This is a genomic window from Nocardia sp. CA-151230 (assembly GCF_050942175.1).
Taxonomy (GTDB): domain Bacteria; phylum Actinomycetota; class Actinomycetes; order Mycobacteriales; family Mycobacteriaceae; genus Nocardia.
Map to the genome: position 1 here is coordinate 8,879,401 of NZ_CP192061.1, position 230,161 is coordinate 9,109,561.

A 230,161-nucleotide genomic window follows, 5' to 3' on the forward strand; every position below is an offset into this window, starting at 1 on the left:
CTGGGCCAGCAGCCCTTCGCCTCCGAGATCGCCAACAGCCGCGACCGGGTCATCGAACTCACCGCCAAGCTGCTCGAATCCAGCGCCAAATACGCCGAACCTGGCACCAATTTCGAGGTGGTGTCGGTGGCCGTGATCGGCGCGGGCGAGGCCATTGCCGACCGGGTCGCCAGCGGGCAGATCGATATGGCCGAGGCCGTGAACCTGCTCGACGATCTGGCCTGGCGCGGTCTGTCCGGCAGCAAGAAGAAGACCGAACCGGTCTGACCCGCGCCCGGGCCGTGCGTCGTCCGGCCGACTTGCCGTCACGCCCCTCGCCTGCCACAGTTCGCTGCGATCGTGTTGCAGGACGGCCGTTTCGGCCGGGGATGGGGATCGTCGTTGTTCGGCTTGCTGAAGCCGTGTGCGCACCGTGCGGTGCGGCACGGTATCGACCCGTCGGCCTGGCAGACCCACCTGTGCGGTCTCTGCCTGGGTTTGCGTGACGGCCATGGCCAGCTCGCGCGCGCGGCGACCAATACCGACGCCATCGTCCTCGAAGTACTCACCGAGGCGCAGCAATCCGAGCCGTCCGCTCGCACCGGCGCGGGTCCCTGCCCGTTGCGCGGCATGCGCCGCGCCGAGGTGGTCGCCGCCGGCGCGCCCGGCGTGCGGCTCGCCGCGACCGCGTCACTGCTGCTGGGCGCGGCCAAGATTCGCGACCATGTCGACGACGGCGATGCCCACCGTCTGGCGCGCCGCCCGCTCACCCGCGTCTCCACCCGGTGGCACACCCGGGCACGCGCCGCCGCCGAACCCCTCGGCCTCGACGTCGAACCGCTGATCGCCGCGATCGAATCCCAGCTGCGGCTGGAGAATTCGCCCGAGAGCACCCTCGCCGAGCTGACCGCGCCCACCCAGCTCTGCGCGGCGGAATTGTTCGCGCACACCGCGATTCTCGCGAACCGTCCCGAGAACTCCGACGCCCTGCGTGAGGCGGGATGGCATTTCGGCCGGATCGCGCACCTGGCCGACGCCCTCGAAGACCTCGACGCGGACAACGCCCAGGGCCACTTCAACCCGCTCTCTGCCACCGGCACCACCCCGGAACGGGCGCACGCCCTTGTCGCCGAATCGCATTCACTCCTGCGCGCGGCCCTCGCCCGCGTCGCCCTGGACCGCGCCGCCACGGTCCGCTGGATCCTGCTCGACCCGCTGGGCGGCGTGGTCCGCAAACTCGGCCGGGCCGCGGGCATCGCGCACACCTGCACCACCCGCGCCTGTCGCACGCACTCCGCGACGGTGTCCGAGGCGGCACCGCGCGGCGGGCAGCCCGGCGCGCCGTTCACGCCGCAGCCGGGGCTGGTTCCGCCCGGGCCGGGGGGACCGTCGACGCAGCGGCCGAGCCTGCTCGAGGGGCTGGGGATCATCGGCACCCAGTACTGCACCGGGTACGCGTGTTTCAAGTGGCACACCGGCCCGTGCAGCGGGGATCGCAAGGCGCCGTGGATCGATCACTGCGACTGCGACGGCTGCGATTGCTGTAGCAACTGCAACTGCGGCGGGTGTGATTGCGATTGCTGCGACTGCGACTGCTGTGACTGTGACTGCTGCGACTGCGACTGTGACTGCAGCTGCTGAACGCCGCGAGCCGAGACCGGACCGGCGGCGCGGGCGGCGTCGTGTGATCGCTGTGCAAGGGGCGTGCAAGCGGTCGTGCCCAGGCTGGGGGCATGACAACGGCACATGTTCCGGTCCTGGTGGTCGGCGGCGGTCTGGTCGGGTTGTCCGCCGCATTGTTCCTCGAATACCACGGCGTCCCTTACGTTCTGGTGGAGCGGCGGGCGAACGCCTCGCCGCTGCCGCGTTCGCGGGGGCTGCACACCCGCACGGGTGAGATGTACCGGCAGGCCGGGGTCGAGGCGCAGATCCTGGAGGCGGCCGCGAGCGCGTTGCGGGCGGGGAAGTTCGGCGGCGCGTGGACCGGCGAGTCGGTGCGGACCGCGGAGTCGCTGGATCTGTCGGGGCTGGGTGCGGCCATGGCGGCCGCGGATCCGAGTCCGTCGCAGTTCGTGTTCCTGCCGCAGGTGCAGCTCGAACCGGTGCTCGCGCAGGCCGCCCGGGAGCGCGGCGGCGACCTTCGATTCGGCAGGGAGCTGGTGGAATTCGAGCAGGATGGGACGGGCGTCAGCGCGCTGCTGCGAGACGACTCGGGTGCGCGGTCGCCGCTGCGTGCCGATTACCTGATCGCGGCGGACGGTGCGGGGAGTCCGATCCGCCGGGCGCTGGGCATCATCGGCCGGGAGCTGCCGCCGACCCACCACTATCTGAATGTGTTCGCCCGCACCGACCTCACCGGTCTGCTCGGCGGCCGCGCCTTCAGCCAGTGCGAGATCACCGGCCCGGTGGTGCGCGGACTCGTGTTGTCCAAGAACAACACCGACGAATGGTCCTTCCACATCGAGTACGACCCGGCCACCGAGTCGCCCGCCGACTGGCCGGATACCCGCTGCGTCGCTGCCATTCGAGCCATGGTCGGCGCACCCGATCTCGACGTGCGGATCCTGGCCCGCAGCGCCTGGGACACCGGCACTTTCGTGGCCGACGAGTACCGCCGCGATCGAATCTTCCTGGTCGGCGATGCGGCGCACCGCCACGCGCCCTGGGGCGGCTACGGCGGCAACACCGGCGTCGCCGACGCGCACAATCTGATCTGGAAACTGGCGGCCACCCTGCACGGGAACGCCGGTCCGGCCCTGCTGGACTCCTACGCGGCCGAGCGCCGCCCGCGCGCCGAAGTGGCGGTCGAGCAGTCGCGTCTGCGCACCGACTTCCGGACCCGCTACGGCATCGAAACCCCTGCCAATGCCGACGATCTGGCCCGCAGGCTGGATGTGGCGACGGTGATGACCCGCTACCGGTACGCCTCGACGGCCGTCCTCACCGTGCCCGGCGCAGCCCCGCATGTCGTGACTCCGAAGGGCCGGACGGGAACCCGCCTCCCGCACTGGTGCGTCGACGCCGGCTGGTGGACACCCTCCACCCTGGACCTGTGCGGCCCGGGTTTCACCCTGCTGGTCGCCGGTCCGGCCGGGGCGTGGCGCACGGCGGCCGCCCAGGCACGGCGCGCCACCGGTATCGACCTGGCCGTGCACGCCCTGCCCGCGGCCGACTGCGCGACGCATGCCGGGCTGGATGCCGGCGAGGCCCTGCTGGTCCGGCCGGATCAGCACATCGCGGCCGGCCCCGATTCCGGGCTGACTCCCGACCGGCTCGGTGACGTGCTGGCGCTGGTGGTGGATGCCGGTAATGCGCCGATGCGGTCGGCCATCGCCTGATCCGCTCCGGAAACACAAGAGCCGCACACTGTTTCGGCCGGATGTAGAAACCCCTGCGTGGCGACATCCGAATTCGAAACAGTGTGCGGCTCTTCACCCCCGTCGGACGGACCGCCGTATGACGGGCGCGCCCGAATCTTCGGGTGTCAGGCTCGACACTCCCTCGCACTGCGGGTTTTCGACCCTACCCGCGTGGCGAGGTTTCAGCGCAGCGTAGCGGTCAGGTGCGGGAAGCCCTTCTTCGGGTGCTTCAAGGACAAGTCCCACCCACCGGACACCTGGTCCGCGTACAGGTTCACCGTGGCCGGCAGGAAGATCGGCTTGCCGAACTTCACCGCGTAGGTGGCATGGTCGGGGATCCGGCCCTCCAGCACGCCGAGCACGGTGGCGGCCGACCACATGCCGTGCGCGATCGGCTTCTGGAACCCGAATGCCTTGGCGCCCAGCGCCGAGGTGTGGATCGGGTTGTGGTCGCCCGAGGCGCCCGCGTAGCGGTTGATCATCTTCTGATCGACGCGCAGCGCGCGCAGCGGCGGGGGCGGCACCTCGTCCGGCTTGGGCTCTGGCTTGGGCCCGCCCGACAGCGAGGTGCGCTGCTGGTGCAGGAAGGTGGTGACCTGACGCCACACCAGCTCCCGGCCGACACCGACCTCGGTGACGGCGTCCACCAGCAGGCCCTTGGGGTGCTCGCGCAGGTTCTCGATGTGGGTCTCGAAGTCCAGCGGCTCGGACACCGAGATCTCGCGGGTGCGCTCGATGACGTTCTCCGCGTGCACCGCGCCCACGGCCACGAACGGGAAGTCGCGGGCGACGACCAGCTGCATGGCCAGCGGGAAGCTGAGCACGAACGGGTAGGTCAGCGGCAGGGCGTCGCCGAAGCGCAGGCCGGTGGCCCGGCAGTAGGCGGCGAGATGGTCCGGGTCGACCTTGAAGCCCTCGAGCCGGACTGTGCGGTCCGGCAGGGTGGGCTTGCGGGCCGACAGACCCGGCACCGGCAGCGCGCCCAGGGCGGCCTTGACGAACAGGCCGCTGTTCTTGGGCACCTCGGTGAGGTTGATGGTCTGCGTCATCATGCTCCGATCAGGGCCTGGCCGCAGACGCGAACGATATTGCCGGACACCGCGTTCGACGCCGGAGAGGCGAAGTAGGCGATGGTCTCGGCGACGTCCACGGTCTGACCGCCCTGCAGCAGCGAGGACAGCAGGCGCCCGCCCTCGCGGGTGGCCAGCGGGATGGCGGCGGTCATGGCGGTCTCGATGAAACCGGGGGCCACCGCGTTGATGGTGATGCCCTGCTCGGCCAGCTTCGGCGCCTCGGCGTTCACCATGCCGATGACACCGGCCTTGGAGGCGCCGTAGTTGGTCTGGCCGCGGTTGCCGGCGATGCCCGCGATGGAGGACACGTCGATGACGCGGCCACCCGTGCGGAGCGCGCCCGCGGCCACCAGGCCCTCGGTAATGCGGTGCGGCGCGGCCAGGTTCACGTTGATGACCGAGTTCCAGCGGCCCTCGTCCATATTGGCGAGCAGCTTGTCGCGGGTGATGCCGGCGTTGTGGACGACGATGTCGATGCCGCCGAAGCGCTCGGTGGCGAAGGCGGCCAGCTTCTCGGCGGCGTCGGCGGCGGTGACGTCGAGGGCGAGCGCGGTGGCGCCGACCTTGTTGGCGGTCTCGGACAGCGCCTCACCGGCGGCCGGGATGTCGGCCACGATCACGGTCGCGCCGTCCCGGGCGAAGACCTCGGCGATGGTGGCGCCGATGCCGCGGGCGGCACCGGTGACCACGGCGACCTTGCCCTCCAGGGGCTTGTCCCACGAGGCCGGGGCGGTCGAGTCGTCCTTGCCGACCCGGAAGACCTGGCCGTCGACGAACGCCGACTTGCCGGACAGCACGAAGCGCAGGGTCGACTCCAGACCCGTTGCGGCCGTGGCGGCCTCGGGGTGCAGGTAGACCAGGTTGCTGGTGGCGCCGCGCAGCAGCTCCTTGCCGACCGAGCGGGTGAAGCCCTCCAGCGCGCGCTGCGCGATCTGGGCGTCGACCGAGTCGGTGAGCTCGGGGGTGGTGCCGATGACCAGCACGCGGCCGGAGGCGGCGATGCTGCGCATGGCGGGCTGGAAGAACTCGAACAGCTGCTGCAGCTCCTCGATGGTGCGGATGCCGGTGGCGTCGAAGACCAGCGCGCCGAACTTCACGCCCGGGGTGACCGCATCCACGAAGGTGTAGTCGCTCAGCAGGTTCCGCACGGCGTCGGCGACGCGGCCCTTGCCGCCCAGCAGCACCGGACCCGGGAGTGCGGCCTCGCCGGCCTTGTAGCGGCGCAGCGTCTCCGGCTGCGGCAGGCCCAGTTTCGAGGCCAGGAACGCGCCCGGCGCGGAGTGAACGAACGATCCGTACAGGTTGGGAGCGCCCTTGCTCTTGCTGGCAGCCACGTTTCCTACCTTCTGTTGTGTGGGTGAGTGGTCCTCGCCCGCTCGGGCCTTGCGCACCGGCCTCGGGAGCGGTGTTGCGCACATGTGCGGGGTACGGTGTCGACAATTAACTTACTCCAGAGTAAGTTTAATGTAAACCGAGTGGCGCGCATCCACCGGGATCGCGCGTGCCGGAAATCCCACCGACGAGACACTGGAGACTCGAGTGACCACCAAAGCCCGTTCGGCGAAGGCCGCGGCCAAGACCACCAAGCAGGCCCGCCCGGTTGCGATCCTCGGCGGTAACCGCATCCCGTTCGCTCGTTCCGACGGCAAGTACGCCCACGCTTCCAACCAGGACATGTTCACCGCGGCCCTGAACGGCCTGGTCGCCCGCTTCGGCCTGCAGGGCGAGCGCCTGGGCATGGTCGTCGGCGGCGCGGTCCTCAAGCGCGTCGGCGAGCACGGCATGATCCGCGAGAGCGTGCTCGGCTCCACCCTGTCGCCCTACACCGCGGCCCACGACCTGCAGCTGGCCTGCGGCACCGGCCTGCAGTCCATCGTCACCGTGGCCGACGGCATCGCCCTGGGCCGCATCGAGAACGGCGTCGGCGGCGGCACCGACACCACCTCCGACGCGCCCATCGGCGTGAGCGAGGGCATGCGCGAGTGGATGCTCGACGCCAACCGCGCCAAGAAGAACTCCGACTACGTGAAGCTGGTCGGCCGGCTGCGGCCCTCGATGGTCGGCATCGAGATCCCGCGCAATGCCGAGCCGCGCACCGGGCTGTCCATGGGTGAGCACGCCGCCATCACCGCCAAGGAATTCGGCATCTCCCGCGAGGCGCAGGACGAGCTGGCCTACCTGTCGCACAGGAACATGGCCGCCGCCTACGACCGCGGCTTCATGGACGACCTCATCACCCCGTTCCTCGGCCTGACCCGCGACGACAACCTGCGCCCGGGCTCCACCATCGAGAAGCTGGCCACCCTGAAGCCTGTCTTCGGCACCAAGCTGGGCGACGCCACCATGACCGCCGGCAACTCCACCCCGCTCACCGACGGCGCGTCCGCGGTGCTGCTGGGCTCCGAGGAGTGGGCGGCCTCGCGCAACCTGTCGCCGCTGGCCTACCTGGTGGACTCCGAGGTCGCCGCGGTGGACTACATCCACGGCCCCGACGGCCTGCTCATGGCCCCCACCTACGCGGTGCCGCGCATGCTGGCCCGCAACGGCCTGACCCTGCAGGACTTCGACTACTACGAGATCCACGAGGCCTTCGCCTCCGTGGTGCTCGCCACCCTGCAGGCGTGGGAGTCGGACCAGTACTGCAAGGAGCGCCTGGGCCTGGACGGCGCACTCGGCTCGATCGACCGCGCCAAGCTGAACGTGAACGGCTCCTCGCTCGCCGCGGGTCACCCGTTCGCCGCCACCGGTGGCCGGATCATCGCCCAGATCGCCAAGCAGCTGGCCGAGAAGGGTGGCGGCCGCGCGCTGGTCTCCATCTGTGCCGCGGGCGGCCAGGGCGTCGTCGCCATCGTCGAGCGGTAGTTCACCAGGGGCTAAGCCCCTGAAACCCTTGGAGGATGGGGGCATTGCCCCCAACCCCCGTTTCTGTGTCAGAGGGCGGTGCCCGGCCGGGACGACGGCCGGGCACCGCCCTCGCCGCTGTTGCGGACCACCGCCACGGCCCAATTCGGTGTCAGCTCACCAGATTCAGCGTGCGGCGGGCCAGGTCGGAGATGCGAGTTCTGCCGTAGCCGGTGACGGAGCTGTGGACGGTGTCGTGGAACGGCGCGGTCCAGTGGGCGGGAACGGCGGCGGCTCCGGTGAGGATGCCCGCCACCGAGCCGGCGGTCGCGGCATTGGAGTCGGTGTCCCAGCCGGCCTGGACGGTGAGGGCGATGGTGCTGGTGAAATCGCCTTCGCCCCAGAGTAATCCGGCGGCTATGAGGCAGGCGTTGCCGATGGCGTGGACCCAGTTGTAGTGGCCGTGGCGGGTGTGGATGGCGGTCACGGCCCGGTCCCAGGACATGCCGCTGCGGTGGTCGTCGGTGACCTCGGCCAGGGCCAGCGCCAGGCGGGAGCGGGCGGGGATGACCGAGTATGCGACGGCCAGCGCTTCGGCGGGGCCGGGGGCGGTGAAGGCGGCGGCGATCAGCGCGCCCGACCACATGGCGGCCCATAAACCATTGCCCACGTGAGAGATCGAGGCGTCGCGGGCCGCCGCGGCGGCCGCGCGGCGGGGTTGTCCGGGATGGGTGTAGCCGTGGATGTCGGCGCGGATGAGCGCGCCGATCCATTCGCGGTAGGGGTTGCGGTAGGTGGCGGTGTCGGGCGGGGCGAAACCGTCGATGAGGTTGCGGTAGGCGACGCGTTCGGCGGTGTAGGTCTGCAGGAACGGCAGGCGCTCGAGCCAGAGGGCCGCGACGTCATCGGGGGTGAACGACCTCCCGCGCTGCTCCAGCAGGTGCAGGCCGAGAATCGGGTAGTCGATGTCGTCGTCGCGGGGACATCCGTCGATGCGTCCGAGAGTGGCTGTGTGCCAGGATCTTAGGTTATCGGCCTCCGGCGGGAGCGGGTCGGCGACGGGGACGTAGTCGCGCAGCGGATAGGCCCCGCTCGCCTCCAGATACCCGCGGATGCGGGCGGGTGTCCAGACGAAGCCGTTCTCCAGGGGTTTGCCCAGCGTGCAGCCGACACAGCGGCCGAGCCAGCCGCCGTGGATACGGTCCAGCAGCTCCGGCTCGCCCAATGGCGGGATCGAATCCTCTTCGGTGTCACCCGGATTCGTGTGCCACGGCGCGTCCACCCATTCGGTGTAGGGCCAGTCCGGCAGTCGCGGCGCCCGCTCGACCCGATCCAGCAGCCGCCAGCAGGCCCCCGGAATCGCCTGCTCGGTGTGCGTGAGATCGCGCACTTCCTCCGCGAAATCGTCTACCGCGTAACCAGATTCGGCGCGCTGACACCATTCGTAGTACAGCAGGGCGCGCGGATCGGCCTCATGGTGGCCGAAGAAGGCCGACTCTATGGTCACAACACCGCCTGGGTGGCCGCGACCACCTCGGAGAGCAGGGGCAGGGATTCCTCGCGCTGTGGCACGCGCGCCCACCAGCGGCCCTCATGGGTGTGGCGGCCGAATCCGGTGGGCAGGATGACATTACTGCGATGCGGGCCGATATCGACGCTGTTGCGCTCGAGCACCTCGAGGCACTCGTCGGACGGGTAGCCGTCGAAGACCGCCAGGAAGGTGCGGCGCGCCGGCTTGTCGCGCACCAGCACCGGGCCGGCGACACCGCGACTGACCAGTTCGTCAAGGATCAAGGCCCCCAACGGTTCCGGGGTGTTCAGCGCCGCGATGGTGTCGACCAGCGGTAGGACCACGAAGCCCGGTGTGGTCACATGCACGTGGGGGAGACCGAACAGGGAGCGGTACACACGCGCCCACTCCTGCGGGGTCGTCAGCTCGTCCAACCGCACAATCCACCCCTCGTTCGGGCCCTGCTCCAACGACGGCGATGTCGATCGTCGGCGACAGCCGACGTTTTCAGTGAAAACCCGTCCCCCGCATCGCACCACCGGTTTGGGTGAATCGTGAGCGAACTGTGGAGAACTTGCGCTGTGTTCGATTGCCCCTCCGCTTCGCTCCGGGGCGGGTTCGCGGCCCTGAGGTCTCGATTCTTCCCTCCTCCGCTCCTCCAAGGCGCAGGTCTATGGAGCCGTTCGCTCCCCCGCTCCGAGGCGGAGGTCCATCGAGCCGCGGTCCAGAATCGAGACGGCCGCGAACCATGAGTTGAGGCTTGACGGAAAGTTCTCGGGGTAGCCTCGTGGATGGACGTAGGACGTTCCTACCAGGAGGTTCGTCATGCCCTGCGATTTGATGCTGATCGCCTACGACGGCTCCGAGAATGCCCGGCGGGCCGTCGAATACGCGGGACGGTTCCTGGCCGCCGACAGAGCCGTGGTGCTGACGGCGTGGGAGCCGATGGTGCGCCAGGCAGCGCGGTTGTCGGGACTGTCCGGGGTGATGCAGCCCGAGTGGATGACCGACGACGAAATAGAGGACATCGCGCTGGTGGACGCCCGGAATATCAATGCCGAAGGCGTGCGGCTGGCCAAGCTGGCCGGCCTGAACGCCGAGGCGCGCACCGCCGAGTGCACCACCACCATCTGGAACGCCATCGTCGAGACCGCCGACGAGTTGAACGTGGACATCATCGTGGCGGGCACCCGCGGGGCCACCGGCATCCGGGCCCTCATGCATTCGAGCGTCGCCGACGCCGTGCTCAAGCACTGCCATCGCCCGGTGCTCATGGTGCCGCCGGGCCGCGAACCCGCCGAAAAACAGGCCTGACGCCGGGAAACCCCGGGCGGCCGGGGTCCACGCACCCTCGCCGGAGCGGGGTATTGCGGGAAAGATGCTGGGCCGCACCGGAATACCCGAACCGGCCCGGCGGCCGGGTGAGAGATGCGTCGCTCCCCGGCCCGGGCCGCCCGGCCTCGGGGCTATGGTCGAACCATCATGGACGGATTTCTGCTCGCGACGCCGGACGGTGTCGTACGCACCGCTGGCACCCGCGCCGCCTTCGATTCGGCGGCCGCCGCCGGCGCGGCGCTGCGGTCCGGGGCAGCCGAGCTGATCGTGGGCGCGCTGCCGTTCGATCCACGCCGTCCCGCCGCCCTGGTGACGCCCGAGCAGGCCACGCACACTGCCGGACCGTGGCGCCCGGCCGCCCTGCCGGACCTGCCCGAGGTCCGGGTCGTCTCCGAAATACCCAGCGCCGCAGAGCATGTCGCGCGCGTCACGAGACTCGTCGAGCAGCTGGGCGATCCGGAGCAGCCGCTGCGCAAGGTGGTGGCGGCCCGGTCACTGCTGGCCGAGGCACAGGCCCCGCTGGAGCCCGAGGTGGTCGCCGCGCACCTGGTGACCCGGCATCCGCGTGCCGCCGTCTACGCGGTTGATCTGTCGGCCGCGGGACGCCCGGGCGACACGCTGCTGGGCGCGACACCGGAGGTGCTGATCTCCCGGCACGGCCGCGCGGTCGCCCTGCACCCACTGGCCGGCACCCTGCCCCGGCTCGCCGATCCGGCGGCGGATGCGGCCCAAGCCCGAGATTTGCTGGCCAGCACCAAGAATCGCGACGAGCACGCCTACGTCATCGACTGGATCCGCGAACTGCTGACGCCCGTGTGCGCCGAGCTGACCATCCCCGACGGGCCCGAACTGCTGTCCACGCCCGAGGTCTGGCACCTGGCCACCCCCATTCGCGGCGTGCTGCGCGATCCGGCCACCACCGCCCTGGACCTCGCGGTCCTGCTGCACCCCACCCCCGCCGTCTGCGGCACTCCGACCGCCCTGGCCCTGGACGCCATCGCCGACCTCGAGGGCGACCGCGGCTTCTACGGCGGCGCTGTCGGCTGGTGCGACGCGGCCGGCGACGGCGACTGGTTCGTCGCCATCCGCTGTGCGGAACTCGCCGCCGACGCCTGCTCCCTGCGCGCCTTCGGCGGCGGCGGCATCGTCGCCGCCTCCGACCCGCAGACCGAACTCCACGAAACGACCGCCAAGCTCCGCACCTTTCTGGGCGGGCTCACCAGCCACCCCGATTTTTCAGCGCGCGGCTGAGAGCCGTTGACGCCGAGCACGCGTGCCGGCGGTTGCGAGCCGAACCCGTTCCGAATGTCCCCGGCGAGTTACCCCGAACGTCACGAAATCAGTCGCCACCTCGGCATACGACGACTCACACACCGAAGGTTCGGGGTTGCGGGGGGCCGGAGGGGGCAAAGCCTGCTAGGTTGGCCCGGTTACGCATGCGTCCGATGTTGGGAGTACCGCGATGAAGTTTGCCGTTCCTGGTGCAGCGAGTGCTGTCGGTGGAGCCCTGGTCGGGCTGGCGGCGGTCCTGGTCATCACAATGGCGGCTTCGCAGGACAAGCGGCCCGAGATCGACCGCAGCGGCGAGGCGTCCTCGTCACTATTGAACAACGTTGAGTACGGCTCGCGCTGACCGGACGACCTCCGAACCAGGCCAACCCGAAGACCCACCGTCCGTTGTGACCGGTCCGGGCGAGGACCGGTCTCCGACGACGCTTCAGGACTCTGCCGACACTGCCCCACTGGGCCGTCGCTGGCTGCTCGGCAGTGTCATCGTGGCCTTCCTGCTGACCTTCCTGCAGGTGCCCGGGCAGACCGTCGCCGATACGAAATACGATCTGGCGCAGAATCCGCTGGGCTTCCTCGCCCGCGCCTCCCATCTGTGGAGCAGCCAGGCCCCGATGGGGCAGGTGCAGAACCAGGCCTACGGCTACTTCTTCCCGCACGGCGCGTTCTTCTCGCTCGGGCATCTGCTCGGCCTGCCCGGCTGGGCGACCCAGCGCATCTGGTGGGCGCTGCTGCTGCTCGCGGGATTCTGGGGCATCATCCGGCTCTGCGAGACCCTCGGCATCGGCAGCCGGGGCTCGCGGGTGATCGCCGCGGTAGCGTTCGCGCTCTCGCCGCGCGTGCTCACGACGCTCGGCTCGATCTCCTCCGAAACGCTGCCGATGATGCTCGCGCCCTGGGTGCTGCTGGCTCCCGCCGCCCTCGGCGTGGCGATGAAGCGCCCCGCGCGGCGTGGGATGGCGACTCCTGCGGGCAGCGCCCTCGCGCTCGCGCTGATGGGTTCGGTGAACGCGGTGGCCACGGCCGCGGCGTTCCTGCCCGCGGCGCTGTGGTGGTTGTCCTACAAGCCGAATCGAGTGTGGTGGCGCTTCACCCGCGCCTGGATTCCGCTGCTGGTGCTGGGCACCTTCTGGTGGGTGGTGCCACTGCTGTTGCTGGGCAAGGTGAGTCCGCCGTTCCTGGACTACATCGAATCCTCCGGCGTGACGACGCAGTGGGCCTCGCTGGGCGAGGTGCTGCGCGGCACCGACAGCTGGACCCCGTTCGTCTCCCCGGAGCGCATCGCGGGCGCGGTGCTGGTGACCCAGCCCGCGGCGGTGCTGGCCACCGGCCTGCTGGCCGCGGCGGGCATGGCCGGTCTGGCCATGCGGTCCATGCCGAATCGCGGGCGCCTTGCCCTGATCCTGATCGTCGGCCTGGTCGGCATCTGCGCGGGTTACGCGGGTGAGCTGGGCGGGCCGTTCGCGGACCAGGTGCGGGTCTTCCTGGACTCCGGCGGCGCGCCGCTGCGCAATGTGCACAAGCTGGAACCGCTGATCCGGGTGCCGCTGGTGCTGGGACTCGCGCATCTGCTGAGCCGGGTGCCGCTGCCCGCATCGGTGCCGATGCCGGTGTGGCGCAGGGCCTTCGCGCATCCCGAGCGCGACCGCACGGTGGCGGTCGCCGCGCTCATCCTGACGGCGCTGACGCTGTCGACCTCACTGGCCTGGACCGGCAAGCTCGCGCCGCGCGGCAGCTACGACCGGGTCCCGGCGTACTGGCAGCAGACCGCGGATTGGCTGGCGCACAACGCCTCCGACACCCGGGCGCTGGTGGTGCCGGGCGCGCCGTTCGGCAGCCAGGTGTGGGGTCTGACCCGGGACGAGCCCTTGCAGGCGCTGGCGAGCACCCCGTGGGCGGTGCGGGATTCGGTGCCGCTCAACCCGCCCGGCGCGATCCGCGCCATGGATTCGGTGCAGCGGCTCATTGCCGACGGCCGGCCGTCGGCGGGGCTGGCGGCGACACTGGCCGGGCAGGGCATCGGAATCCTGGTGCTGCGCAACGACCTCGATCCGGAGACCTCACGCTCCACCCGGCCGATACTGGCCCACCGCGCGCTCGACGGCTCGCCCGGATTGACGAAGGTCGCCCAGTTCGGGGAGCCGGGCAAGACGGGCAGGGTGGAGGGCCTGGTCGCGGACGGTGATCTGCGCCCGGAATACCCGGCTATCGAGATCTATCGCGTCGAGTCGACGGTGCCCGGCATCCCCGCCCAGGTGCGCAGCGGCGTCGGCGCACCGACGTCGTTCCCGGGAGCGTTCACCGTCCCGCTGGACAGCGTCGCGGTGATCCAGGGTGGTCCCGAGGTGGTGGAACGCTTGCGCCGCAACCCCGCGGCACCCGCCGGGCCGACCATGCTGGCCGTCGACGCCGCCACCGCCGGACTGCCGGTGGACGGGGTCACCATCACCGACACACCGATGGACCGGGAGGCCGACTTCGGGCGCGTCGACAACCACAACTCGGCGCTGCGAGCCCCGGGCGATGCCCGCCGCACCCACAACCTGGTGCCGGACTATCCGGTGCCCGGCGCCCAACTGGTGGAGGGCGAATGGTCCGGCGCGACCATCACCGCCTCCAGTTCCGCCGGTGACGCCACCCAGCTGGGCGGGGCCGCGCCCGGCAGCTCTACCGCGGCCGTGGTGGACACCGATCCGGCCACCGCGTGGATCAGCAATGGCGCCGAACACGCTGTCGGGCAATGGCTCCGGCTGGATCTGGACAAGCCGATCAGTTCCGCGGTGCTGCGGCTGACCACCAGTGCGGCCGCCATCGGCAGCCCGGTGAAGTGGGTGGAGGTGGAGACCGCCAAGGGCACGGTGGCGGCCCGCATCACCGAACCCGGTACGCCGGTGGCGATCTCACTGCCGCCGGGCCGCACCGACTGGATCAAGATCACCGCCGTGCACACCGAGGACGGCAGCGCCGGCGGCCAATTCGGAATCAGCGAACTGAGCCTGGACGACTACGCCGACCGCGAGAACCCGGTGACCGTGAATATCCGGCACCGCACGGTACTGCCGCCCGCTCCCGCCGGCGCGCAGGTCCGCGGCTGGAACCTGGGACAGGAATTCCCCGGCCGCAGCGCCTGTTTCGACTCACCCGACCGCGTCCGGTGCAGCAAGGGCCTGGCCCTGGCCGCCGAGGAACCGGGCCTGTTCGAACGCACCCTGCAGGTGCCGCAGCCGGTCACCGTGTCCCCGGGCCTGATCGTGCACACCCGTCCCGGCCCGGCGCTGGAGGCGCTGCTCACCGATCAGGACCGGCCCATCGCCCGCGGCCGCGCCGACGTCGGCGACCCGCGCGGCTCCGCCCTCGCTGCCACCGACGGTGACCCGCGCACCAGCTGGACCGCACCCGAGACCACCGTCCGCAATCCGGCGGGCCCCAAACCCACACTCACCATCGAACTTCCGGCCCCGACCCTGGTGACCGGCCTGGAGGTGACGCCCTCGCGCGGCGATCTGCCCGCGCACCCCACCTCCGTCTCGGTGAATCTCGGCGACGGCCCGCAGGTGCGCACCGTGAATCCGGACTCCGGCGCGACCAGCCGGGTGGACCTGCACCCCTATGTCACCGATCGCATCGAGGTCAGCATCCAGACCTGGGACGGCGTACTCGACCGCACCGCACTGGGTTTCGCGCAGGAGCAGCCGCCCGGCCTGGCCGAGGTGAACGTGCTGGGCCCCGACTACCCCGCCCCCGCCGATCCCGACCGGCTCCTCACCATCGACTGCGCGCACGGGCCCACCATCGCCGCCGCGGGCCGCACCCTGCACACCATGGTGACCGGCACCGCCGCCGAATTGCGTTCCGGCGCACCGCTGCCCGCCACCGTGTGCGCGGCCGACGCGAACAGCGCGACCGATGCGACGGGCGCGGACACCGGATTCGACTTCCCGTCCGGCCGTGTGGATGTCGCGGTCGCGCCGACCGAACTGTTCACCGTCGACGAACTGCGCCTGGACCGCACCCCGCCGCTCGCCCCGGTGGCCGATCCGAACGGCAGCGGCGGCACGCAGGTCCTGGTGCTGCCGCTGAGCACGAATGTCGGATGGCAGGCCGAGTCCGCCGACGGCGCCACGCTGAAGCCCGTGGTGATCAATGGCTGGCAGCAGGCATGGCTGGTGCCGGCCGGAACCGAGGGCCCGATCACCGTCGCATTCCCCACCGATCGCTGGTACCGCCTGGCCATCTTCGGCGGCCTGCTGTTACTGATTCCGCTGATCGTGCTGGCGTTCCGGAGTGCGCGCTCGCCTGTGCGCGATGACGGGCCGCCGCCGCGCACCTGGCACAGTCGCATCGTCGCCGGGCTGGGACTGGCCGCCGGGGCCGGTCTCATCGCCGGACCGATCGCCCTCGTGCTCACCCTGTTCGGCCTGATGGCCGACCGACTCCGGCCGCACGTGCTGCCGCGGGCGCTGGTGGCGATCGCGGCCGGCGGTACCGCCATTTCCGCGGCCGCGCTGTCGACCGGGCCCTGGCGTTCACTGGAGGGCTATGCCGGAGGTTCGCTGTGGGTGCAGTTCCCGGCGCTGGTCGCGGTGATCGCGGTGGGGATCGCGGCCCTGCCGCCACGCCGCTGAAGCATGGTGCCGCCGCGCCGCTGAATCGTGCTGCCGCTCAACCGAAGCGGCGGCGCGTCCACTGCCGGACGGGTTCCTCGACGAGGGCGTAGCTGGCGGCCGCCAGCGGCAGCGTGAAAGCCACGGTCAGCAGGTAGACCACCACGAAATGCCCGCGGAAAGGCACGATGCCGAACACCGGGAAGATGATCGACAGTACGGCCAGATGCCAGATGAAGATGCCGTACGACCAGCGTCCGAGCGTCGCGGCGACCCGGCCCTCCAGCACCCGGTGCCGCCGCTCCGGCCGCAGCACCAGCGGGGCCAGCAGGCCGAACCCGATGACCGCGCCGAGCGCCATCTTCATGACGTACTGCCACGGCTGCCCGTGCACGAGACCCGCCGGACCCGCCAGATCGGTGGCCGCCAGCAGCATGGCGACGAACGCGAGCGGCCACATCAGCCACTGGTTCCCGGCCACCCGCCGCCAGCGCGGGGCGGGCAGGTCGGCGAGTTCGGCCAGCAGCATGCCCGCCGCGAACCACGGCAGATAGCCCGGCAGCCAGTTGTCGGCGTGAATGCCCTCGGGCGTGGGCACCGGCAGGAAATTCCAGCCCAGGCACAGCAAGCCCAGGCCCAGCACCACCGGCACCCGCAGCCGCGCCCGTTGGCCGCGCAACCAGACCAGGGCGAACGCCAGCAGCGGAAGCACAAGGTAGAAGGCAACTTCCACCGAGAGGCTCCACATCTGGGTGAGACCGTCGGTCAGGGTGAAGGGCACGAACACCTGCAGCAGAACGAGATTCGACAGCCACACCCGCAACCCCGCGGTGTGCGCCGCACCGGGCAGCAGGATCAGCACCGCCCAGACGACCACCCAGTAGGCGGGCAGGATGCGGGCCGCGCGATGCAGTAGATACCGTCCAGCGCTCGGCGCGCGGCCCTGTCCCCGGGCCGCGGCGGCGTGCGGGCGCCACAGCAGGAATCCCGACAGCGCGAAGAACACCGCGACCGCCATGTCGAATCGCTCCCACACCCGGCCCAGCGCCGGCTGCCCGGTGGCGCCGGTCTGGAAGGCCACGTGGGTGAGCACCACCCCCAGCGCCGCCAGGGCGCGCATGCCCTCGAGTGCCGGAACGAAGCGACCCAGACGGGCCGCGGGCGGCTCGGCCGGGATCGGGTTCGTCTCGGGATTCAGGGTGGTCGTCATCGCGCCCCAGTCTGCCCTGTCGCCGTTCGTCCGAGCGTCGGCCGCCTCCCCACGACTGCACCGGGCGGCTATTTCGGGGAGTTTTCCGCCCTCGGCCGCACTCTGGGACCGCTCGGACTGTTAGTGTCTGGGCTCACGAGTGCTGCGCGGCGACCGCAGTACTGGAGGAAACACGTGTTCGACGACGAGGAGAACCTGCATGGCACTCAGTGCCGGTACCAGAAGGACGGTGGCCTGCGTACTCGTGGGGCTCGGTGCGATGCTGCTCGTCGCCGCGATCATGGTCCCCACCTATACGGTCAGTCGGCTGGCTAAGACCCCGCTGGACCTGGAGATCACGACCGTCGCGACCAATCCGCAGAACGGCGCTCCCAGTGAGGTGCTGGACTCCAAGTCGCTGACCTCGGGAACGGGCCCGGCGAAGGTGGACCAGAACGTCCCGCTCGTCTCGCAGCGCTTCCTCACCGTCGAAGACCCGTCGGACGCTTCGCAAATGACCATCCAGGCCGGTCAGACCCTGCGCCGCACCGACAAGCAGGGCGACACCGGCCTGCTGACCGCGACCATCGACCGCGTCACCGTGGACCGCAAGACCGGCCAGCCGGTGGAGTCGGTGGACGGCGGCCCCAACGGTGCGATCGCCGTGACGGTCGACAAGAAGGGCGAGAGCGTGATGGACCCGGTGCAGCACACCGGCCTCCAGTACCGCTTCCCGATCGGCACGGACAAGAAGACCTATCCGTACTTCGATCTGAACGTGCGCAAGACCTTCGACATCAACTTCGTCGAAGAGACCGAGATCAACAATCTGAAGGTCTATCACTTCCAGATGACCGTTCCGGTCACCGATCTCTCCACCGTCGCCAACTCGCCGACCAACAAGCTGACCCTGCCCGCCGAGAAGTGGGGCGTGGAGGGCGACGGCGACGTCACCATGACGCGCTTCTACGCCAACACCCGCGACGTGTGGGTCGAGCCGCAGACCGGAACCGTGATCAAGGGCCAGGAGCAGCTCCACCTGTTCTACGCCCGCAGCGGTGACAAGCCCGAGGTGACCGCCCTGAAGTCGACCCTGGTGTTCGACGAGAACACCATCGAGTCGCAGATCTCGGTGGCCAAGGACAACATCGACAAGCTGTCGCTGTACGGCCGCATCCTGCCGATCATCCTCGGCGTCCTCGCCCTGGTGTTCCTGATCGTCGGCCTGCTGCTCGGCTTCCTCGGCAAGAACGGCAACGGGCGCACCCCGGTCCGCCGCGTCGCCCCGGCCCCGTCCGGCGGTCCCGGCAACTTCGATGCCCCGACCCAGCAGATCGACATGAACAAGAAGCCCTAGCGGCTCCCGGTTCACCGCGGCCCAGCACCTGCACAGGTGCTGGGCCGCTTCCGTTTCCACCCGATGCCCGGGTGAGGTCCCGCGCTGGTGGACGCCGGCGGCAGCGGGGCGGGAGCGAGGCACAGGGGTGCGCGGCCGGGATGGTCGAGGCGGATGGGAGCATTGCGGGCGTGCCAGTTGTACGCCGTCTGCCCGTGGTCAAGGACCTGACCTTGGTGACGGCGGGGGCGATGACCGCGAATGTGGCGGGATACCTGCTGCAGCTGCTCGCCAGCCGATGGCTGGGGGTGTCGGGATACAGCTCGTTCGCGAGCCTGCTGGCGGTACAGATGCTGTGCGCCGTGCCCGCGCTCGCGTTGCAGAACGTGGTCGCGCGGGAGGTGGTGCGGGGCGCACCGGTGCGCGCCGCGCGAGAGCTGACCGCGCGCTGCGCCGGCCTGGTCGCGGTGGTGGCGCTGGTGCTGGTTCCGGTGGTGGGCGCGGTGCTGAAGGTCGGCTTCGCGGCGTCGGCGGGTGCGCTGTGTTCCGCGCCGGCCCTGGTGCTGCTCGCGGGCGAGCAGGGAATCCTGCAGGGGCGCAGCCGATTCCGGGAGCTGGCCACCGTACTGGGCGGAGCGACGATCGTGCGGGTGACGCCCGCCCTGATCGTGCTGGCCTGCGGTTTCGGTTCCGCGCCCGCGCTGTGGGCCGGCGCGGGTGGCGCCACCCTGGCGGCGATCGCGGCCCGCCGGATCGCCGATCGCGCGCTGACGGACAACGGGCGCGAGGCCTCCGAATCCGCCGCACCGCACCGGACAGCGGCATGGGGGCTCGGGGTGGCGGCGGTGTTCCGGGCCGTGCAGGTGCAAGCGGCCTTGACCGCGTTGTCGGCGGCGGATCTGCTGGTGTCGCGAATCATCCTGGACGAGAACGACGCCGGGCGCTACGCCCTGGGAGCCATCGCCGCGAAGATCGCGTTCTGGCTCCCGCAGGCGGTCGGCGTGGTGCTGTATCCGAAGATGGCGCAGCCGCAGCACTCCGTGCGCGCCGTGCGGTCGGCGCTGGCGGTGCTGGTGGGGATCGGGGCCGTCACGGTCCTCGGGGCGGCGGTGGCCGCACCACTGGCGCCGCTGTTCGCGGGGCGCGATTACGCACCGATCGAGGGACTGCTGTGGCTGTTCGCGCTCGAGGGCGCGCTGCTGGCGGTCTTGCAGGCGGCCCTGCTGTCGGCGATCGCCGCGGACCGGACGGCGCCGGCCGCCATTACGTGGGTCGGGCTCGGCGCCGGGATCGCGGTCATGCTGACCTGCGCGCACTCGGTGCTGTCGCTGATCGTCATCGCCACGGCGACGGCTGCCCTCACGACTCTGGTGATCACCGGCCTGGCTCTGCGCGGCGCACGCGACGAGACCGAGCGCCCAACGCGGGTCCCCGAACTCGGGTCGAACGGAACGTAGGGTGCCGGTGTGAGTTCGCAGGGTCGGGAGCGGGGTCGGGTCAGGTTGGTACCCGCCGGGTACAGCCTGGTGCTGGCGCTGATCGTGCTGGGGCCACTGCTCGGGTCCGGATACCTGCTGCTGCGGGACGCGGTCAGTACACCGCGGTCGTTTCTCACCGATTCCGCGCTGGGGCTCGGCGATGCCGCGCCGCGCGCCGTGCCGCAGGACGCGCTGATCGCCGTCGGATCGGCGGTGGTGGACGGCGGCCTCCTCGTCAAGGCGATGCTGCTGGCTGCGCTGTGGCTGGCCGGCTGGGGTACGGCTTGCCTGGCCCGCGACCTGCTTCGCGTATCGCTGGGCCCGCAGTTGGTGGCGGCGACCGTCGCCATCTGGAATCCCTATGTGGCCGAGCGCCTTTTACAGGGCCATTGGAGCCTCCTCACCGGCTATGCGGCACTGCCATGGATCGCCCTGCTCGCCACTCGCTTACGCGCGCGCTCCGCAACCGCCGGACGGGTGGGCGCGCTCGGTACGTGGGCCGGGCTGGCAGGGTGTCTCGCCGCGGCGGGGCTCACTCCAACCGGATCGCTGCTCGCGGGGCTGATGGCACTACTGCTGGTCGGCAAACGGAATCTGCCTGCCACCGCGGCACTGTGGATCGTGTCGGCGGCCCCATGGCTGACAGCGACCGCACTGTCGGGTGCGGGCGCGGAGCCCTCGGATCCGGCGGGCGTCGCCGCCTTCGCCGCCCGCGCGGAGCCCTGGCTCGGCACCCTCGGCAGCCTCGCGGGACTGGGCGGCATCTGGAACAGCACCGCCGTACCCGGGTCGCGCACAACGTTCTTCGCCTTGGCCGCAACAGTGCTCCTGCTCGCTCTCGTGGCAACCGGCGTACGCGCGGTCCTCGGCGCCGGCACGGACTCCGAATCTCGTTGGGGCGCAGCGGCCCGCAGCGAGGCACGAGTTGCGCGGCGGCGCCTGGTCTGGCTGGCGGTGGTGGCGATCGTGCTGCCCGCGCTGGGCGCGACCGGCTGGGGGTTGTCGGCGGGTGAGTTTCTGGTGACCAGGGTGCCGGGGGCCGGGCTGCTCCGGGATACCCAGAAGTTCGTGGCCCTGGCCGTTCCCGCGTATGCCCTGTGCGCGGCCGCCGGATGCCGGGTGGTGGGGCGCTGGATTTCCACCAAGGTCGATGGTGTGAGCGCCGAGTCGCCGCGGGCGCGAACCGGCGGGGCCGCGGTGCTTTTCCTCGCGATCGTGTTCCTCACGCTGCCGGATCTGGCGTGGGGAGTCGGGGGCGCGCTGCGGCCGGTGCAGTATCCGGCCGGATGGCAGCGGGTGGCGGACGCGGTCGACGCGCCGGGTGATGTCGCGGTGCTGCCGGGCGGGATGTTCCGGAAGTTCCGGTACTCGGGGAGTGCGCCGGTCCTGGATCCGGCTCCGCGCATGCTGAAGCGAGATGTGCTGCAAACCGGTGAACTTCCCGTGCGCGGCGGCGTGGTGTCCGGTGAGGGCGAGCGGGCCCGGAAGGTGGAGAACCTGTTGTTGCAGGGCGGATCCGCGAACCGGCTGGCCGAGCTGGGGGTCGGCTGGGTGCTGGTCGAGGGCGGCACGCCGGGACCGATGGGCGAATCGAAAACTACCCTGGCGCAGTTGAATCCGCTCTTCGCCGACCGGGATGTGCAGCTGTACCGGGTACCCGGCGAAATCGCGGCCCACGACGCCCCCGCCGCGAACCGCCGCCTGTCGGGCGCCGCGCATCTGCTGTGGGCCGCGCTGCTGGCCAGCGGATTCCTCACCGCCGCAATCCATTCCGTGACACGGCGGTCAGTCCCGCGGGAAGCCGAGCCCGAATCCCACCCCGATCACGACAATGCTGACTAACGCAATGACGAGAATGATCCACATGTCTCGATGCTATGAACCGTAGGAGAACCGCGGCGCGGCTTCGCCGAATTGCGATGCCCGCGAATCACACTCGCGCGGGCGCGATCAGACCGCTCACCCGCTCGCCGCGCGTCACCGCGGACAGCACCTCGTAGACGCCGTTTCCGGTCTGCTCCCAGGAGAATTCCCGCGCCCGCGCCCGCGCCTTCTCCCCCAGCACCATCCGGGACTCCGGATCGCCGAGCAGTTCGCCCACGGCCTCGACGAGCTGGGCCGGATCGTCGACCAGCAGCCCGGTCACGCCGTCCACGATGGAGTCGGTGAGCCCGCGTGAACTGCGGTACCCGACCGTGGGCACCCCGTGCTGGGCCGCCTCGATGACCGCCAGCCCCCAGCCCTCCTTGCGCGAGGGCAGCACATGCACCCAGGCGCGGCCCAGCAGCCGGTGCTTCTCCTCCTCGTCGACGTGGCCGTGGAAAGTGACCGCGTCGGCGATCCCGAGCTCGCGCGCATGGGCGCGCAGATTGGGGGCCCACCAGCCGTCGCCGATCACGTCGAGGTGCAGACCCGGGATCCACCCGCGCAGCCCGGCCACCACGGCCATGGCGTCCTCGATCTGCTTGTGCGGCACCAGCCGCGAGAGCACCACGATGCTGGGGTGCGCGGTGCGGGTAGCGTCGTCGCCGGCCGGCACCTGCACGGGAATCGGTTCGGCGCCATTGCGCACCACCGCGATCCGCGTCCCGGCCACTCCGAGCGCGGTGAGCTCCTCGGCCGACGGCAGCGAAACCGTCAGGTACTGATTGCCGCGGTGCACGCGCGGCGACAGCCGCGATTCGATCCACCAGCCGATCCGCCCGACCAGTCGCCCGGCCACCGGCCACTGCTCGCGATGCCCGTGATGCACGAGCACCACGGTCGGCGCGGCCGTCGCGGCCCGGGCGAAGAAGGGGATGCCGTTCTGAGTGTCGATGACCGCGTCGGGCCGCAAGCCCTTGAGCGGGCCGATCCCGAACCGGCCCAGCGCGATGGCCGCCAGCGCCCGCGGATACACCGTGAACCGCCCACCGCCCCGGCTGATCTCGATGCCGTCGATCGACTCCCGCTTTGCCGCACCCGGATAGCCCGCGGTCCGCAGCGTGACCTTGACGCCGCGCGCGGCCAGCTGTGTCCCGACCTGCTCCAGATACCGCTCGCTCCCGCCACCCTGCGGATGCCCGGTGTCGCGCCAGCACAGCAGCAGCACTTCACGCACGGGCGGATCTCCAGGGGGTCAGGGTCGGTCGGGGACAGGCAGACAATGGGCTCCACCATATAGCCCGGCCGCCCGTTCCGGGCCAGCAGTGGTCATCCGACCTGCGCGTGCCGCGCATCGATGCCGGGGTGCGAGGTTGCGAGCGGGTGTCCGGGCCGGTGCGCGGCTGTGCGAAACTTGCCGCCGTGCTTCGAGCCGATCAGACCAGACCGCGCCGCCCGCGATTCGCCCGCCGGGCGACGCTGCGCCGGTCGCTACGGCTGCTGGGCAGTTTCCGGTTCGAGCAGACCGATCCGGCCGTGTTCTACGGCGGGGTGGCGGCCGATACCGCGGATCTGGTGTCGGACTTCTACCGGGATCTGACCGGGAAGTCGCTGCGCGGGACGATCGTGCTGGACGTGGGCGGCGGTCCGGGCTATTTCGCGGACGAGTTCGGCCGGGCGGGGGCCCGCTATCTGCCGGTGGAGCCGGACCCGTCGGAGATGCACGCGGCCGGTTTGCGAGTCGCGGGCTCGGTGCGCGGGTCCGGGATGGCGCTGCCGTTCCGGGACGACGCGGTGGACGTCTGCATCTCCTCGAATGTGGCCGAGCACGTGCCGCAGCCGTGGGTGATGGCCGCCGAGATGCTGCGGGTCACCAAACCCGGTGGCCTCATGGTCTTTTCGTACACGGTGTGGCACGGGCCGTTCGGCGGCCACGAGACCGGGCCGTGGCATTACCTGGGCGGGGAGTACGCGGCGCGGCGGTATCGGCGCAAGCACGGGCGGGAGCCCAAGAATCGTTTCGGGCAGTCGCTGTTCGCGGTGCGGGCGGCCGAGGGTATGCGGTGGGCGCGCGAAACTCCGGACGACATCGGGATTCTCGCGGTGTTCCCGCGCTATCACCCGCGCTGGGCCTGGTGGATGGTGCGCGTCCCGGTACTGCGGGAGCTGCTGGTCAGCAACCTGGTCGTGGTGGCGACCAAGCGGCCGCGGTCAGCCTATGGAGAATCCGCGCCGCCAGATCCGGCGTAGGCCGGTGCACGGTTCGGGTTCGCCCCACGGTGACTCCTGGGTAGCCAACCCGACCGTCTCCAAGGCGGTCAGGCCGACCTGACCGGCGAGGGCGTTCACGGTGGCAACCGCTTCGGCCGCCTGTAATGCGGCGGCGGCTTGCTCGGTGGTCAGGGTCCGGCCCGGCAGGAAGGACACCACCCAACCGCCCGCGCCGACGCTTTTCGCCTGATGCGGCGTGAGATCACTGGTCATCAGGGATCTGCCGACCACTTGCACCGCCATGACTCGGACTCCCCTGTGCGGTAACGGTTCATGAATCGAGCGAGCTATCCACGGTAGCTATAAAGCATGCTCGCTGCGGCTTCCGAATGCAATAGTGCGTTCGGTGAAAAGCGAACCAACAGGTCGGAATTCGATATTGCGGACTGCTGCCAGATTGCCACAAGAATGCGGAATGGCTTGCGGTCCCGCGCATCCGGAGCGGATCAGTCCTCGGGCAGCTGGAGCCGGAAGACAGGTTGCCCCTTCCGGACCGTCGGATAGGTCGCCTCCACCACCTCGACATGCCACCCCGGCGGCAGCACCCGCTGCAACTGACCCGCAGCCCGCTGCATGGGAGTGCTGACACCCGGTGAGTCGACATCATAGAGCTCACCGAGCAGGAAGTCGTCGAGGCGCACATCGGACATGCGGGGATCTACCTTTCGAAGAGCTAATAAATAGCAACCGACCGGATTGGTGGAGAAAGGCGTACTGGGCCGAGCATAAGCCACGGCCCGGCAACCCCGAATCCGAATCAGGTTTCGCCGCGCCGGTAACCGGACTGCTTAGAAACCGAGGAGTCCTATTTCAAAGAAGATCCCGGTCAGCGGGACGTTTGCCCCGCACACGGGGGACAGCGCCCAACGCAAAACTGTAACGTGTTCTCATGGAGTACCAGAGTCTGTTCATCGGTGGCCGCTGGACCGCACCGGCCGGCGCCGACACCCTGCCCGTCGTCTCGCCCGCAACCCTGGAAACCGTCGGCAGCGTGCCCGTCGTCACCCGCGCCGACATCGACGCCGCGGTCGCCGCGGCCCGCCGGGCCTTCGACAGCGGACCCTGGCCCGCCACCCCGCCGGAGGAGCGCGCCGCCCTGCTGGCCCGCGTCGTCGCCCTGCTCGATCAGAAGGCCGGCGACCTCGCCGCCGCCCTCTCCGCCGAGATGGGCGCGCCCGCCCTGGCCGCGAGCACCCTCAACTACGTCCCCGCCCGCGCCACCCTCGACTTCTACGCCGGACTCGGAAAGTCCTTCCCCTGGACCGAATCTCGCACCGGCCTGTTCGGCACCACCCGGGTCTCCCGCGAACCGGTCGGCGTGGTCGCCGCCGTGATCGCCTGGAATGTCCCGCTCTTCCTGGCCGTCAACAAGCTCGCGCCCGCCCTGCTGGCCGGCTGCAGCGTCGTCCTCAAGCCCGCGCCGCTCACCCCGCTGGCCGCCAACCTGCTCGCCGACATCTTCGCCGAGGCCGGCCTTCCCGAGGGCGTGCTGTCGGTGCTGCCCGCCGAGGCCGACGCCGCCGAATACCTGGTCTCCCACCCGAGCGTGGACAAGGTCACCTTCACCGGTAGTACCGCGGTCGGCCGCAAGATCGCCGCCATCGCGGGCAGCCAGCTCAAGCGCTGCTCGCTGGAACTGGGCGGCAAGTCCGCCGCGATCCTGTTGCCCGACATGGACATCGCCGACATGCCCAAGCTCGCCTTCGCGGGCCTGATGAACAGCGGTCAGGCCTGCGTGGCCCAGACCCGCATCCTCGCACCGCGCGGCCGCTACGACGAAATCCTCGACGCCCTCACCGCTTCCGTGGGCCTGCTCCCGGTCGGCCTGCCCGACGACCCCAATGCCCAACTGGGCCCGCTCATCTCGGAGAAACAGCGCGAGCGCGTCGAGGGCTACATCGCCAAGGGCCAGGACGAGGGCGCGCGCCTGATCCTGGGCGGCGACCGCCCCGCCGACCTCCCCGGCTGGTACGTCCGCCCCACCGTCTTCGCCGACGTCACCAATGCCATGACCATCGCCCGCGAGGAGATCTTCGGCCCGGTCCTCTCCGTCCTCCCCTACGACACCGAGGAGGAGGCCGTCGCCATCGCCAACGACAGCGACTACGGCCTCGCCGGCTCGGTCTGGACCACCGACATCGAGCACGGCGCCGCCATCGCGGCCAAGGTCCGCACCGGCACCTACGCCATCAACTGGTACGCCTTCGACCCCTGCGCCCCGTTCGGCGGCTACAAGACCTCCGGCATCGGCCGCGAGAACGGCCCCGAGGGCCTCGAAGCCTACTGCGAGCAGAAGTCCCTGCTGATGCCCATGGGCAGCTGAGCTCCCCCGCCTCTCCGTACCTTCAGCGGGCGGCACGGGTGCCGTCTCCAGACGTGCATCCCGTGCCGCCGGTTGGGAGCCGAAACAGTTTCGGGGGTACCCGGCGAGTTACCCTCGCCACCCCGAAATCAGTGGTCCCGTCCCGGCCGGGCCCACCGCCCATCTCCGACGAAAACGGCTCGCCCGCACCGAGCGTGCGGGCGAGCCGTTTTCGTCATGTCTCTACGCGAGACGCTGCTTCAGGGCCTCGAACTCGTCGCGGATCCCGGAGGGCAGCTTGTCGCCGATGAACTCGAACCACTCCTCGATCAGCGGGATCTCCCGCTTCCACTCCTCGACGTTGACCGCGAGCGCCTCGTCGACGTCGGCGGCGTTCACGTCCAGGCCCTCGAGGTCGAGGTTGGCGGCGGCGGGGACATTGCCGATCGGGGTGGCCTCGGCCTCCGCGGTGCCCTCGATGCGGTTGACGATCCACTCCAGCACGCGGGAGTTCTCGCCGAAGCCGGGCCACAGGAAGCGGCCGTCCTCGCCACGGCGGAACCAGTTGACGTAGAAGATCTTCGGCAGCTTCTGGGCGTCGGCGTTCTTGCCGAGGTTGATCCAGTGGCCGATGTAGTCACCCACGTGGTAGCCCATGAACGGGATCATGGCCATCGGGTCGCGGCGCACGGTGCCGACCTTGCCCTCGGCGGCGGCGGTCTGCTCGGAGGACAGGGTGGCGCCCATGAACACGCCGTGCTGCCAGTCGAAGGACTCGGTCACCAGCGGGACCGTGGTCTTGCGGCGGCCGCCGAAGAGGATGGCCGAGATCGGCACGCCCTGCGGGTCGTCCCACTCGGGAGCCAGGGTCGGGCACTGCGACATCGGGGTGCAGTAGCGCGAGTTCGGGTGCGCGGCCAGGGTTTCCGACTCGCGCTCGTACCAGTCGTTGCCCTTCCAGTCGATCAGGTGATCGGGCTGGCCCTCCAGGCCCTCCCACCACACGTCGCCGTTGTCGGTCAGCGCGACGTTGGTGTAGACGGTGTTGCCCGCGTCGATGGTGGCCATCGCGTTGGGGTTGGAGGAGTGGTTGGTGCCGGGCGCGACACCGAAGAAGCCGAACTCCGGGTTGACGGCATACAGTCGCCCGTCCTTGCCGAAGCGCATCCACGCGATGTCGTCGCCGAGGGTCTCGGCGCGCCAGCCCGGAATGGTCGGCTGGATCATGGCGAGGTTGGTCTTACCGCAGGCCGACGGGAACGCGGCGGCCACGTAGTACGCCTTGTTCTCCGGCGAGATCAGCTTGAGGATGAGCATGTGCTCGGCCAGCCAGCCCTCGTCGTGTGCCATGGCCGAGGCGATGCGCAGCGAGTAGCACTTCTTGCCCAGCAGCGCGTTGCCGCCGTAACCCGAACCGTAGGACCAGATTTCGCGGTCCTCGGGGAAGTGGGTGATGTACTTGGTGTCGTTGCACGGCCACGGCACGTCGGCCTGGCCCTCGGCCAGCGGCGCGCCCAGCGAGTGCAGCGCCTTCACGAACGGCCGGTCGGCGCCGAGCTTCTCCAGGGCGGCCTTGCCGGCGCGGGTCATCACGCGCATCGACACCACGACGTACTCGGAATCGGTGATCTCGACGCCCAGCTTCGGGTCCTCGGCGCCCAGCGGGCCCATGCAGAAGGGCACCACGTACATGGTGCGGCCCTTCATGGAGCCGCGGTACAGCTCGGTCATGGTGGCGCGCATCTCGGTCGGGTCGACCCAGTTGTTGGTCGGACCGGCGTCGGCCTCGGTCTTCGAGCAGATGTAGGTGCGGGACTCGACGCGGGCGACGTCGGAGGGGTCGGAGAGGGCGAGGAACGAGTTGGGCTTCTTGCTCTCGTTCAGCTTCTTGAAGGTGCCCGCCTCGACCAGCTTGGTGGTGAGGGCGTCCCACTCCTCGTCGGAACCGTCCGACCAGACCACGCGGTCGGGCTGGGTGAGTTCTGCGACCTCCTGTACCCAGGCAAGCAGTTCCTTGTGCTCGGTGGGCGCGGTGCCATCGTGAAGACCAGGAATGGTCGCTGAGGTCATGAAAACTCTCCTGAGATGGGCGGCCCCGAGGTCATCGAGCCGAGGACCACGGCTCGCGACACCGAGTGCCACCAATTGCGGCAGGGCTCCCACTGGTCTCGACGCTTGCCCGTACCGGCTGGACGCGCGTACAAGAACGCAACGGATGCCCTGGTTCCTGCCATAGAGGTTAACGCCATATATCGGGGTGTACGGAATCGGGTTGTCCACTCGGTACCGGGTCGAAACCTCCGACCAGGCGCTGAGCGAATTCGAGTGCGGCCAGGTCACGATCGCATGCCAGCAGTAAAGCGGGGCGCCGTTGCGCCGCCTGCCGCAATTGCGCCTCCAATTCACCGACCCGCAGATCGGTTTCCACCATGCGCGCGGTGGCGCTCCCGAGCACCTCGTCGGTGAGCCGTTCCTCGGCGTCGACCAGGGCCGTGGCGACCCGCTGCTCCAGCTGAGCCCGAGCGTCGACCAGCGTGTCCGCCACCCATTGCCGCAGGTGAGCGCCGTCGGCGAGGTGCCGGCGGGCGCGCACCACCCAGCCCGCGGCGGCGGCACCGAGGAGCAGACTGACCGGCACGATCGCGAAGTCGAAGGCCTGCAGCAGGGCCAGCGGAGCCACCACCAGCCGGCCCAGCCCGAAGCCGGCCGAGGCGCCGAGCGCGATCACCAGGTGGTCCTCCGCACCCCGCAGCCGCGGGCCCGGCGTGGGAACCGTCCTCGACACCCGTTCCGCGGGTGCCGGAAAAGATATATGCCATTCCTCCGCGACGGATTCTTCGACCTGACGGCACAATTCGCCGACCCGGGAGCGAATCGAACGATCCATCTCCTGTGTGAGCTTTTCCACAGAATCGCTCACATGCCGCGGAAATTCGGCGTGTGCGCTGCGCGGCAGGCGTTCGATTTCGGCCCGCAGCTCCCCGTGCAGCGCCCGGATTCTGGCTCCGACCTCGTGCAATAGATCCACTCGCGCCAACTGCAGCCGATTCCGCACGATCGTCATGGCCGAGCCCCGCCCGCCGTCACTCACCGCCAGCAGCCGTGCCCGCTCCTCCCGCAGGCCCGCCACATCCCCACCGTCCCGTAGCTTCCCGGCCTGGGCCACGATCCGCCGCCGCGTCTCGGCCACCACCCGCTCCCGCACGATCGCCACCTGATCCCCCACCGCCCCCGCCCCGGCCGCCGCCACCAGCCGCGCATGCAACAGCCCCACCCCCGACCGATCCAGCAGCGCCGGATCCCTCGCTGCCCGCGCCACCGCCGCCATCCGCGCCGACACCGGCACGATCTCCGCCCCACTCTCGCCACCAGCCTTCGCCAGCAGCTCGACATCCAGCCTCCGCACCTCCCGCCACTCCCGATGCGCGTGAATCCCATCCAGCGCGAACACGATCCGCGTCCCGTCCGACCGCAACGCCCGCACCCGCGCCAGCATTTCGCCGCCGATCAGCGCCCCGGCGTCGAGCACGACGAGCGCCACCGGACACGGACGCGCCCCGGGTCCTGCGCCGGTCGCGGACGCCGGGTCGGCGTCCTCTGTGTCGGCTCCGGCCTCCGTGACGACGATGAGGTCGATCCGCGGCTGGAACCGGGCCAATTCGACCCGCAAGGCCGCCGCGTGCGACTCGTCGCCGCTGAGGAGCGCGATCGCGGTGGCTCCGGCCCGCGGCTCGGGGGCAATCGCCCGCAGCAGGGCCAGACCGTGCGGATTCCAGCGCATGACAACGGCTTCCACCGCCGCGGGCAGCTCGGCCGGCGATGCGGGAGGTTCGGCGACGGGTGCACCGCCCCGGACAGACCGGTCCGCATCGGCCGGGGTCGGCCGATGCAACGGCGGAAGTTCGAGCCCGTGCAACGGCGGCGAGTCAGCGGGGCGGGGTTCGGGGATCAACACCGCTGATTCGTATCCGGCGGCGTATTCGGCTTGGCCCCAGGCGAATCAATCGCCGAGGGTGGCGGCGACGGCCTCGTAGCGGCGGTGGAGTTCGTGGTGGAGGGGGTCTATTCCGCTGGCGCAGTGGAGGATTTGCAGCAGGAGCTGCGGGGGCAGGGTGGGGTGGCGGCGGAGGGCTGCGAGGGCGCAGGAGACGCCGAAGAGGTCCCAGCGGTCCAGCAGGGCCCGGCGGGATTCCAGGTCGGGGGCGAGGTCGGGAGCGGTGAAGAGGTCGTGCGAGAGGGTGAGGGGTGGGTCGGGGCGGTCGCGATGGCGGTGGAGGGTGCGGAGGTCGGCGTCGGTGAGGGTGCCCGAGCGGGTGCGCGCGGCGAGGGACGCGACCACCGGGAAGACGGGCAGACCGAGGTCGGTGGTGAGATCGGCGGCCGCCGCGGCGGCATCGGGCCAGCGGGCGCCGATGCCATCGGCCTTGTTGAGCACCACAAGGGTGCGGTCCGGGCGGACGGTGGCGAGCAGGCGGCGGTCGGCGTGCCAGGCCAGGCCCGGGAGAACATAGAGGACGAGATCGGCGTCGAGCACGGGGGCCGGTTGCCCGGGCTGGTCGACCGGTCGGGTTTCTTCAGCGGTGAGCAGCGACAGTGCATGTCGCAGGGTGGTTTTACCCGCACGGGCCCGGCCCGTCACCTGGATGCGCGGAGATCGCCCGACCGGCACGCGGGCAGCCTAGCCGGAAGCCACTGGGCGCGTGGGCATTTCGGATCACAAACAAGCAGGTCAGGCGGTGAGGAAGCAGACCGATCCGGGTCCTTCTGTGCGCCCGCACAATTCGGCGCAACCGCTCTTCACAGACACCTGGGATTGCCCTACTCTGGCGATTCGGTCGGCATCAGGGCCGATGCACGGCTGCGGCGACCCCTCTCGGTCCACGGCCGGGCGCGACGAGGGGAGGTGGCGATGACGGTCAACGCGGACGTCATCGAATCATCCGGGACACCGGGGCCGAAAGGGACACTACGACCGGCAGCGGCCGGGCCGCCGAGCAGCCGCCCGCTGCCGCCCGGCCGGGACCCTTTCTTCCATCCACCGCGCGGGTTCGCCCGCTACGCGGCGGGCACGATCCTGCGCAGCCGCCCGGTCGACATCGCGCTGTTCGGCCTGGTGCCGCAGCACGTGACGGCCTGGCAGCTGCTGTACCGCAGCCAGGATCTGCACGGCCGGGCCGAGGTCGCGGTCACCACGGTGCTGCTGCCCGAGGGCGCCGAACCGGATGCGGAGCGCCCGCTGCTGGCCTTCCAGACGGCCATGGACGCCGTGACCGACCGCTGCGCCCCGTCCTATGCGCTGCAGCGCGGCGCCCTGTCCCCCGGCTCCATCACCCAGCTCGAATGGCTGCTGGTCGCGAACGCGCTGCGCCGCGGCTGGGCGGTCAGCATCGCCGATCATGAAGGGCCGCAGGGGAATTTCGGTGTGGCGCGGGAGCCCGGCTACCGCGGTCTCGACGGTGTCCGCGCCGCACTGCGTTTCGCGCCACTCGGTCTGCGGGCGGACGCCAGGGTCGCGGTGTGGGGCTATTCCGGTGGCGGCATGGCCAGTTCGTGGCTGGTGGAGATGGCTCCCGAGTACGCGCCCGAGCTCAATATCGTCGGCGCGGTGCTGGGCGCGCCGGTCGGTGATCCCCGCCACGTGTTCCTGAACCTGAACGGCGGCCTGTTCGCGGGCTTTCCAGCGATCGTGATCGCGGCGCTGCAGCAGGTCTACCCGGCGCTGGCCGAGGTGGTGCGCCGCGACTTCACCCCCGAGGGCCGTCGCCTGCTGGAGCGCGCCCGCTCCCTGGGCCCGATCGCGGTGCTGCCGCTGTTGGTGGGCCGCCGCATGGACGACTGTCTGCGGCGTCCACTGGCGGAGATCCTGCCGGATCTCGAGGACATGTTCGACGAGCTGCGCCTGGGCAATCGCGTGCCCGCGTGCCCGGTGCTGGTGGTGCAGCCGGTGCACGATCAGGTCATCGACGCGGCGGGCATCGACGGTCAGGTCGAGCGGTACCGGGCGGGCGGCGCGGCGGTCTGGTACGTCCGCGATCGCCTCAGCGAGCATTTCTCACTGCTGCCGCTGGCGACCCCGATGAGCCTGGACTGGCTGGCCGATCGGCTGGCCGGGAAGGCTCTCACCGAACCGACGACCAAGACCGTCTGGTCGGTCGCGCTGTCCCCGGCACACTGGCGCGGCATGGTGGAAATGGCAACTACCGCAATGCGAGTCACCCTCGGACTCCCGCTGCGCCCGGCCGCCACACCGGCGTCCGGCGAGGTCTCGGGCCTGGCAGCCTGAGTGATCGCGGTCGCGGCAACCGTGGTCGATTGCTGCGCGAAGTATCCAATACTGGACAATGGACGCCGTGAACGACGCCGCGAACCACACTGCCGAGCCAGTTCCCGGGCCGCGGCCCGCCCAGCCCAACGGTGACGCCGATCACTCGGAAGCCACCATCGGCCGGCCGGATCGGCCCGCGGGCAACCGCCTCTACCCCCGGGTCACCAGCTTCCGCGCCCGCCGCGGCGCGATATCGCCCGCGCGCCAGGACGCCTGGGATCGGGTGTGGCCGGTGATCGGCAAGGACGTCTCCGACGAAAAGCTGGACGCCGACGCCTGGTTCGGGCGCTCGGCGCCGCTGATCATCGAGATCGGCTGTGGCACCGGCACCGCCACCACGGCCATGGCGCAGGCCGAGCCGCAGTTCAACCTGATCGGCATCGAGGTCTACAAGCCGGGTCTGGCCCAGCTGGTGCAGCGCGTCGAGCGCGAGGGCATCGACAACCTCCGGCTGCTGCGCGGCGATGCCGTGGATGTCCTGGAAAATATGATTGCTCCGGAATCGCTGACCGGGGTGCGCGTGTTCTTTCCGGACCCGTGGCCGAAGGCGCGCCACCACAAGCGGCGGCTGTTGCAGCCGGAAACCTTCGCACTCATCGCAAGCCGGCTGATTCCGGGCGGCGTGTTGCATGTCGCCACCGACCATGCGGACTACGCCGAGTGGATCGGCCTGTACGGAAATGCAGAACCCCTGCTCATCGGCATGAACGAGCCGACCGGAGGGGATCCCGAGGCCTACCGAAACAAAGCACCGATTGGTTTCGAACGCCCGATTACCAAGTTCGAAAGCAAAGGACTCCGCGCGGGTAGCGCCATCACAGAGTTCATCTGGGGGAAGATCGAATCATGAGCGTCAGTGAGATGGCCCACGGTGTGTCGGAAGTTGCCGGAATAATGCACGGCTCCGATTCGACCGAACTATCGGGCACCGCAGGGCTCCACGGCAATGCCGGGATCGCCCTGGGCGGCACCGCCACCGACGTGCGTCGCGTCCTGCTGGTCTGGGATGCGCCGAACCTCGACATGGGCCTGGGCGCCATTCTCGGCGGACGCCCGACCGCCGCCTATCGCCCCCGCTTCGACGCGCTGGGCCGCTGGCTGCTGGCCCGCACCGCGGAACTGTCGGTGGGCAGTAAAACCCGGGTCGAACCCGAGGCCACGGTCTTCACCAATATCGCCCCCGGCACCGCCGATGTGGTGCGCCCCTGGGTCGAGGCCCTGCGCAATGTCGGCTACGCCGTCTTCGCCAAACCCAAGATCGACGAAGACTCCGATGTGGACAGCGACATGCTCTCCCACATCGAACTACGCCGTCGCGGCGCGGGTTTGGCCGGGATCATGGTGGCCTCCGCCGACGGGCAGGCGTTCCGCGCCCCGCTCGAGGAGATCGCCGCCGCCGGCGTGCCTGTTCAGGTGCTGGGTTTCCGCGAGCACGCGAGTTGGGCGGTCACGTCGGATATTCTCGAGTTCATCGACCTCGAGGACATCCCGGGCGTGTTCCGTGAACCACTGCCCCGGGTCAGCCTCGACTCGCTGCCCGACGAGGGTGCGTGGCTGCAGCCGTTCCGGCCGCTGTCGGCCCTGCTCACCTCCCGCCCCGCTCAAGGAGTCGCTTAGTGTTCACCCGCTGGGGCGACCTGGTCTACAAGCTGCGCTACACCGTTCTGGGTGTCGTCGTGGCCGCAATGCTCTCGCTCGGAGCCTTCGGATTCGGGCTGGAGGACCATCTCAGCTCCAGCGGATGGTTCGACCCGAACTCCTCGTCCTCTCAGGCCGCGGTCCTGAAGGACCAGGTGTACGGGCGCGATCACAACAGCGACGTGGTGGTGCTGTACACCGCGCCGGACGGTGGCACCGTCGATGATCCCGCGTGGAATCAGAAGATCATCGACAACCTGAACAACCTGCCGGTGAAGTACCCGGAGATCGGTCAGATCAACGGCTCACCCTGGAAGACCAACACCGGTCAGCAGCTGGCCCAGGCCGCCAGCCCGGACCGCAAGCACGCCTTCGCCTCCATCGCCATCAAGGGCGACAACGACACCGATATGGTCCGGAACTACCGGAAGGTGAAGGACGCCTTCTACATTCCGGATGTCAAGGTCGAGGTCGCCGGTCTGCAGCCGGTCGCGGGCACGCTGAACGACACCATGGCGCAGGACCAGAAGCGTATGGAGATCATCGCCATTCCGGTGGTGGCCATCCTGCTGTTCTTCATCTTCGGCGGAATCGTGGCGGCGGCGCTGCCGCTCATCATCGGTGGTCTCACGGTGCTCGGCGCGAACGGCATCGTCATGGCGATCACCAAGTTCACCGAGGTGAATTCGTTTGTCTCCCCGGTAGTTTCGATGATCGGCCTGGGCCTGGCGATCGACTACGGCCTGTTCATCGTGAGCCGCTTCCGCGAGGAGGTGGCCGACGGCTACGACACCAAGGCGGCGGTGCGGCGTACGGTCGTGACCTCGGGGCGCACCGTGATCTTCTCCGCGACGATGATCATCGCGGCCAGCGCCGGCATGCTGCTGTTCCCGCAGGGCTTCCTCAAGTCGGTGGCCTACGGCACCATCGCGACGGTCGCACTGGCCGCGGTGTCCGCGGTCACCATCCTGCCCGCGCTGCTGTCGATTCTGGGTCCGCGCGTGGATGCGCTGGGGCTCAAGCGGTTCCGCAAGACCAAGACCACCGAGCAAATCGAGAACGGTTTCTGGGGCAAGCTCACCGCCTGGGTCATGAAGCACCCGCTCAAGGTCGCCATCCCGCTGACCATCGGCCTGCTGCTGCTGATCATCCCGGTGAAGAACCTGCAGTTCGGCGGTATCAGCGAAACCTATCTGCCGCCGGACAATCCGACCCGGCTGGCGCAGCAGCACTTCGACGAGACCTTCCCGCTGCGCAAGGCCGACCCGGTTCAGCTGGTCATCATCACCGATAACCCGAAGGACATCGGCACCATCCTCAACGAGGCCAACCAGGCCCGCGGACTGCAGCCCAAGACCACGTTCTCGCTCCCGCAGACTCCGCCCAACGGCTCGAATGTGTGGACGACCTCACGGTCGCTCGAAAAGGGCAGCGACATCACCGAGACCATCGAAGACCTGCGCGCGATCGACGTCCCGGACGGCGCCGAGGTGATGGTCAGCGGAACCCCGGTGATGATGCAGGACAGCATCGACCAGCTGGTCGATCGCATGCCGCTGATGATCGCGCTGGTGGTGCTGGTGACCACCATCCTGATGTTCCTCACCTTCGGCTCACTGGTGCTGCCCATCAAGGCCGCGCTCATGAGCGCGCTCGGCCTGGGTTCCACCCTGGGCATCCTGACCTGGATCTTCATCGACGGCCACGGCGCCGGCCTGCTGAACTTCACCCCGCAGCCGATCATGTCGCCGGTGCTGGTGCTGATCATCTCCGTGGTCTACGGCCTGTCCATCGACTACGAGGTGTTCCTGCTCTCCCGCATGGTCGAGTCCCGGACCCAGGGGGCGAGCACCACGGAGGCGGTGCGCGCGGGCACCGCGCAGACCGGCCGCATCATCACCGCCGCCGCGCTCATCCTGCTGGTGGTCACGGGCGCATTCGCCTTCTCCGACCTGGTGATGATGCAGTACATCGCCTACGGCATGGTGTCGGCGCTGTTCATCGACGCGACCGTGCTGCGCATGCTGCTGGTACCGGCCACCATGAAGCTGCTCGGTGACGACTGCTGGTGGGCGCCCAAGTGGATGAAGAAGATCCAGCAGAAGATCGGCCTGGGCGAGCCCATCCTCGACGATGAGCGGCCCGGCGGCGGCGAGGTGGTCGACCTGGTGAAGACCACCCCGATCACCGACCCGGTCACCATGCAGATCCCGATCCTGTCCGACGGCACCGCCGCCCCGGCGCGGTCGCGCAAGCCGCGCCCGGCCCGCACCGTCGACGTGGACAGCGAGGCCCCGACCCAGCGCATCGACAAGGTCGAGCGGGCCGAGCCCGTCCAGCCGGCGGAGCCCGCCCAGCGCATCGAGTCCCCGCAGACCCCGGAGCCCACGCCACCCGCCGACAGCTCCGCGGCTGCCCCGGCCCCGGAGACCAAGCGCGCGCCAGGATTCCCGTCCGCCGCCATGCGTCCCGGCCGCGGTGTCACCCCGTCGACCACCGCGGCGCCGGCCTTCGCCAAGCCCGCCGCCGAGTCGCCCGCGCCGGTCAGCGAAAGCGGTACCGCCGCACCGGCGGAGGTCACCCCGCCGCTCGCCCCCCGGCGCGTCAGCGCGGCTGCGGAGGACGCGCCGACCACCGATCTCGGTTCCGGCCGTACCGGTCTGGGCGCCAACCTCACCGGTCCGGGCGCTGCCCGCGGCCCGATGGCCCCGCACCCCATCGGCGACTTCGCCTCTCCCGCACGGGGATCCGCGAATGCCGGTGGCGGGCTGCCGCAGCGTGCGCCCGAGCCGGCCGCCGACAGCGCGGCCCGCGGTCAGGACGGTGGCCTCGCGGCTGCGCCGCCCGCTGCTGCCCCGCCGGTCGCCCCCGTGAACCCGATGCCGTCGGTCTCGCAGCCGGGAGCGCCTGCCGCGCCCGCGGATTCGCAGTCGCCCGCGCCGGTGGTCGGTTCGGAGCGGGTGCTGCCGCCGCCGACGCCGAAGATCCCGCCGCATCCGGCGACCCGGGCACAGCTGTACCAGCCGCACCCGCCGGAGCCGGAGCAGAGCGAGCCCACCGAACAGCTCGCGGAAACCACTGCCGAGGAACAGCATCCGACGCACCACGCCGCGCAGGATGCGCCGCAGGACGGCGCCGGCCGCAGCAGCATCGAGCAGTGGATGTCGGATCTGCGCTCCTCACGGCGTCGCCCGCCCGCCGAGAATCCGGACGAGGACGCCAAGCATCGGGGCGGCGACGGACGCACGGTGAGCGTCAACGAACTGCTCCGCCGCCAGAACCACGACTGATACCCGGACATCAGGAAGGCCCGGCCGAATTCTCGGCCGGGCCTTCCTGATTCCCCGTGCTACACGAATCTCCCCGCGCTACGCGGACCGCACGCCGGAGTCCATGTCGCCGAACGCCCGCGCGTAGCGGGTCCCCACCACGAGCAGCAGGACACCCACCACCAGGAACGCCGCCGCCCGGACCAGACCGTCCAGGGTGGCCAGGTCGAAGAGGAACAGCTTCGCGAGCGCCGCGGCGGTGACCAGCAGGCCCGCGCCGAGAGCGACCTTGGCCCGCTGCGGGATACGCGCCAGGCGGCGCAGGCCGTACAGCAGCGCCGCGGTGGCGGCGGCCATCCAGACGATCGTCGCGATGGCGTGCCCGGCCAGAAAACCGTTGCGGTTCCCGGTGGCGATGCCCACGGAGACGGTCAGGGCCGTCACCGCGTACAGACCCCCGATACCGGCGAACACCGACAGCACGGTCGCCTCGGATTCGCGGTTCAGCAGGCCGATCCGGCGCGCGCACCAACCGGCGACGGCCAGGGTGGCCAGCCCGGCGAACGCCGACAACGCGGTCGAAAGACCAAGGTGCGCTTCAGCTTCCGACTGGTCGGCCAAGGTCGCGATGTCGGCCCGGTAGAAGAAGGTCAGCGCGCCGAGGGCGCCGAAGGCGACGCCGATGCCCGCCGCCACCCGCGACCGCTGCTGCCCGGCCACCCCGAGGAATCCCATCGCGACCAGCAACAGCGCCACCGGCAGCGTCTGCACCCGCGCGATCCCTACGCAGGCCTCGAGCAGCGCGAACGCACCCGCGAGCGCGGACACCACGGCCAGATGCCCCGGAATCCGGGCGGGGGCACCGAGTTTCGGCAACCACGGCACTACCGCGACCCCCAGCAGCGCCGCCGCGACGGTGGCCGAGACGAGAACCGACCCGGTGCGGCCGAACATGATCGGCGCGGCCAGCATCGGAACCGTTGCCGCGCCGAAGCTCAGGCTCGCCGTCACGTCCCCGGCCCGGAGTCGCCCACCGAGCACCGCACCCGCCGGCCCGGCGGCCGCAATCACGATCGCGGCGGCGAGGACCTGGTATCGGTTCGAGGCCGGGTTCGCGTCTCCTCCCGGATTCAATGCCGCACCAGCCACCGCGACCAGGGTCGCGAGCACCGCCGGAACGGTCCGCACCCTGCACCGCCAGGTCCTCGCCGACACCGGCACCCCGAACCCCGCGCCCGTCGCCACCACCCAGGCGACGGGCGCAGTCATGCCCACTCCGGGTCAGGCACGCCGGGCGGGGGCCTCGGCGCGGGCGATGGTGGCGCGGATCTCGGCGGTGATCAGGTCCGGGGACTCGAGCATGGGCACGTGGCCCAACCCGGGCAGGGGACGCACCTCGACAGCGGCTGTGGGGGTCAGCGGAGCGTAGACGTGGGGCGGGAGCACGCGGTCGCGGTCGGGCAGCAGGATGGCGGTGGGCATGTCCAGTTCGCTCAGCCGGGTGAAACCCGTGGGGAGATCCGGATCTTCGGCCAGGTCGTCGGCGATGGCGCATTCGGTGATGGCGGCGGTCATCGCCTTGGCCAGCGGATTGGGCACCATGGCGGGGCGATCGGCGAGCAGCGGGAGCAGCAGGCTGCGCAGCAGCGAGGGCATGCTCGGCTGGCGGTCGGGCCCCAGGCCGATGAGCGGGCCGAAGGCCCGGAACTTGCGTAGCAGCGAATCAGCGGCGGCGGGCGTGCGCCACAGGCCCGCGGGGGCGATGGCGGTGCAGGATCGGGCGCGGCCGCGGGCGGCGAGTTCCAGCGCGATCCAGCCGCCCAGCGAATTACCCGCGATATGCGCGGTGTCCCAACCGGATTCGTCGAGCAGGCGCTCGCAGTGGTCGGCCAGGGCGGCCACGGTGGCGGGCCGGGCGGCCTCGGGTCCGCCCCAGTGGCCGGGGAGGGTGGGGGCGAGCACGGTGTGGCCGGTGGCCAGCTCGTCGAGCACCGCGCCCCAGGACTGCCAGGTGAGCAGGACACCGTGCAGCAGGAGCAGCGGCTCGCCGCCGCCGGATCGATGCACTGCCTCCGGGGTCGGGACGCCATCCACCATGTGCGTGACCCTACCGTCCGGATCCGCCTGCCGCCGCGCTCGATTCCTCGGCACTGCGGCTCGGGCCGACGGTCACGCCCCGTTGAGGAACCGCTTCCAGTTGGTGCCGAACGGGTGCTTCGCGGTGACGGAGCTGAACCGCAGCGTGCCGTGCACCACCAGGTGCAGCGGACCGATGGGCGGGCCGGTACGCACCTTGGTGTTGGCGCTGGAGCCGATCAGGTCGATGGCATTGAGGTCCACGGTGGCCTCGCCCGGCACGATCAGCTCGATCGAACTGCAGGTGTCGTTCACGTGGATCTCCACCACCTGGGTGGACATGACGGCCTGGGTGAAGTCCAGGCGCACGCTGCCCAGCATGCTGTTGATCGCCAGCGACGGCGGCACGTGCCAGGCGCCCTTGCGCTCCACGCTCGACAGCCGCGCGCGAATCACATTGGAGGGCACGGCCGGTGGCATCCGGTGCGCGGTCGCGTACCGGGGCGGCGGCTGCACGAAATGCTGCCCGGCGGGGGCGGGCTGGCCGACCAGCCGGACGCCCGGCAGATCGATCAGCACCGCATTGAGTTCGCCGCGGGTCTTGGCCGCGAGCGCGGTATCCATGCGCTCGGTGAATTCCCCCAGCGACAGCATGCCCAGCCCGACCGCGCGCTGCAGCAGCCGGCCGACATGTTCGCGTTCGACATCCGATACCCGCAGATCCCGGTCGCCGATCACGGCGTTGCCGGTCACGATCGCGGAAACCGCTTCAGGACCTCCCATGCTTCGAGGCTAGCCAGCGCGGGGCCGCCACCGCATCAGGGCAATCCCTGAACCGTCCCCCTACTCGAGACCCCGCTCGATGGCGTAGCGGGTCAGCTCGACGCGATTGCCGAGCTGCAGTTTGCGCAGCGTGGACTGCACGTGGTTCTCCACGGTGCGGTGACTGAGCCCGAGCCGGGTGGCGATCTGCTTGGCGGACAAGCCCTTCGCCACCATGCGCAGTACCTCGGTCTCGCGGTCGGTGAGGGCGGGGCGGTGCGGTTCGTCGCGTTCGGCGGGGGTGCCGGCGATCCGGCGGAACTCGCCCAGCACCAGACCGGCGAGTCCCGGGGTGAAGACGGCCTGCCCCGCCGCGGTGGCGCGGACGGCGTCCAGCAGTTCGGTGGCCGAAGCACTCTTGACCAGGTAGCCGGTCGCGCCGGCCTTGATGGCGTCGAGCACGTCGTCGCGTTCGGCGGAGGCCGACAGCACCAGCACCCGGGTGCGCGGGGAGACTCGCAGCACCTCGGCGGTGGCGTCGGCGCCGTTGCCGTCGGGGAGCTGCATGTCCATGAGCACGACCGCCGGTTGCACGGCGCTCGCGCGGGCCCCGGCGGCGCGCACGCCGTCGGCGGTGGCGACCACATCGAATCCGGCCTCGGCCAGGTCGCGGGCGACCCCGTCCCGCCAGATCGGGTGGTCGTCCACCACCATCACCGTGATTCCGGCATCCGATTCGGTCATGTCCGCCTCCGATCTCATTGTGGCCGTTCGAGGGTGCCCAAGTGTCACCGATCGAGGGCTCTCAGTGTCGCGGTTCCAGGGGCACGCGGAACTCCCATTCCGCGCCCTCACCGTCCTCGGGCGCCGCCTCGAACAGCAGCTGCGCCGTGCCGCCGAGGGCGGCGATGCGCCCGACGATGGACCGCGAAACACCCATGCGCCCCTGCCCTTCGGCCTCGGCGAGCCGGCCGGGCGGAATGCCGGGGCCGTCGTCGCGCACGCTCACGATGAGCTCGTCGCCGGTATCCTCCAGCAGCACATACGCTTTCGCACCGGGACCGGCGTGCTGGACCACATTGGCGAGGGCGGCGGCCACGACGGCGGCGACCTCGCGGGCCGCCCAGTGGCCCAACGGCACCGGATGACCGGGGGTGGAGACGAACACGGACGGGGTGGCCTGTGCGGTGAGCAGCGGCCGCAGATCCTCCTCCGCGCCCCCGGCGTCGGTGCGATCGCCCTGTTCGGAGAGGAGCACGCGCAGCGCCACCTCCTGCTCGCCCGCGCGCTGCGCCAGTTCGGCTGTCGGGCCACCGATTTCATTGCCGCGGCGCTTGATGTAGCTGAGTACCTGCAGGACTCCGTCGTGCACCTCGCGGGCCAGGCGTTCGCGTTCCTGGGCGGCGGCGGTGAGCCGGACGGCGCGCTGCAGCTGCGCGTGCGCGCGGCGGGCGGTATCGGAGGCCAGACCCAGCGCGAGGCCCACCGAGATCAGGACGGGCAGCGTCGCGTCACGCCACACGTCGAAGTCCCACTGCGCCCGTGCGGTGATGACGGCGGCGGAGATGAGCAGACCCGAGCAGATGCCGCCGAACGGTCCCCACAGAATCGCCGCGGAGACAACGGCATTGGCGGCCCAGAGCGTGGTGGGCAGGGTCTGATGGTGGTGATACCAGTCGTAGGGCGCGACCAGCCGGGTGGCGAAGATCAGGGCGATGACCACGAGATGGTCGCCGACCACCACGGCGGTGCGCACCCGTGGCTCGTGCCGGATCCGCCACTGCGACAACAGCACCGCCGAGATGCCCGACCACACCGCCATCACGGCGATCAGCGCCCAGCTCAACCGCTGATTGCTGTAGTACGACACCGAGGCGATCTGCTGGCCCACCGCGTACAACAGGGTGACCAGCCGGAACGCCTGCACGGCCCGCCACAGCGGCGCGGTGGCCGCCCAGGCGGGATCGGGCTCCGCCTGCCCCCGGGTCACCGTCAGTCCCCGGCGTCCCCGCTGCCGCCCGCGGGCTTCGGGGGCGTCTCGTGGTCGTCCTCGGCCACGGGTACCGGCACCCTGTAGCGGTCCGGGTCGGGGGTATCGGGTTCGGCGCTGAACATGGGTTTGCTCGGGTCCCCGGTGTGCAGGTCCTGATAGAGCTCGTCGGGCGAATCGGCCAGCAGCGAGCGTATGGCGGTATTGAGCACCGCCACGAACGGCACCGCGAGCAGACCGCCCGCGAGACCCGCAAGCACCACGCCCGCCGCGATGGCGAGCACCACGGCCAGCGGATGGATACGGACCGCGCGGCCCATCAGCAGCGGTTGCAGCACATGGCCTTCCAGCTGCATGACCGCCACCGTGATGCCCAGCACGATGAGCGCGGTGACGATGCCCTTGGTCATGAGCGCGATGAAGACCGCCACCGAACCGGCGATGAACGAACCCACGATCGGGATGAACGCGCCGATGAAGACCAGCGAGGCCAGCGGAAGCGCCAGCGGCACATTGAGAATGGCCAGGCCCGCCCCGATACCGATGGCGTCCACCGCCGCCACCATCACGGTGGCCCGGACGAAGCCGGTCAGCGTCCCGAAGCCCAGCCGCCCGGCCTGACGCACCTTCGCCCGGTGCCGGGTCGGGACGATGCGGGTCACGAACTCCCAGATCTGGTCGCCGCCGTAGAGGAAGAAGATGAGGATGAACAGGGTCAGGAACGTGCCGGTGAAGAATTCACCGATGACCGTGGCGGTGGTGAGCGCCCCGTTGGTCAGCGCGTCCTTGTTCGACTCGACGGTTTTGACGATGGTGTCGCCCGCATTGCGGATCTGGTCGTTGCTCAGATGCAGCGGACCGTTGATCAGCCAGTCCTGCACCTGGTGCACGGAGGTCTTGAACTCGTCCGTCAGCTGCGGCACGCCCGAGACGAACTGCTCGACGACGAAGGTCATGATTCCGGCGAGCAGACCGAGCGCCCCCACCAGCGCCACGAACACCCCGATCGCCCGCGGTACCCCGAACCGCTGCATCCAATTGACCAGCGGCGCCATCAGGGCCGCGCCCAGCAGCGCGATGGAGATCGGAATGGTGACCGTCGAGAGCCGCCGCGCCAGATAGGCCACCGCGACCACCGCCGCCAAGATGATCAGCAACCGCCAGCACCATTCGGCGGTCTGCCGCACGATGGGGTGCACGGCCTCCGCGTCGCGCCGTCGCACCCCGCCGGACTCGCCGGATCTGCCGGACCCTGCCTGCACCTCGCTCACTTCAGCGAGCCTACTGGGTTGTGTCCGTATCACGACGGCTGCAAAACCAGCGTGGCAAGAGTCCCTACCCGTCTGACGGTCTTTCGTTCGATCGGTAAGGTGACGCCTGATTTCGTCGCGCCAGGGGTAACTCGTCGGGTACCGCGGAAATTGGTTCGGCTCTGGTCCGCCGGCACGCGTCCCCAGCGGTCGACGGCTCTCAGTTGCGCGCTGAAGCCCCGGAGAGGCGGGGGAGCTAGATTGGTGATCGTGTCAGCGCCCTTGGAAGCGGTCAAACAGACCATGCATACCCGCTGGCCGCTGTACTTGGCTTCGATGCTGGCGGCCAACGCCTTCGGCGCTGTCCTGGTGTGGGCCTTCATTCAGTACGGGCTGCCGGTTCCGGAGGGCGGGACCAGCGCGACCCGGCAGACCGGGCTGCTGATCCCGGGCCTGGTCTTCGTGATCGGCGGGTTCCTGAGCGTGACCGCGTCGGCGCTCATGCTGCGGCCGGTCATGCGGTGGCAGATGCGCGGCGGGCCGCCGTCTCGGCAGGAGCAGATGGCGGCGCTGCACGCCCCGCTGCGGCAGGCCATCGTGCATCTGGTGCTGTGGCTGATCGGCGGTGGCGTGCTGGCCTCGGTCATCATCGTGCGGACCCCCGAGCTGGCCGCGGCGGTGATCGTCACCGAATGTATGGCCGCCACCATCGTTTTCGGCTTCACCTACATGCTGGGCGAGCGGATCCTGCGGCCGGTCGCGGCCGAGGCGCTGACCACGGGGGCCTTCGACCACACCCTGACCGCGGGCGTCGGCACCCGGATGGCCATGACCTGGGGCATGGGCACCTTCGCGCCGACGATTGCCATCGTGCTGCTGTGTGTCACCCAGATTTCTTCTCGCGTCCAGTTTTCCGCGCAGTCGCTGGCCGTCTCGATTCTGCTGTTGTGCGGTGTGGTGATCATGCAGGCGCTGGCGCTTTCCATGCTCACCGGCTCTTCCATTTCCGATCCGATTCGCCAGCTCAGCCAGGCCATCGACCGCGTGCAGGAGGGTGCGCGGGATGTGCGGGTGGAAGTTTTCGACGGTTCGGAAATCGGGCTGCTGCAGGTTGGCTTCAACCGAATGATGGGTGAGGCCGCCAAACGCCGGGAACTGCAGGAATTGTTCGGTCAGCATGTCGGTGAGGACGTGGCGCGCCGAGCGTTGGAGTACGGCACCGAACTCGGTGGTGAAACCCGATTCGTGGCGGTGTTGTTCGTGGATATGGTCGGTTCGACCGCGACCGCCGCGGAACGCCCGCCGACCGAAGTGGTCAGTCTGCTCAACGAGTTCTTCCGCGTGGTGGTGGATGTCATCGACCGCAACCACGGGCTCATCAACAAATTCATGGGCGATGCCGCGCTGGCCATCTTCGGCGCCCCGCTGGACCGCCCCGACGCACCGACCGCGGCCCTAGCCGCGGCCCGTGAGCTGCGCGAAGCCCTGCGCGAGGTGGCCGGGCTGGATATCGGAATCGGTGTCTCCGCGGGACTGGCGGTGGCCGGGAATATCGGTGGCGCAAATCGTTTCGAATACACCGTGATCGGTGATCCGGTGAACGAGGCGTCGCGCCTGACCGAACTCGCCAAGGACCGCCCGGAACGCGTCCTGACCTCGTCGAGCGCCCTGTTCTTCGCCGATGAGAACGAGCAGCGGCATTGGCAGACCGGCGAAGAGGTGCAGCTGCGCGGGCGCCGCCGGAAAACCCGGCTGGCCTGGCCGCGGGAGAGCACCGACCCGGCTGATGCAGACGAGGCGGCGGCGAGTTCGTTAGGCTGACGGCGTGACGGCCCATGGTGAGCTGGCCGGCGATCCTGCGCCGCCCGCGGATGACTCGCACCGTGGCAGGTTCTGGTGGGCCAAATGGGTTCTCGGCGCCGCGCTCGCGGCGTTGCTGATTTCCGAAGGCATATATCTATATCCGCGCCTGCACGAATCCTGGAAGAACCTCACCGAAATCCACTGGGGATGGGTCGCCGCCTGCATCGTCATGGCGGCGTTTTCCATGAGTGGCTTCGGTCGCATCCAGAAACAGCTGCTGCACGCCGGCGGCGTCGAGGTGAGCCAGCGGAAATCGGTGTCGGTGGTGTACGGCTCCACCGGCATGTCGCTGACGCTGCCCGCGGGCCAGGTGTTCTCGGCGGCCTTCACCTATCGGCAGACCCGGCGCTGGGGCGCCAGCCCGATCGTGGCGTCCTGGCAGCTGGTGATGTCGGGCGTGGTCGCGGCGGCCGGACTGACGCTGCTGGGCCTGTTCGGCACGGTGCTGTCCGGGGACCGGGTCGGCCCCGGCAAGGTGATCCTGACGCTGGGCACCGTCGCCCTGCTGATCTGGACCTTCAACTACGTCTCCCGCCACCCGGGCGGGGTGCAGGCGCTGGCGCAGCGAATCCTGCACCTGGTCAATCGGATTCGGCGCAAGCCCGCCGACGCCGGCATGGAGAAGGTGGCCGAGATCCTGACCCAGCTGGAGTCGGTGGATCTGGGCAAACGGGATGGCGCATGGGTGGCGGTGTGGGCGCTCGTGCACCGGCTCGCCGATGTGGCCTGTCTGGGTTTCGCCTGCTACGCGGTGGGCGCGGATCCGCGCTGGGCCGGGCTCATGCTGGCGTTCGCGGCCGGAAAGGCCGTGGGCACCATTCCTTTGGCGCCGGGCGGCATCGTCTACGTGGACGCCACCCTCATCTACTCGCTGACCGCGGCGGCCGGGCTGCCGGCCGCGCAGGCCGTGGCGGCGGCGTTCCTCTACCGGCTGATCAGCTTCATCCTGGTGGCGATCGTCGGCTGGATCGTCTTCCTCTTCCTGTACCGCAAGCCGCAGGCCGACGACGCCGAGCTCGAGAAGGAATTCGAGGAGCGCGGCAATTCGCTGGTCACCGACCGGCGCCGGACCAACCCGCCGGCCGATCCGGACGCAGCGTCGGCCTGATCCACCCCCTCCGGCGTGACCGGCCAGAGTGGAGTGTCCCTGCACGGGCACTCCCGGGATGCCCGATACCCTGTGCCGCGTGAAGAAACTCGTGCCCCTCGTCGTCGATGTCGCCCTCGTGGTCGTGTTCTGTGCGATCGGGCGGCGCAGTCACGACGAGGCGATCGGCGCGGGGCTGCTGCGCACCTTCTGGCCGTTCGGCACGGGGTTGCTGCTGGGCTGGGTGATCGCGCTGGCCGTGGCGACGGGGCGGGAGGGGGTGAGCGCGGCACGACGTTTCGACGGCCGCGCGGTGTGGCCGACCGGCGTGATCGTGTGGCTGAGCACCCTGGTCGGCGGCATGCTGCTCCGTGCCGCGTCCGGTCAGGGCCTCGCCGTCAGCTTCTTCCTGGTGGCCGCGACCTTCCTGGCCCTGTTCCTGATCGGCTGGCGCGCCGCCGTGCAGGTACTGCGCTCTCGATGACGGTAGGTGCCGCACTCTCTGTCAGTCGCTAGTCGGGCGAGGCCAGCGACTGCATCAGGCGCGCCGCCACCCGCGCGGTGAGATCCCCGCTGTCCGGATCGTCGATGTGGATGGCGAAGGCCAGGTCTCCCATGGTGGCGATGAGCCAGGCGTTGTTGCCGGTGGTGGCCCCGTAGGCCTGCACATCGCGATATCTGTTGAGGCTGGCCATCTCCGGCGCGCCGACCCCGTCGTGCAGCATGCCGCGCAGCCGGTCGGTGGCCTCGCCGGGCAGTGCGGCCAGGTCGGCCTCGGTGGTGGCGGGCTGGCCGATGGTGATCATCGGCTTGGGCACCTGCCCCTTGGCGATGGCGGCCGCCGCGATGGCCATGCCCCACGGGCTGGCCAGCAGTGAGTCGGCGGCATTGCCGCGACCCACGTTCTCGGCGGCGTTCTTGCCGGTGGGCAGCCGGCCGGTCGTCTCGTCCAGACCGGGCACCTTGAAGTCGATGCCGATGCCGAGCAGGCTGGCCGCGTCCGCCGCGTCGCCGACCGAGACATCCTGCGGCGCTTTGTGTTTGGTCACCGCGGCGACGTTCTTGAACAGCTCGATCATGCCGCCGACCGGGTACTGCCCAGTGAAGGCGATATTGCCGTGCTCACTGGCCTGACTGTTCTGGGCCACCGCGACCAGGGCCCCGCTGGAGGGCTGGATGGCCACGATGGAGGTGGGCGAGCCGGTGCTCACCGCGGCGTCCTCGGCGGCGCGCTGCAGGCGCTGGTCCATGGTCGCCGGAATGTCGGGCCCGGGCGGGCCCTGCTCGCCGGCCAGCTGGGTGACCAACCTGCCGTCGGGCTCGAACAATTGCACACCCCAGCCGGAGTGCGCGTCGCGATCGTCCAGCCACACCTTGGTGAGCGCGTCGAGCATGGGCGACCAGACCCGGCGGTCCGCGGAGATGAGCTTCGGCTGCTTCAGCAGCACCACACCCGGGATCGGCGCCATGCGCGGCTCGAGGATATTGAAGTCGCCGTCACGCAGATTGACCGCGACGAAGGGCTTGCCCTGCGAGGCCGCGAGCTGCTGCATCAGCGCCGGTCCGTCGATGAGCGGCGCGACCGGGGCGATGGCGGCGGCCAGCGCATTGGTGGAGGCGACCGGGTCGGTGATCTTGGCCGGGTCCAGCTGGACCACATTGATGGTCTGCTCGGTCATGAGCGGCTGGCCGACGATGTCGTTCACCCGGGGTGAGGGGGTGGCGAAGGTGCGCACCAGCTTGGCGCTGCGCTTGGCGTCCAGCTGCGGCATGATCATGGCCGGATCCCACGAGATGCGCCAGCCCACACTGAGTTTGCGGACGGTGCCCTGCAGGTCGTATTTCCAGTCCCGCTTGTTGCCGAAGTTCCAGGCGCCGGTCATGGAGAAGAGTCCGGTCGTACCGTTCAGTCCGGTGAACTGGGTCACGTGGTAGTCGGGCTTGCCCGGGTCGAGTCCCTCGAAGACTTGCTTCAGCGTTGCCGAAGCACCCGCCGGGTAGGAGGTCAGCCGTGACGCCCCGTCATAGTCCTTCTTGTCGATCAGCGTGGTGAACTCTTCGACCACTGCCTCCGCACCCGTCGACCGCTCCCGAAAACCACATGACCCCATCGCGATCGCGACGGCTGCCACACCCGCGAGTGCGATCGCACCCCGTACCCGGAAGCGGCGGGATCCCCACACATCCATATCGCCCACTCTTCACTCTGGCCACATCAGCAACAGGTTCACGGTACCGCGCGGCGAACGCCCGCGGCTTCACCATCCCACCAGGCGCACTTGCATCGAGCACCACCATAGTGCCGAAATCGGTCAGCAGTGACCACTTACATGATCACCGGTCGGTTACAGCCCTGGCGTATCCGAGACTTGGCAGACCGTCCGGTTCTTACTGGTGACGGCGTTTTGCGCCTGCCTCGGCGAAGCCGCCGAACCTCGTTCTCCCAGAGCAGAACCCACTCGCGTTGAAACGACGTAACGTTGTAATCAGCATTACAACTCTTGGCAGTAAGTGAGTGTGACCAACATGAGACACGGACATCGTGGACACGGTTTCGGGCGCACCGGCGGCTGGCAGCAGGCCGACCTTCCCGACGCCTCCGACGCTCCCGCCTGGTTCGCTGGACGATTGCCAGCCGACTGGTACACCGGTCCCGCAACCCTCGAGGTCGATCGCGACGAAATCGTCGTCCTCGGCGAACTCCCCCTCCCCCCAGCCGAACCCGCCCCGGGCGCAGACGCTCCCGCCGAGGACGCGGCACCGGCCGGCGTCCCGCAGGCCACCCGCGAGGGCATCATCGCCCGCTTCCGGGAGACCACCCGCCCCGCCCGCATGCAGATCGCCCAGGAGGCCCAGGCCCGCTACGGCCGCAATGTCGCCTGGGGCGTGCTGGTGGACGGCGAGCGAATCATGTTCACCCACCTGGCCGTTCCGGTCATGACCCGGTTGCGCCAGCCCGAGCGCAAGGTGCTCGACACCCTCGTCGACGCCGGCGTGGCCCGCTCCCGCTCCGACGCGCTGGCCTGGACGGTCAAGCTGGCCGGCAAGCACGCCGAGGAGTGGCTCGCGGAATTGCGCACGGCCATGCGCAAAGTCGACGACCTGCGCACGGAGGGACCGAGCGGCCTCTAATACAGTGGGCGCATGGCTGCTTCCGGTCCGATCCTGGTGCTCAACGGCCCGAACCTGAACATGCTCGGCACCCGCCAGCCCGAGGTGTACGGGGCCGACACCCTCGACGACGTGGTCGAACTGTGCCGCAAGACCGCGGCGCGTTTCGACCGGGAGATCGTGGCGTTCCAGTCCAATCACGAAGGCGCGCTGATCGACCGGATCCACGCCGCGCGCGGGGTGGAGGCGGGGATCGTCATCAATCCGGGCGGATTCACCCACACCTCGGTGGCGCTGCGCGACGCGCTGGTGATTCCGGAGGTGCCGATCGTGGAGGTGCACATCAGCAATGTGCATGCCCGCGAGGAGTTCCGGCACCACTCCTACGTCTCCCCCATCGCCACCGCGGTGATCGCGGGGATGGGCATCCACGGTTACGCGGCCGCGATCGAATTTCTCTGCGTCCGCTGACGGATCGACGCTCGGGGCTCGGCCCCGAAACCCGCAGAGGGGCCCGGCTCATCGAGAGCCGGGCCCCTCTGCGTCTTCGGATAAATAGCTTGTCCACCTCAAAATGTAGTAGATATGCTACATCCGATCCGGCTTCTACTACGGAGGGGTGACATGTCGGTCGGTGAGGACGTCGTACTCGACGTCGAGAACCTGCGGATGCGCTACGGCACCCGCGATGTCCTGCAGGACGTCAGCTTCCAGGCACACCGCGGCGAGGTGCTGACGCTGCTCGGCCCGAACGGCGCGGGAAAGACCACCACCATCGAGATCCTGGAGGGCTTCCGCATGCGCTCGGCGGGCCGGGTCGAGGTGCTCGGCGCGGACCCGGCGCACGGCGACGAGGCCTGGCGGGCCCGCCTGGGCGTGGTGCTGCAGTCCTGGCGCGATCACGGCAAGTGGCGGGTGCGGGAGCTGCTGGACTACCTGGGCATCTTCTACGCGCCCTACGCCACGGCCGACATCCAACGGCCCTGGAACACAGACGAACTCATCGCCGCGGTGGGCCTCACCGAGCACGCGGACGCCAAGGTGATGACCCTCTCCGGCGGCCAGCGCCGCCGCCTGGACGTGGCCATCGGCATTGTCGGCCGCCCGGAACTGCTGTTCCTGGACGAGCCGACCGCGGGTTTCGATCCGCAGGCCCGCCGCGAATTCCACGACCTGGTGCACCGGCTCGCCGACGACGACCACACCACCATCCTGCTCACCACCCACGACCTGGACGAGGCGGAGAAGCTGGCCGACCGCATCCTCATCCTGGCCGGCGGGCGCATCATCGCCGACGGGTCGGCCGATCAGCTCTCCCGGCGCATCGCCGGTGAGGCCGAGGTGAAATGGACCCGCGACGGGCAGCGCTTCGTGCACACCACCACCGAGTCCACCAAGTTCGTCTACGAGCTGTTCCAGCAGTACGGCGAGTCGGTCGAGGAGCTGGAGGTGCGGCGCGCCTCGCTCGAGGACACCTACATGACCCTGGTGCAGCGCTTCGAATCCGGCCAGGGTGACACCGAAGTGCGCAGCCTGGAGGAAGTCCGATGAATCCGACGACCGTCGCGGTGCGGGCCGGTTTCCGGCGCGGCCGCATCGAGCTGATCCAGACCCTCACCAATGGGATGGACATCTTCTCGCAGTTCTTCTGGCCCGTGGCCACCATGATCGCGGTGTTCTTCATGCGCCACGGCGACTTCCAGGGCAGCGGCGTCGGCCTGGGCGCGCTGGCGCTGCCCAGCGTGCTCGGCATGCTGGTGGCGTTCACCGGCATGTTCGGCGTGGCCCAGGGCCTGGCCTTGGATCGCGAGGACGGAACCCTGCTGCGCGCCAAGGCGACCCCCAACGGCATGCTGGGCTACCTGATCGGCAAGATCGTCGCGGTCTCCGGCGTCACCGTGGTCCAGGTGGCGCTGATCCTCGGGTTCGGGCTGCTCACCATCGGCGGGGTGAGCCTGGACAGCGTCGGCGCGTGGGCCACGCTGATCGGCATTCTGGTGCTCGGCCTGCTGGCCTGTCTGCCGCTGGGCGCGATCGTGGGGTCGGCGTTCGACAGCCCGCGCAGCATCGGATTCATCTCGTTCCCCATCATGGGTCTGGTGGCGATCTCCGGAATCTTCTATCCCCTCACCGGCCTGCCGGGCTGGCTGCAGGCCATTGCCCAGGCGTTCCCCATCTACTGGATGGGTCTGGGCATGCGTTCGGCCATGCTGCCCGACGGCGCGGCCATGGTGGAGCTGACGCACTCGTGGCGGCACCCGGAAACCGTGGCGGTGCTGGGCGCCTGGGCGGTGGCGGGCATCCTGCTCGCACCGATCGTGTTGCGCCGCATGGCCCGTCGCGAATCCGGGGCCGCGGTGGCGGCCCGTCGCGAGAGGGCCATGGCGCGTGCCTACTAGCGAGGTCATCTACAACCGGATCGCGATGCTGCGCGCCGAGCGCGGCATCTCGCGCCGGCAGCTGGCCGAGGCGCTGGGCGTGCACTACCAGACCGTCGGCTATCTGGAACGCGGCGAATACAGCCCGAGCCTGCACCTGGCGCTGCGGCTCGCGCAGTACTTCGAGGTGCCGGTGGAGATCATCTTCTCCACCACGCCCTTCCCTCGCATCGGCTCCGAGACCGCCTGATTCCCGTGCGGCTCAGGAATTCTCGGAAATCGCGCCCATGAGTTCGAAGGTCGACACCGCCCGGCCCGCCGCCGCGCTGGCGGCGACGGCCCGGCGCCAGAACGCCTGCGCCGTGTGCGAGAGGGTGGCGTCGACGCCGACCTCCGCACTGGCGTCGATGATGTGCTGCGCGCCCGCGTCCATCATGCGCAGTCCGGCCACATCGGCCCAGCCGCCGTTCTGGTTCTCCACCGAGAACTGCTCCATGAAGTACGGGAAGGCGGCGCTGGAGCGCACCGCGAACGGTACGAACTGCGCGATGTCGTGGCCGGAGCGCGCGATCATGGCCGTGGCCTGGTCGAAGGCCAGCAGCCAGGGATGGAAGACGGTGAGCAGGCCCTGGTAGAAGACCTGTGCCAGTCCGTCATCCGGGCCCAGGTACTCCTGCGGGCTCAGCGGGCGCAGCAGTTCGGCGTGCGCGCCGAAGACCGCACGCGGGCCGCTGTAGAAGATGTAGGACGCCGGGTGTTCGATATTGTCGCCCACCGACATCACACCGCCGGAAAGGAATTCGGCGCCGTGCTGCCGCAACCACGCCGCACCCCGGCGGGCCTGCCCGGGCGAATCCGAGGAGAGATTGGCGATCACCTTGCCGCGCAGGCGATCCGCGGCCGGCCCCAGCACGTCGTACATGGCGGCATAGTGGGTGAGGCTGAGCACGACCACCGCATTGGCATCGAGCGCCTCGGCGACGGTGGCCGCCCGCCGGGCCCCGAGCTGGACCATGGCGTCGGCCTTCTCCGGACTGCGGTTCCAGACGGTGACCTCGACTCCGGCCTTCAGGAACGCCGCGACCATGGCCCGCCCCATCGGGCCCAGACCTATGACGGTGACGGATCGACGCAGATCAGACATGGTGTATCCCCTTCGATTTCGACTGTTCGGGACTGGCGCGCCGGAATCGATGGTGGCCGGGATCGGTAGCCTCGGGAAGACCGCACCTGTGTGTGGGGTTGCTTACCCGAAGGTTCGAAATCTGGTCAGGAGGGCGCGATGAGTACCGGCGGTGACGCGGATCACGAGGTGTGCGGCATGTCCGTGGCCATCGAGGCGGTCGGCGGCAAATGGAAGATGCACCTGATGTGGGTGCTGGCCGAGGGACCGCAGCGGTTCGGGCAGATCCGGCGGCTGCTGACCGGTGTCAGCGAGAAGGTGCTGGCGGAGAACCTGCGGCAGCTGGAGGCCAGCGGCATCGTGCACCGCGAGATCTACCCGGAAGTGCCACCGCGCGTGGAGTATTCGCTCACCGAGCTGGGCTGGGAACTCAGCGCGGCGCTGCGGCCGCTGGAGGAGTGGGGCGACCGCAATCGGAACCGGATTCCCGGCCGCGCGCTCACCCCGGCCACCTAGGACTCCGCGATCCGCTCCCCGATCCGTTCCAGCAGGGCGGCGGCGTTCGCCATGCTGCGGGCCGGATCGGGCTCCAGCTCGGACAGCGCGTAGGCGGTGGCGAATCCGGCCTCCCGAACCTGCTCCGGGGTGAGCAGGACCCGGCCCGCCACCGCGACCACCGGCACGTCCGCCGCCAGCGCCGCGCGACAGACCCCGATCGGGGCCTTGCCGGACAGGCTCTGGGTGTCCAGCGAGCCTTCCCCGGTGACGACCAGATCCGCGTCCGCCAGCCCGGCCCGGAAATCGATCAGGTCGAGAACCAGCTCGATGCCCGAGCGCATCCGCGCGCCCAGTGCCGCCAGCGCCCCGAAGCCGGTGCCCCCGGCCGCGCCCGCACCCGGTTTGTCGGCCCATTCCGGGCCCAGCACGGCGGCCCAATTCTTCAGTGCCGCTTCGAGAGTGGCGACCTGCCCGGGATCCGCGCCCTTCTGCGGCGCGTAGATCGCGGCCGCGCCATCCGCGCCGAGCAGCGGATTGTCCACATCGCTGGCCAGCGTCACCGTCGCATCGGCCAGCCCGGGGTGCAGATCATCGCGATCCACCCGCACCGCGCGCGCGAGTGCCGCTCCGCCGCAGGGCAATTCGTTCCCGTCGGCGTCGAGGATGCGCAGTCCGAGCGCCTGCAGCAGGCCCGCCCCGCCGTCGGTCGAGGCGCTCCCGCCCAGCCCGAGCACGATGTCGCGCGCTCCCCGATCGAGCGCGTCCCCGATCACGTCCCCCACCCCGTAGGTGCTGGCGTGCAGCGGATCGGGCTGTCCGCCGGGGAGTTTCGCGAGGCCGCTGACCGCGGCCAGCTCCACCACGGCCACCCGCCCGCGGACCGCGTACGAGGTGGTCACCGGCGCGAGCGTCGGCCCGTAACTCTCGACCTCCACCCGCTCCCAGCCCGCCGCCACGAAGGCGTCGACCGTCCCGTCCCCGCCGTCGGCGACAGGCGTCCGCCGCACCGCGGCACCGGGGGCGGCGCGGGTGATCCCCACGGCCAGCGCTTCCGCCACCTGTGTGGCGCTCAGGGAGCCCTTGAACTTGTCCGGGGCCAACAGCACCCGGCGCAGGGGTGGGTTCGTCATCCATACATTTTGATCTCCGATGTGGGAAACGACACCCGGGACGCCACCGTTCGGCCAAAGGGACAAATAGCCGCCACGGGACAACTAACGTCGCACCCATGTCGAGTGAGTCGGTCGAGGTGCGCAAGAACGCCGCGCTGGATCGGTTCGAGCTGTACGTCGACGGATACCTCGCCGGGGTCGCGGCGTACCAGGACACCGCCGAGGAGCGGGCCTTCGTGCACACCGAGGTCTATCCGCAGTTCGAGGGCCTGGGGTACGGACGCAAGATCGTGCAGGGCGCGCTGGACCAGACCCGCGACGACGGGTTGGGGATCCTGCCGCTGTGCCCGATGGTGCACCATTTCGTCGAATCCCGGCCCGCGTACCTGGCTTTGGTGCCGCAGTGGTCGAGGGAAAGGCTCGGCCTGCCCCAGCAGTGACCGCCGGTCAGTACGCCTTGACCGCGCCGTCCAGCGCGTTCTGCAGTTCTTCGCGCACCACCCGCGTGATCTCGGCGGGTTTGGTGGGCAGCTCCGCCACCGGCATGCCGAAGTAGAAGCTGGCCGAGCGCGCTTCCTCCTTGGTGGGTTCCACCGCGGGATCCAGCCGCGGGCCGTAACTCAGACCCAGGCTCACCAGCACCGGTTCCGCCCCGAGCTTCCTGGCACGGAAGGCGATGTGCCCGATGCCGGTTCCGACCGTCTGCACCTGGGTGGGGTCCACGTCGTTGCAGGTGCCCTCCGGGAACACCGCCACCCCGTCGCCGCGCGCCATGCGCTCGGCGCAGATGTCGATCATGCGCTGCCCGGCCGCGTTCACCGCGCGCAGGCCGTGGTCCTTGCCCCGGAACACCGGGATGCCGCCCATCATGTCGATGCGCTCGCGCAGCTTGGTCTCGGTGAACAGCTCGTCCTTGGCCAGCACCCGGGTGTGCCCGATGACCGGCCGCAGCACGCTGCGCCAGGCCGCGGCGCCGACCGTGTACGGATCCAGCTGGGAGAGGTGGTTCACCGCGATGAGCAGCGGTCGCCGCTGGGAGATGAGCTCCTGCAGCCGGTCCCGCGCCCCGTCCGCGTAGGTCACCCGGGGCCGATAGCGACGACCCAGCAGCCAGTAGGCCGCCCGTGCCTTCAGCAGGTTCTGCTGGTGGTCACGGTAGAAGTCGTACACGGCGTCGCTGTTCTCGAGGACGACTTCGGGGCGTTCCATACCGCACACCCTAATCACGCACCCGATAGGCCAGCCACCCAAAGGTTCCCGGCCGTCTCGATTCTGGACTGCGGCTGGAATCGACCTCCGCCTTGGAACGGGAAGCGAACGGCTCCATAGACCTGCGCCTTGGAGGAGCGGAGGAGGGAAGAATCGAGACCTCGGGGCCGCGAACCCGCCCGGAGCGAAGCGGCGGGCAATTAAACACAGCAATTGGCCTGTCTCAGTGCGATGATGACTGAGTGGCACGCGCAGAGGAACACGGTGACCGTTCTCGACGCGAATTCCGGCATGAGGACCAGGTGGTTCGACCAGGGACCCTGCTGGTGTCCGCGACCGATCTGACCGAGCCGTCGTTCCGGCGGTCGGTGGTCTACATCCTCGAACACAATGACGGCGGCACCTGGGGCGTCGTCCTCAACAAGCCCAGTGACACCGCCTTGCACGACGTGCTCCCCAACTGGTCGGAGCTGGCCGCCGGTCCCCGCGCGCTCTACATCGGTGGCCCCGTGAAACGCGATGCGGCGCTGTGCCTGGCCACCATCAAGGTGGGTGCGTCCATCGCCGGGCTGGCCGGCGTGCGCCGGGTCGACGGCCGGGTGGCCCTGGTGGACCTGGATTCCGATCCGGACCGCATCGAGGGTCTGGTGGAGGGCATCCGGGTCTTCGCGGGCTACGCCGGCTGGACCTTCGGGCAGCTGGAAGGCGAACTGGATCGCGGCGATTGGATCGTCCTGTCCGCCCTGCCCACCGACCCGCTGGCGGGCCGCGTCGACCTCTGGGCCCACGTCCTGCGCCGCCAGCCGCTGCCGCTGTCCCTGCTGGCCACCCATCCCATCGAGCTCGAACGCAACTGAACCGTCGGGACATCTGTGTCGTGATCGATGCGGAGGTGAGCGATGCCGGAGGACCAGGCGGCCTTGCTCCGCGCGCTGTACGACGAGCACGCGGCAGCACTGTGGCGGTACACCTACGGGTTGGTCGGGGATCCGGGCCGGGCCGAGGACATCGTGCAGGAGACCCTGCTGCGCGCCTGGCAGCGGCCCAATGTGCTGGACCAGTCCACCAGTTCGGCGCGGGCCTGGCTGTTCAAGGTCGCCCGTAATCTGGCCGTGGACGAGCATCGCAGCGCACGCAGCCGGCGCGAATTCCGGACCGATCACCCGCCGGAGGTACCCGAACCGGACAAGACGGATCGGGCGCTGGACGGGTGGCTGGTGGCGGATGCACTGGCGCGGCTGAGCATCGATCACCGTGACGTAATCGTCCGTGCCTACTACCGGGGCCTGTCCACGCACCAGATTGCGGAGGAACTCGAGATCCCGGAGGGCACGGTCAAGTCCCGGATGCACTACGGCATGCGGGCATTGCGATTGGTGTTGCAGGAAATGGGGGTGACGAGATGACCGAGGGCCATGAACTGTGCGATGGCTATGCCACCTGGGACGGCGCGTATGTGCTCGGCGCTCTCGCCCGGGACGACCGCCGCGAGTACGAGGAGCATCTGACCGGATGCGAATCCTGCCGGGCGGCCGTGTCGAAACTGGCCGGACTGCCCGGCCTGCTGGCCCTGGTGGATGCCGAGACCGCACTGTCGATTGCGGCGCAGGACGATCCGCCTTCCACCGTGCCGCCGCCGCCCGATCGGCTGCTGCCGGCCCTGGCGGCGCAGACCGCCAAACGGCGGCGCCGGGGGCGATGGGAAGCGATCGGCGGAGCAGTGGCGGCGGCGGCCGCGGCGGTGACCATCGCGATCCCGGTGACCGCCACCCTCGCCCAGCACGAGGGCCCGTCCTTCGTGCAGCAGGTGGTGGCGCAGGGCCCGCTGAAGCCGCAGACCGACACCCCGATCCAGGCCACCTTCAAGGTGATGTCGATCAACGGCCAGACCCGGGTGGACATGTGGTGCCAGTACCCGCCCTCGGACGAGGAGTACGTGTGGACGCTGTCGCTGTGGGTGACCCGCAACGACGGCGTGCAGTCCAAGCTCGCCGAGTGGACGGTCAAGCCCGGGCAGACGCTGACTCCGGATGGCACCACCTCGGTGTCGCCGGAACAGTTGAAGACGGTCGAGATTCGCAACGGATCCGGGAAAATCCTGCTGGCGGCAGGCATCTGACCACGCGCGAACGGCGCGCCCCGCGTGGGAGCGCGCCGTCCGGCACCGTGGCTACCGGGTCTTGCGCCGGAAAGTCGTAGTGGACCAGACGTATCCGAATACGCCGATCACCACGCACCAGCCGATGGCCAGGATGCCGTTGTGCCCGATCGGCCCGCCCATCAGCAGCCCGCGCAGGGTCTCGGTGATCGGGGTGAAGGGCTGATACTCGGCGAACTGCTTCACACCGGCCGGCATGGTGTCGGTCGGCACCAGGCCGCTGCCCAGGAAGGGCAGGAACAGAATCGGCATGGGCATATTGGACGCGCTCTCCGGGGTCTGGGCGATCAGGCCGAAGCCGACGCCGAGCCAGTTCAGCGCGAAGACGGTCAGGCCGATGAGCCCGAGGGCCGCCAGCCATTCCACCACGTTGGCGTGCGGCCGGAAGCCGATGGCGACGGCCATCAGCGTCATGGCGACCACGCCCAGCATGCCCTGGATCAGGGTGCCGACCACCTGCCCGGTGAGCACCGAGGCGTGCGAGAAGTGCATGGTGCGAAAGCGATTGATGATGCCCTTGGTCATATCGGTGGCCATGCCGACCGCGACGCCCGCGACCATGTACGCCGGGATGATGAGCATCATGCCGGGCGTCAGGTAGTCGATGTACCGGCCGCCGGTGGCCGACTTCAGCGCACCGCCGAACACGTAGTCGAACAGCAGCAGCAGGAACACCGGCATGATGATCAGGGAGAAGGTCATGCCGGGATACCGCTTGGCGTGCACCAGATTCCGGCGCAGCATGGTCTTCGAGTCGGCGAACGACGTGGTCAGCGTTGGCCCGCTTGTCACCCCACCGCCACCCCTGATGGAATCGCTACGCGATGCGATCTTCATTCGGAGGTCTCCTTCTCCGGAGCGTGACCGCCGGTGAGGGCCAGGAAGACGTCGTCGAGGTCGGGGGTGTGCACGGACAGGCCCGCGGGTTCCACCCGGGCCGCGTCGAGGCGGTCGATCACCTCGCGGACCGAGCGCACCGCGCCGTCGCTCGGAACGGCCAGTGTGAGGTCACCGTTGACCTGCGCGGCATCACCGAAAAGCCGTGCGGCGGACTCGAATTCGGCACGCTCGCCGAAGTCCAGGCGGATGTAGCCGCCGGGCACCATGCGCTTGAGCTGATCGGCGGTGCCCTGGGCGACCAGTTGCCCCTGGTGCAGGACGGCGATGCGGTCGGCCAGCTGGTCGGCCTCTTCCAGGTACTGGGTGGTGAGGAAGATGGTGACGCCCCGCGCGGTGAGGTCGCGGATGATGTCCCACATGCCGCGGCGGCTGCGCGGATCCAGACCCACGGTGGGCTCGTCCAGGAAGATGATGCGCGGATCTCCGACCAGGGTCATGGCCAGGTCCAGGCGGCGGGTCATGCCGCCGGAGTAGCTCGACGCGATCTTGTCGGCGGCCTCCTCCAGATCGAAGGTGGCCAGCAGTTCCGCTGCCAGCCTGCGGCTTTCGGCACGCGGCAGGTGGTGCAGATCGCCCATGAGGATGAGGTTCTCGCGGCCGGTGAGCAGTTCGTCCACGGCCGAGAACTGGCCGGTGACCCCGATGATCGAGCGCACGCCGTCGGGCTGGGTGGCGGGATCGAAACCGCCGACGCTGATCTCGCCGCCATCGGCGTGTTTCAGGGTGGACAGGATCTCGACCGTGGTGGTCTTGCCCGCGCCATTGGGTCCGAGCAGCGAGAAGACGCTGCCCTCCGGGACGGTGAAGTCGATGCGGTCGAGCACGATGTGCTCACCGAAGGATTTGCAGAGGCCGGTGACCGCGATGGCTGCCGGCGCAGGGTCGTTGTACACGTCTTTCCTTTCATCAATAGATAGGCATGAATGCATACGTCATCCAGGCCGTGACCGCCGAGGCTTGCGATCAAAGTTCCCGTGGGTCGGTTATTCAGTTGTGCTACCGGGTTTTTCGATCAGATATCGAGGTCCTCGACCTGCGAGTGCTCGGTGGCGTCCACGACGCGGGCGTAGAGGCGATCGGGAATCTTGCCCTCCAGGTCCTGGATGGTGTCGTAGACGTCGAGGGTGAAATCACCCCAATCCTGTTCGCCCAGACCGAGGAAGCGACGCCACTGGCGCCAATTGGTGTCGGTCGGAAACTCCGACCAGTTGGAGAAGTGGCTGTGCACCGCATACGCGCCCTTGCGGGTGCGGTACACCCGGATGTCCTCGATACGCTCGTTGGCCATCTGGTGCCAGTGGGTGAGCAGGGTGCCGGAGAACCGGACCTGCCGGGTGCCGTCCTTGCCCACCTTCAGGACCACCTCGTCGTAGCCCTGTTGCCGGCCCTCCTCGAGCTCGATGAAGCGCCGCAGTGCCGTCACGATCGCGCCCGACAGATTGCCCCCCACCAGCTCCTGCGCGCGCTGAAACAGCTTCAGGTCATCATCGGATACGTAAATCGTCTTGTTCGGCATTCCCCAACTATACGTAGATGTATACGTACACGGCAAGACCTGTCGCGAAACGCGGTGATTGAACCGCTGACGCATCGCATCCGTATCCCGGTTGAAGGCACTCGGGCACCGGTGGCTGCCACCGGAAAGGACGCGCCCATGCATAGCGGCACACGGGTCGCTGACCAGCTGGTCAGGGCGGTATCGGCGCTGGGCATACGGCACCTGTTCGGCGTCGACGGAGCAAATATCGAAGACCTCTACGACGCGGCATTCGATCATCGGGATCTGATCACCGCCGTAGTGGCCAAGCACGAGTTCGGCGCGGCCACCATGGCAGACGGGTATGCGCGTTCGACCTCCGGCCTCGGTGTCGTGTGTGCGACCTCCGGCGGCGGCGCCGTGAACCTCGTCGCCGGGCTGGCCGAATCGTTCGCCTCCCGGGTGCCGGTGCTGGCGCTGATCGGGCAGCCCCCGACCGTCCTGGAAGGCAAGGGCGCGTTCCAGGACACGAGTGGGCAGGCCGGCGCCTTCGACGCGGTCGCGCTGTACACGCCGATCTCGCACTACTGTGCCCGCGTCGAGGCCCCCGCCGACCTGCCCGCTCACCTCGCCCGCGCGGTCTCCGCCGCGCACCGGGGCGGGCCCGCAGTGCTGTTGCTGCCCAAGGACATTCAGCAGGCCGACCTGGTCGCGCCGGGTTTCGTGCCGCCCTCCCGCGCCTACCGCCGCGACATCGAGAACCTGTGGCGGGTGCTGCACACCGTGCGCGGCGCCCGGGCGGTCGGCAAGATCGTGATCATCGCCGGGGACCAGGTGGCCCGCGACGACGCCCGCGGCGAGCTGGCCGCCTTCGCCGCCGCCGTGGACGCCGCCGTCGGGGTCGCGCCCGACGCCAAGGACGTCTACCACCACGCGGACCCCGGCTACTGCGGCGTCGCGGGCAGCATGGGCAATCCCGAACTGCTCGACGCCCTGCGCGGCGCGGAGCTGTGCCTGCTGATCGGCACCCGCATGCCGGTCACCGACCGGGCCGGGATGGAGGAAGGGCTCGCGGCGGTGCCGCTGGCCAGCATCGGCGCGCTGCCGCCCTTCCTGCCCGCGCGGCACGCGCACAGCAACGACCTGGCCGAGACTCTCGCCGAGCTGACCGGCGAATTGGATTCCGGCGACGGCGAACCCGAGGCGCGGATCATCCCGCTGCGCCCGCACCCGTCCGGCGAGCCCACCCTGACCCCGCTGCCCGTGCCGCCCTCCGACGGTCCCGGGTTGCGCTATCGCGAGGTGGTGGAGACCATCAACGACGCGCTGCCCGCGGGCTCGGACGTCTTCGCCGACGCCGGCAATACCGGTGCGGCCGTGGTGCATCACCTGCGGCTGCCACGGTACGGGCGCTTCACGGTGGCGCTCGGCATGGGCGGCATGGGTTATGCCTTCGGGGCGGGGATCGGGTCGGCCTTCGCCCGCCACCGCCATCCGGACGGCGGGCAGCGGCGCACCTACGTCATCGCGGGTGACGGAGCATTCTTCATGCACGGCATGGAGATTCACACCGCGGTCGAACACCGGCTGCCGATCACCTTCATCGTCCTCAACAACAACGCGCACGCCATGTGCGTCACGCGTGAGCAGCTGTACTACGGGGATCGCTACAGCTTCAACAGGTTTCGTCCCGCGTATCCGGGCGCGGGGATGGCCGCCATGTTCCCGGATCTGTGCACCCATGCACCGGAGAACCGGGCCGAGCTCGCCGCGGCACTGCGGCACTGCGCCGACCGCCCGGGACCGTCTTTCGTCGCGATCGACTGCGATCCCGACGAAATCCCGCCGTTCACACCGTTCCTGACGCCACCCGGGAGGTAACCCGTGACCACCAGCGCCCTGCCCGCCCTCAGTGACATTCCGGAAGCCGTCCTGCCCGGCCTGCTGCGCATCGAGAATTCCGATCGCGAGGCCACCACCCCGATCATCCTGGACATGCTGCGATCGGTGTATCCGCACGACCAGATCTTCGGCGACTTCTGCCCGGTCCAGGGGTTCATCGCGGCCCCGCCGCGGGAGCTGTACGAGTACCTCGCCGACACCCGATGCCTGGAGGAATGGACCTACAGCCTGCGCGGATTCACCGAGACCGAGGAGCCCGGGCTGTGGGTGTCGCACGACCGGTTGGGCGACAGCACCAAGATCTACACCCGCACCGTCGCCAATCCCGACGCCATGACGGTGGACTACCACTGCGCCTGGGACCAGAGCGACCACCTGTGGATGATCTACCTGATGCGGGTGATCGACGCCCAGGTGGTGTTCGACAAGCCCGGTTCGGTGGTGCTGTGGACGAACTGCCACCACCCGTTCTATGACAAGAATCCCTACAAGGACACCGCGCCGGACAAGCGCAAGGCATGGGTGGGCGATTTCTGGGAGATGTTCTCCGCCGGGCACCAATTGGAGCTCGACAACCTCAGGGCCATCGCGGAATACCGCGCCTCGCACGGGCTGCCCATCAAGCCCGACTGGATGCTGAATCCCTCGGAAGAGAAGTGAGCTGAACGCCATGGACTTCACCGACCCCGCCCTCCGGACGGCACCATCTGTCAGCCTGGTCGATATCGCCGGTTACCTGCCCGGTGACCCGGTCGGCACCGAGTACTTCACCCAGTTCTCCCGCTCGGACCGGATGGCCAAGAACGTCATGTTCCGAGCCCCCAGGGGCCGCCATCACATCGGCCGCGACGAGACCGCCGTGGACATGGTGGAACGAGCCGTCGCACCCCTGATCGAACGCCATGGGGCACAGGAGATCTCGAACGTCGACATCCTGCTCACCCACACCCAGCTGCCCGACAACCCGGTGCTGGGCGCCGGGCCGGAGGTGGCGCGCCGGCTGGATATGAAGCCGCGCTGGGTGTTCGACATCCACAACGGCGGCTGCGCGGCCTTCGTCCACATGATGTGGATGGCCCGCATGATCCTGCAGACGACCGACGCGCGCACCGCGCTCATCGCCTGCACCCAGAACTGCGCGGGTCCGGTGTTCACCCAGCCCGATATCCGCGGGCTCGCGCAGGCTCCCGTCCCCGGCGATGGCTGCGGGGTCGGGCTTCTCGTGAAGAACAGCTCCGCGCCGATCCTCGATATCGAATGCCGCACCTATCCGGAGTTCGCGGGCGACATGGAGTTCAGCACCAACGGCGAACGGAAGTACTGGGAGCCGGGCGAGGGCCAGGGCTGCGTCACCTTCACCGAATCCAAGGTGGCCAAGGTGATGACGCGTGGCAACCGGCTGGTGCCCGAGGTGGCGCAGGCGGTGTGCAAGCGCATCGGGGTGAAGTCCCGCGATATCGACACCTTCGTCACCAACCAGCCCAACCGGCTGTTCCTGCGCAACTGGAACGAGGCGATGGAACTGCCGCCCGAACGGCACCCGGACACCTTCGACAGCTGCGGAAACCTGTTCGCCGCGGGCATTCCCGTGACCCTGGACGCCGAGAACCGGGCCGGGCGGCTGCGCAACGGCTCGGTGGTGCTGATGGCGGCGTTCGCGCACGCCGGGGACTTCGCGGGGGCGGCGGCCGTCCGCTGGGGCGCGGCCCGATGACCCGCCCCGGCGCGGGGGAGCACAGGCGGCGCCCGGCACGGATCGTGGCGCCGGTGTCCTGGCCGACGGGATTGCGCGGTTCCGAGGTGGCGGGCTATCCCGCCACCGTCGACCCGCACGGCGCGGACACCATCCGCTACGACCTCAGTCTGAGCGAAAACCCATTTCCGCCACTGCCTTCGGTGGTCGCCGCGCTCGACGACTGTCTCGGCAAGACCAACCGGTATCCGGAATTCCTGCCCCGGCGGCTGCCACGGCTGATCGCCGACCGCCTCGGCGTCTCTGCCGATCAGGTGGTGGCGGGTTCCGGCGCGACCGGGGTGGCCATGCAGATCATGCAGACCCTCCCCCGCACCGGATCCGAATTCGTCTACGCCACACCGACCTTCGACGGGTATCCGATCATGGCGACCATGACCGGGCTGCGGCCCGTGCCGGTGCCGCTGGACGGCCACGGCCGCCAGGACCTGTGGGCCATGGCCCGCGCGGTGAACGGGCGCACCGGGCTGATCGCGGTGTGCCGTCCGCACAATCCGACCGGAACCGTGATCCCGGCCAGCGAAGTGAAGGCGTTCCTGTGTTCGGTCCCGTCCCGGGTGCCGGTGATACTGGACGAGGCGTACGTCGAATTCCTCGGTGCGAGCGACTCTCTCGACGCCGTCGAGCTGGTCGACCGACACCCCAATGTGCTGGTACTGCGCACCTTCTCCAAGGCCTACGGCCTGGCCGGGTTGCGCATCGGCTACGCGTTCGGTGCGGCGGAACTGGTGCACCGGGTACATCGGCTGCAACTGCCGTTCGGGGTGCCCGCCCTCGCGGTCGCCGCGGTGCGCGCGTCCTATGCCGCGGAAGCCGAACTGGGCGAACGGATTCTGCGCATAACCACGGAACGCGAACTGCTGCGCACCGAACTGCGGCGCGGCGGCATCCGGGTGCCGCGCAGCAGCGCCAACTTCCTGTACCTGCCCGGCCGCGATATCGCGCCCGCGCTGGCGCGCGCCGGGATCGTGGCCAAGCGCTACCCGGACGGCAGCGCCCGCATCGCGGTGGGCGATCCGGGTTCGGACCGGGCCGTGCTGCAGGCGCTGGCCGCCCGGCCCTCGGCGGGCGCCCGTTCGCTGCGGCGCGAGGACAGCCGGCTGCTCTCGCTCACGGCGCGGTACGAGCCCACCGCTGTGCCAGGGCGGCACACGTGATCAGCTGAATCTGGTGGAACATCATGAGCGGCAACACGACCAGTCCCACCGAATGCCCCGCGAACAGCACCGTCGCCATGGGCAGCCCGGTGGCCAGGCTCTTCTTGGATCCGCAGAACACCACCACGATCCGGTCGGCGCGATCGAATCGCACCGCTTCGCCGAGGAATCCGGTGGCCACCAGCACGATGGCCAGAATCGCGCAGCACACCACGGCCAGCAACAGAATCCGCCACGGCGACATGGCATGCCAGATGCCCTCGACCATGCCCGCGCTGAAGGCGCTGTAGACCACCAGCAGGATGGACCCGCGATCCACCAGCTTGGTGGGCTCGGCGTAGCGGGCCAGGAAACCCTTGACCTTCGGCCGGATCAGCTGGCCCAGGAAGAACGGCACCAGTAGCTGCAGCACGATGTCCACCACCGCGGACGGGTCCACGCTCGCCTGCCCGGTGGTGTTCATCAGCAGGATCACGAGTGCGGGAGTCAGGAAGACGCCCAGCAGGTTCGACACCGTGGCGCTCACGATCGCGCCCGCCACATTGCCTTTGGCGATGGAGGTGAAGGCGATCGAGGACTGCACGGTGGACGGCACCAGGCACAGGAACAGCACACCGGTGTAGAGATCGCTGGTCAGCACGTGCGGCACCAGCACCCGGGCGGCGAGACCGATCACGGGGAAGAGCACGAAGGTACAGACCAGCACGGTCAGGTGCAGTCGCCAGTGCTTGAGGCCCGCGATCGCCTCCTGCGGCGCCAGGCGGGCGCCGTAGAGCAGGAACAGAAATCCGATGGCGATCTTCGTCAGCCAGCTCACGACCTCGGCCGCCTCGCCCCGAGCCGGGAAGATACTGGCGAGGACGACCATCGCAAGAATCGACAGGATGAACCCGTCTATATAGAACTTGCTGAGAAATCGCACCGAAACAGGCTAAACACCACGCTTCCTTGGGATAACACAGCACCCGCACTGCCGCGATACTGGTGGTGATCGACAGTCACGACGACTCCCGAGGTGGAATCGCCATGGTCCTTCGGACCGCCGCAGCCGCGGCCGCAACCGATACGTGGGGGATATCCGGCCCGGCCTTCCTCCTGTTCTATGTCCTGGCCGGCCTTTCAGCGGTCGCGTTCGGCTACGCGCGCCGCGCCGCGGTCATGCGCGCAATCGACCCGGCCTGGCCGCCGGCCGGGCCACTGCGCCCCAGTGAAACCGCGATGCTGGTCGACGACCGGCGTCCGACGCTGGCCGGGCTGGCGCAATTGCGCGGCCACCAGATCATCGACTCCGCCGGCACGCCGGTCCGGCCGCTGACCGCCGCCGAGGAACAGCATCTGGATCCGATCTCCCGCGCGCTGTACGCGCACCTGCACAGATCCGGGCAGGCCCGCATGCCCGGCATGCTCGTGGGAACCGCCGGGGTGTCGATGGCGCTGCGCGGCGACCTCACCGAGCGCGGCTATCTGTTCGGCGAGAAGCAGCGAAAAACCCTGCGGACAGCGCGGTTTCCGCTCTTCGTATTGCTCGCGCTCGGACTGGTCCGGCTGATCGCGGGCGCTGCCGCCCATCATGCGGTCGGCTTCCTGGTGCTCGCCATGATCGTGCTGGCGGTCCTCACCGTCGCGGTGGGCCGGCCGCCGCGCCTGACACAGCGCGGCCGCGACGCCCTCGCCGCCGCCCAGGCCGGCAACCGGCACCTGCGGCCCGCCAACTCTCCCGCCTATTCCGCCTACGGACCCGACAGTGCCGCGCTCGCCGTCGCGCTCTACGGCGGGCTGGTGTTGTGGACCCTCGACCCGGCGCTCGCGGGGGCAGCCAGCGTGGTGGCAGGTGGTGGCGGGGGCGGTAGTGACGGCAGTTCCTGCAGCAGTGACAGCGGAAGCACTTGCAGCAGTAGCAGTAGCAGTTGCAGCAGCGGCAGTAGTTGCGGCAGCAGTAGCAGTTGCGGCAGCAGCTGCGGCGGAGGCTGCGGCGGATGACCGATTCACCACTTCCCGAGGGGTCGCTGGGCATCGGCTGGCGGCGCGAGATCTGCGGTCTGGTGGCGTCGCTGGAGGGCATCGGATTCTGCGAGGTCATCGCGGAAACGCTGGCGCCCAGGGATTCCGGTGGCCGGGCCTTTGCGCCCCTCCGGCGTGGCCGCGGCTCCCGGCCCGGCGTCGACGTGCCCGAAGAGCTGGCCGCGTTGGTGGCCCGGGGCATTCCCGCGGTGCCGCACGGTATTTCGCTGTCGCTCGGCGGTGCGGAGACGCTGGACGACCGGCGGGTCTCCCATCTCGCCGACTGCGCGCGGGCCCTGGGTTCGCCGCTGGTGAGCGAGCACATCGCCTTCGTGCGCGCGGGCGGCCTGGAGGCCGGGCACCTGCTGCCGGTGCCGCGCACCCGCGAGGCGCTGGATGCCCTGGAGCGCAATATCTTCCGCGCGAGCCGGCAGTTGGATGTGCCGCTGGCGGTGGAGAACATCGCGGCGCTGTTCCAATGGCCGCACGCCGACTACACCGAGGCGGAATTCCTGCAGGAGCTCGTCGAGCGCACCGGCGTCCATCTCCTGCTCGATATCGCGAATGTCTATGCCAATGCCCGCAATACGTCACGTGATCCGCTCACGGAGCTGTTGCGCCTGCCCGCCGAGCGGGTGGCCTACTGCCATATCGCGGGCGGCCACGAGTCCGGCGGCCGCTACATCGACACCCATGTCCACCCCGTCCCCGCCGAGGTGCTGGCCCTGGTCGCGGAGTTCACGGCCGGCCGCGCCGTCCCCCTCATGCTGGAACGCGACGGAAACTACCCGCCCGCAGCCGAACTCACCGCCGAACTGAACGCCATCGCCACCGCCTCCGGCCGCCCGCCCATCACCCTGCGCCCGGAGGCGATCCCGGCATGACCGTCGAATCGCCGCGGACGGCAGGAACACTCGCCGAGCAGCAGGCGGCCGTGGTACGCGCGCTGGTCGCCGGCGCGCAGCCGCCGCCCGGTTTCGACGCGGACGATCTCGCCGCCACCGCACACGGTCTGCTGCACAAGCGGGCCGAGGAGGTGGCGCGGCGGTTCCCGCGCCTGGCGCAGGCGGCCGGGCCCGACTTCCGGGCCCGCTACCTGGACTGGGCGCGCACCCGGCCGAAGACCACCACCACCGAGGACGCCGCCGCGTTCGCCCGCGACCTCGGACTACCCGATCCGCGGCCGCAACCCGGCAGGCGGCCACGGTGGCCGGGCCGCCGCGGACGATGATGTGTGGGTGGCCTTCCTCACGCGCGATCCATACCACGGCTACCGGCCGAATCCGGCCCCGGCAACCCGGACGGCCAGCCGGATCCTGCTTCGATTCGGGCTGGCACGCTGGGAGCTCGTACTGCGGCGGACGGTCCTCGCACCCGGCGGACAGTCCGGGTGGCACTACCACGACGGAACCTTGTTCGTGCTGGTCGCCGGCGGTGCGCTGGATCATCCGAAGGCCGATTGCACCCCGGTCACCATCCGGCCGTGGCGGGTCTTCCGGGAGCCGAGCGGTCCCGGGCACGCGCACCTGGCCCGCAACAGCGGCCCGCGACCGGTGAAATTGACCGTCTTGTACGTGAATCCGAAGGGGAGCCCGCTCGCGCGCAGCATCCCGCCGCCCGCGTGCGCAGGCGAACCCTCGGCAAGTGATCCGGATCATTGAGGCAAGCTGGGCCCATGATCGAAGTCGTCACCGTCAGCACCGAGCAGGAACTAGCCGACGCCTACGCGGTGCGCATGCAGGTCTTCGTGGACGAGCAGGGTGTGCCCGCCGAGATCGAGATCGACGAACTCGACGCGACGGCCGACCACTTCCTGGCGCGGCTGGACGGCAGGCCGGCCGGGGCCGGGCGGTTGATCGTGCGGGACGGCGTCGGGGTGCTCGGGCGGCTGGCGGTGCTGGCGGAGACGCGCGGCACCGGGCTCGGCGTGGCGCTGGTGCGCGCCATCGAGGAGCGGGTGCGCGAACGCGGCCTGGGCGTGGTCGAACTGCATTCGCAGACCCATGCGCAGGGCTTCTACGAGAAGCTCGGGTACGAGGCGTACGGCGAGATCGGCATGGACGCGGGCATCCCGCACGTCTGGATGCGCAGGTCGCTCGCGAACTGAGACCTAGGCGGTCTCGCAGGCGTCCCGCAGCGAGCAGGCGCCGCAGGCGCTGCCACAGCCGCCGACCTTCTCCTCCGGGAACGCGGTGGCGAGCGCCTTCTCGGCGGCCGCGGCACCGGCGCCGAGGGTGAACACCGCGATGACCACGGCCACCACGGCCACGACCAGGGCCGCGATGCCGCCGGCGACCAGCGCGACCGCACCGGCGGCCGCGAGCAGCAGCCCCGCCACCACGGAGGTCGGCGCGGCCACCCGGTTGGCCAGCTTGAAGGATTCCTCGGTCTTCACCGCGGCCTCGGAGTGCACCCCGAAATACCGGTTGCCCGGCAGCGTCCCGGTGAATCCGAGCACGCCCGTGACCACGGCCACAGCCGCGAGGACAAAGAGGATCAGCGCCACGACGAACACCTGCTGAACGGTACACGGCACCCAATTTCCCTCCGCTTCGCTCCGGCGGGTTCGCGGCGCTGAAGGTCTCGTTCTTCCCTCCTCCGGCCCCCTGCGCTCCTCCGCTCCAAGGCGGAGGTCTGTTCCAGCCGCAGTCCAGAACGAGCGCTCCGCCTCCCCGCGCTTGCGCCGCGAACCTCTGGGCACGGCCCAGAACCGGTCGATGCCGCATGGACCCTTTTTGGGATGCTGGATGGCGACGTTTTACCCTGGTGAGCGACCTTATCGGGGATTGGCTGGACAAAGAAGGCAGGACCGTGCAGGACACCCGTGCATCCGAAACACCCACCGCGACCGCGGGTGGGGGCGGCGACGTTCCCGCACACCGCTACAACGCCGACCTCGCCGGCCGCATCGAACAGAAGTGGCAGGGCAACTGGCAGCAGCGCGGTACCTTCTACGCGCCCAACCCGGTCGGTCCGCTGCAGGGCGAGACTCCGTCCGACAAGCTGTTCATCCAGGACATGTTCCCGTACCCGTCGGGTGCGGGCCTGCACGTCGGTCACCCGCTGGGCTACATCGCCACCGATGTCTTCGCCCGCTACCACCGCATGCACGGCCGGAACGTGCTGCACGCCCTGGGTTATGACGCCTTCGGCCTGCCCGCGGAGCAGTACGCGGTGCAGACCGGCGCGCACCCACGCGACACCACCATGGCGAATATCGCCACCATGCAGCGGCAGCTGGACCGCCTGGGCCTGGGCCACGACCGCCGCCGCACCTTCGCCACCACCGATCCCGAGTACTACCGGTGGACGCAGTGGATCTTCCTGCGCATCTACAACGCCTGGTACGACACGGGCCTGGGCAAGGCCCGGCCGATCGCCGAGCTGATCGCCGAATTCGAGGCCGGCAAGCGGGAAGCCGTCGAGGGCCGCACCTGGCACGAGCTGTCCCCGTCCGAGCGCAATGCCGCCATCGACTCCCATCGCCTGGTCTACCAGACGGATTCGATGGTCAACTGGTGCCCGGGCCTGGGCACCGTGCTGTCCAACGAGGAGGTCACCGCGGACGGCCGTTCCGAGCGCGGCAACTTCCCGGTGTTCCGTAAGCGCCTGTGGCAGTGGATGATGCGCATCACCGCCTACTCCGATCGCCTGGTCGACGACCTGGACGAGCTGGACTGGCCGGAGAACGTGAAGGCCATGCAGCGCAACTGGATCGGCCGCTCGCGGGGCGCGCAGGTCAAGTTCGAGGCCGGCGCGGACCTGATCGAGGTCTTCACCACCCGCCCCGACACCCTGTTCGGCGCGACCTACGTGGTGCTGGCCCCCGAGCACGAGCTGGTCGACAAGCTGACCGCCGCCACCTGGCCGTCCGGCACCGACGCGCGCTGGACCCTCGGCAACACCGTCACCCCTGTGGAAGCCGTTGCGGCCTACCGGAAGTCGATCGCCGCCAAGTCGGATCTGGAGCGGCAGGAGAACAAGGAGAAGACCGGCGTCTTCCTGGGCACCTACGCCACCAACCCGGTCAACGGCGCGCGCGCGCCGATCTTCATCGCCGACTATGTGCTGAGCGGCTACGGCACCGGCGCGATCATGGCCGTCCCCGGCCACGACCCGCGCGACTGGGACTTCGCCACCGCCTTCGGCCTGCCCATCATCGAGGTCGTCGCGGGCGGCGATGTCGCGGAGGCGGCCCACACCGGTGACGGTGTCATGGTGAACTCCGGCTACATCGACGGCATGGACATCGAGTCCGCCAAGGCCAAGGTGATCGCCGAGCTGGAGGCCAACGGCCACGGCAGGGGAACCGTCCAGTACAAGCTGCGCGACTGGCTGTTCGCGCGTCAGCGCTACTGGGGCGAGCCGTTCCCGATCGTCTACGACGAGGACGGCGCGCCGCACGCGCTGCCGGAATCCATGCTGCCGGTGCGTCTTCCGGAGATCGACGACTTCGCGCCGGTCACCTTCGACGCGGACGACGCCGACTCCGAGCCGTCCCCGCCGCTGGCCAAGGCCACCGACTGGGTGCACGTCGAACTGGACCTGGGCGACGGCGTCAAGAAGTACCGCCGCGACACCAATGTCATGCCCAACTGGGCGGGCAGCTCCTGGTACCAGCTGCGCTACGCGGACCCGACCAATACCGAAACCTTCTGCGCCCCCGAGAACGAGCAGTACTGGCTGGGCCCGCGCACGGCCGAGCACGGCCCGAAGGATCCGGGCGGCGTGGACCTCTACGTCGGCGGCGTGGAGCACGCGGTGCTGCACCTGCTGTACGCGCGCTTCTGGCAGAAGGTGCTCTTCGACCTGGGTGACGTGTCCGGCTCCGAGCCGTACCGCCGCCTGTTCAACCAGGGCTACATCCAGGCCCATGCCTACACCGACGCGCGCGGCGCCTACGTGCCGGCCGCGGAGATCGTGGAGCGGGACGGAAAGTTCTTCTGGACCAATGCCTCCGGCGTGGAGGAGGAGGTCTTCCAGGAGTACGGCAAGATCGGCAAGTCGCTGAAGAACGCCATCTCGCCCGACGAGATGTGCGACCTGTACGGCGCCGATACCTTCCGCTTCTACGAGATGGCGATGGGCCCGCTGGACACCTCGCGGCCCTGGGCCACCAAGGATGTGGTGGGCGCGCACCGCTTCCTGCAGCGGGTGTGGCGACTGGTGGTGGACGAGGAGACCGGCGCGGTGAAGGTCACCGACGGCGAGCCGTCGGCCGAGGCCCTGCGCCTGCTGCACAAGACCATTGCCGGTGTCGACGACGACTATGCCAACCTGCGCGACAACACCGCGGGCGCCAAGCTCATCGAGCTGACCAACTTCCTGACCAAGAACTACGGCGACGGCGCGCCCCGCGCGCTGGTGGAACCCCTGGTCCTGATGCTGGCCCCGATGTCCCCGCACGTGGCCGAGGAACTGTGGGAACGCCTGGGCCACACCACGGCCCTGGCCTACGGCCCCTTCCCGGTCGCGGATCCCGCACTGCTGGTGGCGGATTCGGTCGAGTACCCGATCCAGGTCAACGGCAAGGTCCGCAGCCGCGTCAGCGTCGCCGCCGACGCCGACCAGGCCGCGGTCCAAGCCGCCGCGCTGGCGGACGAGAAGATCGCGGAACTGCTGGGCGGCAAGGCGCCTCGCAAGATCATCGTGGTGCCCGGCCGCCTGGTGAACATCGTCGCCTGAGGTGACCGGCATTCGGCCCGGTGCGCACCGCGCACCGGGCCGAATTCATGTGCGGCGCAGTCCTACCGGGGCGGGATCAGGACATCGTCGAGGGTCACCAGCTGCAGGCTGCGTTCCCGGATGATGTCGGCGAGCTGGTCGTAGAGGTGGGTGACCGTCGGCCGGTTGGCGTGACCGATGACGATGGACTGGGCCCGGAACCACTGGCGCGCGGCATCGAGGAGCATGCCGTCGTTGATCACCGGATTGGTGTCGTTCAGGGTGCCGTACCACATGGTCGGGACGGTGTAGCCGCAGTCGGCGGCGACGGCGTCGACGCTGCCGTTGTGGTGGCCGAAGGGCGGGCGGTAGTAGGGCGTGCCGTCGGTGCCGTAGTGGTTCCAGAGGAAGTCCTTGCACCGCTCGAGCTGGTCGGCGATGGCGCCGCCGGACAGCTTGGTCAGGTCCGGGTGGTCCCAGGTGTGGTTGCCGAGCTGCACCTGCCCCGAGTCGACCAGGGGGCGCAGCACATCCCGGTGGTCGAGCCAGCCGGGATAGTAGGCGGTCACGAAGAAGGTCAGCCGTGCCCCGGTGTCCCGGGCGAAATCGATGAAGCCGCGGATGGTTTCGGAACTGGCACCGTCATCGATGGTGAGCGCCATATGGTTTCCGGCGCCCGGCAGCGCGGTGATGGTGCCCGGCCCGATCGGCGTCTTGGGCCCGAAATCCGGTGTCACCTGCGGTATCCCGGGCAGCTGGGGAATGATTCCGCCGCCGGATCCGGCGTCGAAGGGGAAGTCGGCGCGCGATTCGCCCGTGCCCAGCAGGGTGGCGGCCGTACCCGCCGCCAGCATCGTCAGCAGCCGTCGTCTGTCCATTGCGACCCTCATTCAGTTCACTACGGTTGAAACTTTCGCTCCCCCAGCGAAAACCGGCTACGTCGGCGAGACCAGCACATCGTTGAGCGTCACCATGGACAGGTTGCGCTCTCGGACGATCTCGGCCAGACGGTCGTAGCAGTGCGTCACGGCGGGATGATTGGCATGTCCGATGACAATGGCCTGCGCGTTGAAATACTTTCGCGCACACTCGATCAGATAGTCTTCGGTAATGACACCGGAGTCTGACAGCGAGCCGTACCACATGGTGGGGACGGTGTATCCGAGATCCGCTGCCACCTTGTCGACCGTAGCATTGTGGCGGCCGTAGGGAGGACGGAAATAGGGCGTCCCGTCCACACCGAAGGTGTTGCGCAGGAAGGTCTTTGCCTGGGTGAGCTGCGTGGCCACCTCGGTGGCGGACAGTTTGGTGAGATCCGGGTGGTCCCAGGTGTGATTGCCCAGCTGGATCTGCCCGGCGTCCACCAGCGGCCGCAACTCGGCCCGGTGCGTGGTCCAGGAGTCGTAATTCGCGGTGACGAAGAAGGTGAACCGCGCCCCGGTGTCCTTGGCGAATTTGATATACGCGCCGACCACAGCCGGATCGGCCCCGTCGTCGACGGTGAGTGCCAAATCGTTGCCGGTGCCGGGTAATCCGGTAATCGTTCCGGCGGGAATGCGGGATTTCTGCGCGGCCGGCGGTGCGGCGAGCACCTTCGGAGTCGGTGCCGCGGACGGCGTTCCGGCGGGTCCGCTGATGCGTGGCGTCACCTTGTGGGAGGGGCCGGACTCCGCGGCGCAGCCGGTCAGCGCCGCCGCAGTGCCCGCGGCGAGCATCGCGAGCAGCTGTCGTCTATCCATCTCTGTCGTTCACTCCGAAGATATGTATTTCTCTGCCATGCCTCCCTCGCAGGGCCTACCCGTTATATCTACGTGCCGTGAACTGGGCACCAATTCTGTGCGAAATGATCGAAATTCAGGATGGAATTTAAGGCTGCTCTCAGTGTGGGATGGGACGCAGCACGATTTCGGTGGGATGCGCGTCACGCGGGGTCTCGACGGCCTGCCGCACGGCGCGGGCAACCGTTTCGGCCCTGAGGAATTCGCCCGGCCGGTACTCGCGGCCCTCCCCCGCGATGATCTCGCGCTGCATGTCGGTGTCGATACGCCCGGGATGCACCGAGGTCACCCGCAGCGCGGGCTCCTCCAGGCGCAGTGCGTCGCCGAAGGCACGCAGCCCGAACTTGCTGGCCGCGTACACGCCCCAGCCCGGATTGGCCCGCAGCCCGGCTCCCGAATTGATCAGCACCACATGGCCATTGGCGGCGCGCATCGCCGGCAGCAACACCCTGGTCAACTCCGCGACCGCGATCAGGTTGGCTTCCAACGTATTCCGCCACTGCGCTACCGAGGAATCGGCTATCGTTCCCAGGTCGGCGATTCCGGCGTTGTGCACCAGTACTTCCAGCCGTTCGATGCCCGCTACAGCGCGCGCTACCGCGGCGTAGTCGGTGAGATCCACCGGCCATCCGGCGCTGCCGGGCAGTTCACGCAGTATCGGTTCCAGGGCCCGGGGCGTGCGCGCGCCAAGCAGCAGCCGATGCGTGGGCGCCAGTTCGCGGGCAATGGCCGCGCCGAGCCCCCGGCTGGCTCCGGTGATCAGCGCGGTCGGCTGGTCGGTGCTGGACTTCGCGGAATTCGCCATGTGATGACCGTAACCGCGTTACATCGGCCTGCGATGCTCCGGTCGGGCACACCACCGCTGGCTGACCCACGAGAAGGCGAACGAAGTGCAATCTGGCGATCAGGACCCACCCGTCCATCGCGCATACCTGCGGGTGGCGGCGCAGAATAGGGCGATGACGCACCCGGGATTCACGCCCACCCAGCTCGCGGCCCGCGCCGCCTACCTGCTGCGCGGCAATGACCTGGGCACCATGACCAGCGCCGCGCCCAAGCTGTATCCGCACATGTGGAGCTGGGACGCGGCGTTCGTGGCGGTCGGTCTGGCCCCGCTCAGCGTGGAGCGCGCCGCGCTCGAACTCGACACCCTGCTCTCGGCGCAGTGGCGCAACGGGATGATCCCGCACATCGTCTTCGCCAATGGCGTGGACGGCTACTTCCCCGGACCCGCCCGCTGGGAATGCCGCCGCCTGGCCGCCGACGCCCCCGACGGCCCCGACACCTCGGGCATCACCCAGCCGCCCGTGCATGCCATTGCGGTGCAACGGATTCTGGATCACTCGCGCCGGCACGGCCGCAGCACCCGCGCGGTCGCCGAGGATTTCCTGAACCGGCGCTGGCCCGATCTCATGCGCTGGCACCGCTGGCTGGCCTACGCCCGTGACCCCAAGCAGCACGGCCGGATCACGCTGTACCACGGCTGGGAATCCGGCATGGACAATTCGCCGCGCTGGGATCGCGCCTACGCGAACGTGATTCCCGGTCCGGACCTGCCGCCCTACGAGCGCGCCGACACCCAGGTGGTGGGCGATCCCACGCAGCGGCCCTCGGACCGCGAGTACGACCGCTACCTGTGGCTGGTCGAGCAGATGCGCCGGGCCGGCTACGACGACTACCAGCTGGCCTCGACCATGAGCTTCGCGGTCGAGGACGTGTTCGTGACCGCCATCTTCGCGCTGGCCTGTGATGTGCTGGCCAATATCGGCGAGGACTACAAGCAGCCGCACGCGGATGTGCGCGAGCTCTACGAGTGGGCCGACTACTTCCGCGCGGGCGTGGTCGCCACCACCGACGCCCGCACCGGCGCGGCGCGCGACTTCGATGTGCGCGCGGACCAGTGGATCGACACCGAGACCCTGGCCCTCTTCGCGCCGCTGCTCAGCGGCGGGCTGCCGCGCGATGCCGAACGGCGGCTGCTGCGCCTGTTCGAGGGCCCGCGCTGGTGCGGGCATCCGGATCTGCGCTACGCGCTGCCGCCCTCGACCTCTCCGGTGTCCAGGGACTTTCGCCCGCGCGAATATTGGCGCGGCCCGGTGTGGCCGGTGATCAGCTGGCTGTTCTCCTGGGTCTTCGCCCGCCGTGGCTGGGCGGAACGCTCGTTCATGCTGCGCGCCGAGGGGCTGCGGCAGGCCAGCGACGGCAGTTTCGCGGAGTACTACGAGCCCTTCACCGGCGAGCCGCTGGGCAGCATGCAGCAGTCCTGGACCGCCGCGTCGGTGCTGGACTGGCTGGGCTGACCCCGAACCCTCGGGCGGACACTCGAGCTAACAATTGGCGAACATTGCCGCCCCGCCTTCCCGGCCATAGTGGCCGATCGGCCTAGCGTTTCGGGGCATGACCGGACGCAGCCTGATGAAACTGGTAACTGTCGCAGCTACAAGCATCCTCATGGCTACCCCGGTTGGGGTGGCCACCGCCGACATCGACGGCCCTGATGTCGCCTCCTGGCAACACCCGGGCGGCGGAGGCATCAACTGGTTCGCGGTACGCGGTGCCGGATACGAGTTCTCCATGCTCAAGGCCACCGAGGGTCTCAACTACGTGAATCCGTTCTTCGTTCAGGACAGCCTGGCCATGCGGGTGGCCGGAGTCGCGCGCGGCACATACCATTTCGCGCGCCCGAACCTGCCGCCGGAACTCCAGGCCGCCTTCTACTCGACGATGGTGCTGGGCCAGAACGGGATGCTGGACCTACCGCCGGTGCTGGATCTCGAGGACTCCGGCGGTCTGCCGCCGGACGCGCTCATCGACTGGACCCACCGCTACCTCGATACGGTCCGAACCCTGACCGGCCGCATGCCGATCATCTACACCTACCCCCGCTTCTGGCAGACGGCCATGGCCGATACCAACCAGTTCACCAACTACCCGCTGTGGATCGCCGACTACCGCGGCAACAACCAGCCCGAGGTACCTGGCGGCTGGCCCGCGTGGACGTTCTGGCAGACCACCAGCTCCGGGAGCATTCCCGGCATCGGCGGAGCCGTCGACCTCAATGTCTACAGCGGCGCCCAGGGCGATTTCGCCCGCTTCGCGAACATGCCCTTCAGCGGCAGCGGTCGCGGCAGCAGTTAGCCCCGCGCCGGCGGTCGTTCACAGCACCTGTGACAGAAACTGGCGCAGGCGCGGCGTTTCGGCGTTCTCGAAGAGCGCCTCGGGCTTGCCGGTCTCGACCACCTGACCGTGATCCATGAACACCACCTGATCGGAAACCGAACGGGCGAAGCTCATCTCGTGGGTCACCACGATCATGGACATGCCGCCCCGGGCGAGCTCCGACATGAGCGCGAGCACGCCCTTGACCAGCTCGGGATCCAGCGCCGAGGTGGCCTCGTCGAAGAACATGATGTCCGGTTTCATGGCCAGCGCCCGGGCGATGGCCACCCGCTGCTGCTGACCACCGGACAGGTTGACCGGGCGCACATCCGCCTTGCCGGCCAGGCCGACGGCTTCCAGCTGCTGTACCGCCAGCGTGCGCGCCTGCTCCTTGGACAGGCCGTGCAGTTTGCGCGGGCCGAGCGCGATATTGTCCGCGACCGTCATGTGCGGGAACAGGTTGAAGTGCTGGAACACCATGCCGATCCGCTGCCGCAGCCGGTCCGGGTTCTCGCCCAGCACCGACTTACCGCCGAGCAGGATGTCGCCGGAATCGGGTTCGTGCAGCCGGTTGAGCACCCGCAGCAGCGTGGATTTGCCGGAGCCGGACGGCCCGATCACCGTGGTGGTCTTGCCCGCGTCCACATGCACGTCCACGCCGCGCAGAATCTCGTTGCGGCCCAGCGTCAATCGCAGGCCGGTGCCGGTGAGGGAGGCACTCATGCTCCACGCCCTTCCGTGATGACGGCCTGTTCGACCGGGTCCGCGGGATCGTGCCCGCCCTGGGGACGGCCGTCGCGCATGCGCTTGTCGATGTAGTTGACCAGGTGGGTGAGCGGCACCGTCAGCAGCAGGTACATCAGGCCCGCCGCCACCAGCGGCGACAGATTCCCGGTCTGCGCGTTGAGATCCCGGCCCACCGCGAACAGTTCGCGCTGGGTGGCCAGCAGGCCCAGGAAGTAGATGAGCGAGGAATCCTTGATCAGCGCGATGAACTGGTTCATCAACGCGGGCAGCACCCGGCGCACGCCCTGCGGGATCACCACCAGCGTCATGGCCTGCCGGTAGCCGAAACCGATGGCGCGGGCGGCCTCCAGCTGCCCGGCTTCCACCGACTGGATGCCGGAGCGGAATATCTCACCGATGTAGGCGGCGGACAGCAGCGCCAGCGCGATCGCGCCCAGCCAGTAGGGATTGTTGCCGGTGACGTTCTTGACCACCGGTCCCACGCCCAGGCCGATGATCAGGATGATCACCACGGCGGGCAGGCCGCGGAAGATGTCGGTGTAAACCCGTGCGGGCCAGCGCAACCAGCGGGTGCGGGAAATGCCCGCCACCGCGAGCAGCATGCCGAGCACCGTGCCCAGCAGGCCCGAGACCAGCGCCAGGATCAGGGTATTGGGCAGACCCGTCTTGATCAGGTCCGGGAAGGCCTTGCGGTACAGCGACCAGTCGAAGAAGGTGTCCTTCAGCTGCTGCAGCGTGGATTTCGGCTGCACCGCGCTGTTGTCGGGCCGGTTACCCGCGTTCTCGGCCGCGATCTCGGCGAAGTCCGGCAGCTGCGGCGCCGCAACGGCTTTGGAGCCCGGCTTCCAGCCCGGCGGCAGCTCCCGCGGCACCCAGTCCTCGTACAGCTTGGCGTAGGTGCCGTCGGCGATCACCGCGTCCAGCCCGGCATTGAGCGCGTCGGTGAGCGGCTGATTACCCTTGCGCACCGCCCAGGCGGTGAAGTTGTTGACGCTGAAGGTGTTCTGCACGATCGAGGTCGGATCGCCCGGCTTGATGGCGCCGATGGCCTGCTGCGACGGCGCGACCCAGGCGTCGATCTGGCCGGTCTTCAGATTCGCGTAGGCGGTGTTGTAGTCGGGGAACTTCACCGGGTCCAGGTGCAGTTCGTTGACGACGTACTCGTCCTGCACGGTGCCCTGCACGACGCCGACCCGATTACCGCGGTGCAGATCCGCGAAACCCTTGATGGCACTGCCGTTCGGCACCACCAGCGAGAAGTAGCCGAAGTCGTAGCCATTGGTGAAGTCGACCAGCTGCCGCCGCGCGTCGGTGGTGGTGATGCTGGAGGAGCCGATGTCGAAGCGGCCGTTGGCGACCTGGGCCAGCAGGCCGGCGAACTCGGTGCCGCTGAACTCCACCTGCAGACCGATTTTCGCGCCGATGGCCTTCAGCAGCTCGTTGTCGAAGCCGGTGAACACGCCCTTGGAGTTGACGCAGATGCTCGGCGGCGCGTCGGAGAGAGTGCCGACGCTGAGCTTGCCGGGCGTCAGCAGGCCCAGCTTGCTGATATCGATCTTGGCCGGCGGCTCGGTGGTGGCGGTGGTGAACCGGTCCGCGCCCGCGTTCTGCTGCCCGGACGCCAGATTGGTCGGTGCGGCGCTGGCCGCGGCCCGGCCGGGCGGCGAACACAGATCGCGATCATCGGCACCGGCGCTGCCCGCGAGCGCCGCGATGCCGAGTAGACCGACCAGCACAACTCCCGCCAATGCCGGCAGGCGCGGGGGACGACCTGGGCGCTGCCGCAAGGAAACCATGGCAGACCACCCTAGTGGGGGCGGTCCGCCGTACCAGGGTCAGCCTCGGCCTGATTCGGCGGAAGTCACAGTTCAGGCGCGTCCCTACCGCTGATTGAAGCCATCCCGCCAGGCCACGGCCTCCTGGATCCGGCTCATGTCGTAGTCCGGCCCGCCCGACCCCACGGTGAACAGTGTCACGCCCGCGTCCGCGTAGCCCTCCACCTGATCCAGGCCCGGCCAGGCCACGGACTTCTCGATGGCGGTGGGGTCGGTGCCGACCTCGGCGCAGTGCTCGCCCAGGATGCCGATCTTGCGCTGCAGCACGTCGATGTCGGAGAAGCTGTGCCAGATATCGCCGTACTGGGCGACCAGCCGCAGCGTCTTCTTCTCACCGCCGCCACCGATCAGGATGGGAATGTCGCGCACCGGCTGCGGGTTCAGCTTGGCCAGCCGGTCGGTGAGGCGGGCCATGGACTCCTTCAGCAGCGCCAGCCGGCTTCCGGCGGTGCCGAATTCGTATCCGTACTGGTCGTAGTCCTTCTGGAACCAGCCCGCGCCGATACCGAGAATGAGGCGCCCGTTGCTGATGTGGTCCACGGTGCGGGCCATATCGGCCAGCAGATCCGGATTCCGGTAGCCCCCACCGGTGACCAGCGCGCCGAGTTCCACCCGCTCGGTCTGCTCGGCGATCGCGCCCAGCATGGTCCAGCACTCGAAGTGCGCGCCCTCCGGGTCCCCGTACAGCGGATAGAAGTGGTCCCAGTTGAAGACGATGTCGACGCCGATGTCCTCACACCGCCGCACCGCGTCCCGGATCAATCCGTAGTTGGGCGCGTGCTGCGGCTGCAACTGAACTCCGATACGAACCGGTCGGCTCATGAGGTGCTCCTCCGTCGGTGATCACTGCGCCCCATTCTGCCCCTCGGCTACGCTCTGGGCCGACCCTCTACTACGGATCGTCCGGCACGTTCCTGCCGGTGAAGGGAAGTGTGAAACCGTGGCAACGGTGACTTTCGACCAGGCCACCCGGCTCTACCCGGGCGCGGCCAACCCAGCCGTCGACGCCTTGAACCTGGAGATCGCCGACGGCGAATTCCTGGTTCTCGTCGGCCCTTCCGGCTGCGGCAAATCCACCTCGCTGCGCATGCTCGCGGGGCTCGAGGAGGTGAGCGACGGCCGGATCCTGATCGGGGACAAGGACGTCACGCACGCCGAGCCCAAGGAACGCGATATCGCCATGGTGTTCCAGAACTACGCGCTCTACCCGCACATGAGCGTCGCCGAGAACATGGGCTTCGCGCTGAAGATGGCCAAGGTCGCCAAGGAGGAGCGGCAGCAGCGCGTGCTCGAGGCCGCCAAGCTGCTCGACCTGGAGCCCTACCTGGACCGCAAGCCCAAGGCCCTGTCCGGCGGTCAGCGCCAGCGCGTGGCCATGGGCCGGGCCATCGTGCGTCAGCCGCAGGTCTTCCTCATGGACGAACCGCTGTCCAACCTGGACGCCAAGCTGCGCGTGCAGACCCGCACCCAGATCGCCCAGCTGCAGCGCCGGCTCGGCACCACCACCGTCTATGTCACCCACGACCAGGTCGAGGCCATGACCATGGGCGACCGGGTGGCGGTGCTCAAGGACGGGCTACTGCAGCAGTGCGCCTCCCCGCGCGACCTGTACCGCGACCCGGCCAACCTGTTCGTCGCGGGCTTCATGGGCTCGCCCGCCATGAACCTGTTCACGCTGCCGGTCGGCAACGGCTCGGTCACGCTGGGCGGCTGCCCGCTGCCGTTGCCGCGTTCGGTGGCGGCGGCCACCGGCGAGCGGGTGGTGGTCGGCATCCGGCCCGAGCACTTGGACGCGGTCGGCGACGGGGCCGGGATCGCCATGGAGGTGGATGTGGTCGAGGAGCTGGGCTCCGACGCCTACATCTACGGCCGCACCCTCGGTGACGGGGAAACCATTGTGGCGCGCGCGGATTGGCGCAACCCGCCCGCGAAGGGCACCAAGCTCTCGCTGGTCGCGGACTCGGACCACACGTACTTCTTCCACCCCGAGGACGGACGCCGTCTGAACTGACGTGCAGGTCTCACGAATGGCGGCGGTTCTTCCGCCGCCATTCGTCGTTCACCCGGATGCGCAGATTCTCCAGGGGGACTTCGTTTCCCGATGCGCTGCGCAGTTCCGCGCGCACGGGTTCGCCCGTGGAATCCTCGAGCCGCTCCAGTGGCGCGGTGCCGTCCTGCAGGTACTTGTCACCCCACTGCCACAGCGCCACGATCGCGGGCAGCAGGTCCAGGCCCATCGGGGTGAGCACGTACTCGTTGCGGGTGCGCTTGCCCTCTTCCTGGTAGGGCCGCTTCTCCAGCAGTCCCGCATCGACCAGTTTGCGCAGCGCGCTGGAAGCCGCCGCGTCGGTGATGCCGATCCGCGCCGCGAAGCCGTCGAACCGCGTCGTGCCGTAATACGACTCGCGCAGGATGAGGATCGCCGAGCGCGTCCCGACGATGTCCATCGCCTTCGCGATCGAACAGGCCTCGGGCTTCCACGAGCCCAGATCGCTGAGTTTTCCCTCCAGTACTGCCGACATGACACACATCATACAACGCTGACTTGCCTTCACTATGGCCAGATCCTATCCTGACTTTAGAGCGATCAAGTCAGACGCCGTTGTCGGACTCGAATCCGGGGCGGCGCGCCTGGAAGGAACGTCATGAGAGACGCAGTCATCGTCGAAGCGGTCCGCACCCCCATCGGCAAGGGCAAGGCCACCGGCGCCCTGCACGGTGTGCACCCCGCCGATCTGCTCGCCCACAGCCTGTGGGAGGTGGTGCGGCGCACCGAGATCGATCCGGCCCTGATCGACGATGTGATCGGCGGCGTGGTCACCCAGGTCGGCGAGCAGGGCTCCAACCTCACCCGCCGGGCGGCCCTGGCCGCCGGCTATCCCGAATCGGTACCGGCCACCACCGTGGACCGGCAGTGCGGGAGCAGCCAGCAGGCCATCCACTTCGCCGCCCAGGGCGTCATCGCGGGGGCCTACGACATCGTGGTCGCCGCGGGCGTGGAGTCCATGAGCCGGGTTCCCATGGGCGCCAACCTGATCGGGGCCGAGGACATCGCGGGTGTCGGCTTCGCCGAACGCTACCCGGAGGGCCTGGTACCGCAGGGCATCAGCGCCGAACTCATTGCCGCCAAGTGGGGCCTGAGCCGCACCCAGCTCGACGAGTTCGCCCTCGCCAGCCACGAGAAGGCCGCCGCCGCAACCAAGAACGGCTCGTTCGAGGCCCAGCTCTCCCCCTACGCCGGGCTCTCGCACGACGAGGGCATCCGTGTCGGCAGCACGCTGGACGCGCTGGCCGGGTTGCGTCCCGCCTTCTACAGCGAGGAGATGGCGGCCCGCTTCCCGCAGATCGGCTGGAACATCACCGCCGCCAATGCCAGCCAGATCAACGACGGCAGCGCCGCCACCCTCATCATGACCAGTGAACGCGCCGCCCAGCTCGGACTGCGCCCACTGGCCCGGCTGCACAGTTTCTCCGTCGCCGGCGACGACCCGCTGCTCATGCTCACCGCGGTCATCCCCGCGACCCGGAAGGTCCTGCAGCGCTCCGGCCTCGAACTCTCCGACATCGACCTGTTCGAGGTGAACGAGGCCTTCTCCTCGGTGGTCCTGGCCTGGGCGCAGGAGACCGGGGCCGACCTGTCGAAGGTCAATGTGAACGGCGGCGCCATCGCCCTGGGCCATCCCCTGGGCGCCTCCGGCGCGCGGCTGGCCACCACCCTCGTGCACGCCATGCACGAGCGCGGCGCCCGCTACGGCCTGCAAACCATGTGTGAGGCAGGCGGTCTCGCCAACGCCACCATCTACGAGCGCCTCTGACCCGGTCCGGGCGGCCTAGTAGGAGACCGCCACGACCGCCGCCAACAGGCCGAGCACCCACGACTCGGCCAGCAGCGGAAAGGCCACCAGGGCCGTGGACCAGGCGCGCTGCCGCAGCCGGACAGCGCGCAGGGTCCACAGCGGCACCAGCAGCAGGGTCAGGCCGATGCCCAGCCAGGCCACAGCGAAAGCCAATGGGAGAAACCGAGTGTCATCGCCCGGGCCCGCGAGCGCGCGGTACTCGGGCACGAAACCTGCCAGCACCCAGGCCGAACCACATGCTGCGATGTAGATCAGCAGGGTGACAATGCAATCCGCGGCCGTGATCGGCGGCCGCCGCCACCCGGCCACCCTTCCAGGATGCCGCGTGCCCCGCAGCAGCGGTGGAGATCAGTTCACGGCGGTGGCCACCAGGATGTGGCCCGCACCGCCCGCGACCAGAATCACGGGCAGCGCGATCGCGGTCCAGATCCAGCCCCGGCGGCCCGTCATGGCCGCCACCGAGGCCAGTACCAGCGCGCCGACCAGGGCCAGGAACATGCCCCCACCACCGATCAGCAGGCCCCACAGCGCCGATGCGGGTGGGCGGATCACCACGCACTGCACCGAGAAGTCCTTCTTCGCGGTACAGCGATTGTGGATCAGATCGAACAGCTTCGCGAACAGGTCGTAGGCCCAGCCGAAGGCCATGGCGACCCCGGCCGGATACAGCACCGCCGAAATCAGAATGTCCTTGCGGCGCAGCGGCTTACGCTCCGTCACTGCACTCGGCAGTGCCGCCGCGGACGCCTCCGCCGGGGCCGGTGTGGCGGGCATGGTCCGATCGGCCTCGCCGGGCGCCTGCCCGGAACCGCCGCCGACCACGTACTGCGGACCCGAAGCCCACGGCTCCGGCAGCACCTCGGTACCCATGGGCGGCGGGACCACTCCGCCGGGCCGCGAGTAGTTCCCGCTCGGCGGGCGAGAGGAATGCTGCTGCGGCCCACGGGAGCTCACGGGTGCCAGTGCCGGATGGCCGGGACCGGCGAGCGATCGTGGTGCGTCGCCCGGTACCGGGTGCGGGCGCGGATCCTGCGGTGAACCGACCGGTCCGCCCGGCCGCGACGGGGCACCGGCATTCCCGGGAGCCCTGGGCGGCACCGGCGGCGGCGGGCTCTGCCGCCCGCCCTTGGGCACGGCCGGTCCGGCCGGGTCCATCGCGCCGGGTCGTGGCGCACCGGCGGGCGCCGGCGGTGGCGCGGGCGGTGGCGGCGGACCCTGACGGCTCCCGCCGGGCAGGGTCGGTCCCGCCGCATCGATCGGGTCCCCGGACCGCGAGCCCGGTGCGGGTGGCTGCGGACGCCCGGGTCGCTGCGGCGATCCGGTGCCCGATGGATTCCGTCCCCCGGGCGGGGCAGGCACGTGCGGTTGGCCCGGCGCACGCGGCGGAGCCGGGGAGAAGCCGGGATCGGACGGGGGATGATCGTCGCGGGCCGGACGGCGGGGCTCGTTGGGCGGGTTCATGTTTGCGGTCTCCCCCAAGGCGCAGGTCTATGGAGCCGGGATCGGCTTCATTCGGCATTGTCGCCGGGCCCGGGCCGCGCCGCCACCTCTTACCGGACCGAGGCGGTGAGTAGGGTGCGGTGGATGAGCGACAGCGGCGGTGCGGTGGACTTCGAGTCGGCGGTGGTCTACGCGATTCCCATGCGAACCCGGTTCCGCGGGATCACCGTTCGCGAGGGCATGCTGATTCCCGGTCCCGCCGGCTGGGGTGAGTTCTGCGCCTTCCCCGAGTACGACGACCGCGAGGCGGCGGCCTGGCTGGCCACCGCGGTCGAGCAGGCCGCGGCCGGATGGCCGGAACCGGTCCGGGATCGAATTCCGGTGAACTGCATCGTGCCCGCGGTCGGCCCGGAGCGGGCGCGGGAGATCGTGATCGGATCAGGCTGCCGCACCGCCAAGGTGAAGGTCGCCGACCATCCGGATTCCCTGGCCGAGGATCTGGAGCGGGTGGCCGCGGTCCGCGACGCACTCGGGCCGGACGGTGCGGTGCGCGTCGACGCCAATGCGGTCTGGGATGTGGACACCGCGGTCGACCGGATCCGGCTGATCGACCGTGCCGCGGGCGGTTTGGAGTACGTCGAGCAGCCCTGCCGGACCGTCGAGGAGCTGGCGGCCGTCCGCAGGCGGGTGGACGTGCGCATCGCCGCCGACGAATCCATCCGCCGCGCCGAGGACCCGCTGCGGGTGGCGGTGGCGGGTGCGGCCGACATCGCGGTGCTGAAATGCACTCCGCTGGGCGGGGTCCGGCGCGCGCTGGAGGTCGCCGCGGCCGCCGGACTCCCCTGCCTGGTGTCCTCCGCCCTGGAAACCAGTGTGGGCCTGGCCGCCCAGGTCGCCCTCGCCGGCGCCCTCCCCCACCTCGACTTCGCCTGCGGCCTCGACACCCTGTCCCTGCTCACCGGCGATGTGGTGACCGAGCCGCTGCGCCCGGTGGACGGCTACCTGCCCGTCCCGCGCGGCGTGCCGACACCCGACCCGGACCTGCTCGAGCGCTACCGGCACCCCGACACGGAACGGACCGACTGGTGGCGGCAGCGCCTGGCCCGGGTCCGGAAACTTCTGCCCTGATCAGCCAATTCGCACGCCGCACGAGTACATGGTGGTGCGCAGCAGCAGCGCGGCCTCCGGCCCGATGACGCCGTCCGTCAGCTCGAGGTAGCGACCGCAGAATTCGGGCCCGTGCGGCGCGACCTCGGTGCGCTCCGGCTCGAGGTGGTGGGCGAGTTCGTGCAGGATCACCAATTCGCGCAGGGCCCAGGCGGTTCCATGGGCGTGCAGCGGCACCGCGAGCACCGACCCCGCCGTCTCGTAGTGCGCCGCCTTCGCCCCGGCGCGCGCTCGCACCGTGACCGGCCGCGCCGCCCCGTCCCACCGGGCACGCACCCAGTTCAGCGCGAGTACCCGGTCCACGTACGCCTGTACCGATTCCACCGACGCGAACCGCCGCTCGATCGGCAGCGTGAGGTGGGACCCGTGCATTTCGACGGTCCGCGCCCCGAATTCGTCGGCACGATCGAACATTCCGCGCACCAGCCCCTCGGCGTCGTACACCCGGGACCGCTGCGCATCGCGGACGGCCATGCGCGCGTCCGCTATTCGCCCGCGCCGCGGGGCAGCTGCCCCCGCACGCCGCCCAACTCCGGCGAATCACCCAGCCGCGCGGCCTTACCCGCCCGGTCACCGGCCCGCCGCGCGGCCGCCGAGTACCCGGCCGAGGCCTGCGGGCCCCGCCAGGTACCGCGCGCCTCGGAGGTCCGGGTGTAGAAGTCGGTGAGCGCGAGCTCCTTGTCGCGCAGGGCGAGCGCCGTTCCGGTGGGCACGGATTCGGCGGCGTCGGCCCGCACCGCCTCGGTCTCCACATCCGCCTTGACCTCGGCCAGCCGGCGGCCGATGCGGGCGGCGAAGGCCATCTGGAAGTTCAGGCGCGCCGTCACCGCGGCGACCGGCACCTCCACGGGGCGATGGAACACCCGACCGTACCGGCGTTCGACGACGATCTTCTCGGCGGTGGCCGTCTTGTAGGAGCCCGATTTGATGTATTGGTCGGCGGCCCGGACCATCTGGATCAGCAGGCTGGTGTAGAGCGCCTCGCAGGTGTCGATATCGGTGTCGAATCCGTAGGCGTACACCGTCGTCGACGAGCGAGCCACATCACAGCGCACATCGTTGGCCGCGGCGATCGCCACGAACAACTGCACATAGGTTCGCAGCCCGCGCTTTCCGGCCTCGCCGATCGGGATCACCCGCTGCATCGGCGTCGGCCGCCGCTCCCGATTCGCGATATGTGCCCGCGCCACCGCCAGATCCACCGACGAGCTGGTCGCGAGTCGTTGCGCGGCGGCCAGGAAGGCTTCGGCCTCATGCTCGTTGTCGGTCGATTCGGCCTGCCGCAGCAGTCCCCCGATCCGCGTGAGCATCTTGTCTGTGCCCATTGGCCCTCCGCTTCGCTCCGGGCGGGTTCGCGGCCCTGAGGTCTCGATTCTTCCCTCCTCCGCTCCTCCGCTTCGCTCCCCCGCTCCAAGGCGGAGGTCGATTCCAGCCGCAGTCCAGAATCGAGGCGGCCGCGAACCACTTGGGATGATCAACAAGGTAGCTCGGGCGGACGATAGCGGCACCATGTATCTTGCCTTGTGCACCCCCGGCTGAGTGTGCCACTGGTCACTCATCGACCCTGGAGTATCCGCGATGGCTTTGAAGAAGGTGTCGTCCCTACGATCGACGCTGGTTCCGCGTGCCGTGCTGGCCGTGACCTCGGCGGCCTTATTGACGGCGACTTTCGCCAGCGGCTGCTCCAGTAGCAACAGTGGGAGCAATGCCACCGGCGAAAACCTCACCGGCCGTGGGCCGATCACCTATGTCGAGGGTAAGGACACCACCGAGACCGGCGCGGTCAAGCAGCTCATCGAGCGCTGGAACGCCGCGCACCCGGACGAGAAGGTGACCTTCAAGGAACAGTCCAACGACGCCTCCCAGCAGTACGACGACCTGGTGCAGCACCTGCGCGCCAAGGAATCCGACTACGACGTGGTCGCACTCGACGTGCCGTGGACCGCGGAGTTCGCCGCCAAGGGCTGGATCCAGCCGCTGAAGGACTCCTTCGCCATCGACACCTCCACGCTGCTGTCGCCGCCCGTCGCGTCGGCCACCTACAACGGCACCCTGTACGCGGCCCCGCGCAATACCAACGGCGGCCTGCTGTTCTACCGCAAGGACCTGGTGCCCGAGCCGCCCAAGACCTGGACCGAGCTGCTGGCCGACTGCCCGAAGGCCAAGGACGCCGGAATCGGCTGCTACGCAGGACAGTTCGCCCAGTACGAGGGTCTGACCGTGAACACCGCCGAGGTCATCAACGCCTTCGGCGGCAGCTTCGTCGGCTCCGACGGCAAGACCCCGACCGTGAACAGCCCGCAGGCCAAGCAGGGCCTGCAGACTCTGGTGGATGCCTACAAGAACGGCGACATGCCGAAGGAAGTCATCACCTTCAAGGAGCCGGAGTCGCAGAACGCCTTCGTCACCGGCAAGGTCATGTTCATGCGCGGCTGGCCGTCCTCCTTCGGTGAGGCGGGCTCCGACTCCTCCGCGGTCAAGGACAAGTTCGCGGTCGCCCCGCTGCCCGGCAAGGACGGCATCGGCGCGTCCACCCTCGGTGGCTACAACGCGGCCATCAGCGCCTTCTCCAAGAACAAGGCCACCGCGCTGGACTTCCTGCGCTTCCTGATCAGCGAGGACGCCCAGCACATCGTGGCCGCCGGTGCGCTGCCGCCGGTGCGGGCCTCCGTGTACGACGATCCGGCCCTGATCGCCAAGATGCCGTACCTGTCCGCGCTGAAGGACTCCATCGCCTCCGCGGTGCCGCGGCCGGTGACCCCCTTCTACCCGGCGGTGTCGAAGGCCATCCAGGACAACGCCTATGCTGCGATCACCGGAACGGAATCTGTCGACGCCGCGATCGATGCCATGCAGAAGGGCATCGAAACCGCTGGGTCCTGAGCCGCGCTCACACCCGATGCGCACCACGATCCATCGCGTAGCCCCGTAGGAGAGAAGAAAAGGTGTCACGTCCTTCGGGAGCGACCGATGTCGCGCCGCCACCCGACCTGACGGAACGAACAATGCGAAACGAACGCCCACGACCGCAACGCCGCGGGGCCGCCCTCGGGGTCTCGGCTCGGGCGTGGATGTTCGTCACGCCGGTGCTGCTCGCACTGACGGTCGTCATCGGGTATCCGGTGGGCCGGGCGGTGTGGATGTCCTTCCAGAAGGACGCGGGCCTGGACAAGTCCACCGGCATGTTCGTCGAAGGCGGCAGCGCCGGATTCGGCAACTACAGCCACTGGCTGCTGCAGCAGTGCACCAACTCGCTCGGCGAGACAGTGTCCTGCCCGCCCGGCAACACCGGCTCCCAGTTCTGGGCCGCCGTCGGGGTCACGCTGCTGTTCACCGTGGTCACGGTGGCGCTCGAGACCACCATCGGCCTGGGCATGGCGGTCATCATGGGCAAGACCTTCAAGGGCCGCGCGCTGCTGCGCGCCGCCGTGCTGATCCCGTGGGCCATCCCGACCGCGGTCACAGCGCGGTTGTGGGAGTTCATGTTCCAGTACAACGGCGTGGTGAACCGGGTGCTCGGTACCCACATCCTGTGGACCGCCGACGCCTGGCCCGCCCGCTTCGCGGTGATCATCGCCGACGTGTGGAAGACCACCCCGTTCATGGCGCTGCTGATTCTGGCCGGCCTGCAGGTGATCCCGGAGGACGTCTACGAGGCCGCCCGGGTCGACGGCGCGTCCGCCTGGCAGCGCTTCGTCAACATCACGCTGCCGCTGCTGAAACCCGCTCTGCTGGTGGCGATCCTGTTCCGCACCATGGACGCGCTGCGCCTGTACGACCTGCCCGCCATCATGACGCGGAACCTGGCCGCCACCCGCACCGTCTCGATGCTGGTGACCGAATCGAAATCGCTGCCCAACAGCGCCTCCGCGCTGTCGGTCATCACCTTCCTGCTCATCTTCACCGTCGCGTTCTTCTTGGTGAAGGTGCTGGGGGCGAACGCCGTTCGCACCCAGGAAGAGCAGCGGGAGGCGCACTGATGAGCATCGAACTCACGAAGGATGTCGTGGCCGAGCCGAAAAAGCCGATCCGGCAATCGGTTTCGTGGACCAAACGACTGACCTCCGGGCGCGTGTACGTGGGCGCGCTGATCGTGCTGGTGTGGGGGCTCGGCCCCTTCTACTGGATGGTCGTCACCGCCCTGCGCGATCCGGCCTACACCTTCGACAACACCCCGTGGCCCACCCACGTCACCCTCGAGAACTTCCGCAACGCCTTCGACACCAGCCGCGGCAACAACTTCGGCCGGGCCCTGGTCAACAGTGTGATCATCGGCAGCGCCACCACGGCGGCCGCGCTGATCCTCGGCGTGATGGCGGCCTACGCGCTGGCCCGGCTGACCTTCAAGGGCAAATACCTGGTGTCCGGGCTGGTCCTCTCGGCCTCCATGTTCCCGGCCGTCGTGCTGGTGACGCCGCTGTTCCAGCTGTTCACCAATATCGGCTGGATCGGTCAGTACCAGGCCATGATCATCCCGAACATCTCGTTCGTGCTGCCCATGACGGTGTACATCCTGGCCTCGTTCTTCGCCGAACTGCCATGGGAATTGGAGGAGGCGGCCCGCATCGACGGTGCGTCCCGCTTCCAGGCGTTCCGGCTGATCATGCTGCCGCTGGCCGCGCCGGCGGTGTTCACCACCGCGATCCTGGCGTTCATCGCGGCGGTCAACGAGTACCTGCTGGCCTCCCTGCTCTCCAGCGACAAGACCGAACCCGTGACCAAGGCGATCGCCCGCTTCTCCGGCAACGATCCGCTGGTGCCGCCGTACACCGCGATCATGGCCGCGGGCACCATCGTCACCATCCCGCTGGTCATCATGGTGCTGCTGTTCCAGCGCCGCATCATCTCCGGACTCACCGCCGGCGGCGTCAAGAGCTGAGTGCTCGGGTGGGTGGTTCGGGGCCGTTGTCCCCGAACCACTTACCCACTCCGTCCGGGCGTGTCGATTAGCATTGGTCCCGCCGCGCGGGGTGGTCGCGGCCGCCTCGAAAGCTTTGTCGACGCTCCGGAAGGAGATGCTCGTGAGCTCGTCCCGCAGCAGGCGGCGTGGAAGATCCGGGTCATCGACCGGCACCGCCGGGTGGAACGAGCTGGCCGGTACGGCCGCGCGTCGACAGCGCCTCAACGCGCACAGCCGGCCTCGGCGCCGCCCGAAACCGCCCCGGGGTCCAGACCAGCCCGAACCCGCACCGAAACCGCCCCCCACCCGCGGGCAGCGCATCCGGCGACTGCTGCTGGCGCTGTTCCTGGTCCTGGTGATCATGCCGACCACCCTGCTGGGCATCGCCTACTGGAGCGCCGAGATCCCGGACCCGGATACGGTGCAGACCAATCAGATCGCCACCGTCCTCGACTCCGACGGCACCACCGTGATCGCGAAGATCGTTCCGCCGCAAGGCAATCGGGTGCCGGTGCCGTTGACCGACGTACCCCTGCCGGTGCGCCGGGCCATGCTGTCGGCCGAGGACCGCGACTTCTACCGCAATCCGGGCTTCTCCACCTCCGCATTCCTGCGCGCGGCCCGCGACAACCTGCTCGGCCGCGACGACGCGGGCGGCGGCTCCACCATTACGCAGCAGTATGTGAAGAACGCCTTCCTGAGTTCGGAACGCACGCTGAGCCGCAAGATGCGCGAACTCATCATCTCCGCGAAGATGGCCCGCGAATGGAGCAAGGACGACATCCTCGCGGCCTACCTCAACACCATCTACTACGGTCGCGGCGCCTACGGCATCTCGGCCGCGGCCGAGGCATACTTCGGCAAACCCGCACCCGAACTGACCCTGGCCGAGGGCGCGGTCCTGGCCTCGGTGATCCGCACCCCCTCGCTGCTGGATCCGGAGAGCCACCTCGACCAGCTGCGCGCCCGCTGGGGATACGTGCTCGACGGCATGGTCGAGATGGGTGTGCTGAACCGCGATGACCGCGCGGCCACCCAGTTTCCGGCCATCGTCCCGTTCGCCCGGGTGGACGACAACACGGCGCGCGGCCCCGAGGGGCTGATCCGCGCGCAGGTCCTGCGCGAACTGCGCGCCTCCGGCATCAGCGAACGCGAGCTGAATACCGGTGCGCTGCAGATCATCACGACCATCGACGCCAAGGCACAGCAGGCCACGCTGAACGCGGTCGGCAAAGTGCTGGCCGGGCAGCCGGGCGAACTGCGCGCCGCCGTGGTGTCGATCGACCCGCGTTCGGGGGCGGTGCGCGCCTACTACGGCGGACCCGACGGCATCGGCTTCGATTTCGCGCAGGCCCCGCTGCAAACCGGTTCGGCCTTCAAGACTTTCGCCGTGCTGGCCGCACTCGAGCAGGGCATTTCCCTGTCGTACCGGCTCGACAGCGCGCCTCTGACCGTCAATGGGGAGAAGATCCAGAACGTGGACGGCGAGTCCTGCGGCATCTGCTCGCTCGGCGAAGCGTTCAAGCGCTCCCTCAACACCAGCTTCTACCGGCTGGCCCAATCCCTGTTCGAAGGCCCGAAAGCCATTGCGAACGCGGCACATCAGGCCGGCATCCCCGACCAGATCCCGGGCGTGCCCGGCAAGACGCTCACCGAGGACGGCGGCGGCCCGCCACTACCGGCCATCGTGCTGGGCGCCTATTCGGTGCGCCCCATCGACATGGCCTCGGCCTACGCCACCCTCGCCGCCTCCGGCGCCTACCGCGCCCCCTATTTCGTCCAGAAGGTGGTGACCGGCGACGGCCGCGTCCTCCTCGACCGCGGCGCCGGCCCGAACAAACCCGAACAGCGCATCCAGCCCTCGATCGCCGACACCGTGACCCAGGCCATGCTCCCCATCGCCGCCTACTCCAACGGCCACACCCTGGCCGCCGGCCGCCCCTCGGCCGCCAAGACCGGCACCACCCAGCTCGGCGACACCGGCCAGAACAAGGACGCCTGGATGGTCGGCTACACCCCTGCCCTCTCCACCGCCGTCTGGATGGGAACCGAACAGTCCCAGCCCATCCGCACCGCCCGCGGCGCCCCCATCTACGGCGCCGGTCTCCCCGCCGACCTGTGGAAACAAACCATGGACGCCGCCCTCGACGGCACCCCCATCGACCAATTCCCCAACCCCACCTCACCCCCCGGCAACCTGATCCCCAACCAGGCCCCCGACCCGACCTCCGGAACGCCCCCCAGCAACGGCAATTACGACGTCCTCAACCCACCCACCCCGTCCCCCCAACAACAACCAGTCCTCGTCATCCCCCCAGCCCCCACCCCCAAACAGGTAGAAATCTTCCCCGGCCTCAGCGTCCCCGTCCCCGGCTAGCCCAGGCGACTTCCAGCCAGGTGGTTTGTGGTCGCATGCCAAGCCTCCAACTGCTTTCGCGGCGGTCGGGGTAACTCACCGGGTACGACCGAAATGGATTCGGCTCCCAACCGCCGGCACGCGTCGCCAACCCCAACGGCTCTCAGCCGCGCGCTGAAGTCCCGGGGAGGCGGCATTGATCATGTTTCGCGCCTCCTTGCCCATCTCCGCGCGGCCGCGGATATTGTGGAAGCCGCCACCGTATTCAGCGACTCCGAATGCCGGTGGCAGGATGCGGGTTGGGAGCAGGGTGGGGTCGGAGACAGCACGAGACATAGGGGCGACGCCGGTGGAATTCAATGTCGTTGAACGCCACGAAACGCTGGTAGCCGGAACGGTGCTACGCAGTCCGGCACTCGCGGTCGAAGGGCCGCGCCGCGCGAAGGTCGAGGAGGCCTGGAAACGTAATCTGGCACGCGATCTGCCCGGCCCGCCGGCGACCGCCTATGTGGACCACGCACCCGAGATCGGTTCGTATCTGACACATATCGTGGGCTACGAATGCAAGAAGGCGGACGACCTATTGCCCGGCGATGTACTCGCCCGTATCCCGGCCGGTAAATTCGCTCGCATCATTCGCAGTGGCGACAATCTCGGCGACATCATCGTGTCGATCTGGCGCACGGTCTGGGACCTCGAGGCGGCCGGCACCCTGGTACGCGCCTACACCGGGGATTTCGAGCACTATCCGGACAACCGGACGGTGGAGGTTTTCGTCGCGCTGGATACGAGCGCGGAGGGGTAGGGGAGCTGTGGACTTCGAAATCGTCACCCTGGATGAGTTCCTGGTCGGCGGGCTGACCATTCCCCTGGCGGGCCGCGAGGTCACCGCCCGCGACCTGGACCTGGTCAATTTCACCTGGGACCGCTACCTGGCCCGCGAGAAGAGCGTCGAACGCGTCGCGGCCTACATCGGCCAGAACGACCACGCGGTAGCCGTTCTGGGATACGAGCTTTCGAGCATGGCCGACCTCGACACCGGCGATGTGATGACCCGCATCCCGTCGGGTCGCTATGCGAAATTCGTTGTCTCCGACAAGCCATACGACCTGCTGCGCACCGCGTGGGCGAAGGTCGCCAAGGCCGAGAACGCGGGCACCATCACCCGCTCCCACACCGCGGAGATCGAGCGCTACACCGGCCCCACCTCGGTCGAGGTCTACGTGTCCCTCGACTGATATCGAACGACGAAGGGCGGCATCGCGATTCGCGATGCCGCCCTTTGCGTTCCAGGGTTCCTACTCGGCCCCGATGATGAACGCCTCGAGCTGGGCCCGGGCGACGTCGTCGGCGAGCTGCTTCGGCGGGGACTTCATCAGGTAGGCCGACGCCGGGAGGACCGGGCCGCCGATGCCGCGGTCGCGGGCGATCTTGGCCGCGCGCACGGCGTCGATGATGATGCCGGCCGAGTTCGGCGAGTCCCACACCTCGAGCTTGTACTCCAGGTTCAGCGGCACGTCACCGAAGGCGCGACCCTCGAGCCGGACGTAGGCCCACTTGCGGTCGTCGAGCCACTCGACGTAGTCCGACGGGCCGATGTGCACGTTGCGGTCGTACACCTTGCCCGAGAGCGGGCCCTCGAGGTTGGAGGTCACGGCCTGGGTCTTGGAGACCTTCTTCGACTCCAGTCGCTCGCGCTCGAGCATGTTCTTGAAATCCATGTTGCCGCCGACATTGAGCTGGTAGGTGCGGTCCAGCACGACGCCGCGGTCCTCGAACAGCTTGGCCATCACGCGGTGGGTGATGGTCGCGCCGACCTGGGACTTGATGTCGTCACCGACGATCGGCACGCCGGCGTCGACGAACTTCTGGGCCCACACCGGGTCGGAGGCGATGAACACCGGCAGCGCGTTGACGAAGGCCACACCCGCGTCGATGGCGCACTGGGCGTAGAACTTGTCGGCCTCTTCGGAACCGACCGGGAGGTAGGAGACGAGGACGTCGACCTTGGCATCCTTCAGCGCCTTCACGACGTCGACCGGGTCGGCCTCGGACAGCTCGATGGTCTGCGCGTAGTACTTGCCGATGCCGTCCAGCGTCGGACCGCGCTGCACGGTGATGCCCGACGGCGGCACGTCGGAGATCTTGATGGTGTTGTTCTCGCTGGCGAAGATCGCGTCGGACAGGTCGAAGCCGACCTTCTTGGCATCGACATCGAACGCGGCGACGAACTTCACATCGCGGACGTGGTAGGGACCGAACTTCACATGCATGAGCCCGGGAACGGTCGAATTCTCGTCCGCGTCCTTGTAGTACTGCACGCCCTGAACCAGGGAAGATGCGCAGTTACCCACGCCGACGATGGCCACCCGAACTTCGGTGTTGATCTCACTCATGGCCGATATTTCCCTCTTTCTGTGGTGCCGCCTTCGTCGATTGCTCCGCAGCAATCAACTCGTTGAGCCAGCGCACTTCGCGCTCGCTTGATTCGAGACCGAGTTGATGGAGCTGGCGGGTATAGCGGTCCAGTTGCCCGCTGGCGCGTTTTATCGCTTCCCGCAGTCCTTCTCGGCGCTCCTCGACCTGCCTCCGCCGCCCCTCCAGGATTCGCATCCGCGCTTCCGCGGGGGTGCGGCCGAAGAAGGCCAGATGAACGCCGAAGCCGTCGTCGGTGTAGTTCTGTGGTCCGGTGTCGGCGAGCAGTTCGGCGAACCGTTCCCGCCCGGTGTCGGTCAGGTTGTAGACCCGCCGCGCACGGCGTGTTGCCAAGCCCTGCGGACTCTCCTCCGCGATGAGGCCGTCGGACTGCATGCGCCGCAGGGTCGGATACAGCGACCCGTAGGAGAAGGCCCGGAACGGGCCCAGCAGACCGGTGAGCCGCTTGCGCAACTCGTAGCCGTGCATCGGTGATTCGAGGAGCAGCCCGAGGATTGCCAACTCGAGCACGGGCTTCACCTCCTGACTGTTCTGTTCAGACCTAACCGATGGATGCAGTTCCAAACTATATCGCGCCGATATATTTTGCACCCACCATGCCGCGCATCCGACCGTGAAGACCGATCTCCGCCCGATTGGGGTAACTCGCCGGGTATCCCCGAGATCGGGTCGGCGCCCAACCGCCGGCACGGGTGACCAGTGCCGACGGCCCCCGGCCGCCCGCAAAAGTTCCGGGGAGGCGGAACAGCGCGTGCGGGCTCCGGGGCCCCGCAAGTACTCTGGGTCCCGTGCGAATACAGCGGCAGGTGGTGGACTATGCGCTCCGGCGCCGGTCCCTGCTGGCCGACGTCTACGCGGGCCGGGTGGACGTCGCCGAAGTGTGCGATGCGAATCCGTACCTATTGCGTGCGGCGAAGTTCCACGGGCGGGGGAGCGAGGTCACATGCCCTATCTGCAGGAAGGAGCAGCTGACTCTCGTATCGTGGGTCTACGGCGACGGGCTCGGTCCCGTGGCGGGCTCCGCCCGCACGCCGGAGGAACTGGTCCGGTTGGCCGAGACTCGGGAAGAGTTCTCGGTGCATGTGGTCGAGGTGTGCCGGACCTGTAGTTGGAACCATCTGGTGCAGTCCTATGTGCTGGGGCTGTCCCCGGCGCCGACACGCCGCCGGCGCACCAGCGCCCGGCGCACGGCCGCCGAGTGAGAGGCCACGTCGACTCCTGAACAGCGGGCAGGAGCCTGCCCGCCGCGGTGCACACGCGTGACCGCATCGAGCCACCCGGACCGTATAGACCTAGTTATTGGAGAGCCAGGCTGTGACATCGCCCTATGACGACGGACCGCACGGCGGCCGCCCCCGTGGCGGTTCGCAACCCGGCCCCGGCGGCTACCCGCCGCAAGCGCAGGGAGGTGGAGCGAGACCGGCAGGACCGCCGCCCGGGGCACGTCAGCCCGCGGGGCGTCCCGTACCGGGGAACGGTGGCCCGCAGCGCGGACCCGCGGGTGGTCCCGGCGGCATGCCGCCGCGCGGACCCAACGGGCAGCCGCAGCGCGGACCCGTGCCGCAGGGCGGTCAGCCGCCGCGGCGTCCGGGACCGCCACCCCAGCGTCCCGGCAATCCTGATGCGACACGCAAGCTTCCCAATCCGGCCAATTCCGGCCCGAACGAGAGGGTGAATACCGGAGCGGGCCGGGCGGTTCCGAATCACATCTCGCGGGCGGCCACCTCCGACCGTACCCAGCGGATCGACGATCGTGCGGTGCGCTCCGGCGCGGGCACCGGTACCCGGCCGCGCCCGGCGGAGGACCGCACCCGGCCGCCGTCGGGCGCGCAGCCCGCGGCCCGGCGTGCACAGGGCGGCACCCCCTCGGGTCCGCCGCCGCGGCGGCCCGGTGGCGGCTCCGGCGGAGGCGGCGGCCAGGGCGGCAAGGGCTCCCGCAAGACCTCGTATTGGCGGCTGGCCCGGCGCCTGGTCTACATCGGCATGGCGCTGGTGCTCGGGCTGGCGAGTTCGGTGTTCCTGTACGCGTATTCGACAGTGAACGTGCCGCAGCCCGGTGACCTGAAGAACAATCAGGTCGCCACCATCTTCATGAACGACGGCAGTTCGGTGCTGGCGAAAGTCATTCCGCCGGAGGGCAACCGCACCGATGTGACGATCGATCAGATTCCGCCGCACGTGCGGAATGCCGTGATCGCCGCGGAGGACCGCTCCTTCTACACCAACCCGGGCTTCTCCATCCAGGGCTTCGGCCGCGCGTTCGTCGGTCAGCTCACCGGCAATACGGACGCCGGTGGTGGTTCGACGATCACCCAGCAGTACGTGAAGAACGCGATGGTCGGTAACGAGCACTCGCTGACCCGTAAGCTGCGCGAGCTGGTGATCTCGGCCAAGATGGCCAAGCAGTGGTCCAAGGATCAGATCCTGGCCGCGTACCTGAACACCATCTACTTCGGCCGCGGCGCCTACGGCATCGACGCGGCGTCCAAGGCGTACTTCGACAAGAAGGTCCAGGACCTGTCGGTGGCCGAGGGTGCGGTGCTGGCCGCGACCATTCAGCAGCCGTCGAACCTGGATCCGGAGAAGAATCCGCAAGGGGCGCAGACCCGTTGGAAGTACGTGCTGGACGGCATGGTCGACGGCGGCAACCTGCCCGCGGCGGATCGCGCGAACATGCAGTACCCCACCGTGATTCCGGCGGTGCAGGCGCAGAAGGACAAGACGCTCGACACCGGCCCGGAGGGTCTGATCAAGACCCAGGTACTCAAGGAGCTCGAGGCCGCCGGCATCACCGAGCACGATCTGAACACCGAGGGCCTGCAGATCACCACGACCATCGATCCCAAGGCGCAGCAGGCGGCGGTGGACGCGGTCACCAAGGTGATGGACGGCGAACCCGACAAGCTGCGCGCCGCGCTGTCGTCGGTGGATCCGAAGACCGGTGCGGTGCGCGCCTACTACGGCGGCTCCGACGGCCAGGGCCTGGACTACGCGAATCAGGGTCTGCCGCCCGGCTCCTCGTTCAAGGTGATCGGTCTGGCCGAGAACCTGGAGATGGGCAAGCCGCTCTCGACGCTGTACGACTCCTCGCCGGTCACCGTGCACGGCATCACGATCACCAACGTCGAGGGCGAGCAGTGCGGCATGTGCACCATCGCCGAGGCGCTCAAGCGCTCGCTGAACACCAGCTTCTACCGCATGGAGCTGGACATGCCGGGCAACGGCCCGCAGAAGATCGCCGACATGGCGCACAAGCTCGGTATCCCGGACACCATTCCGGGCGTGGGCAAGACGCTGGTCGAGCCGGACGGCAGCCCGCCCAACAACGGCATCGTGCTGGGCCAGTACCGGGTGCGCACGCTGGACATGGCCTCGGCGTACGCCACCCTGGCCGCCTCGGGCATGTATCACGCACCGCACTTCGTGCAGAAGGTCGTCGCCTCCGACGGCACCGTCCTGATGGACCGCGGTGAGACCGCGGGTGAGCAGCGGGTCTCGGCGGCGGTGGCGGACAACGTGACCGACGCGATGAAGCCCATCGCGGCGTGGTCGCGCAACCACCAGCTCGCCGGCGGCCGCCTCTCGGCCACCAAGACCGGTACCAACCAGAAGGACGGCAGCAACGAGAACCGCGACGCCTGGATGGTGGGCTTCACCCCGTCGCTGTCGACCGCGGTCTGGGTGGGCACCGATCAGGGTGACGCGCTGCGCAATGCCAGCGGCGGCATGATCTACGGCTCGGGTCTGCCGGCCGACATCTGGAAGGCCACCATGGACGGGGCCCTCAAGGGCACGCCCAACGAGAACTTCCCGAAGCCGGGCGTGATCGGCGGTCAGGCCGGTGTGCCGTCGTGGTCGGCGCCGTACACCGCGCCCTCGACCACCGAGACGGTGGCGCCGCCGGTGATCACCACCAGCCAGATGCCGATTCCGGGTCTGCCATGGTCGATTCCGGTTCCGGGGCTGGCGCCGAATCCGCAGAACCAGCGGCAATCCCAGCCGGAGACCCAGGATCCGGGCACTGGCAACGGGAACGGGAACGGCAATGGGACCGGTCCGATGCCGGGTCAGCCGGTGGCACCGGGCGACGGTTCGACACCGACGACCGCACCGAACGGCGGCTATGGAAACGGCAATGGGACCGGCAACGGCAACGGGCGGCAGCAGACTCGGTAGCCTGCTGCCGTGATCGAGCAGGAACTGGTGCACCGGCCGGGCGCCTCGGGCGCGCCGGCCGGTGACGCGCTGAAGCCGGGGGAGGCAGCTGGAGTGGAAGATGCTGGCGCACAGCGCGATACGCCGGTGATCTACGAGTCGCCGGAACCGCTGGCGGCCGATCTGCGGTCGGCCGACGACCGGGACAAGCCCAGTCGCACCGATACGCTGACCGCGCAGCTGTGCGATCTGATCGGCGGGCCGGTCGGCGACCACGCGGTGATCGGCCGGGTGCGTTTCTGGACCCCCATGCGGGTGCTGATGGCGTTCGCGGTGCTGTTCCTGGCGTTCAGCTGGTTCGGCAAGGCGGGCTGCATCCAGCAGCGACCCGATGCCAACGGCGTCATGGGCCTGGATTGGAACAACGGCCGCCAGTACATCGCCATGTGCTACTCCGACACCGTGCCGCTGTACGGGGCCGAGCATCTCAACGAGGGCGCCTTCCCGTACAAGAAACAGTGGGTGGAGTTCCCCGACGGCCGCCCGCAGGTCCGGTACATGGAGTATCCGGTGCTGTCGGGCCTGTACCAGTACGTGTCCATGGGAATCGCCAAGGCGTGGAAGCTGTCCCCGCTGCCGGGGCACAAGGCGCTCGAGGTGGTCATCTACTTCAATGTGGTGGCCATCGGGCTGTCGCTGGCGTGGCTGGCGACCATCTGGGCGACGGCATTGACGGCCGGGCGGCGGGTCTGGGATGCCGCGGTGATGGCGCTGTCGCCGCTGGTGCTGGTGCACGCGTTCACCAATTTCGACACGCTGGCAACCGCTTTCGCGGCGGGCGGGCTGCTGGCCTGGGCGCGGCGACGGCCGGTGCTGGCGGGCATACTGCTGGGCCTGGGCGGGGCGGCGAAGCTGTATCCGCTGCTGCTGCTGGGGCCGATCCTGATCCTGTGCGCCCGTGCCGAGCGACTCGGTGAGGACGAGGCGGCGTGGGGCGGCATTCGCCCGCTGCGCGCGGCGGGCGGGGCCATCGCGGCGGCGGCCATCACCTGGCTTGCGGTGAACGCGCCCATCGCGGCGCTGTATCCGAACGGCTGGTGGGAGTTCTTCCGCCTCAATACCGAACGGCATGCCGACCCGGATTCGGTCTACAACGTGATCACCTCGTTCACCGGCTGGACCGGCTTCGACGGGATACTGAGCGCGCAGCAGGCGCCCACGATACTGAACGCGGTGTCGCTGCTGCTGTTCCTGGCGGCCTGCGCGGGCATCGGCTGGATCGGCCTGACCGCGGCGCGCCGGCCGCGCCTGGCGCAGTTGGCATTCCTGGTGGTGGCGGCGTTCCTGCTGACCAACAAGGTGTGGAGCCCGCAGTATTCGCTGTGGCTGGTGCCGCTGGCGGTGCTGGCGCTGCCGGAGCGGCGAATCCTGTTGGCGTGGATGACGATCGACGCCCTGGTCTGGGTGCCGCGCATGTTCTATTACCTGGGCCAGGACCACAAGGGCCTGCCCGAGCAGTGGTTCACCGGCACGGTGGTGCTGCGCGATCTGGCGGTGATCGCGTTGTGCGTCCTGGTGATCCGGCAGATCTACCGTCCGGATGAGGATCCGGTGCGCCGCGACGGCGCCGACGATCCGGGGGGCGGCATCGTCGACCGCGCCCCGGATCCTTCGAATGCCTGGTTGCCGCCGTTGCTGCGGCCCAGGCAACCGATGCCGGTGCCCTAGAGGAAGCGGGCCAGCTGCGGCACCGCCTCGCCGGGGTGCTTGGCCTGGAATCCCTCACCGAGGGCCTCGAGCTTCCAGTTCGCGCCCGGGGCCGGGCGGTACACCTTCGCCATCGCCATGGCGGTGAAGGGCATGCCGCCCGCGAGGGTGAAGCGGGCGAGTTCGGCGTTGGTGGCGCTGTCGACCAGGCGGCAGTAGGCGTTGGCGATCTGCTCGAACGTGTGACCCTTGTAGGAGGTCACGATGAACAGCAGCGTGGTGACCTGGGCCGGGATGCGGGAGAGATCGACCATGATCTCCTCGTCGTCGCCGTCGCCCTCGCCGGTCAGGTTGTCGCCCTGGTGGCGGATGGCCCCGTCCTTGGAGTTGAGGCTGCCGTAGTAGACGACATCGACGGGGCTGTGGTCGGCGAAGATCACCACCGAGGCGTCCAGGTCCACGTCGACCGACTTGTTGCCGAAGATGCCGCCGCGCTTGACCGGATCCCAGCCCAGGCCCATCTTCACGTAACCCAGTGCGCTGCCGCCTTCTTTGCGCAGGTTGATGCGCTGGCCCTTGACCAGGCTGACGGCGTGGCCGACCGGCAGATCGCGGTCCTCCTGCGCCGGCCGCGAGTAACCGCCGGCCGGCGGGGGATAGTCGCCGACGGGCTGCTGGTAGGCGGGCGGCGGTGGATACGACTGTCCCGGAGGCGGATACCCCGTGCCCGTCGGCGGCGGGTAGCCGCCGGTGGGCGCGTATTGCGCGGGGGGCGGCGGGTAGCCCCCGGCCGGCGGGTACTGCTCGGTGGGCTGTGGATAACCCGGTCCCGGCGCGGGCGGCGGGTAGCCGCCGGTCGGCGCGTAGTTGCCGGTGGGCGCCGGGGCCGGGTATCCGCTCGGAGGGGGCGTGAATTGTTCGGGCGCGGGCGCGAATTGCTGCGGCGGGGATGTGAATTGCTGCGGCGCGGGCGCGAACTGCTCCGGGGTGGGCGGGGGCGGCGGGGCGGGGGATGGGGCGGGGGACTGCGGGGCCTCGTTCACCTGGACGCCGTGGTCGGTGACCAGCGCGGCGAATCCGCCCGCGTAGCCCTGTCCGACGGCACGGGCCTTCCATCCGCCCTGGCGCCGGTACAACTCCAGTGCGATGACGATGGATTCGCTGCTGAGGCCCTCGATCCGGTACTCGTACAACGCGTTTCCGGCCGCGTCGCCGACCTGCGCGACCGGCGCGGACAACTGCCCGAAGCTGGCGGTGGCGTCGTCGAGGGTGATGACGGCCCGAAGCTGTTCGATATCAGCGGGAATCGCGTCCAGCGACACGGCGAGGACGGCCGGCTGACCGGGCGCGCCCGGCCGCAGGGTCACACCGGGGCCGGAGGGTTGGTTGAAGAACACGAAATCGGCATCGGTGCGCACCGTGCCTGCGGTGGTGACCAGCAGTGCGGACAGGTCGGCCGGTGCGGCCACCTGCACGCTGATCACCAGATCATTGACGCTCAGAGGGCCGTTCTGGCCCTTCACCAAAACTGCGGACAAGATCGACCCTTCGTTGTCGGTGCTGTCGTTGCCACTCTACGAGAACACCGCGACACGGACCCGGGCCGTGGTTGCGGTGGTGTCCGGGGATGCCCGGACGGCGTGGCAGTATCGGCTGGGTGAGCGACGGTGAGGTCGATCCCGCGGAAGCGCACGAACAGTATCTGCGAGCCTTCCGGCACCCCGCCGTGTCCCGAGACCAGCTGCGCGACCTGCTCGATGCCGTGAACGCCTTCCTGGACACCATCACCCCCAAGCGTGGCGAGTACGTCCCCAGCGGCGGCTGGGCCCCCGAGTCCACCGCCATGGCCTTTCAGATCGGCCGCGCGGTCGAGCAGGTGCTGTCCGAGCGGGAGGACGCCGATCGGGAGCTGCTGCGCCGCCGCGATATTCGCGACCGCCTGGTGGCGGCCCTGGACGCGGTGCTGGATTGCCTGCGCACCCTGCCCGAACTGGCCGACGCCGAGGTGAAGCTGGGCACCATCTGCGTGAACGAGGGCTTCCAGGTCTACGAGGACGGGTCGGTGCGCACCACTCCCTTGCAGGAGGTGGGCGCCGATGCCGGGCTGCTGGAGCGCCGCCGCGCCGAATTGGACGAGCAGATGACGGCCGCGGTGGCCGCTCGGGCCGATCTGGTGGACGACACCACCGACCTGATCCGGGAGCGGCTCGGGGTGGCCGAGGTGGGGATTCCCTGGGTGATCCTGGCCGCCACCCAGGGCGGGCTGGACGTGTCCGAGCCGTTCGAGTTCGCGGCCGAGCACCTGCCCGACTGCGAATTGCGGGATCTGATGGTGCAGTTGGTGACCGATATCGAGCTGGCCCGCACGCTGGAGGAACCGGCCGAACCACAGCATTAGCCGGAATCTCCACCAAAGCCGGACCGGCGGTGCGAGTCTGGCTCGCAGGGACCCGAACCGGCCTTCCGAGGGGAGAATTCGGTGAAGAAGCTCATCAATGACCCGGCCGAGGTGGTGGCTGCCGCGCTGGGCGGACTGGCCGCGGCGCATCCCGAACTGCGGGTGGATGTGAAGCAGCGCATCGTGGTGCGTGGAGACGCGCCGGTTCCGGGGAAGGTGGGCCTGGTCTCGGGCGGCGGTTCCGGTCACGAGCCGCTGCACGGCGGGTTCGTCGGGCTCGGCATGCTGGACGCGGCCTGTCCGGGGGAGATCTTCACCTCGCCGGTGCCCGATCAGATCCAGGCCGCCACCGCCGCGGTGGACGCCGGGGCGGGCGTGCTGCACATCGTGAAGAACTACACCGGCGATGTCATGAACTTCGAGATGGCCGCCGAGCTGGCGGCCGCCGAGACCGGTACCGAGGTGCGGTCGGTGGTGGTGAACGACGATGTGGCCGTGCAGGACAGCCTGTACACCGCCGGGCGGCGCGGGGTGGGCGCGACGGTGATCCTGGAGAAGATGGCGGGCGCGGCCGCCGAACAGGGCCGGCCGCTGGCGGAGGTGGCGCGCATCGCGGAGGCGGTGAACGCGCGCTCGCGCAGCATGGGCATGGCGCTGACCTCGTGCACGGTCCCGGCGGTCGGGCATCCGACGTTCGAGCTGGGCGAGTACGAGATGGAGATCGGCATCGGCATCCACGGCGAGCCCGGCCGGGTACGGGTGCCGCTGGCCCCGGCTCGGAATGTGGCGCAGCTGCTGCTGGAGCCGATCCTCGCGGATCTGCCCTTCGCGCAGGGTGATCGGGTGCTGTGCTTCCTCAACGGAATGGGCGGCACGCCGCTCATCGAGCTGTATGTGATGTTCGACGAGGTGTCGCAGATCCTGCGCGGGCACGGGATCCACATCGAGCGCTCGTTGGTCGGCCCGTACATCACCTCGCTCGAAATGGCGGGCTGTTCGATCACGCTGACCAGGCTGGACGAGGAGCTGACGGCGCTGTGGGACGCGCCCGTGCGGACTCCGGCGCTGCGATGGGGGATCTGATGGCGGCCGTGGACGCGGCCACGTGGGTGCGCGATTTCGCGGCGCTGGTGGACGAGAACGCCACCGATCTGACCGCGCTGGACGCGGCGATCGGCGATGCCGATCACGGCACGAATATGCAGCGGGGTATGGCGGCCGCCGTTGCGGCGCTGGATGATTCGACTCCGGGCAGCCCCGGGGAGGTCTGCAAGCAGACGGCCATGGTGTTGATCCGCACCATCGGCGGTGCCAGCGGTCCCCTGTTCGGGACGTTCTTCCTTCGCTTCGCCGCAGCGATCGAAAGTGGTTCCGATATAGCCGATTTCGCGCGCGCATTCCGGGCCGGGCTGGACGGCGTGATCGCGCGCGGCAAGGCCGAGCTCGGCGACAAGACCATGGTGGATGCGCTGGGACCAGCGGCCGACGCCCTCGAGAAGCGAGTGGCGGGTGGCGGGTCGGCACGACAGGCTCTCGATGCCGCCGTGACCGCCGCGGAGGCCGGGCGGGACGCCACCACGCCGCTGGTCGCGCGCAAGGGGCGGGCCTCGTATCTGGGCGAACGCAGTGCCGGACACCAGGATCCGGGTGCCACGAGTGCGGCCCTGCTGGTCCGGGCCGCCGGACAGGCGCTGCGATGATCGGCCTGGTGGTGGTCTCGCACAGCCGGGCGCTGGCCGAGGCGGCGGTGGCGCTGGCCGCCGGGCTGCTGCCCGATCAGGGTGTGCCCGTCCGCATCGCGGCGGGACTGTCCGGCACCGAACTGGGTACGGACGCCGTCGCGGTCGCCGAGGCGATCACCGCCGCCGATTCCGGGGACGGCGTCCTGGTGCTGATGGATCTGGGCAGCGCGGTGCTGTCCGCCGAGACTGCGCTGGATCTGCTCGAATCCCCCGTCGCCGTGCGGCTTTCCGCCGGACCTCTGGTCGAGGGCCTGGTGTCGGCGCTGGCCGCGGCCGGTGGTGACGCCGATCTGGACGCGGTCGCGCGGGAGGCCGCGAACGCCCTGGCCGCCAAACGCGCGCAGCTCGGCGACTCCGCCGGCACCGGACTCGCCGGCGATCCACAGTCATCCACAGCTGTGCCGCCTGTGGATGATTCGGCGATCACCGAAATCATCGAGGTGACGAACGAACACGGCCTGCACGCCCGCCCGGCGGCCGAGCTGGTCTCGGCCCTGCGCGATGTCGAGGCGGTGGTGGCCCTGCGCAATGCCACCACCGGCGCCGGTCCGGTCCCGGGCGACAGCCTGACCCGGGTACTCACCCTCGGCGTGCAGCCCGGCCAGCGACTGGAAGTCAGCGCGACCGGGCCCGACGCGGCGCGGGCGGTCGCCAAAGTTCGCGCCCTGACCGAGAATCGAGATCATGACCAGTCTCGCTGAGAAAGCCACGACGTTCCTGTCCCTGCACCAACCCGGCAATCCGGTGATCCTGCCGACGATCTGGGATTCCTGGTCCGCGAAACTGGTGCAGGACGCCGGATTCGGGGCGCTCACCATCGGCAGCCACCCGCTCGCCGATTCCATGGGCAAGCCCGACCAGGAGGGCATGACCTTCGCCGAGGTGCTGGGCCGGGTGCGGGAGATCACCGCCACCGTCGACATTCCGGTGTCGGTCGACCTGGAGTCCGGCTACGCCGAGAAGCCCTCCCGGATCATCGAGGGCCTGCTCGAGGCGGGCGCGATCGGCTTCAATCTCGAGGACTCCGTGCACAGCGAGGGCGGGCGGCTGCGCACTCCGCAGGAGCATGCCGACCTGGTCGCCGAGCTGCGCGCCGCCGCGGATGCCACCGGTGTGCACGTGGTGATCAACGCCCGCACCGACGTCTTCCTGCGGCCGGACACCGGCGCCCCGGAGGAGCGGCTGGAGAGCGCGCTCACCCGGCTGCGGCTGGCCGCCGAGGCGGGCGCGGACGTGCTGTACCCGGTGGGCCGGCACGAGCCGGACGTGCAGCGCACGCTGACCTCGGAACTGCCGCTGCCGGTGAATGCCATCGGCCTGCCCGATCAGGGTTCGCCCGCCTACTTCGCCGAACTCGGCGTGGCGCGGGTCAGTTTCGGCCCGTTCCTGCAGCGCGCCCTCACCGAGGCGGCGAACACTCTGCTGGCCGGCTGGCGCTGATCAGGATCGGACCCGCAGGAAGTAGTCGAGGATCTCCTCCGCGGCCCGGATGCCCGACGCCGCGGTGACGGCCACGCGCGGGTGGTTCCAGTTCCGTTGTTCCAGTTCGCCGTGGCGGGGCCGGATGGCGACGTCGGCGGTGCGCAGCATCTCGGCATCGAGCGCACCGTCGCCCGCGGCCAGCAGGCGCGATTCGGGATGCAGTTCGCCGGCGTCGAGCAGGCGGCGGCGTACCTCCTGCACCGCGCGGCTCTTACAGACCGGCGCGGGCATGGTGTAGATCTTGCGGCCCTGCTGGGAGACCGTCCAGCCGCGTGGGCGGCACCAGGCGTCCCAGTCGGCGAGGAAGCCGGCGGGCACCCGCTGCGGGTCCACCACCAGGTAGCAGAAGAGGTCATCGGCCTCGCGGAGGCGCAGGGCGAAGGATTCGTCCACGCGCGCACGCAGTTCGGTGCGCACCTCGATCAGGGTGGCGCATTCGGCGCGCACCCGCGCGTCCAGCGCGGAACGCCAGCGCCGGTCGGGGAGCCCGTTGCGCAGGATGGTGCCGCCATTGCTGGTGACCGCGTAGGGCAGGGGCCCGCCGGGCAGCCGGACCCGGTGGTACTGCTCGATGGTGCGGGTGGTGACCGGAACCACGGCCGCCGCCGAGGCGAGCCTGCTGAGCCGCTGCGCCGCGACGACCGTCATGTACGACAGCGGCTGTCCCTCATGGTGTTCCACGCACACCGTGTCCGGTTCGGTGTTCCCGAAGGCCGCTCGCGTGTAGATCACCGTGCGATCCAGATCCGTCGCCACCATCATCCCGTGCTGCCGCACCGGCTACCCCTTCACTTCCTTGATCAAGCCCATACAGGCATACGCCAAATCCGGAACCGTCTCGACCGGCACGCCGCGTGCCGCGGCGAGCAGGCGGATATGCGCGTGTTCCGCCGCGCGCGGATCCCGCACCAGCACCCGCCACGGCACCCGGCGCAACAGCACCCGGGTCGTCTCTCCCACACCGGGTTTCACGAAATTCACGCTGGAGATCCCGTATGCCGCCCGCACCCGCTCGACCGACTCCCAGCCCGCCCAGGTCGGGGTCCGGTCGGCGGCTCGCAGGTCGCGCACCCGCGCGTCCACCAGCGGCCGCACCCGGTCGAAGCAGGCACCGACGGTGTCGAGCAGATGGCCGGACACATCCTGGCCCGCGAGCTCGCGATAGAACTTGGCCCCGTGGAACTGTCCCGGCCCGATCAGGCCGGCATTGAGCACAGTGCGCGAAACCAGCCCCGACACAGTGGAATTCAGGCAGGCCGAGGCGATCAGGAAGTCGTCGCGGGTGCCGTATGTCCGCACACAGCTGCCCGGATCGGCGAGCACCGCGAGGTCGGGGTCGAATCGCGCCCCGCCCGCCGCGTGATGGGCATCCAGCGCGGCGGTCAGTTCCCGGGTGATCGCGCCTTTGCCGGTCCACCCGTCCACGAACACGATCTGCGCCGGATCATGATGCCGGGCAAGATAATCCAGTGCGGTCGCGTCGATCCCCCGATCCCGCACGATCGACACCGCGTAGTGCGGAACCGCGATCCCACGGCTCGCCAGCCAGCGCCGCATGAGGACCCCCACCGGCGTCCCGGCCCGAGCCAGCGACACCAGCACCACATCGCGACCCCGCTCGCTGATCACCAACTCCGACACGGTCGCAACCGCCAGCGCCAGCCGCTCGGCGCTCTCCGCCAGCACCCGCTCGAACAACTCCTGATATGCCGCGTCCGGCTGATACTCCACCGGCAGCGACTCCGCGTAATGCGCCACCCCCGCCTGAATCCGCCGTTCCCGCTCCGCCACATCGGCTTCCAGCGCCACCCCCGACAGATCGGTCAACAGCCACGCCACCTCATCCCGCGCATACGACCCGAATTCGGGCCCGTACAACGGTTCCGGCAGCCTCTCTCCGCCCGGCAGAGCCGCCGGACCGACTTCGAATCCGATGGGGTGGCGGGCTTCCCTCCCGAGACTGTCGACGGAGGGCGATACAGCGGTCCGGGCATGAGGTGGAGTCTTCGTGCTGTCCGAGCGGACGTCGGCGAGGGTGCGGGGGTCCGCGTCGGGGAGCACGGCCAGCAGGACGTCTGCGCCCGAGGCGGTCAGGACGTCGACGAGTCCACCGGCAGCCGTGAGCTTTTCGGTGTCGGCGGGGCGGTCGATGATGACGAGCAGGATCGGGTCGGACGCCGGCCGGGTGCCCGGCCAGCGGGCGTTGTAGAGGAAGCGCGGGCTTTCCTCGCCGAGTTCTGGTGCGGTGAACCGGAATCCACGGCGCAGCGGGTAGCCGGCCTCGTCCAGGACGTAGGCGGGGGAGCGTGTCGTGGTCTGGTATCGGGTGGGGATTCCACTGTCTGCCAGGGCTGCGGCGATACGCAGCGGCAGGTACATGAGTTCCTCGTGGGCGATGACGATCACCGGGCGCCGAGGGTCCGTCGCATCGGTCAGTGTCGTGAGGACACCGGTCAGTTCGGCCACCGCGTGGGTGAGCGCCGCATCGAAGGGCGCGACATCCGTGTCGAGGAAGCCGTGGCGGCCGCCCTCGGGAACCTGCTGCGGCCAGGGCAGTTCGACGCGAAGGCAGGCGCCGGTGCGATCCGCTATCGGGTTGAGTTCCGGTTCGGGCAGGGCGGTGACGGTGTCGATCAGGCCCGCCGGCAGGCCGGTGCTGCCGCTGGCCAGGCAGACGGTGTCGATGCGGGCGCCGAGTTCGGCGGCCGCCGTGTCGAAGGCGCGGCGGTCGGCCTCGGTGCGCATGTCCACCAGCGAAGCCAGGATGTAGTGGCTGCGGGGAGTCTGCGTGTGCAGGGCCCGGATGGCGTCCAGAGCGGTTGCGCCGGTCGAGATCTCGTCGTCGACGAGCACCATGGGCAGGTCGTTGTGGAAGATCGCGGCGGGCATCGGCTGCAGCAGGTGGGAGGTGGCGTGCGAGTGGCCCTCCTCGAAACCGGCGAGGGTCTCGGCGGTGGGCACGTCGCGGCGGGTGGAGTGCAGGTAGCAGCGCGCGCCGATACGGGCCGCCACGGTGTGGCCGAGTCCGGTCGCGGTTTCGGCGAAGCCCAGCACCACCGCGGCAGCGACCGGCCGATTCGGCTGCGGCGCACCACCTCCCGCGAGCAGCTCGCGCACCAGGTCGCCGAGGCGGTTGCCCGCGTCGAGGACGCGATGCGGGTCGGTGGGGAGATGTTTCCCCAGCACGGTCGAGACCAGCAGATGGGCGCGGCGGGGATTGCGGCGCAGGCCGGGTTCGACGAGTGCGTCGATGCGCCAATCGGGTTCCAGCAGTGCCGAATCGGTGTGGCGAAGGGTGAGCCCGAGGTGCCGGGTGGCCCAGGGTAGGGCGGGTTCGACGGTCACGATTCGACCAGGGCCTTGAGCAGGTCCACGAAGGAGACTCCTTGGTTGGCGACGCCGAAGACCTTGGCGCGCAGCATGATCTGGTGTGCCCAGCTGCGGTGCGGGCGCATTTCGTTCATCTTGTTCCGGTACTCGGAGGCGGCGACACCACCCGTGGCGGTGCTCAGGATGTCGACGGCGTCGGCGTATTCCTCGTGGGTGACGATCGAGAGGGCGTGCACGACGGCCACATGCGAGGGGTGGATGACGGTCTTGCCCTGGATCCCGTTGGCGCGGTCCAGGGTGATCTCCCGCAGCAGCCCGTCCATATCGCGGCTGACCAGCGACTGCCGGAAGGGGACGGCGTCCACCTCGGCGAAGGGCGAGGTGCGCAGCAGCGGCCGGAACATGCGGGCATGGTCGGCGAAGTACTCCCAGACCGGTCCGGTGATGGTGAAGCCCGTGCCGTCGGCGCGACCCAGGAAGTTGACGATGTCGGCGATGACGTCGGCGACCACGCGCACGTCGTAGATGGTGAGGTCGCGGTCGCGGCGAATCCCGAAGGTGGAGCACATGTCCGTGGCCCCGATCCGCACGGCGAGAATCCGTTCGCGATGCTCGGCGAGCAGCGCGCCGATGCGGCGGAGTTCGCGGTCGCGGGTCTCGCGATGCACCAGGGCGGGGGATTCCAGCACCGGCATCCCGAACACCGTGCGGCCCAGGCACTGTGCGGCCAGGTCCAGCGCGTGCAGGTACTCGGCCGCGCAGGAGCTGTCGAATTTGGGCAGCACGAAGCCGGTGAGCGCCGCCGCCCCGGGACCGAGCCGCTCGGCGATCTCGCCGATGCTGTGCGGGTCGCGGACCCGCACGAACAGCAGCGGGTAGGCCTCACCGCTGCCGGCCAGTTCCTCGACGGTCCGGGCGGCCTGCCATTTCGCGGCTTCGACGGCGTAGTCGGCGACCGCGTCCTCGAGGTCGATGACCATCGAGCACACGCCGCGTTCGGCGCGGCGCAGGATGGTGGCGGTCAGATCGGGCCGGGTGGCGGGCACGTACAGGGTCGCGCCCAGCGCCATGGCCAGCAGGTGGCGGTCGACGGAGCCGCCGAAGGGTTCGGGCAGCCGATGGAACAGCCGCCGCAGCTCCGGGCCCGGCACCTGCCGGAAATGCCGCAACGGGAAGCGTTTCCGCAGGGAGACCGGCGCGACATCCGGATCGCTGGTGATCATCGCGGTCATCGTCGCGGTCGTCCTCCTGCTGACTTTCGGTCTATCTGTCGGTATTTCGCATGCGCTCGACCACTCCGGCGACGAACGCGGAGATGGCGTCGAGTTCGGACACGTAGGCCCAGTAGTCGGGATGGCGTCCGGTCAGGCCCGCACTCGCGCGATCCAGGCGTTCGGCCTGGGCGTCGAGCACCGAACCCCATTGCGGGACTACGCCTTTGTTGACCGCGAGCATCTGCGCGTCGCGCAGTTTGAAGCGGACGGCCTTGGCGCGCTCGGCCGGCTGGTCGCGGACCGCGCGCAGCAGGGCGAGCCGATCGGTCACGGTCTCGGCGCGCTCCTCGGCGGTGGCCAGGTGGGCGCGGGCGGTGGTGGTCAGGTCGAGCGCGTCCTCCGGGTCGTGGTTGGCCAGGGCGGCCCGGGCGCGGACCAGATCCGCGTCGGCGGCCGCGACGGCCTCCCGGGCTTGTCGCTCATTGTTGGCCAAATCGTTCGACGACGCAGCCGCGAATTCCCGCAGCAGCGCCGACATGGCCGGAGCGATGCGGTCCAGGCGGTTGCGAGCGGCGTCGAGCCGGGTGGCGGCGGAGGCGAGGGCGGTGGTGGCCGAATGCTGTTTGCCGGGTGCGGCTTCCAGGGCGGTGGACAGGTCGCGGTTCAGTGTCTCGAGCCGGGTGGCGGCGTCGCGGGTGGCACCGCCGGCGCCAGTGGCGACCGCGGCCTCGAGTGTGAGCAGTCCCTCATCCACGGCGGCCGCGCATTGCCGGATCGAGGGGTAGGCGGCGTGGGGTGAGGCGTCGGCGGATTGCCGCAGCTGTGCCGCCTGCGCCCGCACCTGCGAGACCAGTTGCGGCACCGAGCCGTACACCGCGACCGCGTGCTCGAGGTGGGACTGATTGCCCCGGTAGAACTCGTCGACCCCGCGCGCGGCGTCGGCGAGTCTCCGGATGACGGTGTCGATCTCGGGCTGGGCGACCGGGCCGCCGTCCTCGCGTTCGGCCTGCTCCAGGCGGTCGTTGAGGGCGAGGTAGGCACCGGAGGCGTCATAGCAGCGGGCGCGCACCGGTTCCCAGCGCGCGGCCATGCCGCGCTCGGGGAACAGCGCGGCGGATGCCGTGACGGCGGCCTCGGCAATGGTCTGCCGCTGGTCCATATCCAGGAATGCGGTCGTCAGTACCTGCCGGGCCTGCTGCACCCATTCGTTGTTCCGGGGTGCCCGGAACCATCCGCGTCGACGGCCTGCCACGCACCCGATGGTAGGAGAAGCGGCTCGTCGGGGCGACAACGGCGAGGGGTTGTGAAAATCTGTCATATGACAGTTGCTTCCGCACGCCAGGTTTGACCCTTCCCTACCCAAGATTTGGGAAAGCCATTACTGTCGAGGCGGCGGAACCGACACGCAGGACACGCCGTTAGCTAAGAAACACTTCAAACGCTATACAACGGAAGGATTCCCGCAATGGGTGTCAGTTTGTCCAAGGGCGGCAACGTCTCACTGACCAAGCAGGCTCCGAACCTGACCCAGGTGGCCGTCGGCCTCGGCTGGGACGTCCGGACCACCACCGGCACCGACTTCGACCTGGACGCCAGCGCCATCGCGACCGGCGCCGAGAAGAAGGCGCTGTCGGACAAGCACTTCATCTTCTTCAACAACCTGCAGTCCCCGGAGGGCACCATCGTGCACACCGGCGACAACCTGACCGGTGAGGGCGAGGGCGACGACGAGGTCATCAATGTCGACCTGGCGAACACCCCGCCGGCCATCGAGTCCATCTTCTTCCCGGTGTCGATCTACGACGCCGACTCGCGCGGCCAGAGCTTCGGCCAGGTCCGCAATGCCTACATCCGGGTCGTGGACCGCGCCAACGGCGCCGAACTGGCCCGCTACGACCTCTCCGAGGACGCGTCCACCGAGACCGCCATGGTGTTCGGCGAGCTCTACCGCAACAATGGTGAGTGGAAGTTCCGCGCGATCGGCCAGGGCTACGCCTCCGGCCTCGCGGGCATCGCTCGCGACTTCGGCGTCAATGTCTGAATCGAACAACTAGCGACACGAAGAGGGCTCGGTCGCACGAGCCCTCTTCGTGTGTCCGCCCACCCCGTCCACGACCCGGCACAACGAAAGGCCCGCTGCGGTGCGAATATTCGGCCTCTCCATCATCGTCACCGTACTGTCGCTACTCGCGGCCCTCGTGTACGGCGGTCCCACGGCCCTGCTGCTGTGCGCCATCCTCGGCGTCCTCGAGGTCTCGCTGTCCTTCGACAACGCGGTGATCAACGCCAGCATCCTGCAGCGAATGAGCGAGTTCTGGCAACGGATCTTCCTCACCGTCGGCGTCGTCATCGCGGTTTTCGGTATGCGCCTGGTGTTTCCGCTGGCCATCGTGTGGATCACCGCGGGCCTCAGCCCGGTTCGCGCCTTCGACCTGGCCATGAACCCGCCCGCCGACGGGGCGCTCACCTTCGCCGACGGCAGCCCCTCCTACGAGAAGCTGCTCACCGACGCGCACCCGCAGATCGCGGCCTTCGGCGGCGCCTTCCTGCTGCTGCTGTTCTTCAACTTCATCCTCGAGGAGCACGAGGTCACCTGGCTGGGCTGGATCGAACGCCCGCTGGCCAAGCTCGGCAAACTCGACATGCTCGCGGTGGTGCTCACCCTGGCCGGCATCGTCATCGCGGCGGAATTCATCGCGGCCGACGACGACCGGTCCACCGTGCTGCTGGCCGGCATCCTCGGCGTGATGACCTACATCCTGGTCGACGGGCTCGGCTCCCTGTTCCATGCCGAGGAACAGGCCGAGGAACAGGCCGCGGCCGGGCCCTCCGCCATCGTGAAGGCGACCGGCAAGGCGGCATTCTTCCTGTTCCTGTACCTGGAAGTGCTCGACGCCTCGTTCTCCTTCGACGGCGTGATCGGCGCGTTCGCCATCACCTCCGACCCGATCCTGATCGCCCTGGGCCTGGGCCTGATCGGCGCCATGTTCGTCCGGTCCATCACCGTCTACCTGGTGCGCAAGGGCACGCTCTCCGAGTACGTCTACCTCGAGCACGGCGCGTTCTGGGCCATCGGCGCACTGGCGGTCATCCTGCTCATCACCATCGGCGTTCATGTCAACGAGGTGATCAGCGGCCTGGTCGGCGTGGCCTTCATCGGAGCGGCGTTCATCACCAGCGTGATCCGCAACCGGCGCGAGACGGCCGAGGCGGACGAGGACGAGGACGACGAACCCGCAGGCCTGGAGAAGCCCACCCCCGTCGGCTGATCCACCGAAACCGAAAGCCCGCCACACCGGAGCGTGTGGCGGGCTTTTTCTGTCACGAGCCGGGATTCACAGCATGCGGCGCGGCACGGACATGTGCTTGGCGCGCCGCACCGAGACGCGGGACCAGAGCTTCTGCTGCAACGCCAGGGTCAGCCAGCCCGCGAACGCCATCCCGGCAATGTTCACCAGCAGCTGCGCCGTACTGCCCCACACCGTCGCGCCGTCGGCGACAGCCACGCCGAGGGCGATATTGCCCGCCGCGGGCACCGTGGTCACCGAGATGAACACACCCGCCAGGCCCACCGACTTCGCGGAGGTGATGGACAACACCCCGGCCGCGCCCGCCACCACCGCGACGATGAACGACCACTTGTCGGGCGTGTAGATGAACTGGGTGGCCGGACGGGGACCGGTCACCTGGGCCAGCGTGAGCCAGCCCAGCGCGCGGGCGGCGAGCGCCAGCAGGATGGTGATGCCGATGGCCGTCGCGAAGCCGATCACCAAGGTGCGCAAGGCCAGTCGCAGCAGTACGAAACGCCGGCGCACCAGCGCGATCCCGAGCGCGGCGATGGGGCCGAACTCGGGGCCGAGCACCATCGCGCCGACGGTGAGGATCTGCGAGTCGGTGATGATGGCGATGCCGGCGATCACGGTGGCCAGCGTGAGGAAGCTGAGATAGGTCCAATTCAGCTCGGTGTCGTCGTACGCCCGCTGCGCCACCTCCGCCCACACCACCGCGTCGGCACTACTGCCCGGTGTGCGCACCTCGGCCTCGAAGCCGCTGCGCGACAACCAGGTTCCCACCTGCTCGATCTCGATGCTGCCCTGCTGGTGCACCCGCATCTCGCGCAGCTTCTGCACCAGGTCGTTGGCGGCCTCGCGGGCGACCTGCGCGGTGATCAGGTCGCCGGGCGGGCGCAGCGCCGCACCGCGGAGGGCGACCAGCCCGGTCACCGCGTCATCGGTCCCGAGAACCTCGAGGACCTTGTCGGTCATGGTGGCGGGGGAGAGAATCCGCAGATGCAGCATGCGCACAGTCTGCCCGTGGTCACACCCGCGCGGGCTGCGGCATCGAGAGGTGTCGGTGGGCAGCCTCGGGCTCGGCCGGGGTGGGATTCGGCGCGGTGCGACGGGAGGCCAGGACCATGCCGACCAGTCCCACGCCCAGACCCGCGACCGTCAACGGGCGCAACGGTTGATCGATGATCAGCCAGGCCATCACCGCGGTCACCGCCGGGATGGCGAAGAAGAAGCGGCTGACACGGGTGGTGTCCCAGCGCTGCAGCATGGTGTTCAGCAGCAGGAACGCACCCATGGAATTCACCAGCACCATCCAGACCATGGAACCGGCGAAGCGGGCCGGGTCCGCGATGTGGAAGTCGCCGCCCGCCACGGCCATCGCGCCCGCGAAGGGCGCGCTGACCGTCACGTGCAGGGCGGTGCCGGCGCGCGGATCGATCGCGGGGGTGAAGCGCTTCTGGTACACGGTGCCGAGGCTGAGACCGAGCAGGCCGATCACGCACAGCAGCGGGCCCATCAGCGAGAAGCTGGACTGATCGACCACCGCCAGGCCCACGCCCAGACCGCCGACCCCGAAGCCCAGCCACTGCCGGGCGCTCACGGATTCGCCCAGGCCACCGGCGAATACGGCGATCACCACCGGGCTCAGGCCCTGCACCAGGGAGATGACGGCGGCGGTGACGTGCTCGTGCATGGCGGTGTAGAAGGCCCCGAACTGCACCATCTGCATGAGCAGGCCCGCCACCAGTGTGTGCGCGAGGACCTTGCCGCGCGGCCAGACCGCCCGCGCCAGTAGGGCATACGCGATCAGCAGCAGGCCGGCGATGCCGAAGCGGGCGAACAGCACCAGCATGGGCGGCGCCGCGCCCACGCCGATGATGCCGGCGATGAAGGCGCTGCTCCACATGAGGATGAGGGCCGGCGGGCCCGCCACTTCGAAAAGCCGGTTGTCCATGATTCCTCCACGCCACTAACCGGTTCAGGTGGTTATACCGTGGCACCTTCTTGAATAACCTGTCAAGGGGGTTACCATGAGGACATGTCCACCTTCGCCGACCCGCACCTGTTCGTCAGCGGGAATCTCGCGCTGAACTTCATCGGTACGGCCCAGGAACGGCGCACCACCTTCATCGACCGGCTCGGCACCGACGACGAACTCGCCGAATGGGTAACGGCGGCAGGCATTCTCGACACCGCGCCGGACTGCACCGGCGCCCTCACGCGGGCCGTGAAGCTACGCGAGGCCGCCTGGCGGCTGATGCTCGCCGCCCTCGACGGCGAACCCGCCGCCGACGCCGACCGGCGACTCGTCAACCGGCACGCTCACGACACCCCGCCCGAACTCACCCTGCGCGCCGACGGCAGCGTGCACCGCGGCGGGACACTCGATTCCGCACTCGCGGCCGTCGCGCGCTCCGCCATCGAACTGCTCGGCAGCCCCGATCGGGACCGCATCAAGGAATGCGGGCGAGACGCCTGCACCCGCCTCTACATCGACACCTCACGCGGCGGTTCGCGCCGCTGGTGCGATATGGCGGTCTGCGGAAACCGGGCCAAGAGCAAGGCGTTCCGCGCCCGGAACACCGAGCCGGCCGGCTGACCGCGCCCGCGCCGTCACGAACAGGAAGAAGAACACCGCCAGCAGTGCCGCCCGGCCCCACACGCCGATCTGCACGATGTTCTGCTCGAATCCGGCATCACGGCCCGCACCCAGGGCATAGAAGTAGCGGAAGACGCCGATCCCGATGCACGCGTCCGCCATCAGGTAGGTGACGGTCAAGCTCCACGGCACCTCCAGCAGCACCAGGAACGGGATCAGCCACAGTGTGTACTGCGGCGAATGCACCTTGTGGAACAACAGGAATCCACAGAGCATGGCGCCGCTGACACCGATCCACGGATACACCCCCGCCAGCTGATACCGACGCCAGCCCAGCCAGCAGGCCAGCGCGAAGGACCCCAGCACCAGCAGCGGCGAGGCCGCCGACACCACGGCCTGGAACGTCGACTCACCCTCGCTGGTCTGGGCGAACAACGGGCGTAGACCCCAGTACCAGATGGAATTCGTGGTGATATCGGCCTGCCGCAGCTGCTGGAACGTGATCGACGCCCGCCAGCCGTCGTAACCGGCCAGCGCGAACGGCAGATTGATCGCGACCACCGTGCCGACAGCGGTGCCGGCCACCATGAGCGCACCGCGCACATCGAATCGCCGCTCCCGCAGCGGGTTCTCACCGAGCAGCACGTAGATCAGCAAGGGCAGCACGAAGATTCCGGGATACAGCTTGAAACAGAAACCGATCGCCAGGAATACCGCCGCGGCTATCGCCCGGTCCCGCAGGGAATATCGCGTCAGCACGGTCATCACATAGAACGCGGCCACCGCGGTGGCCACCACCGGCAGTTCCCAATTGTGAAAGGCATAGAGCACCAGGGGCGGACCGGCCGCCCACAGCAGCGCCGCCGGACCCGCCATCCGGGCCAGCAGATACGCGGTGAGCAACGCGAACGGGGCCAGCAGCAGCGCCGAGTGCAGCAGGAAGTCCGCATCGGTGTGCGCGCCGATGCCGCCGATCCACATGAGCAGACCGCTCAGCACCGGATACTCGACCGCGCCGCCGGTCAACTGGCCGTCGGGTGTGATGCCGCCGGTTATATACGGAAAGACGTGCTCATCGATGCCGCGGCCCAGCCACAGATACTGAATATCGGAATAGCAGACATTCGAGTCCTTGATGACATCGAAAATCGCGCTGCGACCCGACTGCTCGAACGGCCCGCCGGCACACCGCGCCTTGTTCACAAACGCGATCAGCAGGGTGACCCCGCACACCAGCGTCGATGTGGCCGCGATCATCGACCGGCCCGCCTCGCGGCGGCGGGCGACCGCTGCGCTGGCGACGGGTCGGTTCGGCATGCGCACCACCATAGGACTCTCTTCGGCGTGTCCGCGTGTTCAAGCTCGGGACTGGCCCGATTTCGCAGGCCATGTCCATCTATCCCCGCGGCCGCCGCCGGTGTGAACACGCCGGTGACGGCCTCGATACCCCGGCGCGGGGCACCGCGTTCCCTCATGTAGCCTTGTCGGGTTGCTGACGCAACGAACCCTCCTGCCCACGGACAGTCCGTGGGCCGTTCACAGTCCACAGGAGGTGATGAGGTCCGTGCGTCATTATGAAGTGATGGTTATTCTCGATCCGCAAATGGACGAGCGCACCGTCGGCCCGAACCTGAACAACATGTTGGGTGTTGTCGGTGCCGAGGGCGGCAAGGTCGACAACGTCGACATCTGGGGCCGCCGTCGTCTCGCCTACGAGATCGCCAAGCAGGCCGAGGGCATCTACGCGGTCGTCACCCTGACCGCCAAGTCCGAGACCGTCAGCGAACTCGATCGCCAGCTGGGCCTGAACGAGTCGGTGCTGCGCACCAAGGTGCTGCGCCTCGACAAGAAGTAGTCCAGTCCTCCCGCAACGTCGCTCGTAACCGTCGGTGCCTATCTCTAGGCTGACTGGCAAACCGTGCACTGAGCCCACGATCGGGCGTGCACGGGCGAGCGCATTGCGGACTGCACCGGAAAGCAGGAGGAACCATGGCCCAAGGCGACACGGTCATCACCGTCATCGGCAATCTGACGGCTGACCCCGAGCTTCGATTCACGCCCGCGGGAGCGGCCGTCGCGAACTTCACCGTCGCGTCGACTCCCCGTGTGTTCGACCGTAATACCAATGAATGGAAAGACGGCGAAGCGCTTTTCCTGCGCTGCAACATCTGGCGTGAAGCTGCGGAGAATGTGGCCGAGAGTCTGACCCGTGGCTCGCGAGTGATCGTGAGCGGGCGACTCAAGCAGCGCTCCTACGAAACCCGCGAGGGTGAGAAGCGCACGGTCGTCGAACTCGAGGTCGACGAGGTGGGTCCCTCCCTGCGGTACGCGACCGCGAAAGTCAACAAGACCACCCGTGGCGGTGGTGGCGGCGGCTTCGGCGGTGGCGGACAGGGCGGCCAGCAAGGCGGCGGCTTCTCCGGTGGTGGCAGTGGTGGGGGTCGTGGCGGCCAGAGCGCCGGCGACGACCCATGGGGCAGTGCCCCCGCGGCCGGCTCCTTCGGGGGCGGCGCGATGGACGACGAACCGCCGTTCTAGACAACGGCTTTCCCCGGAATCCGCCCCGACGGCTGGGTTCCCGAAATTACGGAGTTGAAAGACCATGGCCAAAGCACCGGCACGCGAAAAGGTGCTGAAGAAGAAGGCTTGCACCTTCTGCAAGGAAGACAAGGCTGGCAAGAAGAACAACACGGCCGGCGCCAAGATCGACTACAAGGACACCGCGCTGCTGCGCAAGTACGTGTCCGATCGTGGCAAGATCCGCGCTCGCCGGGTGACCGGCAACTGCGTCCAGCACCAGCGCGATATCGCTGTCGCCGTGAAGAACTCGCGTGAGGTCGCTCTGCTGCCTTACGTGTCCACCGCCCGCTGAGATAGGAAGGCACAGCAATGAAGCTCATCCTCACCGCTGATGTCGACAACCTCGGTGCGCCCGGCGACACCGTGGAGGTCAAGGACGGCTACGGCCGTAACTTCCTGCTGCCGCGCGGCCTGGCGATTGTCGCCACCCGTGGCGCGCAGAAGCAGGTCGAGGGCATTCGCCGGGCGCAGGATGCCCGCCGCGTGCGCGACCTGGACCACGCCAACGAGCTGAAGCAGGCCATCGAGGGCCTGACCGGCGTGTCGCTCGCGGTCAAGACCGCCGGCACCGGCAAGCTCTTCGGTTCGGTCACCGCCGCCGATGTCGCCGCGGCCATCAAGGTCGCCGGTGGCCCGGTCGTCGACAAGCGCAGCATCGAGCTGCCGAAGGCCCACATCAAGAGCACCGGTAAGCACGGTGTCGTGGTGCACCTGCACCCGGATGTGATCGCCAAGGTCGACCTGCAGGTCACTGCCGCCGAGTAATTCGGTTTGTCGGAGGCCGCCTCAGCTGTGGGGCGGCCTCCGATTTCTTTGTTCGAATTCATTGTTTGCCAGATATTGGCTGATTGCGTGTCGCGTGCGTCGGCGCGAAGTGTCGCCCTGCAGAATTCACGATGTTCGCCCAGGTTGTGGATTGCTCAGCAAACCAACCATTCTCGTTGTGTGGCAGGTCACAACCATGAGACCATCCGTTCACCCAACACGCCCGGACGTTACCGTCCAGCGACACGCCGCACCGAATTGATCCACAATTACGCGCAATGCGAATTCGGTCACTACCAGCACATTGATCAATCACATCGGCTGTTGTCCCCAAGTTCTCCACAGGGGGTGCACAACAGTTGGTGAACAATACCCACGTTGTCCACAGGTGTGTGCACAGCTCGGTTTGGCGGGTCACCGTCCGGTCGCCTAGGTTCGCATTCGATGTCGTGACCACAGCCCGGGACGACACGACTCCGTGTATCCAGCCCTCACCACCACGGGTTTGCCACCGCGCCTGCACAACTCGGCGTGGCGGCTCCGCATCGCGGCCGGAATACTGCCGCGTGGCGGCCCGAACCTGTCGGTGCGCAGGCGTACAACGGTCATGGACTCCGGGCGCGAGGAGAGAGGACGGTCGAGACCGATGGCAGTCATCGACGATCGCGGCCACGACGATCACGGACCCTCCGGCTATCCCGACGCCCCCGGCGAGGATTTCGGCCGTCAGCCACCCCATGACATGGCCGCCGAGCAGTCCGTCCTGGGCGGCATGCTGCTGTCCAAGGACGCCATCGCCGATGTCGTGGAAGTCATCCGCCCCGGCGACTTCTACCGCCCCGCCCACCAGGCCGTCTACGACGCCATCCTCGACCTCTACGGCCGCGGCGAACCCGCCGACCCCGTGACGGTGGCGGCCACCCTGGACCGCAAGGGCGAGCTCAAACGCATCGGTGGCGCACCGTATCTCGTCACCCTGACCCAAACGGTCCCCACCGCCGCCAACGCCGGCTACTACGCCGAGATCGTCGCCGAGAAGTCGGTGCTGCGCCGTCTGGTCGAGGCCGGCACCCGCATCGTCCAGTACGGCTACGCCGGCGCCGACGGCCAGGACGTGGCCGAGGTCGTGGACCGCGCCCAGGCGGAGCTCTACGACGTCACCGAACGCCGCTCCAGCGAAGACTTCGCCCCCCTCACCGACATCCTCCAGCCCACGATGGACGAGCTCGACTCCATCGCCTCCCGAGGCGGCATCTCCCTCGGCGTCCCAACAGGTTTCACCGAACTCGACGAAATCACCAATGGCCTCCACCCCGGGCAGATGGTCATCGTCGCGGCCCGACCCGGTGTCGGCAAGGCACTAGCTCTCGATACTCCGCTACCGACACCGAACGGCTGGACGACCATGGGTGAGGTCCGAGTGGGAGACGAGCTGCTCGACGCCCAAGGTCGGCCCACACGGGTCGTGGCCGCTACCGAAGTGATGACCGGTCGGCCCTGCTACGAGGTCGAGTTCTCCGACGGTGCAGTGATAGTCGCGGATGAGCAGCATCAGTGGCTCACCGAGACCCGCTCCTCTCGCCGGTCCGCACAGCAAGCCGCCACCGGCTACAACCGGTATCGGAATCAGAGGACTTTCGCCGAAATCCGCACGACCTCCGAGATCGCGGCCACCGTGCGCTGTGCGACCGCGGACCGACGTCTCAACCACTCCGTGGTGAACACCGAGGCACTGCAACTGCCCGAGCGCGAGTTGCTCGTGCCGCCTTACACGCTGGGCGCTTGGCTCGGCGACGGCAGTTCGGCGTGTGCGCAGCTGACCACGGCCGATCCCGAGATCATTCATCGGATCGAGAACGAGGGAATCCTTGCGACACACTCGGATTCCGCGCCGCTGCGGTACAGCCTGCGGCTGCCCGGGGATGCACCGATCGAGCCACGCGAGTGCATTGTCTGCGGCGCCGAGTTCATTCCGTTCACCAGTGAAGTCCGCGCCTGCGGCCGATCCTGTGGTGGCAAGGCTCGTTTCGTTTCCGGTCCGGTACCTGCCCCGACCTGCCCCCAGTGCGGTGGACCGTCCATCGGGCTCCGCCTGTGCCAGTCCTGCCGTAATGCGATCGGCAGCGTGCAGGCTCGCCTGCGCACCCTCGGAGTGCTCGGCAACAAGTACATCCCCGTCGATTACCTCCGTGCCTCCGAGGCGCAACGGCGCGCCCTGCTTGCCGGCTTGCTCGATACCGATGGCACCGTCACCGATGGCGGCTCGGTCCAGTTCTCGGTGACCAATCCACAGCTGGCCCGCGACACCGAAGAGCTGATCGTGAGCCTCGGGTACCGCTGCCAGCTGTCGACCAAGCGAGTCCGAGGCCGCACCGAGGCAACCTCGACCGCCTACACCCTGACCTTCGCCACCGAAGACGAGGTCTTCGGGCTGAGTCGAAAAGAACTGCTGCACAAGCAGCGCCGCGGTGCGATCAACACGTCACGTTCCGGCTCCCGCTACATCGTCGACGTCCGCCCGATCTCATCTGTCCCGGTCCGCTGCGTAGAGGTGGCAAACTCCGACCACCTCTACCTCGCCGGCCGCTCCATGATCCCAACCCACAATTCCACGCTTGGTATGGATTTCATGCGCAGCTGCTCCATCAAGCACGGCATGGCCAGCGTCATCTTCTCCCTGGAAATGAGCCGCACCGAAATCGTCATGCGCCTCCTATCCGCGGAGGCGAAAATCAAACTGGGCGATATGCGTTCGGGCCGAATGAGCGACGACGACTGGACAAAACTGGCGCGTCGCATGAGCGAGATCAGCGAAGCGCCTCTCTTCGTCGATGATTCGCCGAACCTCACGATGATGGAAATTCGCGCGAAGGCCCGCCGCCTCAAGCAGCGGCACGACCTACGCCTCATCGTCGTCGACTACCTCCAGCTGATGAGCTCCGGCAAAAAGGTCGAATCGCGACAGCAGGAAGTCTCTGAATTCTCCCGAAGCCTCAAGCTGATGGCGAAGGAGCTGGAGGTCCCGGTGATCGCGATTTCGCAGCTCAACCGTGGCCCGGAGCAGCGAACGGATAAGCGGCCCATGGTGTCCGATTTGCGCGAGTCGGGCTCGCTGGAACAGGATGCGGACATGGTTATCCTGCTGCATCGCCCAGATGCGTTCGAGCGGGATGACCCTCGTGGTGGCGAAGCAGACCTCATTCTAGGAAAGCACCGAAACGGCCCCACAGCAACCATAACCGTTGCGCACCAATTGCATTTGAGCCGCTTCGTTGATATGGCACGAGGCTAGCAGCATCTTGTAGCGTCTCGAAAGTCGTGGCCAAATCTCGAAATGAATGGCCACACGATGCCAATTGGCCATCGTTTTGAGACAGATCCGACTCCGCTCCCTCACCAGGGGTGGGTGACTCGTCATGTTCTGCACCGCACCAGGTTCCGGCCGCCGGCTCCTCGTGCTGGCCGATTCGGTCAGCGCGTGGTACGCAGAAGAGGATGCTGGGACCGCTACAACAGTCCACATCAGCTGGCTCGTCGGAGGCCCGGCAGGCGATTGCCATTGCTCAGTGAGTGGGTCGAGTGTTGGCCCGAGGGTCGTGCCATTGGCCGAGATCGAAGTACAGCGTGGTCATGGAGTCCCACATGATCGACCACGGCTGCTTCGGCCCTTTGCACTTCCAGACGGCGACCATGCGGTCGATGCCGGGGATGCCCATGGGATCGTCGAGTTGCCCCATGCGTTCCACCTCGTCGAAATGGGATCGCAGGTTGGGCTCGGCGGTGTCCAAGCCGACGTAGATCACCGTGGTTGCCGAATCCGGTGGCGGGCCGAAGAATCCGAAGCCTCGGCTCGGACTGTAGGTAGCCGGCAGGTCGTACTTCCCGCCGAACTCCTCGACCGCGCCACCCTGCCAATAGCCTTGGGTAATGATCGCGGAATGCGTCTTCTCCTCAGGTGTCAGAGTCTCGTAACCGGCGTCGACGGCCGAAACCATGCGTGACCAATTGGTGGTTCCCCAAAACGCCGACCGGATGCCGAGATCGATGGCGTTCTGGGTCTGGCTGCGCCAGCTGGGAGGCAGGGGCAGAAGGGTGAGCGTGCCGATGAACGTCACCACCGTGAGCACGACGATCGGAATCATCACCAGGTTCATCCACCGTTTCCGGGGGTACTGCCACAGGCCGACGGCTCCGATGGCGAACATGGCGGGGAAGAAGCCCGTCGGGTAGTACGGCCGGCCGTGCGTAATGACGACGAATGCGGTCATGAGCAGCAGGGCAACCGCGATGAAGCGATACGGACGCAGCGACTCCTGCTTGATCACCGCCCAGAATCCGACCGCGATCAGCACTGTGCCCAGGAAGCCGGCGAATCCGAGCCACTGGGGGAAGAATCCCGGCGGACCGTAGCCCGTGGCGTCCTGCTCCGCGCCGATGATCGTGCCCATGGCCAGCTGCGGCCAGTTGTGCTGCGACTGCCAGTACAGAATCGGGACCAACGACAAGGCGAGGATGCCGGTAGCCACCCATAGTGCGGGGCGACGAAAGATCTCGCGGGGACCACACACGATGACGGCCAGGCCGAGGCACGCCCAGACCAGTGGGATCATCCACTTCACCTGCATGTCCAGTGCCGCAACCAGTCCCGCCACGACGATCAGCCAGTCCTGACGAGTACGAACCCAGCGGATGAACAACCCGGTGATCACGGCCGTGAGGGTGGCGTCGAAGGAGAATGTACTCAACGCGCACTGGGTCACCAGCAGGTAGGACGTCCCATAGGTGCCCGCGGCGAGCAGCTGGACGCGGCGGCTGCCCCGGAGTTCGTAGGCGATCAGCGCCGACATCACGATCGCACCCACGCCCATCACGACGGCCGGGAACCGCACCGCCGTCACCGATCCCGGTGCGAGCACGTCCGCGATGTGGGCGAACAAGGCCACCACCACACCCTGATCCGCATAGGTGTAGTCGAGTCGTCTTCCAGCGGAAAGGAAATAGAGTTCGTCACCGAATAACTCATAGCGTCCCGCGGTCACCGTCAACACTATCGCGGAGATCGCAGCGATCAACGCGACGCCCCGGAAAGCGAACGAATGGTCGGTATTCGGAAGGTCTTCCGGCTCGGCACGAACCGCAACGACCGCTGTCATGAACTGCCCCCTGATACTTTCCGGCAGACGCGCTCGACGCACCACTCGCGGCGGTGCGTCGCATCTGTTCGCTGGCTAACTGATATTCCTCCCCGGCAGCGAACTTGTTGAGCGCGAGAGCTCGCGGTCCTGCTCGGATTATCCAGTTTTGCGAGACGTTAATGCCCATCATCAGGGATCGCAAATTACTGTACAGTAATAGCTATACGCCGTGAATTGATAAGCCCTGGTCGGCGCGACAGTATCGACTTGCCGTCCCACAACGACCGATTCGATGACAGATTCGATGGCCGATTCAATGCTCAATATCGGAACGGGTACTGATGTGAAGTGGCGCACCCTCGAGCCGGTGGCCGTTGGATTTGAGCAATAAGAATTATGGCGAAGCTCACATCGAGCACGGCTGTCATGGCTGCGCGCGACTTCGTTGCGTTCGAATTCAGCGACAGTTCTTTCTCTGTTTCCTCATACCGAGTTCCTTATACCGATAACCCCCTCGATCCAGATCGTCAATGAACGCTTGAAGTCGAGCAGAGTGCCACGCTGGGCGCTCGGCCGATTCGGTGACCGATTCGCCGACAGATTCAGGCCGCCGCGGCGTGAAACTGATGAGGTGCGGGTCCGGCGAGCGTGTGATATCGGTTGTTATCGAAAACGATCTGCCAATGCATTGAACAGTTAGGAACAAGGTCAACATGGGAGCAGTACTCGGAGTCCTCTTCAATCTGCTCGGACAAGCCGCCAACGTGGCGAGTTTGGGGTCCGCCTACATGAACACTCCGCACCGATAGGGGGCTGTGCGCCGGGCCCGTCGCAGGGGCCGGCCGCAACCAGCGCTAACCCGGCGAAGTGCCGCCGTTCAGGGCCTCTTTCTTGTCTGCGGTCGCGGCTGTGGTGGCCGGAATGCGGCGTTGGCGGGACTCTCAGGGTGGGCAGTAAAGCGCTGCAGGAGAACAATTTTCGCGCGTTTCGGACGAAGCGCACACTGCGGCGGCGATGGCCCTGACGTGTTGCGGGGACTGCACGCGACCTGCTACTAATCCAGCTGTGCGCCGCCTGAGCTGTTGTTCGAGGAATATGTTCGACTACTTTGGTGGCATCCTGTCATGACCGTTGGTGCTGTGGCGGTTCCGATACCGCCGGTTGAACGAGTAGTACGCGGCCGTGGCGGCCGGTTCGAGTTTCTCGATGCGCTTCGAGGGCTGGCGGCCTTGGCGGTCGTGATTCAACACTCGTCGGAGCGACTCTGGCCGGCTTATTTTCGGTTCTCGCAGGCGCACTTCGGGCTCGGAGAGTTCGGGGTGTTCGTCTTCTTCCTTGTCAGTGGCTTCATCATCCCCGCATCTCTGGAGCGGGGACGGTCGCTGGGCGCGTTCTGGGTGGGCCGGTTCTTCCGGCTGTACCCGTTGTTCTGGGCTTGCCTCACTGCGGCGATGATCCTGCACTCGATCCACCGGTACGGTCTGCCGGCGGGATTTCTGGCCCACCCCGCACTCGAGTTCATCACGAACCTCACCATGGTGCATTTCTTCATCGGCGGCCCGGACATCCAGATAGTCGGCGCCTCTTGGTCGCTGTCCTACGAACTGGCGTTCTACCTGTTTCTGTCGCTGCTGCTGATCGGTCGGCTCAACCGTCGATCGGTACCCCTGGCGGTTCTTGCGGTCGGTGTGATCGGTCCCGGGGCGTTACTGCCACCCGCGATGATCAACGGCTCACAGGCAAACGTCGTCACGCGTTCGATGGTCGTGGTCGCGACGATCCTGGTCGCGGTGGTTTTCGCCCGCTCGGCAGCCGACCGGCGCTCGGCCCTCGCCGCGGTCCTTCTCGTATTCATCACCGTCCCTTTGGTTCTCAATCAGCCCGGGGCATCGGTGTTGACCTTTGGTTATTTCGCCACCATGTTCGTCGGCACGGTGCTCTATCGGATAACGTCGGGCGAGATCACCGCGAGGCGCGGGTGGGCGGTGTTCGGGTTCGCCGTGGGTGTGATCTTCGGGATCAGCCTCTTCGTAGAACCCTCCGTGGACCCGCTGACCGGCGCTTGGGTCACCTGGCTGAAGCAGCCCGTCACCATCATCCCCGCCTACCTGTTGTTCGCGGTGGCCCTGTTGCTGCGCCGCCATTCCTTCCCGCGCCCGTTGCTGTTCCTGGGACGGATCAGCTACTCGCTCTACCTTGTCCACGCCCTCGTGATCGAAGCCCTGCCCCGCTGGACCACGTCTGTCGTCGGTATTCCCGCAGCCTGGCTTACCTTGTGCACGTGGGTGATCGGTGCGCTGGTGATCGCGGCCGTGACCTACCGCACGATCGAGAAACCGTGCCACAACCTGGGCCACCATCTGATCACCAGAATAGACGCGCGAAAGCGCACCGACGACCATCCCCAAACCGTTGCCGCGTAGGACAATCGGGCACCGGAGGGTGCTCGCAGACCGGCCGGGTCCGGGTACCTACTGAGCGGATCGTGACGGCTGGACCGTCCACCAGCACTGCCCGGTTCGTATGCTGGTCCCGTCGGAAAGCCTTGGACAACCGCAGGATTCAGCGGACACCAGCCTCGAACTGCTGCTGCGCATCGCTCGCGTCCTCGAGGTCGGTATCGACCATCTCGATGAGCGACTGGGCAAGGCGTGGCATACCCGCCATTCCAGCCCGGATCACTGTTCGCAGCTGTGCGCGCTGCTACCCGGCCTGATCCGCCAACGTTTTCGGATTCAATGGACTGGGCAGTCCGACAGCGTCTGCAAGTGTTCACCGTGCGGACAACGGTGCGACGGTGTCGCTGAAAACTTTGCTGCACAGCAGAGAACGTCCACCGGTCTGGTCCCTCTATGAGCGGATGCGGTACGTCACCCGCGGCCGGTGTGGCCGGAGGGCCGTTCGGAACCGGTACCCGCACCGGACGCAAGCGGGCGTGACGACGGGGGCAGTTCCCGTCGTCACGCTCGCTCGATGGGCCTATCGTCCGCTCGACAGGATTCGTTGCTGAAAATTAGCGATAATCTTGGGGATTGGTGTGTACCCGCAGGTCACGCCCGGAGAATTCGTTGAAAGTTGTGCTCCAGGACCAGGGTTCGCACTTCCGGATCCGCAATGGCGGCCTCGACGGTGTGCCGCGCGGCGACCACGTCCCCATACGGCGTGTTCGAGCCGAACAGGCACTGATCGGGGACTTCCCGCGCGGCGGCGGCGACCGCGAACACCTGCAATGCGCTCGACAGATCGATGTGCAGGTTGGGCCGCTCGGCGGCCAGCTCCACCAGATCCAGGGCGTGGAATCCGCCCAGGGCGCCGACGATCAGGGGAACCGACGGATGGCGGGCGGCCAGTGCCGCATAGGTCCGGAGATCGTCGAGGGTGTTGGGCGCGAAGCCGTGGACCAGTACGGGAATCCCACCGTGGTCGGCGCTGACGGCCAGCACCGGTTCGATGCGCGCGGCCTGCCCGGGCGGCGGGGTGACCTCGCCGATGCCCACGATGCCGGGCCGGGACAGATAGGGCTCGAACCATTCGCCGAGGCGCTCGGCGGGCAGCAGCGAGGGCAGGCTCGCGAAGCCGAGGGTGGTGTCGGGATGTGCGTCCAGTGCGCGCAGCACCTCGTCCATGGCCGTCCGCACCTCATCCGCCGCCGCGTCCGCGCCGCCGATAACGGCTGTCAGCCTGGCGAATTCGGCCCGCACCTCGTCGAGTGTGCGGGCACGTTCGGGGTGGACCCGGGTGGAGAGCAGCACCGTGCGATCCACGCCGGCCTGCTTCGCACGCGCGAGCTGTGCGGCGGGGTCGGCGGTGACGTGGGCGTGGACGTCGGTGACCATGGCGTTTCCTTCGGCAGGGAATGGGTGGCAGCGGCTCGACGCTAAACATTGACACTGGGGTCAAGGTCAAGCCGGAGGACATCGATGCTGATCAGCGAGCTGTCGCAGCGCAGTGGGGTGAGCGCCCGCGCACTGCGGCACTACGACCGCAGCGGCCTGCTGGAGGCCGGGCGGCGGCCCAATGGCTACCGGGATTTCCCGGAGTCGAGTGTCGAACGGGTGCGCCGGATTCGGGCGCTGCTCGAGGTCGGTCTCGATCTGTCGGGGGTGGCGGATCTGCTGCCGTGCTTCGCGAAGGACGGGCAGCTGGGCGGGTGTGAGCGGGCGCGGCGCCGGCTCACCGATCGGATCGCTGATCTGGACCGGTCTCTGGTGGCCATCGCACGGGCGCGGGACCTGCTGGCCGCCGAGGTCGCGAGGTGGGATCGGCCTGCATTGCCCGATTGTCGGTGAGTGGGCGTTGGGCCGGGGTTACCGTCGATCCATGAGCCGTAGTGGGCGAGGGCGTGGTCATATCGCTCGAGTGGGGGCGGTGGTCGGGGCGGTCGCAATGGTGGTCGCGGGCTGCGGGAGTGGGGGGAACGGGTCGGCGCCGCAGGGGGCGGCGAGCTGGCCACCGCCGGATGGGCGCGGGTCGTGCGCGGTCGACAAACAGGAGAATGTTCCCGCGACCATGCGCGACGGCGTGGTGCTGAAAGCGGATGTGTATCGGCCCGAGTCAGCGGATCCGGTGCCGGTGATTCTGATGCGGACGCAGTATGGGAAGGCGGCCGCGCAGGTCCAGCCGTTCCGCTACCAGACCCCGGACTGGTTCGCCTCGCACTGCTATCTGGTTGTGGTGCAGGACATTCGGGGCCAGGGGCAGTCGGGTGGCACGTTCACCGAGTTCGCGAATGACACCAGCGACGGCTACGACTCGGTGGAGTGGGCCGCCACCTTGCCGGGTTCGAATGGCAAGGTCGGGATGTACGGTTCGTCGTATGTCGGTGCGACGCAATGGCTTGCGGCCGTCGGCGCACCGCCGCATCTGACGACAATCGTGCCCGCCAATACCGCCTCGGATTATTACGACGGCTGGACCTACGAGGGCGGTGCGTTCCGGCTGGCGTTCGTGGAGCCGTGGGCCATGGAGACCATCGGCGCGAGCGCGGCCCTCAATCGCGGTGACACCGCCACCGCCAAGCAGTTGGCGGTCGATGGCGCGGACTATACGCGCTGGCTGGGTTTCCGCCCGTATCAGCAGTTTCCGCCGCTGCACCCGGGTGATCCGGTGGTCGCGCCGTGGTTCTACGACTGGATCTCGCATTCCACCCGCGATGACTACTGGAAGCGGTGGAGCATTCGCGATCGGTACGCGAACGTCAAGGTCCCGGTGCTGGATGTGGAGGGTTGGTACGACGCGTTCCTCGCGGGCGGGGTGCAGAATTTCTCCGGCATGGTCGCCGCGGGCGGCACGCCGGAGGCCCGTGCGGGGCAGCGGCTGGTGCTGGGCCCGTGGGATCACGTCGGCTGGGGTCGTCCGGGCAGCAAGGTGGAGACCCCGATGCTGGCGGCGAGCGGTGCGGCGGGCGACAGTCCGATCAACGACCTCATGCTGGCCTGGTACGACCATTTCCTGAAGGGCAAGGACAACAAGGTGTCCGGGAAGCCGGTGGTCGACTATTTCCTGATGGGTGCGAACAGGTGGAAATCGGCCTCGGCCTGGCCGCTGCCGGATACCCGGTGGACCACCTATTACCTGTCCGGCAATGGCGGCAATGGGATTCAGGGCCGGGCCGGGCTGCTCACCACCGATGCCCCGAAGGACGCGCAGCAGCCGGATCGCTACGACTACGACCCACTCGATCCGGTGCCCAGCGCGGGCGGGCACTCGTGCTGTGGCGCGTCGACGGGACCGCAGGGTCCGGTGGATCAGTTCGTGGTGGAGCAGCGTTCGGATGTGCTGACCTATACGACCGCGCCGATGTCCTCCGACACCGAACTCACCGGTCCGATTCGCATGACACTGTGGGCGTCCTCGACGGCGACCGACACCGATTTCACCGCGAAGCTGGTGGCGGTCGCCCCGGACGGCTCGACGGTGAATCTCAACAACGGGATCGTGCGCACCGCGTTCCGCGATTCGCTCGATCATCCGTCGCCGATCGTGCCGGGTCAGCCGTATCGATTCACGATCGATGTGTGGCCGACCAGTTATCTGGTCAAGGCCGGATCGGCGATCCGAGTAGAGGTGTCGAGCAGCGATTTTCCGCAGTTCGCACCGAATCCGAATACCGGTGACCCGTTCGGGCAGAACACGAATACGCAGATCGCGACCCAGACCGTGTATCACGACAACGATCACCCGTCGACGCTGGTGTTGCCGATCATTCCGGCGGGCGACGCGGGAAGTTCACGTTTCCCGATGGCGCACTGACATATTCGCCCCCGATCATGACCGTGGCCGGGCTTCCCGTGGATTGTCCGCCCCGTGCGGGAAGCACCGGCCGCCTACAGACTAATCGCGATCGCGAAGGCCCCCGGCACGGCCGGGCCGGGTTAGTGTCGCTGGGTGGCTTTCGAGGTGCGTGTCGATACCGCGGGTGCGGTCGAGATCGTGAGAGCGGCAGCGGGGTTCGGCTGGCGCTGGGGCTCCGGCAATGTCTCCGAATTCGCCCGACTGGTCGGATGGAGTAGTCCGCAGCCGGTGGGAACACTGCGCACCGGCCCGCTCTTCTCCCGGACCGGGCTGTCGGTGTGGTGGGACTCGGCCATGTTCTGGGGCAGCGACCGCGGCCTCGACCATGTCCGCGTGACCATCTCCGACTGCCCGGCCCCCGCGGAGTTCGGCAGCCGGGAACTCCTGGACGCGGCGCTGGCCCGCACGGCGGCCGTGTTCACCGAGCACTGGGGCGATCCGGAGAGCCCGGCCGCGGGCCCGGCCGAGGGTCCGGCCTGGCGTTTCCCGACCGTGTTCGCGGGCCTCACCGTCGGGATGGACACCGTCGACCTGCTGCTGGCGAACCCGACCGCGCAGCGGTACTGGATGGAACGCCGGCACGAGACCGCCCGCCGCCGCGCCGCCACGGGCGCCTGGACCCGCTTCGCCGAGCACCTGGCGGGCTTCGTGGAGACGCTGCCGGTGGACGCGCGCCTGCTGATCACCGCGCCCGGCAGCCGGTTCGTGCAGTTCGACGCCGGCCCGGAGCAGCTGACCGGCGAGCTGGCCCGCACCGAATTCATCGACCCGACCTGGTATTACGGCCCGGAGACGGAGCAGCGGCTGATCGACCTGGGCTGGACGCCGCCGCGCGAGGCCAACTGGACGCGCACGCTGTCCCGGCGCGCGGGCGCCGTGGCCATGAGCAGGCTGGCGCTGCGCACCGCTGACACGCTCCGCACGGTCGGTGTCACCGCGCCCACCGAGCTGGTGGCCGACGCCTGGGTGGAGGGCGGCGCGGATCTGGACGTGACGCCGCTGGGCATCCCCCCGCATCCCACCTCCCGCAACCAGCGCGCCGAATTCCTGCGCCGCCACGCCGTCTCCGACTTCGATGCCGGGCCGCTGCGGGTGGACGTGCCCGGCGGAGTCGAGATCGCACGCGCCGCGCGAGCCTTCGACTGGACCTGGACGCGCGCAGATCTGGACGGCTTCGCGACCGCGGTGGGCTGGAAACCGGTGCACGACAGCGATACCGGCGAGCGCATGCTGTTTGCGGACACCGAGCTGCACGTCGACGATCCGCGCGCCCGCTTCTGCTTCGACGGCGACCGGCTGGAGGCGGTCTGCGTCACCCTCAGCGACAGCATCGAATCGTTCCTCTACGACGAGGGCCTGCCCGGTGAGGTGCGTGAGCAGCGCGACGCCGCCCGGACCCGCGCGCTGGACGGCTTCCGCGCCGAGTTCGGTGTGCCGCGCCACGCGGTGCTGGGGCAGGCGCACGGACCGGCCTGGCCCGACGACCGGCTCACGGTGGGCCTGGTCACCGAGCCGGACACGGTGGAGCTGTACCTGGTGCGGCCGGGCGAACGCGACCGCCGCCTCATCATCGAGCAGCAGCGCGCCGCCTTCCGCGCCCACGATCGCGAATGGGCGCAGTGCTACGAGGAATTGGCCGCCCTCATCACCGATCTCACCGAGTCCGGCCAGCTCACCGTGGACGCCGGGGAACCGCATCGCGCCCGGATCAATCTCGACCACGACCAGGACCAGGAGCTGTTGCGGCTGGAACTGGCCAGCGCGACCGCCCGCGAATTGTCCCCGCGCGTGCTGAAATTCATGCTGCGCGACGGCTGGCAGCATCCCGATCACCGATATCCGCTGTGGCACATCGATCTTCCGCTGCCCGCCCTGCCGCGTGACCTGCGCCGGCTGGCCCGGCTGGCGGTGCTGCCGCTGCGCACCCTGATGCCGCCGCAGGCCCGGTTGCGCGTGCTGCTGAACGGCGAGTATCAGGCGGTGCGCGCACCGTCGACGGGTGCGATCGGCGCGCAGGCGGCCGCACCGGACGCCTAGAGTCGAGGCATGATCGACAGCGAGGACATCCGCGTCACCCGGGCCGCCTACGACGAGGTGGCGGAGCTGTACGCCAAGCTCTTCCGCCGGCACCTGCACGCCAACATCTTCGACCGATCGATGCTGGACGCCTTCGCGGAAGCGGTGCGGGAGAACGGGAATGGCCCGGTGGCCGATATCGGCTGCGGGCCGGGCCGGGTCACCTCGTATCTGGCGGCGGCGGGGCTGGAGATGTCCGGGGTCGATCTGTCCCCGGAGATGATCCGCCTGGCCCGGGAGGAGTACCCGGACATTCCGTTCGAGGTCGGTCCTATGGAGCAACTCCGGTATGGCGATGCCGCCCTGGCCGGGCTGGTGGCCTGTTACTCGATCATTCACATTCCGCCGCACCGTGTTCCGGCGGTGCTGACCGAGCTCGCGCGGGTGGTGCGGCCCGGCGGGCACGCCGTGTTCGGCTTCCAGGCCGCCGACGAGCCCACGGGCGTGCGGGATTACGCGCACAAGGTCGCCCCCGCCTACCGGTGGGCGCCGGGCACCTTCGCGGAAGCCCTGGCCGCCCATGGTTTCCGGGCCACCGCCACACTGTCGCGGGAGGCGCGCCCGGACGAGTACACCCCGCACGCCGCCGTGCTGGCGGTCAGGGTCTGAGAGCGCCGGCGGTCAGGGCCGGATCGGTTCCGGTTCCCGTGCCGCCCGCTCGTCGAATTCGGTTCGGGCGGCGGTGATTTCCTCGGCGTGCTGCAGCGCCCACTGTCCCATGGCATGGGTGATCCGGCCCAGGTCGGCGCCGAGGTCGGTGAGCATGTACTCCACCCGGGGCGGCACGGTCGGATACACCGTGCGCCGGACCAGACCGTCGCGTTCCAGGTCCCGCAGGGTGCGGGTGAGCACCTTCTGGGTGATGCCGTCGAGGCGGCGGCGCAGTTCGTTGAATCGGATTGGCCCGCCCTCTTTGCGCAGGGTGCCCAGCACCAGCAGCACCCACTTGTCGGCCAGCACCGCGAGGATGTCGCGGGCGGGGCAGCGCCGCAGGTAGCTGTCGACCAGATTTCCGGATGGCTCCCAGTCGGAGACGGTATCCATGAGGTACCTCGGGATCAAGAGAGTGCCTTCTTCCCACTGGATACTATCCGGCGCAGGATCGAGATCATGAAAGCGATCAGTCAGCGCACCCTCGGCGGACCGGACGTTCTGGAGACGGTGGAGGTCGATGTTCCGCGACCCGGCCCCGGCGAGGTGCTGGTGCGGGCGGCCGCCACCTCGATCAACGCCGCCGATTGGAAACTGCGCTCGGGCGCGGTCACCAAACTGGGCCCGCCGCCGTTCACGCTGGGCTTCGATCTGTCGGGTGTCGTCACCGCGGTCGGCGCGGAGGTCAACGAATTCCGGCCCGGTGACGAGGTTTTCGGGAATGTGCTCAGCCGCTCCGGCGCGTACGCCGAATACGCGGTGACCCCGGCGCAGTTCCTCGCCCACCGGCCCGCCGGGCTCGACCACATCCAGGCCGCCGCGCTGCCGACGGCGGTGCTCACCGCGTGGCAGGCGCTCACCGATGTCCGACCGGGACAACGGGTTCTGGTGCACGCGGCGGCGGGCGGCGTGGGTCATCTGGCGGTGCAGATCGCCAAGGCGCGCGGCGCGTACGTGATCGGCACGGCCCGCGCGGCCAATCACGACTTCCTGCGCGGTCTCGGCGTCGACGAGCTGATCGATTACACGGCAACCGATTTCACCACCGCCGTCAGCGCTGTGGACATCGTGTTCGACCTGGTCGGCGGTGACTATGCGGCCCGCTCGCTGCAGGTGCTCACCCCGCACGGCCGGATGATCGACGCCCAGGGCGAGGAGCCGCTGGACGATCCCCGCTATCACCGCCTCTGGTTCGCCCCTTCCGGGGCGGACCTGCGCGCGGTGACGGAGCTGGTGGTGGCCGGGCGGCTGCGCGGCGAGATCGATCGGGTGATGTCGCTGGCCGATGTGGTCGAGGCGCACAAGCTCGGCGAGACCGGCCGGGTGCGCGGCAAGATCGTGCTCACCACCTGGGACGACTGAGGCGGCTATCCGCCCAACGGGAACGGTGGATGCATTCCCCGCCTCCGGCGCATACCGTCGCGGAAAGACCGCTGATTTCAGGGAGCAATGGTGACGGACTGGAACGAAGAAGTCGATGTCCTGGTGGCAGGGTCGGGCGGCGGCCTGGCCGGGGCCTATACGGCGGCCCGTGAGGGGCTCACGGTGGCGGTGGTGGAGGCCACCGACAAGTTCGGCGGCACCACCTCGTTCTCGGGCGGCGGCGGGGTCTGGTTCCCGTGCAATCCGGTGCTGCAGCGGGCGGGCGTGGACGACACCGTCGAGGACGCGCTGACCTACTTCCGGTCCGTGGTCGGTGACCGTACCCCGGCCGAGCTGCAGGAGACCTACGTCCGCAATGGCGCCAAGGTCATCGAATACCTGGAGCAGGACGAGGCTTTCGAATTCCAGATGTTCCCGTGGCCGGACTATTTCGGCAAGGCGCCCAAGGCGCGGCTGGACGGCAAGCGGCACATCATCCCCGCGCCGCTGCGGGCCGCGAAGCTGGGCGAGCTGAGCGACTCGGTGCGCGGGCCGCTCGGCACCGACCGGCACGGCGACCCGCAGCCCGACTACCTGATCGGCGGGCGGGCCCTCGTCGGCCGGTTCCTGCTGGGGCTGTCCAAGTACCCCAACGCCAAGCTGTACCTGAACTCCCCGCTGGTCGAGCTGGTGACCGAGGACGGCGCGGTGGTCGGGGCGATCGTCGAGCGCGAGGGGCAGCGCGTGGCCATCCGGGCCCGCAAGGGCGTGCTGCTGGCCGCCGGCGGTTTCGAGGGCAACGACGAACTGCGGCAGCGCTACGGCGTGCCGGGCGTGGCCCGGGACACCATGGGGCCGTGGGGAAACCAGGGTAGGGCGCACGAGGCGGGCATCGCGGTGGGCGCCGACACCGACCTGATGGATCAGGCGTGGTGGTCGCCGGGCCTGGTGCACCCGGACGGGCGCGCGGCCTTCGCGCTGTGGTTCACCGGCGGCATCTTCGTCAACCAGGCCGGAGAACGCTTCGTCAACGAGTCCGCACCCTACGACCGGCTGGGCCGCGACATCATCGAGCACCTGAACGACGGCTCGGCGACGCTTCCGTTCTGGATGGTCTACGACGACACCGAGGGCGTGGTGCCGCCCATCAAGGCCAGCAATGTGCCGATGGTCGACGCGGAACGCTATGTCGAGGCGGGCCTGTGGAAGACCGCCGACACCCTCGAGGGTCTGGCCGCCGAAATCGGTGTGCCCGCCGAGGCGCTGGTGGCGACAGTGGCCCGGTTCAACGAATTCGCGGCACAGGGCGTGGATCCGGACTTCGGCCGCGGCGACGAGGCCTACGACCGCGCCTTCTCCAATGGCGAGCCCCCGCTCACCCCGATCGTGAAGGGCCCGTTCCACGCGGCCGCCTTCGGCATCTCCGATCTGGGCACCAAGGGCGGGCTGCGCACCGACACCGCCGCGCGGGTGCTGAACACCGACGGCGAGCCGATCCCGGGACTGTACGCCGCGGGCAACACCATGGCAGCGGTGAGCGGCACCGTCTACCCCGGCGGCGGCAACCCGATCGGCGCGTCGGTGCTGTTCAGCCACCTGGCGGCACTCGACATGCGTGGCCGCTAGCCGCTCCCGGCGCCCAACCCGCCCGGAGCGGAGCGGAGGGCAAATTCAATACAGGTGTGATGCGATGGGCGCATGACGCAAGCGGGATACGACGTGATCGTGGTGGGCGGCGGCCACAACGGCCTGGTGGCCGCCGCCTACCTGGCCCGTGCCGGTCGTTCGGTGCTGGTGCTGGAACGCCAGGCCCACACCGGCGGCGCGGCCGTGTCCGAGCGAGTGTTCCCGGGCTTCGACGCGCGACTGTCGCGCTACTCCTACCTGGTGAGCCTGCTGCCCGAGCGCATCGTGCGGGACCTGGACCTGAGCTTCGAGACCCGTAAGCGGCGCATCTCGTCGTACACGCCGATCGGTGGCACCGGGCTGCTGGTGGACAACGGTTCCGAGGCCGCCACCCGCGCCAGCTTCGCACAGGTCACCGGATCGGAGCGGGATTACGAAGCCTGGCAGCGCTTCTACGCCATGACCGGGCGACTGGCCGAGCGTGTCTTCCCGACCCTGACCCACCCGCTGCCCACCCGCGCCGAATTGCAGCGCACGGTGGACGATTCCACGGCCTGGGAGACGATTTTCGAACGGCCCCTGGGGGAATCGGTGGAGGCCACCTTCGCCGACGACACCGTGCGCGGCGTGGTCCTCACCGACGCGCTCATCGGCACCTTCACCCACGCCCACGATCCGGCGCTGCGGCAGAACCGCTGCTTCCTCTACCACGTGATCGGCGGCGGCACCGGCGACTGGAATGTGCCCGTCGGCGGCATGGGCGCGCTCACCGACGCGCTCGCCGGCGCGGCCCGCACCGCCGGGGCCGAACTGAGCACCGGATGCACCGTCACCAGCATCGAGCCCTACGGCGACACCGCCGACGTGCACTTCCTGCACGGTGATCACGGGCACGTGGCGAGCGCGCGGCACGTGCTGGTGAACGCCGCGCCGTACGTGCTGGCGGAACTGCTGGGCGAGTCGGCCGAGAAACCGGAGGGCGCGCAACTGAAGATCAACATGCTGCTGCGGCGACTACCGAAACTGCGTGACCCGCAGGTGGATCCGCGCACCGCCTTCGCCGGCACCTTCCACATCGCCGAATCGGCCGACCAGCTCGAGCGCGCCTACCGGGAGGCGGCGGCGGGCACACTGCCCTCGGCCCCGCCCTCGGAGATCTACTGCCACACCCTGACCGACCCGTCGATCCTCGCGCCGGAGCTGAACGAGCGCGGCTTCCACACCCTCACCCTGTTCGGGCTGCACACGCCCGCACGGCTTTTCGCCGACGACCCGCGCGGCACCAAGGAGCGGCTGGTGGATGCCACACTGGCGCAACTGGATTCAGTGCTGGCCGAACCCATCCGCGACTGCCTCGCCCTGGACGGCGAGGGTAACCCGTGCCTGGAGGCCCGCACCCCGGTCGAACTCGAACGCGAGATCAGCATGCCGGGCGGCCATATCTTCCACGCGGACTTGGCCTTTCCCTACCGCGCCGACGACGCCGACGACAGCCCCGCCGCCCGGTGGGGCGTCGCGACCGGGCACCGCAATGTCCTGCTGTGCGGCGCGGGCGCGGTGCGCGGCGGCGGCGTCAGCGGCATCGGCGGACACAATGCCGCCATGGCCGTCCTCGAAGAGGGCTGAGCGAATCCGTATGCGGGGACTGAGCGACCGGAATCGGCGCTCAGTCCAGTTCGCCGTGCTCCGCGTCCCAGCGGGCGCGGGCCGCGGCCGCCGCGTCCATGTGCGCGCGGGACCAGTCCGCCAGGTAGAAGGCGACCCCGGCCAGGCTCTCACCCATCTCGGTGAGCCGGTACTCCACCTGCGGCGGAATGGTCGGATAGGCCGTGCGCTCCAGGAACCCGTCGCGCAGCAGCCTTTTCGTGGTGACCGTCAGCATGCGTTGCGAGATACCGGGCACGGCGCGCTGCAGCTCGCCGAACCGGCGCACGCCCTTGCGCAGTTCGACCAGCACCTGCACGGTCCATTTGTCGCCGATCCGGTCCAGGGTGTCGCGGATGCCGCAGTGGTCATCGCCACACGGCCCGGCGGGAACAGCGGCTGCGGCCTGGTCGGTAACAGCGGTGTTCGTGACTGACACCGAAGTGCCCTCTTCCCAGGTCGCCGCCGTCGTCGGAAGCTCGGTCAGGTCGTGGTCCACGACCTTCTCAACGCAAGGAGTAGCGCAATGATTCTCGTGACCGGCGTTTCCGGCGCTCTGGGCGGACTGGTGCTGGCGGGCCTGCGGGCCCGGCCGGATCTGGAGGTGGTGGCGGGCACCAGCGCCGAAGCCGCGCAGCGCAGCGACAACACCTCCCGGCGCATCGATTTCGACGATCCCGCATCCCTGACCGCCGGCTTCGGCGGCGTGGACACGCTCGTGTTCATCTCCGCCGGATACGCCGAGGACGATGTGGTGACGGCCCGCCACGGCGCGGTGGTGGCGGCTGCGACGGCCGCCGGGGTGCGGCACGTGATCTACACCAGCCTTTCGGCGTCGGCCGGGCACACCACCATCGCCGTCCCGCACCTGTGGACCGAGAAGCAGCTGGCCGCAGCGCCTTTCGAGGTGACGGTGCTGCGCAACGGGTTCTACAGCGAGCTACCCGTGGGCCTGGCGGCCGGGGCGGCCGAATCCGCCACCGCCACCGGGGTTTTCGCCGCGCCGTTCGGCACCGGCCGCATCTCCGGGGTGTCGCGGGAGGATCTGGCGGAGGTCGCGGTGCGGGTGGCCGCCGAGGTCGAGCACGACCTGCGCGCCGGAGCGTCCACCGCGCACGCCGGTCGCACCTACGAGCTCGAGGGTGTGGCCTCGGTCAGCGGCGCGGAGATCGCCGGGCTGCTGAGCGAATCCCTCGGCCGCCCGGTCGAATACCGGGACGTGCCGCTCACCGAGCTGCGCGACAGCCTGCTCGGCGGAGGCCTCGAACCGTATCGGATCGGGCACACGGTGTCGCTGTTCTCCAACCTCAAGGCGGGCTTCCTGCACGCCACCCACAGCGATCTGCCCGCCCTGCTGTCCGGCGCGCCGCGCCCGATCCGCGCCGAGATCGCGGCGGCGGTCAGCAGGCCGGGAGCAGCTGGGTGACGAGCCACAGGCGGCGGGGCAGCTCGCCCTCCTCGAAGGAATGCCGATCGCGCAGCTCCCATCCGGCGGCGAGGGTCTCGACGAGTTCCGCGGAGAAGAAGTGCACGGCGAAGCCGCCGTGCTCGTAGATGTCGTCGCCGAGGGATTTGCCGCTGCCGAAGTGGGCGTCGTCGGTATTGCGGACGGTGTAGACGAAAGCGCCACCGGGTTTGAGGACACGGCGGATCTCGGCGACCAGGTCGCGGATCTCCTGGGTGCTGAGGTCCATGCACAGCAGCATGTGCGCGTACACCGCGTCCACGCTGCGGTAGGGCAGCGGAATCGGGTGGCGGACATCGTGTTCCAGGGTGCGGACCCGCTCGCCCGCGCCTTCGGCGTCCGCCCGCTCCCGCAGTTGCGCCAGCGCGACGGCGCTGAAATCGGTGGCGGTCACCCGAAAACCCTGGCGCGCCAGGTGGAGTGCGTCCCGGCCGTGGCCCGCGCCCAGTTCCAGGACGTCGCGGGCCCCGCGCTCACGGAACAGGCGGGCCGCGTATACGGCGGCCTCCGACGGCTCGTCGCCGTACATCTCCGGATGCGTGCGATAGGTGCGCTGCCAGTGCTCGTGCTGGTCGCTCATGCCCCCAATCATGTCCGACCGGCGGTCAGGAGGTGCGACGGCCGTCCGCGCCGTGCTGGCCCATGATGTCGGAGCAGCAGCGAATGAAATACCGCATGACCGGATCGGTCTCGGAGGCGTCCGGCCACACCACCGCCACCCGGGTGGGACCGATGCCGTGCACGGGCCGGAACACCACGCCCGGGTACTCGGTGCGGGCGGTGGAGGCGGGGGTGAAGCTCACGCCGAAGCCATTGGCGATGGCGCGCAGCCATTCCTCGGTATTGCGGGCGATGGCCCCGATGATGGCGGTGTCCGCGGGCCGTGAGTCCAGGCCCATCCAATAGTCGCGCCACCAGCCGGTTTCGGCGGGCGAGGCGACATACGGCTCGTCCCACAGCTCCCGGAAGGCGATGTCGTCGCGCTGGGCCAGCGGATGGTCCTCGGGCAGCGCGATCCAGCGCGGCTCGGCGAACAGCTCCCGCAGGTGGTATTCGTCCTGGCCCGGAAAGGGCAGGCGCAGCAGGGCGACATCGACGTCGCCCTCGTCCAGCCCGGCGGTCGGGTCGGTCCAGCCGCCCTGGTGCAGATCCACCTGCCAGTCCGGGTGCAGCCGGTGGAAGACCCGGATGATCTCCGGAATGTGTCCGTCGGCAGCGCTGTTCACGCAGCCCAGCCGCAGCACCCGGGAGGCGCGGCTGGCGTCGCTCTTGGTGTCGCGCAGGATCCGGTCCCAGGACGCCAGCAGCGCCGGCACCTGCTCGGCGAGCACCTTGCCGGCCGCGGTGAGGGTCCAGCCCGCGCGGGAACGAATGAACAGCTCCACACCCAGCTGCTGTTCCAGCTGTTTGATCTGGGTCGCCAGCGCGGGCTGCGCGACATGTAGTCGCTGCGCCGCCCGCGGCAGGTTCTCCGCGTCCGCGACTGCCAGGAAGTAACGCAGCAGTCGCGTATCGATATCCATGCCACCAGGTTAGGAAGAGGGCAACCGGTAGGCATACCCCATGGCTTGGAAGCCAGGATTCGGGCGGGATGCTATCGGCAGTTCCACTCCGGAGCGGGGACGCATCGGAGTGACATGGCCGGCCGGGACCCCGGAACCGGAACTCAGCGCACCACCGGCAGTTCCGAGCCCGGATCGGCCAGCCAGAGCAGCCAGTGCGGCGCGAGCAGGGCGGCGAACTCGTCGTAGCCTGGCGCGCCCGGGTGGAAACCGTCGCCGGCGGCGACATCGCGCATCCAGATCTGGTTCTCGCGCAATGGCTGATGTGCCCGCAGGTAGGGCACCCCGGCCTCCTCGCACAGGTCGGCGAAGCGGGCGTCCAGCGCCAGCAGCCGGGCATTGTGCTCGTCGTCGACATTCGGCGGCGGCGCGACCACCATTGTCTGCCAGCCCTTTTCCCGTGCCCGGCGCAGGATGCCGGCCAGATTGCGCTCCGGCTCACCGGGATCGATCCGGGGACGGCCGTCCTCGATCTGGGTGTCGTTGACGCCGGTGGAGATCACCACCCGGCAGTCCGCACCCGCGGGTAGCCGGGGCGTGCACTCGGCCTCCCAGCGGGCCCGTAGCTCGGTGCTGTTCTCCCGCCGGATGCCGAGGTTGTAGTAGGTCAGCGGCTGTCCGGCCGCCGTGGCCCGGGCCGCGAGCCGGCCCGCCCAGCCCAGGCACCTCTGATCACCGACTCCCGCGACGAAGGACTCACCGACGAAACAGACACGGAGATCGAGCACCACGGCCCGATCCTCGCACGCCCGTTCGCGATCCATCAAAGACTCGCATCAGGCAGGACGAACCCGCCCCGGAGCGGAGCGAAGGGGCGAATCAGACACTGTTACCGTTACCGGCGTGTTGGGTGGTCGGTGATGCCGTCGCCTGCCGCATACTCACACCGAGCCGACCATGGGACCACAGCCGTTCCCACGATCCGAAAGCGCGAATAGGACATGCGAGTCGACGGGCGGGAGATTCCCGTCTCCGGCAGCCTGCTGCAGCCGCGGATCCGCCGGACCAGTGACATTCTGCGTGTTGTGCTGTCCGCGCTGTCGGTGGCCATCGTCATCGCCGGATCGCTGATCACCAGGCCGCAGTGGGAAGCGCTGGAGCGCTCGGTCTCCGGCATCGTGGGGTTCCTGACACCGGAACAGTCGAACCTGGTCTACATCGTCTACGGCATCGCCATTCTCGCGCTGCCCTTCGCCATTCTGGTGCGCCTGGTGCTGCGCGGGCAGTGGAAACTGCTGGCGGGCTTCGTCTCGGCGGGCCTGATCGCGCTGGGCCTGTTCTCCATCACCGGCACCGGCTTCTCCGCACCGCGCTGGCATCTGTCGGAACCGGGACAGGTCAACACCTTCCTGTCGCAGTTCCTCGACGATCCGCGCTGGATCGCCATGCTGGCGGCGACGCTCACGGTGGCCAGCCCGTGGCTGCCCGCGCGGGCGCGACGCTGGTGGTGGACGCTGCTGCTGGCCTTCGTGCCGATCCACCTGTTCGTCTCGCTGGTGGTACCCGCCCGGGCCGCGCTGGGTCTGGTGGTGGGCTGGCTGGTGGGCGCGGTCATCGTGCTGGTGGTCGGCACGCCCGCGCTCGAGGTGCCCCTCGACGCGGCGGTGCGGGTGCTGGCCCAGCGCGGCTTCCGGGTGACCGCCTTCAAGGTGCTGCGCCCGGCCGCCCGTGGGCCACTGGTGCTTTCGGCGAGCACGATGCCGCAACCGGAACTGGGCGCCTCACCCAACGGCGCGCCTGCCGCGGCCGGGACCGCGGCGGAGTCCGGTGAATCCCGTTCACCGGACAATGAATTGATCATCGAGATGTACGGCGCGAACCAGCGCAGCCGCGGCATGCTGCAGCAGCTCAAGCGCTGGCTCACGATTCGCAGCGGCGAGTACCCAGCGCCGTTCGCCTCCATGCGCCGCGCGGTCGAGCATCGCGCCCTGATGGGTTTCGCCATCGCCGATCTGGGTCTGGCCAGCAACAAACCGCTCACCGTGGCGGCGCTGGACCGCGGCTGGATGGTGTACGCGCACACCGTGCCCCAGGGCCGGCCGCTGGCCGCCGCCGACGGGGAGCCGATGCTGACCCGGGTGTGGCAGGCGCTGCACAGCATGCACCAGGCCCAGATCTCGCACGGCGAACTGCACGCCGAGGAGATCCGGGTCCTCGACGACGGCACCGTGCTGTTCGGCGGGTTCGTGCAATCCGAATTCGGTGCGTACCAGGTGCGTTTCGACTCCGACGTGGCCCAGCTGCTGCTGTCCTCCGCGCACCTGTTCGGTGTCGGCCCTGCCGTGCGCACCGCGCTCGAAGTACTGGACAAGCAGGCGGTGCTGGACGCCTCGGCCCGGCTCACCAGGACCGCGGTGCCCACCCACCTCCGCAAGGCGGTGCCGGACGCGGGCGAGCTGATGAAGGAGATCCGCGCGGAGGTGGCCGCGCAGACCGGGCAGGACAGGATCGAGGCCGCGCAGATCACCCGCTTCTCGCGCAACCAGATCATCCAGCTGGTGCTGCTCATCGGCCTGGTGTACGTGGCCTACCCGTACATCAGCGCGGTGCCCACCTTCGCCTCGGAGCTGCGCAACCTGAACTGGGGCTGGGCGCTGGTCGGGCTGACCGTGTCCGCCCTGACCTATGTGGGTGCGGCAATGGCGTTGTGGGCATGTGCCTCCGAGGCCGTGAGGTTCGGCAACCTGCTGCTCATGCAGATCGCCAACACCTTCGCCGCGACCACCACCCCGGCCGGCGTGGGCGGTCTGGCACTGAGCGTGCGGTTCCTGCAGAAGGGAGGCCTGGGCGCGGTGCGGGCCACCGCGGCGGTCGCCCTGCAGCAGACCGTGCAGGTGGTGACCCACGTCGTGCTGCTACTGATCTTCGGCGCGCTGGCCGGAACCTCCACGAACCTGTCGCATTTCGTGCCCAGTGCCACCGTGCTGTACCTGGTGGCGGGCGCCCTGCTCGGTCTGCTGGGCGTGACCATGTTCGTCCCCAAGGTCCGCAAGTGGCTGCTCAACGAGGTGCGCCCGCAGCTGGCGGAGGTGGTCGACCAGCTGAAGGATCTGGCCCGGCGGCCCGGCCGGCTGGCCATGATCGTGGGCGGCTGTGCCACCACCACCCTGGGCATGGCGCTGGCGCTGTGGGCCAGCATCGAAGCCTTCGGCGGCAGTACGACTTTCGTGACCGTCACCATCGTCACCATGATCGGTGGCACCCTGGCCTCGGCCGCCCCGACCCCTGGCGGTGTGGGCGCGGTTGAGGCCGCCCTCATCGGTGGTCTGGCCGCCTTCGGTGTCTCGGCGGGGATCGCGGTCCCCGCCGTCCTGCTCTACCGGGTACTGACCTGCTGGCTGCCGGTATTCTGCGGCTGGCCGATCATGCGCTGGCTCACCGCGAAGGACATGATCTAGGCCGAATACGCCTTGCGCAGTTCGACCTTCACGACCTTGCCACTGGCATTGCGGGGCAGCTCGGGCACGACCACCAGGTGCTTGGGGTGCTTGTACCGGGCCAGCGACTCGTTCAGGAACGGTTCCAGCTCTTCGAGGGTCAGGTCGTCGACGCCGTCGATGAGCGCGACCACCGCGACCGGCACCTCGCCCCACTTCTCGTGCGAGCGGCCCACGACGGCGGCCTCGTGGATCTTGGGGTGCGCGAAGAGCACGTTCTCGATCTCGGCGCAGTAGATGTTCTCGCCGCCGGAGATGATCATGTCCTTCTTGCGGTCCACCACGTAGATGAAGCCCTCCTCGTCCTGGCGGACCAGGTCGCCGGAGTGGAACCAGCCGCCGTGGAAGGCCTCCGCGGTGGCCTCGGGCTTGTTCCAGTAGCCCTGCATGAGAGTCGGTCCGCGATAGACGATCTCGCCGACCGTACCGGGTGCGACATCGTTCATCTCGTCGTCGACCACGCGGGCCTGGATGGTGGGGATGGGCAGGCCGACCGAGCCGATCTTGCGCAGCGCGTCCTTGCCCTCGAGCACACAGGTGATGGGTGACATCTCGGTCTGACCGAACACCGCCACATTGAAGGCGTTCGGGAAGCAGTCGGCCATGGCGCGCAGCACCGTGTCCGACGCGGGGGCCGCACCCCAGCACAGCGCCTGCAATGCGAGCTTGCGCTGTTTGACCGTCGGCTCCTCGCAGATGAGCTGCCATTGCACCGGGACACAGAAGGCGGCGGTGGCCTGCTCGGCCTCGACGGCGTCGAGGAATTCGGTGGCATCGAACGCGCCCAGCGGGTGCAGCACGGTCTTTCCGCCGAGCATGAAATACGGGGTGAGCGAGCCCAATCCGGCGATGTGGAACAGCGGTGAGCTGCAGAAGCCGATGGAGTCCGGGGCGATCTCCATGGCCCGGATACAGGTCAGCGCCTGCGCGTTCATGTTCGCGTGGGTGAGCACCGCGCCCTTGGGGCTGCCGGTGGTGCCCGAGGTGTACATGATCAGGCAGGGAGTCTCTTCCGGAATGTCCAGTGGCGCATGCGGTTCGCCCGGCTCGGCCAGGAAGTCGTCATATCCGATGACGCCCGCACCGGTCTGCCCGTGGATGACCACGACCGTGGACAGGTCCGGAGCCTGCCCGGCGACGCCCACGGCCAGCGGCTGCAGCACCGAGTCGGTGACGATGGCCTTGGCCCCGGAGTCGGCCACGATGTAGGCGACCTCGGGCGGAGTGAGCCGGAAGTTCACCGGCACCGCGATGGCCCCGAGCGCATTGATGCCCATGACGGCCTCGATGTACTCGGTGTAGTTCAGCGCCAGGATGAGCACACGATCGCCGAACCCGACCCCTCGACGGGACAGCGCGTCGGCGAACTGCTCCGACCGCTCGTGCAGCTGCTTCCAGGTGGTGTCCACGCCCTTGAACTTGAAGGCGACCTGACCGGGCCGCATGGCCGCGTGGGTCGCGACCTGGTTCACCCAGTGGTTGCGACGCGACCGGATCGGCTCGTCTAGCGGCTGGAAGGTCATGCGGTGTCCTTTCACGCTGATCGACTGTGAGAATAGCGCTTAACTTTCTGACGTGACAAGGGTTACAGAGAAGGTTTCAGCGAGAAGTTCTCACGGCTTCATTCAGCAGTTCAGAGCACGTATTCGAGCCTGGTAGACACGCATATCCAGGAGCGGTCACCCTCGGATTCACTGGTCACCGTCCTGGTCAGGTGCAAACTCCGACTCACATCAGGGTTGTCGCTCCATATGCAACTATGCGAGTATCGGGGCAGTTCGCGAGAGGCAGGGAGAGGACAGCGCCCATGGCACTGAAGACCAGATTCACCGAGACCTTCGGGGTCGAGCACCCGATCGTGCAGGGCGGCATGATGTGGGTCGGCCGCGCCGAGCTGGCCGCCGCCGTCTCCGAGGCGGGTGGTCTCGGCATCATCACCGCGCTCACCCAGCCCACCCCCGACGATCTGCGCCGCGAGATCGACCGCGCGCGTGAGCTCACCGACAAGCCCTTCGGCGTGAACGTCACCATCCTGCCGTCGATCAACCCGCCGCCGTACCAGGAGTACGTGCAGGCGATCATCGAGTCCGGCGTGAAGATCGTGGAGACCGCCGGGTCCAATCCGGAGCCCTTCCTGCCGTACTACAAGGAAGCCGGCATCAAGGTGCTGCACAAGTGCACCAGCGTGCGGCACGCGCTCAAGGCGCAGAAGATCGGCGTGGACGGCGTGTCCATCGACGGCTTCGAATGCGCCGGGCACCCGGGCGAGGACGATGTGCCGGGCCTGATCCTGATTCCGGCCGCCACCCGGGCCCTCGACATCCCGGTCATCGCCTCCGGCGGTATCGCGGACGCTCGCGGACTGGTCGCGGCGCTGGCGCTGGGCGCGGACGGCGTGAACATGGGCACCCGCTTCATGTGCACCCAGGAGTCGCCGATCCACCAGACGGTCAAAGAGCAGATCGTCGCCAATTCGGAGCGGGCCACCCAGCTCATCTTCCGCACCATGCACAACACCGCCCGCGTGGCGGACAACGAGATCAGCCGCAAGGTCGTCGAGATCGAGAAGGCCGGCGGCAAGTTCGAGGACGTCAAGGATCTGGTGGCGGGCGCGCGCGGCCGCCGGGTGTTCGAGGACGGTGACCTGGACGCCGGCATCTGGTCGGCCGGTCAGGTGCAGGGCCTCATCGACGACATCCCGACCTGCGGTGAGCTGGTCTCCCGGATGGTCACCGAGGCGGAGGCGCTGATCCAGCAGCGGCTCGCGGGCATGATCGGATAGTTCCGGCGAAAGTCGGTACGTCCCAGACAATTACGACAGGGCCCTTGGCATTTCCTGCCAAGGGCTCTGGCCATTCCGGCTGTCAGCGCCTGCTGGATCCGTCATGCTTTGAGGACACGACGGATGCGGCGGAGGTGCCTGAAATGGCCATCACTCGAATCTATCTCGACGACGACGCGCTGCGCCGGACCATGGCCATCTCTGGTGTGAACACCGAACAGGACGCGGTGAACCTAGCACTGCGATTCTTCAGTTCCCATGCCACCGCCGAGGATTTCGACCATCCCTTCCAGGGGCGGACGGCTACGGCCTCGTAATCATGCGGAACGATGACCCCGATGTCTTCGGGGAGGTCGGGTAGGCGCTGACCTGCACAGCGTCGGGTGACGAATTCGCCTGGGCGAAAGCTCTTCTGGCCACGGCGAATTCTTGGCAGAATCGCCGGTGGTACCTCGACGGCCGACAGCGCGCGGACACGGGAGGGCATTCCTGTGCGGCAAAGTACGAGAGCATCGACCGATCCCACCCCGTTCCCCCGGGTGTCGATCGTCGGTGTCGGCTGCCGGTCGACGGGTCTGGAGTTCGATCACGAGTGGTTCGGCCTGGATCGCCTCGCGGCCACCGGGCTCACTCCGCGCCAGCGCACCAACCTCGAGGTCGCCGTGGAAGCACTGGACGACTCCGGATTGGGCTGTCTGGCACCGGCGTCCAATGCGGCGGTGGTCTTCGGCGCGGTCGGCGGCACCAATAGCGCCCACCAGCTGTCGCGGGCACTGGACCTGCGCGGTCCCAGCCTCACCGTGGACAGCCGGCGCGCCTCGCCACTGGTCGCCGTGGACATGGGCGTGCGCCTGCTGGCCGACGAAGCCGTGCCCTTCGTCATCGCGGGTGGTGTGGATCTCGCTCTGCTACCGGACATTTCGGGCCTTCGGATACCGGTGCCCAGGAATCGCGGCAGCGGCGCGGGCGGCGGCAATGGCATCTGCACCGTGCTGGTACTGCAGCGCACGACCGACGCGCTGCGGACCCGAACCCGCCGCTACGCCGACATCGGCGGGCCCGCCATCGGCTTTCCCGAGGCGGACAGCCCCGACGCGCACATCGCCCTGGACGCCCCCGCCCGACCGGGCGGGACCCCTGCCCTCGACCGCGACGACGAATCCCCGGTTCTCCTGCCCCTCACCGGACGCGACCCGGCCGCCATCCACGCCCTCGCGCTGCGCTGGGCCGTCGCGATCGGCTCGTATCGCTCTCTGCGCGAATTCGCCTCCGCCACTGCCCGGCTCATCCCCGAACCCACCCGCGCCGCGGTCCTCGCCCGCGATACCGCCGAAGCCGCGGCCCACCTGCGCACCCTGGCCCGCCGCGTCGCCACCACGCCCGCGATCGCCCGCACCACGGGAACGGTCACGGCCGCACCCCTCCCACGCGCGGCCACCGGCATCTTCGACCCGGTCCGCACCGATCACGACGGCGGCACACTCTTCCTCTTCCCCGGAACCGGCGGCCACCCGCGCATGGGACGCGCGCTCGCGGCCCGGTACCCGGCCTTCGCGGCAGCGCTGACCGCGGCCGTGGACGCCGTGGCAGCGGCCGGCGGCCCACGCGTCTGGACGCCGCGCAATGGATTCCACCGAACGACCCCTGCGGGTCGAGGCGGCGACCACGGGCCCGATCGCGCCCGCGAATTCGGCTGCGATGGCGGCACTTCGGGCGAATCCGGCGCGGGAGACATCGAATTCGAGCATTCGGCATTGTTCGCCTTTCAGGTCGCACTGGCCGAATTGCTCGAGTCGGTGGGGCTGCAGGCGGATGCGGTGGCCGGGCACGGCGTCGGTGAGGTCGCCGCCGCGGTCGTGAGCGGTGCGCTGTCACTGCACGACGGGGCACGGGTGGTGGTGGCGCGGGCGCGGCTGCTCGAGCGTGCCGGTGGGGGTGGCGCCGCGGCCGTGCTCGAGGCGACTCTCGGGGAGGTGACCCGGCTGGTCGAGCCCATGCGCGCCGATGTCGCCGTCGCCGCGGTGGACGGTCCGACCGCCATCACCGTGGCGGGCGAGCCCCGCTATATCGATGCCCTGGTGCGGCGGGCCCATCGCCGCACCATCTTCGCCCAGCGCCTCCCGGCCGACGCGATACCCGCCGCCGCGCACCTGCCGGCGATCCGCGACCGCGCCGCCGAATTGCACGGCGAACTCACCGATCTCGCGGCGAACCCGCCGCAGCTTCCGTTCTACTCGACCACCCGGCCCGGCCCGGTGCCGCGGATGCCGGACACCCGGGCCACCGAGGACGGGACCACCCGCACCACGGCACCGCCCGCCACGGCGGACGATCTGCGCACGGACGCCGCCTACTGGGCCGCCAACGCATGGCATCCGGTCCACTTGGCCGCGGCGCTGGAATACGCTGCCGCCGACGGGATTTCGATGCTCCTCGAGATCGGTCCCGAGCCGGTGCTGACCCCGGGATTGCGTGAGCGCGCCCCGTTCCGGGAGAGCGCGCAGGCCGCGCTGGCCCGCGACGACGAGGCGGCGAGTTTTCTGCACACCATCGCGCGGCGATATCTGAACGGCCACGCCGTGGACTGGACGGCCCTCGGCTCGCTGACGGCCGCTCCACCGCAACGGCAATGGCGCAGACCGGATTCCGGTGCGCGACGTCGCTGGCGGGACGGCGGCTTCGGCGCGACGTACCCGGCTGGGCAGCAGCCGGCACCGGCCTTTCCGGCCGTCGAGATCCGGCCGGACGGGACGTATGTGGTCGCGGGTGGGCTGGGCCCGCAGGGCGAGGTCGCGGTGCGGTGGTTGCTGGAGGCGGGGGCGCGGGACGTGGTGGTGCTGACCCGCACGCCGCGGGCGCTGCCGGCGGGGTTGACGGGGATGGAGGAGCGGATCGTGGTGGTGCGGTGCGACTGCGCCGATCGCACCGATCTGGCGACGGCGCTGCAGGACATTCGCGAGTGCGGGTCGGCAGTCCGGGGCGTGGTGCACGCGTCGGGGGAGACGCGGCTGGTGGCGGCGGCGAATCTGCTGGAGCTGACGGCGGCGGATCCCACCGATTTCACCGTGCTGCTGACCTGTGTACCCAGTGCGGCCGAGCCGGGTGCGGTGCGCGAACTGGCGGCGGCGCAGGTGGATCGGCGCGTCATCTGCGTGGAGTGGGTGGTCGGCCCCGCAGCCTGACAGCCGGGCTAAACGGTCAATTGGGACCGGATCCGCGTGTCCATATGCGACCGGTCGGTCGCACGGGAATGATGACTCCATGGCGGACCCCGAGATCACGGTCAAGTGGAAGAAGGAGCCGGACGAGCACGACTACCCGGCCGCTGTGGACTACCTCGACATGCTGGCGGAGCCGGACATCGTCGACAAGGTCGTCCAGAAGCTGCGCGACGCCCCCGTGGTGCACAAGAAGGCCAAGGACCTGCTGCGCGCCTCGCAGCTGGAGATCCTGCCGACCTTCAATCCCTATGTCCGCCGCGACCTCGCCAAGATCACGGCCGGCCTGGCGCTCTCGCCGATCCTGGTGGTGCGCGGGGACTTCCGCAAGGCCGTGCCCATGCAGATCGCGGACGGCTATCACCGGGTCTGCGCCATCTACTACACCGACGAGAACATCGCGATCCCGGTGAAGATCGCCTCCCTGCCCTGATTGCGTGAATGCCGAGACGACGACGCCGTGACCTTCCAGACCCTCACCCTCGTCACCCTGCTCGGCCTGGCCGGGCCCTGGCTGGCCTGGCGGCAGTCCTGGCACCTGCCGGTCATCCTGGGTGAACTGCTGGCCGGAATCATCTTCGGCACCACCGGCTTCGGCCTGCTGCACCCGGAGGACCCGACCTTCTCCTTCATCGCCGACGTCGGCTTCGCCGTGGTCATGTTCGTGGCCGGCACCCACGTGCCGGTGCGGGACGCGGCCATTCGCTCGGCGCTGGGGCGGGGCGCGCTGCGCGCGGTGCTGGTGGGCGTGCTCTCGGTGATCGCCGGGCAGGGCATCGCGGCCTGGTTCGACACCGGGCACGGACTGCTCTACGGCGTACTGCTCGCCTCCTCCTCGGCAGCCATCGTGCTGCCCATCATCGACTCCCAGCGGCTGAGCGGAAAACCCGTGCTGGAGATGACCGCTCAGGTCGCCATCGCCGACGCGGCCGCGGTGGTGGCGCTGCCGCTGGTGATCGATCCACACAATGCGAGCCGGGCCGCGCTCGGGGCGCTCCTGGTGGCCGGGGCGGCGGTGGTCGCGTACTTCTTCCTGCGCTGGCTCGAGGACTCCGGCATCCGGCACCGGCTGCACAAGGTCTCCGAGGGCCGGCAGTTCGCGCTCGAACTGCGCGTCAGCCTCGGCCTGTTGTTCGCCCTCGGCGCGCTCGCGACCCGCAGTCACGTCTCGATCATGCTGGCGGGCTTCGCACTCGGGCTGGTGGTGGCGGCGATCGGGGAACCGCGCCGAGTCGCCAAGCAGCTCTTCGCCATCAGCGACGGCTTCCTCGCGCCGTTGTTCTTCGTCTGGCTCGGCGCGCGGCTGAACCTGCGCGAATTCGGCGACCACCCGCACCTGATCCTGCTGGGCCTGGTACTCGGCGCGGCCGCGGTGCTGGCCCACACGCTCATGCGGTTCCTGGGTCAGCCGCTTCCGCTCGGGGCCATCGCCTCCGCGCAGATCGGCGTGCCGGTCGCGGCGGTCACGGTCGGTACGCAGCTGCACGTGCTGAAGCCAGGCGAACCGGCCGCGCTCATGCTCGGCGCCCTGGTCACCATCGCCGGAGCCGCCTGGGGCGCGCGGGCGGCGGCCACGGACACGCCGGGCGATGCCGCAATATCCCAACGAGACAAGTGATTTCGTGAGTCGAGGGTAACTCGTCGGGCACGTCCGAAATCGGGTTGGCACCCAACCTTCGGCACGCGTGCAAGGCTGTCGACGGCTCCTAGCCGTCCGCTGAAGTCCCGGGGAGCCGGGGGAGGTCGCGCCCCAGCAACCGGTCCGTCTCGCGGCGCTCGCGCTTGGTCGGGCGACCCGCGCCGCGATCACGGCGCGGCAGGAGGGCGGTCAGTTGCGGGTCGGGCGGGGGCGGGCTCTTGTCGATCATGCACTGCACGGCCACGGCCGCGCCGACCCGTTTGGTGATGAGCTGCTCGACGATGACGATGCGTTCGGAACCATTGACGCGGACGCGGATCTCGTCACCGGGCTTCAGATGGTGCGCGGGCTTGACCGGTACGCCATTGACCCGCACATGCCCGGACCGGCAGGCCGCGGCGGCCGCGGAGCGGGTCTTGAAAATGCGGACGGCCCAGGTCCAAGAATCAACTCGGGCCTGAGCCGTGGTGCTCAGTGGAGCAGTGGTCACACGTCGACGATACTGCGTCAGGCGTTGACGATGCGGCGCGCGGTAACGACCTGGCTGGCGTGCAGGTTGGTGTAGGAGACCGGGGTGCCGGTCTGCACGGCGTTCAGCAGCTTGCCGTCGCCGGCGTAGATGCCGACGTGGCCGCCGCCGTTGGTGATGACGATGTCACCGGGCTGCAGGTCCTCGAAGGCGACCGGGGCGCCGACGTTGGACTGCTCGAAGCTGGTGCGGGGCAGCTCGACTCCGGCCTGCTTGTAGGCCCACTGCACGAGGCCGGAGCAGTCGAAGCTGTAGGGGCCGGTCGCGCCCCAGGAGTACTGGGCGCCGACCTTGGTCTCAGCGGCGTGCAGCGCGATGTCGCCGACGGAGCTGGACTTCTGGAAGATGCTGGGCAGCTGGAACTGCGGAGCCGGGGCAGCCGGGACGCCGACCTGAGCGCCGCCGCCCAGTCCGCCCGGGGTCTGCAGCGCCGTCTCGGCGTCCTTGACCGTCTGGTTGAACTGCTGCACCTGAGGCGCGAAATCGTCCGGCACATCAAAGTTTCCGATGCCAGGGATCTCGACGGTGGCGGCCGTGGCGGTGATCGCCGGAAACACACCAGTAGTCGTCGCGGCCATCGCACCCATGACGATGGCACCCTTCACGGAATTCGGAAGCCGAGATTCCTGCTGCAAGCTGTGCTTACCCACTGAGCCGCATCTCCGATCTTGCTGCTGTAACGTCGCGGGCTGCCTCTCCGATGAAGCAACAGACTCCGCTAAGTCACGAGAAGATTACGACTAGGCCGCCGTGTTGTCCACCCGACACGATAAGCGCGTCGCATCTTTACGAAAACGCCCCGCTGAACGTGCAATTCGGTGTATAGGGCCGTGGATCACGAGACGATATACGTGGTCGATACGTCCGTTATCAATCCTTCGCCTCGATCGCCCGCTCCAGCTCGGCAATCCGCCGGCGAGCGTCCGCGAGATCGACTTCCAACTGCCCCAGCGCCATTACCAGGGGACCCACCGCGAGATCGGCCACCAGTTGCGGATCGTCGTACCCACGCTCGATGGCCACCAGGATGTTGTTGCGGATGCGCGCGGCCACGATCGCCTCGGCGGGCACGTTCCAGGATTCGACCACCTCCGCGACGGTGGGCGTGGGTACGGCTTCTTCCGACATGAACCCTCCTGCGCTGGATCCCAACGAATCAGGCATAAGGGTAGAGACCCCCGGGGACACCGCGGACCCGCTGTATCGACTTCCGCTGATCGCGAATCGGCCGAGCCGGTATGCCGGTCGATAGCTGTCTCTAGCGTCCCCGATAGATACCCGGATAATCCGTGATGACCGCGCTACGGTTGGGCCGCATGGACCCCGTCAGGAATCCCTACGCACCCGGCGCGGGGCAGCGTCCGCCCGAGCTCGCGGGCCGGGACCGGCAGCTCGACGCCTTCGACATCGTGCTGGAGCGGGTGGCGCGCGGACGGCCGGAACGCAGCGTCATGCTCACCGGTTTGCGTGGCGTCGGAAAGACGGTGCTGCTCAACCAGCTTCGCTCGGCCGCCCGCTCGCGCGGTTGGGGCACCGGGAAGCTGGAGGCCCGCCCCGATCAGGAACTGCGGCGGCCGCTGGCCTCGGCGCTGCACATGGCGGTGCGTTCGCTCGCTGTGACACACCGCAATCCGGAGCAGGTGGACGATTTCCTGGGGATTCTCAAGGCTTTCGCACTGCGTTCCACCGACGGCAAGGGCATGCGGGAACGCTGGAACCCGGGCATCGACGTGCCCGCGGTGACCGGGCGGGCCGACTCCGGCGATATCGAGATCGATCTGGTGGAGCTGCTCATGGAGGCGGCGGCGCTGGTGCGCGATCTGGGCATCGGCATCGCGGTGTTCATCGACGAGATGCAGGATCTCGGGGCGGCCGACATCTCGGCCATCTGCGGGGCCTGCCACGAATTGAGCCAGGATGCCGCGCCTTTGATCGTGGTCGGGGCGGGTCTGCCGCATCTGCCCGCGGTGCTGACCGCGTCCAAGAGCTACTCCGAGCGCCTGTTCTCCTATCACCGCATCGATCGGCTGGACCGGGAGTCGGCCGACCGGGCGCTCATCGCGCCGGCCGAGCGGGAGAGCGTGAAGTACTCCGAGGAGGCGCTGGACGCGCTGTACCGGAAGGCCGACGGGTACCCGTATTTCGTGCAGGCGTACGGCAAGGCCGCCTGGGACGCGGCGGCGCAGAGCCCGATCTCGGCCGAGGATGTGGCGGTGGCGGCGCCTGCGGCCGAAGAAGAGCTGGCGGTCGGTTTCTTTGGCTCCCGCTACGAGCGAGCGACACCGGCCGAGCGCGAATACATGCGCGCCATGGCCGATCTGTCCGGGGACGACGGGCCGGTGGCCACCTCGGCGGTGGCGCACGAGCTGGGACGCAAACCCGCCTCGTTGTCCCCGGCGCGCGACGGCTTGATCAAGAAGGGTCTGATCTACTCGGCCGAGCGCGGAACCATCGGTTTCACGGTGCCGCATTTCGGCCGATACCTGCGCGGCGTTCAATAACCAAAGATTAGCCAACTGATCAAGATCACCCGTGACAAGGCTTTTTGATCTTTGCCAGCCCCTACCGGCGGGTAACAAAGCCTCCTACACTCGAATGTGATTCTCATCACGGTCGAGGAGGACATCATGGTGACAGCCGCCAAAGTCGACGCTACCGAAGAACAAGCCCGGGCACTGGTCGAGGAATCCCGCGAAACCACCTGGGCCAAGCCGTCCTTCGCCAAGGAGATGTTCCTCGGCCGGTTCCGGCTCGACCTCATCCATCCATTCCCGCGCCCCGACGCCGCGGACACCGCCAAGACCGAGGCGTACCTGACCCGGCTGCGGGCCTTCTGCGAGACCATCGACGGCCAGCGCATCGAGACCGAGGGCCGCATCCCCGACGAATACGTGCGCGGGCTGGCCGAACTCGGCTGCTTCGGCCTCAAGATTCCCGAGGAGTACGGCGGGGTCGGGCTGTCGCAGGTGGGCTACAACAAGTCCCTCATGCTGGTCGGCTCCGCGCACGCCAGCCTCGGCGTGCTGCTCTCCGCACACCAGTCCATCGGCGTGCCCGAGCCGCTCAAGCTGGCCGGCACCCCCGAACAGAAGCGAGAGTTCCTGCCGCGCTGCGCCAAGGGCGCGGTGAGCGCGTTCCTGCTCACCGAACCCGATGTGGGCTCCGACCCGGCACGCATGGCCTCCACCGCGACCCCGACCGCGGACGGAGAGGCCTACGAGATCAGCGGCGTGAAGCTGTGGACCACCAATGGCGTTGTCGCCGAACTGCTCGTGGTCATGGCGCGGGTGCCCAAGAGCGAGGGCCATCGCGGCGGCATCTCCGCGTTCATCGTGGAGGCCGACAGCCCCGGCATCACCGTGGAGCGTCGCAATGCGTTCATGGGCCTGCGCGGCATCGAGAACGGTGTCACCCGGATGGACAAGGTGCGCGTACCCAAGCGGAATCTGGTGGGCCGCGAGGGCGACGGGCTCAAGATCGCGCTCACCACCCTCAACGCCGGTCGCCTCGCCATCCCGGCCATGTGCACGGCCGCGGCCAAGTGGTCGCTCAAGATCGCGCGGGAATGGTCGGCCACCCGCGTGCAGTGGGGCCGCCCGGTCGGCGAGCACGGCGCGGTCGGCGCGAAGCTCTCCTACATCGCCGCAACGACTTTCGCGCTGGAATCGGTGCTCGATCTGTCGGGCACCATGTGCGACGAGAACCGCAACGATATTCGCATCGAGGCCGCGCTGGCCAAGCTGTGGGCCTCGGAGATGGCGTGCCGGATCGCCGACGAACTGGTGCAGATCCGCGGCGGCCGCGGCTACGAGACCGCGGCCTCGCTGCGGGCCCGCGGTGAAAGGGCCGTCGGCGCCGAGCAATTGGTGCGCGATCTGCGCATCAACCGCATCTTCGAGGGTTCCAGCGAGATCATGCGGCTGCTCATCGCCCGCGAGATGGCCGATGCCCATATGGCCGCGGCCGGGGCGCTGGTGGATCGCAATGCCGAACTCAAGGACAAGGCCAAGGCGGCGGTCGGGGCGAGCGGCTTCTATGCCAAATGGTTCCCGCAGCTGACCGTCGGCGCCGGCACCGCACCGGTCGGCTACGGCGAATTCGGCCCGCTGGCACGGCACATGCGCTTCGTCGAGCGGATGTCGCGCAAGCAGGCGCGCGCCCTCATGTACGGCATGGCGCGCTGGCAGGCCAAGCTCGAGTACAAACAGGGCTTCCTGGGCCGCATCGTCGACATCGGCGCGGAACTGTTCGCCATGGCCGCGGCCTGCGTGCGCGCTCAGTCCCTGCGGATCGACGGCAGTCCCGACGGCGTGGCCGCCGAGGAACTCGCCGAGGTCTTCTGCCGCCAGGCCCGCCTGCGGGTCGAGAAGCTCTTCGACGATCTCTGGTCCAACACCGATGACGCCGACACCGACCTCACCCGAGGCATCCTCGACGGGCGCTACCGCTGGCTCGAGGGTGGCGCACTGGATCCGAGCGAGGGCACCGGCCCCTGGATCGCCGAATGGCAGTTCGGGCCGTCGGTGGAACAGAACCTGCTGCGTCCGTTCCTCCCGTCCACGAAGACGGGAGCGGCCACATAGCCGGCTCCGCACAGAAATCTGCCGCTCTCTAGCCCGATTGCTAGAGAGCGGCAGATTGTCATGCCTACCGGAATGCGACGACACGGCATGTGATGGCGGTCGCTCTCGATGCGATACGAATCTACTTTTGCCTAGGTAATTCGCTAGATATCAGTAGAAATTGCGGACATCGGCCGGAAGTACAGGGATTTCTACACAGGTCCAGCAATGTGGCGAGACTCCGACAGATCCCCCGACGGTCATGCATAGATCAGCGGAGACAGTTGGACAACTTGTCCATAACGCCTGGTGTGGGGGGTTAACGCAGGGGTTATTTCTACCGACAACCGGGCAAGAAGGCGCACTCTTCAGGAGGACGTCATGTCCACGATCGACACCCGCGCGGCCGATTTCGACGGCCACCACATCACCGTGTCCGCCGATGACGGCGTGCCACTCGCCGTGCGTGAATTCGGTACCACCGACGCCCCCGTCACCGTCGTGTTCGTCCACGGGCACTGTCTGCGCGCCGAATCGTGGGCGTTCATGCGCGGGCATCTGCTGCAGACCTGGGGCGACGACACCCACATGGTGTTCTACGACCATCGCGGACACGGGGATTCCGGCAATGCCGACCCTTCCACGTACACCATCGAGCAGCTGGCCCGGGATCTGGATGCCGTGCTGCGGGTCGTGGTGCCGACCGGACCCGTTGTCCTGGTGGGTCATTCGATGGGCGCCATGACCGTGCTGGCCTACGCCCGGCTGTATCCGGAGGCGATCGGGACCCGGGTGGTCGGTGTAGGCCTGCTCTCCAGCGCCGCCAACGGGGTGACCCGGGTCGGGCTGGGGCGGCTGCTGAGCGCACCGGCGGTGAACTCGCTGCGGGTGGCGGTGCGGCGCGCTCCGCGGGCCATGCAGGCCTCGAAACACCTGAGCCGCCGCATCTTCGAGCCCATCATGCGGGACGCCACCCTGGGCACCCGCAAGGTGAGCCCGCGCATGCTGGCGGTGGCGACGGCCATGCTCAACGACACCTCGCTGCTGACCATGGCCAGCTTCCTGGAGTCGCTGATCCGCTTCGACGAGACCGCGACCCTGCACCGGCTGGGCTCGATTCCGGTGCTGGTGCTGGCCGGGTCCGCGGACATCATGATCCCGTTCGCGCACTCGGTGGTGCTGGCCTCCCAGGTCGACGACGCCGAGCTGGTGCGGCTGGACGGCGCCGGGCACAGCGTGATCCTGGAGCGGGCCGAGGAGGTGGCCGCCGCGGTGGTCGCGCTGGTGGCCCGGGCGACCGCGGCGGCGCGCGACGCGGACCCGGACTGTGGTCCCGACTGCGGGCCGGAGTACGCCATCGCGGGGTAGCCGGAAGATCATCCGGGGCGCTCGGATTCGACGATCTGAAACGTCCGCCACCCCAATTCCGGACGCGGTGACAGGCCCTCTAGCTGCGAATATTCTTAGCCGACGAGACGAATCCCGCACGATCACGTACTGTGTTGTAGATCACGATGTGTGGTCTGTCACACGGCTCGAGGAGGTTTCGATGACACGCAGCGAGATTGCGGAACTCCGCTACGCGGTCGGCCAGCTCCGGCAGTGCGTCACCGCACTGCGTTCGCACTACGGAGACGCGGGCACTGTTCGCCGGCTGGAGAACGATCTGGAAAGGCTCGTCATCGACACCGACGAGTTCGAACAGGCGCCGCCGCCGGAAGCACCGAAGGCCAAGCAGGAGACGATCTACGTCCCCGACGCCAAGCACGATGAAGCGGCCTGGATGGGCGCGCAGGACGAGGGCCTGGGCTTCCACTCCCGCCCCCGCACCAAGTAACTAACCCTTCGTTTCGAACAGCGGCAGGGCCACCTCGACAATGGCGTCGGGGCTCGGCAATTCGACGAGCGCGTCGGGTGGGCTCAGCCGCCGCTGCAGCGCGCGCTGATGGGCCGCGCCGACCAGTAGCAGGGCCGCGGTGCGCAGATCCGCGGCCTCGACGCCCCGGGCCGACAGATACGCGACCACGGCGTCCACCGCCCGATGCGGGCCCAGGTCGAGATCGCGGCTGCGTTCCCGGTAGACCGCGCCCAGTTCGGCATCCGATTGCACCGCCGCCATCACCGGCAGGGCGGAGACGAAGAATTCCTCCAGGGTCGCCAGCAGCGACCGCAGCGCCGTGCGCAGATCCGCCGCGGGCGCGTCGGCGAGCAGGTCCTTGAGCGGGCGCAGCTGATGCTGGATCACGGCCTGTAGCAAGCCCATTCGATCGCCGAAGTGGTAGAAGATGCTGGATTCGGCGACGCCGGCGCGGGCCGCGATCTCCTTGGTGGACAGCCGGGCGAGGCCGGATTCCGCGAGCACCTGTTGTGCATTGGCGATCACAGCCTCGCGCACACCGGTACTGGGCCGCCCTCGGGAACGGGTCCCCACATCGCCTCCTGTCACGTTTCGACTGTCGCTTTCCAGCACGACCCTTGCAGTATGCCGCAACTGGTCGTATTTTCTGAGTAGTCACTCAGTAAATAGGGAACCGGAGGACGCACCGATGTCGCAGCCAGCAACGACTACCCAGAACCCGGCCGCCACCCGCAAGCAGGAGCGGCTCAACGCCGTCATGCGCCGGGTCCTGCGCTCACCGCTGCACCGGATGGTCAGCGGGAAACTGCTCATCGTCACCGTGGTCGGCCGCAAGAGCGGGCGGGTGTACGAGAATCCCGTCGCCTACGCCGAACACGACGGCACGCTGCTGATCGGCACCGCGGCCAAGTGGCGGCACAACCTGCGCCCCGGCGAGCCGGTGCGAATCGGCCTGCGGCGCCGGGAGATCGACGCCGATTGGGAGGTCGTCACCGACGTGGACGCGGCGGCCGGCCCGTATCGGATCATCCTCGAGCAGAACCCGACCCACGGGAAATACGCGGGCATCAGCCTGAATTCGGACGGCAGCGTCAATCGAGAAGAGCTGGCGGCCGCCTTCGCCCGGGGCACGGCGGTCGTCCGGCTCCGCCCGCGGGACTAGTCCTCAGTGGCGGTGCCGGCCCCGGCCGGAGCGCCGGCCGCCGACGCCGCGGAAGCGGGCGCCGCGCGGGGCCTGCGAAACCGGTTCCAGATCGGGGGATTCGAAGATCGCGGCCAGGGCGCGGCCGGGGCCCGCGGCCGTCACGGCCAGGCCGAGACCGCCGTCGCGGCGGGCCAGTTCGTGCAGCATGGTGGTGATCATGCGCAGACCCGCCGCGCCACCCGGATCACCGAGGGCGATCGCGCCACCGTGCACGTTCAGGCGCTCCGCGGAGTCGTCCTCGAGGCCCAGGGTGCGGGCCAGGGCCAGCACTTCGACGGCGGAGGTCTCCTCGACCTCCAGCAGCTCCAGGTCCGACAGTTCGAAACCGGTGCGCCACAGCGCCTTCGCGACCGCGGAGGTGGCGGCGGGCACCGGGACGCCGAGGGGAGCGGTGGTGCTGACCCAGTCGAGCAGGTAGCCCATCGGCTCCAGGCCGAGATCCACCAGCCGGTCCTCGGCCACCACCAGGCAGGCCGCAGCGGCCAGGCCGCGGCTACTGCTGTTACCGGCCGTGGTCACGCCGTCGGGCCGGAAGGGGGACAGCGCCGCGAAGGCCCGGTGTGAGACATCGTCTCGCAACCCCTCGTCGCGGTCGACCAGGCGGACCACCGCGGAATTCGGATCGTCGGGACGCGCGCACACCACGACGGGCGCGGTCTCCGCGCCGAACACACCCTGGCGATGGGCGCGGGCGGCACGCCGGTGGCTGACCGCGGCGAAGTCGTCGGCCGCGGCCCGGCCCAGCTGGTGGCCGCGGGCCAGCTGTTCAGCAAGGTCCGAATCCGCTTGTCCGCGTGCGGGTTCGGCGGACCAGATCGCGATCTGCTGGTCGGTGGTGGGTCCGTCGTCGGCCGCGGGCCGGGCGCGGACGCCGGGCAGCGGTGGGACGCTGACGGATTGCGCATCGAATCCAGCTGTGGCGCTGGAGCATTCGGCACCCACCGCCAGTACCACGTCGGCCGCGCCGGTGCGCACCATCATGGCGGCGGTGATCAGGGCGCGCAGTCCGCTGCCGGGACCCTCGCCCAGGGCGAAGTCACCCAGCTCCGGCGACAGTCCGCACGGCGGCAGGGCCGAGCGGATGGCCTCCGCATCGGGGACGGCGGTGACCAGCTGTTCGACCCGTGCGGAATCGATGCCCGAGCGGCCGAGCACCGCCGAAATGACAGTGCCGACCAGCCGGTTCGGCGGCACCGCGGCGAGTGCTCCGCCGGGCAGACCCACGGGCGTGCGCATCGGCATGACGATGGCGGCGCGTCTCATTACCGGCTCCCTTCGAACGCTCAGCAGACCGACAGGCCACCACACCGTTGTTGCTGTCATATGACGGCCGGTAACCGCCGCGAACGAGCCGCCCGACCTGCGTGCGGGCCGGAATCCGAAACACTCTGACAGCCCGGCGAGTTCGCGAGATTGCCGTTTGTTCACCAAGCAAACGAATAACTGACGGCCACAGGAAATGTGGCGCAAATCACGGGATCACGAAATAGCTGTTGCGAGCTCGAGTGATAGCACCCCTGTCGTAAGGTGCTCACCATCACATTCGATGCCGGAGGTAACGATGACGTTCCACGGGGTAGAGCAGCGAGGCATCCAGCAGTGAGCGCCGCACCAGTCAAGGCTTCTGAATCGAGCACTACCGGGGTTTTCAGTAGGGGACGGGCTGCCATTTCGGCACGCACGCTCCGCACCGACCGGTGGTGGGTGCCGCCGGCCGCGACGGTGCTGGGGCTCGCGGCCTTCGTCATCTACGCGACCATCAGATCCTTTGTGCGCAGCGCCTATTGGGTGCCGGACTTCCACTATCTGACACCGTTCTATTCACCCTGCCTGAGCGCCTCGTGCGTCGAGGGCTCCAGCCATTTCGGCACGCCGGTCGGCCACCTGCCCATGTGGATTCCGCTGGGCTTCCTGGTGCTGCCGTTCCTGCTGCTGTTCCGGCTCACCTGCTACTACTACCGCAAGGCCTACTACCGGTCGGTATGGATGTCGCCGCCGGCCTGTGCGGTGGCCGAGCCGCACGCGAAATACTCGGGGGAGACGCGGCTTCCGCTGATCATCCAGAACGCGCACCGCTACTTCTTCTACGTCGCGATCATCATCTCGGTGATCAACACCTATGACGCGGTGATCTCCTTCCACGCCAAGGGCGGCGGCTTCGGCATCGGCCTGGGGACGCTGATCATCACCGGCAACGCGCTGCTGCTGTGGGCGTACACGCTGTCGTGCCACTCCTGCCGCCACATTGCGGGCGGACGGCTCAAACACTTCTCGCAGCACCCTGTGCGCTACCGCTTCTGGACCGTGGTGTCGAAGCTGAACACCCGGCACATGCAGCTGGCCTGGACCACGCTGGGCACGCTGGTCCTCACCGATTTCTACGTCATGCTGGTGGCGAGCGGAACCATCTCCGATCCTCGCCTCATCGGCTGACAGTCCTCTATTCCTCTGTCTCCCAGGAGTATTCGGTTCCATGCCTGAAGTCGAGCGGCACAAGTACGACGTCGTCGTGATCGGTGCCGGCGGTGCCGGCCTGCGTGCGGTCATCGAGGCCCGTGAGCACGGGCTGTCCGTGGCGGTGGTCTGCAAGTCCCTGTTCGGCAAGGCGCACACCGTCATGGCCGAGGGCGGCTGCGCGGCCGCCATGGGCAATGCCAACGAGAAGGACAACTGGCAGACCCATTTCAAGGACACCATGCGCGGAGGCAAGTTCCTCAACAACTGGCGCATGGCCGAGCTGCACGCCCAGGAGGCCCCCGACCGGGTGTGGGAGCTGGAAACCTATGGGGCGCTGTTCGATCGGACCAAGGACGGCCGGATCAGCCAGCGCAACTTCGGCGGCCACACCTATCCGCGGCTGGCGCACGTCGGCGACCGCACCGGGCTCGAGATCATCCGCACCATGCAGCAGAAGATCGTCTCGCTGCAGCAGGAGGATTTCGCGCAGACCGGCGACTACGAGGCGCGCATCAAGATCTTCGCCGAATGCACCATCACCGAGCTGCTCAAGGACGGCGACCGGATCGCCGGGGCCTTCGGTTACTGGCGGGAGTCCGGGCGTTTCATTCTGTTCGAGACGCCCGCGGTGGTGATCGCCACCGGCGGCGTCGGCAAGTCGTACAAGGTGACCTCGAACTCCTGGGAGTACACCGGCGACGGGCACGCGCTCGCACTGCGGGCCGGGGCGTCGCTGATCAATATGGAGTTCCTGCAGTTCCATCCGACCGGCATGGTCTGGCCGCCGTCGGTGAAGGGCATCCTGGTCACCGAGGGCGTGCGCGGTGACGGCGGGGTGCTCAAGAACTCCGACGGCAAGCGGTTCATGTTCGATTACATCCCGCCGGTGTTCAAGGGCCAGTATGCCGAATCCATCGAGGAGGCGGACCAGTGGCTGAAGGACAACGACTCCGCCCGGCGCACCCCGGATCTGCTGCCGCGTGACGAGGTCGCGCGGGCCATCAACGAAGAGGTGAAGGCCGGGCGCGGCACGCCGCACGGCGGCGTCTATCTGGATATCGCCTCCCGCCTGCCCGCCGACCAGATCGTCAAGCGGCTGCCGTCCATGCACCACCAGTTCAAAGAGCTGGCGGACGTGGACATTACGAAGGAGCCGATGGAGGTCGGGCCGACCTGTCACTACGTGATGGGTGGCATCGAGGTCGATCCGGATACCCAGGCGGCCACGGTGCCCGGCCTGTTCGCGGCCGGTGAATGCGCCGGCGGCCTGCACGGCTCCAACCGGCTGGGCGGCAACTCGCTATCGGACCTGCTGGTCTTCGGCCGGCGCGCCGGACTGGGCGCGGCCACCTATGTCGAGCAGCTGGCCGCACGGCCCGAGATCTCCGACGCCGATATCGCCGCGGCGGCGAAATCGGCTGTGACGCCGTTCGATCCGCCCGTCGAGGGCGGCCCGGGCGAGAACCCGTACACGCTGCACATGGACCTGCAGCAGACCATGAACGATCTGGTCGGCATCATCCGCAAGGAACACGAGCTGAAGCAGGCCGTCGAGCATCTGTCCGAGCTGCGAGACCGCTACGACCACGTCACGGTGGAGGGCCACCGGCAGTTCAATCCGGGCTGGCATCTGGCCCTGGACATGCGCAACATGCTGCTCATCAGCGAATGCGTCGCACAGGCCGCACTGCTGCGCACCGAGAGCCGCGGCGGCCACACCCGCGACGACCACCCGGGCATGGATCCGGCGTGGCGAAACAAGCTGCTGGTCTGCACCATCGACCCGGACGAGGTCGGGTTCTCGGTGCCGTCGGTGACCGTCACGCCCGAGCCCCAGGTGCCCATGCGCACGGACCTGCTCCGGTTGTTCGACCTGACGGAGCTCGAAAAGTACTACACCCCCGCCGATCTCGCAGAGTTGCGGGACGACGCCGGAAAGGCGGAATAGCCATGGGTTACGAGGCGAAGTTCAAGGTGTGGCGCGGTGACACCGAGGGCGGCGGCCTGCAGGACTTCACCGTCGAGGTGAACGAGGGCGAGGTGGTGCTCGACATCATCCACCGGCTGCAGGCCACCCAGGCGCCGGATCTGGCGGTGCGCTGGAACTGCAAGGCGGGCAAGTGTGGTTCGTGCTCGGCCGAGGTGAACGGGCGGCCGCGGCTGCTGTGCATGACCCGCATGTCGACGTTCACCCAGGAAGAAGTGGTGACGGTGACGCCCATGCGCACCTTCCCGGTTATTCGCGACCTGGTCACGGATGTGTCGTTCAACTACCAGAAGGCCCGCGAAGTACCGTCTTTCACGCCGCCGGTGGATCTGAAACCGGGCGAGTACCGGATGCAGCAGACCGATGTGGAACGGTCGCAGGAATTCCGCAAGTGCATCGAATGCTTCCTGTGCCAGAACACCTGTCACGTGGTCCGTGATCACGAGGACAACAAGCACGCATTCTCCGGTCCGCGATACCTGATGCGTATTGCCGAACTCGAAATGCATCCATTGGATGTGGCCGACCGCCGGGAGCTGGCGCAAGAGGATGCGGGCCTGGGCTTCTGCAACATCACCAAGTGCTGCACGGAAGTGTGCCCGGAACACATCAAGATCACCGACAATGCGCTGATCCCGCTCAAGGAACGCGTGGTGGACCGCCAGTACGACCCGATCGTCTGGTTGGGCAACAAGCTTTTCCGGCGCTGACGGCCGCGTATCGGACCGCGGCTCACGGAGCCGCTCGAACGGTGGACTGCCCGATCACCTGCCTTCCAGCACCGTGTCCCCGCACTGAAAGCGCGGGGACACGGGATTACCGAGCTGGTTGTTGATCACGAAACGGCTGCCGTTTGGCAACGGAAGTATGTTTGCGGACGGCTAAGCATGGGTATCCAACTATTCGTGGACCGAGGACTGAAGAATGCGCGTCCCCGGTACCGGAAAATGGGTCCCGATGACTGGGTCGAACGGCTGATCGTAGGGATGCTCTTCGCGGTATCGGCGATGGGCGTATACGTACTCACCGGCGCACTGATGTCGGCCGTCGCGATCGGCGTACTGGTCGCCGCCGTTGCCATGGGTGTGGTCGCAATCCTCTGAGACCGGGGGTTCACGGGTCGGGGCCCGTGAACCCTCGTTCAGCGAATCAACTGTCGAAGACCCCGTTTTCGAGGCCCGCGGTGAAGGATTCCCATTCCGCCGCGCAGAACACCAGCGCCGGACCTTGCGGATTCTTGCTGTCCCGCACGCCCACTCGGCCCGCGGGCAGGAACGCCACCTCGACGCACTCCTTACCGGCCCCGCTACGGCTGCTCTTGAACCAGCGGGCCCCGGAAAGATCCACACTCATGCTCTGTCCTTTCATCGCCTGTGCGGAGCCCTGCATGGTTACGCTCCGCTGCCGCCTCCGGGCTTGACCGCCCAGGCGGCATACTCCTTCGCCACCTGCCGGAGCAGGCTTCTGCTGTCCTGAACGTCCAGCGCGCAGCGTTCCAGGCCCGCTTGTGCCCGGCGATAGCGCTGAACGTCGCCCTGTCTCTCGAGATACAGATCGCCGGTGAACCCCTCCACGTAGACCACCGGGGGCTCCACCGGTTGCCCCTTGCTGTCGCATCCGAATTCCAGAATCACGAATGGTCCGGTCGAAAGTCCCAGAGGGACACCGGCGGCGAAGGGCAGGATACGCAGCGCGACATTGGACCGGGTACTCAGTTCCGCCAAGTGTCGCACCTGCGCCGCCATCACCCTTGCACCTCCCACCAGGCGGCGCAATACCGATTCGTGCAACACCATGGCGATGGTCGCCGGATGCATGCGACGGGTGATCATGGCCTGTCGCTGCATGCGCAGCTGAACGCGCCGATCCACCTCCACCACAGTCTCTTCCGGGTACCCGAGCCGGTTCAGGGCCCTTGCGTACTCGGCCGTCTGCAGCAGGCCCGGCACCAATTCCGATTGGTAGCAGGACAACTGCTGCGCGGATGCCTCCAGCCCGACGTAGACGTCGAAGTTCTCGGGGATGAGGTCGCCGTAGGAGTGCCACCAGCTCTTGACCGCCGCCTGCTGCGCCAAACCCTTGAGCCCCTCACCGATTTCGGCGGGGATCCCGTAGATGCGGCACAGCTCCTGGATGTCGATGGTGCGGATGCGGTCCGCGTTGCCCTTCTCGAGCCGCTGCAAGGTACTCGCGCCCCACTCCATCAGCTTGGCGGCTTCGGCGATGGTCAATCCTGCCTGGATACGCCAGTCCCGTAGATAGCGACCGAGCTGACGGCGGGGCAGGGTGGATGACGCGGGACCTTCGGACACAACACGCTCCATTCGCGGTCGCGGGCATGGATCGGGGCTCGACGGCGGGCGAGGGCTTCGTCCACTTTGGAGAATCGTCCTCCCCCAGGTGGATTCACTGCTGGGAATTCGCGCAATTTTGCGTTCTCCAGCTCGAAATTCGCCCGCCTGGCGTCTGCTCGTGGTGTGCTGGAGATGTGCCCGGAGCGGTGTAGCTAGGCCCCTTTCCTTTCCTGAACCTCCGGGCACTTCAGGAACCAGCGGGAACGAGGAGTGGTCTGGACATGCAACTGACGTCCCTCAATATGCACATTGCCGGTTTGTCGCGCTGCCGCCGTGATCCGGGTGTGATGACCGTCGAACAAGCCCACGCCGCAATGCAATTGCACCTCGATTGCACGGTGCAGACCTGCAAGGTGCGCCGACGAGCGCGGGCAACGCTGGTCGAGGAGGGCCGGTGCGTGCTCGACGAGCGGGCACTGCCGTGACCGGCCCCGCACCGGCCCAGGCCGGCCCCGATCCCATACCGACCGGCTACGACCGGTTCGTCCACCGGATGCTGTGGCTGCTGCTCGACGCCCGGACAGCACAGCTCCGCCACAGGAAGGCACAGCTCGACACCAGGATTTCGCGGCCCTGGGCGTACCGGGAAATGCCCCCAGCCGCGATGAACGCTGCCGCACAGCGCTTTCGAGCGCCCCGCGCCTAACCTCCGGGCAGCGGTGGCGCAGTCCCCACCGCGTGCTGCAGCGCGGTTCGGCCGCCCGCTCCACAGACGGCGGACGGCCGAACCGCACCCAAGATTCGGTGTGACGCTTACCCTGGAATCCATCGCACTTGTGCCCGGGGTGGAGGGGAACGCCGTTGTCGGCCTTCGAACAGCCGGATGATCCGGCGTGCCGGATAGCGTCAATGTCGGATCTGGACGCGATCCGCGCACTCGAGGTGGTCGAATTCGAGCATCTCGCGTATCCGTATTTCGTACTCCGGCAACTCTTCGAGCTACACGGAGCAAACTGGACGGTTGCTGAGGATGCGGGGGAGCTCTGCGGCTACGTGCTCACCGCCATCGACGGAGAACGCAGGGCCTGGTTTCTCGGCTTCGCCGTGGCATCCGAGTGCCGGGGTCGCGGCCACGGGCGGGCACTGCTGGAAGCCGCTCTGGCCCAATGCCGTCGGGCCCGCGCCGAACAGGTCTTCGTCACGGTGAAGCCGGGTAATCGGGTCGCCTACCACCTCTACAAGGAGGTCGGCTTCGTCTGGGCCGACCATGAGGCCGCCTATTTCGGCGCGGACGAGCCACGAGATGTGCTGGTGCACAGGATTTATCATTGATCATGCTCGAGAAAAGCGCTCCGTCCTCGCCGTTCGTGACGGATATGAGCATGCGCATCGAGCGCCACGCCGACACCTACGCCGACAACGTCACCGAATTCCTCGAGCAGCCGCACGGCCTGCGCCGCCGCGCCACCGAACAGCCGCTGCTGGACCTGTTCACCCGGCACACCGAGGCGGTGGTGTCGACCTACGATCCGCCCGGAATCCGCAGGGCCGGTGACAGTCTCGTCTTCGGCCACCTCTACGTGCCGGTCTTCGAACACACCGCCACCGCGACGCCGCAGCCGCTGGCGGTCAACCAGCTGCTCGCCGCCCTGATCGCCGCTGAGGTGGAGTTCCGCGGGCCACTGCGCCTGAGCCGCACCCAGAATCGGCTACTGGCCGAGGCCTACGAGCGGCTGGGCCGCCCACTGGTGCAGGCCGGACTGCCCGCGCACGCCGCCCTGGCCTACCGCCGGGCCGGGAGTCTCTACCGCATCGACGAGGACACCGATGCCGAGGATCGCTGCGGCCTGGCCCTGTCCCGGGCGCGGCGGCTGGCGCAGCCGGCGGCCTGGCGGCGCGCCGGCGGTCTGGTCCCGGATCTCATCTGCGGCTACGGTTACCGGCCCTTCCGCATGCTGTGGTTCGTGGCGTTCCAGCTGCTGGTCTTCGTGGTGGCGGTCATGCTGCGGTCGGATCAACCGCCGGCCATCACCGTGTACCAGGTGTTCATGAACTACCTGAATCCCCTGGGCGTCGGGGATACCGACAATCTTCGGGTCGGCGGGCGCGCGGTGTTCGTGATCGAGAGCTATCTGGGCGCGGTCACCATGTCGGTGTTCTTCGCGCTGCTGGTGCGCCGTTGGTTCCGGCTCTGATCCGGTCGCACCGCCGGCCGGATTCGCCTGTCACCACTGGACGGTGCTGATCTTGGCGCTGCGCAGCGCCGCCAGGGTCGCCACCGCCAGCCGATCGCGCAGATGTCCCACCTGCGCGGTCCACTGCCGGGTGAAGCCCGGATCGGACTCCAGCCGCGTCCACAGTTCGCGCAGCCGGGGCGGGGTGTGGGCACCCGGCATCCACAGGTGCACCAGCTGTTCGAGCAGCGGCGCCAGCTCGGCGGACGGATCACGTTCGGGCATGGGACGATCCGCCTCGGACAGTGCCGCGCCCAGGGTGGACAGCAGCCAGTCGTGAACGGCCAGATCCTCGCAGAAGCGTTGCACCGCACCCAGATCCCGGGCGGTCGGCACCATGATCCGCACCGACCGGGTGTGCTCGTCCTCGAGCCGGAAGGCGAACAGGGTGCGCCCGCGCACGGTGCCGCCCACCGGCGGCGCGACCCGCGCGGCCCAGCGCAGCCGGGTGGCGCTGGACCGCACCGGCGGCTCCTGATCCAGGCGTGGATCGGTGCGCACGCGGGTGAGCAGCCGGTCGCTGACCGAGCCCAGGTCCAGGGTGGTGGCGCCGGAGCCCTCCAGGAACCCCTCGGTGAGATCGACCGCGGCCGCGGCGTCGTCGGCGATGCGGTGCCACACCTCCAACGTCCCCACCTGATCCAGGTAGTGCGACCAGGGCCGCCGATTCTTGTCGGCCGTCCGCACCACCGTGGAACAGGCCGAACTCTGGATCACCCGGCCGCCCACCAGGATCGCGTGCGCAGCCACCGTCCCGATGGCGCGGCTGTCCGATCCGGACACCGTGGCCAGCTTGCAGTCCACCCCGACGGCGGAACCCGGCGAGATCGCCAGGGCCAGCGGTCGCTCCCGCATCAGTACCCGCTGCCCGGGCAGCAGTGACAGCAGCGCTGTCGCCTCCCGCGCCGCCAGTCCCCCCGCAGTGGGCAGCAGTGCCGTGCGTACCTCCCCCAGCAGCACCAGCGGATCACTCATGTCGCCGCCTCGCTGCGCTCAGCTCCGCCATGCGCGATGCGCACTGAGCCCGTGGTTCGCTCGCTGCGCTCACTCACGTGGCGGCCACCTCAGACGTCACCCAGGAAGATGTGGTTCAACCGGTGGGTGGCCCGACGCGGCACCTGCACCGGAATCCGTTCGCCCGCACCGCGTTCGGCAAGCTTCGCCTGCACATCGTCATCGAGTTGCAGGTGGTCGAGGATGACCCGCACGGCGTGCTCGATGCCCAGGTAGCTGTAGGGCAGCACCGAGAGCGCCCGATAGGCCGCGAAGGGTTTGGCCTTGGGATTCAGTTTCACCACCGCGGGCAGCCGGGACCAGTCGCTGGGCCACGGCTCCTCCCAGGGCACCGGCGCCGCCACCATGGCGCCCTCGTTGCGAATCAGGCCCAGCCGCAGCAACTGCCAGATGGCGGCCAGGAAGGGGCAGGACCAGAGCACGCGCTCGACCTGCTGGTCGCCCTCTTCCTCCAGGCGGCGGCTCCACAGCTGCACATCCAGGAAGATGGAGTGATTGCGTGCGCCGAATTCCTCCGGCGGCCGGTAGCGGGAGATGCGCATGGCCTGTCCCGCATCGAATTCCGAGGATCGGCGGCCATTGCAGAGCCAGCCGGACTCGACGGTGGGCGGGCGGCGGCCGGTGCTGTCGCGCTCGGGTTCGGCGACGATGCGGGCGGCCATCATCTCCGCCAGCCGCACCGGCTCGCCGACCGGTTCGCCGTCCTGGAACGACGGCACCTCGGCGCAGCCCGCCTCGCGCGCCAGATAGTCGATGCGCACACCGCATTCCTCCGCCGCGGCCAGCAGTTTCTCCAGCACCTGGCGCGGGTCGGCGGTTCGCCGGGCATCGCGCGGGTGGTTGGCGGTGCGGGTCCAGAAGTAGTCGTCGACCAGGAAGCAGGTGCTGACCCGCGCGCCCGCCCCGAATTCCGCTTCGGCAGCGGCGATCTGGGTCTGGACGATGGGCGCCACCTTGCGCAGCTGGGCATGGATCCGGTCGACGCCGTTGACCAGCTCGTCCATATAGAAGTGCCCGACCTCGATGGACAGATGCGAGAGCGGCTGGCCGGCCACGCGATTGCGTTCGCCCGCCTCGCTGTAGTCGGTCGCGGAGCTCATCGGCGCACCTCCACCTGTTCCCAGACGGCGTCGTTCATGAGTTTCTCGGTGAGCAGGCGAAATGCGGCCACGGTCTCGGCATTGGCGACGTGGGCGGCCACATCCACATCCAGGATCACCTGTTCCCGGCACTGCAGCATCGGTTCCACCGGGATCTTGCCCAGTATCCCGCTCTCGCCCATGCCGTGCCGGTTGGCCGCGCGGGTCAGGGTGTTGTGTTGTTCCTGCAGCCAGGCGGCCTGGGCCGGGCGGAGGCCGGCGGTCAGGTTGAGTTCGGGCACCGCGGTGCGGACGAAGCGCAGCGAATTCAGCAGTTCGGCCCGGTCGTGTCCCCAGGCCTCGCCGACGGCCAGTACGCCGTGCTCGTCGTGGACCAGGCCGCGGGCGGCGGCGATGTGCTGGCGGGTCCAGCGGTGGAAGATGAGCCAGCGGCACACCGCGCGGGACAGCTGCGGATGCCGGGTCGCGCTGAGCGCGAGGGCCAGGGCGATGGATCGGCCCGCGCTCAGATCGACGAAGGTGACATTGAATTCCTGTTCGCAGGTGGCGAACAGCGCGGCGCAGCGATCGATCATGCGCTCGTCGAGCGTGGTGAACTCGGAGCCGCCGAGATCGCCGGGGAACAGCACCAGGCGACCGGAGGGATGCCGGGACCGGCTCAGTTCCATCCGGTCGGTCTCGGAGCGCACACTCAGCCGCGCGGGCGTCCCGTTCTCGTCGAGCAGATAGGCGTGCAGGCCCGTTCCGTCGCGGACCCCGTTGTCGATCCGGCTGATCTCGAAAGTGCCTCCCGCGGTGGGGGATCCGAAATCGAAGTCCAGATAGGCGACCTTGTACCCCTTCATGCTCAGCCAGTAGGCCATATTGCAGCTGGTGACCGAGCGGCCGGTGCCGCCCTTGTCCGAAGAGGAGAACACGAGCACGGTCACACGCTCCTGGTGGCGTCGAACCGGGCGTAGGCGAGCTCGTCCAGTTCCAAGAGGGCCTGCGAGGCGAGACTGACTGCGGTGCCGGGGCGCTCGTCGACGAGCGTGCGGGCCCGTTCGAGGCGCTGCTCGGCCAGGGCCAGCGCGGTGCGGCCGGCCGACACGTCGGTCTCGTTCAGCTCCAGCATCTCCCGGTTGAGCAGGTGTTCGGCCTCGGTCAGCAACTCCATGGCCCGGGTCACCGAGGTCGGCGCCCGCAGCGGCGGTTCCCGGTACAGGCGCGCGGCGGTCACCATGCACTCGACTACGCGCTCGGTGAGATACCAGGAGGGCAGGTGGTTTTCGGGGCCGCCGAAGATGCGACTGGGATCGTCCCACAGGCCGGTGGCCGGTCCTTCGCGGAAGGCGCGCAGGTCGAGGTGGTCCATGGTGGCCTGGGCCAGTGTCATCAGCTGGTCTCGGGTCTCGATGGTGCCGGAGAGCCGCGCGGCCTGCAGGGTGCGTTTCAAAAGGACGGTGGCGTAGTCGGAGACCGTCCACAGCAGCAGCGGGCCGTCCAGCGCCTCACTGCCCAGCAGGCGCAGACTCACGCCCGGCGTGTGCATGGTGCGGGCCGGATCGTCGGCGGTGAAGCGGCGCACGATACGGCCGCGGCGGGCCAGCTCGTCGAAAATCGTTGCGGCGCGGTCCAGATCGTCGTCATTGGCCTCGCGGTTGAGCAGATCCTGCATGAGCACCGCGGAGACGATGAGACTGAAGTAGTCCGATTCCTCGCCGTCGGAGGTGCGCCACGGAATGTCCTCGAGCGGCCAGCGCCCGGTGCCGAAGCGCGCCACCGCCGCCCAGTAGCGCTGGGCCAGATCCCAGCGCAGCTGCAGGGCCTCGGCCAGGCGGCGCTGCTGGGCGTTGAGCAGGTCGAGTTCACGGGTGCGCACCGAGGTGAGGTCGTTGATGCCGTCCAGCGCCACCACGGTGAAGTGCAGGTAGGGCCGGGCGACGGCATGACCGGGCTGATCCGCGATGGGCATGTCCACGAAGTCGATGGGCGCGGCCTTGCGCACAATGGCCCAGCTCCAACCACATTCGAACAGCATGTCGCCGCTGTCCAGGTCGACGCCCTCCACCTGGCTGAGGGTGGCGTCGTTGCGCAGCCGGATCCGCACCCGATCCAGGCGCTGCTGCACGGCGTGCACCACCGCGTCGGGGGAGCCGCCGGTCTGGTTGAGCATCGACAGCATGGCCTGCCCGGCGGCGGATCTGGGCGAGACCGTATTCACGACGAAGCTGCGGATCAGGCCCACCATGGCGGCGGTGAGCCGGACATTGATGAGCGCGTCGAGCGCCTCGATGCGCGGGCCCAGTTCCACGGCGAGCTTGATCCGCCGGCCCACGGCCAGCTCGGCGACCGGGCCGCTGAATCCGCGCAGGAACTTCAGCGCGGCCAGGCACAGGGTCAGCGACATGGAATAGGAGTCGACGACCTCGAGGGTGCGCTGCGTCGGGGTCGGCTCGGCGCCGTCGGAGGAGGCCAGGTAGCTGCCCGCGGCGAAATTCGGCAGGACGGCATCGGAGTCGGGGTCGCGGTCGGTGTGGCGGTCGATGTACTGCTCGAGCAGCCAGACCACGCGCTCGCCGATCCGCAGGCCATTGTCGCCGAGGGGGGAGAGCACCTCGCGGATGTCGTCGGCGAGCTCGTCGGGATGCTCCAGCCCGAAGCCGTCGATCTCGGTCGCCGGGTACAGCAGGCACAGCAGCTGTTCGGCGTCGCTGATGGAGTTGGAGCCGTCGCGGCCGCCCCACACCCACTCGCCATCCCGATAACACGCGGTCAGCAGCGACCGCCAGACTCCGAGGATCTGTTCCCGTGGCTTGATTCTCATCGACGCCGTCCCCTGCCCTGTCGTGGCCAGCCTCGCCGTCATAGCTATGAACGGGCGCGGCACAAACTATCATGCGCCGCCGCGCGGCACCGGGTGGGACGCCGTCTCGAAATCGCATCGCGCACAGGGCAATATCGGGCAGATCGGGCGTGGGAGGGCGGGGTCGCCGGGAGCGGGCCGGTAGCGTCGCTGATCATGGATCGGACGGTTCGCCGCGGTTCGGCCCGGCGCAGACAGGCGGCGGTGAGTTATGCGCTGCTGCTGCCGAGCCTGATCGGGGTCGGGTGTTTCCTGCTGGTGCCGATCGCGGTGGTGTTGTGGCTGAGTGTGCACAGCTGGAATCTGCTGGGGCCCATCGAATTCACCGGGGCGAGCAACTGGCGGTCGGTGCTGGGGGATCGGCAGTTCGGGCATTCGCTGCTGGTGACGCTGGCGTTGACGGCGCTGGTGGTGCCGGCGCAGACGGCGCTGGGGTTCGCGGTGGCGGCCGTGCTGGCGCGGCGCGGGCGGGGCGGGACCGTATTGCGGGTGGTGTACGCGCTGCCGTGGATGTGTGCGCCGGTGGCGGTGGGGGTGGTGTGGCAGTGGATCTTCGCACCCACGGGCGGGGCGTTGAACGCGCTGCTGGGGCGGCGGGTGGAGTGGCTGAGTTCGCCGACACTGGCGCTGCCGGCGGTGGCCACGGTGATCGTGTGGATGAATGTCGGTTATGTGGCCTTGTTCTTCGTGGCCGGGATCAGGGCCATACCCGGGGAGATCCTGGACGCGGGCGCGCTGGACGGGGCCACCGGCCGGCGGCGCATTCGCTGGCTGATCCTGCCGCTGCTGCGCCCGACCATGTTCTTCGTACTGGTCACCGGGGTGGTGAGCGTCTTCCAGACCTTCGACGCGGTGTACGCGCTCACCCGAGGCGGGCCCGACCACCACACGGATGTGGTTGCCATGCGGATGTATTCGGAGGCCTTCGAGGCCGCGCATCCGGGGCGGGCCGCGGTCATGGCGGTGGTGGTGTTCGCGGTCATGTTCGTGATCACGGTGGCGCAGCACCACTACTTCCGGGATCGGACCGAACGCGGGGAGGCCGAGCGTTATGAGTACTGAACGGCGGGCGACGGCCCGGGCCGTCGCGGCGTACGCGGTGCTTATCCTCGGGGCGCTGCTGGCGGTGGCGCCGCTGGTGCTCAGTGCGCTGACCGCGGTCAAGACGCCGAAGCAGTTCGCGAGCGAATCCGCCCTGGCCGCACCTCATCCCGCGACGCTGGACAACTTCCGCACGGTACTGGACCAGGGGCTGGGACGGGCCGTCGCGGTCACCGCCCTGATGACGGTCTGCATCACCTGTGGGCAGCTGGTCACCTCGACCATGGCGGCATACGCCTTCGCGCGCACCAGTTTTCCCGGTCGTGACGTGCTGTTCTGGGTGTATCTCGGGACCATGATGGTACCCAGCGCGGTCACCCTGGTGCCGCTGTACCTGATGTTCGCGAAGCTGGGCCGGCTCAACAGTTTCTGGGCGCTGGTGCTGCCGTTCCTGTTCGGCTCGCCGTACGCGATTTTCCTACTGCGCCAGTACTTCCGGGCCATTCCGGGGGAGATCATCGATGCGGCGCGGACGGACGGGGCCTCGACCCTCGACATCCTGGTGAGCGTCGTGGTGCCGATGAGCAGGCCGATCCTGGCCACGCTCGCCATCATCACCGTGGTCTCACAGTGGAACAGCTTCATGTGGCCGCTGGTCGCCGCGTCGGGCCCGAAATGGCAGGTGCTGACCGTGGCCACGGCGAGTATGCAGACCCGGTACAACGCCCAGTGGACGCTGATCATGGCCGCCACCACGCTGGCGATCGCTCCACTTGTGCTGTTGTTCGTGGTGTTCCAGCGGCAGGTCCTGGCCTCCATCGCGGTGACGGGGATCAAATGACGAGGATCGGGATCAAAGATTCGACCCGGGCCGTACTCGGGCTGGTGGTGGTCGCGGTGCTGCTGGTGGCCGCGGCCCTGTGGCTGGGCCGCGATACGGCGAGCGACGGGCGCACGGTGGTGCGGCTGCGGATCTGGGATCAGAGTTTCGTCTCCGCGTATCGGGCCTCACTCGACGAGTTCCAGCGCGCCAATCCTGATGTCGAGGTGCGAATCACGCTGGTGCCGTGGGCTTCCTACGGGCAGAAGCTGCGGCTGGATGTGGCGGGCGGGATCGCCGACGACCTGTTCTGGACCAACCTCTACGAGGACTACGCCGACAGCGGGCACCTGATGGATATCGGTGCGGCACTGGGACCGCAGGCGGCCCGAGCCTGGGACCCGCAGGCCGTCACGCAGTACACACGCTCCGGAAAGCTGTGGGCGGTACCGCAATTCGTGGACGGCGGGACGGCCGTGTACCTGAACCGGGACCTGCTGGCACAGGCCGGGGTCGATCCGGGCGAGGTCACGGCGGCACACTGGAGCCCCGACCCGGCGCGGGATACCTTCCGGCCGCTGCTGCGGCGGTTGGCCCCGGTATCGCAGTGGCCGTACAACGCCGCCAACGACTTTCAATCCATCACCCTGCCGTATCTGGGCTCGGCGGGCGGGCAGCTCCAGCGCGACGGCCGGTTCGCCTTCGATTCCCCGCAGGGACGGAACGCCTTCGGCTACACGGTGGGGCTGGTCGCCGACCGGCTCTCCCCCTCGGCCGCGGACACCAATACCAGCGGCGACTTCGCCAAGAACGCCTTCCTGCAGGGCCGTATGGCGCTCTTCCAGTCGGGCACCTTCAATCTGGCCACGATTGCCCAGAATGCCGGATTCCAATGGGGATTGGCCATCATTCCCGAGGGTCCGGCCGGGCGGGTGAGCGCCAACAATGCGATCGGGCTCGCGGGCAATGCCGCCACCCCGCACCCCGCGGCGGCGCGGCGGGTGCTGGCCTGGCTCGGCAGTGCGGCGGGCAACCGCTACCTCGGCATCGACGGGGCGACGATTCCGGCCGTGGTGTCCGAACAGCAGGTGTACCGGGACTACTGGGCGCGGCACGGAGTGGACGTGTCACCATTCTTCGATGTGTTGCGCGGCAGGGAGATCGCGGCGGGCGGGGGCGCGGGATTCCCGGCCGCCCTGGACGCGATGACGCCGATCTTCGACGAGATGTACCTGGGCCGCATCCCCGTGGCGGAAGCGCTGACCCGGGCGCAGCAGGAGGCCGACGCGGCGGCCGCGCAGCAGTGATCGGCGCTCAGATGCGGCTGTGATCGGTATAGGGCGTGCGTGGGCCGAACTTGGGTTTGCGCGCGAACCCGGCCAGGCCGAGCAGCCGCACGGCGCGATATCGGTGCGGGCGCAGGGGTTCCAGGTATTCGACCATCTCGTCGTCGTCGATCGGCCGATCGAGCAGCGTCCAGCCGACAGTGGCCGCGAGATGAAAATCGCCCACCGACAGGGCATCCGGATCACCGAAGGCGCGCTGGGCGATCTCGGCTGCCGTCCACACCCCGATCCCGGGCACGGTGCGCAGCCGCTGCGCGGCGTCGGCGTGGCTCAGCCCGGCGGCCTGTTCCAGTTCGGGCGCGATACGCGCCGCCAGCACAATGGTTTTCGAACGCTGCGGGCCGACATTGGCGCGGTGGTAGACCCACGACGGAATATGCCGCCAGGTCTCGGCGTCGGGCATGATCCGCAGGCCCTGCGGGGCCGGACCTGGGGCCGGAGTTCCGTAGCGCCACACCAGTTTCCGCCAGGAGTCGTGGGCGGTCTTGGTGTGCACCTTCTGCTCCAGCACCGCCGGGACCAGCGCCTCCCACACCAGGCCGGTGCGCAGCATGCGCAGACCCGGATTGCGGCGGTGCGCCTCGGCGACCTTGGGGTGCTCGGGAGCGAAGTCGCTGAGGTCCTCGTCCAGGCAGAGCATGCCGGGGAGCCCCGCCAGGAACTCCTCCGCGCCCGGACCCCACGCGCGGGCGTCGACCGTCTGCCGATCGAGTTGCCGCAGCCGGTAGGTGACCTCCCCCGAGGGCAGCCGGGAGGCGTGCCAATGCGAGCCGTCAGGGGTCTCGCGGTGACAGGGATCGCCGAAGCCGCGGCGCAGCGGGGAGATGGTGGCGGCCAGATCCAGCGGCCGATCCGAGCGGAGAGTGCGGGCGCGCTCGACGGTCATCCGATCGATTCCGGGCGGCGCTGAAGTCACCGCGCCATTCTATTGTTAACGCGAAGATCGGCGGCGGCGATGTTCATTCCGATTGTCTTGGTTGCTCGGCAAACGTATGGCATTCACCACTGGAGGTACTCGGCGTGATCACCAACCTGATCAATTTCCTGCTCGGTGTCTGGGGAAACATCTTCGCCGGTAGTAGTGGTTACCGGATTGCGCCCGGCACGCTGCCGTTCGGCAGCTGAAGATGAGGGAAGGGGCACCCGCCACGGCGGGTGCCCCTTCATCTGTGCCGGCCCGTGCCGATTACGGCCCGTCTCCGCCGGTTACGGCCGGTCCAGCAGGAACTGGGCCAGGTGACGGGACGGGCGGCCGGCCAGCTGTGCGGCCTGGGTCCGGCAGGAGAAACCATCGGCGATCAAGATCGAATTCGGGGGCGCCGCACGCAGTGCCGGGAGCAGGCCGTTCTCGGCGACCGCGACCGATACGTCGTAGTGGCCTCGCTGCATTCCGAAATTTCCAGCAAGTCCACAGCATCCGGTGATCTCGATCACTTTCGCACCGGTGCCGCGCAGTATTCGGCGATCGGCCGCGAACCCCAGCACGGCGTGCTGGTGACAGTGCGGCTGCACCAGCACGGTGTGGCCGCTGCGGTCCGGCGGCCGCCAGCCGCGCTCGCCCTCCAGGAATTCCGACAGGGTGCGTACCGCACCCGCCACGGCGGCCGCCCGCGGATCCTCCGGCAGCAGGCGCGGGAGATCGTCGCGCAGCGCCGCCGTGCACGACGGTTCCAGCCCGACCACCACCCCACCCGCGCCGACATGCGCGGCCAGGGCATCGACGGTGGCGCGCAGCCGCTTCCGCGCGCCGTTCAGCTGGCCGGTGCTGATCCAGGTGAGACCACAGCAGACCCGGGAGCCGGGGATACGCACCCGATGACCCAGTGATTCGATCAATTCCACGGCGGCACCGGCGATCTCGGGATCGAAGGCGTCGGTGAAGGTGTCGATCCACAGCATCACCCCGGGTGCGGAGTCGCCGGTGCGCACCGGCTGCCGCCAGGAACGCCGAAAACTCCTGTGCGCCACGGTGGGTACCTCGCGACGCGGATCCATTCCGGACAGCCGCAGGCCGAGGCGGCGCAGCGGTCCGGCCGCACCGAGCGCGTTCACCAGCCGGGGGAACCGCGTCGCCGGTCCGAGCCACCGCGGCAGCAGGCCCAGGGTGTAGTGGTCGATCGGGCGCGGCCGGTGCCGATAACGGCGGTACAGCGTCTCCGACTTGTAGGTCGCCATGTCGACGCCGGCGGGGCAGTCGGCATGGCATGCCTTGCAGGACAGGCAGAGATCCAGCGACTCGGCGACGGCCTCGGACCGCCAATCCAGCGCGCCCCGGACCACCTCCTGCAGCACCCGGGCCCGGCCGCGGGTGCTGTCCTTCTCATCGGCGGTGGCCAGATACGACGGGCACATGAACCCGCCCGCAGCGCGGGTGTCGGCACGGCACTTGCCGACTCCGACGCAACGATGCACGGCCGTGGCCAGATCGCTGTCGGCGGGGAAGGCGAAACCGCCGGTCGTGGGTAGCGGGCGCAGCCCGGCCAGGCGCAGGTCGGCATCGATCGGGCGGGGGTGCACGAGCACGCCGGGATTCAGCACGGCGTCGGGGTCGAACAGCGCCTTGAAGCCCGCGAAGGCGTCGAGGGCCTCCCGGGAGTACATGAACCGCAACAGATCCGAACGCGCCCGGCCGTCGCCGTGCTCACCCGAGAGCGAGCCGCCGAACTGCACCACCTGCCGGGCCGCGTCCTCGAGGAAGCTCCGGAAGCGTTGCGGCGCATCGGCTATCGGCAGATCCAGGCGCACGTGGATGCAGCCGTCACCGAAATGGCCGTAGAGCAGGCCGTCCAGGCCGTGGTCCCGGAGGAGCGTCTCGAATTCCCGCAGGTAGTCGCCGAGGCGATCGGGCGGCACGGCGGCGTCCTCCCAGCCCGGCCAGGCCGGGCGGCCGTCCGGGGTGCGGCCGGCCAGCCCGGCGCCGTCGGCACGGATGCTCCAGAGCGCCTGCGCCTCGACCGGGTCGGTGACCACGCGGGAATCCAGCGCGTGCGCGCGCCCGCGCAGCAGCTCCGCCTTGTCCCGTGCCTGTTCCGTTGTCTCACCGTCGATTTCGATCAACAGCCAGCCGCCGCCGCGCGGCAGGTCGGGCACCCCGCCGCGATGGGCACGCACCACGTCGACCAGGCGCGCGTCCATGCCCTCCACGGCAATGGGTCGCGCCGCCATGATCGCGGCGATATCGTCGGCGGCCGCCGGCATATCCGGGTAGCCGAGCGCCACCAGCACGGTCGCCGCGGGCACCGGAACCAGCCCGACGGTGGCGTCCAGCAGCAGACCGCAGGTGCCCTCGGTGCCGACGAAGGCCTTCGCCACCGACGAACCGCGTTCCGGCAGTAGATGTTCCAGCGCGTATCCGGACGCCTGCCGCTCGAACCGGCCCAGCTCGGTGCGGATGAGCGCCAGCCGGCTGCGGGTGAACTCGGGCAGGCCCGCGAGCACGGACAGGTCCTCGCCCAGCGTGCGCTCGATGCCCGTCCCGTCGAGAATCCGCAACTCGCGCACCGTATCCGAGGTGCGGCCCCAGGCCACCGCGCGCGGACCGCAGGCATTGTTGCCGATCATCCCGCCCAGCGTGCAACGGTTCTGGGTGGACGGGTCCGGGCCGAAGCGCAGCCCGTGCGCGCCCGCGCGCCGCTGCAGCGCGGCCAGCACCACCCCGGGCTGCACCCGTGCGGTGCGGCTCTCGGGATCGAGGTCGAGGATGGCGTTCATATGGCGGCTGAAGTCCAGCACCAGACCCGGTCCGATGGCATTGCCCGCCACCGAGGTACCCGCCCCGCGCGCGGTCACGGTCAGCCCCTCCGCGCGCGCCACGTCCAGGGTCGCCCGCACATCGGCCGCATCGCGCGGGAAGACCACACCGCGCGGGAGGATCCGGTAGTTCGAGGCGTCCGAGGAGTACTCGGCCCGCCGCCGGGGGCCGGTGTCGACCTCACCGGTGATCACCCCGCGCAACGCTCGCTCCCACGCCTCGCTCACGCCCCAACCCTATGCGCGCCATCGCGAGGCTTCGCCGATCCGGCCCGGTGACGGGCGGCGGATTTCGCTCAGCGCGAACCTCTGGACTGGGCGGATGGACTTGATCTCAACCTTTGTTGAGGTATTAATGTCGGTGCTGCGGGGTTCGATGGACCCCGGACCGGTGAGGAGCGGGGATGAGTATCGAATCCGTGGCGTGGAATCAGCTGTATCGGCAGATGAACGCGCCCACAGAGCAGCGACCGCTGCGGTTGGCCACTGCCCGGCGGATCCTCGCCTTCGCGCGGCCACACCATCGGCAGCTGGTGGCGTTCCTGGTATTCAGCATCCTGTCGGCACTGCTGGCGGTGGCGACCCCCGTCCTGGCCGGGCGAGTGGTCGACGCCATCGTCGGGCACGGCGCGCCGCGCACGGTGATCGCGCTGGCCGCGGTCATCGCGGCGGTTGCGGTGCTGGATGCCGGGTTGGGGTTGGTGATCAGGTGGTTGTCGGCGCGCATCGGAGAGGGGCTCATCTTCGATCTGCGCACCGCGGTGTTCGATCACGTACAGAAGATGCCGATCGCGTTCTTCACGCGCACCCGGACCGGCGCACTGGTGAGCCGGCTCAACAATGACGTTATCGGGGCGCAACGCGCGTTCAGCACCACCCTGTCCGGGGTCGTCACCAACCTGGTCACCCTCGCGCTCACGCTGGCCGTGATGCTGCGGCTGTCGTGGCAGATCACCCTGCTCGCCCTGGTCCTGCTGCCGGTCTTCGTCGTCCCCGCCCGGCGCATGGGCGAGCGGCTCGCCGGCATCCAGCGCGAGGCGGCCGGGCTGAACGCGGCCATGAGCACCCAGATGACCGAGCGGTTCTCCGCGCCGGGCGCGACGCTGGTCAAACTGTTCGGCCGGCCGCGGCAGGAGTCCGCGGAGTTCGGGCTGCGGGCCGGGCGGGTGCGCGATATCGGGGTGCGCACGGCCATGCTGCAGACGGTGTTCGTCACCGCGCTCACCCTGGTCTCGGCGCTGGCGCTGGCCCTGGTCTACGGGCTCGGCGGCTATCTGGCGCTGGAGGGTGAGCTGGAACCCGGTGCGGTGGTGGCCCTTTCGCTGCTGCTGACCCGGCTCTACTCGCCGCTCACCGCGCTGGCCAGCGCCCGGGTGGATGTGATGTCGGCGCTGGTGAGCTTCGAGCGGGTCTTCGAGGTGCTGGATCTGAAACCGCTGATCGAGGATTCGCCGCTGGCGGTGCCGGTGCCCGGGGGCCCGGTGGCGGTGGAGCTGGACGGCGTCACCTTCGGCTACCCATCGGCAGACAAGGTCTCGCTGGCCTCGCTGGAGGATGTGGCCACGCTGGACACCCGCGGCGGTGAGGAGGTGCTGCACGATGTCTCGCTGCGGGCCGAGCCCGGGCAGATGGTGGCGCTGGTCGGTTCCTCCGGAGCCGGGAAATCCACCATCGCGCAATTGGTCTCGCGGCTCTACGACGTGGACTCCGGTGCGGTGCTGCTGGGCGGTATGGATGTCCGCGAGCTGACCGGGCAGTCGATTCAGGACACCGTCGGCCTGGTCACCCAGGACGGGCACCTGTTCCACGACACCATTCGCGCCAATCTGCTGCTCGCCCGCCCCGCGGCCACCGAGGACGAGCTGTGGGACGCACTGCAGCGCGCCCGGTTGCGGGAGCTGATCGAGTCGCTGCCCGACGGCCTGGACACCGTGGTCGGTGAGCGCGGCTATCGGCTCTCCGGCGGGGAACGCCAGCGCCTGACCATTGCCCGGCTGCTGCTCAAGCAGCCCCGCGTGGTGATCCTGGACGAGGCCACCGCCTCGCTGGACTCGACCTCCGAGGCCGCGGTGCAGGAGGCGCTGGCCGAGGCCCTCGACGGCCGCACCGCCCTGGTCATCGCGCACCGGCTGTCCACCATCCGCAATGCCGACCAGATCCTGGTGCTCGAGCACGGCCGCATCGTGGAACGGGGTACACACACCGAACTGCTCGCCGCGGACGGCCGCTACACCGAGCTCTACCGCACCCAGTTCGCCGATTCCGGTGCCTCGGTGACAGTCTGATCGGACCGGACACTCGGCAGTCTGATCGGACCGACCGCTTTGCCGGATCGGCAAATGCATTCGAGCCGTCCGGGTGCGCGCCGATAGCGTCGGAGTATGAGCGCTCACTCGCACGAACAGGCAGGCACACACGGACATCCGCATTCCCACGGACATCCGCATTCCCATGGACATGGGCACGGCCACGGCCACACCCACGACGGGATCGACTGGGCGGCCATGGCCGACGATCTCCGGCGCGACGACGCCATGTCGGCCGACGCCAATGCCGAGATCGCGCGGCGGCTGGTCGCCCTGATTCCGGCCGGTCCGGATGCGACCGTGCTGGACATCGGCGCGGGAGCGGGCGGCCAGAGCGTGGCATTCGCGCGGGAACTGCTGGCCCGCGGCGGCGGGAATCTGGTGATCGTGGACGCGGTGCCGGAGCTGCTCGAGGCGGCCCAGCAGGCCGTGAAGGTCGCGCTGGACGGGGACGCTCGGGTGCGGGTGCGGACCGTGCACGCCGACGCCGCGGCCGCGGACTTCGGCGCCGGGATCCCCGCCGCGGACCTGGTGTGGGCCTCGCGCATGGTGCACCACCTGCCCGATCAGCAGGCGGGCACCGCGCGCCTGGCCGGGCTGCTGCGCCCGGGCGGTTGGCTGGCACTGGCCGAGGGCGGGCTGTCGATGCGTTGCCTGCCTTGGGAACTCGGCGTCGGCGCGCCCGGACTCCAGGACCGGCTGCTGGCCCTGCGCGACGCGGGCTTCGCCCAGATGCGGGCCGACATCACCGGCGCGACCCCCATGCCCTACGGCTGGAATGTGGCGCTGAGCCGGGCCGGGCTGGCCGACGCGACCTCCTTCAGCGTGCTGATCGATCACCCTGCGCCGCCCGCGCCGGCCGTGCGCGAGAGCGTCGTCGCCTGGCTGAGCGGCTTGAGCGAGCGGGTCGGCGAACGCATCGGCGATGATGATCGGGCCACCCTGGCGGCGCTGCTGGATCCGGCCGCCGACACGTTCATCGGTGCGCGCGAGGACATTTACATTCTCGGCGCCACCACGGTCTTCCTCGGCCGCCGCTAGCCGCCACCGCGATCGCGCGGGCGAATCCGCGTTCGGGCACGATCGTGATCTGGCCGTGCCCGAACCGACACCGTGTTGTGGCCGCAGCGGCCGCTCTGACGTCCCGAAACGCCCTGCTATGCGGCATAATTCGAGCTCCCATGGCATAACCCACAAGATCGTTTCACATGCCGGGGGAGGAGTTTCGGTGACCCGTACCAAGGAGCAGCGGCACACGCCCGCGACCCGTGTCGACGATATCGAGCGCATGTTCGGCGCCCGCCGATATCCGCCCACCGCCGACACCCCTGCCATGGAACTACGGGTGACGAGCGGCACCAAACGCACCGACGACGACTGGATCGTCCCCAAACAGCTGGTGGCCGACTGTGTTTCGGGCAAGCTGGTGCTGGACTTCACCCGGGCCCGGTGCTCACGGCGGGAAATCGACATCCGGGTCGAGGCCGATGCGGGGACGGTCGTGCTGATCGTGCCGCGCGGCTGGCGGGTCGACACGGACGGCGTGCAGCCGGGCGCCGGCTCGGTGGCCAACCGGGTCAAGCTGCCGCGATTCCCGGGCGCGCCGCTGATCCGGGTCACGGGTCAGGTGGACACCGGTGCGGTGAAGGCGCGCTACGCCTACCGCTCGCCGCTCAGGTGGTTGCGCCGCTCCCGCTGACCGTTTCCGCAGATCCCGGTATTTCGGGAGACCATGCGGTATGACGGAGGGGTGACGCGCTGGCTGCTGCACGTCGACCTCGACCAATTCCAGGCCGCGGTCGAGTTCCGGCGGCATCCGGAGCTGCGCGGGCAGCCGATCATCGTGGGCGGCAGCGGCGATCCGGCCGAACCCCGCAAGGTGGTGTCCTGCGCGTCCTATCCCGCCCGGGCCTTCGGGGTGCGGGCGGGCATGCCGCTGCGCACGGCCGCGCGGGTCTGCCCCGACGGCATCTTCCTGCCCCAGGACCTCGCCGGCTACGCCGAGGCGTCCGAGGAGATCATGGCGGTGCTGCGCACCTTCCCCGCCCGGGTCGAGGTGCTCGGTTTCGACGAGGCGTTCCTGGCCGTGGACACCGAGGATCCCGAGGAACTGGCGCGCGAGATCCGGTCCGCCATTGCGGAATCGGAGCTGACCTGCGCGGTCGGCATCGGGGACAACAAGACCCGGGCCAAGCTGGCCACCGGCTTCGCCAAGGCGGTCGGCAAGTCGGCGCGGTCGGCCGACGAGCCGCCGGAGGAGCACACCGGAACCGGAATCTTCCGGCTGACCAGGGACAATTGGGTCGAGCTGATGGCGCACCGGCCCACCTCCGCGCTGTGGGGCATCGGCGCACGCATCGCGAAACGCCTGAGCGGCTTGGGGATCGAGACCGTGGCCGACCTGGCCGCGGCCGATCGGAAGGTGCTCGCGGCGGAGTTCGGCCCCAATACCGGGCCATATCTGTGGGTGCTCGGGCACGGAGCGGGCGACACGGACATCGCCGAGCCACGAGAACCGGTGGGCCACAGCCGATCCGAGACCCTCCCGCGGGATCTCACCGAACGCGCCGAGATCGATGCGGCGGTGGTGCGGCTGGCCACCCAGGTGGCCGAGGAGACCCTCGCGGCCGGGCGAGCCGTCGGGCGGGTCAGTGTCACGGTGCGTACCAAGACCTTCTTCACCCGAAGCAAGCAGCGGAAGCTATCCACACCGGCCACCGATGTGGACGAGATCGTGCAGACGGCGATCGAAGTACTGCACGCCTTCGAGCTGGATCGGCCCATCCGGTTGCTCGGAGTCCGGGTCGAGTACGCCATGCTGTGATCAGGTTCCACCCGACGGAAGGCACTCAAATGAACTCAGCACCGCGCAGCGATTCCCACAGGGGTGGCGGCGGGGCGACGGGCGGGCACGACTACGAGAACATCCTGTTCGAGCACGACGGCCCGATCGCCCGCATCACGCTGAACCGGCCGAATGCCGCCAATGGCATCGATCAGCCGCTCGCGGAGGAGCTGGAGCGCGCGGCCATCTACTGCTCGGAGGATCCGGCGGTGAAGGTCGTGGTGCTGACCGCAGCCGGACGGTTCTTCTCCGCGGGCGGCGACGTGCGGGCCATGGCCGCCAGCGCGGACACCGGGGCATTCATCGAGAAGCTGGCCGGGACCCTGCACCGGGCGGTGTCGGCGCTGGCGCGGATGGACGCGCTGCTCATCGTGGGCGTGAACGGCACCGCGGCGGGCGCGGGCATGAGCCTCGCGGTGGCCGGCGATCTGGTGGTCGCCGCCGAATCCGCCGCTTTCACCATGGCGTACACCAAGGTCGGGCTGAGCCCCGACGGCGGCGCCTCCTACTACCTGCCGCGGATCATCGGCCTGCGCAAGACCCAGGAGCTGATGCTCACCAACCGCACCCTGTCCGCCGCGGAGGCGCTGGAGTGGGGTCTGCTGCACCGGGTGGTACCCGATGCCGAGCTGACCGACGCGGTCGAGGCCCTGGCGCAGGAATTCGCCACCGGCCCCAAGGGATCCAACGCCAATGTGAAGAAGCTGCTGCTGGTGTCCGCGCAGCACACCCTCGAGGAGCAGCTGGACACCGAGGCGGCCTTCATCACCGGCTGCGCCGAATCCGCCGACGGGCAGGAGGGCATCGCCGCGTTCACCGGCAAGCGCGCACCGAAGTTCGCCTGAGGACAACGGGTTTCGCCCCCGGCCGAGGTCGGGGGCGAGTCCTGGCGGGCGCTCTCGGGCCTCGAGTTCGCCGTCAGCCCTTGATGAAGTCGAGGATCTCGGCGTTCACCTCGGCCGCGTGGGTGATGTAGAGACCGTGCCCAGCGTCGGGGTACTCCTTCAGCACCGCGTGCGGGGCCAGCTTCACGACCTGGCGGCTGGCGACATCGATCAGGATGGACTGGTCCGGAATGCCGTGCAGCAGCAGCGTCGGAACGGTCAGCGCGGCCACATCCGGGCGGTGATCGGTGGTGAACGCTTCGCGCTGCATGACCTGGATCGCGTACGGCGAGGCCGACAGGCAGCGCCTGATCTCCTCGTCGATGACCGCCTGCGTGACGCCCGGACGCAGGTGCGTGGCGAAATAGCCCTGGGACCGCTCGACGAACCACTTGGGCCGGTCGGTGCGCAGCTGTTCCAGCAGGCCCTCCAGCGCCTCGATCGGGATGCCGATCGGATTGTCGTCGGTGAGCATCATGAACGGAATCGCGGGGGCCAGCAGCGCGATTCGCGCCACCCGATCGGAACCGTGCCGGCTCAGGTAGCGCACCGTCTCACCGCCACCCGCCGAGTGCGCCACGATGGTGACATCCCGCAGGTCGAGGTGCTCGATCAGGGCGGCGACATCGTCGGCGCGGGTATCGACGTCGTAGCCGGTGGCCGGGGTGTCCGAGCGGCCGTGGCCGCGCCGGTCCATCATGACGCAGCGGTAGCCCTGCGCCAGGAAGTAGTGCATCTGGTATTCCCACTGGTCGCTGTTCAGCGTCCAGCCCGACACGAACAGGATCGGGGTGCCGGAGCCGAAGTCCTGGTAGTAGAGGGTGGTGCCGTCGGTGGTGGTCTGGAAAGTCGGCATATCCGCTGCGCTCCTTCGCATTTCGATCGCTGATTCGACAATCGCAAAGCGCGGGAACGAAAGCGATTACCTGCCGGGCAACGGGCGCGATGGGACCGGAAGGTGGCGCGTCCGTGCAGGTGGCGACCTATGCTCTGGACATGGAGTTCCAGGCGATGGTGGCACACGAAACGGACAGTGGGATCGCCCTCATCCGGGAGGAGGTCGCCGACGACTTCCTCATGCCGGGCGACGTGACGATCAAGGTGCACTTCTCGAGCGCCAACTACAAGGACGGGCTGGCCATCACCCCGCGCGGCGGCGTGGTGCGGCAGTATCCGCTCATCCCCGGCATCGACCTCACCGGTGAGGTGGTGTCTTCCACCGATCCGGAATTCGCGCCCGGCGACCTGGTCGTCGCGCACGGCTACGACATCGGCGTGGCCCACCACGGCGGGTTCGCCGAGTACGCGCGTATTCCGGCCGGGTGGGTGGTGAAGCTGGACGGCCTGACCCCGCGCGAGGCGGCGGCCATCGGCACCGCGGGCTACACCGCGGCCATGAGCGTGCAGGCGCTGCTCGACCGCGGCCTCACCCCCGACTCCGGTCCGGTGCTGGTCACCGGCGCGACCGGCGGCGTCGGCAGTGTGGCGGTGGACATCCTGTCCGGGCTCGGATTCGAGGTGGTCGCCTCCACCGGCAAACTCGGTGCGGGCGAACTGCTCTCGGCGCTCGGCGCCGCCTCGGTCATCGGCCGGCAGCCGGGCGAGGGGGAGAAACTGCGCGCGCTCGGCAAAGCGCAGTGGGCGGCCGCCGTCGACAGCGTGGGCGGTACCTCGCTGGCCCACATTCTGAGCACCGTCAAATACGGTGGCGCGGTGGCGGTCTCGGGCCTGACCGGGGGCTCCGACCTGCCCACCACCGTCATGCCCTTCATCCTGCGGGGCGTGTCCCTGATCGGTATCGACTCCGCACACTTCCCGATCGCCCAGCGCCGCGAACTGTGGGCGCGGCTGGCCAAGGACCTGAAGCCCCGGCATCTGTCGCTGCTGGAGAATTTCGCACCCATCACCGAGGCGGAGTCGGTACTGCGGTCCATCCTGGACGGAACCCACTCCGGCCGAACGATTCTCGGGGTCGCGGGCGAGTTCTAGCCGACGATCGCGCGCACGAGGTTGTGGTCGGACGCCCCGGCCACATCCTCGACCGCGACGCCGCGCACCGGCACACCGCGCGCGACCACATGATCGATGAACTGGGATTTCGAACCGGCCGCCCGGGGGCGGGTGGGAACCGAATCCGGCGGGAATCCGGGGATGGTGAAGCCGGCGCCGAGCGCGGCGGCGAGATCCTCCCGGCCGACATTGAAGTCACCGAGCAGGACTGCCGGGCCGGCGCCGGCGAGGGCGGCCAGGCGCTCGAGCTGGCCGGCCCGGCGCCGATCCCCGCTCACATGGGTGGCGATGATCAGAATGTCGTCGATCTCGGCCGCCAGCAGGCCTTTTCCCGGATCTACCGCATGCGGCTCCGCGGTGACGAACCGGCTCGGCCCGCGCACGATCAGCACGAGATGCTCGGAGCGATCCGCCAGGGTGTTCGGCACCCGGCGCGGGTTCGGAATGCGCGGGTAGTCGAGGACGTGAAAGGTGCGGTCGGGCAGCGCCTCCCGCAGGCTCGCCAGCTGATCGCCGCTGACCTCCTGGAGCGCGATGACCGCTTCGGGCCGGGCCGCGACGGCGGCGGTCACGATCGCGATCCGCGTCGCCTCCTCCGGCCAGCGCGCGGCCATCTCGCTGTCCCAGTTGTCGGCGTGGACGCGGTGCAGGACGTTCCAGGTGGCGATGGTGGTCACCTACGCACCCTACGAGAAACCAACTGACCGTGCGGGTTTCGTTTCATGTGAAACAAAGGATATTCGCCGGTTGGTTGCCAATCGGCCCTCACTCGATAGTCGGCTCAGCCCCTGTTCGACATTTGATTCAGCCCTCACCCGCCAGCACGTCCAGCGCAGCCGAGAGGTGGGGCAGCGCGGTCGGACCGTACGAGGCGGCGATCTCGGCGAGCGCCCGGGCCAGGTGCGGGGCGATGGTGGCCGCCGGCAGCAGCTCCTCGGCCAGCACGATGCCGCCTACCACGTGGGCCGCGCGAATCCGCTCGTCGGAGGTGACCTCGTAACGCCACGAACCGATCTGGACCCGCTCCGGCTCGGACCGGAACAGAGATTTGCGGGGCGGTGTCCGGGTCACTCCGGGGACGCCCGCGAAGACGGTGAAGACCAGTCCGAGGCCGCCCGGGCCGCCGAGCGCGGCATTGATGGAGCGGGTGGCGGCCCCGGTATCGAAATCGCTCACGAGTTCATGCCGAGGGTGAACTGCGGAATGATCGGGTCGCCGTCACCGATGCGGCGGATGGCCGTGCCGGAGGCGTAGAACTCGACCGTGTGATATCCCCACGCGTAGTTGGAGATATCGACGCTGACGCCGGTGACGCCGTTCGCGCCGTCCCGTTCGGCCTCGGCCTGCATGCGGGACATGGCCAGCTCACGGGCCTGATAGTTGCCCTGGGTCCACTGGGGCATCTCCATATTGCGGCCCATCTGGCTGAGCATCTGCCGGAAGCCCTGCACCGCCACGTGGAACACGCAGTTGCCCATGACGAAGGCGATCGGGGCGTAGCCGGTGCGCATCAGCGTCACCATGTCCTGCCCCGAGAGGTGACTGGTGAAGGCCTGCCCGTTCGGCCGCCGATAGCTGCCCGGCGATTTCGCGAACCGCACCGCGGTCCCCACCGCGATGAACTCCAGATGCTCCATCGATTCCCCGTGCTGCCGCCACTCCAGCCGCACCCCCACGACCCCGTCGGCCTGGAGCGAGTCCGCCTCGGCCTGCATGCGCGACATGGCATTCCACCGCGCCCGATAGGTGGCCTCGGTCAGCACCGGCAGCTCCTGCTGCTGCCGGATCCCGGTGAACTGGAACCCGACGTGATAGACCGACACGCCCATCACCAGGTCGATGGGTTCGAAGCCCGCCCCGTGCAGCAGCGCGAACTCGTTGACCGACAGATCCGAGGTGAAGATCCGGTTCGCGTGCGAAAGCCGTTCACCCGCGACCTGATCGAGCTGGTTCGGTTGATTCGGCTGACCGGGCTGGTTCGGTTGCATGTCGTTCGCCCTCCGTCGGATCCTCGGTGGATCCCTAACGAGGGTACGACCCGGTCTGGTTCGGAGCCTGCCGAAATGGCCGGGAGCCGTGCGTGTTCACGAAACACGCACGGCTCCCGTTCTCGCTGCCTCAGGCGGTGGCGCTCAGCGCACGGCCGTCGTAGGCCGGTTCGGCGACCGGCTCGATGGCGTAGGCCAGGATCTCGGCCACGTCGGCGACGGGGCGGACATCCAGCGCGGCCAGCACCTCGGCCGGGACCTCGTCCAGATCCGGCTCGTTGCGGGCCGGGATGAACACGGTCTTCAGGCCGGCGCGCTGGGCGGCGAGCAGCTTCTGCTTCACACCGCCGATCGGCAGGACGCGGCCGTTCAGCGTGACCTCGCCGGTCATGCCGACATCCGCGCGAACCTGGCGGCCCAGAGCCAGCGACACCAGGGCGGTGACCATGGTGACGCCGGCCGACGGACCGTCCTTCGGCACCGCGCCCGCCGGGAAGTGGATGTGGATATTGCGATCCAGCACCCTCGGCTCGATGCCGATCTCCTCCAGGTGGGAGCGGACGTAGGTCAGGGCGATCTGCGCGGACTCCTTCATGACGTCACCCAGCTGACCGGTCAAGGTCAGCGAGCGGTCGCCCTCGGCGGCATTGGCCTCGATGTAGAGGACGTCGCCGCCCGCGCCGGTCACCGCCAGACCTGTCGCGACACCGGGGACCGCGGTGCGCTCGACCCCGTCGGGGGTGAAGCGCGGACGGCCCAGGTAGTCCTTCAGGTCACCCAGTCCGATCACCAGCTTGCCGGAACCTCGTGCGGCCGGACCGGATTCGGCGTCGTAGCCCAGCTCGCTGTCGTAGCCCAGGCCCTCCGGCACGAATTCGCCCTTGCTGACCAGGCTTTCGGTCCCGGCGATGTCCGCCGACTCCGACAGCTTGGTCGCCGCCTTGCGCAGCGCCTTGGCGATCAGCCGCTCCATCTGCCGCACCCCGGCTTCCCGCGTGTAGTTCGCGGCGACCTCGCGCAGCGCCTCGTCCGTGATCGAGACCTCCTCGGCGGTCAGGGCATTGCGCTCCAGCTGCCGCGGGATCAGGAAGTCGCGGGCGATGGCCACCTTGTCGGCCTCGGTGTAGCCGTCCACGGTGATCAGTTCCATGCGGTCCAGCAGCGGGCCGGGGATTGTCTCCATGACGTTCGCGGTCGCGATGAACAGCACGTCCGACAGGTCCAGATCCAGGTCCAGGTAGTGGTCGCGGAACGTGTGGTTCTGCGCCGGGTCCAGGACCTCCAGCAGGGCCGCCGCGGGATCGCCGCGGAAGTCCGAGCCGACCTTGTCGATCTCGTCCAGCAGGACAACGGGATTCATCGATCCCGCCTCCTTCATGGCGCGCACGATGCGGCCGGGCAGCGCGCCCACGTAGGTGCGCCGGTGACCGCGGATCTCGGCCTCGTCGCGCACGCCGCCCAGGGCGACGCGAACGAACTTGCGGCCCAGGGCCCGTGCCACCGATTCACCCAGCGAGGTCTTGCCGACGCCGGGCGGACCCACCAGCACCAGCACCGCGCCGGAACCGCGACCACCGACGACCTCCAGGCCGCGCGCGGCCCGCCGGGAGCGGACGGCCAGGTACTCGACCATGCGGTCCTTGACCTCGTCCAGGCCGTGGTGGTCGGCGTCCAGCACCGCGCGAGCGGCCGAAACATCGGTGGAGTCGGTGGTTTTCACGCTCCACGGCAGTTCCAGGACGGTGTCCAGCCAGGTGCGGATCCAGCCCGTCTCCGGGCTCTGATCGCTGGAACGCTCGAGACGCCCCACCTCGCGGAGGGCGGCTTCCTTCACATCCGCGGGCAGGTCGGCGTTCTCGACGCGGGTGCGGTAGTCCTCCGCGCCGTCCGGCTCGTCCTCGCCCAGCTCCTTGCGAATCGCGTTGAGCTGCTGGCGCAGCAGGAACTCCCGCTGCTGCTTCTCCATGCCCTCGCGGACATCCTCGCTGATCTTCTCGGTGATCTCGGTCTCGGCGATGTGCTGAGTGGTCCACTCGATCAGCTTGCGCAGCCGCGCGGTGGTATCCGGGGTGTCCAGGATCTCGCGCTTCTGCTCATTGCTCAGATACGACGCCCAGCCGGCCGCGTCGGCCAGGGTGGACGGATCGTTCATCTGGTTGACCGCGTCGATGACCTGCCAGGCCTCACGGCGCTGCAGGACCGACACGACCAGCTTCTTGTATTCGGCCGCAAGCTCTTTGGTGCGTCCGTCGGTCGCCGGAATCTCGACCGGTTCGGCCTCGACCCAGAGCGCCGCGCCCGGTCCGGTCACGCCGTGGCCGATCTTGGCCCGGCTCTCCGCCTTCAGCACCGCCGCAGGAGCGCCGCCGCGCATCCGGCCGACCTGTTCGATGGTGGCCACGACGCCGTAGGTGGCATACCCCTCATCGAGGCGCGGCGCGACCAGCACCTGGTTGACCTTGCCCGCGCGGGCGGCATCGATGGCGGCCTGCGACGACTCGTCCAGCTCGATCGGCACGACCATGCCGGGGAGCACGATCGGATCGGTCAGGAACAGGACCGGCAGGTTCGTTGGTGTAGTCACGTCTTCGACCCCTTCCAAGGTTGAGCGTTACCTACTCAACCCGGGGGGTATACCGATTGTTCCGGACCGATGTTCGCCGGGGGCGAACATGCCTCGGGTCGCGAATCGAAATCGGGAACAGAGGCATATGAGCTGGTCAGCGCGCTATCAGGGAGTCGAGCTCGGCGGTGAACAGTTGGGCGGGGTCGAAATCCATGCCATTGAAGTGGCCGGCGAGTTCGAGGGAGAGGACGCCGTGCAGGCGGGTCCAGAAGGACAGGGCGCGGCGGGCGGCAGGGGGGAGATCGACGGCGAGAGGTGTCGTCGAATTGGCTTGGGGCAGTGCGGAGAAGGCCTCGACCAGCAGGGTCATGATCTCGTCGGAGATTTCGGTGGTGTCCGCGGGGGCGTGGTAGCCGGGGACGGGGGTGCCGTAGATGAGGAAGTATCGCTGGGGATCGGCCAGAGCCCACTCTCGGATGGCGCGTGCGAGTCCGGTCACACCGGAGTCGCGCACGGCCCCGAGAGTGTCGGCGAGGCTTCGGTAGCCGTCCCGGACCAGTGCGGTGATCAACTCGTCGCGACTGGCGAAGTAGCGGTAGAGGGCGGGGCCGCTCATGCCGACCTGCTTCGCGATCGCGTTGAGCGAGAGCGCGGACGCGCCCGCGGTGGCGATCTGTTGCCAGGCGCACTCTTTGATCTCGGCCCGCATCTGCTCGCGATAGCGCTCACGCGGGCTCTTCGCCTCGGCCTCCGTCATGGAGCACCCCTCTCCAGCTGCGATTCTCCAGTGAGTTAGAGGTTATCACTTTCGTGCTTGCCTATTACCAGGAGCAGTTATAACCTCTAACTAACGCGATAGGAACTAACAGCCGCGGAGACGCAGAGGAGCAGAACCATGAACGTCAGCCGCAAATCCGCCCTGCTCGGGATCGCCCTCACCGCCGGAATCGGTTGCGCCACAGCGGCGCCCGCGCTCGCGGATGGCCCTTCGGCGGATCCATCGCCCCTGACCTGCGCGGGGCAGGGCATCGATACCGCCGCGCCGATCCACTACCGGACCGAGGCGCTCATCGAAGCGCCACTGGACACCATCTGGAATCTGGAGACCGACGTCGAGGGGTGGCCGTCCTGGCAGCAGCCCGTGACCAGCATGCAGCGCCTGGATTCGGGACCGATGCAGCCGGGTTCGCAATTCCGTTGGACCACACCGGCTCCCGCCACCGCCACCACCCCCGCGACCACACTGACCATCACCTCAACGGTCCAGCAGATGCAGGCCGGCCGGTGCATCCGCTGGAGCGGGCCGGCGGTCGGTGACGGGATGGGCATCGACGGCGGCATTCACGTCTGGACCTTCACCCCGGTCGACGGCGGCGTGCTGGTACGCACCGAGGAGAACTGGAACGGGGCCCAGGTCGAGACGGACGTGCCGACCTCGACCCAGTTCCTGGGCGCCGGACTGGAGGCCTGGCTGGCCAACCTGCGGACCTCCGCCGAACGCTAGCACCCGGTGCGCGACGCCGGTCGGACCTATTTTCCGGATAGCGGTTGACGGATCAGGCTAAAGTGATTAGCTTTATAGCTATCGCAGTTAGCTACTCCCAGAGAGTGAAAGACCATGACGCAGTACGTGGACATCGACGGTGGCCGGATCGCTTACGACGAGATGGGTGAGGGTCCGCTGGTCGTGCTGTCGCACGGCATGGGGGTCGATCGCAACGCCTATCGGCACCTGGTGCCGCTGCTGGCGGCGGCCGGGTACCGGGTCGTCAACACCGATATGCGCGGCCACGGCGAGTCGAGCATGGGCTGGGCATCGGTCACCGGCAAGGAGGCCATCAGCCGCACCGATGTCGCCAATGATCTGCTGGCGGTCATCGAGAAGCTGGGCGGCGGACCGGCCATCGTGGTGGGCCACTCGCTCTCGGGCGGGTCGGCCACCATCGCGGCAGCGCAGCGGCCGGACCTGGTGCGGGCCATTGTCGAGATCAACCCGTTCACGCTGACCCAGAAGGCCGACGTCGCAGCGCTTTTCACCAACTCCCGCCACCGCAGCGGCATGATCCCGCTGATGGGCACCATGATGTTCAAGAGCCTCGGCCAGTGGCTGAAGTACCTGAAGGTGGCCATCCCGACCAAGCCCGCCGATCTCGACGAGTACCTCGCCGAGGTCGCGGCCAAGCTGCGCGAGCCGGGCCGGTTCGCCGAATTCATGAAGACCGGGCAGTCGACCCCCGCGGACGCGGAAGCCCAGGTGCCCAACGTGACCCAGCCCGCGCTCATCATCATGGGCACCGCCGACCCGGACTTCCCGAGCCCCGAGGCCGAAGGCCAGCGCATCGTCGCCGCCCTGCCGGCCGGACTGGGCAGCCTGGGCCTGGTCGAGGGTACCGGCCACTACCCGCAGTTCGAGGCCGCCGACCGGGTGGCCGAGCTGATCCTGCCGTTCCTGAAGGAACATCATGCCTAGGGTGGGCTTGAGCCGGACCGACGTCGTCGCCGCGGGTGCCGCCCTCGCCGACGAGGTCGGCTTCGGCAATCTGGCACTCGGGGCCCTCGCGCAGCGGCTCGGGGTGCGAACCCCCTCGCTGTACAAGCACATCGAGAGCCTGGCCGACCTGCAGCACGGCATCGCCGCACTCGCCATGGCCGAAGTCGACCAGCGGGTCCGCGACGCCATGCACGGGCTCTCCGGCAGTGCGGCCCTGGCCGCCTTCGCGAATGCGTTCCGCGACTATGTGGTCGAGCATCCGGGCCGGTACACCGCGACCGTCGGCGCCACTTTCAAAGGGCCGGAAGATCCACTGCTGCAGTCGGGTTCACGGGTGCTGGAATCCATGGCGGCGGTGCTGCGCGGCTACGGGGTCGGCGAACAGGAGATGGTGCACGCCCAGCGCACGCTGCGCTGCCTCTTCCACGGCTTCGCCACCCTGCAGGCGTCCGACGGCTTCCAGTGGAGCAATGACTCCGAGGACAGTTTCGAGTGGATGATCCGCTTCCTCGACCGCGGGCTCACCGAAATCGGCTCGCACTGAACCGGTTTGCGGGACCATGAATCCAACACTGGCAACGAAGGTGTTGGAGTGTCATGGAAGACTTCACATTCGACGGCACCCGGATGGCGTATGTGCGGCAGGGGGAGTCCGGTCCGCCGGTGCTGATGCTGCACAGCGCGGGGTCCTCCCATCTCATCTGGACGCCCCAGATCGCGGCGCTGTCCCGTGCATACCGGGTCTACGCGGTCGATCTGCCCGGCTACGGCGCCTCCTCCCGGCCCGCCGACGGGTACACGCTCGAGCGCTACACCGAGCTGATCCGCGCGTTCATCGAACACCACGAGCTCACCGAGGTCGGACTGGTCGGCAACTGCGTCGGTTCGGCCGTCGGCCTGACGCTCGCCCGGCGTCATCCCGAGCTGATCCGGGCAGTGGTGGCGATCAACCCGCTCACCGAATCCACTGCCATGCACGGTGATTGGCGGCAGGCCGCACGCCTGGTCCGAGCTCTGCCGGACGACACGGCCCGCAAGCTGAGCCACTGGCACACCCCGCGCTGGGTCGCCCGCCGCACCGCCCGATCCTGGTTCACCACCCGGCGCGCCTACCGCGAATGCCCGTATGTGGCGCCCCTGTCGTCCGGCTTCCCGGCGCGGGCACTGATCTACCTGGTCCGCGACCTGTCCTCCTTTGCGGCACTCGACGATTGGCCCGATCGCGACGGCTTGCCACCGATCTGCGTCATCTGGGGCAACCAGAACCGTGTGCTGTCAGCGGCGGCCGGGCGCGGTGTCACCGCGCGGCTGCGCCCCGACCGCGCCGAATACCTCGACGGCTGCGGCCACGTCCCCATGCTCGAACGCGCCCCCGACGTCACCGCCATCATCACCGAATTCCTCACCGCCCACCTGCCCGCCGACAGCGTGCACTGAGCACCACACCGACTCGGCGGTTCGGGGCAAAACACCCGGGTAGGCGCGGGTGCGGCCTACCATGGCGCCGGGGAGGGGCCGCCCGAATCGGATACCGCGAGGAGTCATCGATGACCATGCTGGCCGCACGACTACACCTGGGGCCGAACCGCCGACTGGAGCTCGAGGAGGTGCCGATTCCGGAGCCGGGCCCGGACCATGTGCTGGTCAAGGTGGAGGCCGCGGGAGTGTGCCTCTCCGACGTACACCTCATCGACGGCACGCTGACGCCCCTGTTCCTGCGCGACGATGCGGTGACGCTCGGGCACGAGGTCGCGGGGACCGTGCACACGCTCGGGCCGGGAGTGACCACCGCGAAGGTCGGGGATCGCGTATTGCTGCAGGCCGGGGAGCTCCGCAACGGGGCCACCTTCACCCGCGGCGTGGACTACGACGGCGGCTGGGCCGAATACACCCTGGCGCGGGTCGACACCCTGGTGCCGATTCCGGACGAGCTGCCGTTCGAGCAGGCCTGTTTCATTCCCGACGCGGTGTCCACGCCGTGGGCGGCCATCACCGCCACCGCCGAGGTGAAACCCGGTGAGGCCGTGGGCGTCTGGGGTGTCGGCGGGCTGGGCGCGCACGGGGTGCAGCTGCTGCGCATGGTCGGCGCCGCGCCGATCATCGCGGTGGATCCGCTGCCCGCCGCCCGGGAGCGGGCGCTGTCCTTCGGGGCGGATCTGGCCTTCGATCCGGCCGATCCGGACCTGCGGCGCAAGGTGTTCGAGGCCACCGGCACCGGACTGAACGCCGCCTTCGACTTCGCGGGCGTGGCGCCGGTGCGCGAGCAGGCGGTGGTCTGCCTGGCGCCGCAGGGCCGCCTGGTGCTGGTCGGCCTCACCGACAAGCCGATCACCATCACCGGCGGTACCGCGTTCAGCTTCTTCCAGCAGCAGGTGCGCGGGCACTACGGGTCCATGCCCGAGCACGTCACCCAGCTGGTGAAACTGCAAGGGCTGCACCGGGTCGACTTCTCCCGCTCCGTGAGTGCCGTGGTCCCGCTGGCCGATGCCGCCAAGGCCGTGCACTCCCTGGAATCCAAGGAAGGCAACCCGATTCGGATCGTCCTGAAGCCCTAGGCCGCTCACACACCCGGCACGGTTCGCTTACGCGAGCCGACGCTGGAAGACGTTGGCGGACCGGCCGTTCGAGAGATCGACCGTGTAGACCCCCAGGTCGGCGGACGTGGGGGTCAGGTCCAGGACCATGAAGCCGAGGTCGGTGTAGTTCTCGTACAGCGCGCCGTTGGCGGTGTGCTCGCCGCCCGTGGACGGTTCGCCGTGCACCGATTTCGCGGCCGCACCGGAGATGATCTGCCGGGTGCCCTTGGCAGCCGCATTGGGTTCCAGCACCTGCAGCGAGTGGTCGTGACCCGACAGCAGGAACTGGCACCGGCCCAGCACGTGCGCCTCGAAGAAGTCCCTCACATAGCGGCCGTCGATCGGCTCGATGCTCAATCCCTCGTATTCCCCGGCGTTTCCGTGCGGCCCGTTGTTGAGGTACGGGTGGTGGGTGCAGGCGATCTTCCACTTCGCCGGCGACTCGTCGATGGCCCGGTCCAGCCAGGCGGCCTGCTCGGTCATGAACTGGCCGTCGGCCGCCCAGTAGGGCTGGAAGAGCGGTGGCAGGTAGGCGGCGATGGGATTGAGGTCCAGCACGAAGAATTCGACGACCGGCTGCTCCTGCGGAATCCGCACCGAGTAATAGCGGGAGGGCATGAACCAGCGAGCCGAGCGCGCGTGATAGGCCACCTCGTGATCGCCACGCAGCAGCCAGCCGCCGTCGCCGGGCAGGATCGAGGAGTTGTCGTGATTGCCCTGCACCATGAGCCATGGGAAGTCGAGGTCGTGGTTGGGGTCCTCGAACTTGGCGGCGAACTGGGCGTCGTCATCGGACCATGGGCCCTGCTCGTAGACATTGTCGCCGAGGCCGAGGGCGAGGGAGAACGGCTCGCGCGCATGCAGTTCCCGCATGGCGTCGGCGACCTGCCACTGCGGCCGCGCGCCGGTGCCCGCGTCGCCGGTGACGAGAATACGCAGGCGGTCGGCCTCTGGGAGCGGGAATTTGCCGGTGGCCGGGGCATTCTCGGCGCGGGCGGGCGCACCGGTGGCCGCGAGCGCGGCGACGCCGGCGGCAGTGGCGGCCGTCCCGGCCAAGAACCCACGACGGTCGACGGACATGGTGATCTCCTGCCTGTATCTGCTGGTCGATTGACCAGTATTCCCACTTCCGGAATCCGCCGCAGACCACGTCGACATGACCTTGCCGACAGCCCCACGACACGACGCGTTCTTCCAGGCCAGGACCTTTTGACAGCGCCTCGGACCGATGAGAGTGTTGGGAGTCCGTTTTCTCACCATCAGCTAGGCCACAGGGGGACGCTGCTATGACGACACTGGCCTCGGGTCTGTTCCTCGACTGGGAACAGCTGACCGGCCAGCCCAAACTCGTCGTCGATCTGATCAGCTTCCCGATCTTCAGCGCCATCGCCGGCTGGCTGACCAACTGGACCGGCGTGCTGATGTTGTTCTGGCCGGTCTACTTCCAGGGCTTCCGAGTGCCCGGCCTGGAGATCCTCTACCCCTACCTTCCACGCCGCGTGCAGGTGCTGCCCACCTTCTCCGGCGACGGAAAGCGGCTCGGCTTCCAGGGTTTCATCCCGGCGCGCGCCGAGAAGATGGCCAGCATCTGCGTGGACGTGGCCATCATGCGAATCGGCAGTCCCAAGGACTTCATTCGCGAACTCGACCTCGAGGGCATCGCCGACCACATCGCCGAGGTGGGCCGCAAACAGGTACCGGAGATGGTCGACGAGATCATGAGCAAGGAGAACCCGGACCTGTGGGGCGCGGTGCCCAAGTCGGTGCGCAATGTGCTCTACCAGCGCATCGAACGCGAACTGCCGACGCTGGCCCGGCGCGCCTTCGAACAGCTCGGCGACAATGTCGACCAGCTCATCGACATCAAGGACTTCGTCATCCGGTATCTGCGGGACAACCCGGAGATCCTCAAGGACCTGACCACCACCATCGCCGCGCCGGAACTGAAGTTCATGGTCCGCATCGGCCTGCTGGGCGCGCCCTTCGGTCTGCTGCTGGCGCTGTACATGCATGTGCACCAGAGCATTCCGGTGCTGGGCTGGATTCCGCCGTGGTTGATCATCCTGGCCGCGACCGCGGCCATCGGTGTGGCCGTCAATGTCATCGCCATCAAGATGGTGTTCGAACCGGGCGACCCGCAGCCGCGCTACAGGTACCTGTGGAAGCAGGCGCTGCTGGCCAAGCGACAGCCCGAGGCCGCGGCCGATCTCGCCAATATCCTCGCCTACCAGGTGCTGACGCTGCCCAACCTGGCTCGCGAACTGCTCGACGGCCCGAACGGCGACAAGACCCGGCAGCTGCTGGAACGGCTCATCTCGCAGGAGATCCACCGCCAGCTCGGGCCCACCCACTCGGTGGTGCGGACGGTCTTCGGCAAGCGGCAGTTCGACAATCTGACGGTCGGCGCGACCTCCGCCGCGGTGGGCCTGGCCCCGAGCCTGGCCGACGATCCGGAATTCGCGGCCGCCCAGGCCAAGAAGATCGACGAGTTCGCGGCCCGCAAGCTGCAGCAGCTCACGCCCGGCGAGTTCATGGAGATGTTCTACGCCTCGGTCGAGCAGGACGCGTGGCTGCTGTACCTGCACGGCGCGGTGCTGGGCCTGGTGGTCGGGGCCGTGCATCTGATCCTTTTCGGCTGGTAGAAGGCACTTTTTCAGGCAGGAACGGGGACCGCCAAAAATCAAGCACGCATGCTTGCATTTTTCGCGCGGGGCTGCGATGCTGGCCCGGTGGCCGACCTCGAGGCATTGCTCGCCGACTTCACCGCCGAATGCGCCGATCTCGATAGGCTGATCGCGGACCTGGATCCGGACGGCTGGCAGCGCGACACCCCCGCCGCCGGCTGGACCATCGCCCATCAGATCGCCCACCTGAACTGGACCGATCAGGTCGCCACGGTGTCCGCGACCGACCCGGTCGAGTTCGACAAGCTGGTGCAGGCGGCGCTGCCCAAGGCGCTCACCTTCGTCGACGAGGCCGCCGAGGAGGGCGCGAAAACCCCTGCGCCACAACTGCTCGCGACCTGGCGGCAGGATCGCGCGGCCCTGGTCGAGGCGCTGCGCACGGTTCCGGCGGGCACCAAGCTGCCGTGGTTCGGGCCGCCCATGAGCCCGGCCTCCATGGTCACCGCCCGCCTGATGGAGACCTGGGCGCACGGGCACGACGTGGCCGACACGCTCGGCGTCACCCGCGAACCCACGGCACGCCTGCGGCATATCGCGCACATCGGCGTGCGGACCCGCAACTTCGCCTACCTGACGCATGGCAAGACCGCGCCCGGCGAGGAATTCCGGATCGAACTGACCGCGCCCGACGGCAGCACCTGGACCTGGGGCCCGGCCGAGGCCGCGCAGCGAGTCAGCGGTCCCGCCCTGGACTTCTGCCAGCTGGTCACCCAGCGGCGGCATCTCGACGATCTCGGTCTGGACGTGATCGGCGCCGACGCCCGTGAATGGCTGGGCCTGGCACAGGCTTTCGCCGGTCCCCCCGGAAGCGGCCGAACGGCGGGTCAGTTCGACTGACCCGCCGCCTATCCCGGCCTCCGACCAGAAATCCCCAATTCCCACAGGGGCTTCGTTCTCGGCGGAACGGGCTTCCAAGGGTTTGCCCCTTGGGATCACCACTGCTCCCCGAGGAGGAGCGAGCGAGCGCCAGCCTGGGTGCGCCGTGCCTGGTGCCGACCGGACGCCATTGGCCGGAGGTCTCTTCGATGGCAGTCGAGTTGGCGCTCGCCGCTACCAGGTTTTTACCCAGTCTTTCAGCGCGGAAAACCTGTTGATGCCCAACCTTTCCCCGATGTGATACTGGTCTCACCGGGAGCGTGTGCTACCCGCCGCCACCGTAACCTGGACGCGCGTACGACTTTCAATGGTGCGGGTCGTCGCGCCGTCCATACACAAGGGGACGGACGGGCGCAGGGGGCCAGGGGAGAGGGAAAGGACGCACCAGTCATGTCGCACGAACTCGCGACACAGGCCGCCCGGTCGACCCGGCGTACGGCCCAGGTGTTCCGCTACAGCGCCATTGTCACCGCCAGCATGGCCAGCATCGGGCTGACCGTCGCCGCCGGTTCGTACATCGCCAATGAAATGGCCCAGCAGCCGGGCAGGCTCGCCACGGGCGCGCCGGGCAACCATCCGGCGCTCATCGAGCTCGGTCCGCGCGGAGCCGATCAGCCGGGCGTCCAGTCCGCCGAGCCGATCGCCGAGAAGGTATCCCTGACTTCGCTTTTCACCAACCGAGGCATGGAACCCGCGTTCGTGCAGGTGATTCCGGCCCGCACCCCGGGCACCGGCGCCGCCACCGCGTCCGAGGCGCCCCGCCCGCTGGGTGGTCAGTTCCGGCTCGGCACCGCCTACGTGGGCGCGCAGGTGGCCGCGGCCCAGCACACGGCGACGCTCACCGTCGACACCAATGTCTTCGCCACGTTCGCCGATATCCTGAGGAACACGCCGCTGGGGCACCAGCTGGGCATCAGCGGCGATCCGAACGCCACCACCCGGCTGCGCACCGATGTGGACAGCCGCGGCGATGTGACGCTGACCCTGTCGGACCCCGCGATCGGCAACTACGACCTGCAGATCGCCCGCCATCCGGTCCCGGCCGACACTCCCGCGCCCGACACGACAGACACGCACGAGACGGACGGCCGCACGGCAGGGGAAGACTCGGCCACCGTCGCTGTGTGAGACTTCCGGTGTGTACGACTACTGCGTGATCGGCGGCGGCATCGTCGGGGTGGCGACCGCGCATCGCATGCTCGAGCGCCATCCGGGGGCGAGTCTGCTGCTGCTGGAGAAGGCCGGGCAGCTGGGCCTGCACCAGACCGGGCACAACAGCGGGGTCATCCACTCGGGCATCTACTACGAGCCCGGCAGCCTGAAGGCGCGGCTGTGCGTACGCGGCGCGCAGCTCACCAAGGAATTCGCCGCGGCGCACGACATTCCGTTCCGGGTCTGCGGAAAACTGCTGGTGGCCACCGATGCCGCCGAGCACGCGCGCATGCTCGCGCTCTACGAGCGGTCCGTCGCCAATGGCGTCGAGGTGGAACTGCTCGACGCCGCCGAGCTGGTGCGGCGGGAGCCGCGCATCACCGGGGTCGGGGCGCTGTTCGTCGCGAGCACCGGCATCATCGACTACGGCCGGGTGACCCGTGCGCTGGCGCAGGAGGTGCGCACGGCCGGTGGTGAGATCGTGCTCGGCGCGGAGGTCACCGCCATCACCGAAACCGACTCAGCGGTAACCGTTTCCGGCCCGGTCGGCACCTGGCAGGCCCGGCGGCTGGTGGTGTGCGCGGGCCTGCAGGCGGACCGGATGGCCCGGCTGGCGGGCCTGGACATCGATCTGCGCATCGTGCCCTTCCGCGGCGAGTACTACCAGCTGCCGCCCGAGCGCAACGATCTGGTGAGCACCCTGATCTATCCGATTCCCGATCCCGAACTGCCATTCCTGGGCGTCCATCTCAGCCCGACCATCGACGGTGCGCTGACCGTCGGGCCCAATGCGGTGCTGGGCCTGGCTCGCGAGGGCTACCCCAAGGGCAGCGTGAACCTCCGCGACGCCCGGGAGATCCTGGGCTATCGCGGTTTTCACCGGGTGGCCGCCGCCAATGTCCGGACCGGGCTGCGGGAAATGCGCAACTCCCTGTTCAAACACGGCTACCTGGCCGAATGCCGTCGCTACTGCCCCGAGCTGACCGTCGCCGATCTATTGCCACGAGAGGCGGGCATCCGCGCCCAGGCGGTACTGCGCGACGGCGCGCTGGCCCACGATTTCCTGCTCGAGCACACGCCGCGATCGGTTCACGTGCTCAATGCTCCCTCCCCGGCGGCCACCTCCGCCCTGCCCATCGCCGAGTACATAACGGACCGATTGGACGAGTTCGCTCAATAAATAGGATTGCTGTAGTACTTTTAAGGCAGCCGTGGGACAGGGAGCAGCCTATGGGCCATTTCAAGTACGCGAGTGATGTCGGCGCACCGGTGGAAGTCGCGTTCACATACACGGACAACCATCAGTTCGTGCCGGACTGGGCCTTCGGCGTGGTCGCCCTCGAACCGATCGGGGATTCCGATCATGGTGCCGGAGCCGTCTTCGCCGCAACCCTCCGAGTCGGCCTGTGGCATCCCACGATCGAGTGTGAGATCACCGACTACCGCCGCAACGCGGTCATCGAGTACACGCTCCGCCGACGCCGGAAGGGGAAGCCGGCGTCGGCGTGCTCCAACTTCTGTGTCATCACCCTGCGTTTCGACCCCCTCGGGTACGGCCGCGCGGTGCTGACCTCGGAAACCGAGTACTGGGCCCCGCGCGGTCTCACCGGCAAGTTGCTGTCGAAGATGCTGGCCGCGATGGTGCAGGCCACCGTCCGCCGGACCGAATCGCAATTGCGTAGGGAGATAGAGGAATTCCACGGCACGGATCTTGTCGGCCGGATCGCGTAGGGTAGGCCGCATGATCATCGTGAGCACCGACGGATCATGCCTGCGCAACCCGGGCGGCGCGATCGGCTGGGCCTGGGTCAATCATGCGGGCGGCTCGGCCAGCGGTGGTGCGCCCTCGGGCACCAATCAAATCGCGGAGCTACGCGCCCTCCTCGAGGCCGTCCGGGCCCATCCGGACGCCGAACCCCTGCTCATCGAGAGCGATTCGCTCTATGCCATCAAGTGCGCCTCCGAGTGGATCCATGGCTGGCGCACCAATGGCTGGAAGACCTCCACCGGCGGCGCGGTCAAGAATCTCGAGTTGATCCAGCAGATCGACCGCGCCATCGCCACCCGGCCCGGACCGGTCCGGTTCCGCTGGGTGCGCGGGCACGTCGGCAACTACTTCAACGAGCAGGCGGACGCGCTGGCCGGCCAGGCCGCGCGGAAGGTGGCCGCCACCGGTGTCGCCACCGATCCCGACGGCGACGAACCGGTGCCCTTCGACCCGCCCACTGCGCCGATCCCGATCGTGGAGCCCAAGACCGAGCCGCTCCCGGTGACCACACCCGCCGGGTTGGAACGAGCCGAGCCGGAACAGGCCGAGAAGGTCGGCGCCACCACGCATTCCGCGGCGGCGACCCCGCGCCGCCGGGCGACGGCCGCCAAAGCGGCTGCCGCCGAGGCACTCACATTGTTCTGAACACCCCCCGCTCGGACCCTCTCACCTGCGAAGACATGAAAAGGGCCCGCCTCCCGGAATACCGGAGGCGGGCCCTTTTTCGTGCTCGGGATATCCCGATCAGTTAGCCGGCTTGGGCGCCGCGGTGGTGGCGGGCGCGGGCTGGCCGGACGGGGCGGGCTGACCCGAGGGCTGGGCGCCCTGCTGGTCGCTGCCGCCGGTTCCGCCCGGGAACAGCGGGTTCTCGTCACCGGCGTAGACCGGCTGGAACTTCGACACCAGCCACTTGCCGTCGTGCTTCTCCATCTCGACATAGGTCGGGATGGTGAGCACGATCGGCTTGGCGTGGAAGTCGTTGGTGGAGGTCTGGGTCAGGCTCACCAGGACCGAGGCCTTGTCGGCATCGCCGGACTCCCAGCCACAGCGCAGCACGTTCAGCGAGGACTTGGCATGCGCGCTGGACAGGATGTCCTTCACGTCACCGGCCATCGGGTCGAACATCTGCTTGAACTCACCGGTGATGAGCGCCTGCACGCGCGGGCCGAAATCGTTCCACGAGGACTGGTCGTAGACCGAGACCGCGCGCGCGAAATCGCAGGCGGCCTTGGCGGCGGAGTCGCGGTCGGCGAGTTCGTTGCTCTTGGTGTGCGATTGCCACCAGAACGCGCCCAGACCCGCGAGCGAGGCGACCAGCAGCACGCCGAGCGCGATGAGCGCGACCATCGGCACCGCGACCTTGGAGGCCAGCGCGGACTCGGACTTCGCCTTCGGCGCGGCGGCCGCCGGTTCCGGCTTGGCGGCCGGTGCGGCCGAATCCGCTTCGGACTCGGCCGCCTTCGCTTCCGGCTCGGCCTTCGCTTCCGGCTCGGGCTGGGCCGCCTCGGCGTCCTTCGTCAGCTCCGGCTTCTCGGCGCCCTGTTCGGCGCTGCTCTGGGCATCGGCCTCGGCGATGGAATCGTCTTCGGTTGTCTTGTCCTGGGCAGCGTCGTCCGACATCTATTCGATCACTTTCCCGGTGCGCTGCGGACGCACCGTCTAGGTTTCGTCAGCGAGTATGCCCGCTGCTCCTGAGAGCGGCGGGCGGCACTCACTTGACCGGCGGCAGAGTCCGCTCGTTCGGATCCGATCCCGCGGGCGGGAGCGCGCCATTGTTGGGCACGTCCGGTCGCGGTGCGTTGCCCGAGCCGCGAATCTGCTGGTCCTGGGGTGGGTTCTGGCAGTAGCTCGCCCATTTCGGGAAGGTGTTCTCGGTCGCTACGGCGGGGTTCACCTTCTTGGTGACGTAGTCGCAGAAGGACCGCGGCCAGATGTCGACGATGGTGTAGAACTCACCGTCGTGCGCCGGCACGCCCATGGCGGAGGTGCCGACCACCAGCGACGGGAACAGTGCCCGCAGCGCCGGGGTGCGCAGCTGCGCGGCCTTGGTGATGGCCGCGAAGTTGGTGGCCAGGCTGGTCATCGGGTCGGCGGTCTTGTCCAGCACCGCGCCGAGGGCCTGCATCTGGCCGGGCGCCTGCTCCAGGATCTTCTGGAGTTCGGCATTCGCGTCGTTGAACTGATTGAACAACACACTCGAATTACGGGTCAGCGTACCCAGATCCGGCTGCGCCAGCGACGTAGTACCGGAAATGACCTGGAGGTTCTTGATCAGGTTGGTGGTCTGGGGGAGCAGGTTGTCCAGGCCGTTGGTGGCCAGGCTGATGCCGTCGACGAGCGAGCGCAGCTGGTCCGGGCCGCCGGAGAGGGCGGTGTCCAGCTCGGCCAGGATGACGCTGAATTTGTCCGGATCCACCTGGGCGATGAGCGCGCTGGCATTGTCGAGCACAGACCACACGGGGGTGGGGGTCTTGACCTTGTTGGCGTCGAACTGGATCACCGAACCGCTGCGCAGGAACGGGCCCTGATCGGTGTTCGGGCGGAAGTCGATGTACTGCTCGCCGGCGCCCGACAGCGCGCCCACCGACACCTGGGTGTCGGCCGGGATCGAGTACTTCTTGTCGATCTCGGCGGTGGCCGCGATGGCCGCGCCGTTGTCGATGAGCGTGATATCCAGGACCTTGCCGACACGGTAGCCGCGCAGGGTCACGTCATTGCCGCTCTGCAGCCCGCCGGATCGGTCCAGATTGACCGTCACCGTGTAGGTTTCGCGCAGCGGATTCACCCGCATCACGCTGATCAGCAGGTAGGACGCGCCCACCAGCAGGATCAGCACCAGCGCGGAATTGGACACCAGGTTCTTGTGTCGCGATACCCAATTCATCGGTGTCCCCCGTTGATCCGGCCGTAGATGATCTGCAGCACCTGGATCAGGCTGCCCCCGAAGTCGTTGAGGTCCTTGAGGTCCGGGAATTTGCTGTTGGCCGGATCGGTGAGCAGGCCGATGTCGAGCATGGAAAGGGTCGCGGCCACGGCCAGGGTGTCGCCCTTGAACGAGGCGTCGGCCTTGGGCCGGATGTCGTGCAGGGCGTCCAGGGCGGGACCGAGGGTCTGATCGGTCCGCGACAGCGCGCTCATCAGCTGGTTCACATTGTCGAGCAGGCTGCTGAGCGAGTCCGAGGTGGTGTTGGCGTAATCGCCCAGTGCCGCACTGGTTGTCGAGATCTTGGTGAGCAGATCACCGAGGGCCTGGTTGTTCTCGGCGATGGCGCCGATCATGCCCGGCAGGCTGTCGGCCACCTGGCCCAGCTGCTGGTGGTTGGCCTCGATGGTGTTGGCCAGCGCACTGAATCCGGCCAGCACATTGTCGACGCGCGAGCTGTTGTTGTTGAGGCTGGTCATCACGCTGGTCAACTGAGTGATGACATGACCCACCTGGTCGCCGCGTCCGCCGACGATCGAGTCCAGCTCCGAGGTCAGCTTGGACAGGCTGGCGATGCCACCGCCGTTGAACAGCAACGAGACCGACATCAGCAGCTCTTCGACGGTCGCGCCGGCCGAGGTGTTGGTGAGCCGGTCACCGTTCTTCAGCAGCTGCATGCCGGGCTCCGCCTTGGGGATGGACACCGCCACGAAGACGTCGCCGAGCGGGGTGGCCTGGCGCAGTTCCGCGGTGCTGCCGGCCGGCAGCTCGATGTCCTGGCGGATGGCCAGGTCCACATTGGCCTTGAAGTCCTTGGTCGTGATCTTGGTGACCACGCCGACGTCGGAGCCGCCGACCTTGACCTTGGCCTGGTCGGGCAGGTTCAGCGCATTGTCGAAGGTCGCGTGAATGGTGTAGGTGTTCGCACCCGGACCGGGTTTGGGCAGCGGCAGGCTCTCCACCGTGATGCCGCAGCCGGAGGCGACGACGGCCGTCGCGGAGACCGCGATGGCGACGACCGCCCGCCGAGCCGAGCGGCCCGCGCGCAGATCCTTCCAGAAGCGATTACTCATTTGGTCATCCCCAGCATCGCCGCCATCAGACCGAAGTCGGGTCCGAAGTCCTCCATTTTCCCGGTGCGGCAGCCATCCGATCTCATCTGGATGCGTTCACAGAACAGGCTCACGATCTCACCGGAGAGCGCGGTTCCGATCAGGCCGTGCAGGCGAATGAAGTTGCCCTGCCGGTTGACCGAGCGGTCCAGGTTCTGCATGAGCAGCGGGGCCACGTCGACCACCTCGGTCACGCCGGCCGCATTGGCGCGCAGCTGGTTGGTGACGTTGGTGAGCCCGGTGAGGGTGCCGTTGAGCTGATCGGAGTACTGCGAGAAGGCACCACTGGTGTTGGCCAGGAAGGCATTCAGCTGATCCAGCGTGCCCTGCAGACCGGGGGCCTGATCGGCCAGCAGACCGGTCATCTGGGTGATCTTGTTGCTGAATCCGCGCACCGAGTCGTCATTCTCGGCCAGCATGGTGGTCAGCTCGTTGAGCTTGATGATGATGGTGGAGATGGCGTCCTTGTTGTCGACGCCGGTCTTCAGTGCGCCGGAGAGCGCGTTGAGCACATCGCGCATCTTCTCGCCGTTGCCGTTCATCATCGGGTACAGCACGCGACCCGAGAGCGGGCCGATGCCTTCCTGCCCCGGCTCGGGCTTGAGCGCGGCGGCGAAGCTGTCGATGGTCTTGATCATGGTGTCCAGCTCGACCGGGGTCTTGGTCTGCTGGGTGGTCAGGTGCGAACCGTCGGCCAGGGTGTCACCGCCGGTGTAGCGCGGGGTGAGCTCGATGTGCCGGTCGGTCACGATGGACGGCGAAACCAGTGCCGCCTGAACGTTCTTCGGGATCTTGACGCCCTTGTCCACGGTCATGTGGACCTCGACGTACTGACCCTTCGGAATGATCTTGTCGACCCGGCCCACCTCGAGCCCGAGCACGGTGATCGGGTTGCCCTCGAACATGCCCGCGATATTGAGGAAGTCCGCGGTGAAGTGCTGGGTCTGCCCCGCGGCGTCCTTCACCCCGAGCGGCACGATGGAGCAGGAGCCCACGGCCCACGCCGCGGCGCCGATCATGGCCGCCTTGGCGATTCGGCCGAGCAGGCGCTGTCTCTGTTCCGCGCCGGTCGATGTCGCTGCCTTGAAGCTCGATGTCATTGGTGGCACCCCTCGTTCACCTGCGCGAAGCACAACCAGTTGTCCGGGAACAGCCACGGCAGCGCGACCTCACCGTAGTTGCCGTTGCCGAAGGCATTGTTGAACTGCCGGATGGCCGGCGGCATGATCGACAGCAGCCGATCCAGGTTGTCCTTGTTCTTCTGCAGACCGTCGGCCATGGTGTTGAGCTGCTGCAGGGTCGGGCCGAACTTGTTGTCGTTGTCCGCGCCGATCTGCTGCAGCTGCCCGGTGAGCGTGGCGATGTTGTCCAGCAATGTCTTCAACAGGTTTTGACGCTGCATCACCCGGTCGGCGATGGCCTGGCCCTGGGTGATGACCAGCAGCACGCTGTTGCGGTTGTCACCGAGGATCTTCGTGACCTTGTCCAGATCCTTGAGCAGCTGGTCGACCTGATCCTTGCGGTTGTTCATGGTCTTGGCCAGCGCGCCGATGGCATCGAGCGCCTGCACCGTCATCTGCGGGGTGTCGCCCATCTGCTGGTTGATCAGATTCAGCGAATCCGCCAGCTTCTTCGTGTCGAGCTCCTCGAACTTGGGCGTGCCCTCCTGCACCACGTCGGCCAGGTTGTAGGGAACCACGGTGTTGGACTTGGGAATCCGGTTGCCCTTCAACCCGGAGCCGTCACCGGGCATCAGGTCGACGTAGCGTGCACCCAGCAGGGTCGCCATCTTGATCGACGCCTTGGCATCCGGGCCCAGCTTCACGTCCTTGTCGACATTCAGAGTGAGCAGTACGTGGTCACCCTCGAGCTCGGCGCCCGAGATGGTGCCGACGGGGACACCGGAGACATTCACCTTGTCACCGACCTTGACGCCGGCGGTCTGCACGAACTCGGCCTTGACGCTCTGCGTGCCGACACCCACGGTCTTGTAGAGGGTCGAGCCCAGCAGCAGCGCGACGATGACCGCCACGCCGAGGACGCCGAGCCAGAAATTGCGATTGGTACCGAAGCGGTTCTTGAGTTTCGAGATCATGGCCGGCACACCGCCGAGTGGGAGTTGCCGCCGATCTGCGAGAACAGACCGCGCGGGAAGAGGATGCCGTACAGCGAGACGTCCAAGCTGCACACATAGGCATTGGCGTAGGCGCCGTTCTGAGTGAACTTGCCGACGTTGGAGAGGATGCCGGGCAGGTCCACCGCCGCCTGGTCGAGCTTGGCGCCATTGGACAGCAGCATCGCCAGCGCATCGTGGGTGGCGTTCTGCGCCAGCACCAGCTTGGGCTGGATGGAACCGAACATCCCCACCAGAGCCGTTGTGGCATCGGCGATCTGGACCGTCGACGCCTGCAGCGACTGGCCCTGCGCGTAGAGGCCGCCGATCAGGGCGCGGGTCTGGGTGACCAGCGTCTCCAGCTCGTCGCCCCGCTTGGCCAGCCCCGACATCACGCCGGACAGGTTGGTGATCACGTCGGAGAGGATGCCGTCTCGGCGTTCGAAGTCCGTGGCCACCGAAGCGGCCTGGGTGATGAACGCGCTCAGCGACACATTGTCACCCTGCAGCGCCTGGATGAAGGTGTTGGACAGGTTGTTCACCTGCTCGGGCTGCAGCACCTGGAACAGCGGCTGGAAACCGTTGAGCAGCGCCGAGATATCGAACGACGGCTCGGTCCGCTCGAGCGGGATAACGCCGTTGTTCTTCAGCACGACATGGTCGCCGGTGTGCGGCTTGCCCGCGGCGGGCGGGTTCAGCGCGACATACCGCTGCCCGATCAGGTTCTGGTACCGGACCAGCGCCTTGGTGTCCCCGTACAGCGTCTGGTCGCGCTGCACGATGAAGGTCACCACGGCCTGGTTCTTCTTGTCCAGCTCGATCTTCTCGACCTTGCCGACCCGCACACCGGCCATCCGGACGTCATCGCCCGCACGCAGGCCCAGGACATCGCTGAAGGTCGCGGTATAGCTGTTGGTATCGCCTTTCACGGTGCGCGCGAGCGTATTCCAGATGACGGCGGTCACCAGGATGGACACGATCGCGAAGATGCCGAAACCGATCAGCGGCTTACGAACGCTCATCGGCCGGCCTCGCTCTGACTCAGTTGCAAGGTCGCACCCTTCAGGATCGGGCTCAACAGCAGGTACTCGGCCGCGGTCGGACGCCGGCCCAGCAGGGCGGTGATGGCGTCGTCACCGGCCAGGGCGATGTTCCCACCGGTGGGCACCGAACCCGGCTGGCTCGCCGGAGCGGCCGGAGCCGGAGCGGCCGGAGCCAGATTCGGGAACAGCCCCTGCAGCGGCGTGCCCGCGAGCGGGTCGTTGCCCGGCTTCGCGGCGCCGTCGCTCGGCGCGTCGGTGGGGGTGCCGGTGGTGGTGAGACCCGGGATCAGCGGGAAGCCCGGCGGCGGCGCGGTGACCGGCAGGTCCTTGGCCGCGTCGATGGCCCTGGGGCGCATGGCTTCCGGCAGCGTGCCCGGATCCGAGGTGAGGGGCGCGGTGCCGCAGCTCGGAGCGGCCAGGTCGCCGTAGCGTGGGCAGTCGTCGCGGGTGTAGGGCTTGTAGGGCGTGAAGGTGATGCCCATGTTCCAGATCATCTGGTTCTGCGGACCCCAGTGGAACGTCGAACTCAGCTTGCGCACCGAATCGTTCAGGTTCGCGATGGCCTGCGGAATGGCGTCCGGGTTGTCCGACAGCGCGCCGAACATGGCGCTGGTCCCCGTGGTCAGATCCTTTCCGACATTGGGGTTGCGGGCGAACAGACCGTTCACCTTGTCGATGGTGTTCTCGCTGCCGGAGATGAGCGCGGTGAGCTCGGCCCGGCGGTCGGAGATGGTCTGCGCGGTCTTCACCGAATCCGACAGCACGCCCATCAGTTCCGGCGCGGACTGGTTGAGCGCATGGAAGGAGGAGGAGAAGTCGTCGAGGAAGCCACCGACATTCGGCACCGCCCCGCGCACGCCCTCGAGCCAGCGGTCGACGCGCTCGATGGTGGAGCCGGGCATGCGGCTGCTGCCGTCCAGCGCGTAGGACAGCGTGCCCAGCACGCGGCCCAGCTGCACCGGATCGATCTTGCTCAGAATATTACGGACCGTGGTGAGGGTGTCCTGCAGGGCGATGGTGCCCTTGGAGGTGTCCTCCGCGATCTGCGAACCCTCCTTCAGATGCGTGGAATCCGGTCCGTTGTAGACGAGTTCGACCGAGGTGACGGCGAACAGGTTGGAGGGCACGACGCGCGCGGTGACATTGGCCGGGACGCCGCCGGCGTACTCCGGCTTCATCTCGATGTGCACCTCCTGCTTCGTCCCCTTGGCCGCGACCGACACGTCCTTGACCGCGCCGACCAGCACGCCGCGGAACTTCACGTCGGCATTGGCCGGCAGGCCGTCACCGGTGGTGGTCAGATTCGCTGTGACATTGACCTTTTCGACGAAGTATCCGCGGTACCGGGCGAACAGGAAGCCCAGCACGACGGCGATGACGGTGAGGCCGCAGGCACCGGCGATGAGCAGCTGCCGCATCGTCGGTCCGCGCCCGCTCGGATCGATGATCATCGTGTGCGCCCCCTATCCCGAGATCCGGATGCCGGGGTTCACGCCCCAGATCGCCAACGTCATGAACAGGTCGGCGAAGACGACCGCGATGATGCACAGCTTGATCGCGCGACCGGCCGCCACACCCACGCCTTCCGGGCCGCCGGAGGCGAAAAACCCGTAGTAGCACTGGATGAACGTGGTGATCGCGACGAAGAGGATCGCCTTCAGCAGTGAGTACAGCACATCGTGCGGCACCAGGAACTGATAGAAGTAGTGCTGGAAGGTGCCTGTCGCGGTGCCGCCCACCAGGGACACGGTCAGCGAGCAGGAGATGTAGGCCAGCGGCAGGGCCACACAGTACAGCGGCACGATGGCGATCATGGCCGCGATCATGCGGGTGCTGACCAGATACGGAAGCGGCCGGATGGCAACCGATTCCAGCGCGTCGATCTCCTCGGAGATCCGCATGGCGCCCAGCTGCGCGGTGAACCGGCAGCCCGCCTGCGCCGCGAAGGCGACCGTGGCCAGCATGGGCCCGAGCTCACGCGTGGTGGCGAAGGCCGAGATGGCGCCGGTGAGCGGGCTCAGGCCGAGCAGGTTCAGCGAGGTGTAGCCCTGGATAGCGACGGTCATGCCGCCGAACGCCGACAGGATCAGCACCACGCCGATGGTGCCGCCACCAACGATGAGATTGCCGTTGCCCCAGGTGACGTCGGACAGCAGCCGCCACACCTCTTTGGGGTACTGCTTGAACGCGAGCGGCATGGAGCCGACCGAGCGCAGGAAGAAGAACACCTGGTGGCCGATGCGCGCCAGCCAGTCACGCGGCGAACTGGCCGCGCCCTTGATCCGCTGGAACGGCCGCAGCAGCGGCGGTACGTACGTAGCTGACACGACTCAGACCACCTGCGGGGGGAAAAGGGTGTTGTACAGCTGCGTCATCATCAGGTTGACGCCGAAGAGCATGACCGCGGACATGACCACGGCGGTGTTCACCGCGTTCGCCACGCCACCGGGACCGCCCTTGGCGTTGAGCCCCGAGTCGCAGGCGATGACGGCCGCGAACAGGCCGTAGATGAGCGACTTCAGCAGGGCCACAGCCAGATCCGCCGTGATCGCGAACGACGAGAACGTACTGATGTAGGAGCCCGGGGTGCCGTTCTGGACGAAGATGTTGAACATGTAGCCGGTCAGGAAGCCGACGAAAACCACGAAACCGCACAGCAATACCGAAACCAGCATGGCCGCGCCGAGACGCGGGGCGACCAGCCGCCGCATGGGATCGACGCCCATGACCTTCATGGCGTCGATCTCCTCGCGGATGGTGCGGGAGCCGAGGTCGGCACAGATGGCGGAACCGACAGCGCCGGAGATCATGAGCGCGGTGACCAGCGGCGCGCCCTGCTGAATGATGCCCAGGCCGTTGGCCGCGCCGATGAAGGACGTTGCGCCGACCTGCCCGGCCACCGATCCGACCTGGATCGAGACGATGACGGCGATCGGAATGGCGACCAGCAGGGTGGGCGCCGCGGCAACATTCGCCATGAACGCGCACTGCCGGATGAACTCACGGTAGGGGAAGCGCCGGCGGAAGATCGCGATGAAAAGCTCGGCGACCGCGGCGACACCCATCGACATCATCCGGCCGCCGGTTTCCAGTGACCGTTTCGGATGATCCTGCCAGTACGCCTTGGCCCAATCCACGGCCACATTCATCCGTGATGGTGACGGTGGGCTTTCCTGGTCCCCCGGGCTCTTGGTCAACTGCACTGACTACCCCTCTCGACGCCGGAGTTACCCGTCTCCGGCGACTGTTGCTGGACGCACCCTACTACGGAGTTAGGAAAAACACACCACCGATTGTGGTTCCGGTCATAGAGACGGATCACTTTCGATGTATTGCTGTGAACAGCCACATCAGGGTCGGTTTACGGGGCAAAAAACCTGGCAGAGATCTAGAACTTGTTCTAGTTTCGAACTATCCACCGATGTATGTGGACATCGACCGGGTAACAATTTGTAGGAACGAATTTATCGGAATTCGATAGCTATTGCGTATTGTTCCGTAATCCACATCCAACTAGGTATCGGCCACGAACCCCGGCAGGACACGGCTAGGCAACATGTGGCAGTACAACAGGCAACCGGGCTCGAATACTGACAGGATGTGTAACCGCAGGTTCAGATTCGTGCGGCTTCCGACGTCTGGAGGGACATGATCAAGAAACTCGCCGGAGCGACCGGCGCATTCGCCATCGCCCTGAGCACCGCGCTCTTCGGAATCGGAGCTGCTCACGCCGATGCCGCGCCCGCCGTCATCGGTGGCGGCTCCGGGATCATCATCGATGATCAGTACGAGTGCACGGTGACCACCATCGGTCACGACGGCGCCGGACGGCTGGTCGGCCTGACCGCCGGGCACTGCGGCGACGCCGGGTCCCGGGTATGGGCCGAAAAGGATCGCGCCGCAGGACAGATCGGTCAGTTCGTCTACTCCAACCACGATCTCGACTACGCCGTCATCCAGTTCGATCCGGAACGCGTCATCCCGGTCAACCGCATCGGCAATGTCACCATCACCGGGATCGGCGGCCCGGCCGGATTCCCCATGATCGTCTGCAAGGAGGGCCGCACCACCGGTAATACCTGCGGCATCTCCTGGGGCGACGTCTTCGACACCAACGTCGAGACCTGGAGTCAGATGTGTGTGGTGGAGGGCGATTCCGGCGCGCCGGTCGTCGTCGGCACCACCCTCGTCGGCATGGTGAACGCCTACCTGGCGGTGGCCTGCTTCGGCCCCGAGGTCGGCACGAACATGAGCTCGATCATGGCCGACCTCAACGGCCGGGGCAGCGTCGGCTCCGGCTATACGGTGATCTGATCCACGAACGATGCTGACCGGGGCGGTGATCAGGGAATCACCGCCCCGGTTGCTATTTGAGGGTGTTGACGCAGACGACGAAATTGCGTTCGTCGTAGACGTAGCCCTGGTCGCCGTCGGGACAGTCGTCGACGCTGCTGCTGTGCTGCACGATCGACACCACCTTCACACCCTCGGTGGCCGTGGTGGCGGTACAGGGGATGCGGTGGGCCGCGTCGTTGCCGACGTCCATACAGTCGCCGACCACCCAGTCGATGGTCAGGCAGAGGGCGCCGGTCTCCACACCATTGAGGGTTTCGTAGTAGACCTGGTCGGAATCCTTGCCGCACTGGGCATTGCGCGGGGCCTTGCCGGTCACCTTGTAGTTGGAGTCCTGGCTGCCGCAGCTCGCCTTCTGGATGCTGGCGTTGTCGGTGGTGCCACCGAGCTTCACGCAGTCGCCGATCGTGGCCTGGAAGTCGGTGTTGCCGCCGCGGTCGGCGCGCGGGGTGGTGGTGGGCGCACCCGAACCGGGCTTGCCGGAGGGTTTGCCGGGGGTGGTGCCGGGGGCCTTGGTGGGGATCACGAGGTCGCCGGGGGCGGCCTGGGGATGGCCGGAAACGGTGGTCCCGCAGCCGGCGAGCAGCAGGGCGGCGGCGGAGATCGCGGGCATGGCGATCCGGGCGGAAAGCTGCTGACGCAACACGGGCGAGTCCTATATTTCGAAACAAACAGATTTGACTTCTGTGCCCATGCATACACCACGGGCACCGGGAAGATCGAACCGAGGCGGTCCGGCATTTCGTATAGGAAGCCATGAGCACCGACATCCTGGAGCGTTATCTCTCCTGGCGGCGCGGACGTGACGGTGACCCCTTCCGGGTGCGGATACCGGCGCTGGGACCAGTGCTCTTCACCGGCACTCCCGAGGGCGCGCGCGAATTGTTCCGGGCCCCGGTGGACCTGCTCGAACCGCCACTGCCCAATCCCATCGAGCCCATGGTGGGCGCGGCCTCGCTCATCCTGGCCCGCGACGACCGGCACCGGCGCGAGCGGGCGTTGCTCGCGCCGGCATTGCACCGCAATCGAATCAGCGCCTACGGCAACACCATTCGCGAGGCGGCCCGGGCCGAGCTGAGCGGGGAGCGCACCGGGGACCCGTGGCGGCCCGGCACCCGGATCGATGCCCGCGCGGCGGCGCGGGCACTGACGCTGCGGGTCATCCTGGCGGCGGTGTTCGGCATCGACGATGCGGAGCGCCGAGCCGAATACACCACCGTCACCAAGGAATTCCTGGAGTCCTTCGGCAGCACGCTGTTCATGCTTCCGGCACTGCGGCGCAAGCTGTTCGGGCTGTCCGGCTGGGAGCGGTTCAGCACGGCGCGGGATCGGCTCGACGAACTCATCGACGCCGAGGTGGCGCGGCGGCGCGCGGACGGGGGCGGCGGGGCGGATCTGCTGGCGCTCATGCTGGACACCCGCTACGCGGACGGCAGCGCCATCACCGACACCGACCTGCGCGAGCAATTGCGCACCCTGCTGGTGGCGGGGCACGAGACCACGGCGACCGCGCTGGTGTGGGCGCTGTACCGGCTGCACCGGGAACCGGAGGCGCTGGCCCGGCTGCGCGCCGAACTGGCAGCCGCCGGAAGCGATCCCGGCCCGGCCGAACTGATGGCGCTGCCCCACCTGGACGCGGTCTGCCAGGAGACGCTGCGGCTGCATCCGCCGGTGCCGATCGTATTGCGCAGGCTCACCGGTGATTTCATGCTGCGCGGGGTGCGGCTGTCGGCGGGGGACACCATGGGGATCTCGGTGCACCTGCTGCACACCGATCCCGCGGTGTGGCCGCAGCCGCGGCGGTTCCGGCCCGAGCGGTTTCTGGAGCGCCGCTACAGCCCGTTCGAGTTCGCCCCGTTCGGCGGCGGGCACCGGCGTTGTGTCGGTGCGACGCTGGCCGATTACGAACTTCGCATTGTGCTGGCTACTGTATTGACCGATGTGCGGCTGCGGTTGTCGCCACGGTTCGCGCGTGGGCCCGCGCCGATGTCGGTGCCGCACACCATCACGGTCGGGCCGCGCAGCGCCATCACGTTCGATGTCGCCGGGTTCTGAAGGGAACTCGGTGATTTCGATCACAAGCACGTTTCGGGAAGTGAGCACGCCGAAAGCGGCCGCGCCGGTGTCACTTTCGGGGAATCGCCGATGCCATCGGCGGATTCGCGCCGGTCGAGTAACCAACCCGCAGACCCGTGACGCAGCGCACACCGGTTAGTCGGTATGCATAACTGGCAGAAGCCAATTGGCTTGCCGGACGGATCGCTGTAGTAATGGACGCGGGGTTGGGACCTGTGCGGGTGAAGTGTGCCCGCAATCTGCGTGTGAACGAGGATCTGAGAGGACCGAGCTGTGCGCCATACCCGGTATCGGAAAACGGGACTGATCGCCCTCGCCGCCATTGCGGCGACCGGAGCAGTGGTGGCAGCACCCGCCTCAGCGACTCCGCTATGGCCGGGCGGACCGGAGGTACCGGGTGTGCCCTCCGCGGTCATGCCGCAGCCCGAGCCGGGCTCGCTGCCCACCGACCCGAACGCCAAGTCGCCGATTCCGCCCGCCAACTTCGCGGCCCCGAACATCAGCCCCGGTGACGGGGATGTGGTCGGCGTGGCCATGCCGATCATCATCAACTTCAAGGACCCGGTCGGCGATCACGCCGCCGCCGAGAAGTCGATTCGCATCACCTCCACCAACAAGGTGAGCGGCCACTTCTACTGGATGGGCGACAAGCAGGTGCGCTGGCGGCCCGAGGACTTCTGGCCGGCCGGCTCCAAGGTGACCGTCCAGGCGGGCGGCACCGACGTCGCCTACCAGATCGGCGACGAGTTCATCACCACCGCCGACGACACCACCCACGAGATCACCGTGACCCACAACGGCGAGGTCGTGAAGACCATGCCGACCTCCATGGGCAAGAAGGATCACGAGACCCCGAACGGCACCTACATCATCAGCGAGAAGAACCGCAAGATGATCATGGATTCCTCCACCTACGGTGTGCCGGTGACCGATCCGCAGGGCTACAAGCTCGAGGTCGAATACGCCACCCGCATGTCCAACAGTGGCATCTTCGTGCACGCCGCCCCGTGGAGCGTTGCGCAGCAGGGGGTTTCGGACACCTCGCACGGCTGCCTGAACGTCTCCACCGAGGACGCCAAGTGGTTCCAGGAGAACGTGAAGAAGGGTGACCCGGTGATCGTCAAGAACACCAACGGCGGCACCTTCAGCACCTCCGACGGCTGGGGCGACTGGAACTGAGCTCCCCGGCCTCTCCGAGGCTTCAGCGCACGGCCGAGAGCCGCCCGAGCGCCCCGCCCATTTGGGCGGGGCGCTCGCTCGTTCCTGCTGTTGGCCGACCGTTCATATGAATTCCGTCTCGAAACAAGTTGGGCGGTCGTACGATTCGGCGCATGTCCGCGCCGCTCGAGGGTGTGACCGGTGAACAGTCGGTGGCGCGCGCCGATCGACAGTTCAGCGATCTTCCATCCGGAATTAACCAGTCAGTAGCCCGAAGCCGCAAGGCTGCGCGGGTGCGATCTTGGCCCGAACGAGTACTCCCGACGCCCCCGGGGCGCGGGTGGCGAAGCAGACCCTGGCAGGACTATGCGCTCTTCGTCGTCCTGGTCGCGCCGAACCTGATTCTGCTGGGGCTGTTCGTCTATCGGCCGCTGGTCGACAACATCCGCCTGTCGTTCACCGACTGGAACATCTCGGCGACCAGCCTGAACTGGGTCGGCTTCGACAACTACACCGAGTGGTTCGGCCGCGACGACTCCTGGCAGATCGTCGGCAATACGGTGATCTTCACCGTCGCCGCCGTCCTCGGCAGCATGGTGCTGGGTCTGGCGCTGGCCCTGCTGCTGGATCGCAAACTGTTCGGGCGCAATGTGGTCCGATCCGCCATCTTCGCGCCCTACGTCATTTCCGGCGCGGCCATCGGCGTGGGCTTCCAGTTCATCTTCGACCCCGGCTTCGGCCTGGTCCCGGATCTGCTGGAGCGGATGGGGATTCACTCGCCCGACTTCGCGCAGGACCCGCACTGGGCGCTGTTCATGATCACGGTCACCTATATCTGGAAGAACCTGGGCTACAGCTTCGTCATCTATCTGGCGGCGCTGCAAGGGGTTCGGGTCGATCTCATGGAGGCCGCCGAGATCGACGGCGCGAGCCGCTGGACCACCTTCACCCGGGTGTTGCTGCCGCAGCTGCGGCCCACCACCTACTTCCTGTCGATCACGGTGCTGCTCAACTCACTTCAGGTCTTCGACCTCATCAACGTGATGACCCGCGGCGGGCCCATCGGCACCGGCACCACCACCATGATCTATCAGGTCTATCGCGAGTCCTGGGTGAACCAGCGCGCCGGATACGGGGCGGCCGTCGCCACCATCATGTTCCTGGTGCTGCTCATCGTGACGCTGGTGCAGGTGCGCATCATGGACCGAGGGGACGAGAAGTGAACCGGCTCAACGCGCTGAGCGCCTTCCGCGATCGGGAACTGTGGGCCAAGGTTTTCGGCTACGCCGCCATGGTGTGCGTGCTGATCATCGTCGGCGTCCCGCTGTACTACATCCTCACCCGCTCCTTCATGGCGCACACGGAGGTCTACTCCCAGCCGGTCCGCTACTGGCCCGAACGCTGGCTGGCATCGAACTACCACGACGCCACCACCGCGCTGCCGTTCTGGCAGTTCCTGCGGAACTCGATCATCGTGACCGGCATCGTCTCGGCGGTGAAGTTCGTGCTGGGCGTGCTCAGCGCCTACGGCCTGGTGTTCCTGCGCTTCCCCGGCAAGAACATCGTGTTCCTGGTGATCATCGCGGCGCTCATGGTGCCCAACCAGATCACCATCATCTCCAACTACGCGCTCATCGCCCAGCTGGGCTGGCGAAACACCTTCCAGGGCATCATCGTTCCGCTCTGCGGCGTCGCTTTCGGCACCTTCCTCATGCGCAATCACTTCCTGTCGCTGCCGAGCGAGGTCATCGAGGCCGCGCGGATGGACGGCGCGGGCTGGTGGCGGCTGCTGACCCGGGTGGTGCTGCCCATGTCCGGACCCACCATGGTGGCGTTCGCGGTGGTCACGCTGGTGAACGAATGGAACGAATACCTGTGGCCGTTCCTCATGGCCGACGACGCGCGGGTGGCCACCCTGCCGGTCGGCCTGACCCTGCTGCAGAACACCGAGAACCCGAGCGTCACCAACTGGGGTCCCGTCATGGCCGGGGTCATCCTGACCATGCTCCCCATCCTCATCGTCTTCCTGGTGCTCCAGCGCCAGATGATCAAGGGCCTCACCTCCGGTGCGGTCAAGGGTTAAGTCCCAGAAGGAGATTCCTGTGTCGGATTCACGTTTTCCCGCTCTGTCGCGACGGGGGTTTCTCGGCTTGGCCGGCGCGGCCGCGGGTGCGGCGGCGCTGACCGCGTGCGCCGGATCCGGTGGCGGCGGCACGCAGGGCGGTGACTCGAAGACCATCACGTTCTGGTCCAACCACCCCGGTACCTCCAAGGACCAGGAAACCGAGCTCATCAACCGGTTCCAGGCCAAGTACCCGGACCTGAAGGTCAACCTCGTCGACGCGGGCAAGAACTACGAGGAGGTCGCGACCAAGTTCAACGCCGCGCTCTCCGGTGGTGAACTGCCCGACGTGGTCATCCTGTCCGACGTGTGGTGGTTCAACTACGCGCTCAACGGCACCATAGAGCCGCTGGACAGCCACTTCTCCGCGGCCGGGGTGAACGTGTCCGACTACGTGGACACCTTCGTCGGTGACTACAAGTTCAACGGCAAGACCTGGGCGCTGCCGTACTCGCGCTCGACGCAGATCTTCTACTACAACAAGGACGTCTGGGCCAAGGCCGGACTGCCCGACCGCACGCCGAACAGCTGGGACGAGTTCGACGAGTGGGGCCCGAAGATCCAGAGCGTGATGGGCGACGGCAAGTGGGCGCACGGCTGGGGCGACGCCAAGAACTACCTGGCCTGGACCTTCCAGGGTCCGTGCTGGACCTTCGGCGGCGCGTACTCGGACGAGTGGAAGCTGAAGTTCAACGACCCGGCCACCATCAAGGCCGGAAACTACCTGCGCGACTCCATCAATACCAAGAGGTACGCCAGCATCCGGCCCACCTACGCGGTCGACTTCGGCAATGGCATCATCGCCTCGGCCATCGGCTCCACCGGAGACCTGAAGAGCATCAACACCAATGCCGCGGGCAAGACGCAGTTCGGCACCGGCTTCCTGCCGCACCCGAACGGGCTGGCGGGCTGCACCACCGGCGGTGCCGGCCTGGCGATTCCGGCGCGGATCAGCGACGCCCGCAAGGAGAACGCGCTCAAGTTCATCGAGTTCATCACCAATGCGGCCAACACCTCGTACTTCTCGCAGGCCACCGGCTATGTGCCGGTGCGCAAGTCGGCGCAGCAGGATCCGGGCATGCAGGACTTCCTGGCCAAGAACCCGAACTTCAAGACCGCGATCGACCAGCTGCCGCTGACCAAGCCGCAGAACTACGCGCGCGTTTTCGTGCCCGGCGGCGACCAGATCATCGGTACCGGGCTCGAGCAGATCGGCCTGCAGAACCGGGACACCGCAGCGGCTTTCGGGGACATCGCCAACCAGCTGCAGACGATCATCGACCGGCAGATCACGCCCAAGCTGCCCAAGTAGAGACGCACCCGCACGCTGACGTCAGGGGCCGGAGGCGGCAGCCTGCGTAACCACGTAGGCCCCGGCAGTGTGAGCATTGGACAAGGAGAGCGCCGGCATGGCGACTGTGCAGTTCGAGGGAGTTTCCCTCACCTATCCGGGTGCGCCCGGCCCCGCGGTCGACGACCTGAACCTGGACATCGCCGACGGCGAATTCCTGGTGCTGGTCGGGCCCTCGGGCTGCGGCAAGTCCACCAGTCTGCGCATGCTGGCGGGTCTCGAAGCGGTGACCGCCGGGCACATTCGCATCGGCGGACTCGACGTGACCGGCCTGCCGCCGCGTTCGCGCGACGTCGCCATGGTGTTCCAGAGCTACGCGCTCTACCCGAATATGACCGTGGCCGAGAACATGGGGTTCGCGCTGCGCAATGCGGGTATGAGCAAGGCCGACACCAGGGTTCGCGTCACCGAGGCGGCCGCCATGCTGGAGCTGGAGGAACTGCTCGACCGTAAGCCCGCGCGGCTGTCGGGCGGGCAGCGCCAGCGTGTCGCCATGGGCCGCGCCATCGTGCGGCGGCCGCAGGTGTTCTGCATGGACGAGCCGCTGTCGAATCTCGATGCCAAACTGCGGGTTTCGACCCGCTCGCAGATCGCGGCCCTGCAGAAGCGGCTGGGCACCACCACCGTGTACGTGACCCACGATCAGGTCGAGGCCATGACCATGGGGCACCGGGTCGCGGTGATGAAGGACGGGAAGCTGCAGCAGATCGCCGCTCCCCGTGAACTTTACGACGATCCGGTCAATACCTTCGTCGCCGGGTTCATCGGCTCGCCCGGGATGAACCTGCTGACCGCACCGGTCCGCGAGGGCGCGGCCGTGCTCAACGACCTGCGAATCCCGCTGCCACACAATATCGACGGCAAGAGCGTGATCATCGGCATCCGGCCCGAATCCTGGGAGGTAACCACCGACGCGGGCAATGCGCTCGCGGTCGAGGTGGAGCTGCTCGAGGAATTGGGATCGGAGTCGTTCGTGTATTCGCACGGTGTGGCCGACGAATGGTCCAGCCGCTCCGGCCGGGTGGTCGCGCGGGTGGATCGGCGCTTCCAGGTCGCACTGGGCGACCGTCTGCTCCTGACACCCAAGCAGGACGAACTCTTCTTCTTCGACGCGGAGACCGAAGAGCGCCTGCGCTAGCCGACCGGGGCCCCCGCCACCTCGGCGAGGGCCCGGTCCCGACTACCAGATCTTCACGCGCTCAGCGGGATCCAGATAGAGCTCGTCACCAGGCCGCACATCGAAGGCGGCGTGGAAGCTGTCGAGGTTGCGGACCACGCCATTGCAACGGAACTCCGGCGGCGAGTGCGGGTCCACGGCGAGGCGGCGGATGGCCTCCTCGGTGCGTGCCTTGGTGCGCCACACCTGCGCCCAGCCGAAGAACACCCGCTGCAGGCCGGTGAGTTCGTCGAGCACGGGGGAGTCCTGGCCCTCGATGGCGATCCGGTACGCCTCCAGAGCGATCGAGAGACCGCCCAGGTCGCCGATGTTCTCACCGATGGTGAACTCGCCATTGACCTTGTGGTCCGCCGACAGGTCCTTGGGGGAGAACCGGTTGTACTGGTCGATCAAAGCCTTGGTGCGCTTGCCGAATTCGGTGCGGTCCGACTCGGTCCACCAGTCGACCATATTGCCGTCGCCGTCGTATTTGGAGCCCTGATCGTCGAAGCCGTGGCCGATCTCGTGCCCGATGACCGCGCCGATACCGCCGTAGTTGGCGGCGTCGTCGGCGTTCATGTCGAAGAACGGGGGCTGCAGAATGGCCGCCGGGAAGACGATCTCGTTCATGCCCGGGTTGTAATAGGCGTTCACCGTCTGCGGGGTCATGAACCATTCGCCGCGGTCCACCGGGCCGCCCAGCTTGTTCAGGTCGCGGTCGTGCTCGGCGGCGTAGCCGCTGCGGTAGTTGCCCACCACGTCGGCCGGATCCACGGTGACCGCGGCGTAGTCGCGCCACTGCTCCGGGTAGCCGATCTTGGGAGTGAACTTCTCCAGCTTGGCCAGCGCGGCCTGCCGGGTGTCCGGGCCCATCCACTCCAGCTCGGAGATATTGCGGCGGTAGGCCTCCTGCAGGTTCGCCACCAGCTCGACCATGCGGGCCTTGGCCTCCGGCGGGAAGTGCCGGGCCACATAGAGCTTGCCCACGGCCTCGCCCAGCAGGTCCTGCACCAGGGAGACGCCGCGCTTCCAGCGCTCCCGATTCTCCTGCGCACCGGTCAGGGTGCGGCCGTAGAAGTCGAAATTGGCCTCCACCAGATCCGCGGTCAGGTACGGCGCGCGGGCCTTCACCACCCGCCAGGCCGCCCAGGCCTTCCAGTCCGCCAGTGATTCCGAGGCCCAGAGCTGGGCGAAGGTGCGTACGTAATCGGGCTGGCGCACTACGAGTTCCGCGAACAGCTCCGCCCCGGAGCGATCCAGGCCCGCGGCCAGCGCGGAAGTCCAGGCGGTCCAGTCGAATTCCGGGTTCTCGGCGGCCAGCGCGTCGAAAGTGGTGAGGTTGTAGCTCAATTCGGCATCGCGGCGGCGCACGACGTCCCAGTGACCCGCGGCCAGCTTGGTCTCCAGCTCGAAAACCCGCTGGGCGTCATGGTCCAACCCGGCCAGCTCGAACATGCGGCGGATGTGGGCGACGTACTTCTCGCGGATCTCCGCGTATTCGTCCTTGTGGTAGTACGACTCGTCGGGCAGGCCGATGCCGGACTGGGTGGCGTGCACCAGGTACCGGGTGGAGTTCTTGTCGTCGGTGTCGACGTAGAAGGCCAGCGCGCCACCCACGCCGGTGCGCTGCAGGCGGCCGATGAGCGCGGCGAAGTCCGAACGGTCGGCGACGCCGGCCACGGCGGCCAGTTCCTCGGCGATCGGGGTCAGGCCCGCCGCCTCGATGGCCTCGTCGGCCATGAAGCTGTTGTAGAGATCGCCGATCTTGCGCTCTTCGGTGCCGGGCGCGGCATCGGCCGCCGAGGCGTCCTGGATGATCTTCTGCACATCCAGTTCCGCCTGGTCGTAGAGCGTGCGGAAGGCACCGTCCACCGCCCGGTCGGCCGGTATCTCGTAGCTCTCCAGCCATTTGCCGTTGACGTGCGCGAACAGGTCGTCCTGCACCCGTACGTCCGCGTCACGGAAGGACAGGTCGATACCGGAGGGAGGCGTCAGCTGCGAAGTCACGATCCCCAGTATGCACAGATCCGCCTCCCCGCGACTTCGGCGCACGGCTGAGGGCCGTCAGCACTCATGCACGCGTGCCGGAGGTCGAGTGCCGAACCGATTTCGGACGTACCCGACGAGTTACCCCCATCGGCACGAAATCAGTTGTCGCATTCGGAACGAGGGCAGCTCAAGCGGGCACGGGTATCCGGTCGAACTCCCCGTCGCGGGCCCCGGCGACGAAGGCGCGCCATTCGCCGGGGGTGTAGACCAGGGTGGTGTCGCGGTGCCGGAGGGTGGTGTGGCCGTCCGCACCGGTCTCCGCGCTGAGCGCGGTGCGGAGGGAGCGGCGGCCCAGCACCGCGGCCAGGAATGTCATCCATTCGGTCGCGGCGACGGTGATGATGGGCTCGTCTTCAAGGCGATGTTCCGGATTGCGCCGGTACTTGCTGTCGCGGATGAGCACCGCATCACCGTCGAATCGAACCTCCACGCACTGATTTCCGTTATTGGTACGGGACGACGTGAACCAGCCGCGGGTTACCGGCTGATAGTTCGCGGTGTTTAGCATGGGCAGCATTTTACCGTTACGCATGCGTATCCTACCCTTGCGAATAGCGTTT

The 230,161-nt window shown here is 68.6% G+C and carries 209 protein-coding genes and 1 pseudogene (2 of these 210 running past the window's edge); 122 read left to right on the plus strand and 88 right to left on the minus strand.

What is annotated here, in order from left to right; all coding sequences use genetic code 11:
* The 3 genes from ACQP1O_RS41530 to ACQP1O_RS41540 form a co-directional block, all read left to right on the plus strand.
* Positions 1-267, plus strand: the final stretch of a protein-coding gene (locus tag ACQP1O_RS41530) for a TetR/AcrR family transcriptional regulator (RefSeq protein WP_356995924.1). It extends 342 nt beyond the left edge of the window; only the last 267 of its 609 coding nucleotides appear in the window; its start codon lies beyond the left edge, outside the window; its stop codon occupies positions 265-267.
* A gap of 114 nt (positions 268-381) precedes the next feature.
* Positions 382-1,620, plus strand: a complete 1,239-nt coding sequence (locus ACQP1O_RS41535) for a DUF5685 family protein (RefSeq protein WP_433563712.1) — start codon at positions 382-384, stop codon at positions 1,618-1,620.
* A gap of 92 nt (positions 1,621-1,712) precedes the next feature.
* Positions 1,713-3,317: an FAD-dependent monooxygenase gene (locus tag ACQP1O_RS41540; RefSeq protein ID WP_433563713.1), complete on the plus strand. Its 1,605-nt coding sequence runs from the start codon at positions 1,713-1,715 to the stop codon at positions 3,315-3,317.
* Between the two features lie 203 nt (positions 3,318-3,520).
* Here the strand turns inward: ACQP1O_RS41540 and ACQP1O_RS41545 are convergent, their stop codons facing one another.
* Both ACQP1O_RS41545 and ACQP1O_RS41550 read right to left on the minus strand, forming a co-directional pair.
* Entirely contained in the window at positions 3,521-4,390 is an 870-nt protein-coding gene (locus ACQP1O_RS41545; RefSeq protein ID WP_433563714.1) for a MaoC family dehydratase, read from the minus strand.
* Entirely contained in the window at positions 4,387-5,745 is a 1,359-nt protein-coding gene (locus ACQP1O_RS41550) for a 3-oxoacyl-ACP reductase (RefSeq protein ID WP_433563715.1), read from the minus strand. The genes ACQP1O_RS41545 and ACQP1O_RS41550 overlap by 4 nt, the downstream gene beginning before the upstream one ends.
* 205 nt (positions 5,746-5,950) lie before the next feature.
* Between ACQP1O_RS41550 and ACQP1O_RS41555 the strand changes: the two genes are divergently transcribed.
* Positions 5,951-7,273 (plus strand): acetyl-CoA C-acetyltransferase, encoded by a 1,323-nt coding sequence (locus ACQP1O_RS41555; protein ID WP_433563716.1) that lies wholly within the window; start codon positions 5,951-5,953, stop codon positions 7,271-7,273.
* Positions 7,274-7,424: 151 nt separating this feature from the next.
* On the opposite strand, the gene ACQP1O_RS41560 is transcribed toward ACQP1O_RS41555, so the two are convergent.
* Positions 7,425-8,759, minus strand: coding sequence for an ADP-ribosylglycohydrolase family protein (locus ACQP1O_RS41560; RefSeq protein WP_433563717.1), 1,335 nt, complete (start codon positions 8,757-8,759; stop codon positions 7,425-7,427).
* The gene (locus ACQP1O_RS41565; RefSeq protein WP_433563718.1) at positions 8,756-9,196 is read right to left on the minus strand and encodes a hypothetical protein; all 441 of its coding nucleotides are present in this window, start codon (positions 9,194-9,196) and stop codon (positions 8,756-8,758) included. The genes ACQP1O_RS41560 and ACQP1O_RS41565 overlap by 4 nt, the downstream gene beginning before the upstream one ends.
* A gap of 391 nt (positions 9,197-9,587) precedes the next feature.
* Here ACQP1O_RS41565 and ACQP1O_RS41570 point away from each other — a divergent pair, with 391 nt between their 5' ends.
* From ACQP1O_RS41570 to ACQP1O_RS41585, 4 genes are all read left to right on the plus strand, one after another.
* The gene (locus tag ACQP1O_RS41570) at positions 9,588-10,076 is read left to right on the plus strand and encodes a universal stress protein (RefSeq protein WP_379390595.1); all 489 of its coding nucleotides are present in this window, start codon (positions 9,588-9,590) and stop codon (positions 10,074-10,076) included.
* 168 nt (positions 10,077-10,244) lie between these two features.
* Entirely contained in the window at positions 10,245-11,348 is a 1,104-nt protein-coding gene (locus ACQP1O_RS41575; protein WP_433563719.1) for an isochorismate synthase, read from the plus strand.
* Positions 11,349-11,559: 211 nt separating this feature from the next.
* The gene (locus tag ACQP1O_RS41580) at positions 11,560-11,730 is read left to right on the plus strand and encodes a DUF2613 domain-containing protein (protein ID WP_154789197.1); all 171 of its coding nucleotides are present in this window, start codon (positions 11,560-11,562) and stop codon (positions 11,728-11,730) included.
* Positions 11,731-11,776: 46 nt separating this feature from the next.
* Positions 11,777-16,009: an alpha-(1->3)-arabinofuranosyltransferase gene (locus ACQP1O_RS41585; protein WP_433563720.1), complete on the plus strand. Its 4,233-nt coding sequence runs from the start codon at positions 11,777-11,779 to the stop codon at positions 16,007-16,009.
* A gap of 37 nt (positions 16,010-16,046) precedes the next feature.
* On the opposite strand, the gene ACQP1O_RS41590 is transcribed toward ACQP1O_RS41585, so the two are convergent.
* On the minus strand, positions 16,047-17,198 hold the full coding sequence (locus ACQP1O_RS41590; protein WP_433563721.1) for an acyltransferase family protein: 1,152 nt from the start codon (positions 17,196-17,198) through the stop codon (positions 16,047-16,049).
* A 199-nt stretch (positions 17,199-17,397) separates the two neighbouring features.
* Here ACQP1O_RS41590 and ACQP1O_RS41595 point away from each other — a divergent pair, with 199 nt between their 5' ends.
* The 3 genes from ACQP1O_RS41595 to ACQP1O_RS41605 all read left to right on the plus strand — a co-directional run bounded on the left by ACQP1O_RS41595 (position 17,398) and on the right by ACQP1O_RS41605 (position 21,833).
* The gene (locus ACQP1O_RS41595; protein ID WP_433563722.1) at positions 17,398-18,534 is read left to right on the plus strand and encodes a DUF3068 domain-containing protein; all 1,137 of its coding nucleotides are present in this window, start codon (positions 17,398-17,400) and stop codon (positions 18,532-18,534) included.
* Positions 18,535-18,704: 170 nt separating this feature from the next.
* Positions 18,705-19,970, plus strand: coding sequence for a polysaccharide biosynthesis protein (locus ACQP1O_RS41600; RefSeq protein ID WP_433563723.1), 1,266 nt, complete (start codon positions 18,705-18,707; stop codon positions 19,968-19,970).
* 72 nt (positions 19,971-20,042) lie between these two features.
* Positions 20,043-21,833 (plus strand): hypothetical protein, encoded by a 1,791-nt coding sequence (locus ACQP1O_RS41605; RefSeq protein ID WP_433567974.1) that lies wholly within the window; start codon positions 20,043-20,045, stop codon positions 21,831-21,833.
* An 88-nt stretch (positions 21,834-21,921) separates the two neighbouring features.
* On the opposite strand, the gene ACQP1O_RS41610 is transcribed toward ACQP1O_RS41605, so the two are convergent.
* Positions 21,922-23,091, minus strand: coding sequence for a glycosyltransferase family 4 protein (locus ACQP1O_RS41610; protein ID WP_433563724.1), 1,170 nt, complete (start codon positions 23,089-23,091; stop codon positions 21,922-21,924).
* Between the two features lie 185 nt (positions 23,092-23,276).
* Between ACQP1O_RS41610 and ACQP1O_RS41615 the strand changes: the two genes are divergently transcribed.
* On the plus strand, positions 23,277-24,104 hold the full coding sequence (locus ACQP1O_RS41615) for a class I SAM-dependent methyltransferase (RefSeq protein ID WP_433563725.1): 828 nt from the start codon (positions 23,277-23,279) through the stop codon (positions 24,102-24,104).
* On the opposite strand, the gene ACQP1O_RS41620 is transcribed toward ACQP1O_RS41615, so the two are convergent.
* The gene (locus tag ACQP1O_RS41620) at positions 24,066-24,368 is read right to left on the minus strand and encodes a hypothetical protein (protein ID WP_379402909.1); all 303 of its coding nucleotides are present in this window, start codon (positions 24,366-24,368) and stop codon (positions 24,066-24,068) included. The two genes, ACQP1O_RS41615 and ACQP1O_RS41620, sit on opposite strands and share 39 nt — an antisense overlap.
* Before the next feature lie 203 nt (positions 24,369-24,571).
* On the minus strand, positions 24,572-24,775 hold the full coding sequence (locus ACQP1O_RS41625) for a hypothetical protein (protein ID WP_433563726.1): 204 nt from the start codon (positions 24,773-24,775) through the stop codon (positions 24,572-24,574).
* Positions 24,776-25,014: 239 nt separating this feature from the next.
* On the opposite strand from ACQP1O_RS41625, the gene ACQP1O_RS41630 reads away from it, so the two are divergent.
* Complete coding sequence (locus ACQP1O_RS41630) at positions 25,015-26,448, plus strand: aldehyde dehydrogenase (protein WP_433563727.1); 1,434 nt, start codon at positions 25,015-25,017, stop codon at positions 26,446-26,448.
* A gap of 222 nt (positions 26,449-26,670) precedes the next feature.
* Here the strand turns inward: ACQP1O_RS41630 and ACQP1O_RS41635 are convergent, their stop codons facing one another.
* The 3 genes from ACQP1O_RS41635 to ACQP1O_RS41645 form a co-directional block, all read right to left on the minus strand.
* Entirely contained in the window at positions 26,671-28,497 is a 1,827-nt protein-coding gene (locus tag ACQP1O_RS41635; protein WP_433563728.1) for a phosphoenolpyruvate carboxykinase (GTP), read from the minus strand.
* A 169-nt stretch (positions 28,498-28,666) separates the two neighbouring features.
* Positions 28,667-30,382 carry a hypothetical protein gene (locus ACQP1O_RS41640; RefSeq protein WP_433563729.1) on the minus strand — a complete coding sequence of 572 codons (1,716 nt, stop codon included), beginning with the start codon at positions 30,380-30,382 and terminating at the stop codon, positions 28,667-28,669.
* 45 nt (positions 30,383-30,427) lie between these two features.
* Positions 30,428-31,096: a hypothetical protein gene (locus tag ACQP1O_RS41645; protein WP_433563730.1), complete on the minus strand. Its 669-nt coding sequence runs from the start codon at positions 31,094-31,096 to the stop codon at positions 30,428-30,430.
* Between the two features lie 240 nt (positions 31,097-31,336).
* On the opposite strand from ACQP1O_RS41645, the gene ACQP1O_RS41650 reads away from it, so the two are divergent.
* The 4 genes from ACQP1O_RS41650 to ACQP1O_RS41665 are packed head-to-tail and all read left to right on the plus strand — an operon-like array spanning position 31,337 to position 37,680.
* Positions 31,337-32,710: a lipase family protein gene (locus ACQP1O_RS41650; protein WP_433563731.1), complete on the plus strand. Its 1,374-nt coding sequence runs from the start codon at positions 31,337-31,339 to the stop codon at positions 32,708-32,710.
* A gap of 58 nt (positions 32,711-32,768) precedes the next feature.
* Positions 32,769-33,602 carry a tRNA (guanosine(46)-N7)-methyltransferase TrmB gene (trmB, locus tag ACQP1O_RS41655; RefSeq protein ID WP_433563732.1) on the plus strand — a complete coding sequence of 278 codons (834 nt, stop codon included), beginning with the start codon at positions 32,769-32,771 and terminating at the stop codon, positions 33,600-33,602.
* Complete coding sequence (locus tag ACQP1O_RS41660; protein ID WP_433563733.1) at positions 33,599-34,369, plus strand: NYN domain-containing protein; 771 nt, start codon at positions 33,599-33,601, stop codon at positions 34,367-34,369. The genes trmB and ACQP1O_RS41660 overlap by 4 nt, the downstream gene beginning before the upstream one ends.
* Positions 34,369-37,680 carry an MMPL family transporter gene (locus ACQP1O_RS41665; protein WP_433563734.1) on the plus strand — a complete coding sequence of 1,104 codons (3,312 nt, stop codon included), beginning with the start codon at positions 34,369-34,371 and terminating at the stop codon, positions 37,678-37,680. Before ACQP1O_RS41660 ends, ACQP1O_RS41665 begins: the two co-directional genes overlap by 1 nt.
* Before the next feature lie 78 nt (positions 37,681-37,758).
* Here the strand turns inward: ACQP1O_RS41665 and ACQP1O_RS41670 are convergent, their stop codons facing one another.
* From ACQP1O_RS41670 to ACQP1O_RS41695, 6 genes are all read right to left on the minus strand, one after another.
* Entirely contained in the window at positions 37,759-38,928 is a 1,170-nt protein-coding gene (locus ACQP1O_RS41670; protein ID WP_433563735.1) for a DUF2339 domain-containing protein, read from the minus strand.
* A gap of 12 nt (positions 38,929-38,940) precedes the next feature.
* Positions 38,941-39,756 carry an alpha/beta fold hydrolase gene (locus ACQP1O_RS41675; RefSeq protein ID WP_433563736.1) on the minus strand — a complete coding sequence of 272 codons (816 nt, stop codon included), beginning with the start codon at positions 39,754-39,756 and terminating at the stop codon, positions 38,941-38,943.
* A gap of 72 nt (positions 39,757-39,828) precedes the next feature.
* Positions 39,829-40,470 carry a DUF1707 SHOCT-like domain-containing protein gene (locus tag ACQP1O_RS41680; RefSeq protein WP_433567975.1) on the minus strand — a complete coding sequence of 214 codons (642 nt, stop codon included), beginning with the start codon at positions 40,468-40,470 and terminating at the stop codon, positions 39,829-39,831.
* A 108-nt stretch (positions 40,471-40,578) separates the two neighbouring features.
* Complete coding sequence (locus tag ACQP1O_RS41685; RefSeq protein ID WP_433563737.1) at positions 40,579-41,241, minus strand: response regulator; 663 nt, start codon at positions 41,239-41,241, stop codon at positions 40,579-40,581.
* Positions 41,242-41,302: 61 nt separating this feature from the next.
* A complete protein-coding gene (gene macS, locus ACQP1O_RS41690; RefSeq protein ID WP_433563738.1) occupies positions 41,303-42,487 on the minus strand; it encodes a MacS family sensor histidine kinase in 1,185 nt (394 codons plus the stop codon).
* Positions 42,488-42,489: 2 nt separating this feature from the next.
* Positions 42,490-43,686 (minus strand): AI-2E family transporter, encoded by a 1,197-nt coding sequence (locus ACQP1O_RS41695; protein ID WP_433567976.1) that lies wholly within the window; start codon positions 43,684-43,686, stop codon positions 42,490-42,492.
* Between the two features lie 354 nt (positions 43,687-44,040).
* Here ACQP1O_RS41695 and ACQP1O_RS41700 point away from each other — a divergent pair, with 354 nt between their 5' ends.
* The 3 genes from ACQP1O_RS41700 to ACQP1O_RS41710 all read left to right on the plus strand — a co-directional run bounded on the left by ACQP1O_RS41700 (position 44,041) and on the right by ACQP1O_RS41710 (position 47,171).
* A complete protein-coding gene (locus ACQP1O_RS41700; protein WP_433567977.1) occupies positions 44,041-45,558 on the plus strand; it encodes an adenylate/guanylate cyclase domain-containing protein in 1,518 nt (505 codons plus the stop codon).
* Between the two features lie 4 nt (positions 45,559-45,562).
* Entirely contained in the window at positions 45,563-46,708 is a 1,146-nt protein-coding gene (locus ACQP1O_RS41705; RefSeq protein WP_433563739.1) for a lysylphosphatidylglycerol synthase transmembrane domain-containing protein, read from the plus strand.
* Between the two features lie 79 nt (positions 46,709-46,787).
* Positions 46,788-47,171 carry a DUF3054 domain-containing protein gene (locus ACQP1O_RS41710; protein ID WP_433563740.1) on the plus strand — a complete coding sequence of 128 codons (384 nt, stop codon included), beginning with the start codon at positions 46,788-46,790 and terminating at the stop codon, positions 47,169-47,171.
* A gap of 28 nt (positions 47,172-47,199) precedes the next feature.
* Here the strand turns inward: ACQP1O_RS41710 and ACQP1O_RS41715 are convergent, their stop codons facing one another.
* Positions 47,200-48,753 (minus strand): NTF2-like N-terminal transpeptidase domain-containing protein, encoded by a 1,554-nt coding sequence (locus ACQP1O_RS41715; RefSeq protein WP_433563741.1) that lies wholly within the window; start codon positions 48,751-48,753, stop codon positions 47,200-47,202.
* A 460-nt stretch (positions 48,754-49,213) separates the two neighbouring features.
* On the opposite strand from ACQP1O_RS41715, the gene ACQP1O_RS41720 reads away from it, so the two are divergent.
* From ACQP1O_RS41720 to ACQP1O_RS41740, 5 genes are all read left to right on the plus strand, one after another.
* The gene (locus tag ACQP1O_RS41720) at positions 49,214-49,819 is read left to right on the plus strand and encodes a hypothetical protein (protein ID WP_433563742.1); all 606 of its coding nucleotides are present in this window, start codon (positions 49,214-49,216) and stop codon (positions 49,817-49,819) included.
* Between the two features lie 12 nt (positions 49,820-49,831).
* Positions 49,832-50,269 (plus strand): type II 3-dehydroquinate dehydratase, encoded by a 438-nt coding sequence (gene aroQ, locus ACQP1O_RS41725; RefSeq protein WP_433563743.1) that lies wholly within the window; start codon positions 49,832-49,834, stop codon positions 50,267-50,269.
* A gap of 153 nt (positions 50,270-50,422) precedes the next feature.
* On the plus strand, positions 50,423-51,349 hold the full coding sequence (locus ACQP1O_RS41730) for an ABC transporter ATP-binding protein (RefSeq protein WP_433563744.1): 927 nt from the start codon (positions 50,423-50,425) through the stop codon (positions 51,347-51,349).
* Positions 51,346-52,197, plus strand: a complete 852-nt coding sequence (locus tag ACQP1O_RS41735; RefSeq protein ID WP_433563745.1) for an ABC transporter permease — start codon at positions 51,346-51,348, stop codon at positions 52,195-52,197. The genes ACQP1O_RS41730 and ACQP1O_RS41735 overlap by 4 nt, the downstream gene beginning before the upstream one ends.
* Before the next feature lie 25 nt (positions 52,198-52,222).
* Positions 52,223-52,426 carry a helix-turn-helix transcriptional regulator gene (locus ACQP1O_RS41740; protein WP_040862409.1) on the plus strand — a complete coding sequence of 68 codons (204 nt, stop codon included), beginning with the start codon at positions 52,223-52,225 and terminating at the stop codon, positions 52,424-52,426.
* A 12-nt stretch (positions 52,427-52,438) separates the two neighbouring features.
* Here the strand turns inward: ACQP1O_RS41740 and ACQP1O_RS41745 are convergent, their stop codons facing one another.
* Entirely contained in the window at positions 52,439-53,320 is an 882-nt protein-coding gene (locus ACQP1O_RS41745) for an NAD(P)-dependent oxidoreductase (RefSeq protein ID WP_433563746.1), read from the minus strand.
* A gap of 138 nt (positions 53,321-53,458) precedes the next feature.
* Here ACQP1O_RS41745 and ACQP1O_RS41750 point away from each other — a divergent pair, with 138 nt between their 5' ends.
* Positions 53,459-53,815 (plus strand): winged helix-turn-helix transcriptional regulator, encoded by a 357-nt coding sequence (locus ACQP1O_RS41750; protein ID WP_379384231.1) that lies wholly within the window; start codon positions 53,459-53,461, stop codon positions 53,813-53,815.
* Here the strand turns inward: ACQP1O_RS41750 and ACQP1O_RS41755 are convergent.
* Positions 53,812-54,927: a glycerate kinase gene (locus ACQP1O_RS41755; protein ID WP_433563747.1), complete on the minus strand. Its 1,116-nt coding sequence runs from the start codon at positions 54,925-54,927 to the stop codon at positions 53,812-53,814. The two genes, ACQP1O_RS41750 and ACQP1O_RS41755, sit on opposite strands and share 4 nt — an antisense overlap.
* A gap of 98 nt (positions 54,928-55,025) precedes the next feature.
* Here ACQP1O_RS41755 and ACQP1O_RS41760 point away from each other — a divergent pair, with 98 nt between their 5' ends.
* The gene (locus tag ACQP1O_RS41760) at positions 55,026-55,349 is read left to right on the plus strand and encodes a GNAT family N-acetyltransferase (protein WP_433563748.1); all 324 of its coding nucleotides are present in this window, start codon (positions 55,026-55,028) and stop codon (positions 55,347-55,349) included.
* A gap of 7 nt (positions 55,350-55,356) precedes the next feature.
* Here the strand turns inward: ACQP1O_RS41760 and ACQP1O_RS41765 are convergent, their stop codons facing one another.
* Positions 55,357-56,118, minus strand: a complete 762-nt coding sequence (locus ACQP1O_RS41765) for a lysophospholipid acyltransferase family protein (RefSeq protein WP_433563749.1) — start codon at positions 56,116-56,118, stop codon at positions 55,357-55,359.
* 242 nt (positions 56,119-56,360) lie between these two features.
* Between ACQP1O_RS41765 and ACQP1O_RS41770 the strand changes: the two genes are divergently transcribed.
* From ACQP1O_RS41770 to ACQP1O_RS41780, 3 genes are read left to right on the plus strand one after another with little or no spacing between them, the layout of a single operon-like run.
* Positions 56,361-56,975, plus strand: coding sequence for a YqgE/AlgH family protein (locus ACQP1O_RS41770; RefSeq protein WP_433563750.1), 615 nt, complete (start codon positions 56,361-56,363; stop codon positions 56,973-56,975).
* Between the two features lie 42 nt (positions 56,976-57,017).
* The gene (locus ACQP1O_RS41775; RefSeq protein WP_433563751.1) at positions 57,018-57,524 is read left to right on the plus strand and encodes a sigma-70 family RNA polymerase sigma factor; all 507 of its coding nucleotides are present in this window, start codon (positions 57,018-57,020) and stop codon (positions 57,522-57,524) included.
* The gene (locus ACQP1O_RS41780; protein WP_433563752.1) at positions 57,521-58,237 is read left to right on the plus strand and encodes a zf-HC2 domain-containing protein; all 717 of its coding nucleotides are present in this window, start codon (positions 57,521-57,523) and stop codon (positions 58,235-58,237) included. Before ACQP1O_RS41775 ends, ACQP1O_RS41780 begins: the two co-directional genes overlap by 4 nt.
* Before the next feature lie 51 nt (positions 58,238-58,288).
* On the opposite strand, the gene ACQP1O_RS41785 is transcribed toward ACQP1O_RS41780, so the two are convergent.
* The 3 genes from ACQP1O_RS41785 to ACQP1O_RS41795 all read right to left on the minus strand — a co-directional run bounded on the left by ACQP1O_RS41785 (position 58,289) and on the right by ACQP1O_RS41795 (position 60,692).
* Entirely contained in the window at positions 58,289-59,020 is a 732-nt protein-coding gene (locus ACQP1O_RS41785) for an ABC transporter permease (protein ID WP_433567978.1), read from the minus strand.
* Between the two features lie 89 nt (positions 59,021-59,109).
* Positions 59,110-60,105, minus strand: a complete 996-nt coding sequence (locus ACQP1O_RS41790; RefSeq protein ID WP_433563753.1) for an ATP-binding cassette domain-containing protein — start codon at positions 60,103-60,105, stop codon at positions 59,110-59,112.
* 83 nt (positions 60,106-60,188) lie between these two features.
* A complete protein-coding gene (locus ACQP1O_RS41795; RefSeq protein ID WP_433563754.1) occupies positions 60,189-60,692 on the minus strand; it encodes an EXLDI protein in 504 nt (167 codons plus the stop codon).
* Between the two features lie 138 nt (positions 60,693-60,830).
* Here ACQP1O_RS41795 and ACQP1O_RS41800 point away from each other — a divergent pair, with 138 nt between their 5' ends.
* Genes ACQP1O_RS41800 through ACQP1O_RS41815 form a run of 4 tightly spaced genes read left to right on the plus strand, consistent with a single transcriptional unit; the run spans position 60,831 to position 65,465 of the window.
* Positions 60,831-62,534 (plus strand): thiamine pyrophosphate-binding protein, encoded by a 1,704-nt coding sequence (locus ACQP1O_RS41800; RefSeq protein WP_433563755.1) that lies wholly within the window; start codon positions 60,831-60,833, stop codon positions 62,532-62,534.
* A gap of 3 nt (positions 62,535-62,537) precedes the next feature.
* On the plus strand, positions 62,538-63,215 hold the full coding sequence (locus ACQP1O_RS41805; protein WP_433563756.1) for an SRPBCC family protein: 678 nt from the start codon (positions 62,538-62,540) through the stop codon (positions 63,213-63,215).
* 10 nt (positions 63,216-63,225) lie between these two features.
* Positions 63,226-64,269 carry a 3-oxoacyl-ACP synthase III family protein gene (locus ACQP1O_RS41810; protein WP_433563757.1) on the plus strand — a complete coding sequence of 348 codons (1,044 nt, stop codon included), beginning with the start codon at positions 63,226-63,228 and terminating at the stop codon, positions 64,267-64,269.
* A 44-nt stretch (positions 64,270-64,313) separates the two neighbouring features.
* Positions 64,314-65,465, plus strand: coding sequence for an aminotransferase class I/II-fold pyridoxal phosphate-dependent enzyme (locus ACQP1O_RS41815; protein ID WP_433567979.1), 1,152 nt, complete (start codon positions 64,314-64,316; stop codon positions 65,463-65,465).
* Here ACQP1O_RS41815 and ACQP1O_RS41820 read toward each other — a convergent pair.
* Positions 65,419-66,387 (minus strand): bile acid:sodium symporter family protein, encoded by a 969-nt coding sequence (locus tag ACQP1O_RS41820; RefSeq protein ID WP_433563758.1) that lies wholly within the window; start codon positions 66,385-66,387, stop codon positions 65,419-65,421. The two genes, ACQP1O_RS41815 and ACQP1O_RS41820, sit on opposite strands and share 47 nt — an antisense overlap.
* Positions 66,388-66,491: 104 nt before the next feature.
* Between ACQP1O_RS41820 and ACQP1O_RS41825 the strand changes: the two genes are divergently transcribed.
* From ACQP1O_RS41825 to ACQP1O_RS41845, 5 genes are read left to right on the plus strand one after another with little or no spacing between them, the layout of a single operon-like run.
* Positions 66,492-67,445 (plus strand): TIGR04222 domain-containing membrane protein, encoded by a 954-nt coding sequence (locus ACQP1O_RS41825; RefSeq protein ID WP_433563759.1) that lies wholly within the window; start codon positions 66,492-66,494, stop codon positions 67,443-67,445.
* Entirely contained in the window at positions 67,442-68,350 is a 909-nt protein-coding gene (locus tag ACQP1O_RS41830) for a DUF692 domain-containing protein (protein ID WP_433563760.1), read from the plus strand. The genes ACQP1O_RS41825 and ACQP1O_RS41830 overlap by 4 nt, the downstream gene beginning before the upstream one ends.
* Entirely contained in the window at positions 68,347-68,697 is a 351-nt protein-coding gene (locus ACQP1O_RS41835) for a hypothetical protein (RefSeq protein WP_433563761.1), read from the plus strand. Before ACQP1O_RS41830 ends, ACQP1O_RS41835 begins: the two co-directional genes overlap by 4 nt.
* A gap of 7 nt (positions 68,698-68,704) precedes the next feature.
* A complete protein-coding gene (locus ACQP1O_RS41840) occupies positions 68,705-69,127 on the plus strand; it encodes a hypothetical protein (protein WP_433563762.1) in 423 nt (140 codons plus the stop codon).
* 14 nt (positions 69,128-69,141) lie between these two features.
* The gene (locus tag ACQP1O_RS41845) at positions 69,142-69,573 is read left to right on the plus strand and encodes a GNAT family N-acetyltransferase (RefSeq protein WP_433563763.1); all 432 of its coding nucleotides are present in this window, start codon (positions 69,142-69,144) and stop codon (positions 69,571-69,573) included.
* Positions 69,574-69,576: 3 nt separating this feature from the next.
* Here ACQP1O_RS41845 and ACQP1O_RS41850 read toward each other — a convergent pair whose 3' ends face one another.
* Positions 69,577-70,002 carry an SdpI family protein gene (locus tag ACQP1O_RS41850; protein ID WP_433563764.1) on the minus strand — a complete coding sequence of 142 codons (426 nt, stop codon included), beginning with the start codon at positions 70,000-70,002 and terminating at the stop codon, positions 69,577-69,579.
* Positions 70,003-70,277: 275 nt separating this feature from the next.
* Between ACQP1O_RS41850 and leuS the strand changes: the two genes are divergently transcribed.
* Positions 70,278-73,151, plus strand: coding sequence for a leucine--tRNA ligase (gene leuS / locus ACQP1O_RS41855; protein ID WP_433567980.1), 2,874 nt, complete (start codon positions 70,278-70,280; stop codon positions 73,149-73,151).
* A 62-nt stretch (positions 73,152-73,213) separates the two neighbouring features.
* Here leuS and ACQP1O_RS41860 read toward each other — a convergent pair whose 3' ends face one another.
* From ACQP1O_RS41860 to ACQP1O_RS41870, 3 genes are all read right to left on the minus strand, one after another.
* The gene (locus ACQP1O_RS41860) at positions 73,214-74,008 is read right to left on the minus strand and encodes a polysaccharide deacetylase family protein (protein WP_433563765.1); all 795 of its coding nucleotides are present in this window, start codon (positions 74,006-74,008) and stop codon (positions 73,214-73,216) included.
* A gap of 57 nt (positions 74,009-74,065) precedes the next feature.
* A complete protein-coding gene (locus ACQP1O_RS41865) occupies positions 74,066-74,869 on the minus strand; it encodes a polysaccharide deacetylase family protein (protein WP_433563766.1) in 804 nt (267 codons plus the stop codon).
* 139 nt (positions 74,870-75,008) lie between these two features.
* Positions 75,009-75,713, minus strand: coding sequence for an SDR family oxidoreductase (locus ACQP1O_RS41870; RefSeq protein ID WP_433563767.1), 705 nt, complete (start codon positions 75,711-75,713; stop codon positions 75,009-75,011).
* A gap of 154 nt (positions 75,714-75,867) precedes the next feature.
* Here ACQP1O_RS41870 and ggh point away from each other — a divergent pair, with 154 nt between their 5' ends.
* Together ggh and ACQP1O_RS41880 are read left to right on the plus strand one after the other, a co-directional pair.
* On the plus strand, positions 75,868-77,208 hold the full coding sequence (ggh, locus tag ACQP1O_RS41875; protein ID WP_433563768.1) for a glucosylglycerate hydrolase: 1,341 nt from the start codon (positions 75,868-75,870) through the stop codon (positions 77,206-77,208).
* A 151-nt stretch (positions 77,209-77,359) separates the two neighbouring features.
* Positions 77,360-78,046, plus strand: coding sequence for a glycoside hydrolase family 25 protein (locus tag ACQP1O_RS41880; RefSeq protein WP_433563769.1), 687 nt, complete (start codon positions 77,360-77,362; stop codon positions 78,044-78,046).
* A gap of 18 nt (positions 78,047-78,064) precedes the next feature.
* Here ACQP1O_RS41880 and ACQP1O_RS41885 read toward each other — a convergent pair whose 3' ends face one another.
* From ACQP1O_RS41885 to ACQP1O_RS41895, 3 genes are all read right to left on the minus strand, one after another.
* The gene (locus ACQP1O_RS41885) at positions 78,065-78,790 is read right to left on the minus strand and encodes an amino acid ABC transporter ATP-binding protein (protein WP_433563770.1); all 726 of its coding nucleotides are present in this window, start codon (positions 78,788-78,790) and stop codon (positions 78,065-78,067) included.
* Positions 78,787-80,610: an ABC transporter substrate-binding protein/permease gene (locus ACQP1O_RS41890; protein WP_433563771.1), complete on the minus strand. Its 1,824-nt coding sequence runs from the start codon at positions 80,608-80,610 to the stop codon at positions 78,787-78,789. The genes ACQP1O_RS41885 and ACQP1O_RS41890 overlap by 4 nt, the downstream gene beginning before the upstream one ends.
* An 84-nt stretch (positions 80,611-80,694) precedes the next feature.
* Positions 80,695-81,471 carry an LLM class F420-dependent oxidoreductase gene (locus tag ACQP1O_RS41895; RefSeq protein WP_433563772.1) on the minus strand — a complete coding sequence of 259 codons (777 nt, stop codon included), beginning with the start codon at positions 81,469-81,471 and terminating at the stop codon, positions 80,695-80,697.
* Between the two features lie 118 nt (positions 81,472-81,589).
* On the opposite strand from ACQP1O_RS41895, the gene ACQP1O_RS41900 reads away from it, so the two are divergent.
* Positions 81,590-82,660 carry an ABC transporter ATP-binding protein gene (locus ACQP1O_RS41900; RefSeq protein ID WP_433563773.1) on the plus strand — a complete coding sequence of 357 codons (1,071 nt, stop codon included), beginning with the start codon at positions 81,590-81,592 and terminating at the stop codon, positions 82,658-82,660.
* A 10-nt stretch (positions 82,661-82,670) separates the two neighbouring features.
* Here ACQP1O_RS41900 and ACQP1O_RS41905 read toward each other — a convergent pair whose 3' ends face one another.
* A complete protein-coding gene (locus tag ACQP1O_RS41905; RefSeq protein ID WP_433563774.1) occupies positions 82,671-83,171 on the minus strand; it encodes a winged helix-turn-helix transcriptional regulator in 501 nt (166 codons plus the stop codon).
* Positions 83,172-83,294: 123 nt separating this feature from the next.
* On the opposite strand from ACQP1O_RS41905, the gene ACQP1O_RS41910 reads away from it, so the two are divergent.
* The gene (locus ACQP1O_RS41910) at positions 83,295-84,464 is read left to right on the plus strand and encodes a thiolase family protein (RefSeq protein ID WP_433563775.1); all 1,170 of its coding nucleotides are present in this window, start codon (positions 83,295-83,297) and stop codon (positions 84,462-84,464) included.
* A 15-nt stretch (positions 84,465-84,479) separates the two neighbouring features.
* Here ACQP1O_RS41910 and ACQP1O_RS41915 read toward each other — a convergent pair whose 3' ends face one another.
* Positions 84,480-84,815, minus strand: a complete 336-nt coding sequence (locus ACQP1O_RS41915; RefSeq protein ID WP_433563776.1) for a hypothetical protein — start codon at positions 84,813-84,815, stop codon at positions 84,480-84,482.
* A 39-nt stretch (positions 84,816-84,854) separates the two neighbouring features.
* Positions 84,855-85,376 (minus strand): hypothetical protein, encoded by a 522-nt coding sequence (locus ACQP1O_RS41920; protein WP_433563777.1) that lies wholly within the window; start codon positions 85,374-85,376, stop codon positions 84,855-84,857.
* A 714-nt stretch (positions 85,377-86,090) separates the two neighbouring features.
* On the opposite strand from ACQP1O_RS41920, the gene ACQP1O_RS41925 reads away from it, so the two are divergent.
* Entirely contained in the window at positions 86,091-87,074 is a 984-nt protein-coding gene (locus ACQP1O_RS41925) for an o-succinylbenzoate synthase (protein WP_433563778.1), read from the plus strand.
* Here the strand turns inward: ACQP1O_RS41925 and ACQP1O_RS41930 are convergent, their stop codons facing one another.
* Together ACQP1O_RS41930 and ACQP1O_RS41935 are read right to left on the minus strand one after the other, a co-directional pair.
* A complete protein-coding gene (locus ACQP1O_RS41930; RefSeq protein WP_433563779.1) occupies positions 87,075-87,587 on the minus strand; it encodes a TIGR04338 family metallohydrolase in 513 nt (170 codons plus the stop codon). It abuts the gene before it with no gap.
* Positions 87,588-87,598: 11 nt separating this feature from the next.
* Positions 87,599-88,438: a DUF2786 domain-containing protein gene (locus ACQP1O_RS41935; RefSeq protein ID WP_433563780.1), complete on the minus strand. Its 840-nt coding sequence runs from the start codon at positions 88,436-88,438 to the stop codon at positions 87,599-87,601.
* A 253-nt stretch (positions 88,439-88,691) separates the two neighbouring features.
* Between ACQP1O_RS41935 and ACQP1O_RS41940 the strand changes: the two genes are divergently transcribed.
* From ACQP1O_RS41940 to ACQP1O_RS41965, 6 genes are all read left to right on the plus strand, one after another.
* Positions 88,692-89,996 carry an ABC transporter substrate-binding protein gene (locus ACQP1O_RS41940; RefSeq protein WP_433563781.1) on the plus strand — a complete coding sequence of 435 codons (1,305 nt, stop codon included), beginning with the start codon at positions 88,692-88,694 and terminating at the stop codon, positions 89,994-89,996.
* A gap of 122 nt (positions 89,997-90,118) precedes the next feature.
* Positions 90,119-91,093: a carbohydrate ABC transporter permease gene (locus ACQP1O_RS41945; protein ID WP_433563782.1), complete on the plus strand. Its 975-nt coding sequence runs from the start codon at positions 90,119-90,121 to the stop codon at positions 91,091-91,093.
* Positions 91,093-91,992 (plus strand): carbohydrate ABC transporter permease, encoded by a 900-nt coding sequence (locus tag ACQP1O_RS41950; RefSeq protein WP_433563783.1) that lies wholly within the window; start codon positions 91,093-91,095, stop codon positions 91,990-91,992. Before ACQP1O_RS41945 ends, ACQP1O_RS41950 begins: the two co-directional genes overlap by 1 nt.
* A gap of 136 nt (positions 91,993-92,128) precedes the next feature.
* Positions 92,129-94,390, plus strand: a complete 2,262-nt coding sequence (locus ACQP1O_RS41955) for a transglycosylase domain-containing protein (protein ID WP_433563784.1) — start codon at positions 92,129-92,131, stop codon at positions 94,388-94,390.
* 328 nt (positions 94,391-94,718) lie between these two features.
* Entirely contained in the window at positions 94,719-95,174 is a 456-nt protein-coding gene (locus tag ACQP1O_RS41960) for a GyrI-like domain-containing protein (RefSeq protein WP_433563785.1), read from the plus strand.
* 7 nt (positions 95,175-95,181) lie between these two features.
* On the plus strand, positions 95,182-95,607 hold the full coding sequence (locus ACQP1O_RS41965; RefSeq protein WP_354841040.1) for a GyrI-like domain-containing protein: 426 nt from the start codon (positions 95,182-95,184) through the stop codon (positions 95,605-95,607).
* A gap of 60 nt (positions 95,608-95,667) precedes the next feature.
* Here ACQP1O_RS41965 and ACQP1O_RS41970 read toward each other — a convergent pair whose 3' ends face one another.
* Positions 95,668-96,765, minus strand: coding sequence for an inositol-3-phosphate synthase (locus ACQP1O_RS41970; RefSeq protein WP_433563786.1), 1,098 nt, complete (start codon positions 96,763-96,765; stop codon positions 95,668-95,670).
* Entirely contained in the window at positions 96,758-97,315 is a 558-nt protein-coding gene (locus ACQP1O_RS41975; protein WP_040862623.1) for a PadR family transcriptional regulator, read from the minus strand. Before ACQP1O_RS41975 ends, ACQP1O_RS41970 begins: the two co-directional genes overlap by 8 nt.
* 278 nt (positions 97,316-97,593) lie before the next feature.
* Here ACQP1O_RS41975 and ACQP1O_RS41980 point away from each other — a divergent pair, with 278 nt between their 5' ends.
* From ACQP1O_RS41980 to ACQP1O_RS41990, 3 genes are all read left to right on the plus strand, one after another.
* Positions 97,594-98,007, plus strand: coding sequence for a DUF5318 domain-containing protein (locus tag ACQP1O_RS41980; protein WP_433563787.1), 414 nt, complete (start codon positions 97,594-97,596; stop codon positions 98,005-98,007).
* A gap of 781 nt (positions 98,008-98,788) precedes the next feature.
* Entirely contained in the window at positions 98,789-100,981 is a 2,193-nt protein-coding gene (locus tag ACQP1O_RS41985; RefSeq protein WP_433567981.1) for a transglycosylase domain-containing protein, read from the plus strand.
* A gap of 93 nt (positions 100,982-101,074) precedes the next feature.
* Complete coding sequence (locus ACQP1O_RS41990; protein WP_433567982.1) at positions 101,075-102,688, plus strand: glycosyltransferase family 87 protein; 1,614 nt, start codon at positions 101,075-101,077, stop codon at positions 102,686-102,688.
* On the opposite strand, the gene ACQP1O_RS41995 is transcribed toward ACQP1O_RS41990, so the two are convergent.
* On the minus strand, positions 102,685-104,205 hold the full coding sequence (locus ACQP1O_RS41995) for a TerD family protein (RefSeq protein ID WP_433563788.1): 1,521 nt from the start codon (positions 104,203-104,205) through the stop codon (positions 102,685-102,687). The two genes, ACQP1O_RS41990 and ACQP1O_RS41995, sit on opposite strands and share 4 nt — an antisense overlap.
* 119 nt (positions 104,206-104,324) lie before the next feature.
* Here ACQP1O_RS41995 and ACQP1O_RS42000 point away from each other — a divergent pair, with 119 nt between their 5' ends.
* The 5 genes from ACQP1O_RS42000 (at position 104,325) to ACQP1O_RS42020 (ending at position 108,247) form a co-directional block, all read left to right on the plus strand.
* On the plus strand, positions 104,325-105,065 hold the full coding sequence (locus ACQP1O_RS42000; RefSeq protein WP_433563789.1) for a hypothetical protein: 741 nt from the start codon (positions 104,325-104,327) through the stop codon (positions 105,063-105,065).
* Between the two features lie 81 nt (positions 105,066-105,146).
* The gene (gene dhaK / locus ACQP1O_RS42005; protein WP_433563790.1) at positions 105,147-106,148 is read left to right on the plus strand and encodes a dihydroxyacetone kinase subunit DhaK; all 1,002 of its coding nucleotides are present in this window, start codon (positions 105,147-105,149) and stop codon (positions 106,146-106,148) included.
* Positions 106,148-106,765, plus strand: a complete 618-nt coding sequence (dhaL, locus tag ACQP1O_RS42010; RefSeq protein ID WP_433567983.1) for a dihydroxyacetone kinase subunit DhaL — start codon at positions 106,148-106,150, stop codon at positions 106,763-106,765. Before dhaK ends, dhaL begins: the two co-directional genes overlap by 1 nt.
* Positions 106,762-107,508, plus strand: a complete 747-nt coding sequence (dhaM, locus tag ACQP1O_RS42015) for a dihydroxyacetone kinase phosphoryl donor subunit DhaM (protein ID WP_433563791.1) — start codon at positions 106,762-106,764, stop codon at positions 107,506-107,508. The genes dhaL and dhaM overlap by 4 nt, the downstream gene beginning before the upstream one ends.
* Positions 107,489-108,247, plus strand: coding sequence for an isocitrate lyase/PEP mutase family protein (locus ACQP1O_RS42020; RefSeq protein ID WP_433567984.1), 759 nt, complete (start codon positions 107,489-107,491; stop codon positions 108,245-108,247). The genes dhaM and ACQP1O_RS42020 overlap by 20 nt, the downstream gene beginning before the upstream one ends.
* Here the strand turns inward: ACQP1O_RS42020 and ACQP1O_RS42025 are convergent, their stop codons facing one another.
* Genes ACQP1O_RS42025 through ACQP1O_RS42040 form a run of 4 tightly spaced genes read right to left on the minus strand, consistent with a single transcriptional unit; the run spans position 108,248 to position 114,085 of the window.
* Positions 108,248-109,051 (minus strand): HAD family hydrolase, encoded by an 804-nt coding sequence (locus ACQP1O_RS42025; protein ID WP_379384752.1) that lies wholly within the window; start codon positions 109,049-109,051, stop codon positions 108,248-108,250. It lies immediately after the preceding gene.
* 18 nt (positions 109,052-109,069) lie between these two features.
* The gene (locus tag ACQP1O_RS42030) at positions 109,070-111,634 is read right to left on the minus strand and encodes a phosphoribosyltransferase (protein ID WP_433563792.1); all 2,565 of its coding nucleotides are present in this window, start codon (positions 111,632-111,634) and stop codon (positions 109,070-109,072) included.
* Entirely contained in the window at positions 111,631-112,842 is a 1,212-nt protein-coding gene (locus ACQP1O_RS42035; protein WP_433567985.1) for an HpcH/HpaI aldolase/citrate lyase family protein, read from the minus strand. The genes ACQP1O_RS42030 and ACQP1O_RS42035 overlap by 4 nt, the downstream gene beginning before the upstream one ends.
* A gap of 40 nt (positions 112,843-112,882) precedes the next feature.
* On the minus strand, positions 112,883-114,085 hold the full coding sequence (locus ACQP1O_RS42040) for a hypothetical protein (protein WP_433563793.1): 1,203 nt from the start codon (positions 114,083-114,085) through the stop codon (positions 112,883-112,885).
* Between the two features lie 213 nt (positions 114,086-114,298).
* On the opposite strand from ACQP1O_RS42040, the gene ACQP1O_RS42045 reads away from it, so the two are divergent.
* Together ACQP1O_RS42045 and ACQP1O_RS42050 are read left to right on the plus strand one after the other, a co-directional pair.
* Positions 114,299-114,874, plus strand: coding sequence for a TerD family protein (locus ACQP1O_RS42045; protein WP_354841014.1), 576 nt, complete (start codon positions 114,299-114,301; stop codon positions 114,872-114,874).
* Between the two features lie 100 nt (positions 114,875-114,974).
* Positions 114,975-116,102, plus strand: coding sequence for a DUF475 domain-containing protein (locus ACQP1O_RS42050; protein WP_433563794.1), 1,128 nt, complete (start codon positions 114,975-114,977; stop codon positions 116,100-116,102).
* A 66-nt stretch (positions 116,103-116,168) separates the two neighbouring features.
* Here ACQP1O_RS42050 and ACQP1O_RS42055 read toward each other — a convergent pair whose 3' ends face one another.
* Positions 116,169-117,131, minus strand: coding sequence for a DUF389 domain-containing protein (locus tag ACQP1O_RS42055; RefSeq protein WP_433563795.1), 963 nt, complete (start codon positions 117,129-117,131; stop codon positions 116,169-116,171).
* Positions 117,132-117,150: 19 nt separating this feature from the next.
* Positions 117,151-118,077, minus strand: coding sequence for a DMT family transporter (locus ACQP1O_RS42060; protein WP_433563796.1), 927 nt, complete (start codon positions 118,075-118,077; stop codon positions 117,151-117,153).
* A gap of 84 nt (positions 118,078-118,161) precedes the next feature.
* Here ACQP1O_RS42060 and ACQP1O_RS42065 point away from each other — a divergent pair, with 84 nt between their 5' ends.
* Positions 118,162-118,722 (plus strand): CGNR zinc finger domain-containing protein, encoded by a 561-nt coding sequence (locus tag ACQP1O_RS42065; protein ID WP_433563797.1) that lies wholly within the window; start codon positions 118,162-118,164, stop codon positions 118,720-118,722.
* On the opposite strand, the gene ACQP1O_RS42070 is transcribed toward ACQP1O_RS42065, so the two are convergent.
* Positions 118,624-120,039 (minus strand): glycosyltransferase family 87 protein, encoded by a 1,416-nt coding sequence (locus ACQP1O_RS42070; RefSeq protein ID WP_433563798.1) that lies wholly within the window; start codon positions 120,037-120,039, stop codon positions 118,624-118,626. The genes ACQP1O_RS42065 and ACQP1O_RS42070 overlap by 99 nt on opposite strands.
* Positions 120,040-120,286: 247 nt before the next feature.
* Here ACQP1O_RS42070 and rpsF point away from each other — a divergent pair, with 247 nt between their 5' ends.
* The 5 genes from rpsF (at position 120,287) to dnaB (ending at position 125,359) form a co-directional block, all read left to right on the plus strand.
* Complete coding sequence (gene rpsF / locus ACQP1O_RS42075; protein ID WP_083869414.1) at positions 120,287-120,577, plus strand: 30S ribosomal protein S6; 291 nt, start codon at positions 120,287-120,289, stop codon at positions 120,575-120,577.
* 134 nt (positions 120,578-120,711) lie between these two features.
* Positions 120,712-121,260 carry a single-stranded DNA-binding protein gene (locus ACQP1O_RS42080; RefSeq protein ID WP_040862454.1) on the plus strand — a complete coding sequence of 183 codons (549 nt, stop codon included), beginning with the start codon at positions 120,712-120,714 and terminating at the stop codon, positions 121,258-121,260.
* A 64-nt stretch (positions 121,261-121,324) separates the two neighbouring features.
* Positions 121,325-121,594, plus strand: coding sequence for a 30S ribosomal protein S18 (gene rpsR, locus ACQP1O_RS42085; protein WP_040814320.1), 270 nt, complete (start codon positions 121,325-121,327; stop codon positions 121,592-121,594).
* Positions 121,595-121,611: 17 nt separating this feature from the next.
* Positions 121,612-122,067, plus strand: a complete 456-nt coding sequence (gene rplI, locus ACQP1O_RS42090; protein ID WP_433563799.1) for a 50S ribosomal protein L9 — start codon at positions 121,612-121,614, stop codon at positions 122,065-122,067.
* Positions 122,068-122,713: 646 nt separating this feature from the next.
* Positions 122,714-125,359, plus strand: coding sequence for a replicative DNA helicase (gene dnaB / locus ACQP1O_RS42095; protein ID WP_433563800.1), 2,646 nt, complete (start codon positions 122,714-122,716; stop codon positions 125,357-125,359).
* A 271-nt stretch (positions 125,360-125,630) separates the two neighbouring features.
* Here dnaB and ACQP1O_RS42100 read toward each other — a convergent pair whose 3' ends face one another.
* Positions 125,631-127,220, minus strand: a complete 1,590-nt coding sequence (locus tag ACQP1O_RS42100) for an ArnT family glycosyltransferase (RefSeq protein WP_433563801.1) — start codon at positions 127,218-127,220, stop codon at positions 125,631-125,633.
* A gap of 1,106 nt (positions 127,221-128,326) precedes the next feature.
* Here ACQP1O_RS42100 and ACQP1O_RS42105 point away from each other — a divergent pair.
* Positions 128,327-129,625 carry an acyltransferase family protein gene (locus tag ACQP1O_RS42105; protein WP_433563802.1) on the plus strand — a complete coding sequence of 433 codons (1,299 nt, stop codon included), beginning with the start codon at positions 128,327-128,329 and terminating at the stop codon, positions 129,623-129,625.
* A gap of 627 nt (positions 129,626-130,252) precedes the next feature.
* Here ACQP1O_RS42105 and ACQP1O_RS42110 read toward each other — a convergent pair.
* On the minus strand, positions 130,253-131,038 hold the full coding sequence (locus tag ACQP1O_RS42110) for an amidohydrolase family protein (RefSeq protein WP_433563803.1): 786 nt from the start codon (positions 131,036-131,038) through the stop codon (positions 130,253-130,255).
* Between the two features lie 84 nt (positions 131,039-131,122).
* On the opposite strand from ACQP1O_RS42110, the gene ACQP1O_RS42115 reads away from it, so the two are divergent.
* From ACQP1O_RS42115 to ACQP1O_RS42130, 4 genes are all read left to right on the plus strand, one after another.
* Positions 131,123-131,491, plus strand: a complete 369-nt coding sequence (locus ACQP1O_RS42115) for a MerR family transcriptional regulator (RefSeq protein WP_433563804.1) — start codon at positions 131,123-131,125, stop codon at positions 131,489-131,491.
* Positions 131,492-131,588: 97 nt separating this feature from the next.
* The gene (locus tag ACQP1O_RS42120) at positions 131,589-133,454 is read left to right on the plus strand and encodes a CocE/NonD family hydrolase (protein WP_433567986.1); all 1,866 of its coding nucleotides are present in this window, start codon (positions 131,589-131,591) and stop codon (positions 133,452-133,454) included.
* Between the two features lie 135 nt (positions 133,455-133,589).
* Positions 133,590-135,533: a DUF6301 family protein gene (locus ACQP1O_RS42125; protein WP_433563805.1), complete on the plus strand. Its 1,944-nt coding sequence runs from the start codon at positions 133,590-133,592 to the stop codon at positions 135,531-135,533.
* A gap of 9 nt (positions 135,534-135,542) precedes the next feature.
* The gene (locus ACQP1O_RS42130; RefSeq protein WP_433563806.1) at positions 135,543-136,181 is read left to right on the plus strand and encodes a class I SAM-dependent DNA methyltransferase; all 639 of its coding nucleotides are present in this window, start codon (positions 135,543-135,545) and stop codon (positions 136,179-136,181) included.
* A 12-nt stretch (positions 136,182-136,193) separates the two neighbouring features.
* Here ACQP1O_RS42130 and ACQP1O_RS42135 read toward each other — a convergent pair whose 3' ends face one another.
* A complete protein-coding gene (locus ACQP1O_RS42135) occupies positions 136,194-136,616 on the minus strand; it encodes a winged helix-turn-helix transcriptional regulator (protein ID WP_433563807.1) in 423 nt (140 codons plus the stop codon).
* Positions 136,617-136,682: 66 nt separating this feature from the next.
* Between ACQP1O_RS42135 and ACQP1O_RS42140 the strand changes: the two genes are divergently transcribed.
* The 3 genes from ACQP1O_RS42140 (at position 136,683) to ACQP1O_RS42150 (ending at position 140,837) form a co-directional block, all read left to right on the plus strand.
* Positions 136,683-137,585 carry an NADP-dependent oxidoreductase gene (locus ACQP1O_RS42140; protein ID WP_433563808.1) on the plus strand — a complete coding sequence of 301 codons (903 nt, stop codon included), beginning with the start codon at positions 136,683-136,685 and terminating at the stop codon, positions 137,583-137,585.
* Between the two features lie 87 nt (positions 137,586-137,672).
* Positions 137,673-139,211 carry an FAD-binding protein gene (locus ACQP1O_RS42145; protein WP_433563809.1) on the plus strand — a complete coding sequence of 513 codons (1,539 nt, stop codon included), beginning with the start codon at positions 137,673-137,675 and terminating at the stop codon, positions 139,209-139,211.
* Positions 139,212-139,283: 72 nt separating this feature from the next.
* The gene (locus ACQP1O_RS42150) at positions 139,284-140,837 is read left to right on the plus strand and encodes a phytoene desaturase family protein (RefSeq protein WP_433563810.1); all 1,554 of its coding nucleotides are present in this window, start codon (positions 139,284-139,286) and stop codon (positions 140,835-140,837) included.
* 40 nt (positions 140,838-140,877) lie between these two features.
* Here ACQP1O_RS42150 and ACQP1O_RS42155 read toward each other — a convergent pair whose 3' ends face one another.
* Positions 140,878-141,294, minus strand: coding sequence for a winged helix-turn-helix transcriptional regulator (locus ACQP1O_RS42155; RefSeq protein WP_433563811.1), 417 nt, complete (start codon positions 141,292-141,294; stop codon positions 140,878-140,880).
* A gap of 87 nt (positions 141,295-141,381) precedes the next feature.
* On the opposite strand from ACQP1O_RS42155, the gene ACQP1O_RS42160 reads away from it, so the two are divergent.
* Positions 141,382-142,281: an NmrA family NAD(P)-binding protein gene (locus ACQP1O_RS42160; protein WP_433563812.1), complete on the plus strand. Its 900-nt coding sequence runs from the start codon at positions 141,382-141,384 to the stop codon at positions 142,279-142,281.
* Here ACQP1O_RS42160 and ACQP1O_RS42165 read toward each other — a convergent pair.
* The 3 genes from ACQP1O_RS42165 to ACQP1O_RS42175 all read right to left on the minus strand — a co-directional run bounded on the left by ACQP1O_RS42165 (position 142,256) and on the right by ACQP1O_RS42175 (position 144,613).
* On the minus strand, positions 142,256-142,900 hold the full coding sequence (locus ACQP1O_RS42165; RefSeq protein ID WP_433563813.1) for a class I SAM-dependent methyltransferase: 645 nt from the start codon (positions 142,898-142,900) through the stop codon (positions 142,256-142,258). The two genes, ACQP1O_RS42160 and ACQP1O_RS42165, sit on opposite strands and share 26 nt — an antisense overlap.
* Before the next feature lie 25 nt (positions 142,901-142,925).
* Positions 142,926-143,843 carry a LysR family transcriptional regulator gene (locus tag ACQP1O_RS42170; RefSeq protein WP_364609287.1) on the minus strand — a complete coding sequence of 306 codons (918 nt, stop codon included), beginning with the start codon at positions 143,841-143,843 and terminating at the stop codon, positions 142,926-142,928.
* A 143-nt stretch (positions 143,844-143,986) separates the two neighbouring features.
* Entirely contained in the window at positions 143,987-144,613 is a 627-nt protein-coding gene (locus ACQP1O_RS42175) for a GDSL-type esterase/lipase family protein (protein ID WP_433563814.1), read from the minus strand.
* 210 nt (positions 144,614-144,823) lie between these two features.
* Between ACQP1O_RS42175 and ACQP1O_RS42180 the strand changes: the two genes are divergently transcribed.
* Positions 144,824-147,280, plus strand: coding sequence for a flippase-like domain-containing protein (locus ACQP1O_RS42180; RefSeq protein ID WP_433563815.1), 2,457 nt, complete (start codon positions 144,824-144,826; stop codon positions 147,278-147,280).
* On the opposite strand, the gene fadD5 is transcribed toward ACQP1O_RS42180, so the two are convergent.
* Complete coding sequence (gene fadD5 / locus ACQP1O_RS42185) at positions 147,277-148,842, minus strand: fatty-acid--CoA ligase FadD5 (RefSeq protein WP_433563816.1); 1,566 nt, start codon at positions 148,840-148,842, stop codon at positions 147,277-147,279. The genes ACQP1O_RS42180 and fadD5 overlap by 4 nt on opposite strands.
* Positions 148,843-149,126: 284 nt before the next feature.
* Between fadD5 and ACQP1O_RS42190 the strand changes: the two genes are divergently transcribed.
* From ACQP1O_RS42190 to ACQP1O_RS42210, 5 genes are all read left to right on the plus strand, one after another.
* Entirely contained in the window at positions 149,127-150,101 is a 975-nt protein-coding gene (locus ACQP1O_RS42190; RefSeq protein WP_433563817.1) for an NAD(P)H-dependent flavin oxidoreductase, read from the plus strand.
* A 143-nt stretch (positions 150,102-150,244) separates the two neighbouring features.
* Positions 150,245-150,418, plus strand: coding sequence for a type II toxin-antitoxin system VapB family antitoxin (locus ACQP1O_RS42195; RefSeq protein WP_354840953.1), 174 nt, complete (start codon positions 150,245-150,247; stop codon positions 150,416-150,418).
* Between the two features lie 222 nt (positions 150,419-150,640).
* A complete protein-coding gene (locus tag ACQP1O_RS42200; RefSeq protein ID WP_433563818.1) occupies positions 150,641-153,283 on the plus strand; it encodes an acyltransferase domain-containing protein in 2,643 nt (880 codons plus the stop codon).
* A gap of 79 nt (positions 153,284-153,362) precedes the next feature.
* Positions 153,363-153,752 (plus strand): hypothetical protein, encoded by a 390-nt coding sequence (locus tag ACQP1O_RS42205; RefSeq protein ID WP_433563819.1) that lies wholly within the window; start codon positions 153,363-153,365, stop codon positions 153,750-153,752.
* A gap of 27 nt (positions 153,753-153,779) precedes the next feature.
* Positions 153,780-154,937, plus strand: coding sequence for a cation:proton antiporter (locus ACQP1O_RS42210; RefSeq protein ID WP_433563820.1), 1,158 nt, complete (start codon positions 153,780-153,782; stop codon positions 154,935-154,937).
* Between the two features lie 88 nt (positions 154,938-155,025).
* On the opposite strand, the gene ACQP1O_RS42215 is transcribed toward ACQP1O_RS42210, so the two are convergent.
* The 3 genes from ACQP1O_RS42215 to ACQP1O_RS42225 all read right to left on the minus strand — a co-directional run bounded on the left by ACQP1O_RS42215 (position 155,026) and on the right by ACQP1O_RS42225 (position 156,615).
* Positions 155,026-155,448, minus strand: coding sequence for an RNA-binding S4 domain-containing protein (locus tag ACQP1O_RS42215; RefSeq protein WP_433563821.1), 423 nt, complete (start codon positions 155,446-155,448; stop codon positions 155,026-155,028).
* A gap of 17 nt (positions 155,449-155,465) precedes the next feature.
* The gene (locus tag ACQP1O_RS42220) at positions 155,466-156,074 is read right to left on the minus strand and encodes a C40 family peptidase (RefSeq protein ID WP_433563822.1); all 609 of its coding nucleotides are present in this window, start codon (positions 156,072-156,074) and stop codon (positions 155,466-155,468) included.
* A gap of 283 nt (positions 156,075-156,357) precedes the next feature.
* On the minus strand, positions 156,358-156,615 hold the full coding sequence (locus tag ACQP1O_RS42225) for a hypothetical protein (RefSeq protein ID WP_354840935.1): 258 nt from the start codon (positions 156,613-156,615) through the stop codon (positions 156,358-156,360).
* A gap of 188 nt (positions 156,616-156,803) precedes the next feature.
* Between ACQP1O_RS42225 and ACQP1O_RS42230 the strand changes: the two genes are divergently transcribed.
* The 4 genes from ACQP1O_RS42230 (at position 156,804) to ACQP1O_RS42245 (ending at position 161,886) form a co-directional block, all read left to right on the plus strand.
* Positions 156,804-157,988, plus strand: a complete 1,185-nt coding sequence (locus ACQP1O_RS42230) for an AAA family ATPase (RefSeq protein WP_433563823.1) — start codon at positions 156,804-156,806, stop codon at positions 157,986-157,988.
* 126 nt (positions 157,989-158,114) lie between these two features.
* Positions 158,115-160,070 (plus strand): acyl-CoA dehydrogenase family protein, encoded by a 1,956-nt coding sequence (locus ACQP1O_RS42235; RefSeq protein WP_433567987.1) that lies wholly within the window; start codon positions 158,115-158,117, stop codon positions 160,068-160,070.
* 360 nt (positions 160,071-160,430) lie between these two features.
* On the plus strand, positions 160,431-161,417 hold the full coding sequence (locus ACQP1O_RS42240; protein ID WP_433563824.1) for an alpha/beta fold hydrolase: 987 nt from the start codon (positions 160,431-160,433) through the stop codon (positions 161,415-161,417).
* Between the two features lie 181 nt (positions 161,418-161,598).
* A complete protein-coding gene (locus ACQP1O_RS42245; RefSeq protein WP_433563825.1) occupies positions 161,599-161,886 on the plus strand; it encodes a hypothetical protein in 288 nt (95 codons plus the stop codon).
* Here the strand turns inward: ACQP1O_RS42245 and ACQP1O_RS42250 are convergent, their stop codons facing one another.
* A complete protein-coding gene (locus tag ACQP1O_RS42250; RefSeq protein ID WP_433563826.1) occupies positions 161,887-162,444 on the minus strand; it encodes a TetR/AcrR family transcriptional regulator in 558 nt (185 codons plus the stop codon).
* A 151-nt stretch (positions 162,445-162,595) separates the two neighbouring features.
* Between ACQP1O_RS42250 and ACQP1O_RS42255 the strand changes: the two genes are divergently transcribed.
* A complete protein-coding gene (locus ACQP1O_RS42255; RefSeq protein ID WP_433563827.1) occupies positions 162,596-163,069 on the plus strand; it encodes a nitroreductase/quinone reductase family protein in 474 nt (157 codons plus the stop codon).
* 3 nt (positions 163,070-163,072) lie between these two features.
* Here ACQP1O_RS42255 and ACQP1O_RS42260 read toward each other — a convergent pair whose 3' ends face one another.
* A complete protein-coding gene (locus ACQP1O_RS42260) occupies positions 163,073-164,374 on the minus strand; it encodes an acetyl-CoA acetyltransferase (RefSeq protein WP_433563828.1) in 1,302 nt (433 codons plus the stop codon).
* Positions 164,375-164,710: 336 nt separating this feature from the next.
* Here ACQP1O_RS42260 and ACQP1O_RS42265 point away from each other — a divergent pair, with 336 nt between their 5' ends.
* The 4 genes from ACQP1O_RS42265 (at position 164,711) to ACQP1O_RS42280 (ending at position 168,658) form a co-directional block, all read left to right on the plus strand.
* The gene (locus ACQP1O_RS42265) at positions 164,711-165,544 is read left to right on the plus strand and encodes a hypothetical protein (RefSeq protein ID WP_379400718.1); all 834 of its coding nucleotides are present in this window, start codon (positions 164,711-164,713) and stop codon (positions 165,542-165,544) included.
* Between the two features lie 40 nt (positions 165,545-165,584).
* Positions 165,585-167,516: a fumarate reductase/succinate dehydrogenase flavoprotein subunit gene (locus ACQP1O_RS42270; protein WP_433563829.1), complete on the plus strand. Its 1,932-nt coding sequence runs from the start codon at positions 165,585-165,587 to the stop codon at positions 167,514-167,516.
* Between the two features lie 2 nt (positions 167,517-167,518).
* On the plus strand, positions 167,519-168,265 hold the full coding sequence (locus ACQP1O_RS42275) for a succinate dehydrogenase/fumarate reductase iron-sulfur subunit (RefSeq protein ID WP_379384410.1): 747 nt from the start codon (positions 167,519-167,521) through the stop codon (positions 168,263-168,265).
* A 237-nt stretch (positions 168,266-168,502) separates the two neighbouring features.
* On the plus strand, positions 168,503-168,658 hold the full coding sequence (locus ACQP1O_RS42280) for a hypothetical protein (protein ID WP_356996053.1): 156 nt from the start codon (positions 168,503-168,505) through the stop codon (positions 168,656-168,658).
* A gap of 46 nt (positions 168,659-168,704) precedes the next feature.
* On the opposite strand, the gene ACQP1O_RS42285 is transcribed toward ACQP1O_RS42280, so the two are convergent.
* Positions 168,705-168,908, minus strand: coding sequence for a DUF397 domain-containing protein (locus ACQP1O_RS42285; protein ID WP_433563830.1), 204 nt, complete (start codon positions 168,906-168,908; stop codon positions 168,705-168,707).
* Between the two features lie 38 nt (positions 168,909-168,946).
* Complete coding sequence (locus tag ACQP1O_RS42290; RefSeq protein ID WP_433563831.1) at positions 168,947-169,867, minus strand: helix-turn-helix domain-containing protein; 921 nt, start codon at positions 169,865-169,867, stop codon at positions 168,947-168,949.
* Positions 169,868-170,130: 263 nt separating this feature from the next.
* On the opposite strand from ACQP1O_RS42290, the gene ACQP1O_RS42295 reads away from it, so the two are divergent.
* The 4 genes from ACQP1O_RS42295 to ACQP1O_RS42310 all read left to right on the plus strand — a co-directional run bounded on the left by ACQP1O_RS42295 (position 170,131) and on the right by ACQP1O_RS42310 (position 172,044).
* Positions 170,131-170,334 carry a hypothetical protein gene (locus ACQP1O_RS42295; RefSeq protein ID WP_040862491.1) on the plus strand — a complete coding sequence of 68 codons (204 nt, stop codon included), beginning with the start codon at positions 170,131-170,133 and terminating at the stop codon, positions 170,332-170,334.
* Positions 170,304-170,555 (plus strand): hypothetical protein, encoded by a 252-nt coding sequence (locus tag ACQP1O_RS42300; RefSeq protein ID WP_433563832.1) that lies wholly within the window; start codon positions 170,304-170,306, stop codon positions 170,553-170,555. The genes ACQP1O_RS42295 and ACQP1O_RS42300 overlap by 31 nt, the downstream gene beginning before the upstream one ends.
* Positions 170,556-170,758: 203 nt before the next feature.
* Positions 170,759-171,181: a GNAT family N-acetyltransferase gene (locus ACQP1O_RS42305; protein WP_433563833.1), complete on the plus strand. Its 423-nt coding sequence runs from the start codon at positions 170,759-170,761 to the stop codon at positions 171,179-171,181.
* A 2-nt stretch (positions 171,182-171,183) separates the two neighbouring features.
* Positions 171,184-172,044, plus strand: a complete 861-nt coding sequence (locus ACQP1O_RS42310; RefSeq protein WP_433563834.1) for a hypothetical protein — start codon at positions 171,184-171,186, stop codon at positions 172,042-172,044.
* Between the two features lie 30 nt (positions 172,045-172,074).
* Here ACQP1O_RS42310 and ACQP1O_RS42315 read toward each other — a convergent pair whose 3' ends face one another.
* The 4 genes from ACQP1O_RS42315 to ACQP1O_RS42330 form a co-directional block, all read right to left on the minus strand.
* Entirely contained in the window at positions 172,075-173,058 is a 984-nt protein-coding gene (locus ACQP1O_RS42315) for an SCO2521 family protein (protein ID WP_433563835.1), read from the minus strand.
* An 89-nt stretch (positions 173,059-173,147) separates the two neighbouring features.
* Positions 173,148-174,197, minus strand: a complete 1,050-nt coding sequence (locus tag ACQP1O_RS42320) for an SCO2522 family protein (protein WP_433563836.1) — start codon at positions 174,195-174,197, stop codon at positions 173,148-173,150.
* Positions 174,194-175,126, minus strand: coding sequence for an SCO2523 family variant P-loop protein (locus tag ACQP1O_RS42325; RefSeq protein WP_354840877.1), 933 nt, complete (start codon positions 175,124-175,126; stop codon positions 174,194-174,196). Before ACQP1O_RS42325 ends, ACQP1O_RS42320 begins: the two co-directional genes overlap by 4 nt.
* Positions 175,123-177,003, minus strand: coding sequence for an SCO2524 family protein (locus ACQP1O_RS42330; RefSeq protein ID WP_433563837.1), 1,881 nt, complete (start codon positions 177,001-177,003; stop codon positions 175,123-175,125). The genes ACQP1O_RS42325 and ACQP1O_RS42330 overlap by 4 nt, the downstream gene beginning before the upstream one ends.
* A gap of 195 nt (positions 177,004-177,198) precedes the next feature.
* Between ACQP1O_RS42330 and ACQP1O_RS42335 the strand changes: the two genes are divergently transcribed.
* Genes ACQP1O_RS42335 through ACQP1O_RS42345 form a run of 3 tightly spaced genes read left to right on the plus strand, consistent with a single transcriptional unit; the run spans position 177,199 to position 180,210 of the window.
* Positions 177,199-178,104 carry a carbohydrate ABC transporter permease gene (locus ACQP1O_RS42335; protein ID WP_433563838.1) on the plus strand — a complete coding sequence of 302 codons (906 nt, stop codon included), beginning with the start codon at positions 177,199-177,201 and terminating at the stop codon, positions 178,102-178,104.
* Complete coding sequence (locus ACQP1O_RS42340; RefSeq protein WP_433563839.1) at positions 178,094-178,924, plus strand: carbohydrate ABC transporter permease; 831 nt, start codon at positions 178,094-178,096, stop codon at positions 178,922-178,924. Before ACQP1O_RS42335 ends, ACQP1O_RS42340 begins: the two co-directional genes overlap by 11 nt.
* Before the next feature lie 11 nt (positions 178,925-178,935).
* Positions 178,936-180,210 (plus strand): extracellular solute-binding protein, encoded by a 1,275-nt coding sequence (locus ACQP1O_RS42345; protein WP_433567988.1) that lies wholly within the window; start codon positions 178,936-178,938, stop codon positions 180,208-180,210.
* Positions 180,211-180,217: 7 nt separating this feature from the next.
* On the opposite strand, the gene ACQP1O_RS42350 is transcribed toward ACQP1O_RS42345, so the two are convergent.
* On the minus strand, positions 180,218-181,135 hold the full coding sequence (locus ACQP1O_RS42350; RefSeq protein WP_433567989.1) for a DNA-3-methyladenine glycosylase family protein: 918 nt from the start codon (positions 181,133-181,135) through the stop codon (positions 180,218-180,220).
* Between the two features lie 320 nt (positions 181,136-181,455).
* A complete protein-coding gene (locus tag ACQP1O_RS42355; RefSeq protein ID WP_433563840.1) occupies positions 181,456-184,227 on the minus strand; it encodes an FAD-binding and (Fe-S)-binding domain-containing protein in 2,772 nt (923 codons plus the stop codon).
* A 176-nt stretch (positions 184,228-184,403) separates the two neighbouring features.
* Here ACQP1O_RS42355 and ACQP1O_RS42360 point away from each other — a divergent pair, with 176 nt between their 5' ends.
* From ACQP1O_RS42360 to ACQP1O_RS42380, 5 genes are all read left to right on the plus strand, one after another.
* Complete coding sequence (locus ACQP1O_RS42360) at positions 184,404-186,284, plus strand: ABC transporter ATP-binding protein (protein WP_433563841.1); 1,881 nt, start codon at positions 184,404-184,406, stop codon at positions 186,282-186,284.
* A 96-nt stretch (positions 186,285-186,380) separates the two neighbouring features.
* Positions 186,381-187,346 carry a class I SAM-dependent methyltransferase gene (locus ACQP1O_RS42365; protein ID WP_433563842.1) on the plus strand — a complete coding sequence of 322 codons (966 nt, stop codon included), beginning with the start codon at positions 186,381-186,383 and terminating at the stop codon, positions 187,344-187,346.
* 187 nt (positions 187,347-187,533) lie between these two features.
* Complete coding sequence (locus ACQP1O_RS42370; RefSeq protein WP_433563843.1) at positions 187,534-188,004, plus strand: hypothetical protein; 471 nt, start codon at positions 187,534-187,536, stop codon at positions 188,002-188,004.
* Between the two features lie 51 nt (positions 188,005-188,055).
* Positions 188,056-189,129, plus strand: a complete 1,074-nt coding sequence (locus ACQP1O_RS42375; RefSeq protein WP_433567990.1) for a DNA polymerase IV — start codon at positions 188,056-188,058, stop codon at positions 189,127-189,129.
* A gap of 29 nt (positions 189,130-189,158) precedes the next feature.
* A complete protein-coding gene (locus tag ACQP1O_RS42380) occupies positions 189,159-189,995 on the plus strand; it encodes an enoyl-CoA hydratase/isomerase family protein (RefSeq protein ID WP_433563844.1) in 837 nt (278 codons plus the stop codon).
* A gap of 73 nt (positions 189,996-190,068) precedes the next feature.
* Here ACQP1O_RS42380 and ACQP1O_RS42385 read toward each other — a convergent pair whose 3' ends face one another.
* Positions 190,069-190,890: an alpha/beta fold hydrolase gene (locus ACQP1O_RS42385; protein WP_433563845.1), complete on the minus strand. Its 822-nt coding sequence runs from the start codon at positions 190,888-190,890 to the stop codon at positions 190,069-190,071.
* Between the two features lie 140 nt (positions 190,891-191,030).
* Here ACQP1O_RS42385 and ACQP1O_RS42390 point away from each other — a divergent pair, with 140 nt between their 5' ends.
* Positions 191,031-192,023, plus strand: a complete 993-nt coding sequence (locus tag ACQP1O_RS42390; RefSeq protein WP_433567991.1) for an oxidoreductase — start codon at positions 191,031-191,033, stop codon at positions 192,021-192,023.
* Here the strand turns inward: ACQP1O_RS42390 and ACQP1O_RS42395 are convergent.
* From ACQP1O_RS42395 to ACQP1O_RS42415, 5 genes are all read right to left on the minus strand, one after another.
* A complete protein-coding gene (locus ACQP1O_RS42395) occupies positions 192,020-192,721 on the minus strand; it encodes an endonuclease/exonuclease/phosphatase family protein (protein WP_433563846.1) in 702 nt (233 codons plus the stop codon). The genes ACQP1O_RS42390 and ACQP1O_RS42395 overlap by 4 nt on opposite strands.
* 127 nt (positions 192,722-192,848) lie before the next feature.
* Positions 192,849-193,220: a DUF5073 family protein gene (locus ACQP1O_RS42400; RefSeq protein ID WP_433563847.1), complete on the minus strand. Its 372-nt coding sequence runs from the start codon at positions 193,218-193,220 to the stop codon at positions 192,849-192,851.
* Positions 193,217-194,032, minus strand: a complete 816-nt coding sequence (locus ACQP1O_RS42405) for a heavy metal-binding domain-containing protein (RefSeq protein WP_354840840.1) — start codon at positions 194,030-194,032, stop codon at positions 193,217-193,219. The genes ACQP1O_RS42400 and ACQP1O_RS42405 overlap by 4 nt, the downstream gene beginning before the upstream one ends.
* 130 nt (positions 194,033-194,162) lie before the next feature.
* Positions 194,163-196,556, minus strand: a complete 2,394-nt coding sequence (lon, locus tag ACQP1O_RS42410) for an endopeptidase La (protein ID WP_433567992.1) — start codon at positions 196,554-196,556, stop codon at positions 194,163-194,165.
* Between the two features lie 196 nt (positions 196,557-196,752).
* Positions 196,753-197,355, minus strand: coding sequence for a TetR/AcrR family transcriptional regulator (locus ACQP1O_RS42415; protein ID WP_433563848.1), 603 nt, complete (start codon positions 197,353-197,355; stop codon positions 196,753-196,755).
* Positions 197,356-197,493: 138 nt separating this feature from the next.
* Here ACQP1O_RS42415 and ACQP1O_RS42420 point away from each other — a divergent pair, with 138 nt between their 5' ends.
* The 5 genes from ACQP1O_RS42420 to ACQP1O_RS42440 all read left to right on the plus strand — a co-directional run bounded on the left by ACQP1O_RS42420 (position 197,494) and on the right by ACQP1O_RS42440 (position 201,644).
* Positions 197,494-198,102: an SRPBCC family protein gene (locus ACQP1O_RS42420; RefSeq protein ID WP_433563849.1), complete on the plus strand. Its 609-nt coding sequence runs from the start codon at positions 197,494-197,496 to the stop codon at positions 198,100-198,102.
* Between the two features lie 114 nt (positions 198,103-198,216).
* Entirely contained in the window at positions 198,217-199,068 is an 852-nt protein-coding gene (locus ACQP1O_RS42425) for an alpha/beta fold hydrolase (RefSeq protein ID WP_433563850.1), read from the plus strand.
* Positions 199,061-199,633, plus strand: a complete 573-nt coding sequence (locus tag ACQP1O_RS42430) for a TetR/AcrR family transcriptional regulator (RefSeq protein WP_433563851.1) — start codon at positions 199,061-199,063, stop codon at positions 199,631-199,633. Before ACQP1O_RS42425 ends, ACQP1O_RS42430 begins: the two co-directional genes overlap by 8 nt.
* A 53-nt stretch (positions 199,634-199,686) precedes the next feature.
* Positions 199,687-200,526: an alpha/beta fold hydrolase gene (locus ACQP1O_RS42435; protein ID WP_433563852.1), complete on the plus strand. Its 840-nt coding sequence runs from the start codon at positions 199,687-199,689 to the stop codon at positions 200,524-200,526.
* A 110-nt stretch (positions 200,527-200,636) separates the two neighbouring features.
* Positions 200,637-201,644: a zinc-binding dehydrogenase gene (locus ACQP1O_RS42440; RefSeq protein ID WP_433563853.1), complete on the plus strand. Its 1,008-nt coding sequence runs from the start codon at positions 200,637-200,639 to the stop codon at positions 201,642-201,644.
* A gap of 27 nt (positions 201,645-201,671) precedes the next feature.
* On the opposite strand, the gene ACQP1O_RS42445 is transcribed toward ACQP1O_RS42440, so the two are convergent.
* Positions 201,672-202,745 carry a metallophosphoesterase gene (locus tag ACQP1O_RS42445; protein ID WP_433563854.1) on the minus strand — a complete coding sequence of 358 codons (1,074 nt, stop codon included), beginning with the start codon at positions 202,743-202,745 and terminating at the stop codon, positions 201,672-201,674.
* A 206-nt stretch (positions 202,746-202,951) separates the two neighbouring features.
* Here ACQP1O_RS42445 and ACQP1O_RS42450 point away from each other — a divergent pair, with 206 nt between their 5' ends.
* The 6 genes and pseudogenes from ACQP1O_RS42450 to ACQP1O_RS42475 form a co-directional block, all read left to right on the plus strand.
* Positions 202,952-204,307 (plus strand): hypothetical protein, encoded by a 1,356-nt coding sequence (locus ACQP1O_RS42450; protein ID WP_433563855.1) that lies wholly within the window; start codon positions 202,952-202,954, stop codon positions 204,305-204,307.
* An 87-nt stretch (positions 204,308-204,394) separates the two neighbouring features.
* The gene (locus ACQP1O_RS42455) at positions 204,395-205,186 is read left to right on the plus strand and encodes a TIGR03084 family metal-binding protein (RefSeq protein WP_433563856.1); all 792 of its coding nucleotides are present in this window, start codon (positions 204,395-204,397) and stop codon (positions 205,184-205,186) included.
* 429 nt (positions 205,187-205,615) lie between these two features.
* On the plus strand, positions 205,616-206,353 hold the full coding sequence (locus ACQP1O_RS42460; RefSeq protein ID WP_433563857.1) for a hypothetical protein: 738 nt from the start codon (positions 205,616-205,618) through the stop codon (positions 206,351-206,353).
* Between the two features lie 10 nt (positions 206,354-206,363).
* Entirely contained in the window at positions 206,364-207,557 is a 1,194-nt protein-coding gene (gene lhgO, locus ACQP1O_RS42465; protein ID WP_433563858.1) for an L-2-hydroxyglutarate oxidase, read from the plus strand.
* A 50-nt stretch (positions 207,558-207,607) separates the two neighbouring features.
* Positions 207,608-208,108, plus strand: a complete 501-nt coding sequence (locus ACQP1O_RS42470) for an SRPBCC family protein (RefSeq protein ID WP_433563859.1) — start codon at positions 207,608-207,610, stop codon at positions 208,106-208,108.
* A gap of 10 nt (positions 208,109-208,118) precedes the next feature.
* Positions 208,119-208,616: pseudogene (locus ACQP1O_RS42475) on the plus strand (ribonuclease H family protein); the annotation flags it as partial.
* Between the two features lie 273 nt (positions 208,617-208,889).
* Here ACQP1O_RS42475 and ACQP1O_RS42480 read toward each other — a convergent pair.
* From ACQP1O_RS42480 to ACQP1O_RS42520, 9 genes are all read right to left on the minus strand, one after another.
* The gene (locus tag ACQP1O_RS42480) at positions 208,890-209,765 is read right to left on the minus strand and encodes a hypothetical protein (RefSeq protein WP_433563860.1); all 876 of its coding nucleotides are present in this window, start codon (positions 209,763-209,765) and stop codon (positions 208,890-208,892) included.
* Between the two features lie 91 nt (positions 209,766-209,856).
* A complete protein-coding gene (locus ACQP1O_RS42485; RefSeq protein ID WP_433563861.1) occupies positions 209,857-211,029 on the minus strand; it encodes an MlaD family protein in 1,173 nt (390 codons plus the stop codon).
* Complete coding sequence (locus tag ACQP1O_RS42490; protein ID WP_433563862.1) at positions 211,026-212,141, minus strand: MCE family protein; 1,116 nt, start codon at positions 212,139-212,141, stop codon at positions 211,026-211,028. Before ACQP1O_RS42490 ends, ACQP1O_RS42485 begins: the two co-directional genes overlap by 4 nt.
* The gene (locus ACQP1O_RS42495) at positions 212,138-213,199 is read right to left on the minus strand and encodes an MCE family protein (protein ID WP_433567993.1); all 1,062 of its coding nucleotides are present in this window, start codon (positions 213,197-213,199) and stop codon (positions 212,138-212,140) included. The genes ACQP1O_RS42490 and ACQP1O_RS42495 overlap by 4 nt, the downstream gene beginning before the upstream one ends.
* A 77-nt stretch (positions 213,200-213,276) precedes the next feature.
* Positions 213,277-214,275 carry an MCE family protein gene (locus ACQP1O_RS42500; protein ID WP_433563863.1) on the minus strand — a complete coding sequence of 333 codons (999 nt, stop codon included), beginning with the start codon at positions 214,273-214,275 and terminating at the stop codon, positions 213,277-213,279.
* Positions 214,272-215,315, minus strand: coding sequence for an MCE family protein (locus ACQP1O_RS42505; protein ID WP_433563864.1), 1,044 nt, complete (start codon positions 215,313-215,315; stop codon positions 214,272-214,274). The genes ACQP1O_RS42500 and ACQP1O_RS42505 overlap by 4 nt, the downstream gene beginning before the upstream one ends.
* Positions 215,312-216,787, minus strand: a complete 1,476-nt coding sequence (locus ACQP1O_RS42510; protein ID WP_433563865.1) for an MlaD family protein — start codon at positions 216,785-216,787, stop codon at positions 215,312-215,314. The genes ACQP1O_RS42505 and ACQP1O_RS42510 overlap by 4 nt, the downstream gene beginning before the upstream one ends.
* A 12-nt stretch (positions 216,788-216,799) precedes the next feature.
* The gene (locus ACQP1O_RS42515) at positions 216,800-217,663 is read right to left on the minus strand and encodes an ABC transporter permease (protein WP_433563866.1); all 864 of its coding nucleotides are present in this window, start codon (positions 217,661-217,663) and stop codon (positions 216,800-216,802) included.
* 3 nt (positions 217,664-217,666) lie between these two features.
* A complete protein-coding gene (locus tag ACQP1O_RS42520) occupies positions 217,667-218,485 on the minus strand; it encodes an MlaE family ABC transporter permease (protein ID WP_364609113.1) in 819 nt (272 codons plus the stop codon).
* A 499-nt stretch (positions 218,486-218,984) separates the two neighbouring features.
* Between ACQP1O_RS42520 and ACQP1O_RS42525 the strand changes: the two genes are divergently transcribed.
* Entirely contained in the window at positions 218,985-219,650 is a 666-nt protein-coding gene (locus tag ACQP1O_RS42525; RefSeq protein WP_433563867.1) for a serine protease, read from the plus strand.
* Between the two features lie 52 nt (positions 219,651-219,702).
* Here the strand turns inward: ACQP1O_RS42525 and lppU are convergent, their stop codons facing one another.
* Positions 219,703-220,302: an LppU family putative lipoprotein gene (lppU, locus tag ACQP1O_RS42530; RefSeq protein ID WP_433567994.1), complete on the minus strand. Its 600-nt coding sequence runs from the start codon at positions 220,300-220,302 to the stop codon at positions 219,703-219,705.
* 143 nt (positions 220,303-220,445) lie between these two features.
* Here lppU and ACQP1O_RS42535 point away from each other — a divergent pair, with 143 nt between their 5' ends.
* The 6 genes from ACQP1O_RS42535 to ACQP1O_RS42560 all read left to right on the plus strand — a co-directional run bounded on the left by ACQP1O_RS42535 (position 220,446) and on the right by ACQP1O_RS42560 (position 227,534).
* Positions 220,446-221,744 (plus strand): cytochrome P450, encoded by a 1,299-nt coding sequence (locus ACQP1O_RS42535; RefSeq protein WP_433563868.1) that lies wholly within the window; start codon positions 220,446-220,448, stop codon positions 221,742-221,744.
* Between the two features lie 294 nt (positions 221,745-222,038).
* Positions 222,039-222,944 (plus strand): L,D-transpeptidase, encoded by a 906-nt coding sequence (locus ACQP1O_RS42540; RefSeq protein WP_433563869.1) that lies wholly within the window; start codon positions 222,039-222,041, stop codon positions 222,942-222,944.
* 272 nt (positions 222,945-223,216) lie between these two features.
* Positions 223,217-224,146 (plus strand): carbohydrate ABC transporter permease, encoded by a 930-nt coding sequence (locus tag ACQP1O_RS42545; RefSeq protein ID WP_433567995.1) that lies wholly within the window; start codon positions 223,217-223,219, stop codon positions 224,144-224,146.
* 68 nt (positions 224,147-224,214) lie between these two features.
* Complete coding sequence (locus tag ACQP1O_RS42550) at positions 224,215-225,006, plus strand: carbohydrate ABC transporter permease (RefSeq protein WP_433567996.1); 792 nt, start codon at positions 224,215-224,217, stop codon at positions 225,004-225,006.
* Between the two features lie 19 nt (positions 225,007-225,025).
* Entirely contained in the window at positions 225,026-226,357 is a 1,332-nt protein-coding gene (locus tag ACQP1O_RS42555) for an ABC transporter substrate-binding protein (RefSeq protein ID WP_433563870.1), read from the plus strand.
* A 97-nt stretch (positions 226,358-226,454) separates the two neighbouring features.
* Positions 226,455-227,534, plus strand: coding sequence for an ABC transporter ATP-binding protein (locus ACQP1O_RS42560; protein WP_433563871.1), 1,080 nt, complete (start codon positions 226,455-226,457; stop codon positions 227,532-227,534).
* Positions 227,535-227,576: 42 nt separating this feature from the next.
* On the opposite strand, the gene ACQP1O_RS42565 is transcribed toward ACQP1O_RS42560, so the two are convergent.
* From ACQP1O_RS42565 to ACQP1O_RS42575, 3 genes are all read right to left on the minus strand, one after another.
* Positions 227,577-229,559, minus strand: a complete 1,983-nt coding sequence (locus ACQP1O_RS42565) for a M13 family metallopeptidase (RefSeq protein WP_433563872.1) — start codon at positions 229,557-229,559, stop codon at positions 227,577-227,579.
* A gap of 169 nt (positions 229,560-229,728) precedes the next feature.
* On the minus strand, positions 229,729-230,109 hold the full coding sequence (locus tag ACQP1O_RS42570; protein WP_433563873.1) for a DUF397 domain-containing protein: 381 nt from the start codon (positions 230,107-230,109) through the stop codon (positions 229,729-229,731).
* A 31-nt stretch (positions 230,110-230,140) separates the two neighbouring features.
* A protein-coding gene (locus ACQP1O_RS42575; RefSeq protein WP_354849086.1) for a Scr1 family TA system antitoxin-like transcriptional regulator crosses the window boundary here: on the minus strand, positions 230,141-230,161 show its end. It continues 831 nt past the right edge of the window; only the last 21 of its 852 coding nucleotides appear in the window; its start codon lies beyond the right edge, outside the window; its stop codon occupies positions 230,141-230,143.

Coding starts and splice junctions, on each gene's coding strand:
- ACQP1O_RS41575 (WP_433563719.1), top strand. CDS start 10,245: ATGGACGGATTTCTGCTCGCGACGCCGGACGGTGTCGTACGCACCGCT.
- ACQP1O_RS42055 (WP_433563795.1), bottom strand. CDS start 117,131: ATGCTGCATCTGCGGATTCTCTCCCCCGCCACCATGACCGACAAGGTC.
- ACQP1O_RS41835 (WP_433563761.1), top strand. CDS start 68,347: ATGACCGTCGAATCGCCGCGGACGGCAGGAACACTCGCCGAGCAGCAG.
- ACQP1O_RS42230 (WP_433563823.1), top strand. CDS start 156,804: ATGGACCCCGTCAGGAATCCCTACGCACCCGGCGCGGGGCAGCGTCCG.
- ACQP1O_RS42025 (WP_379384752.1), bottom strand. CDS start 109,051: ATGATGGTGGCGACGGATCTGGATCGCACGGTGATCTACACGCGAGCG.
- ACQP1O_RS41760 (WP_433563748.1), top strand. CDS start 55,026: ATGTCGAGTGAGTCGGTCGAGGTGCGCAAGAACGCCGCGCTGGATCGG.
- ACQP1O_RS41910 (WP_433563775.1), top strand. CDS start 83,295: ATGAGAGACGCAGTCATCGTCGAAGCGGTCCGCACCCCCATCGGCAAG.
- ACQP1O_RS41700 (WP_433567977.1), top strand. CDS start 44,041: ATGCATACCCGCTGGCCGCTGTACTTGGCTTCGATGCTGGCGGCCAAC.
- ACQP1O_RS42485 (WP_433563861.1), bottom strand. CDS start 211,029: ATGAATTGGGTATCGCGACACAAGAACCTGGTGTCCAATTCCGCGCTG.
- ACQP1O_RS41590 (WP_433563721.1), bottom strand. CDS start 17,198: ATGACGACCACCCTGAATCCCGAGACGAACCCGATCCCGGCCGAGCCG.
- ACQP1O_RS42220 (WP_433563822.1), bottom strand. CDS start 156,074: ATGGGTGCGATGGCCGCGACGACTACTGGTGTGTTTCCGGCGATCACC.
- ACQP1O_RS41570 (WP_379390595.1), top strand. CDS start 9,588: ATGCCCTGCGATTTGATGCTGATCGCCTACGACGGCTCCGAGAATGCC.
- ACQP1O_RS41785 (WP_433567978.1), bottom strand. CDS start 59,020: ATGCTGCGCCGGAATCTGGTGCACGCCAAGCGGTATCCCGGCATGACC.
- ACQP1O_RS41720 (WP_433563742.1), top strand. CDS start 49,214: ATGAGACACGGACATCGTGGACACGGTTTCGGGCGCACCGGCGGCTGG.
- ACQP1O_RS41660 (WP_433563733.1), top strand. CDS start 33,599: ATGAGCGTCAGTGAGATGGCCCACGGTGTGTCGGAAGTTGCCGGAATA.
- ACQP1O_RS42425 (WP_433563850.1), top strand. CDS start 198,217: ATGACGCAGTACGTGGACATCGACGGTGGCCGGATCGCTTACGACGAG.
- ACQP1O_RS42310 (WP_433563834.1), top strand. CDS start 171,184: ATGCTCGAGAAAAGCGCTCCGTCCTCGCCGTTCGTGACGGATATGAGC.
- ACQP1O_RS42350 (WP_433567989.1), bottom strand. CDS start 181,135: ATGACCGTCGAGCGCGCCCGCACTCTCCGCTCGGATCGGCCGCTGGAT.
- ACQP1O_RS42060 (WP_433563796.1), bottom strand. CDS start 118,077: ATGGACAACCGGCTTTTCGAAGTGGCGGGCCCGCCGGCCCTCATCCTC.
- ACQP1O_RS42080 (WP_040862454.1), top strand. CDS start 120,712: ATGGCCCAAGGCGACACGGTCATCACCGTCATCGGCAATCTGACGGCT.
- ACQP1O_RS42135 (WP_433563807.1), bottom strand. CDS start 136,616: ATGGATACCGTCTCCGACTGGGAGCCATCCGGAAATCTGGTCGACAGC.
- ggh (WP_433563768.1), top strand. CDS start 75,868: ATGACGCACCCGGGATTCACGCCCACCCAGCTCGCGGCCCGCGCCGCC.
- ACQP1O_RS41940 (WP_433563781.1), top strand. CDS start 88,692: ATGGCTTTGAAGAAGGTGTCGTCCCTACGATCGACGCTGGTTCCGCGT.
- ACQP1O_RS41580 (WP_154789197.1), top strand. CDS start 11,560: ATGAAGTTTGCCGTTCCTGGTGCAGCGAGTGCTGTCGGTGGAGCCCTG.
- fadD5 (WP_433563816.1), bottom strand. CDS start 148,842: ATGACCTTCCAGCCGCTAGACGAGCCGATCCGGTCGCGTCGCAACCAC.
- ACQP1O_RS41730 (WP_433563744.1), top strand. CDS start 50,423: ATGTCGGTCGGTGAGGACGTCGTACTCGACGTCGAGAACCTGCGGATG.
- ACQP1O_RS42570 (WP_433563873.1), bottom strand. CDS start 230,109: ATGCTAAACACCGCGAACTATCAGCCGGTAACCCGCGGCTGGTTCACG.
- ACQP1O_RS41670 (WP_433563735.1), bottom strand. CDS start 38,928: ATGACTGCGCCCGTCGCCTGGGTGGTGGCGACGGGCGCGGGGTTCGGG.
- ACQP1O_RS41810 (WP_433563757.1), top strand. CDS start 63,226: ATGGACTTCACCGACCCCGCCCTCCGGACGGCACCATCTGTCAGCCTG.
- ACQP1O_RS41620 (WP_379402909.1), bottom strand. CDS start 24,368: ATGGCGGTGCAAGTGGTCGGCAGATCCCTGATGACCAGTGATCTCACG.
- ACQP1O_RS41765 (WP_433563749.1), bottom strand. CDS start 56,118: ATGGAACGCCCCGAAGTCGTCCTCGAGAACAGCGACGCCGTGTACGAC.
- ACQP1O_RS42405 (WP_354840840.1), bottom strand. CDS start 194,032: ATGCAACCGAACCAGCCCGGTCAGCCGAATCAACCGAACCAGCTCGAT.
- ACQP1O_RS42380 (WP_433563844.1), top strand. CDS start 189,159: ATGAACTCAGCACCGCGCAGCGATTCCCACAGGGGTGGCGGCGGGGCG.
- ACQP1O_RS42270 (WP_433563829.1), top strand. CDS start 165,585: ATGCCTGAAGTCGAGCGGCACAAGTACGACGTCGTCGTGATCGGTGCC.
- ACQP1O_RS42340 (WP_433563839.1), top strand. CDS start 178,094: ATGAGTACTGAACGGCGGGCGACGGCCCGGGCCGTCGCGGCGTACGCG.
- ACQP1O_RS41885 (WP_433563770.1), bottom strand. CDS start 78,790: ATGAGTGCCTCCCTCACCGGCACCGGCCTGCGATTGACGCTGGGCCGC.
- ACQP1O_RS42480 (WP_433563860.1), bottom strand. CDS start 209,765: ATGTCGGACGACGCTGCCCAGGACAAGACAACCGAAGACGATTCCATC.
- ACQP1O_RS42045 (WP_354841014.1), top strand. CDS start 114,299: ATGGGTGTCAGTTTGTCCAAGGGCGGCAACGTCTCACTGACCAAGCAG.
- ACQP1O_RS41625 (WP_433563726.1), bottom strand. CDS start 24,775: ATGTCCGATGTGCGCCTCGACGACTTCCTGCTCGGTGAGCTCTATGAT.
- ACQP1O_RS42180 (WP_433563815.1), top strand. CDS start 144,824: ATGCGAGTCGACGGGCGGGAGATTCCCGTCTCCGGCAGCCTGCTGCAG.
- ACQP1O_RS42415 (WP_433563848.1), bottom strand. CDS start 197,355: ATGACGGAGGCCGAGGCGAAGAGCCCGCGTGAGCGCTATCGCGAGCAG.
- ACQP1O_RS42525 (WP_433563867.1), top strand. CDS start 218,985: ATGATCAAGAAACTCGCCGGAGCGACCGGCGCATTCGCCATCGCCCTG.
- ACQP1O_RS42170 (WP_364609287.1), bottom strand. CDS start 143,843: ATGGATATCGATACGCGACTGCTGCGTTACTTCCTGGCAGTCGCGGAC.
- ACQP1O_RS42495 (WP_433567993.1), bottom strand. CDS start 213,199: ATGATCGGCGCCGCGGCGTGGGCCGTGGGCTCCTGCTCCATCGTGCCG.
- ACQP1O_RS41825 (WP_433563759.1), top strand. CDS start 66,492: ATGGTCCTTCGGACCGCCGCAGCCGCGGCCGCAACCGATACGTGGGGG.
- ACQP1O_RS42285 (WP_433563830.1), bottom strand. CDS start 168,908: ATGAGTGTGGATCTTTCCGGGGCCCGCTGGTTCAAGAGCAGCCGTAGC.
- lon (WP_433567992.1), bottom strand. CDS start 196,556: ATGGTCGTGCCGATCGAGCTGGACGAGTCGTCGCAGGCCGCCATCGAT.
- ACQP1O_RS41650 (WP_433563731.1), top strand. CDS start 31,337: ATGACGGTCAACGCGGACGTCATCGAATCATCCGGGACACCGGGGCCG.
- rplI (WP_433563799.1), top strand. CDS start 121,612: ATGAAGCTCATCCTCACCGCTGATGTCGACAACCTCGGTGCGCCCGGC.
- ACQP1O_RS41890 (WP_433563771.1), bottom strand. CDS start 80,610: ATGGTTTCCTTGCGGCAGCGCCCAGGTCGTCCCCCGCGCCTGCCGGCA.
- ACQP1O_RS41955 (WP_433563784.1), top strand. CDS start 92,129: ATGCTCGTGAGCTCGTCCCGCAGCAGGCGGCGTGGAAGATCCGGGTCA.
- ACQP1O_RS42445 (WP_433563854.1), bottom strand. CDS start 202,745: ATGTCCGTCGACCGTCGTGGGTTCTTGGCCGGGACGGCCGCCACTGCC.
- aroQ (WP_433563743.1), top strand. CDS start 49,832: ATGGCTGCTTCCGGTCCGATCCTGGTGCTCAACGGCCCGAACCTGAAC.
- ACQP1O_RS42280 (WP_356996053.1), top strand. CDS start 168,503: ATGGGTCCCGATGACTGGGTCGAACGGCTGATCGTAGGGATGCTCTTC.
- ACQP1O_RS41830 (WP_433563760.1), top strand. CDS start 67,442: ATGACCGATTCACCACTTCCCGAGGGGTCGCTGGGCATCGGCTGGCGG.
- ACQP1O_RS42550 (WP_433567996.1), top strand. CDS start 224,215: ATGGTGTGCGTGCTGATCATCGTCGGCGTCCCGCTGTACTACATCCTC.
- ACQP1O_RS41895 (WP_433563772.1), bottom strand. CDS start 81,471: ATGAGCCGACCGGTTCGTATCGGAGTTCAGTTGCAGCCGCAGCACGCG.
- ACQP1O_RS42420 (WP_433563849.1), top strand. CDS start 197,494: ATGAACGTCAGCCGCAAATCCGCCCTGCTCGGGATCGCCCTCACCGCC.
- ACQP1O_RS42385 (WP_433563845.1), bottom strand. CDS start 190,890: ATGCCGACTTTCCAGACCACCACCGACGGCACCACCCTCTACTACCAG.
- lppU (WP_433567994.1), bottom strand. CDS start 220,302: ATGCCCGCGATCTCCGCCGCCGCCCTGCTGCTCGCCGGCTGCGGGACC.
- ACQP1O_RS41740 (WP_040862409.1), top strand. CDS start 52,223: ATGCTGCGCGCCGAGCGCGGCATCTCGCGCCGGCAGCTGGCCGAGGCG.
- ACQP1O_RS42110 (WP_433563803.1), bottom strand. CDS start 131,038: ATGGTCACCGACGTCCACGCCCACGTCACCGCCGACCCCGCCGCACAG.
- ACQP1O_RS42510 (WP_433563865.1), bottom strand. CDS start 216,787: ATGATCATCGATCCGAGCGGGCGCGGACCGACGATGCGGCAGCTGCTC.
- dhaM (WP_433563791.1), top strand. CDS start 106,762: ATGATCGGCCTGGTGGTGGTCTCGCACAGCCGGGCGCTGGCCGAGGCG.
- ACQP1O_RS42500 (WP_433563863.1), bottom strand. CDS start 214,275: ATGATCTCGAAACTCAAGAACCGCTTCGGTACCAATCGCAATTTCTGG.
- ACQP1O_RS42205 (WP_433563819.1), top strand. CDS start 153,363: ATGGCGGACCCCGAGATCACGGTCAAGTGGAAGAAGGAGCCGGACGAG.
- ACQP1O_RS42115 (WP_433563804.1), top strand. CDS start 131,123: ATGCTGATCAGCGAGCTGTCGCAGCGCAGTGGGGTGAGCGCCCGCGCA.
- ACQP1O_RS41950 (WP_433563783.1), top strand. CDS start 91,093: ATGAGCATCGAACTCACGAAGGATGTCGTGGCCGAGCCGAAAAAGCCG.
- ACQP1O_RS41925 (WP_433563778.1), top strand. CDS start 86,091: ATGAGCGACAGCGGCGGTGCGGTGGACTTCGAGTCGGCGGTGGTCTAC.
- ACQP1O_RS42365 (WP_433563842.1), top strand. CDS start 186,381: ATGAGCGCTCACTCGCACGAACAGGCAGGCACACACGGACATCCGCAT.
- ACQP1O_RS41880 (WP_433563769.1), top strand. CDS start 77,360: ATGGCTACCCCGGTTGGGGTGGCCACCGCCGACATCGACGGCCCTGAT.
- ACQP1O_RS42470 (WP_433563859.1), top strand. CDS start 207,608: ATGGGCCATTTCAAGTACGCGAGTGATGTCGGCGCACCGGTGGAAGTC.
- ACQP1O_RS41795 (WP_433563754.1), bottom strand. CDS start 60,692: ATGCCGAACAAGACGATTTACGTATCCGATGATGACCTGAAGCTGTTT.
- ACQP1O_RS42320 (WP_433563836.1), bottom strand. CDS start 174,197: ATGAGCTCCGCGACCGACTACAGCGAGGCGGGCGAACGCAATCGCGTG.
- ACQP1O_RS42305 (WP_433563833.1), top strand. CDS start 170,759: ATGTCGGATCTGGACGCGATCCGCGCACTCGAGGTGGTCGAATTCGAG.
- ACQP1O_RS42035 (WP_433567985.1), bottom strand. CDS start 112,842: ATGATCACCAGCGATCCGGATGTCGCGCCGGTCTCCCTGCGGAAACGC.
- ACQP1O_RS41755 (WP_433563747.1), bottom strand. CDS start 54,927: ATGACGAACCCACCCCTGCGCCGGGTGCTGTTGGCCCCGGACAAGTTC.
- ACQP1O_RS42130 (WP_433563806.1), top strand. CDS start 135,543: ATGATCGACAGCGAGGACATCCGCGTCACCCGGGCCGCCTACGACGAG.
- ACQP1O_RS41845 (WP_433563763.1), top strand. CDS start 69,142: ATGATCGAAGTCGTCACCGTCAGCACCGAGCAGGAACTAGCCGACGCC.
- ACQP1O_RS42105 (WP_433563802.1), top strand. CDS start 128,327: ATGACCGTTGGTGCTGTGGCGGTTCCGATACCGCCGGTTGAACGAGTA.
- ACQP1O_RS42535 (WP_433563868.1), top strand. CDS start 220,446: ATGAGCACCGACATCCTGGAGCGTTATCTCTCCTGGCGGCGCGGACGT.
- ACQP1O_RS42190 (WP_433563817.1), top strand. CDS start 149,127: ATGGCACTGAAGACCAGATTCACCGAGACCTTCGGGGTCGAGCACCCG.
- ACQP1O_RS42070 (WP_433563798.1), bottom strand. CDS start 120,039: ATGCCGAACCGACCCGTCGCCAGCGCAGCGGTCGCCCGCCGCCGCGAG.
- ACQP1O_RS41630 (WP_433563727.1), top strand. CDS start 25,015: ATGGAGTACCAGAGTCTGTTCATCGGTGGCCGCTGGACCGCACCGGCC.
- ACQP1O_RS42225 (WP_354840935.1), bottom strand. CDS start 156,615: ATGTCGGAAGAAGCCGTACCCACGCCCACCGTCGCGGAGGTGGTCGAA.
- ACQP1O_RS42065 (WP_433563797.1), top strand. CDS start 118,162: ATGTCCACCTTCGCCGACCCGCACCTGTTCGTCAGCGGGAATCTCGCG.
- ACQP1O_RS42335 (WP_433563838.1), top strand. CDS start 177,199: ATGGATCGGACGGTTCGCCGCGGTTCGGCCCGGCGCAGACAGGCGGCG.
- ACQP1O_RS42490 (WP_433563862.1), bottom strand. CDS start 212,141: ATGAGTAATCGCTTCTGGAAGGATCTGCGCGCGGGCCGCTCGGCTCGG.
- trmB (WP_433563732.1), top strand. CDS start 32,769: ATGGACGCCGTGAACGACGCCGCGAACCACACTGCCGAGCCAGTTCCC.
- ACQP1O_RS42520 (WP_364609113.1), bottom strand. CDS start 218,485: ATGAATGTGGCCGTGGATTGGGCCAAGGCGTACTGGCAGGATCATCCG.
- ACQP1O_RS41905 (WP_433563774.1), bottom strand. CDS start 83,171: ATGTCGGCAGTACTGGAGGGAAAACTCAGCGATCTGGGCTCGTGGAAG.
- ACQP1O_RS41780 (WP_433563752.1), top strand. CDS start 57,521: ATGACCGAGGGCCATGAACTGTGCGATGGCTATGCCACCTGGGACGGC.
- ACQP1O_RS41870 (WP_433563767.1), bottom strand. CDS start 75,713: ATGGCGAATTCCGCGAAGTCCAGCACCGACCAGCCGACCGCGCTGATC.
- ACQP1O_RS41920 (WP_433563777.1), bottom strand. CDS start 85,376: ATGGGTACCGAGGTGCTGCCGGAGCCGTGGGCTTCGGGTCCGCAGTAC.
- ACQP1O_RS41930 (WP_433563779.1), bottom strand. CDS start 87,587: ATGGCCGTCCGCGATGCGCAGCGGTCCCGGGTGTACGACGCCGAGGGG.
- ACQP1O_RS42315 (WP_433563835.1), bottom strand. CDS start 173,058: ATGAGTGATCCGCTGGTGCTGCTGGGGGAGGTACGCACGGCACTGCTG.
- ACQP1O_RS42235 (WP_433567987.1), top strand. CDS start 158,115: ATGGTGACAGCCGCCAAAGTCGACGCTACCGAAGAACAAGCCCGGGCA.
- ACQP1O_RS41750 (WP_379384231.1), top strand. CDS start 53,459: ATGAGTACCGGCGGTGACGCGGATCACGAGGTGTGCGGCATGTCCGTG.
- ACQP1O_RS42145 (WP_433563809.1), top strand. CDS start 137,673: ATGGTGACGGACTGGAACGAAGAAGTCGATGTCCTGGTGGCAGGGTCG.
- dhaL (WP_433567983.1), top strand. CDS start 106,148: ATGGCGGCCGTGGACGCGGCCACGTGGGTGCGCGATTTCGCGGCGCTG.
- ACQP1O_RS41800 (WP_433563755.1), top strand. CDS start 60,831: ATGCATAGCGGCACACGGGTCGCTGACCAGCTGGTCAGGGCGGTATCG.
- ACQP1O_RS41635 (WP_433563728.1), bottom strand. CDS start 28,497: ATGACCTCAGCGACCATTCCTGGTCTTCACGATGGCACCGCGCCCACC.
- ACQP1O_RS42160 (WP_433563812.1), top strand. CDS start 141,382: ATGATTCTCGTGACCGGCGTTTCCGGCGCTCTGGGCGGACTGGTGCTG.
- ACQP1O_RS41775 (WP_433563751.1), top strand. CDS start 57,018: ATGCCGGAGGACCAGGCGGCCTTGCTCCGCGCGCTGTACGACGAGCAC.
- ACQP1O_RS42330 (WP_433563837.1), bottom strand. CDS start 177,003: ATGAGAATCAAGCCACGGGAACAGATCCTCGGAGTCTGGCGGTCGCTG.
- ACQP1O_RS41685 (WP_433563737.1), bottom strand. CDS start 41,241: ATGACCGAATCGGATGCCGGAATCACGGTGATGGTGGTGGACGACCAC.
- ACQP1O_RS42275 (WP_379384410.1), top strand. CDS start 167,519: ATGGGTTACGAGGCGAAGTTCAAGGTGTGGCGCGGTGACACCGAGGGC.
- ACQP1O_RS42560 (WP_433563871.1), top strand. CDS start 226,455: ATGGCGACTGTGCAGTTCGAGGGAGTTTCCCTCACCTATCCGGGTGCG.
- ACQP1O_RS41745 (WP_433563746.1), bottom strand. CDS start 53,320: ATGTCTGATCTGCGTCGATCCGTCACCGTCATAGGTCTGGGCCCGATG.
- ACQP1O_RS41545 (WP_433563714.1), bottom strand. CDS start 4,390: ATGATGACGCAGACCATCAACCTCACCGAGGTGCCCAAGAACAGCGGC.
- ACQP1O_RS42435 (WP_433563852.1), top strand. CDS start 199,687: ATGGAAGACTTCACATTCGACGGCACCCGGATGGCGTATGTGCGGCAG.
- ACQP1O_RS42430 (WP_433563851.1), top strand. CDS start 199,061: ATGCCTAGGGTGGGCTTGAGCCGGACCGACGTCGTCGCCGCGGGTGCC.
- ACQP1O_RS42450 (WP_433563855.1), top strand. CDS start 202,952: ATGACGACACTGGCCTCGGGTCTGTTCCTCGACTGGGAACAGCTGACC.
- ACQP1O_RS42140 (WP_433563808.1), top strand. CDS start 136,683: ATGAAAGCGATCAGTCAGCGCACCCTCGGCGGACCGGACGTTCTGGAG.
- ACQP1O_RS41985 (WP_433567981.1), top strand. CDS start 98,789: ATGGCGCTGGTGCTCGGGCTGGCGAGTTCGGTGTTCCTGTACGCGTAT.
- ACQP1O_RS41970 (WP_433563786.1), bottom strand. CDS start 96,765: ATGAGTGAGATCAACACCGAAGTTCGGGTGGCCATCGTCGGCGTGGGT.
- ACQP1O_RS42390 (WP_433567991.1), top strand. CDS start 191,031: ATGGAGTTCCAGGCGATGGTGGCACACGAAACGGACAGTGGGATCGCC.
- ACQP1O_RS42245 (WP_433563825.1), top strand. CDS start 161,599: ATGACACGCAGCGAGATTGCGGAACTCCGCTACGCGGTCGGCCAGCTC.
- ACQP1O_RS41540 (WP_433563713.1), top strand. CDS start 1,713: ATGACAACGGCACATGTTCCGGTCCTGGTGGTCGGCGGCGGTCTGGTC.
- ACQP1O_RS42150 (WP_433563810.1), top strand. CDS start 139,284: ATGACGCAAGCGGGATACGACGTGATCGTGGTGGGCGGCGGCCACAAC.
- ACQP1O_RS42260 (WP_433563828.1), bottom strand. CDS start 164,374: ATGAGACGCGCCGCCATCGTCATGCCGATGCGCACGCCCGTGGGTCTG.
- ACQP1O_RS42295 (WP_040862491.1), top strand. CDS start 170,131: ATGCAACTGACGTCCCTCAATATGCACATTGCCGGTTTGTCGCGCTGC.
- ACQP1O_RS42460 (WP_433563857.1), top strand. CDS start 205,616: ATGTCGCACGAACTCGCGACACAGGCCGCCCGGTCGACCCGGCGTACG.
- ACQP1O_RS42100 (WP_433563801.1), bottom strand. CDS start 127,220: ATGACAGCGGTCGTTGCGGTTCGTGCCGAGCCGGAAGACCTTCCGAAT.
- ACQP1O_RS42240 (WP_433563824.1), top strand. CDS start 160,431: ATGTCCACGATCGACACCCGCGCGGCCGATTTCGACGGCCACCACATC.
- ACQP1O_RS42165 (WP_433563813.1), bottom strand. CDS start 142,900: ATGAGCGACCAGCACGAGCACTGGCAGCGCACCTATCGCACGCATCCG.
- ACQP1O_RS42360 (WP_433563841.1), top strand. CDS start 184,404: ATGAGTATCGAATCCGTGGCGTGGAATCAGCTGTATCGGCAGATGAAC.
- ACQP1O_RS42195 (WP_354840953.1), top strand. CDS start 150,245: ATGGCCATCACTCGAATCTATCTCGACGACGACGCGCTGCGCCGGACC.
- ACQP1O_RS42440 (WP_433563853.1), top strand. CDS start 200,637: ATGACCATGCTGGCCGCACGACTACACCTGGGGCCGAACCGCCGACTG.
- ACQP1O_RS42255 (WP_433563827.1), top strand. CDS start 162,596: ATGTCGCAGCCAGCAACGACTACCCAGAACCCGGCCGCCACCCGCAAG.
- ACQP1O_RS41675 (WP_433563736.1), bottom strand. CDS start 39,756: ATGGTGGATGGCGTCCCGACCCCGGAGGCAGTGCATCGATCCGGCGGC.
- ACQP1O_RS41735 (WP_433563745.1), top strand. CDS start 51,346: ATGAATCCGACGACCGTCGCGGTGCGGGCCGGTTTCCGGCGCGGCCGC.
- ACQP1O_RS41945 (WP_433563782.1), top strand. CDS start 90,119: ATGCGAAACGAACGCCCACGACCGCAACGCCGCGGGGCCGCCCTCGGG.
- rpsR (WP_040814320.1), top strand. CDS start 121,325: ATGGCCAAAGCACCGGCACGCGAAAAGGTGCTGAAGAAGAAGGCTTGC.
- dnaB (WP_433563800.1), top strand. CDS start 122,714: ATGGCAGTCATCGACGATCGCGGCCACGACGATCACGGACCCTCCGGC.
- ACQP1O_RS42505 (WP_433563864.1), bottom strand. CDS start 215,315: ATGAGCGTTCGTAAGCCGCTGATCGGTTTCGGCATCTTCGCGATCGTG.
- ACQP1O_RS41935 (WP_433563780.1), bottom strand. CDS start 88,438: ATGGGCACAGACAAGATGCTCACGCGGATCGGGGGACTGCTGCGGCAG.
- ACQP1O_RS41860 (WP_433563765.1), bottom strand. CDS start 74,008: ATGGACAGACGACGGCTGCTGACGATGCTGGCGGCGGGTACGGCCGCC.
- ACQP1O_RS41595 (WP_433563722.1), top strand. CDS start 17,398: ATGGCACTCAGTGCCGGTACCAGAAGGACGGTGGCCTGCGTACTCGTG.
- ACQP1O_RS42120 (WP_433567986.1), top strand. CDS start 131,589: ATGGTGGTCGCGGGCTGCGGGAGTGGGGGGAACGGGTCGGCGCCGCAG.
- ACQP1O_RS41790 (WP_433563753.1), bottom strand. CDS start 60,105: ATGCATTCATGCCTATCTATTGATGAAAGGAAAGACGTGTACAACGAC.
- ACQP1O_RS41865 (WP_433563766.1), bottom strand. CDS start 74,869: ATGGATAGACGACAGCTGCTCGCGATGCTCGCCGCGGGCACTGCGGCG.